Consider the following 198,672-nt stretch of genomic DNA (forward strand, 5'->3'; position numbering starts at 1 on the left):
CGAGCCATGAGCGGAACAGCAGTACTACGTCATCGGCAGACCTTTCATCCGGAACGTAAGTGCAATAGCTGCGTGACGGCAGGCGTGGGCCGTTAAACGGTGCAACAAGCCGGCCGGCAGCAAGATCGTCTGATACAAGCGACGTTGGTCCCATGGCGATGCCCATGCCGTCGATGGCTGCCTGCAACGTCAGGTAGAAGTGATCGAAGGTCAGGGTGGCCGTCGGAGACAGGCCGTAAACCTGTGCCTTTGCCAGCCAGTCTGGCCACACTCGCGGCAGGCTGGTTGTGTGCAATAACGTATGTTGTCGCAAGTCATCCGGCTCGCGTAGCGGCAGGCGCGAGAGGAGCGCCGGGCTGCAAACCGGCAGCCGCTCCTCGGACAGGAACGGTCTCATCGAATAGCCATAGAACGTGTCCGGACCGCCGCGGATGATGACGTCGTAGGTCTCTCTCAGGCTTTCCACCGGCTCGTTCGACGTCTCTACTCTGACGTCTATGTCGGCATGTTCGCTACGGAATTTCTCCAGCCGTGGCACCAGCCAGCGCAAGGTGAACGTTGCCGATGCATTCACGGACAGCGTCCGGGAGACGGTTGCGGGCACACCATAGCTGGCTGTAGCCCGCGTCAACTGTTCGAACAGGGGGTCGATTTGCGCCAGATAGGCTCTGGCGTCTGCAGTAAGCACCACGCGCCGGTTATGTCGTTCAAACAATGGCACGCCCAGCCATGCTTCAAGCAGGCGCACCTGCTGGCTTATCGCGCCATTGGTAACGTGCAGTTGCGCAGCCGCTTCCTTGAAGCTGCCTAGTCGGCCGGCAGCTTCGAAGGCACGCAACGCGTTCAGTGGTGGGAGTCTTTGTTTCATTCGAAATAGTTTATCTAATACGAAGTGCCAATTTATCTGGTTTGTTGCCCAAGCACAAGATAGATATACTTCTTACTACACTTTTTTTTCGGGCCCTGCATGCTCAGCTATGCTTATATTGGTGGTTTCGTCCTGCTTGCAGCGCTGCTTCATGCGAGCTGGAACGCGCTTTTGCATGGCAATGGCGATCGCCTGCTGTCCATGACGTGGATGAGCGTGGCCATCGCGGCAGTCTCTACGGTCGTGATTTTGTTCATTCCATTGCCAGCGCGCGCGGCCTGGCCATACATCATCACCTCGGGACTGATACACATCGTCTACAACGTAAGCCTTGTGCGGTCGTACCGTCGCAGCGACCTGGCGCAAGCGTATCCGATTGCACGCGGTTCCTCGCCGCTGTTCGTCACACTGGGCGCGGCGCTCTTCGCAGATGAGGCAATCGGGCCTTTGCACGCCTTGGGCATCGTGATGATTTCGGGTGGCATTATGGCGATCGCGCTGCAGGGGCGCCAGGTGTCGCGCAAGGGCGTACTGGCTGCGCTGATGACGGGTGTGATCATCGCGTTCTATACTGTGATCGACGGCATTGGCGTGCGCTTGTCGGGCGGGCAGGCGCTTTCGTACACTGCGTGGATGTTCCTGTTTTATTGGCTGATGCCGGTTTTGTTCGTTGCCAGGCGCGGGCTCGCAGCGCTGTTGACGTCGGTACGCACGGCGCCAAGGACAACTGGCATATCGCTGATCGGCGGCCTGGTCTCGCTTGCGGCATATGGCATCGTGATCTGGGCGTTGCAGTCGGGCGCGATAGGTGCAGTCTCGGCATTACGCGAAACCAGCGTGGTGTTTGCCGTGCTTATCGGACGAATGTTTCTGCAGGAAACGGTGAGTGCAAAACGCTGGCTCGCATGCCTGACTGTCGTGGGCGGAGCGGTTTGTCTTGGACTTTGACATTGACTGAAAGGATGACTTCATGGTTAAGAAAATAGCAACCACGCAGCTTGAGATCGCCTACGAGGAACAGGGCAACGCCGATGGATGGCCGGTCGTTCTGCTGCACGGCTTTCCCTACGACATCCATGCCTATGAAGAGGTCACACCGCAACTAGTAGCGCGGGGAGCACGCGTCATCACGCCGTTTCTTCGGGGATACGGGCCTACCCGATTTGTTGATGAGACCATACGTCGCTCGGGACAGCAGGCCGCGCTGGGGGCAGACTTGCTGGCATTGCTGGATGCATTGAAGATCGAACAAGCCGTGGTCGGCGGATATGACTGGGGTGGGCGGGCCGCCTGCATCGTGGCCGCGTTGTACCCTTCAAGGGTGCGGGGCCTGGTTTCCGTGAACGGCTACAACATACAGGATATTGCCGCAGCCATGCAACCGGCCAGCCCGGAAAAAGAGTATCGGCTATGGTATCAATACTATTTCCATGGCGAACGCGGTCGCGCCGTGCTGACAGAAAACCGCCATGCATTCTGTAAACTCTTGTGGTCCTTATGGTCGCCGACCTGGCGCTTTGACCAGAACACTTACGCCCGCTCCGCTGCGGCGTTTGACAATCCCGATTTCGTCGACGTTGTCATCCATTCGTATCGACACCGATTCGGGTTGGTCGATGGCGACCCGCTGTTTGACGACATGGAAAAGCGTCTGGCCAGTGCGCCGCCCATCTCCGTACCCACGATTACACTGGAGGGGGATGCCGATGGGGTGACGCCAGTGGCAGATGGACAAGCAAATCCATCGCGCTTCACAGGACGTCATGAAAACCGGATCATCCCCAATGTGGGCCACAATCTTCCGCAGGAAGCGCCCGACGCCTTCGCTGCGGCTGTGCTGGATATTAACGACTGGGCAGGCTAATGCTCTGCACGCAAGGCAGTTGCCCAGCGTTCAATTCCCACCATACGGCCCAATGAGATGCCATCAGCCGGACCGCTGTGAAAAATCGGAAAGCGCAACGCAATCCGGTGTCTATTTGATGATTGACGGGCGCAGCAGTGCGATGTGTGCGCACTCTCGCGATTATTTCGGAGCGTGATGAAAGAAGCCAACCTGCAAGTTGGCTTCTTTGGTTCGTCTGGTCAGGGCTTGAGCGTTTTGATCCAATTGTCGAGCGCGTCCGCCAACGCTTGCGGCTGCTCCGGTACAAGCGCGTGGCTGGCATTGGCAATGACAACCGTGCTGATCCGGGCGCCGAACTCTTCTTTCATTTCCTGGCGGGTCGACTCCGGTTTGAAAGGATCAAGTTCGCCCTGTACTTCCAGCAAGGGAGCGTGTCCGCCTGACCACCATTCCGACTGCGGGGTCGCTTTGCCCGCTGCGCGTTGGCTCTTGGCGACATCGCCATAGCTGCCGTTCAACCAGGAACGTGCATCATGCCCTTTGGCAAAAAAACCGAATTGCAATGCGGCTAGCCGCTGGGCTTGTGGCACGCTCTGGTCGGTTGCATGACGCACTTTTTCCACCAGCTCCGGCATGGCTTCTGGATAGCTTTTGGCCGCCGCAGCAATGATGATGACACCACGTACTGCGTCCGGGTGATCAACCGCCGTCATGCGAGCGACCCAGTTGCCGAAAGCATGACCGGCAATGATGACGGGCTTTTTGGCAACCTGCTGGATAACCTGGTTAATATCATCGGCCAGGTCATGCAAGGTGATGTTTTCTGTCGGGCCCAGGCTTTTGCCGATCCCGCGCGGCTCCGGGCGAATAACCTGGTAGCCTTTTTTCTGCAGGAATGGCACCAGCGGATCAAAATCTTCTGCGCCCCGACCACGAGACGGTAGCAGGACAATAGGCGTTCCGGTGCCATTGATAAAGACCTCGACCTTTGCTCCCTTGTCTGTCTGGATAACGCGAGTCTGGGTATCGGCAATTTTGCTGGCATTGGCGTGAACAGTAAAAACCTGCGCAGCAAGACCCATCCCCACTACCAGCGACAATAGCTTATTCATTTTCGTCTCCGTCATTGTTTGTATGAGAACGACAAATGATGAGTGATTCCTCCGCTTGGCACCAGATGTTCAGATAGATTTCAGCTATAGGAAAAGGGCATAACCACTGTGATAAGACGGTGTTCTGAACGGCTGCGAACATATCCTGGTCGCACTGAAACGCTCAAGAGCGATCTCTGGGCCAGGAACCAGAGCTTAGCAAAACTGCGGGAATTTCAACATTGCACGAAGGATAAGGAGGCAGGTTGTGGTGTGAATGATCTGGTCAAGCTATAACGCCAAAGGCATAGGAAAGACGCCAATTATCATAATTCTTGCCTGTGTCAAGGATCCCATTTATCCTGATATGTCGAAATAAATCGTTTTTGTCGACATATCATACGAATATGTCGATGGCTTAAACATATTGATCATATATGTTGAAAAAATTTAAAAAAATCGACACATGAGAGAGATATGGTTAAAATTATCGAAATATTCGACATATTTTCTCAAAAGGCCAGTGTATGTTTAGCCCAGACCTGCCATATAACGATTTACCCCGTCTGCCGCCAAAAGCGGATATCGAGACAAAAGCCATTCTAAAAGCGTGCATTGACGCCAAGGCCTCACTGGCGGGTTTGAAGGCCATGGCAAAGCGCATTCCGAACCAGGAAATGCTGATTAATATTATTCCTATGCTGGAAGCGCAGGCCAGTTCTGAAATTGAAAATATCGTTACGACCACAGACCGGCTCTTTCAGTATGCGAGCGACGAGTCGAATGTTCTGGCCGATCCTGCAACGAAAGAGGCCTTGCGCTATAGAACCGCGCTGTACCGCGGATACCAGTCACTTAACTCAAGGCCGCTGACGACGGCTACTGCAGTTCAGATATGCCGAACCATCAAAGGGGTGGAAACGGATATCCGTCGCGTGCCGGGTACGGCACTCCTGAACGAGGCCACAGGGCAGATTGTTTATACGCCACCGGACGGGGAGGGGGCAATTCGCGATCTTCTTGCAGATTGGGAACGGTTCAGTCACACGCAAACCGACATTGACCCTCTTATCCGCATGGCTGTCATGCACTATCAATTTGAGGCGATTCATCCTTTCAGTGATGGCAACGGTAGAACCGGCCGTGTACTGAATCTGCTTTTTTTGATTTCCGAGAACTTGCTTGAAGCGCCCATTCTTTACCTGAGCCGCTACATTATCCAGAATAAATCAGAATACTATCGTCGGCTGTTGCGAGTGACAACAGAGCAGGAGTGGGAATCATGGATTTTGTATATGCTGCAGGCCACGCATAGCACCGCTGAATGGACGTCGAAAAAAATCATCGCCATTTGTGACTTGATGGACCAAATCCGGGAACAACTACGCCGGGCCCTGCCGAAGATTTATAGCTACGAACTCGTCGACCTTATCTTTACACAGCCCTATTGTCGGATTGCCAATATTGTGGACCAGGGGATTGCCCAACGCCAAACGGCGTCAAAGATACTACAGGCGCTTGTTGCGCAAAATGTATTGAGAGAAGTTCAGTCGGGACGCGAAAAAATATTCATCAATGTGGCATTGATGCGATTGCTGGCGCGTGAGGACGACAGCCCGAGCTAATAAAACGGCGTAACCCGTGAATCAGGCGTTTGCGCTATGGGCATCGTCTATCCTTACCGATTGATGCGACGGTCCTGGACCACCAGCTTCTGGGTAATATTATTCGTTATTCTGTAGATACTGCTATTGGACAAATAACGGTGGAGCTGCTTAACCGTTCGTCTGAGCGGATGCTTGAGCAAGGGGCTCGTCTGGAGCTGATGTTTAATAAGAATGAGATTCGGGAACTGACGAGCTAAGGGATACTGACTTGGAGGGTGGCGCGTGTCCCTTGACCGCCTTCCTACTTCCCCGACGTGTTCTTCTTGCTCAACCGCTCATAATTATCCCGCAGCAGCAAACCCGCAAAGTAGATATGCTCGCGCATCAGTTGTTCTGCCCGCGCGGCGTCCTTCTCGATCACAGCCGTGACGATACGGTGATGGTCCTGGTGCGAGCGGCTGATGATGCCGTGATCTTCCCACAGCATGATTCTGTCCGAGGCAAAGGGCGCGGTTTGCGCCTGGGTGGTGAATCGGGTGACCCAGGAGTTTTCCGCAGCAGATAGTAGCGTTTCATGTAGCGTGACGTTCATCTCCTGGTAGGGCGCGTGATCTTCGGGCAACAGTACGCCCTTATTCAGAATCGCATCGCCTTGCGCCACGCATGCCTTGAGTTTGCTGATGGCAAGATCGGACAGGCCCTTTTGCGCAGCGCGCCGACAGGCCAGCCCTTCGAGCACCGCACGCACTTCATAAGCGCCGATGATGTCTTCATATTGATAAACCCGCACGGTGTAGCCGCGCTTGGTGCGATGCTCCAATAGGCCTTCATTGCCCAGGTTGCCAAGCGCCGCGCGCACCGGCGTGCGCGATACCCCAAGCTTTTCTGCTAGCGGAATTTCTTCGAGGCGCTCGCCGGGTTGCAATATGCCTTGCAGGATCCAGCTTCGGAGCGTGTGGGTGACGTGATCAGCCAGGGTGTTCATTGGTTTCATGTATACATAAATAGAAAAGACTCATACTCCAGTATACGTAAAATTCCCGAAACTAGGGAAATCACTAATAAACTTCCTCCCTTCATGTATGCACAATGGCATTTATTCCAAGGTTTTACCCTAAAAAACCGCCAATTTTAATAATTGTGTATACATGAGACAAGAAATCCACATCGCGGATCGCCCCGCGCGTTCGCCTGATACTTCGGGTGTTTTCAAGGCAGGGGTCACAATCTCTCGGCAAAAATTTCCAAGACAAGACACCGCGATCAGGAGGAACAGACTATGGACAGACTAATTGTGCTGGCCAGTCGCGCACTGGTTTTGCTGTGTTCGGCAGCGCTGGTCCTGATGATGCTTCAGGTCACGCTGGACGTGGCAGGTAAGTATCTGTTCGATCAGCCTATCCCTGGCAGCGAGGCGATTGTGGCCAGCTACTACATGGTGGCCATTGTGTTTCTGCCGCTGGCCTGGGTGGAAGTATGCGGCGAATCCATTGTGGTCGAGCTGCTCTATAACATTGCTTCGAAACCGGTCCGCGTCATCATGGCCGCCTTGGGCACTGCGGCAACGGTGATCTGCTACGGGTTCCTGGCCTGGTTTCTGTGGGCGCCGGCCATGCATGCCTACCGGATTGGCGAATTCGATTCCAGCACCTGGAATGTCATTACCTGGCCTGCCCGGTTTTTGCTGCCGCTAGGACTGGCGCTGGGGGCGATTGTGGCGCTGCTTCAGCTGATGCGTATTCTGACAGGGCGCAAGCCGCTGCATCATGGCATCGCTGATGATGTCACTGATCTTCCAGAACAAATTTGAGGGAACAGCAATGGATCCGTTGTTAATTGGTGTACTGGGCATTTGTCTGCTGCTGGCTTTCATTGTTACCCGCTTTCCTATTGGTATCGCGATGGGGCTGGTGGGGTTTCTGGGCATTATCTTTATTATTGGCGTGACGCCCGCGATAGGGGTGGCCAAGGCGGTTCCCTATGAACTGGTGGGCGATTGGAATTTATCTGCAGTGCCCATGTTTTTGCTGATGGGTTATTTTTCATCGGCGGCGGGCCTGACGCGCGGCTTGTTCGGCGCGGCCCGGATCTTTCTGGGTAAAGTGCCCGGCGGGCTGGCGTCTGCAACGGTATTGGCCAGCGCGCTTTTTGCTTCGGCCAGCGGCTCCAGCGTGGCGACCGCCGCTGCCTTTTCCCGCATTGCCGTTCCTGAAATGCTCAAGGCGGGCTACAAGCCATCGTTGGCCACGGCTTCGGTGGCCTCGGCCGGCACATTGGGTTCCTTGATTCCACCCAGCGTGCTGCTGATTATCTATGGGTTGATCACCGATCTGTCGATTGGCACGCTGTTTGTCGCGGCTGTAATTCCGGGGGCGTTGTCTGCCGTGGTCTATATTGCCATGATCACGATCCGCTGCAAGCTGGATCCGTCCCTGGCGCCCCGCATCAATGAGACCTACACGGCAGAGCAAAGAAAAGAAGCGATCAAGGACATCTGGCCGTTGCCGCTGCTTATTGCAGGTGTGCTCGGCGGCATCTTCACGGGCGTGTTTACTGCGACCGAGGCCGGTGCCATCGGCGCATTCCTGGCTGTTGTCATTGCGGTTGCAAGGCGCCAGTTTACGTTGAAGGTGGCAGAAAAAGCCCTGTTTGATACTGCGGTCAGCACATCTGCCATATTCATTATTGTTGTAGGCGCCGCGATCTTCTCGCGCTTTATTGCGCTGTCAACGCTGCCGGTGTGGGTGACCAGTTCGCTCAGCGGCTTTGACTTTATTACAGTCATCATCCTGATCTGCCTTGTGTTTCTGGTGCTGGGCTGCTTCATGGAGAGTATTTCCATCATGCTGCTGACCTTGCCTGTGCTGTCTCCGCTATTGGATGGTTATGGCATCAACATGATCTGGTTTGGCGTGCTGGTGGTCAAGCTGCTGGAAATCGGCCTGATCACGCCGCCGCTGGGTCTGAACGTGTACGTCATCCGATCAAGTCTGGGCAAAACCATCAAATTGGGCACCATCTTCAAGGGCGTGGCCTGGTTTATTTTTGCCGACTTTTTCACGGTCGCATGCATGATCGCCTTCCCGGCTCTCACGCTCTGGCTTCCTTCTTTTATGCAATAAACAATCTCACATTATTCCAAGACTGATCGCTGTCACAGGCGGTCCGCAACCCAAACGAGGAGCACAATCATGAAAAAAACCGTAATGACAGTTGCAATCGCCAGCCTGCTGGCGTCAACCGCCGCAATGGGCGCCACTTACCGGGCCACCAACTGGCTGCAACCCATTCATACGCTGAACGCCGAACCCTACCAGAAATTGGCCGAGGGTCTGAAGAAAGCCACTAATGATGAGATTGCCTTTACGGTCTATTCCGGGGGTACGCTGGTGCCGGCCAAGGCAACCATCCAGGCCCTGCGCGACGGTACGGCGCAACTGGGTATCGTGTATCCCGGTTACACGCCGGCAGAATTGCCACTGAACAATGTGCTGGTCGACCTTGGCTTTCTGGTCAAAGACCCCATGGCTGCTGCCTTTGCCTATACGGAAATCAATCTGTCCAACAAGGACCTGATCAACGAATGGCAAAAGCAGGGTGTGATCTTTACCGGTGGCTATTCAACACCGATCTATAACTTCATGTGCACAAAGCCCATTCAGTCCCTGGCGGATGCCAAGGGCAAAAAAATCCGCACGGCGGGCGGCACGCAAACTGATTGGGTCGCCAGCATTGGCGGCGTACCGGTTTCGGTGCCCATTGGCGACGTGTACACGGGCCTGTCGCGTGGCTCCGTGGACTGCACCATGGCCGAAGTGCCCAACCTGATCAACTCCAAATTCATTGAGGTTGCCAAATCTATTACGCGTATCGACATGGGCGCCGTGCCCGGTGCGACCTATGTACTGAATCCGGATTTCTGGAAGGAACTGTCTGCCGAGCACAAGAAAACCATGATTTCGCTGATGGCCAAAGGCCTGGCGGACCAGCAGGTGGGTTATTCGGCCCGGGCAGAGGAAGCATTGAAGCTGGCGCAAGAGAAGATCAAGGTGATCCAGCCGGACCAGGATCTGGTCGATGCGCTGGCGGCTTTCCAGGCCAGCTACATCAAAGACCTGGCCAAATCGTCCGTGAAAGAACGCAAGATTGCCGACCCCTCGAACCTGATTGACCAATACACCAAGCTGGAAGCCAAGTGGCGCGACCTGCTGGACAAGGTTGATCGCAAGGATGCCAATGCCGTGGCCAAGCTGCTGGAGCAGGAACTCTACAGCAAGATCGATGTAGAGACCTTTGTTATGCCATAAGCGGGGCAGCCCCGATTTTAGAGGTGCGGGCCAAGGACGGCCCGGCCATATTACCGTTGTTCAGGAAACAGACTATGAATCACGAGCGTGATAGCACCGTTGCGGCAGTGCGCAACCTTTACGCCAGACAGGCGCATTTGATTGATAGCGGCCAGCATGATGACTGGGCGCATACCTTTACCCCGGATGGCCAATTTCATTCGCCCACCTACGGGCAACCGGCAGTGGGCTACGAACAACTGGCTGGTATTTCAAACGCGTTTGGTCAGGCGGCGCTAAAGAGCGGCGAACGCCATCGCCACCTGGTGGACAACATCTGGGTGGTTGAATGTGATGCGGCTAGCGCCCAAGTGCGTGCTTACTTGTCCATTGTGGCGACCAAGGAGGCCGGCGAGACGCGAATACTGCGCATTGTCACGCTTGACGACCAACTGGCAATGACGGAACAAGGGTGGCAGGTGCGCCGCAGGACGGTGACGTATTGATGGCGACATTGATGACTTACTAATGGCGTAGTAAGGGCGAAATACCGATTTCAGTTGGCAAGCCTGCAGGGCGCGATGATGCTGGATGACGCGCGATCGCAGGTGTTTATGAATTTTTATCAAGGACGTAGAAGTGGAAAATCAATCGAATAACAAACAGCCAGAATTCAAACTGGCCCAATATCCAGAGCTGGCCGGACGCGTGGCCGTGGTAACCGGCGCCGCCAGAGGGATGGGCGCATGCTTTGCGGCAGGGCTGGCCAGCCAGGGCGTGCATGTGATCGGCGTGGATATCAATGAAGACGAATTGAAAGCGGCGTTTGCCAAATCACAGACGGCAGATGGCAAGACGCAAGGCGGTACGCTGACCGCCATGCGCGGGGACGTGACCGCCAGCGAGAGCCTGGTCAACATTGCCGACGAAGCAGTCAAACGATTTGGTCGCCTGGATATGTGGGTCAGTAACGCAGGTGTGTTCCCGCAATCGGAAATCGGATCGGTAACGGCCGAGCAAGTACGACAGACATTCGGCGTCAATGTAGACGGGGTGTTTTTCGGGGCACAGGCGGCGGCAGACGTGATGCAACCGGGCGGCGTGATTGTGAACATGGCCTCTGTGGCGGCCTTCCGGGTCAGGCGCGGCCGGGCCATTTACTCGGCCACCAAGGCTGCCGTACACAACCTGACCCGTTCGCTGGCGGTGGAACTGGGCGACAAGGGAATTCGGGTCAACGCACTGGCGCCAGGGTTTATTGATACGGAAATGACCAACTGGGTGCGCGAAATACCGGGCGCCATGGACAAGGCCCTGGCCTCTATCCCGCTGGGCCATATCGGCACGCCCGAGCATGTACTGGGCGCATTGCTGTTCCTGGTCTCCGACTCTGCTTCATATGTCTCCGGCCAGACGCTGGGTGTAGACGGGGGCTCGCGCCATGGCTGATCACAAGGGCGCGGTAATTATTACGGGCGGCGCCCAGGGCATGGGCCAATCCCACGCGCACGCGCTGGCTCAGACTGGCTGGCATGTTTGCGTGGCAGACGTCAAGGACACCGAGGCGACCGTTGCCGCCATTGGCGAGAACGGCGGCTCAGCCAGCGGCCATGTGCTGGACGTGACCGATTCCAAATCGTGGGAAGCGCTGGCCGATGACATCCGAAATAATCTGGGCCCGTTGGTGGGGCTGGTCAATAACGCCGGCGTATCGTACCGCCAGGGTATTGGCGACACCGACGATGCGAACTGGGACCGGGTCATGGCCGTGAACCTGACCGGCGCATTCTATGGCATAAGGACCATGGCGCCGCTCATGCGCGAGAGCGGGGGCGGGTCCATCGTGAATATTTCTTCCATTTCCGGGCAGCTTGGTTACCATGGCGCAGCGTACGGCGCCAGCAAATGGGGCCTGCGCGGGCTGACCAAAACCGCCGCAGCCGAATATGCGCCCTGGGGCATTCGCGCCAACTCCATCCATCCGGGCCTGATTCAGACCGCCATGGTCAATAGCGCCACGGCCTTTGTGGCGTCATCACTCAAATCCATTCCCCTGGCGCGTGCCGGGCAACCCTCTGAAGTGAGCGCTGCCGTGGTCTTTCTTATTTCTGAAGCCTCTTCATATATGAGCGGCAGTGAACTGACGGTGGATGGCGCGCTGGTTGCTGCCGGCACCTATTGGCGCATCAACCACGAAGCGGCAGAGCTCTCACAGGGAGGCGACTTATGAGCAATTGGGATGTGATTGTCATCGGCGCCGGGGGCGCGGGCCTGGCCGCCGCGATCTCTGCTGCAGAAGAGGGCGCACGCGTGGTCATTCTGGAATCGGAAAAGGAGATTGGCGGGTCTACCCAGCTTTCGGCCGGCATGTTTACCGCCGCCAACACCAGCGTGCAGCGTGCGCTGGGCGTGGAAGATTCTGCCGAACGGTTCTTCCAGCACTACATGGACCTGAACCAGTGGCGCCTGCGCCCGGGGCTGATCAAACGCTTTTGCGATGAATCGGGCCCCACGCTGGAATGGCTGATCACACTTGGCGTAGACTTCCCCGCCAAATTCTCTACCAACGCCCACGACCCGGGTCTGATGCAGGCCGGCGTGGAAGACGTCTGGCGTGGTCATGTGCCCAAAGACCAGGGCTATGGCCTGGTTACCGCGCTGAACCAGCAAAGGCTGGCAAAAGGCATAGACCTGTTCCTGGATAACCGGGTAGAAGACCTGGTGGTGGAAGACGGGCAGGTGCGTGGTATTCGTATTGGCGGTGAGTTGATCGAGGCTTCTGCCGTGATTGTGGCCAGTGGCGGCTTTGCACATAACAGCCAACTTCGCCGCCTGTATTACCCCGAAACGCTGGAAGCGGGTGAAGACCTGTTCATTGTGGCCGCGCCCGGCAGCCGGGGCGACCATATCCGCTTTGCCGAATCGGCCAACGCGGCGCTCACCGGCCACGGCCAGGGCCTCTTGATGGTGACCTCTTATATACAGCGCCTGCACCACTGGCAGTCCGGCTTTCCGCCACGCTCGCGGATCTACATCAACCAGGCGGGCGATCGCTTTATGAACGAAGACATCCCCTATGCAGTCTCGCCCGGAATCGTGCGTGATAACGGTGGCAGCGTATGGAACGTGTTCGACGAAAAAGCACGCAACGCGCTGCCTGAAGGCTACGCCCACTGGAACAAAGAACGTGTTGCAGAAGATGCCAGGGCCGGGCACATGTTAAGTGCGGACACCCTGGAAGAGCTCGCCGCCAAAATGCACGTACCGGCGGACCGCCTGACCGCAGCCGTAGCGCGCTGGAACGAACAACTGCCCAACGGCCAAGACCCGGACTTCCTGCGCCAGGCCACCATGCAAAACAAGGGCGACACCAAACCGCTGGAGCCCATTGCACACCCGCCATACTACGCGGCTCGCACATGCCCGGCAGAACTGGTGTGCACACACACGGGCCTGACCATCGACACTGAAGCGCGCGTCTGCGATGTACGGGGGGCGGTGATCAAAGGCCTTTATGCGGCAGGTGAAGCAGGCGGCGGTGTACTGGGTAACCGGTACGTGGGCGGCGGCAACTCCATTGCCAACGCGCTGACGATCGGGCGTATTGCGGGCGTGTCTGCGGCTAAAGACGCGTTGCAGAATGCTGTCCAGAGTACGGCAGCGGGTTGATTGATTTGGCTTTTTTTGATGAGACAGACTAACCATAGCCAGGCGGAAATTGCGATCTGGCCATATTTGCGAAGCATAAACCATGAATGAAAATGAACAATTCCTGCAGCGCCTGCGTGCAGAAGACGAAATCAAGCGCGTATTGCAACTGTATTGTCGCGGCGTGGACCGACGCGAGTTTGACCTGGTGCGAGGCGTTTACCATACAGACGCCATGGACTACCACGGTCCTTATAATGGCAATATTGACGGCCTGATCCAGTGGATGATCCGTCGCCATGAAGGCGTCGCCCAATCCATGCACCTGCTGGGCAACTGCCTGATCGACTGGCGGAGCGACGATGTTGCATTAGTAGAAACCTATTGCGTGACCTACCAACGACTTAAACCGGGTGACGGGGCCTCAATCTCGGATGTTGGGCTGAAAGTGGGCGGCAGCGGACAGCAGACGCAGGTACGGTGCCGGTATCTGGATCGGTTTGAAAAGCGGGAAGGCCAATGGAAGATTGCCAACCGGGTGGTGGCGTATGAGTCGTTACTGCTCGAGGACGCGCCGGAGTCGCCGTTTGCAGAAGGGATGCAGATGGCGACGCGGGGGAGGGATGATCCGTTGTGGGGGTTGGTGGGGTAGGTTATTCAGCAAGTATTGATCTTGAAGTACTTCCCTAGTCTTTTTCTTGCGTGAAAAAGCTTACTAACGTCGCTAGAATATTATTAATTTAACCTTCATCAAGGTGATAATGATTCTCATTATCTAATATTGAGGCTGTAATCATTGCCTGTCGGAGGTTAGAATGAAAAGCGCTTTGAATGTTGTTATTTTATTTGTCGCAATTTTTTTTAACACAGCGAACGCTGACATGTTGGCCAATGCGGCTGCAAGCCTGGGTTTTAATTGCGAGGAATGCGGTGCATTTCATGGAGGGTTATACGAGAATCTTTGTCCTGAATGTTATAACCGGAAATTATTCGAATTATTAGAAAAAGACCCAACAAACCTAGGAACCATATGCGAGTGGGAAAAATTCGCTGGAGCCCCATTAACGCATTGCAACTAATTCCTCATATATGACCATCAAGAACAAAGCTAAGCAAGGGAAGCTAGGCCCTCATGAGCTTCAGGAAGCAAAATTGATGCTTGCTGAAAAAAAAGAGGTTGCCTACTTCCACTGTGACTATCCCGAAGTGCACTTTCAAGATATGAAAAAATGTCTTGACGAAGGAGTATTCGAATCAATAAAGATTGGCGAAGGTCCGCCGTATGAGACCCTGGTGGTTTGGGTTCCCGGTGCGAAAGATAAAGCCTTAAAATTGATCGAGCTGATTCAATATTCCTGGGAGAACGGTTGCTCCGAATCTGTGGAACGCCAAAAAGGACAAATTTTAGGATATTCCGAAGAAGATATTGATTTTTATATTGCTCATTTAAAGAGTCGTTCACGCCTTTGAATTAGTGATCACTACTTGTGATAGTAGTTAGCACACCCCACCTAAATCTCGATTAATCGTTGCGATCTTATTCTTCTTGTGGTCTATTAAGATCAGTTTACCAAATCGAGAGAGCAGTGCTACATTTAACTAAATATGGCGATCCTTCTAAAAGCTTGTTTCTCACCTGCTTATGCCTTTTCATCATGGCGGTACGGCGGTGAAGCTCTTTAGATTTCAGTCTTCACTATTGACCCTTTCCCTGCTATGGTAGTGAACCTGTTGCGCCCGGCCTGTAGGGTATGCCAACTATCGGTTGGTCATGTCATCTAGAAATACTTCAGCCCGGTGATATGCCATGTAATCCTCTTGTTGTCGAGAAAAAGGTTTGGCTGTGATTGACGCGTCCAAACTCCAGGCTCGGTATATCTCAGTCGGCAATTGCGGGCTAAAGCGCAACAGACCGTCGTTTTCGAACGTCATGTATCCTTTGTCAAACAATCGATCAATATGCGGTGCCAATAACAAACCGTTATGGCCATCGAGTTTCTCTATATTATTGCTCTTTGACCACGGTTTAATATGGCTAGCTATTAGAAATCTGGGATCAATAATCCCAGTGATACGGCAACAGGGTTCAAGCGCTGCAACGCGTGAACGAAACAGTCCCTGGCCGATGCGAGCCTGGATCAATTGGGTACGCTGGGTGGCGGGTAGAGCTCCATCAGAGAGCAGCCTGTCAATGTTGATACTGTCGTCGGTTTCCGCTGTATTGCTCTTATTGGCAAGAATAGATTGTACTTGGCCATCTAGTATGGCCTCCAACTCATGGGCTAGGTCGTCTGGTACCGATGCGAGATATACACCCTGGTTGCCATTACCATTTTCTTGAAGAGGAGAATATTTTGATGGTAAGAGGGGAGCCAAACGATCCATATGGTCTTTGGGGCGAATTGGATTGGCTAGTTCTATGAAATCTACTGGCACATACCAACCTTCATCTGTCCAATTAGCACCAGCAGAGCCGAATTCAACTGGCTTGCTAGCTGACTGGTGTACCTCCCTAGCTATACCAATGGCCTTAATGTGCGTATCTGCGAATGAAAATATTACGTCACCGGGCGCAACCTGAGTCATGGTGTCGTAGAAGTGGTTACGTTCGCCGTTTGCCTTTGTCTTAGGGGACCAGAGATAGCCACCGTTGACTTCGTGAACGTAGGTTTGATTTTGATTTACCCACCAGTATGTCATTACTTGTTCCTCGGAGATTGGCATGCACGGCCTCTAGGGTGTGTGCGTTTTGGAGAACTTACAGTTAATCACAAAAGCAATATTATTATTGCGTCGCGATTTTATTGATTCCTAGCGTCAGAATCGTATTTATGTGCTTTTAAGCTAGTGGTATTTTATTTCCCAGCTGCTTGCATTTCTGATCTAGGATAGGCGCTCGCTTGGACTGATGAATTGGAACGAATCATTGTACGAAAGTACTCTGCTGTTTCCTCGTCAGTGCAATATACGTAACAGCCTTTCATTCCGCGAGTCATGAGGGTTCTGTACGTATTCTTGATGATGAGGCCAACCTCTGCTCTTACTTGCTCAGGGTCAGTTTTTAGTCTTGTCTTGTATCCTCGAATCGATTTGTCGTGCCGGTCTCTTTCTTCTGCGCGAGTAATAATTTGTCCGTCGCGTACAATGAAGTCTGGCCCGATAATGACACCGATGTAATCCACCTCAAGGCCTTGGCAAGTATGGATACATCCAACTTGTTCAATGGATTCTGGCGCAATAATCCATAGGCTGCCATCTTTATCGAGATTCCATTGGCGGCGATATTCATCACCAATAATAATGTCATCTGCTTGAGAATTCCTCTTGCTTAACCAAGGCCAACAATATCCGGCAACGACTCGGGCTCGGTTCCGATCGTTCTTCGCTTCAATTGCCTCGTGAAGCGCTTGAGGAGATTCAAATACACGGAAATCGTATTCAGAAGTGTCCAAGATTTGATTCGCAGTTGGACGGATGTCAAGCGTGTTGTCCAACCACGCCAGGTACCCGTCAGATCCGCTGCAACGAAATTGTGAGGCAAGTTCATATTCCTCGATAGTCGCTCCCTTAGCGGCAGCAAACTCACGGATTGCTTGCTTTGAACCTATATCGCTTAATGTGACGCGTTGGTCTTCATCAATGAAAAAGACGGTGCAAGCTGAGGCGTTGATGAGTTCCTGGACTTGGTTTTCGCCAAGATTTCCATACAGGCCGCTCTTTTCGTTCAGGCGATGTGCTTCGTCAACGATCAGAAAATCGTAGACATTGGGCTCTGCATCAAAAAAACGTCCTGACCCTGAAAAGAGACTCGAGAACTTACTTCTGGTAATCGTTCCTGCCAATTTTGATTGATAAACAACACGAGGGGCAGCGTTCTTTGAGACATATTGACCTAGCAGACCCGCGCTAGTCAAACGCACGAGCAAGTTAATCGCAACTACGGTCTTGCCTGTTCCTGGCCCGCCTTCGATAATAATGACTTTGGGTGAGGCGGCAGAGGCGGCGCGTGCAGAGGCTAACGTTGCTTCGAATACTTCCTTTTGATCGTCAATCAGGACAAACTCTGGTTGCGCGGTCAGGAGCCCTTTTAGCGCATCGGCCAGTGCTTTCGAGGGTCGAATGCGGCCGTTAGCAAGTTCATAGAGTACTTCTTTCGAGTCGCCGTACTTAACATGCTGTTTGATAAAACTGCGAAGATGCTCTTGTTCTTTGGCACCCTTTAGAAATAGCGGAGCTTTCTCGGTATACCCGGAGTAATATGGATTGTCTATTACGCCGTCTCGCGCATAATTATGCAAAAAAGCGCAAGGTTTGATCGCTATTCCTCCGTTATATACCGCTTCGTTAAAGCCTTCCAGTAATGACGCATACGACCAAGCTTGGTACGAGGGATGGACAACCTCCCTAAGCCCTTTGCCTAAATACGTCACCACAATCCCATCTTTATCGGTCGAGACTGCTTTTTCCCATTGCTTGATTTCGATAACGATGGCGTTTTTGCTGCCGGTTGAGTCCCGCCCAGTCAGCGTGACGTCTATTCTTTTCGCGGATTGGGGAATGTGTAGTTCGACAGCGACGCCAATTTGATCGGGGATCTCGTCATCGCGTAATACACGCGCAATGTAACCAAGAGACTCCCTCCACGAACGGATCTCAGAGCTATTGACTCGTCTACCAGTGGCGGCCACAAAGCGCGTCAGAATGACCTCTTCGATGTCATCGAAGTCGATATGATTCAGAAACTGCCTCTTGTCGGCTTCGTAAACGATCATTGTGGTTTTGCCTTTTCATACGTATTTTTACTTATACGCTATTCTAAGCGGTTGGTTACGATATGTAAAAGGGCAGGGGCTTGCTTGGTTGATTTGGGTCCTGACTTAATAGATAAAGCGTGGCTGCTGATCTATATGGGTTGTCCACTAGCCAATACCACCCCCAACCCCTCCCGCAAATCCCTAACAAACTCCCGCGGCACCTCCAACGACGGAAAATGCCCGCCAGCCTCAGGCTCCCTCCACCTCACAATCTTCCGATACCGCTCCTGCGCCCAGGGACGCGGGCACTTTTCAATATCCCTGGGATAGATGCTGATTGCCGCCGGAACATCTACCCGGAGTTCGGGATCAAGCGAGTTGTGGCTCTCGAAATAGATGCGGGCGGCCGATGCGCCGCTGCGCGTTAGCCAATACAGGGTGACGTTGTCAAGAATGCGATCTCGGGAAATCCGCTCGAACGGGCTGTCTTCGCTGTCTGTCCACTCATAGAACTTGTCCAGGATCCAGGCAAGCAGCCCGACCGGGGAGTCGACTAGTGCGTAGCCGATGGTCTGGGGCCGGGTTGCCTGTTGCTTGGCGTAGGCTGCACGATACTGCCAGAAGTCGCGGGTTTGCTCGGTCCATTGGCGCTCGGCCGGCGTTAGCCCCTCTGTTGTCAACCCTGGCGGCGCCTGCGCGAGTGTTGAGTGGATGCCAAGAACGTGGTCCGGAAAGCGGCCGGCCAGGATGGTGGTGATCACGCCGCCCCAGTCGCCGCCGTGGGCTGCGAATTTGCTGTAGCCCAGTCTTCCCATGAGTTCCACCCAGGTGGCTGCGATTTTCTCGGTTCCCCAGCCGGTGGTGGTCGGCTTGTCGCTGTAGCCAAAGCCGGGCAGCGATGGGGCTACAACATGGAACGCCGGCGTATCTGCGTCTTTGGGGTCTGCCAGCTCCTCGATGATATCGACAAACTCGGCAACACTGCCTGGCCAGCCGTGCGTCATGATCAGGGGCGTGGCGTCGGCGCGCTCGGAGCGGCGGTGCAGGAAGTGGATTCCCAGGCCATCGATAGTCGTTCGGAACTGGCCGATCTGGTTAAGGCGCGCTTCAAACGCTCGCCAATCATAGTCGGTGCGCCAGTAATTCACGATATCGATAAGGTCCGCGAGCGGCACGCCCTGGTCCCAGCGGTGCGGGTCGGGGGCGGGGCGATAGACCGTCTCGGCCTCTGGCAGCCGCGCTGCGGCTAATCGGGCACGCAGATCGTCCAGGTCGGCGTCGGTTGCGTGGGCTTCAAATGCGTGTACTTCGTTGGTCAGGCTAGGCATAAGATCTCCTTGCGATCGTGGGTCCGGCCATGAACTATTGCGAACCGGCTAAGATGGTTGTAACATGTCATCAACAATAACGTCAACCAGCTAAGGTGGTTCCATGAGTACTGAATATCCTGACTTTCGCCTCGGTAATGTGCTGGCCACCAGCTTCACGGGGACGCTTTCTGAGCGTTGTGGTAATCCTATCGAGCGCATTCCCACGGCGCAGCGGCTTGTCGACTGGCTGGCCGTCTATGGCCTGGCGGTGCAAATGTGTACCACAACCCAGTTCAACCGCGCCCGGGAGCTAAGGGAAGCCATTCACGCCGCTGCGACAGCCGCCGCCATTGGAAGCGCGCCGCCAGCATCTGCCATCCAGGTCATCAACGACTGCAGCGCTGCGGGCAAGGCAGCCGCATTCCTGACGCACGGCGGCAAGCGGATATGGAAGCTTGGCTCGACATCCAGCGTGGAAGATGCCTTAAGCGTAATCGCCGCCGATGCGATCAGCATCCTGGCAGGCGAACGGGACGGAAAACTGGCCTTGTGTGCATCGCCCAGTTGCCAGGCCGCGTTCTTTGATACCAGCCAGAGTCGCACCCGCAGATGGTGTGATATGGGTACGTGTGGGAATAAGGAGAAGAAAGCGCGGTTTGTGGCGAAACGGCGGGGGAAGGCTAGGGCGGGGGAGTGATTGGGGTGACTGGTGCTTCGGGTAGGAGCAGGCCTGCGACATATGTTTAATCGACAACCGTTTTTGATGGTGACGCAAACCAACTGACTGGGTTCAGTGCCTGGAAAGCAATGCCCATATACCAGACTAGGACGATGCACTGAACAATGACGAAACGAAAAGTAAAAATTTGGCGCTCTTGGTTTCGTAAATGGTAATTTTCAATGGATTCTATCTAATCGTGCGTTTTGATATGTAATGAGCCCAGAGGGCCGTTTCACCATAATTGAAGAATACAGAACGAAATTTAACAACGAGACCAAAGGAAAAACATGATTACCCTTGCTTTGCCGGCTCTAATTTTGTCGTATATTGCAGGTCGATTTACCTCGGTAAAAATATCCGTCATTCTGCTGACAGTGCTGCTAGTGGTACTGGTTGGATGGGTCTTTTTTATGACGTCCGAGGGGCGCACACAACTGGCAGCGATGTATGATTCATCTGTGCTTGTCGCACTCCTGGCAGGGCATCTAGCCTTTCCTATTTTCGTCGCCGCTACCTACGGTTTGCTTATAGGCCAGTGGTCTCAAAAACGACGGAAGAGCCAGAAAGGATAAACAATAGCTGGAACCAAAATATGAACTATAAGACTTTTTACAGACTCTCCTTAAGTGTTCCTGTTCTGGTGCCATTGCTTTTTTACTTATTATCTTTATCGAATGCTCCCGATAAGTTTTCAAATTTACTGATGGCGTCATTGACATTTGGCGGCATTCAATACTTGTTTTTCGCCGCCGTCATGGTTTATTTGATTGGTCGTCTCGGATCTCTCAGGGAAATAAAAATATTATTCTGGTGCTCGCCACTTATTTATATCATCTTCGCAACTATTGGTTGGCATGTGTTTGATGCATGGATGTACCTCAAGTCAATGAAACAAATGTCTGTTGACGATGTCTTCGGGCCACTGCTTTTCTTTTCGATATTCGGATCGTTATTTGGCTATATCTATTGTTTGATCATCGAGATGCTTTTTCAAATATTCAAAGCGCATGGAGGGATTGCTAAGGATTCTTAGCAGCCCACCATTAAGATACAACCCTCCCAACGCACCCTAATTTTCCTTGGCCGCCGCAGAAAATTTCTCAACCAAATGTTTAGGCCCTGAAACGATCAGGATATCTCCGGGCAGAATACGGGTTTCTGGCGTTGCATGAACAAAATCTTCGTTGCTTCGTTTGACCCCAACAATGGTGACGCCAAATTTTCCGCGAACGATGGATTCGGTCAGTGATTTATTATGTGTTGGAGGAGGGGCCCAGATTTTTGCGATGGCATACCCGTCATCGAATTCTATGTAATCCATCATCCGGGAGGTGACCATATGCGCGATTCGTCGCCCCATATCGGCCTCTGGGTACACCACGTGATGGGCGCCGATGCGCTGGGCGATATGGCCGTGCTTGGGCGACATGGCCTTGACCCATATGTCCTTGATGTTTAGTTCGCTAACAGCCAGCAAGGCCATTAGGTTTGCAGACATATCGTTACCAATGCTGATTATTGCATGTGAAAAATCCGCAACCCCCAACTGACGTAAAACCTGGGCATCCGTGGCGTCTGCCTGTACGGCATAAGTGAGTTTATGCGCCCATTCCTGCACGGTCTCTTCACTGGAGTCAATGCCCATCACATCGTTTCCCAATTCGATCAGGGATTGAGCGACCGCACCACCAAAAGTGCCCAGACCGATGACGATAATACTGTCACTTTGAGAAAAGGCGTACTGTTCTGTAAATAGGCTACCCAACAATTGGATGCTCCTCTGCGTAGCGATATGGCCTGTAGCGCTGATCCAGCGCCAGTGAGGCGGCTAACGTGATCGTTCCGACTCGGCCAATATACATCAAGGTTATGAGGGTAAGTTTACCCGAAGCCGGCAGATCTGCGGTAATTCCCGTAGACAGGCCGACTGTGGCAAACGCTGAAATAACTTCAAAAATGACTTTGTCCATCGGCAGATTGCTGCCGAACAGGATAATGGTGGTGCCTACTACAATTGAGGTGCTGCTGAGCATGAGTACGGTAATCGCCTGACGCTGAGCGTTAAGCGAGATGCGCCGTCCGAACGCTTCGGTGTCCGATCGGCCTTTTATTTCCGACCAGACCATAAGAACCAAAATGAGAAACGTGCCCACTTTTACGCCACCGGCCGTGCCGCCGCTACCGCCACCGATGAACATTAAAAGGTAATTCAACGCCAGGCTGGCTTGCGTGAGGGCGCCGGTATCTATCGAATTGAACCCTGCGGTCCTGGCGGTCACAGAGGCAAAACTTGCGGCAGCAAGTTTATCGTGCAAACTCATATTCCCCAGCGTTCCGGCGTTATCCCATTCAAATAGCAATGTGCCGATACACCCGGCCAGCAGCAGGGCCGCCGTTCCAATTAAAGTCAGTTTTGTATGCAGTGACCAGTGGCGAGGATCGTTTAATCTAGTCTTAAGATCATGTAAAACAGGAAACCCCAGCCCGCCTACGATGATGGCAAACATGACAGGCGAAATAATCCAGAAATCCCCTGCGTATCTGACCAGGCTATCGCTATGTAAAGAGAACCCTGCATTATTAAACGCCGATACGGCATGAAAAAAACCATTCCACAGCGCCTGCGGCCAGTCCATGCCATAGTGTGTCTGGAATCGAATGGTAAGAATGATGGTCAGGCCAATTTCTATTATTACGGTGATCAATAATATTAATTTGGCGACACCCTTGATATCTCCCAGGCTGATGGCGTTTTTCTCGGCCTGGGTAATCATTTTCATGCGCAGCTGCAAGGAGCTGTTTACCATCAAGCCCAGCAGCGTAGCGAAGGTCATGATGCCGAACCCGCCAACTTGAAAGAGAATGAGGATGACCCATTGTCCGAACGTTGACCAATGCGTCCCGGTGTCGACAACGCCCAGCCCGGTTACGCATACGGCAGAAACAGACGTAAAAAGCGCGGTAATCCAGTGCGTCACTTCACCTTGGCTGCTTGATATTGGCAGCATGAGCGCGCACGTTCCTACTGTAATTGCCAACAAAAAGCCTAACGCAACGGTCTGGGCAGGACGAAATAAACTTTTCATTCTAGTTAGTGTTGACAGGTTGGATGTTTATTTGCAATAGGGGTGTTCTTGCAATCGGTTTTTTTGCTTTTTTGCATTCGGGATGTTAGTTTGCAATAGTACCTTGGCTGAACGGCCAAGTTGTTGAATGTCGGATAGGCAGGAAAAATTAATTGTCTCTGCATTTTTTCGGACATAAAGTCGCTTTTGCCCTGCGGCACAGGTTACATTCGGGAAAAGTTCTGATCTGTTTGTTGACGTAGCCGAGCGATATGTTCCGTATATCCTTAAAAGGCGTTAAAGGAAAAACCCATATGCGTGTGGCCATTCAAACCTTAGGCACCAGAGGCGATGTTCAACCCTACATCGCATTGGCGCTTGGACTGATCAACCAGGGTCATGAGGTGCAAATTACCGCACCGGTTCAATTCGATGCCATGGTTCGCGAGCGCGGCATCGCCTTTGCGCCGCTTCCGGGCGAATTTCTGGCGCTCCTTGACACGCCGCAAGGGAAGGCTGCGATAGCAGGCAGCCAGGGTTTCACCGCGGGCCTCAAACTGCTCAAACATATGCGCCCGCTGATGCGGCGGCTGCTGGAAGAGGAGTGGGCCGCCGTCAAGGCGTTCGCACCCGATATTATTGTGTCCCACCCGAAATCAATCGCTTCGCCGCACATGGCCCAAGTCCTTAAATGCCCATTCATTCTTGCATCGCCACTGCCCGGCTTTACGCCAACCTCTGCCTTCCCGAGCCCGATGCTGCCCTTTGCGACTTTGGGGCCGTTGAACCGTGCCAGCCATAGTCTGGCCATCAAGGGCGCGCAGTTTTTGTTCGCAAAGCTGATCCGCGATTGGCGAGAGGCCTCGCTGGGTCTTTCTGGCCGTTCCCGCGGCGTTGCCAAGCCTGCTGGCACGCTCTATGCTTATAGCCCCCATGTTCTCCCTGTACCATCGGACTGGGACAGCACTGTCCTGGTCAGTGGCTATTGGTTTCTGGATGATGAGGATTGGCGGCCGTCTTATGCGCTTGCGTCCTTTCTGGATGCCGGTGAGCCTCCCGTTTACGTCGGCTTTGGCAGTATGCCCGGCCTGGATCCGCAGAAAACCACAGAGATTATTATTGAAGCCCTTGCCAGCGCGGGCAAGCGTGGATTGCTGGCTAGTGGCGGTGGTGCGCTGGGGGCGGTAGAGAACATGCCGGCCCACATCTATATTGTTGCAGACGCGCCGCACCACAAACTGTTTCCCCACGTGGGGGCGACTATTCATCATGGCGGCGCAGGAACGACGGGGGCGTCGCTGCGTGCGGGCAAGCCCACGACGATTTGTCCGTTTTTCGGGGACCAACCTTTTTGGGGAAGGCGCGTTGCGGATCTGGGCGTCGGGCCGACGCCACTGGATCGCAAGGCGTTGTCGGTTGACAGCGTCGCGGCGGCAATCGCGGCGATGGACGACCCGCAGATGCGCGAGCGCGCAGCCGCATTGGGCGCTGCGATTGGCCAGGAGAATGGCATTGCTGCCGCCGTTAAATTCGTTGAAGAGAGAGGCCGTTGAAACGCAGTTCAGCGCATCACAGAAGTGGCGATGAACTGCGGCTTCAAGGACGTCTCGCATTTCAGCAGGGCGTTTCGGGCAATGTTCGGCACCGCTCCTTCATCGATAGGGCGTGGGTAAAAGCCAATCAGAACGTTAGCGTAATTTCACGAACTTATCGAGAATGGATCAGTGCACCTGAACTATCGAATAATCGCCCTCAGTACAGTCAAGCCTTGTTGACTCATTTTAGTAATACCTGCGTTGTAATATCTGCGTTAATGAGTGCTGGGCTCTTCGATCAGCCCAAGACCCTTCGCACAAAAACGGCTTGCCAGCCAACCCGTTTGGCGACATACTCAGAACTTCAAGGGGAGCCCCCACGAGGGCAAGGTCCATTAAATCATCTGCGACCTGACACCTATTGTCTGTTTTTTTCGCCGTTCGGAACCGCCGAAATGGAGAATCCAAGGCCTGCAGCATTTACTGCGTGAATGCATGGCATTGTGCAGCCTATAAAACTTAACGTGCGTTTTGTTCGGTATGACCCGAGGTTCAATACTTCGGTCCCGAGCGTCGGGATCGGAAATCTGCAATCCAACTCAAATCGAGGAGCAAGCATGAATCCGTTTGACCACGTCGTTCCAATGCGAACAGAAGAACTGCACCATGTCCCCCCGGCGCAAAGCGCGCGCAACCGCTTTGCCGATGCCGCGATCCCGCAAAACCCGTGGATGGCTAAAAATGATTTCGGGAGTCCGCACCAGGATAGTTGGTGCTCCGAATCTGTGTCACTTGACGGGCCCGTTAGCGACAATCTTCTGCTTATCAAGCAGCGCAACCCGTTCGGATACACACCGAATATGGTTTGCAACAGCCAGAACCAAATGGTAGGCATCGCGCTGGATTATGCCTCATCCCAGTTTTGGGTGGTGGTGTTCGACGAGAACTGCAACCTTATTTCGGGCACGCCCGCAGGCAAGCGCACCAGCAACACCTTCGGCGGCGGCTATTTTTACCTGGATAATAACGACAACACGATTGTCGTACAGGAAAATCGGATCGTCAGCTATCCGACAGCGAACGTGCAGCCAAAAGAAGGCGATATTTATGAACTTGAACCGAAGTGGGAGAGCCTCGACATCATTGAGTTGGTCACCGGTTCGGGGCACGGTAATTCGCTTTACTCGGCACTTCCCGTTTGGGATCATAACCGTCCGAATCTTTACTGGTGTCTGATTGCCGGTAACTACGACTATGAGAACTATCCGGACAGCACACTCAGGAATCAGGCATGGATGGCGGTTGTGGAAATCAATCCGAGCGACGGGAGCACAACGCTGATTAGCGCCGAGAGGCTGGAGAATCAGTGGAACAACAACACGTTCGCCGTTGATGCGAAGGGGGCTTATATTGTCACCAACGGTCTCGACAGTGAAGGCGCCTGCACCGAAGGCTATCTCTGGGCTTTTGGTCTGGAGGGGAACAACATCACCGTGCGCTGGAAGACGCTCTACAAGAACGCCGGTTATTTGAAACCGGGTCAGAAGAACATCGGTTCGGGAACCACGCCGACGCTCACCATACTGGAAGACGGCACTGAATTAGTGGGCATTACCGACAATGCCGATCCCCGCCTGAATGTGGTGGTCTGCAATCGCGCGGACGGGAGCATCATCTCCGAAACGCCGTGCTTTGCGACGATGAGAAGCGCCGACGAAGCCTCGCTGATTGGCGTGGGCGATAGCTTTGTGGTCGAAAACAATTTCGGCCACTACCCAACGTGGCCGTTCTCGCAGCTGGTTCCCAATGGGCCTGGCATGGCGCTGATCCGCATTAACCCCCAGAACGCCGAGCAGCCTGATGAACAGGTCTGGGAGCTGCCGGACATGCACTTTTACGCGATGAACATGCTCTGCCGCGGCAGCGGTATCATCTTCGCCCATACGTGTGACTGGTCCGATGACATCTCGTCCTCAAAGGGAGGGATGTATTACATCAGCGCGATCGACTCTTTTAACGGCAGGGTGATTTGGAATATCCCTCTGGGCAGGGGTGTTAACTATTGCCACGAGTATGGCGGCATTTACTTTAACCGGAATGGTGATCTCTACATCGGTACCAATCGGTATCTGATCGCTATTAAGAATTTCCGACGCCTTGTCGAAAAGCCATAGGAAAGCGCGACTGAACCGGTGGGAATGATGGGGCGTTTTCTTGATCATTCCACCGGAATTGCTCGAGGAGCCGCCCGCTGCTGACTGACTGTTCGGCTGTTCATGGCAGCGGGCTACAAAAGACCCCGCAATCGATATTACCGTTGCATTAATCAGCCGCCTGCCCAGTCGGCCGTAGGCGTTTCTTGGCTCGCTGCTCCCGCATCACGGCCTGCAGCGCCTTGATCACGGAGTCAGATGCGGGTGTCTGGCCGCAGTTGCCGGCCAGGTTTGTGGTTTCCAGCGGGTCTTCGCTCAGGTTGTACAGCTCGAATTCGGCCGGGCCGCCTTCAGGCTGCGGGGTAATGCTTTGGTCCGGGTTGCTCGCCCCTCCCCAGAATTTCGGATTGCTATAGTAGTGCGAATATTTCCAAAGCTGTTTTTCGCCGCTATCATTTATTAAATGTGTGATAACGGTTTCCACATGGCTGGGCTCGGCAATTGGCGAATACGGGTTGCCACGTGGATTGACGTCGGTCAGGCCTTCGCTCACCTCGTCATCTGTCATGAAATAGAGCGCCTCGTCACTGCTGCCGCCGGTGCCGCTGCTGCTGACCAGCTCGGAAAGATTTGCGCCAACCAGTGGATGGACTTCGGAATGGCTTGGTTTGAGTGCGTCGGCGGCTTCTTCCTGGTTGATGCCGGCCAGGCCCATGAGGGTGGGAAGGATGTCTACATGGCTGGTCAGGGCGTGACTGTTGTTCTGGCCGCTAAACAAGGTCGGATTGGATATGATGAACGGAATATGTAAGGATTCTTCGTAGGCGTTATACCATTTCTGGTGCATACCGCCATGCGCGCCCAGCATATCACCGTGGTCCGAGGTGTAAACGACGATGGTGTTCTCGAAAAACCGGCTGTTGCGCAGTCTCTGGTAAACCTTGAGAATTTCCTGATCGACCACGTACTGCAGATAGTAATACATCTGGAAATACTGCGGAATGGTCGGGTTGCGGAAGAACATTTCGCCGTACTTTTCGGCATAATCCTTCTGCGCCCGGGGCTTGGTGGACAGGTCCTCGCAGCGGGTTGGCGGCAGCGGCAGGTTCAGGTTCTTGATGAAATCCGGGAAATCATAGTTGTATTCGAAGCCCAGCAGCCACGGCGTGCCGAAAAATACGATGTCATGCGGGTTGGTGAACGAGGCAACCGTCAGCCAGGGTTGATTGCTGTCATCGTTTTCCAGCGTGTCCAGCAGGCCGACAATCTGATCGGCAAAGCCGGGATCGCGGTTGACGCCCGCGTTGGCTTTGGCCGAGCCATGCGGGTCGGGGCCGATCCAGCCGTCAAAACCATATTCATTCAGCTTATTCGCTGATTTATACAATTGCTCCGCACGTGTTATGGGTGTGCCGTCGTCTTTGGTACTCATCATGACATCGACACTGCCGGGCAGAATGATATCCGGGTGCGACAGATGCCATTTTCCGCGGTAAAAGGTGCGGTATCCTCCGGCGCGAAAATAGTCGCCCATGGTCGGCACGGTGTTTGGATCCAGATAGAGCATATTCGGGTCGTACCACTCTTTGGCCATGCCCGACGTTTGCGTGACGCCATGCAGGGAAGGGTATTGGCCGGTGTAAATACTGGTCCGACTGGGGCTACAGGCGGTGCTGGCGGTGTAATGCCGGTGCATCTCCAGGCTGTTTTCGCGCAGCGCGGCAATGCCGTGCAGATACTCCTGGCGATATTGTCGAATACTCTCGTCTTCATATACTGGAGGGTAACGCTCTTCGTCCGTGGTGATAATCAAGAAATTGAATTGCCCATTGTTCGCTGCCATGACCAGGATCTCCTCAGTGTGCTGGTGGATGATAGGGGGTGTAACCTTGATGATTGCGTGGCGTGTGTTTGAATAAAGCAGGGTATTGAGCGTACGAATCATTCATTATGTCGATCGGGGCGGTTTGCCCGGTGATTTTCTGAATGCAGTGGCGAGTGATGGTCTGTCGCGCGCAGTGGAGTGCGCGGATTAGCTTGATGAGGGTGATACAGCAGCTGGTCACAGTCGCGTAGAGAGCCACGCAAATAGCCACGTAAGGGCCATGACGGTCGTTCACCGTATAGCAATTGTGATTTGATTGGAGATTCCGCAGCTTGGTATTGGTCAGCATGGTTTCTGTACGTCCCCACTTCGAGTACCATGCTCACCAGACCTGCAGATATTGACGATACCATTGGCTACGTTTTCTTAGTAGCATGGTAGGAAGGCTCTGGCATGGGAAGAGCCGATGGCGTCTATTATGCCATATGAATTATGATGTCGCCGAATAAAAAGGAATGGTGAACTTCTTGCACGGCCTTCGCGATTGCATACGATTCGGTCAACTAAGGCTAACGTTTATTTCAAATCAATGAAACGGATGAATGCCGGGACTAAACAGGATTTGCCGGCGCTTGTGTGTTGTGCTATCGCGTCGTTTGATGCGATCTGTTCGAGGTTTATTCAACAGTTGCGCTATTTAGTCAGGGCTGACTTCACTATACTCAAACCGATCAGCCCCAAGACTACGCCTGTGCATTTATCAATGTAGTAAGCCAGCTGGGAAAACCTGTTACGTACCTTGTTGGCGGACAATAAATAGATGACTGCGACATCCCAAATAAACACGACCGCGGTCATCCAGACACCCAGCACAACCTTGAAAATAAGACCAACATCTTTAGTTAACACAAGTGTGAATAAACTTATGTAGAACAACAGGTTTTTTGGATTCAAGACCCCTGACATAAATCCGGTAAAAAACTCTTTGGCCAAAGAAGAGTGCGTTACACCGGCACTCATATCGTCAATGGCTAACTGGCTATAGTCGCTCTTTTTTGCCTTCATTGCCATCACGGCCAGATAAATCAAGAACAGGCCGCCAGAAATTTTCAAAGCGATCATGACAGGGACAGAAGCAGCAAGAATTGTCCCGACACCAAGCAGGCAAAGCGCGATATATAACGCATTTGCACTTGCTATACCTGCTGCAATGCCAATCGAACTCTTTGTGCCATTTTTAATTGCACTTTTTACGACCAGGATAAAATCTGGCCCAGGGCTTAATAATGCCAAAAAATGCGCAATGGCGACTGTAAAAAATATACCAATTAAACCGATTTCCATATGTTGTGCCATCTGGATATACCTATACGTCCAAAACGTTGGGCTTCGCTCTTAAGGACGAAGGCAAGCCGTTGTGTGTAAAAAAAACCGAAGTAAAAATAGGAAATTTTCGGCTTATCTGGGTACGATATTTATAAATGTAGCGTCATGAAGACACTATTCGGGTCTTCGACGTACTCACCAAAGGGACCACAATACGTGAAGCCGAAGCTTTCGTATAGCCTCCTGGCAGCGAGGAATTCTTCCATTGTTCCAGTTTCAAGGCTTAATCGTTCGTATGCTCTTGATCTGGCAATTTCGATCACATGTGTAAGGATGGCTCGCCCTGCGCCTTTGCGACGAATCGCCTTGGGCGTACGCATGGACTTGACCTCGCCGTGTTTACTATCCAGTTCTTTTAGGGCGCCACAGCCAAGCAGTCGCGGACCGTCCCAAGCTGTCCAAAATGTGATGTCTGGCTGCCGGAGTTTGTCAAGATCCAATGCGTGCACACTCTCTGGCGGTGAGAGTTCGTACATGCTCTGCAAGTGTTCGTTGAGAAGGGCGTGAGTCTCATCGCGTGAAAGGTCGTCGATCTCGATCCTCATAGTGGCTTGTTCCGTACGAATAGCGCGCCGAAACTAACGGCGCTGTGAGCAATTGCGCGCTCGCTGATTTGCCAACCTCTGCATATTCACGGCAGATACATCGGGCAGTCATATTTCATTCAAGTATAGAAGCGGCGCGTTCCAAGAGAACAATTTTATTCGCTACTAGTTGTCGTTAAATCCAATAAATGAATGACACCAATAAAAAGTGTTGGTTACACAACGAATTTATAAAATTACATCTGACACAATAGTTCGGCAAAAGAATTCATAAAATCGTAATTAATTAAAAATCAAAAAATTATGTAACTAATTGCGTAGCTTGAATAACTCAATCTTCAATCTTCCGATATCTTTCCTATAAACCCCGTCCAATCTGCCTTATGGCTCTTTTTTTATCACTACCAATATTCACCTGGAAATATGTATCATTATTTCAAATGAAATAAAAAATACAATTACTTACTTGGTTGCGATATACAAACCTGGAGCAAGTAACATAAAGTCATCACAGGTGTATTAAGAAACACCTGCTAACCTTTTAATACCTACTAACCGATTGGAGAAAATTATGGACCTGATTTCCGGCCTTCTTGATTCTATTTTTAGTATTTTAGACGGGCTCCCAATTATTGGGGATCTCTTAGGCAGTGGCGACATTTTTGGGTAATGCTTTATAGATAGTTCTTGGTCGACCATAAATTATTTATGATCGACCAAAGTCGAATTTTCCTCAGGCTATGATTCGGCACCCAGGATGGCCGTATAACAACCACAATGCCAGCGCTACCTTGGTATCAAGCCAGCAGACGAATAACCAACAATGAGTTGATCATACAAAGCGATATCAGAACGGCTCCTTGCTATAAGCTGTGCGCCTGCGACGGCTGCAAAAATAGCTTCTGCACGGACCTCACACTCCTTTTCGGGTATAGAGGCAGAAGAGAGCAGCATTCTTTTTAGCCAGGCAATATTTACGTCGGCGAATTTTCGTACCTCTTTCTTAATCTCGTGCGGAAGATCATCTGTTTCGGCTGCCATGAAACTACACAGGCAAATGCGATTGTCTCGCGTGAGCGCCTTTCGGAAAGTTTCAGAATATCTGTGCAGGCATTCAAGCGGACTATCGAGCGCTACCTCCATCGCATGCAGCGTCGCCTCGGAATCTTCCCAATAGCGTCTTGCCACCGCAGCACCAAGATCCGCTTTGCTGGCGTAATGATGATAGACGCTGGCCGCCTTGATCCCGACAGCGCTAGCCAGATCTCGAACATTCAATCCGTTATAGCCGTGCGCCTGCGCCATCTTGGTCGCCTCCAATAGGATTTTCTCCTTTGAACTACCTGCTGCTTCGCTCATCACCTTAGCTCCGGCTAAAAAAACATTGACAGAGCGCAGTATAACGCAATACAGTTAATCTACCTAACGTTAGGTAGATTAATTAAATCCTTAACTAAATCCTTTCGTTGGCTTTTTCAACTTGTTCAGGAGTAGACAATGACATCCGTCATTACAAACATTGATCCTAATAACCGTCCCGCCATGACGGTCTACGACTTCCCGGTCGGCCCCTATCCAACGAGAGTTAGAATCGCTATCGCAGAAAAGCAATTGCAACAGCGCGTTCGATTTGAGATGGTCGATCTGTACAAGGGCGAACACAAGAAACCAGAGTTCATCGAGCAGAAAAATTACTCGGGAACACTGCCAGTTCTCGAACTGGCGGACGGTACGCTTATTGCCGAATGCACGGCTATCACCCAGTATCTGGATACGCTGGATGGCGCGCCTAGCCTTACGGGCACCACACCCCTGGAACAGGGGATCATACATATGATGAGCAAACGGGCCGAAATCGAATTGCTTGATGCCATCAGTGTCTATTTCCACCATGGCACACCGGGCTTGGGACCATTGGTGGAGCTGTACCAGAATCAGGAATGGGGGCTGCGGCAGCGTGATAAGGCGCTTCGCGGCATGCATTACTTTGATAAAGTGCTTCAGCAGCAACCCTATATTGCAGGCGAACAATTCTCGATGGTCGATATTACGGTCATTGGTGGTTTAGTATTTGCTGCTATTGTCAAGCTCGAGATCCCACCTGAATGTGGGGCCTTGCTCTCATGGTACGAACGGATGAAAATGCGCGACAGTGTGGCAAGCCAACCGGCGTTTTCCGGATAAATGAGCCAGGACTGGGCGTTGCGAACCGCGATGATGAGTGACATAAAACACTTTTCAAGGATCTGAGCGCCCGTTTGCAGGCTTTGGCAGGATTCAACCACCCTCTTAGCGATCGCGTCACAGATCGGCAGACTTAGTGATCTGCGCCAGGACCATACTGAAAACGTTGCCCATCTTGTGCAAAACAGGGCATCGTCCTGGTAGCGGCCACGATTCATACCAGATACGGCGTTAGCACACCTTCAATCCATTTCATGAATGCGCGGACCCGGCGCGACAGATTGCTCCGGTGTGCTACTACGAGGGACACGGCAATTGCCCGGCGACGAAAATCGGGCATCACCTCCACAAGCGCACCACTGTCCAGATATTGACCAATTCCCAGGAGTGGCGCCTGAATCAGGCCAAGACCGGCCAGGGCAGCGGCTTCGTAGGTCTGCGCGTTATTGACATGTAGTGCGCCGGGCAATTGAAGCGTCGCGTAGCTGTCGCCGTCCTGATACTCCCACCCATAAGGCCTTGCGCCCTGCATCGTGGAAAAATGTATGGCCCGATGTTCCTGGCGCTTGAGGTCTTCCAGTGATCGAGGAACGCCATAGCGCGCCAGATAGGCGGGGCTGGCAGCGTTGATCATGCATAACTTGCCCAGTGGACGGGCAATCAGCGTCTCGTCTCGTATCGGACCAAGCCGCAATACACAGTCTAACCCCTCCTGAACCAGATCGACCTGCCGATCCGTACTCGACACCTCCAGCTCCAATTCGGGGTGAGCCGCCATGAACTGTGGCAAAGCCGGCACGATCGTTGTACGCGCTATTTCGGTCGGAAGATCGACCCGTAAACGCCCGCGAAGCCCCTCGTGATCGCCTGCGAACATCGAGTACAGGTCATCGACTTCGGCCAGCAGATCGCGGGCGCGTGCATGGAATGCGCGTCCGTCCTCGGTCAGCTGCACCCTGCGCGTCGTCCGGTGCAGGAGCCTGACACCAACCTGTTCCTCCAGCTTGCGCACCGCCGTTGAGGCCCGCCCCTTCTGGATGCCCAGGCGATCGGCGGCGTGGGTGAAACTGCCCATTTCCGCTATCGTGATGAAGATGAGGATGGGATTGAGATTTTGCATTTTGCGCCTCTATATTGTTCACCCTGAAGAGAACAGTAAGTTCAATTCCTGGGTGTTTATCATACCTAAGGTACACGGTAAGCTTCAGCAATTGGGATCCCCCAGCCGTATATTAAGGAGAATGGCACGTGTCCGAAACGATGAAACTGCATCAGGCGCCTGAAACGATGATCCTGCCTCGCGCCCTGTGGGCCGGCCGGATCATAAGCACATTCGTCGTTCTTGCGCTGTTGGCAGACGGCCTCATTCAGCTTCTGGCGCCGGCGCAGATTGCAAACATGTTGCAGGAAACCGGGTTCGCGCTGGAGCTGACCCGTGTCGTGGGGCCGATCCTGCTTGCCTGTGCCATCCTTTACGCCATTCCAGCCACCTCCGTTCTTGGCGCGATCCTGGTGACAGGTTTTCTGGGAGGCGCGATCTGCGCCCATGTCCGCGTTGGCGAGCTGGGCTCGCCACCGGAAATCATTTGCCTGCTTCTGGGCGCGATGACATGGGCAGGCCTATACGCGCGCGATTCCCGTATCCGGGCGCTTCTGCCGCTCGTTCGTTAATTCAACCGGGGCAGTGCGTTGCCCCTTCATATCAGGAGTAAACACATGTTTTTAGTCATGGGCATCACAGGGAAAGTGGGCGGCGCAACGGCAGAGCATCTGCTGGCGCAAGGCAAGCAAGTACGCGCGCTGGTGCGCAATCGTGAGAAGGCAAGGCACTGGGCGAACCAGGGCGTGGAACTGGTCGACGGCGACTGGAATGATTCGGCAGCCATTGATCGGGCGCTCAACGGCGTCGAAGGCGCGTTTGTCATGTTGCCTCCGGTCTGGGCGCCGTCGCCCGATTACAAAGAGGCAAAAGGCGTGATTGCAAGCTATGTCGAGGCGTTGACCAGGACAGCGCCGCCGCGCGTGGTGGCGCTTTCGTCGCTGGGCGCAAACAGAACCAGCGGGCACGGGGTGATTACAGCCTTGTCGCTGCTGGAGCAAGGCTTTCGGGAACTGATATCGCCAACCGCATTTGTGCGCGCAGGCGGATTCTTCGAGAATTTTCTTTACGGCCTGCAGGTCGCGCAGGGCGGGACACTACCGGTCTTCTACAATCCGACAAACCGCAAATCGACCATGGTTGCGACGAACGACATCGGCGCGCAAGTCGCAACGCTTTTGACCGGACCAGCCTGGTCAGGGCAGCGTGTCGTCGAGCTCGGTTCGATGGTGAGCGCGGACGACGTTGCCAAACAGCTGGGTGAGGTTCTGAATCTTGACGTGAAAGCCTATGCCGTCCCGCGTGCGGGATGGACGCAAGCGCTCGAACAATTCGGTATTCCGAAGGGCCACAGCGGACCTGCTGAAGAAATGTACGAGGCCGTAAACGCAGGATGGATGGACCTGGGCGTGCCGGGAACGGAACACGTCGCGGGCACGACGTCGGCGCGCGATGTCTTTGCTGCAGCGTCGAAAGCCGCTGCAGCATAGGCTCGTGGATACTTGCGGTGGGATGCGCCTTTTGGAACCTGCTCTGGCAACGTGCATCCTATCGTGACTCTTGCAGAGAACCCAAAAGCGCTCGTTTTCTAGCGCAGTGTCGCTCTGTTCGTAGTGGCGTGGTTGACGACTAGGACCTGGTTAAAGCCGACCGCCAATGAGGGCAAGCCCTGGATACACAAAACAGGAAGAAGCCGAACCGGCTGATTACCCGCCAAAACGACGTTGTGTCCGGTTCCATATAGGTAAAGTAGAAGGTCACAGGAAACTGTGCGCTTTCAACTGGCAGCGCCTGGGCAATCTTTCAGGCTTTACTCAGCCCGTTGCGCTGCATATCCCTCGAGCGCATTCGGCCATGCGGGCGTCCAGCCGCTGGCTCGCAGCCGCGCGTTCGACAGCCGCTTGCCGCTGGGTGCCCGTAGCTGCCGGGCAGGTGAGGGTGCGCCCATCAGTTGCGCCAGTGCGTCGTATAGTTGCGCTGTTGGCATGGGGCAATCATCCGTTCCTATGTAAAGTGGCTGGGGGTTGGCCAGCGTAAGCAAATGCGCGCAGGCGCTCGCAGCATCATCGATATGAATCCGGTTCGCCCAATGGCCCGGCCCGTCGGGCGCCGTGATCGTGCCAGCCTGCAGCCCTTTTAGCAACTGCAACCGCCCCGGACCGTATAAGCCCGACAGACGCAGCGAGACCCCTGCGCCCGGCGACAGCGAAGCATGCAGCGCATCTTCGGCTTCCAGAAGCGAGATGGCCCGAAAGTTCGTACGCTCTACGGGGGTATTTTCGTCGACCCCATCTTCGGATGGTCCCCAGACGGCGGATGAACCTACCAGTACACACCGTTGTAGCTTGTGCAGGCAACCGGCAGGCAGACTGCCCAGCAGCCTTGGCAGGCCTAGCGAGTACACCCCCGTGTAGTGTGCCGTTGTCCTGCTGTCCGGCGATGGGGCATACAGAATATGGGTAACCTCCGAGAATTCATCCGCACTCAGGAAAGAGAGGCTTTCCGGGTTCAGTAGATCAGCCTCGCGCCAGGAAATGGTGTTCTCGCCGGTAGGCGTCACCTTGCTACGGCGCAGGCCAATGCATTTCCAATGGGCCGGGTCAAACAGCGTCGCTGTCCGTTCACAGAGGTCACCACCTACCAGCAAAAGCGTATTCATATTGGTTACTTAATTACGTATGTGTTTAATTGTGGATGATTGTTTTCAGCACTTCAGAATAACCAAACCGATCAAATAAAGCTAATGGCGGATCCACTTTACCGGGGCCTGTCCATGCTACTTAAATGGTTTTCCTTTTAAACAGCATTCTAAAAACACTTTTATTTCACGAGTGAAACTAAAAAAGAGATCAGCGCAATTTGAGTGCCGGTGCTCGAATGGGCACTTCAACAATGGCTATTTACCTTGAAAGCTGAAAATGGTTGATTCGCCTGCGATGATCTCTATATGAGGTTCTATCAAAAAATGAGTGCTATCTATTGCTTGGTTACCAGCTTTTGCACTAACTTTTCCGCCTGCCCCAACGCTTTGCCTTCTTGGACAGGCAACTGCAAATTATTAAACGATGTTTGATAAGAATGCATAATGACGTTTACCCCGTTCTTATCCTGATTCACCAGAACTCTTAGCGGTAGGTCAAGTGCCAAGGTTGGATATTTCACCATGAGTGGTGTCCCGGCTTTTGGATTGCCAAAAATAATCACCTTGGTCGGCGGCATTGTAAGATCTGCTTTTTTCGCAGCCTGGGCATGATCAATGACGGCGAAAATCGACATCCCTTTTTCCTTTATCCCGCTCTCTAGTCTTGATACTGTTTCCTCAAAGGGATAAGCACTTTTAAAGTGATGAGTCGATTGAGCAGAAGCAATATTTGCAAGAACACTCACACTACAAATTGAAGCCGTTACCAATATTCGATTGAAGGTGGATAACACAGGGCATCTCCATATACAGTTAATTTAGTCAATGACATCAATAACATAGTAACGGAAGCCAGATCTCGCCCAGCAATTTTGCGTCATTGTCAGCTGTAATCGTGACGGTCTTTCACTTCAAGCATTCACGCCACGCACATAAGTTGTGCATAAAGCACTGGGTCATTGCAAAAATCCAGAATTAGGGTTAATACCATCTATATTTCTATACGTCTAGACGTATAGACTATAAATACATTAAGCCATTTAGTAGTTGGCCTTTGCAGAATCGTTATATAGAAACGATCAAAATTGGAGACTTTTATGAAAAAGAACGTGGTTATAGTCGCTGCGGCAAACATGCTTGCCCTTACCGGCCTGTTGTTTACGCCTGCCGCCTCAGGCGCAGGCAAGAACGATACCTACCCCGATAAACCGATTCAGCTCGTCGTCGGGTACGGCGCCGGGGGCGGCACGGACATGTGTTTTCGCGCGCTGGCGCAGGGCGCGGCAGAAAAGCTGGGTCAATCCATTGTCGTGGAAAACAAGCCCGGGGCCGGCTCCTCGCTGTCGATCTCTTACATCGCACGGCAAAAGCCGGACGGTTATACGTTGGCAGCCCTGTCTACCGGTGCAGTCCTGAATCAGTTTCTCGTAAAAAATATTTCATATGATGTAGGCAAGGATTTGACGCCCATTGCGATGATGGCGCAATATCAGGTCGGCGTTCTGGTGCGGGCTGATTCTCCCTATCACAATGTTGCGGACCTGATCGCTGCAGCGAAGAAAAAATCCATGACCTATAGCACCGCAGGGGTGGGCACGCCACAGCACCTGGCAATGGAAAAACTGGGTGGAATAACCGGCGGGCAGTGGATTCATACGCCTTATAAAAGCGGTATCGAAGCGTCCACCGGACTGATGCGTGGCGATGTCGATTTCATGACGCAGACGGCCGAATGGGCGCCATATGTGCGTGACAAGCGCTTGCGTCTGCTCGCCGTTTTTACCAACAAGCGCATAGACGAGTTCAACCAGGCGCCAACGATGCAGGAGGCCGGGTTCGATATTGTTGCTCCTAGCATTTTCGGGCTGGTAGGCCCCAAGGGGATGGATCCGGCCATCGTCCGCAAACTCGATGATGCGTTTCATCATGCGATGTCCACCAGCACATTCAAAAATTGCGCAAATCAGTTCGGGCTCATGATCGACTATCGCAACGCAAGCGACTTTGCCCGCCATATTGACAATACCGCAGTTCAATGGGGTCCTGCAGCGGCAGAGCTCAAGAAATAATTTACCTTATCAGACCGACGCGCAATGATTAAAAACGATATGCTTGACTGGCCATTTTTTGATGAATCTCACCGGGTGCTCGGTGAAACGCTTGACCGCTGGTGTCAGGATAACCTACAGGCGCTCGGGCACGACGACGAGTTTTCTGCCTGCCGCGAACGCGTAGCCGCTTTAGGCAAGGCCGGCTGGCTTAAATATTGTGTGCCTGCAGGAGAAAATGGCGTGTGGGGCGGGGCCAGGCAGGATCTGGACTCCCGGTCCTTATGCATTTTGCGTGAAACGCTGGCGCAATACGATGCCCTAGCCGATTTTGCGTTTGCCATGCAGGGACTGGGGTCAGGTGCGATCAGCTTGGGCGGGAGTCGCGCCATCCAGGATGCCTATCTACCTAAAGTGAGTAGCGGGCAGGCGATTGCAGCGTTTGCCTTGTCGGAACCGCAGGCGGGGTCCGATGTGGCCGCGCTGTCGTGTCGGGCCGATGCCGATGGCAACGAGTATGTCTTAACGGGTCGTAAAACGTGGATATCCAATGGCGGTATTGCGGATTTTTACACGGTATTTGCACGGACGGGTCAGGGATTGGGCGCTCGCGGGATCACCGCGTTCGTCGTGGATGCCGATACGCCTGGCCTGCATATTGAAGAAAATATCCGCACGATCTCTCCACATCCGCTGGCGACGCTGCGTTTTGATCAATGTCGGATTCCTGCGGATCGCATGCTTGGTAATCTGAACGAAGGGTTCAAACTGGCCATGCGTACGCTGGATATTTTTCGCAGCTCGGTAGCTGCGGCGGCCAATGGTTTCGCGCGTCGTGCGTTGCAAGAGGCATTGACCTATGCTGGTGAGCGAAAAATGTTCAATCAGGCTCTGCTGGATTTCCAGCTCACGCAATCATATCTGGGCGAGATGGCAACTGAAATTGACAAAGCTGCATTGCTCACTTATCGCGCTGCGTGGTTACGAGATGTGCAGGGCGTCAGAACCACCAAGGAAACCGCGATGGCGAAAATGGCGGCGACCGAATCTGCGCAATGGGTGATTGATCGGGCGGTACAGATGCTGGGTGCCCGCGGCGTGGTCAGTGGTAGTCCGGTTGAACGGCTCTATCGTGATATACGGGCCCTGCGTATTTACGAAGGGGCAACGGAGGTTCAAAAGCTGATCATTGCGCGTGAGTTGATCAAGCAGCAGCAAACCGAAACAATATGAATCGATATGGAAAAATGATGACTGAACAGAAAAAAGTCCTGGTCACAGGCGCAAGCAAAGGGATTGGTCGTGCGATCTGTCACCGTTTGCTCGACGATGGGTATGCCGTGACGGGCATTGCGCGTACCAAACCGTCTGACTGGCACGAAGAAGCAGCGTTTCACCAGGTCGATCTGTCTGACCGCGCCCAGTTGTCAGCCGTACTGGAAAAGCTGGCGCAAGAGCGCGCCTTTTACGGGCTGGTCAACAATGTGGGTATCGTGCCAATCGGCGCGATCGAAAGTGTGAACATGGCAGAGCTGCAGGTGGCCGTGCAACTGAATATCGAAGTGGCGATTGCGTGTACACAGGCCCTGCTGCCCGGTATGCGAAACCTGGGCGCAGGGCGTATTGTGAATATCAGCTCGCGTGCGGCGCTGGGCAAGCAGAATCGCACGATTTACAGTCTGACCAAGGCTGGCATGATTGGCATGACCCGCACCTGGGCGCTTGAGTTGGCCGGCGCGGGCGTTACCGTTAACGCCATCGCACCAGGCCCGATTGCCACGGAGTTCTTTAACAGCGCGAACACTGCTGACGATGCGGCGACTCAGAAACTGCTGGCGGCCATTCCTGTGGGGCATATAGGCAAACCCCAGGATGTCGCGCATGCAGTCGCTTATTTTATTGACGAGCGCTGCAGTTTTGTCACTGGGCAGACGCATTACGTTTGCGGCGGTGTGACAATTGGCGCCGCGTAAAAACATATTACAGGAGAAGGAAATGCAACGATGGAAAAAGCGGCCGGATGGCTCGAACTGGGGCGAGTTCGGCTCAGATGATCAATTGGGACGCGTCAATTTACTGACGTCCGAGCAGGTGCTCAAAGGCGTAAAGGAAGTGCAGCATGGCAAGGTTTTTTGCCTGTCTCTGCCGCTGGATATGCCAGGCGGCATGGTCCTGAATCCCAGACGCAAACCGCCCCAATTGGCCGCGACCGAGAATGATGGCGTTCCGTACATGAACTTTTCCATGGAGAATCTGGACGCAAGCGCCATCGATATCCTGAGCGATGATCAGGTCACGCTGTCGTTGCAATATTCCACTCAATGGGATGCGCTTGCGCATGTGGGTGCCCAGTTCGATGTAGACGGCACTGGCGCGTTGAGAAAAACGTACTATAACGGCTACCGCGGCGGCGAAGACATCCTGGATGCCGGTCATACCCATGACCACGACGATGGCGAAGGCGAGTGCAATCACGGTATGGGCGCGTTAAAGCTGGGCGTAGAGAACTTTGCGGTCCAGGGCATGCAGGGGCGCGGCGTGATGGTGGACTTTGTCAGGCATTATGGCCATGGCCGTACCCTGATCGGCTATGAACAATTGATGGCTGTGCTTGAAAAGGATGGAATCAAGATCGAACAGGGGGACATGCTGGTGCTGCGGACCGGCTTTGCGGAAACTGTCATGGAGATGGCCGGCAATCCTGATGCGCAGGCGTTGCACGAGGCCGGCGCCGTACTCAATGGTGCAGATTCACGGCTGCTGCAATGGATAACGGATAACGGCATTGCATGTATTTGCGCAGACAATTATGCTGTCGAAGCGTACCCCGCCTTGAGCGAGGGTGAGAAAAAATCATTGCTGCCATTGCATCATCATTGCCTGTTCAAGCTTGGACTGCCACTTGCTGAGCTATGGTATCTGAAGGATCTGGCGATATGGCTGCAAGAGCAGAATCGCTATCGCTTCCTGTTGACCGCGCCGCCATTGCGTTTGCCTGGCGCAGTCGGCTCTCCGGTGACCCCCATCGCGACGGTGTAGCATGACAACGCAAATGAAGACGTTCCATCAGCTGCTGGACCAACACCTGCGTGTGCGTCCCTCTTCAACTGTGTTATATGATGTAGACAAAGCGTTCAGCCTTCAGGATCTTCATGAAGAGGCCGACCGGGTTGCGCGGCTACTGGCGGCAAACGGCGCGCAGCCAGGAGAGCGCCTGGCGCTTTGGTTACCGACATGCAGCGCCTGGCTGTCGGTGTTCTACGCCTGCGCGCGTCTGGGCATCACGGTGATTGCAATGAACACCCGGTTTCGCAGTCGCGAGGTGGCCGATCTTCTGGCTCGCGGGGAATGCCGCTGGCTCGTGCTCTGGCCCGAATTCAAGGGTCTGGATTTTGGCGGAATTCTGAAGGAAGTGGATACCGGTATTCTCGATACGCTCAAGGGCATTGTGGCCGTGGGCGACGCGCCCAGGCCAGATTGGCTGGGCGCGCCTGCGTGGCTGGATTATTCGGTTGAGCCTGGTCAGGTCAGTCTTCCGGAACCCCCTGAAGGCACGGCGCCTGCTCTGGTCTATACGACCTCTGGAACAACCTCGCTGCCCAAACTCGTTTGGCATGACCAACAGACGCTGCTTGGTCACGGCTGCGAGGTGGCCAGGCGTTTCGATATCACTGCCCGGGACGTTTTGCTACTGGGGGCGCCGTTGTGCGGCGCATTCGGTTTCTCCAGCGCATTGGGCGCCATGTTCGCCGGGGCCGCCATGGTGTCCTCACCGGTTCTGGATCCCAAAGAATGCACGGAGCAAATCAGGCAATTCAAGGTCACGCATACCTTTGCGAACAATGAATTGCTGAACCGGATTCTGGATTACGCGCAGCAGGCCGATGGCGATAATCCACTGATGACCTTAAAACTTGCCGGCTTTGCCAGTTTTGCGCCTTCCTTGGGTGATTTTCCGACCCGGGCGCAAAGTATGGGGATGACACTGGTCGGACTTTACGGCTCCAGCGAGATGCAGGCGCTGGTGGCCTCACAAGAGGCCGACGCCTCGTTAGCGCAGCGGCAGTTGCCGGGTGGACGACTAACCAGTCGTGACGCTCGGGTACGGGCCCGCGATACGCATTCAGGCCAAGTGCTGGCGCACGGTCAATTAGGCGAAATTGAAATCAAGGCGCCCAGCATGATGCGTGGTTATCTGAATAACCCCGAGGCGACGCACGAGGCGATCGACAGCGACGGTTATTTTCGCACGGGCGACCTGGGCTACACCCTGAACGACCAGCATTTCATCTTTCAGGCCAGGAAGGGAGATTATTTGCGACTGGGCGGTTTTCTGGTGAATCCACAGGAAGTGCAGGACTATATTGAATCGCTGGATGGCGTCAAATCCTGCCAGGTAGTTGGTGCCAGCTTGCAGGGTAAGGCAGTGCCAGTGGCGTTTGTCATTGCGCATGAAGGGTCAAACCTGTCGGAGGCCGAGATCATTGCGCTTAGCCGACATCAGCTTGCGGGTTTCAAAGTACCGAAGAAAGTTGTGTTCGTGACGGCCTTTCCTGTGGTCCAAAGCGCGAATTCCAATAAAATACAGCGAGGTGAACTGCAGAAGCAAGCACAGCAACTCCTGGATACGCAGGCCTGACGGCGGCCGATCCGCAGACGCCACGGTCAACCCGCGTCTGCGGCCTCCTTTCTTACCGGACTATGACAGATAAATCTTCCAATTACGCCGTACTGAGCCGTAGCAAGCAGCCCATCTATCTTCAACTGGCCACTGAATTCAGACGCAGTATCGACGTCGGGCTATGGCATGTGGGTGAGCAGATCCCGCCTTTGGAAGAGCTCATGCGTACCTATGAAGTCTCTCGCATGACGATACGCAATGCTTTGGAGATTCTTGAGGCGGAACAACTGATCACAAGGAGTCGGGGCAAGGGCACTTTCGTGCAGCGTCGTCCGCCCCAGGTCAGTGAACTGCAGTTGCCCACTACCTGGCAGGAAGCCGTGGCACTGAGCGATGTGCTGGGCACGCACAGCATTACAGAGTCTGAAGGGACGATCACGCAATTGCCGGATATGGGCATGCAATGTCGCGCGCAGCCGGCCCAGTCCTATAAATATCTGTGTCGGCTGCATAGCCGGAACAACGTGCCGTATTGTTATAGTGAAGTCTATGTCGATATGGCGCTCTTTCAGCAATATGAAGATAATTTTCTGAGCCATGCGGCCGCGTCGGTCATCGCCCGTATTCCTGGATTGCACGTCGATGAATCCCGGCAAAGCCTGGCGATTATCAATGCCGGATTCGTTTCTGCCAATGCATTGCAACTGGCGGCCGGCGACAGCGTCGCCGAGGTAAAGCGTCTGGCCTGCGCCAATGAAGTAATTATTTACTATGCCCGGTTGGAGTTTCCCACCCGGTATGTCAAGCTTGAGCTGGATTTGCTCGCTGGCGAGCGCTGATTTTTATTGTCTTTTTGGTGCGTTTGCCAGGGTTGTCAATCTAGCGGAACGTGGGGCGAGCGACGTTCGCTCCAGACGATTCTCTACAATCGCGGATAAAGAGCGTTTTTTGTGTGGATTTTGGGTAATCTTGCACCCGATTCGCACTCGCGACAAAAAATCCTGTATTGAAAAAAATCAGCAGCGCTTAGATTATTCTCGAGTAAAGGATATTTCAATACACGCCTGGAAGAGGTCGCCATGTGTGCGAGGTTGACCAAGCGGGATTGGTTTCGGTGGTTGTCCGGCGGGCGCTGTTATGTTGGAAAATACCTCCAGTATTGGGCTAAAAGCTGGGATCACTCTAGAGTATAGGATTTTCTAGGAATTTCACTATGATGCCCCGAGGCCAGAATCGAACCGGCACGCCTTGCGGCGGAGAATTTTGAGTTTGCGTTTTAAGGGGTTAGTATAGGAAAACGTAGCGAAGCTGAGCGTAGATGGAAGCAGGTAAAAAATAATTACTAATCAATGGTATAGCGTAATTTCACGAAGTTGTTAAGAATTGATGTGTGTACCTATACTGTATTGAGTTTTGGTACAGCATTTAAAACCCGAACGGGTGATCGTACTTTGCCACAAAAGCTGTGGAAAATTGAGTTCTAACTTCTGAAGGTCAGTTCAATTCCAGGATGCTTTATTGAGACAGTTTCAAACGTTCAATACGTATCGATCCGTTCATTTTTCGAATCTAAATGCATCCCAATGTAGGCTCTCTTTAACGCTAAATGATCCTTGCGGGTGAGAGCAAGTTTGCATAAGAGGATAGACCAGTCAAAACTATCTACTCTCAAACCCCTTTCAGGGATGACCGAAACTGGCCTTGCGGGGCAATCGCCGGAAACGATGAAGGCACTCAGGCCTGGTATTTGTCAGTCGAGGGAAAAGGGGGACGGGCAAGAGACTTGTATCTGATCAAACCCGCCTTGGAAATACTACAACACTAGCTGATAGCACTGGAGCTAGGGCCAGATTCTAGGTTGAGTGACGCTGATGAGCCGCTGATTGAGTACAAATAGTGGGAAGATAAAGAACAGGATGGGGAAGGGCGGGTTGAGAGATATCCTCTTTACCATACGGTGATCTATATGGATATTAAGCGGTTTTTAGCGGAGCTGGTGTAGGAAATCGAGGGCAAAGCTCCGTTCGATGCACGAGCGCTGAAAGCCATTACGCCACATTGGTGGGGCGGCGATAGCAAAGGATCGATAACTTCTCCCTCATTGTAGCGCTCACCGCCATAAAAGCATCCTTCAGCGGAAATGCTATTTATGTGTTGCCTAAAACAAAATACTCCGGAGAGCGTACACCAGGGCGGTGCTCAGGAAGGGTTCTCACGTTGCGCCAACAATACATAGCATGTCCATGTTGGGCCGGTCAATTAAATTGGACTATCTAATTAAGTTAAGCAAAAATGAGATAATAACGGATTTATCGTGACCGAAACCTATACAATCTGAGCGCATAACATCATCAAATTCTCAGCGATCACGATAGACCGGAATCAGCGGCCATCCTCACTGGAGTATGCAGTTAGTATACTGATGCAAACTTTACTCGGACACATTCAAGGTACAACGCCCATGACACGGATTAAGAAGGATTCCCACAACCTGACAACGCTTCCTCTTACCGCCTCCCAGCCTTCGCTGCTGCCAGATGGGTCAGACCAGGTATTACGGCACTTGACTCTGGGCTTCGCTGTTCTGGGGTGGCAGCTTATCGACATTCGAGCCTCTTTCGGGAAATTACTCCATCTCTCACCATTTCAGTATGTGGCTCTTCAGGCAATTGCGCGTATTGACAACAACGAACCTTGGACCACTCGATTTCTAGCAAAGCATTTTCGGGTAACAAACGCATACGTAAGTATGGAGATTCGTCCGCTCGTTCAGCAAGGCTTGATAAGCAGTCTAGCCAATCCTGACGATAAAAGAGTGAAGTTGCTCTCCGTTACACCGAAAGGCAATTCCTTATTGACAAAGCTGGCCCCGATACAACAGCAAGTAAATGATCGCTTATTTTCCCAATTTAACGAAGCTCGCCTTCTCGAGCAGTGCCGCACTATCGAGCGGATGATCGAAGATGCGGAGCGAGCAAAGAAGCACCTGCAAGATGTCTTGTCCAATCGCGGCTTTTAGCATCCATCTATAAACTAAATCTAACTTCAGAAAAAATCTTGAGAAAAGGCATTGACAACAACAGAGTCATTAATTATAGTTAAGTTACTTACTTAATATATTTATGATATGAATCTGAGAATGTATTATTAAAAACACTAGGAAGAGATGGCATGTCAAACGACCAAACACGGATCATATCTCGAAGGGAATGGATGTTGACAACGGGAAGCGGGCTCGCGCTGTCATTAGTACCACTAAGTGGCGTACAGGCGACTTCAGTATCCGACAGAGGAAAATTCTCGCGACCGGATATCTTACTCGTCCACGGAGCTTGGCATGGAGGGTGGTGTTATCGGCGTGTCGCCGACATTCTTACCGGGCTCGGTCATCGCGTTTTTGCACCGACCCTCACGGGCTTGGCTGATAGATCTCATTTGCTCACCACAAATGTTACGTTGACGACGCACATTCAGGATATCGTGAATCTGGTACGCTGGGAAGAACTCGATAAGTTCATTTTGGTTGGCCATTCCTATGGCGGTATGGTTATCTCGGGCGCAACGGAGCAGATAGGTGCAAACAAAATTCAGTCACTGGTGTTTCTAGACGCCTTTCTTCCCAAAAATGGACAAAGCCTGGTCGATCAATCAGACGTATCTCGACAAATGGTGAAGAATAACCCGACAGCCTTGTTGGAGCCTATTCCAGCAGCGGTTTTTCAAGTTAACGAAGCAGACAGAGAATGGGTGGATCGGCAATGTACTCCACAACCTCTCAAGACTTTCACAGAAGCCCTCACGCTATCAGATATTCGGGATAAAGTGAGTAAGAAACTATATGTTAGGGCAGCCAACTACGAGCAACCGGCATTTGATTCGTTTTTCGATATGGCGAAATCGGATCCTCGATGGTCCGCACATCATCTGCAGTGTGGACATGATGTAATGCTCGACATGCCAGAAGAAGTGGCTAAGCTCATCAGCTCAAGCGCTTGACCAATGCTTCTCGGTATGAACGACGTTGTATCGCCTGGGTCGCCTAGAGCGGCCCGATCAACACCGCTCTGTGGTATCGCATGACTTCCTCGGGCGAAGTAACGTAGGATGCCGAAGTAGGGATGACCTCAGCAAACGGAAAATAAAACACGCAGCGTCTCGGCGGCCGAGTTTAGCCAGCGCTACTTCGTGGGAAGACAGATGATCTGCGCCCGCCAAACAATGCGAAGGAACTGCGGATAGCAAATATATGCTATCCGCAAATGCATCAGATTACCCATAGACCATAGCTCGATGCAATGCTGGCGTTTGTGCATGAAGGTGATACGGTCATAGTGCATAGAATGGATCGCCTGACGCGAAACCTTAACGATTTGCGCCGGCTTGTCCAGTTGCCAACTAAACGTGGTGTGCGTATTGAGTATGTCAAGGAAAGTCTGATCTTTACTGGTGAAGATTTACCGATGGAAAATCTATTGTTATCGGTGATGGGCGTGTTTGCCGAGTTCGAGCGGGCACTGATCCGCGAGTGACAACGGGAGGGTATTGCTCTGACAAAACGCGGCGCCTATCGTGGCCGCCAAAAGTCTATATCATCTGAACAAGTGATCGTCCTGCTTCCTGGGATTGCGTCTGGTGAGAAACAATCAGTGCAGGCCGATGAGTATGGTATTAGTAGGAGAGCGAAGTACCAATATCTTCGGGCTGCTCAACGTCTCACACTGACAAATAAATAATGACATGGTAAAGCGTGCCCAGGTAGTTCAAGCCGTTCCGGAAGTGCATATTCCGTCGCCGAATAAACCAAATGCCGTATTACTACCTTCTGCGGTAATAGAAGACGCCGCTGCTTTGTAGACTTTCACAATGGCTATTTGCTCATAATTGATGGAGCGACGTGAACAATGATGGTCGTGACCGATGCGAGAGAGGGCAGATTTCCGTCCTGCCCTCTATAATATAGTGTTGTTAGCGAGTGATTTGAATGCCGGCTTCCCGAATTAGCTTGCCTATATTCTGATTATCATTTTTTACGAAATCCGTAAACTCCTTTGGCGTAAAGGTGCCAGGATCTACACCCAGTTCTGTTAACCGCTTTTTGCGTTGTGGATCCTTAAGCGCAGTCCGTATTGACTCATTCAATTTTTTCACAATGCCGGGTGGTGTGCCGGCGGGGGAAAATACGCCGAACCAGGATTGCATCTCATAGCCATCCACGCCCGCTTCTTGAAAGGTAGGGACGTCAGGTAAGAGGGGGTCGCGTGTCGAACTGGTTACAGCGAGTGGGCGCAGCTTCCCTGCATGGATGTGCGGAATCACCGAAATCGTGTTGGCAAACATTGCCTGAACTTCTTCACCAATCACGGCGGTCGTCGCTGGTGCGGAACCTTTGTACGGAACCGAAACAATCTTGGCGCCCGATTTGATTTTGTACAGCTCTGCTGCAAGACTCATGGATGTTCCGACACCCGCATGTGAAAAGTTTAAGCCACCGGGATTGTTGAAGGCGTGTTTTGTGAAGTTACCTAGCGTTTTTGGCGGAAACGCGGTCGGCACAACCAGCACGTTGTTAACTGTACCGATCAGGGCGACAGGAATGAAGTCTGCCATTGGATCGTAAGATAGATCGGATATTAGATAAGGATTAGCTGAGATGCTGCCTTGACTCCCGATCAGTAGTGTATACCCGTCCCCAGGTGCGCGGGCGACAAGTGAGCTGCCCACACTTGCACTTCCACCGGGCTTGTTTAATACAATGACTGGTTGATCGAGGTTCGGACTTAGGGCTTCCGAAATTATCCGCGCAAGCACGTCGTTTGTTCCTCCTGCAGCAAACGGCACCACGATTTCTATTGGCTTTGAGGGATAGGTCTCTGTGGCGGCAACGGAGCTAGTTATTGGGATCATGCCAACTGTTATCGCGATGATAAATGGGCCGACTGAATACTTTATCAATGAATTCATGTTTGTCTCCTCGATGGGTAATGAATAGACCGAAGGTCATTCAAATGTTTTCTCGTGCTGCTATGCGTCAGATTCAATATAAGTACCTCGACAATAGATGAGAGGGTGCGGAGCATGGCCTTGGAACGAATTAATTTTGCAAAGATGAATCGTATGGTCCCCACCATAGTAGTGATCGATAATTTCGCAGATGAAGGTTGCCGCGCAGTCTTCCAGTACGGGAGTTCCACACTGTGCAAGGCTGTAGCTGATCCCCGCGAATTTATCGACATCCGGCCGGGAAAATTGCGCCGCAAGGCGTCGCTGCTCGGCGGACAAAACATTGATGACAATCGTTTTCGCTTTGAGAAACCCTGAATGGCTGGGTGCTGTATTCACCTGGCTCCATAGCACTAGAGGTGGGTCAAGTGAGACCGATGCAAAAGAATTGACGGTAACCCCAAGTGGTGACCCTTCCGGGTTCAATGCAGTGACAACTGTCACCCCTGTGGCAAAAGATGCTAGCGTGTTACGTAACTGCTTTTGTTGTTCCTGATTCAGCAGAGATTCCGTGTCGTTGGGTTTGAACGGCGCTCGCGGCTTTGAAACAGTGTCTGAAATAATCATGTCTAAGTTCCTCGATATTGCAAATGAGTTGCTACAGCAACGACGTTCGCTCGCTCCAGCCACCAATCAGTGTTTCTCCGGCTTCCGTCCGCGGACGAGGGTACGGGGAGCAGGCTATCTCAAGCATTGCCCATGCAAGGCAAAGATTCGATGAGATGACAGGTTTGCCTGACAGTTCAGCGATGGCTGGAATCGCGCGCAGCGTGGGCATTCCCGTGCCTGACAAAAGAATTGCGTCCGCTCTGTTTGTCGCTAGAGAATTTGTCGCTTCCAGAATCATTTCGGTATTCAATTTATAAACATTACGCGTATCTTCCGCCTCGAGCATTGTTCGTACAGAGCCAATGACCGTGAGCCCGCACTTTTCCCAATGTGCATGGCTAATGTCAACCAACCATTGGGGGTATGGCGCGATTAATGCAATTTTTGAAACTCCGAGATGTTTCAGTGCAGAGAGAATGGCTTCTGCAGAAGTGATGATAGGGTATCCGTACTGCCGTGAAAACTCATCTATTCGACGCCGCTCCTCATCCCGCCCCAAAAGGTAGGTACTTCCTGTGCATGCGTAACCGACCACATCGAGCTTGGCGGTGTCGAATGCGTTCAGACTCGCGGCAAGATTGTGCATGTAATCCACCAGTCTGCTTTTTGAATCGACTCGGCTTCCTTGGAGTCGCGTTGTCAGTACACCGATCTGATCAGGCATCAATGCGGAAATCTCCGGTTCGACAATTGGATTGGCCTGTGGCACTGCAATACCAAACAGCCCCTGCTTGCTGTACTCTCTTTCGGGATGGCGACTTATGTTTTGCGCAGTATCAATGACATGCATTTGTTATCTCCCATCACCAGGTACGGTACCTTTAGGAAGATCGCTCACGTATTGCGCGATTTCACCTGGAGTGGTAAGCCATATCGAATCGCGATTATTATTGATGTGTTCCAGCACTGTCCTTAGCTGGTGGATGCGATGTGGATGCCCAGTCATGAACGTATGTAACGACACGCAGTAAACCATAGGGAATGATTTTGATTCGTGTAGCTGTTCATCAAATGCATTTATCATCATTCGGGTGAAGTCGGTGTCGCTGGAACCCCTATTGATATATGCGGGAAGGTCATTTAATTCCATCGACGGATACGGAACCGCCAAAATCGGTCCCTTACCGGTCTTGAACCACATCGGCTGTTCATCAAAAAACCAGTCGAGCATGTATGTAAAGCCCAGTTCCTTCAGTAGTTCGGGCGTATTGGCGCTTTGCGAAATAAAAGGTCCGAGCCAGCCCTTGGGAGCCACACCCTCCGCTGAATTCATTTGATTGACAACCTGAACGATCATTTCTCGCTCCTGTGTTTCCGACATATCGATCTGCCGTTCTGAGTTGGTTCGACCGTGTCCTACGAATTCATCTCCACGTTCACGAAATGCATCAAGAACTCGGGGGTAAACGTCATACACGGATGAGTTGGCGAGGATAGCCAGCGGTATTTCCAGGTCGTCAAAGAGTTTTTTAATGCGCCAGACCCCTACCCGGTTTCCATAATCACGATAGGCATAACCTCGATGGTAGGGCGCTGAAGGGGACGAGGTAAAGTCGTTTCCGGGATTCAGACCAAATTCAAAGGCTTCAATATTCAGTGCGAAGTAGACGGCAAGTCTTGTGCCATTTTCCCAATCGTAAGTCGGTCGATCGACGATAGCAGAATATGGATAGCGGTCTAGTTTTGTATCAAATTTTTTCATGATTGCTCCTAGTTAATTATCAGTTTCATTTGGGAGATACGGATATTTCTCGCAAACGTTTTAAGAGCTCGTTCGCCGGAAGTACCTCAGCATACTTTTGGGACATATCGAAGAGATTGACGACATGGGACACCTCTCCTCTGTCATAGACGCAATCTTCAGGAACAATTACGTGGTAGTTATAGGAGAAGCCATCTACGACGCTGGCGCGTATACATCCAGAAGTCGTGCAGCCAACCATGAGTAAAGTGTCGACACCTAAATTCACCAGATGGCTGGCCAAGGACGTGCCGAAGAAGGCGCTGGGATGATGTTTCGGAATTAGAATGTCTCCCTCTATTGGAGCCAGATCGCCAAAGAACTCATAGCCACGAAGCGGTATATCCATCATGGTCGGGACTTTTTCCGTCAATCGACCTCTGTCGTATAATTTCTTTGGCGCAACGTGCGGATAAAGGACGGGCCAGTTCTTACTCCGAAACAGGGATAACAATGGCTTAACCTGATCAGCAGCAGCCCAGGCGGCGTCGCCACATGATGTGGGAAACTCTTTCATCGCTTCCGCAATTGGGACACGAGCTGTGCCCGTCGTTCTGTATTGCATATCGATAATGAGAAGTGCCGGATGCTTTCCCATTCCGCCGGAGCCGCCAAATCCTGCGGTGGCATATGCAGCTTTATCAGCATTTGTAATCAAGTCATCCCAAGGCCGTTTAATATTCATCTCGTAATTCCTCTGGGTGTCAAACCGCCAGTATTAGCGGGTTCAACTATTTCTAATGGATTCAAAGAAGTGGTATGGTCATATGTCGCCATGAAGTCTTCGACTATTGCGTCGAACTTCTTCCAGGGAGCTTGTCGGAGGCTATAAGCTCGTACGACAAACGATGGGCCGGCGTAGAAGTTCTCATATTGGAGATGGCGGCTTGCAAATTCAGAGCCGAGCATGTCCCACGCTAGCTTGTAAAGCTTCATACGGTCTAACGCGGTTTCATGGTCTGTGGACCAAAACTCTTCAAAGATGGCATTCAGAGACTCATCATGTATTACCGAAACGTTCGCGGGCATTTGGAAAACGGAGCCACCCATGAGCTCCCGTACCGCGGTGCACAACGAGACGTAGTTTTCTTGGCACCAATTCAAGGTTGCGTACATGTATCTACGATTGGGCAACACAAGTCCTTCGCCAATCTCTTCAAATGCGAGGATTTGCCCCGCTATCATTGCGGCGAGACTAGCTTCATACGCAGCAAGGCGACCTAACGTATCTTGGACGGCGGGAATGTTGCGGACGCCACCCGATTGACAAATTTTGTTCGCAAGCCCGAGGATGAATTGCAACTTCGACCAAAATCTGACGTTCGATTGATGGTTACCGAAACAATGACCCGCGGTATCAACGTATATGGACCTACTTAGCTCTATATGACCCAGGGTGAAGATACGGTTCCAAGGAACCTTTACTTGATCGCAGAACAGCATCATGTCCGATTCGTCGAAGCGGGATGACAAAGGGTTATCAAATGCGCTTTCCGCCATCGCCTCCATGGACTTTCGGGACCATAGGCTAATCCCCGGTGTAGCGACAGGCAGTGCACATGTTATTGCCTCCTTTTCTCGACCTGGAGCTAGAGCTGATAGGTTACCAATCCAGACTTCGTCGACAAAGGCGCCACCTGTCGCGAGCATTTTCATGCCATGGATGGTTACCCCAGACTCATCGGACGCGATTACCTGCAATGATGGGGAGTCAAATAAATGTTCCTTAGCATCAGAGCTCCAGTTTTTGGCGCCAGCGGGAGGATGAACCGCGTATGTTACATACAGATCATTATCGCGAAGGTAACGATAATAAGCTTCAATGTTTTGTCGAAACCCGTGGTCTGAAAGGTCAAAAATATCAGGCTTCAGAGTCATCCCCGTGACGAAGGACGAAACATGGTCAGGCGAACGGCCCAATAATCCATAGCTGAAATCCGCCAGTAACTTGTGCCCGTTGCTCCGGAACTTCAGGTCTTCGATATTTCGGGGCTGCATGTAGTAGAAGCTATATCTCTGACCATTCTCTTCAAAAGACATTCCTGGCGTTGTTCGCTTGTAATCAAAAAGTTTGGCATATGTGCCAGCGGCATTGCGAAATGCGGGATGTTTCGTTACGTCAGTGACAAGCTCGCCTCCAATATAAACTCGCCGTCCGTCGCGTAATGATTTTAAATATTCTTCACCCGTTCGTAGCATTGCATACCTCATATAGTTAAGTAAGTGACTTAACTATATTTGATGGCTGTTTTGTTGTCAATACCTTTTCTCAAGGTTTGTGGTGTCATCACTCCTTTTCCTTAGTCCGTTAACCGCTGTATTGCTTGGATGGCTCTTTCTCGACCAAACACTGACCTTGCTTCAGATCGCCGGTCTTGTGTTCATCATTGGCAGCATCTGGTTGAGTCAACGCGCCAATCGTCAGCCCTCAAATAAGGCTATTTCGCTTGAGCCTGAGTCAAGTGGACGAACTTAACTCATGATTTTTTGACAGGGGCCGCAAAGCAAGGGTATTCTGAAAATCTGGTTAATCAAGGGTTCAAGTAATGAAGATCGAGAGTGCAGGAAACAAAGAGCATCAGCAGCTTATCGAAATCTGGGAGTCCTCGGTCCGGGCGACGCACAATTTTTTGGCCGAGCGCGACCTCGTTGAACTGAAGCCGCTTATCCTGAATCAGTATTTCAAGGCCGTTGACCTGAGCGTTGCCAGGAACGGCGAGGGGGAACTATTGGGGTTTTGCGGCGTGAGCGATGGCAATATTGAGATGCTGTTCGTTGCGCCGGAAGCGCGCGGCAAAGGCATCGGGGCGTCGCTTGCCCGGCATGCGATAAGCGCTCGAGGTGCCACAAGGGTGGATGTAAATGAGCAGAACGAGCAGGCGCTGGGGTTTTATGAGCATCTGGGCTTTGCGGTGATTGGGCGTTCCCCCCTTGACGGTCAGGGCAAGCCTTATCCGTTGCTGCATATGCGGCTTAGCGCATGAGATACCATCACTCTGTACGGTAGCCACGGCAACCAAGCCTTGGATGCCCAGCTCGAGGATCGAGATACGCGCCAAACACGCCGCTCAACCACTGAATCCAGATGCCCAAAAGGTGACTTTGTCCCTGGAAAAACGGATCCCGGGCGAAGTGCTTGAACTTGGCCAAAGGGACACGAAATGGCAACCATAGCAAAATCACGCTGGCTCGCCAAAGCGCGACTCGCCCCTCGCGATGCAGACGGGTCGCTGGATGCGCAAGACTCGCCACACTGGAAGGCTGCACTTATCGACGCGGCGGAAGCGCTGCTTACCGAAATTGGCATGCATCCGGGAATTGCGGGATCTGTGGGAGCTGAAGGACGGAGTCAGCAGTCTAACGCGAGATCTGTAACGTTAGGGGGCTCTCATTGCAAGAAATCTAGTACTATTCAAATGCGACGAACGACTTTTAGTTGAGGCAAGTGTTTGCGGCTTGCCGAGACGAGACGGAAGAAACGTCCGTTGTACGACCACCTTACGGACAAGGACAAATAGCGCTGACTTTTGCGCAGTGTAAAGTCTGCGATTTTTTACGACACGCATGAAGATTTCCAGCCCGATCTCGACCGATACAGTTGATGCTTTGATCGTAGTCGATGTTCAGAACGCTTTCGTTTCTGGACCTGAAGCTGTGCCGGAACATAAGCAGCTCATTTCTATGGTCGGCTATGTGCTTAGCCAGGCCAGGTCCGCCAACGCGCCCGTGATCTTCCTCCAGAATGATGGTCCGGCCGGCGCCGTCGATGAGCCGTACCAACCAGGATGGGCGCTATTGTTCCCTCCGCAACCTGGCGACAAGATCGTGCGGAAGAAAAACGATAACGGGTTTGACGGAACGAGCCTACATGCCATCCTCACCGGTCTGGACATACGAACGGTCGCGATATGCGGCTTGCTTTCGGAAATGTGCGTTGCGGCGACCGCGCGGGCAGCCATGGAACATGGTTATGGCGTTCTGCTGCCGCACGATGCGCATGCAACTTACGACGTTCCCGCCGGTCCAGGATCAGAGGGCGTGCCTGCAGCGATGGCGGCGCGGGCGGCTGAATGGTCGCTTGGCGACGAGATCAAAATCTGTGCGTCGGCGCATGAAGTTCAGTTCGCGGCAAGTCATTTCGAATCCGAGCAAAATCCCAGCAAAGTGTCTGAAAATTCTACTTGGGATTCCTGATTAATGTACCGTAATCACATGTATCATGCTTACTAAGCGCCAGGCGGCACCATGCACTTACTCATAGATTTGGCATCGTCTGAGGAAAAATCGCAGCTGAGGACGCTCCTTGCCGACTGCCTGTCGGAGTTAAGCCGCTACGGCACCGTCGACTATGCCTATCCCTACTTTGACACCTATTGGGATCACAAAGAACGCCGCTGGCCTTATCTGATACGTCAACGCAACCAAATTGTTGGCTTCTCTCTTGTGAATACCTGGTCTCCATCTGGGAACGGGACCGACTTCGCAATCGCCGAATTCTATATCGTACCCGATGCGAGGGGGTGTGGAATTGGACACAATGCTGCAAAAAACATTTTCCTGATGCACACCGGCATATGGGAGCTTAGCGTTATGTCGTTGAACGCACCGGCTCAAAGATTTTGGCCGAAAGCCATTGCCGCGGCTCAAGTAAGTACGCTGGAGCGAATGCAGGGCGATGGCGAGATGATCTATCGTTTCACGACTGGATAGGATGGACAGAGACGAGGACAAATGATTTGTCTCGCACGGCGCCAAACCATCTTTGGTCTGGTTGACGCTGCACTCACTGACGCGACATAAGCGCAAGCGGTCAGAACTCGGCACAAGCCCGTTATACGACCATGTTGAATGCCAGCGCAACGATGAGTCCTCCCGAGATAAACGCCGTAACAGTTCTCCCGCGGTCACTCGTGAGTTTACGGCCGAGTGTAGCGCCTCCGCCTGCCAAAAGAAGCTGCCAACTGGCGGAGGCAACAACGATCGCGGCGATATAGGCTGTAGCGTGTGACGGGGCCATCTCGCGCGTCGCCTGTTCTCCAAGGACCAGCGACACAAAATAGATCGCGGGCCAGGGGTTAAGTGCCGTCAGACAAAAGAATGTGAAATAGGCGCGCCGGCAGGTTATGCGAACCGATGCCGCAGATGACGTGCGTTCCTCTTTATGTACCGTAGCCATCACAATATGGGCTGCCATCACAATAAGGACGATAGCGGCCATCCACCGCAAGGGTTGCGAATAAGGCTGAATGGCAATGGCAAGCGCGCTCCCACCAGTCACCGCCGCTATGGCATATAAACCGTCTACTGTGACGGCACCCATTGCTGCTGCGGCACCGACACGAAAAGACGACCGTGCGGTCATGTCGACCATTAGCACCGCTACCGCGCCCAGGGGCACGGCGAGTCCGTATCCCGCCCAAAGGCCAGCGACAATTTTCTCAATCATAAATGAAATCCATGTTCGATTTGAATCTTTGAAAAAGACAGTTTTACACATACATTCATGTACGTATATCGAATATTTATATACAATACCTTGTGGAAAAATTACATGATTGATCATCGACTTCGTACCCTGCGCGTATTGGCGTCCGAGGGCACCGTCACAGCGGCTGCCCTCACGCTGCATCTCACGCCGTCCACCGTTTCACAGCAGCTTCGCCACCTTGCTGAAGACCTTGGCGTACGATTGCTCGAGCCTGACGGGCGCAGGGTCCGCCTTACAGCCGCAGCACTTGCCATTATTGAACACGCCGATATCCTATATGCGCAATGGGAACGGACAAGCGCAGATTTGGATGCATACCGAGACGGAGAGGCTGGCCACCTGCGAATAGCCGGGATTGCCACAGCGCTGTCCAGTATTATTGCTCCAGCCATGGTAAAGCTCAGGCGCCAATACCCACGTATGACCTTTGATCTCGGAGAGTACGCAGGCGAGAATCGGTTCAAACTCCTGGTCGCCGGACAGGTGGATATTGCGGTAATCATCCCGACGCCCGACGGGCCTGCCCCGAACGACGGCAGGTTCGAGCAGCAAGTGCTTCTGGAAGAACCTCAGGACCTGTTGGTCCCTGCGCAACATCGGTTCGCTTTGCGAGATGACGTAAGCCTGAGCGATGCAGCAGAAGAAATCTGGATTCAGGCGGGAGATCAGCGTGACCAGCACCAACTCTTGTTGAGTGCCTGTGCCGCCGCCGGCTTCATGCCTCGCCTAGCTCACAACGCTATTGATTGGTGCGCAGTGGGGGCTCTGGTTGCCCATGGATACGGAATCTGCCTATTTCCTCGGCTTGCTCATTTAACATCGGGTCAGGAGGTCAAGCGGGTTCGTCTAGTGGGCGCCCATGCTCCTGTGCGAAGGCTGCTTGCTTGTATACGTCGCGGTAGCGCCGATCAATTCTCCATCGCCAGCGGGCTCTCAGCACTACGCAGCGCCTCGGACGAATGGAAAGCCCAAGAGGCCACGGCACGATCGTGAAAGCCGACAGCAATCCGAAGGCCCGAGGATTTTGAAGCCCATGACGGCGGAGTGAGTCAGCGCAAACTGAGCACAACGCACCGCATCGGCAGCGCCACGGTCGAGCGGTGGCACCAGCCCTACGTTAAACAACGAGTGTCAGAGCTGTTGGGACGAAGCTGCCCACAGGTGCTCGGCATTTTTTCTGTCACAAACGAGGCTGTGACGCATGGAAATAGGCTATTTAAAGGTTGATCGCTCGCCAACATTTTTAGCAATGAAGAATTAAACTGTTACCTTGGTCCGCAATGAACGTACCACCTCTTTAGAGGGAACAGGCCAAATATGAAGGTGTTGCGTGAGGGCACTTTCGATGCAGCGAGAGCGTAACAAGATTTTGAAAAGGAAGAACAACCTGTTTGTTATCGATCATTTCAAGCCGATTCAGTGGCCGCCTGGAAGGGCCTGTCAAATGAGCAGCAATCCCTGGCCAGCCGGACCAGGTCCGTCACCAAGGTGCTTCGTCGATCTGCGCGCTGAACAGCGACAAAAGGCACATCGGGCACAACTGGCGTGACATGTAATACCTGCAGCAGACCAGCATCGATCATCGGTTTTAGGCAATGCACGGGTAGATGGCTCACGCCAAGTCCAGAGACCGTCATACCGATAATCGCCACGAGATTATTGCTTGTGATGCGCTCGACGGGCTCCAGCCCTGCTGCCTTGAACCAATCTTCGTAAAGAACGCCAGTCGCCGATAGTTGGCCCTGAGTGAGAAGGCGCCGCTGGGCAATATCGTGGACGCGAAGCTTAGACTTCGTGTCTATGAGGCCCGGCTTGCACATCCAAGCATTTCGCACGGCACCGATGCGTGTCTTTAGCAGGCGGACATCCTCGAAGAGGTCGGGCACAACAATTAAATCAAGACGTTCGCTCAGGACTTTCTCGCGCAGGCTAAAACTGTCGTCGACGTCTGGCTCGAAGTGCGCCTTGGGGTAGCGGCTCTGCACCGCGTTGACCAGTCGCGGGAGCCATGTCATAGCGGGAAGCTCGGTCATGCCAATACGCAGACGACGCTCCACTACCTCGGGGCGTTCGAACTGCTCAAGTGCTTCCTCGCGCTGGCGTAGAAAGCGCTTGGCGATAAAGAACATTTCTTCACCTTTCTCGGTCAAGCGCGCAGTTCTTTGCGAGCGGTCGAAGAGCTGCGTTTTAACAGTTTCCTCGAGTTCCTGCACGCGCTTGGACACAGCGGACTGCGTCGTCGCGAGCTTGTTTGCGGCGTGTGCGAATCCACCCAACTGTACGACCCAGAAGAATGCCTCCAGCTGTTTGAAAGTCATGACTCTATCTCATTCCATTTGACGATAATAAAGAATCGATAAATATCGCTTTTTTTATTCTTCAACCGATCATACCATAGCAATCGTAGGCAGTACGCCCAATACCTTTTCACCGCTCAGGGAGACCAAAGTGAAACAACGCAAACCTATTGAAGATGCCAGCGCGTGGACGGCAGCCCAAGTAAACGGCGATCAAAGCTGGATTTATCGCTTCACGCCAGAGCAGATCGCCGAGCTTGACGCTGCTTTGGAGAAGGTGAAGCACATGCCGATCACCGACATCACAAAAGAGGACTTTCCTCTAGACAAGACCCTGGTGATGCTAAACAAAGTAGCCGCACAAGTCGAAGACGGCATTGGCATGGCTGTGCTGCGGGGCCTGCCGGTTCTGAACTACTCGAAGGACGACGCATCGCGGATCTACTGGGGCATCGGCCGGCATCTTGGGCAACCGGTCACGCAGAACTCGCGTGCGCACTTACTCGGCCATGTGAAAGATGAAGGGGTGAAGTACGGCCATAAGACACGTGGCTACAACACCAGCGCCAAGCTCAACTTCCATTGCGACAACTGCGACGTCGTGGGTCTCTTATGTCTGCGCGTGTCGCGCACCGGTGGCCTCAGTCGCATCACAAGTACGACCTCAATTCACAATGAAATACTAAAGCGCAAGCCCGAACTGCTCGAACCGCTGTTTGCGGGGTTCTTCTATGACCTGAAGGGGGAGCACTTGCCGGGTCGCACCCCGCTGTCCGAGCACCGCATTCCGGTATTCAGTCTCTTCGAAGGCAAGCTCAGCTGTCGTTACCTTCGCAACGCGATAGAACCTGCGTTCGAGAAGAGCGGCATTCCGGCGACGCCTGAGCAAGTTGAAGCGATGGATCTTTTCGACGAACTCGCCGGCAGCAAGTCACTGTGCTTCGAGATGGAGATGGAGCCGGGCGATATGCAGCTATTGAACAACCACGTGACAGTGCATTCGCGCACGGCCTTCGAAGATTACGAAGAGGAGGACAAGAAGCGCCATCTACTACGGCTTTGGATGCGCACAGATGTGCGTCCTCTTGCGCCCGAATTTGCCGAGCGTTTCGGGCCTGGCACTGCCCGCATGGGCGTTCCCGCGCCTGAAGCTTTCGGTCTTCCACCACGCCCGCGATTGGAACACGGTCTGCCTGAGATGGCCCACTGATCGAACAATAAATCTCTCTGGCAGACACCCAATGAAAACCATTCTGAAAACCTTTTTTCTCGCCAGTTCCTTGCTTGCCGGTGCTGCACTTGCGGCCTATCCTGAGCGCCCTGTGACCATCGTCGTACCCTACGCGCCTGGCGGAGCGGCCGACGCTTTGGCTCGACAACTGGCGGTGCGCATGGGCACCAATCTGGGTACCAGCGTGATCGTGGACAACAGACCCGGGGCAAGCGGCATTATTGGCAAATCCCTTGTGGCACGTGCGCCGGCTGACGGATATACCCTGCTGTATGACGCGACGCCGTCCTCCATCAATCAGGCGCTGTTCAAAAGCCTGCCGTTTACCAACAAGGATTTTCAGCCACTGTCGCTGATCACCATGATGCCCAACGTGCTGGTCGTGCGCAAGGAGTCATCGATCAAGGACCAGGCAGACCTGATCGCCCGCGCCAAGGACCAACCCGGCAAGCTGACCTTTGCTTCAGGAGGCAGCGGCACGGTGCAGCGCATGGCAACCGAGCTGTATCGGCAGGGTCTCGGTCTGGATATGCTGCACGTGCCTTATAAGAGCGGCGGGCCAGCGATCTCGGACACGATGGGAGGGCAGGTCGATGTCATGTTCAGCAATATCGCAGCGTGCTATCCGCTGATCTCGGCGGGCAAGTTACGCGCGTTGGCGATTTCCTCTGCTGAACGTTCCCCTTTGCTGCCCGACGTGCCTGCCGTTGCCGAGAGTGCGTTGCCAGGCTTCGAGGTGTACGAATGGGCTGGCCTGCTGCTGCCGGCGGGCACGCCCGAAGCGGTCATCGACCGTCTGCACAAGGCAGTGGTCGAGTCACTTCAGGACGAAGCGTTGAAGCAGCGTTTCGCTGAAATTGGCGCGCAGCCCATCGGCAATACTCCGGCCGAGTTTGCCACCTTTTTACAGAAGGAATCGGCCAAGTGGGCCGAAACAGTACGCAAGGGCAAGATCAAGCGCCAATGAGTTTGGACTAACTTCGCCACAAGCGCATTACTAATACCTATATTTCATTATACATATCATGCAAAAAATATTTAAGGCTGCAGTCGTGCAGTCGGCTGCAGTCGCCTTCGACAACTATCGGACCATGCTGCGCATGAAAGAGCTGGCGAATCAGGCGCGTGATCAGGGTGCCTCGCTAGTCGTCTTTCCTGAAGCAATGCTCGGTACTTATCCCAAGGGCAGTACATTCGGCGCCTACGTTGGTGGCAGAAGTGAGCAAGGCCGGGACGAGTTCCTGCGCTATCACCGCAACGCCATTGATGTGCCCGGCCCTTACATCGACGAACTCGCCGTACTGGCCAAAGACCTTGGCGTGTATTTGGTCACAGGTGTGGTTGAACGAGCGGGCGGTACCCTTTACTGCACCGTCGTTTTTTTCGACAACAAGGGAAACTTCCTGGGCAAACATCGCAAGCTGATGCCCACCGGCAGCGAGCGAACCATCTGGGGTTTCGGGGACGGCTCTACGCTTCCCGTGTATGCGACAGATTTGGGCAGGCTCGGTGCGGTGATTTGCTGGGAAAATTACATGCCTTTGCTACGCACTACCATGTACTCGAAAGGCATCGAACTGTACTGTGCACCAACGCTTGCCAGCAGCGACATCTGGCCAGCTTCGATGCAGCACATCGCTATGGAGGGGCGTTGCTTTGTGTTTAGCGCCAACCAGTACGCCACCGCTTCTGACTATCCGTCAGACTATGTGAGCGTAGCAAGTTCGGACCCCGCACAACCGCTGACCCGGGGTGGAAGCTGCATCGTCGATCCCTTCGGGAACTTTCTGGCAGGCCCCAATTTCGAGGGTGCAGCCGTAATGGTGGCTGAGATCGACCTGGACGATACCATTCGCGGCAAATACGACCTCGATGTCACTGGCCATTACGCGCGCCCCGATGTGTTCCAGCTGTTTGTCAACGAGCGCCCACAGGAAGTCGTCCAGTCGGACAGAGGGCCATTCGCAAAGTCTGATCCAAGACACCTGACGGAAAAGCATAAATCACCAATCGGTTCCAAGACCTGGGGCCATCACAAATGAAATCGCCCCATTCAGAAGGAGGCCACATGTTCACCACATTCAAGACCATTTCCCGGCAGGCGCTAGGTTGCTGCCTGCTCGTTGCGCTTTCAGGCGTTGCTACCACCGCACACGCCAATCGTCTGGAGGAGATCAAGAGTCGGGGTCGCTTGGTTTGCGCCACGCTGTCGGGGACTGAGCCTCTGGCTTTTCAGGACCCGCGCACCCGTCAGTATGTCGGTTTTGACATTGACCTTTGCAATGCGTTGGCCAAGCGATTGGGCGTCACTCTCGAACACAAGCCTATCGCCGTAGAAGCACGCATTCCCGAACTTAGCCTGGGACGCGTTGACGTGGTCGCTGCCGCCATGGGCTACACCAAGGAGAGGGCTACGCGAATTGCATACTCCGACATTCATTACCAGTTACCCATCAAAATCGTTGTTTCGAATTCGTCGGGTATCAAAACCTTTGCTGATCTGGCTGGAAAAAAAATCAGCGCCAACAAAGGCAGCACTCCTGAGACCTTCACACGAGAACGGATTCCTAGCGCTGAAGTGGTGACCTATCAGGACAGCTCCACTGCATTCCTGGCGCTGGCGCAAGGCAAAGTGCAGGGCCTTGCGATCGGCCAGGCGGCGGGCGCACGTTTTGTCGACCAAGGCGAAGGCAAGTTCAGATTCCTGGACGAGTCCTTGTTCTTCGAGCCGACCGGTCTTGGCATTAAAAAAGGCGAGCCCGAGTTGCTCGACGCCGTGAACAAGGCACTGCACCTGATGGAAGACAGCGGTCAGCTCGATGTCATGTGGAACAAGTGGTACGGCCCAAGCACGAAGTTCAAGATTCCCCGCGAAAAGAAGCTGACTCCCTTGTCTGACCTTTGATCGATCCCTGTAACTCTTCATCGTTGGCACTATGGAACTACTCAATTTCGGTGTGGTGCTTCAGGGCAAGTACCTAAGCTGGCTGCTGGCCGGTGCAACAATGACGCTGGTACTCTTTGCTGCATGCTGGCTCGCGGGCTTCGTACTATCGCTTTTTCTACTCGCCTTGCGACAGTCCGGCGTCAGTTTGCTGGCGGCGTTTACCAAGGCGTTTGTCGCCTACCACCGCAACGTGCCGCAACTGGTTCAGGTCTTTCTATGGTACTTCGGTGTGCCACAGCTCCTGCCAGAAGCAGGGCAGACCTGGATCAACACGCACGACAGCGAGTTCGTCCTGGTGTGGATCGCTCTCTCCTGGAATTGTGCCGCGTACATGTCGGAGGATCTGCGCAGCGGCCTGCGGTCACTGCCACACAGCCAGTTGGAAGCCGCGCGGGCGATCGGCATGACCTACCTGCAGTCCATGCGCATCGTACTCGTTCCACAGGCGCTGCGGGCAGCCTTGCCACCGCTGGTGAACCAATCGCTGAGCCTGTTCAAGTCGACCAGCCTGGCGATGACCGTAGGTCTTGCGGAAATCACCTACGCATCACGCCAGATAGAGAATGAGAGCTTTCGCACCTTTGAAGCCTTCGCCGTCGCTTCGGTCTTCTACTGGATCTGTTCATTCGTGCTGATCTTCGTCGGCCACTATTGGAGTGAACGCCTGAAGAACACAAGGAGAACTGCATGATCGATATTCTGGACAGGTATGGGCTGTTACTCTTGGTTGGTCAGTACCCTTACGGTCCCTTGGGCGGCCTCGCCCTCACTCTGTGCCTGGCCATTGCCGGACTTGTGATTTCGTTCCCCTTGGCCGTGTTGATCGGCATGGCACGCACGAGTCCATTTCGTGCGTTCCGTCTAGGCGCTGGCCTGATCGTCAATGCCGTGCGCGGACTGCCTGTGTTGTTGCTGATCTTCTGGGCCTACTTCATCGTGCCTCTGGTGATCGGTCGCTCTGTCTCCGGGGTCACCACTGTCATCTGCGCGCTGGTGTTGTATGAACTCGCCTTCATGGGCGAGGTGGTACGTGCGGGCATCGAAGCCATACCAAAGGGTCAGGTAGAAGCCGCACGCGCCATCGGGATGACCTACGTGCAAACGATGCGAAAGATCGTGCTGCCGCAGGCGCTCGTGAATATGACGCCGAGCATCCTCAATCAATTCATCAATCTCATCAAAAACACGTCGCTGGGCTACATCATCAGCGTAAACGAACTGACCTACGCCGCATATCAGGTCAACGCGCAGCTACTCACCCAACCTTTCAAGGTGTACCTGATTTTGGCTGCAACCTACTTCCTCATCTGCTGGTCGCTTAGTCTGGCGGTCGAGAAGCTGGAAAAAACAATCAATGAGCGTCGCCGTGTGATGCCAAGGAGTGTCTAAAATGATCGTCTTCCAGGAAGTCCAGAAATACTACGGTGAGTACAAAGCGCTAGACGGTATCACCGAGACGATCGCCAAGGGCGAAGTCGTTGTTGTCTGCGGGCCTTCGGGATCGGGCAAGTCGACACTGATCCGCACGGTGAACCGGCTTGAGCCAATCTCGGGCGGCACGATCATGGTTGATGGCCAGGACACCAATGCGCCGAATGTCAACGTCAACGCTCTGCGCAGCCGTATCGGCTTCGTCTTCCAGAGCTTTAACCTTTTTCCACATCTCAGCGTCCTTCAGAACGTATCCATCGGCCCGACGGCGGTGTCGCGTTTGTCAGCTCAGGAAGCGCGTGAACGGTCTCTTGCCTTGCTGGAGAAAGTTGGATTGGCGAGCAAAGCCGATGACTTTCCCCCCCAGCTATCGGGCGGACAGCAGCAACGTGTGGCCATCGCACGCGCTCTGGCCATGCAGCCACCGGTCATGCTTTTTGACGAACCGACGAGCGCGCTTGACCCGGAGATGGTCGGCGAGGTTTTGAACGTGATGAAGCAGCTCGCGGCCGATGGCATGACGATGGTGTGCGTAACGCACGAGATGGGCTTCGCGCGCGAGGTGGCCGATCGGATCCTGTTCATGGACGCCGGCGCGATCGTGGAACGTTCTACACCCGATGAATTTTTTACCAACCCCCAACACCCACGCGCCAGGAAGTTCGTGTCGGACATCCGGCACGCATGAGCTGTTTGAGAAACCTATGACATATCTATCATCTTCACTTTCCCGTATCAAACCGTCGAGCACCATTGGCGCGACCCAGCGCGCACGCGATTTGGCAGCACAGGGCCGCGACATCATCGCCTTGAGCACGGGCGAGCCAGATTTCGATACACCCGATAATATTCGCCTCGCGGCCATTCGAGCCATCACAGACGGCAAAACCCGCTATACGCCTGTCAGCGGCATTCCCGAACTGCGCGACGCTATCACCAAGAAGTTCGAGAGGGAAAACGGCCTCTCTTACCAACGCGAGGAAACCATCGTTTGCAGCGGCGGCAAACATGTCATTGCCAACGCACTGCTTGCCACCCTGAACGAGGGCGACGAGGTCATCATCCCTGCCCCCTATTGGGTGTCCTACCCGGAGATCGTGGCGCTGTGCAATGGCGAACCTGTCATTGTGACCACCAGCATGGACCACGGGCTGAAGCTTACCCCCGAAGCGCTGGCAAAAGCGATCACGCCGAAGACCAAGTGGGTGATTCTGAACTCGCCGTCGAACCCCTCGGGCGCAGCCTACACCGAGCAGGAACTGCGCAGTCTTGCTGATGTGATCGTGGACCACGACCAGGTGCTGGTCATGTGCGACGACATTTATGAACACCTCGTCTATGACGATTTCGCGTACCGTACCCTCGCTCAGGTGGAGCCTCGGTTAAAAGAGCGCACCCTCACGATCAACGGTGTATCCAAAGGCTATGCCATGACCGGATGGCGCATCGGTTACGGTGCCGGCCCTGTCAAACTGATCAAAGCCATGGAAGTACTCCAGGGGCAGGTCACCTCCGCTGCGAGTTCGGTGGCTCAATGGGCGGCAGTTGAGGCGCTCGACGGACCACAGGACTACCTTGCAACCCGGCGCGAAGCATTCCGTCGCCGCAGAGACATGGTGGTGGACGCCCTGAACGAATGCAGCGGCATCCGTTGCCTGCGACCAGAAGGTGCCTTCTATGTCTTTCCCTCCTGCGAAGGGGCTTTCGGCAAAAAAACACCGTCTGGTGTGCGGATCGAAAACGACGAGTCCTTTGCACTGGAACTGCTGAGCGGCGAAGGCGTGGCTGTTGTCCAGGGCAGTGCGTTCGGCACCGCCGGCCACTTCCGCATTTCGTACGCGGCCAGCGAGAGCCACCTTACCGAGGCGCTTGTACGGATCAGGCGTTTTTGCGCGAGCCTGCAGGTGTGACCCTTCACTGGTAGCGTGAAGATATTAACGCATGAAAATACTATGGCGTGACGCAGGCCTTTGTTGAGGCGGCGATAAGTCACTGATTTACTATTAAAAGGAATGAACAATGGCATTACTATCAATGCAGTGGAAGGGAGTGAAGACCCAATGACGTCCACCAACATAAATCGCAATTTCGAACGTGTGTCTGCCGAGCATGTCGCGCAAGCCAGCCGGTATCAAGCGGCGATTTTCGCCGACGTGAATGGTCGCCGCGGTGCGATGCATGGGCGCATTGTGGCTGTCGAGCCCGGCATGAAGCTCGCTGGGCCTGCCTTCACTGTCGATGTGCGTCCGGGCGATAACCTTATGATTCATGCGGCGATCGCGCTAGCCAGGCCGGGCGATGTGCTCGTCATAGATGGCAAGAGCGACATGACCGCAGCGCTGATGGGTGCTTTGATGATGAACGCTTGCAAAGTTCGTCACCTCGCTGGCGTCGTCGTTGACGGTGCAGTACGAGACCGTGAGGAGCTCGAGTCTCTGGGTTTTCCCGTGTTTTCTGTGGGAACCAATCCTAACGGCCCGACGAAAAACGTAGCGGGTCGTATCGGTATGCCGTTGAGCTGTGGCGGAGTCACAGTGTACCCTGGAGATCTCGTCGTGGCGGACGTAGACGGTGTGGTCGTCCTTGAGCGCAAGGATGTCCCTGCGCTTTTGCCATTGGCAGCAAAAAAGGAGGCAGACGAAGCCACTCGCATGAATCAGATCCAGCGCGGCAATACCTCTGCGTCGTGGCTTGAAGATGCTTTGCGTAAAGCTGGAGCACTCTCGGACAGCGAGCACCTCTAGCGGGTGTATCGTGATCATTAAGCGTCGTTTCACCATGAAGTGAGAAATTAATGACCCAAGAAGCCATCGTTATTGCCGAAGAAAAAATCCATCCGGATGCGGTCGCTTTGTTAAAGGACTAATGTCCTTGTTACACCGGCGCACGCTTCAATCAAGACGAATTAGTTGCACGCGTCGAGCGCGAACAGCCGGTGGCCATCTTATCTCGTTACGGAAAAATCAATGAACGCGTACTAGCAGCCTCTCGCAAACTGAAGGTCATTGGTCGACATGGCGTAGGGATGGACGCCATCGACCAGGCCTCTGCCAAACAACTTGGAATCAAAGCGATTGCGGCCGTGGGATCGAACAGCCATGCCGTTGCAGAACGGGCGCTGCGTCATTACAGACTTGTAGGAAGCGCGCCTGCTCTGATCGGTCGGCGAATCACTAGGTTGCGGATTTCGGTCATGTCTTCCATCGCGAAACGCACGCCTTCGCGGCCTAGGCCCGAATCCTTGACCCCGCCATAGGGCATGTTGTCGACGCGGTAGCTGGGCACGTCGTTGATCACCACCCCGCCGACATCGAGATGATCCCAGGCGTCGAACATCTTGAACAGATCGCGGGTGAAGACTCCCGCCTGTAACCCGAATTTGGAGGCGTTGACCTCGGCGAGTGCGGCATTGAAATCAGTGAAGCTCGACAGCAAAGCGACCGGGCCGAACGCTTCTTCAGTGACAATCCTGGTGTTGGCAGGCACGGCTTCGAGCAGGGTGGCATCGAGCATCGCGCCGTCGCGGTTGCCGCCGCAGAGCAGCCTACCGCCAGCGACAACCGCCTCGTTGACCCAGGTTTCGAGCCGCATTGCTTCCTTGAAATGGATCATTGGGCCGATGAACGTGTCGCGCTGCTTGGGGTCGCCCGCTACCAGGGTCTTTGTCCTGGCGATCAGCATGTCGCGGAAACGGTCGTAGACATCGGCATGGATAATGATGCGCTGCACTCCGATACAGCTCTGCCCCGACTGGTAGAAGGCGCCGAAAATGACGCGTTCGAGCGCATCGTCGAGATCGGCATCAGCATCGACAATCACCGCGGCATTGCCGCCTAGCTCGAGCACCACCTTCTTTTTGCCGCAGCGGGCCTTGAGGTCCCAGCCGACATCGGGCGACCCGGTGAACGAGAGCAGCTTGAGTCGGTCGTCGGTGGTGAACAAGTCGGCCCCGTCGCGACTGGCGGGTAGGATGGAGAATGCGCCCTTAGGTAGGTCGGTCTCGGCAAGCACTTCACCGATGATGATCGCGCCCAAGGGGGTGCGGCTCGCCGGTTTCATCACGAACGGACAGCCTACCGCAAGCGCCGGGGCGATCTCGTGCGCGGCTAGGTTGAGCGGAAAGTTGAAGGGCGAGATGAATGAGCACGGTCCGATGGGCACGCGCTTCCAGATGCCCTGATAGCCCTTGGCGCGCGCCGAAATGTCGAGCGACTGGACCTCTCCGGTCATCCGCACCGACTCCTCGGCGGCGATGCGGAAGGTGTCTATCAGCCGGCCGACCTCACCCTCGCTATCCTTGATCGGCTTGCCCGCCTCTACGCACAGCGCGTACGCGAGCTCGTCGAACCGCTCGGTGAAACGGGTGACGCAATGGGAGAGTACCGCCTGGCGCTCGTAGCTAGCCATCCGAGCCATCGGTTCTGCCGCCTCGACCGCACCCCCGATCGCCGCATCGATCGTCGCGGCATCGGCCTGCGCGACGCGGAACGCGACCTCGCCGGTGAACTTGTCGGTCACTGCGAGATCGGCGTTCGGCTGTTGCGCCACGTTGTTTAGATAGAGCGGATAGACGGACTTGAGCATGGTCATTCGACACTCCCGGAGCGCATCCCGCTTTCCGGCGAAACCGGGGAAAGGGGCAGCGATTGCAATTCTTTCGACAGCGTATTTATGTCGGTGTGGAGGATTTGGTCATTCTCCGAATAGTCAACAGGGCAGTCGATCAGATGGACGCCCGCCGTGTCGCGGGTATGCGCGAGCAGCTGCTTGAGATGCTCGGCGCTTTGGGCGCGATGGCCGAACGCGCCATAGCTTTCCGCGTACTTGACGAAATCTGGGTTGCCATAGGTCAGACCCCAGTCCTTGAAGCCCATGTGCGCCTGCTTCCAGCGGATCATTCCATAGCTGTTGTCATTAAGGATCAGCACGGTGAGGTTGAGCTTTAAGCGAACGGCGGTTTCCATTTCCTGGCTGTTCATCATGAAGCCGCCATCGCCGCAGATCGCCATCACCTTGCGATTGGGATAGACCATCGCCGAGGCCATTGCCGAGGGCAGGCCTGCGCCCATCGTGGCGAGCGCATTATCGAGCAGCACGGTATTGGGGCGGTAAGCCGGATAGTCGCGCGCGAACCAGATTTTGTACACTCCGTTGTCGAGACATATGATGCCGTCTTCGGGCATCGCCGCGCGGACCTGTTCGACCAGAAAGGACGGGAAGATGGGAAAGCGTGCATCGCCCGAGAGCGACGCGGTGTGCGCGACCTGACCCTTGCGTGCCGCCAGCATCGCGTCGAACGTCCAGCCCCCATTGGGAACGATGTCTTGCTTGATCTGCCAGACCGCGTTGGCGATGTCGCCGATAACCTCGATCTGCGGGAAGTAGACCGAATCGACCTCGGCGGTTTTTGACGAGATGTGGATCACCTGCGTGCCGCCGGCCCGCATGAAGAACGGCGGCTTCTCGATCACGTCATGACCGATATTGACGATAAGGTCGGCGGCCTCGACCGCGCGGTGAACAAAGTCGCCCGTCGACAGGGCCGCGCAGCCGACAAACTTGGGGTGACGTTCGTCGATCACACCCTTGCCGAGCTGAGTGGTAAGGAACGGGATGCCGGTTTTTTCGATGAACTGGAGCAGCATCCGGCTGGTCATGGTGCGGTTGGCGCCTGCGCCGATCACCAAAATTGGAGACCTGGCCTTTTCGAGCGCATGTGCCGCAGCGCGTACCGACTTCACATCGGCATTGGGCCGCCGCGTGTGGCTGCGCTTGAGCGGCACCAATTCGGTTTTTTCGTCGGCGACGTCCTCGGGAAACTCGATATGCGTTGCGCCGGGCTTCTCCTCTTCGGCAAGCCGGAAGGCCTCGCGCACACGGCTGGGGATGTTGTCGGCGCTGGCGAGCTGGTGGGTGAACTTGGTCAGCGGCTTCATCATGTCGACCACATCGAGGATTTGGAAGCGACCTTGCTTCGACTTCTTGATCGGTTTTTGCCCGGTGACCATCAGGATCGGCATGCCACCAAGCTGCGCATAGGCGGCGGCGGTAACCAAATTGGTTGCGCCCGGTCCCAGCGTCGCCATGCACACGCCGGTCTTGCCGGTATGCCGGCCATAGGTCGCGGCCATGAAGCCTGCCCCCTGCTCGTGCCGGGTAAGGATCAGCTGGATCTTGGTCGAGCGGCTGAGGCTGTCGAGCATATCGAGATTCTCCTCGCCGGGAACCCCAAAAATATATTCCACCTCCTCTTCCTCCAGGCACTGGATGAAAAGATCGGATGCTTTGGTCATGATGAGATTCCTCTAGAGTAGGCTGTGTCGATAGTGAGGATAACATGGTTCTTTCAGATGGCTTGGAGTACAAACGTGTTGACGATCGGGTGCGCCAGTTCAATGTCTTGGGGCATTCATCGCGGCAATTGTCTTTATTACAGCAAAGGGCCATCACGCCTTCGGGCTGGTGTCTCAGGCGCATAATGTGCCTATTCCGCTCGGGTGGATCTCGGCTTGAGGAGGAGGGCGGGCTCAGGCATCTGGGTGTCGCCGCGGCCTTGCCCGCAGTGTGAATGACCAACGCCCCAGCGACGCGCAGGGCGCGGTTGATATCGCGCGTCCAGACGCTGGCTGACAATCCGTAGTCGCTGTCGTTGCCGAAATGCTGGACGGTGAGAACAGGGCCGACACTTGAGTCCTGGCCAGTGTGTTGCTCCCTCCAGGCTGTTCCCTGACCCAAGTCCCTTTGTCCTTTGGCGGCGCCTGGATGAGCGCTGTGAGCTCAGAATGAGGAGAGCGAAGAAAGCAGCCATCTACGATCTACCAGGCGTTCCCGATTTCCTGCGTTACAAAGAGGTTCCCGATCCGGTATGCCCGCCGGATGGCGTCATCATCTGCACTGAAGCGGTCGCCATTGAAGGCGGCGATCTGATCAACTGCGCAACTTCGCCACCGCCGCATCCAGACTACATCGTCGGATTCGCTGGTACCGGCGAGGTCGTAGCCATAATGGCCAGAGCAACCCTGAACGGTCTTTGAGATTACCTTCTACTCGTCTTCTTTACTCGGAGATATATAATTAAGCATCAGAATGCCAGTATTTTTATATCAGGCCGAGTTTTAAGTGATAAATGAGATGTCCAAACCGACACGTCACGATTGGGTCCAACACGCTACTCAGCCAGGAAAAATAGAGCGTATCGAAGCCTATTTTCGTGGCCACGGTTATGCACCCCATCGACACGATACTTATGCCATTGGGATCACCCTGGATGGTGTGCAGCGTTTCCATTACCGTTATGCCCAGCGTCATAGCGTTCCGGGTACGATTCTGGTATTGCACCCTGATGAGCTTCATGACGGAGAGGCTGGCACAGAAGCGGGTTTTCATTATCGAATGGTGTACATCGAACCGTCCTTGATCCAGCAGATCCTTGGCGGAAAGCCACTGCCATTTATTGAAGGGGGGCTATCAAGGGACGGTCGGCTTCGGGCGGCAATGGAACCATTACTACAGGGCGTGGGCGTGGATACCGACCCTATGCAAGAGGATAACGCACTGAGCGATCTTGCACATGCGCTGGTCGCCGTCGCCGGCACGCGTACCATCCGGCGTCAACCGGACTTCATTGCGGTGGAGCGTGCTCGGGCCTATATCAACGACTCACTCGAACAGGGCATGACATTGGACACGCTGGCACAAGCCAGTGGCTTGGATCGTTGGCAGTTATGCCGGGATTTCCGGTCGCTCTATGGCACCAGTCCCTATCGTTACCTAAGCATGCGTCGCCTGGCTTTTGCCCGGCGGCTGATGATGTCGGGCAAGACTGTCGCCGAATCAGCGTTAACGGCAGGCTTTTTCGACCAGAGCCATATGTCGCGCCAGTTCATGTCTGCGTATGGCATCCCCCCGGCGAGATGGCTGAAGCTGGTCAGCCAGCTGCGATAGGGCAGCGGCGACGATGAGTTGCACGATCGTGCAAGACGAGCAGCGCATCATTCTTTATTATGCAAATCTCTTTGTTTTCAACGAGATATCAGCATGACACATACATCCCCCGTAGACAGCTATCACGTCATCAACCTCGCTCAAAAGTTCGGTCTTTTCAGCGAACAATGGAAACCCAAGGTCGTGGCCCAAATGAACGACTACCAGTTCAAGATCGCCCGCCTGGAAGGCGATTTCATTTGGCATACCCACTTTGATACTGATGAGGCCTTCCTCGTGCTGGAGGGCGAGCTGCGTATTGACTTTCGCGATGGCAGCGTCTTGCTGCGGCAAGGCGAGCTATATGTCGTTCCCAAAGGCGTTGAGCACAAACCCTATGCCGCCAGAGAAGTAAAACTGATGCTGATAGAACCGCACGGTACTTTAAATACCGGGGAGCAAACAGGAGAACGAACGGCCCAGAATGATTTGTGGATTTAATGGCCGACAGATTCAAGAGCGGCCACTCACACGACATGTGTGAGTGGCCGCTCCAACGTCTTATCGCCCTCGTCAACAGTTGCTGAGCACTTTCGACAAGATGCCGCTGCATTGGTTATCTTTGCCGGGACTTTTGCACAAATGGCCGCCGGTGCCAATCATCGCAACCGCCATCCGGCGATCTGCAGACAACCATTGCCTGCGTTTTATTTTGGTGCCTTTTTGGCTTTCTTGGCCTTCTTGACCACGTTGCCAGGCTGGTTTGTCAAAATTGCACTCGCAATAAGATCAAAAAGATAATCTCCCCGCGGCGTAAATGCGGGTTGGTCCCCGACCCAGCCGAGCGCAGACATGAGGGCGAACAGGTCAATCCCTTGCATATCGGTGCGCGCCGTTCCCTCGGTCTGGGCACGCTGCAATAGTCTTGCACCCGCTTCGTGCACTGCTGAGCAGGAAGCGAAAAGCGCGGACTCCGGGTCCTCGTGGGCGCTCGCCATCAAGGCCACCACGCCGCTATAGCTCAGAACGAATGCCACGCCTTCACGAAACCACGACACGAGTGCTTCGTCTGGGGGCGCTGACGTTTCAAGTTCAACTGCCTTTTGCGTGAGTGCGTCCAGATTCTCGCGCAGCAAGGCATCGAACAAGGCCTCTCGCGTGGGGAAATGGCGCAGCAGGGTGGCCAACCCCACGCCGGCCCGGCGCGCGATATCCCGCATGGACGCATCGGCGCCATGTTCGCTAACTACGCCACGCGCGACTGAAAGAACATGGTCGTAATTTTTTTTTGCGTCTGCTCGCATAAATTTCCTTGACAAATGGATCGCTGATCCGTATTCTAAATAAACGGATCAGTGATCCGGATATTTCAATCATGATTAATTTATGATTTTCTTCATGATGTGGATCACTGATCCATAAGATACAGCACATTCGTGCAAATGGGAATAGAAACGTGGCTTTACGCCACAAAAGGAACTGTTATGGGAAAGCTAGAAGGCAAGGTTGCAGTTGTTACGGGTGGATCAAGTGGCATGGCGTTAGCCAGCGCCAAGCGATTTGTTGAAGAGGGCGCCTATGTGTTTATCACCGGCAGAAGGCAAGAGGCATTGGATGAGGCCGTTAAGCTTATTGGGCGAAACGTGACCGGCGTGCGTGCAGATTCGGCCCATTTAGACGATCTTGACCGTCTGTTCGATACAGTTAAACGGGAGAAGGGCAAGATTGACGTTCTGTATGCGAGTGCCGGCACGGGCGAAGCCGTTGCTTTGGGCGAGATTACCGAGCAGCATTTTGATACGACGTTCAACCTGAATACGCGCGGCACGCTGTTTACCGTCCAGAAGGCGCTGCCATTGTTCAATGATGGCGGGTCGATCTTTATGACCGGCTCCATTGCGTCTGTGAAAGGGTTTCCAGATTTCAGTGTGTATGCGGGGAGCAAGGCAGCGTTGCACGCCTTCGCACGCGGATGGCTTAACGAACTGAAGAGCCGAAAAATCCGCGTAAATGTGCTTAGCCCCGGGCAGATCGCCACGCCGATTCAAGAGCAGCTTTTTGACGAAGAAACAATTCGAGCTTTCGAATCCCTGGTTCCGCGCGGAAAGATGGGCAAGCCTGAAGAAATTGCGACAGCGGCGCTGTTTCTTGCTTCAGACGATTCGAGTTTTGTGAATGGCGTGGAGTTGTATGTTGATGGCGGCACTGCGGCCATCTGAGGTCGCACCGAGCATTTGCAGCAAAAATAGTGTTCAAAAATCACGCCAAAAGCGTGCGGCCTGGCCCGGTCAACTTGAAAAAGACGACATGGGTGGTGCCGATCAATATGGAATCTCGATCACAAGACGGGATTAATTGTGGTGATTGTCCGGCGGGTGCGGTCATATCTGTACCCGCTACCGGTCATCAATGAATGTGGGTTCGTGGTTAATCACAACGGCCCATCAATGGAGAGTTAGCATGAGTTATTCAATAATTGGTTTTGGTTCGGTAGGCCAGGCGCTTGCCCGGGCATTCGCAAGAAAGAACATCGAAGTGAGCGTTGCCGGCCGACGTGCGCCCGAGGCGTTGACGCAGCAGGCACAAGCGATTGGCCCGACCGTTGTACCCACGACGCTGCAGGAGGCCATCGCATCCGACATAATCTTCCTGGCCGTGCCGTTTCGGGAACATCGCGAAGTGGCCAAGCTATTGGCAAGCTGGCGTGGTAAGACGATTGTCGATGCGACAAATGCCTACGGCATTTCCGAGGAAGAGCTCGAAGGCTTGCCGTCGGCCGCTGTTGTCGCCAAGGCGTTTACCGATGCCAGCGTTGTAAAGGGCTTTAACCACCTGGTGGCTGCCGTTCTGGGCGCTGATCCGAGCGTAAATGGTGGCAGCCGTGTCGTGTTTTTATCCAGCGATGATGAACATGCCGTGGCGCCGGTCGCGGCGCTGGCGGAGCAACTGGGTTATGCACCGATTGCGCTGGGGCCCCTCAAGGAAGGCGGCGCGTTGGTTCACGGCAGCGGTAATACCTGGGGGAAATTGATCTTTAAGGATTTGGTCAGGTTCAAATAGCGGTGTGTCAAGAACACCTGGAACCCAGCAGGTGTTGTTGCTCAGCGCCCTTACTGGGTGCTGGTCAATTGCTGCTCGCGGCGCACCCGCGCCTCTTCTTCCAGGCGACTATCTTCCAGTTCCAGCAGCAGGCTGTCCATATCCACGGGGCTAGCGTCGGGTTCGACATAGCCGGTCAGTTCGACATCCACGTTAAGTTCGCCCGCTTCGTAAAGCGCCCACATTTCCTTGCCATAGCTGGCAGATAGAAGTTCTGGAGCAAAGCGCCCAAAATACGCTGCAAGGTTGTTCACGTCGCGAACCAGCATCGCGCCCGCTTCTGTGTTCGCGGCGGCGTCAACGGCCTGAGGCAGATCAATAATGACCGGGCCATCGGCGGCAAGCAGGATGTTGTATTCGGACAGATCGCCGTGTATGACGCCTGCGCAAAGCATGCGTACAACCTGGTTGAGCAGCATGGCGTGCAGCTCCAGAGCACGTTCTTGGGTCAGGTCCACGTCGTTCAGTCGCGGCGCGACATCGCCCTCTGCATCCACAACCAGTTCCATCAGCAACACGCCGTCGGTGCATATATAGGGCTGGGGTACGCGCACGCCGGCATTGGCCAGCCGGAATAATGCGTCCACTTCGGCGTTCTGCCAGACTTCTTCCTGCATCTGGCGACCGTAGCGGCTGCCTTTTTCCATGGCGCGGGCCTGCCTGGAATTTTGTACCTTGCGGCCGTCCCGGTACGACGCTGCCTGCCGGAAGCTGCGTTGTTTGGCATCTTTGTACACTTTTGCGCATCGCGTGGCGTCGCCGCTGCGTACGACATACACGGTGGCTTCTTTGCCGCTCATGAGCTGGCTGAGCACTGCGTCGATGAGGCCTTCTTCAAGGAGCGGCACAAGCCGCTTGGGCACTTTCACGCGACCGCCGCTATTGAGGGGCAGCAAATGTGCTGAATGCGGGGGCAAAACGGAAATAGGGTATAGGAAAGAAAGAAATTCATGCCCTATTGTAAAGGAGGTGGTAACCCACGGAGCGACAATTTCGATATTTCGCTATTGAAATCAACGACAAAACCCTCGCCGCGCCGTGATACATGGCTTCTAAGGCAGCGTGTTTTGCGAGTATTCATCCCCATTTATGGGGTAGAACCGAGCCTTGAACACCAGGAGATTTAAGCTGGAGCCGGGACCAGAATCGAACCTGTAGCCCTTGCTGCGGGGAGTTCCCTGTGCTGCACCGGAGTCCGCCTCGCCATGCCCCGTCTGTCACATCGGTATTGGCAAGGTAAGTTAAGCTTAAAAACTGAGTCATTACCCTTCTTGCATAATGAGTGTGCCGTGGGGCAATGAAAGGACAGCGAATAGGGAGGGGCACATTGACGTGCCGCTCGGCGCGCTCACCATTCTATGAATGAAGCCGACGAAAGAATGAATTTTATTCACTTTAAATATGACTAATGCAATATAGACTGCCGCCTTTGCATCACAAATGTCTAGATTGCTGAAATTAAAAAAAAGAAAATTTGAGCATCGTTGAATAGATAAATGTGGGTTTTATCCTGGAAATTAAGGCAGCAGCATAATGAGTACAGAGTTTACATTTGCCATTAAGAGCACTTGTTTCAATGAAGACTATCGTCCTTCAGACAATACGCGAATCACCACCAACTTTGCCAATCTGGCCAGAGGCGAGAGTCGGCAAGAGAACCTGCGCAATACCCTTAAGATGATTGACAATCGTTTTAATGCCCTGGCGCATTGGGACAACCCTACTGGCGATCGCTATAGCGTCAACCTTGACATTATCTCAGTTGAAATGCGCTTTGAAGGTCAAAGCAATGATCGCGACCTGCCTGTGATTGAAATATTAAAGACGAGCGTAGTTGATCGAAAAACCAACGAATGCATTGAGGGCATTGTAGGAAACAATTTTTCTTCTTACGTGCGAGATTATGACTTTAGTGTGCTGCTGCCGGAATACGCCAAGCATCAGCCCGAATTCGGCGCGCCCGAGGACTTTGGACAATTGCATGGCAAGTTGTTCAAGAGCTTTGTGAATTCAAAGACTTACAAGGATAATTTCGCCAAAGCACCTGTTATATGCCTGAGCGTGTCGAGCAGCAAGACCTATCATCGTACTGAAAACCAGCACCCCGTGTTGGGCGTGGAATACCACCAAGATAAATATTCATTGACTGACGAGTACTTCAAAAAAATGGGGATGAAGGTCCGCTATTTCATGCCTGCCAATAGTGCGGCGCCATTGGCCTTTTATTTTTCCGGCGATTTGCTGCGTGATTATACGGACCTTGAGCTCATTAGCACCATCAGCACGATGGACACCTTCCAAAAAATTTATCGGCCAGAGATTTACAACGCAAATTCTGCCGCAGGCAAGTCTTATCAGCCGAGTTTGAAGCACCAGGATTATTCGTTAACCCGGATTGTTTATGATCGGGAGGAACGTAGCCGGCTGGCGGCCGAGCAGGGAAGGTACGCCGAGGAGCAGTTCATCAAACCATACCGGGCGATTCTTGAGCAATGGTCCGCGCACTCCCATCTTTGAAAACTCAAACACACCATGACTACTATTGTGAAAAAATTATTACCCACATCAACGGCTGGCAGCCTGCCTAAACCCGCCTGGCTTGCCGAACCCGAAAAACTCTGGTCCCCCTGGAAACTGCAGGATGAGGGATTGATCGAGGGCAAGCAAGATGCGTTGCGTCTGTCTTTACAGGAGCAACAGCACGCGGGGATTGACATCGTTAGCGACGGTGAACAAACGCGCCAGCATTTCGTGACAACATTCATTGAACACCTGGAAGGTGTGGATTTCGAGAACCGCAAGACCGTTAGAATTCGTGATCGCTATGATGCGAGCGTGCCGACGGTCGTGGGTGCCGTCGCTCGGCGCAAGCCCGTGTTTGTTGACGACGCGCGGTTTTTGCGTCAACAGACTAATCAACCGATCAAATGGGCCTTACCGGGTCCCATGACGATGATCGATACCCTGTATGATGCCCACTATCAAAGTCGCGAAAAGCTGGCTTGGGAATTTGCCAAGATTCTTAATCAGGAAGCCAAAGAGCTGGAGGCTGCGGGTGTCGATATCATCCAATTTGACGAACCTGCGTTCAATGTGTTCTTTGATGAGGTAAATGATTGGGGCGTCGCTACGCTGGAAAGAGCCATTGAAGGACTGAAGTGTGAAACCGCGGTTCATATTTGCTATGGCTATGGCATCAAAGCGAATACGGATTGGAAAAAGACGCTGGGATCCGAGTGGCGGCAGTATGAAGAAGCGTTCCCCAAGTTGCAGAAATCCAGTATCGACATCGTCTCGCTGGAATGCCAAAACTCGCACGTTCCCATGGATCTTATCGAACTGATTCGCGGTAAAAAAGTGATGGTGGGCGCCATTGATGTGGCCACAAACACCATTGAAACACCCGATGAAGTGGCCGATACGCTGCGAAAAGCACTGCAGTTCGTGGATGCCGATAAGCTCTATCCGTGCACCAATTGCGGCATGGCGCCATTGTCGCGTAGCGTTGCAAGAGGCAAGTTGAATGCGTTGAGTGCCGGAGCGGACATCGTTCGCAGGGAACTGGCAAACTGATTTTCTGTCGGGGCATGGTCGTTGCGAACCGTTCGTGACGACCATGCACGGGCTAAGGACGGACGTCTGGCAATCTGGCCGGACTGCTTTTCCTTAGCACTTTCAAGCTACATCCAGTATTTCAATTGCATCATGTCACTTTCCACTACTGCGATTGAGCCTTTGCGTTTTCGCGAAGCGCTCGGGCACTACGCTTCCGGCATCACGGTGATCACATCGCACTTCGAAGGCGAGCCCATTGGCTTCACCTGCCAGTCGTTTCATAGCGTGTCTATGGACCCGCCGCTGGTGTCGTTCAACGTGATGACTCGTTCGACCAGCTATCCAAAAATTCGCCAGGCAGGTCGCTTCGTTGTCAATATTCTGTCCGATGAGCAAGTGGCGATCTCCAGGCAGTTCGCCCAGAGAGGCGCGGACAAGTGGCGCAACGTCCAGTGGCAGGCATCGCCCCTGGGTAGCCCGATCCTTGCCGGCAGCCTTCACTGGCTTGATTGCGAAATGTACGCTGAATACGCCGCCGGGGATCACTTGATTGTTATTGGTGAAGTAAAAGCGTTGAAGCTGCAGGAGGGTGCTTGCTTGCAGCCGTTGCTGTATTTCAAAGGACAGTATCGAAACATCGCCACGCCTTACGCAGTTTGACAGTATCAGCGACCAGGCGTCGCACCCGTGCTTCTTCTTGCAGGCGACTATCTTCCAGTGTTTGCCACAAGGGTGGGATAGAGAAATACCAACAAATTGACATATCGGTAAATTTCGATATAATAGAGTTATGGACTTACTTGACATATTCAAAGCCCTCTCGAACCGTACTCGTCTTGATATCCTGAGACGCCTGAAGGACCCTGTAAATAACTTCCCTCCGCAAGACGAAGGGGACGTTCATACGGTGGGCGTCTGCGTAAGCAGTATCCAGGAGGGTGTTGGATTGTCGCAGTCCACGGTCTCTGACTATCTGGCCACTTTGCAAAGAGCGGGCCTGGTTGAAGTCCAACGTATTGGTCAGTGGACCTACTATAAACGCAACGAAGAAGCCATCAGTGCGCTTGCCGAACTCATCGGCAAAGACCTGTAATTTTTTTATCACTATATATCGATAAATCCCGATATTCCTTTTTGACGAAATGAGAATCTAATGAAAGCAATCACACTTAACACCTTTGGCGGCCCAGACGCATTTGAACTTTCTGAGGTGCCCAAACCGGTACCTGGAGCAGGGCAAGTTCTGGTTCGGGTTCACGCAACGTCCATCAACCCCCTGGACTATCAGGTCCGGCGCGGGGACTACCCCGACCTGGTGCCACTTCCGGCCATTACCGGACACGATGTTTCCGGCGTGGTAGAAGAAATCGGCGCGGGCGTGACCGCCTTCGCCCCAGGTGACGAGGTCTGGTATACGCCCCAAATTTTCGATGGTCCGGGAAGCTATGCCGAGTACCACGTTGCTGCCGAAAGCATCATAGGCAAGAAACCCGCTACGCTGAGTCATCTTGAAGCCGCTAGCCTGACCCTGGTCGGAGGAACCGCGTGGGAAGCGCTTGTTGTGCGTGCGGGCTTGCGAGTAGGGGAAAGCATTCTGATACACGGCGGCGCAGGGGGGGTAGGGCACGTGGCCATTCAACTTGCGAAGGCCATCGGTGCGAGGGTAATAACCACTGTACGTGAGGCAAATTTTGACTTCGCGCGCAGCATGGGCGCCGATGTTGTCATTGACTATGCGAAAGAAGATTATGTGGCGGCCGTGATGCGTGAAACAGCAGGCCAGGGCGTTGATGTTGTTTTCGATACGATCGGTGGCGACACCCTTGCCCGTTCTCCTGATGTGCTCGCACAGCTGGGTCGCCTGGTCTCTATCGTTGATATCGCGCAACCACAAAACCTCATTAACGCCTGGGGCAAGAATGCGAGTTATCACTTTGTGTTCACAAGACAGAATCGCGGCAAGCTGGATGAACTGAGCGCGCTGGTTGAACGCGGGCAGCTGCGGCCCCATGTTGGAGCCACTTATTCGTTAGCTGATATTGCTCTTGCGCATGCTCGCTTGGAAAGTGCTAATAATGGGTTGCGGGGGAAGATTGCTATTGCTGTGGTGTAGTGAGAGGATCCGGGCGCTGTATACGCTTAGACGTATACGGGGTCTGCGAAAGGACGATCACGTCATTGCCGGATATGGCCGAAGCGGAAAACATCCGCAATCCCGTTGCAAACTCATTAAATATCAATGACAGGATTGAGGTGATTCCAGACGTCTCGGCCATGTCCGGCGCTTGGACAGTTTTTTATGAACCAATGATAAGATTTTCAAAGACTGTGAAGGTTTTTATTTTTCCAATGAATGTAGCTCCATCCGCATGAAGTCGTTTTGCTTCGGGCGAGAGATTAGCTTTTTTAAGAGCATCAATGTCGTCATACCAAATCTCAGCGATACCATCAATATCGGCTTCGATAACCGGAATGTCTTGCCGGAAACGCTCCTCCACAATATTGGATTGGATATAACGCCGAAGGCCCGGAACGGCATGCGCCAATGGGGCGTGTTTTTCCACCCAATGGGTCATGAATTCTTCGTGTGACATGCCTTCTTTTCGTGTAAGCAACGAAATACTTTTGATCATTTAGAGTTTCCCCGAGTGTAAATTACTGTACAACAATATCAGCCGTTTTTATGACGGTTGTCCATAGTTTAGAATCGTTCGTGATTCGTTCGCCTAATTCACTGGATGTACTGGAAGCTGCGTCCATGCCCAGAGTGTGAAGACCGTCCTTGTACTTGGAGGATTCGGCAACTGTTTTGACGGCCGCGTTAAGTTTTTCGATCACTTCTGCGGGTGTTCCAGCGGGTGCGAAAACCCCATACCAGCTAAGTGGTTCAAAACCCTTTAAGCCCAATTCAGCAAAGGTAGGAGTGTCGGGAAGGGTATTTATTCGTTTACTGGAAGTGACGGCAAGAGCGCGCAAATTTCCCGCTTTAAGCTGTTCCTGACCTGCCACGGCCGCATCCACGACAAACGTAATTCTGCCGCCAATGACATCAATGAGTGCTGGCGCTGTTCCCTTGTAAGGGATGTGCTGAATATCGATGTTCGCACGGTTCTTTAGCAATTCACCCCATAAGTGCCCTGAACTTCCGGGGCCGGCTGAGCCGAAAGTGACCGTGCCGGGATTCGCCTTTGCATATGAAAGCAAATCATTCAGCTCTTTTGCGGGAAAATCTTTATCAGTGAACAGTGCGCTGGCAAATGTTGAAGTCAGACTAATCGGTGCTAATTGGCTGACTTTATAGCTTAATTTCTCTCCAAAAAGAGCGGGGTTAACCGTCATCATTCCTGCTGAAGAATATAACAGCGTATATCCGTCTGGGTTTGCATTGGCAACGAACGAGGCTCCGATGGCGCCGCTTGCTCCTCCCTTGTTTTCGATATAGATTTTTTGATTAAGTTCTTTTGACAACTCGTCGGCAAACAATCTTGCTGAGGTAGTGGCCGATCCGCCTGGAGCGAAAGGAACAACTAATCGGATTCCCTTTTCCGGATATTCTGCGTAAGCAACCGAGGACGCAATTGCCAATAAGCTTATTGCTATACCTGACTTGATTAATAATTTCATAAAGATTCCGTGCGTATAGAACTGATTTAAGCCGAATTTATTTGATCATTGAAGTATCTAGAGATACGTTTTGATTGCATCAGCAATGGCGTCAGGCTGTTCTGGCAACAGAGCGTGGCCGCATCAGCAATTTGAGCGGTGGTTACACGCTCATCTCCCCGGTCGTGGCTAAATTGCCAGCCATCCTCTTTGGGCGATTCTGCCATGGCTAGATTCGACCCGACCAAGTATGCCAAACCAAAAATGTGCAATAAGCCTCATCAAAAACCTCCTCATTAATTTGTTCTTTGTTCGCAGCTGCACACCGTATTTGAATCGTGATGTGAGCGACCGAGTTCTTATATTCAAATTGTTGTCGGAAATGCTAATCTGTTTTGATATTTATGTCAATAAATTATACTATTGACCTTTATGAGGCATAATATTTAAACTTTCGAACTGTTGACTTTTTCCAATCCAAGTCATGACCAAGGCGACGAAAAAATTGTGAACAATAGCGGTGCTATGATTTTCCGGCAATTATAAAAAGGAGACATAAATGAAATTTTTAGGATTGATGGCAACTTTGGGTGTGTCAATTTCTTTGTTCGGCTGCGCATCCAATAAGACTGAAACCGGCCCGATGACCATTGCTAAACAAGGCAGCTTCTTTGTTGGCGGAAAAAATATCAAATCAAATTCGGTATCAAACTTACCCATCTACTCATCATCGGGAACAATTGCGGTAGACCAAGTATATGTCCACTACCAAAAACCGACAGATGCAAAAAATACATCTGTAGTCTTAATCCATGGTTGTTGCTTGACCGGCAAGACTTGGGAGTCTACTCCGGATGGCCGAATGGGATGGGATGAATTATTCGTACGGAATGGTTTTTCTACGTATGTCGTGGATCAAGCCTCGCGAGGTCGGTCTGCCGCCGATCCATCGACCCTCATTGCAGTCAAAGGTGGTCGCCTGACTTCTAAGCAATTGCCGATGGTGAATCACGTATCGCAGGAGGATGCGTGGGAGGTTTTCCGCTTCGGACCCAAATATCCAGAAGTTTATCCTGGCATGCAATTCCCACTAGATGCTCAGGCAGAGTTCTGGAAGCAAATGGTTCCAGACTGGATAAGAGCATTACCCAAACCAACTCCCACGGTGCCAGCATTGTCTGAACTGGCTCAGAAAATCAATGGCGCAGTGCTTATTAGCCACTCCCAATCTGGCATTTTCCCTTTTGAGACGGCAAAATTGAACCCTGCTGGCATCCGTGGAATTGTATCGATTGAACCAGGCGCGTGCCCTGCAGCAGATGAAGACTTGTCTTATCTGAAAGGTATCCCTGTATTGGTTCTTTGGGGCGATTATGTGAACAAATCCCCACGCTGGGAACCGCGGTTAAAGGCATGCAAGGAATTCGTAGTTGCAGCGAATAAAGCAGGAGTCAAAGCGCAAAATGTGATGTTGAGCGATTTAGGCATGACTGGTGCGTCGCATATGCTCATGCAGGACAAGAATAGCATTCTGATAGGTAAATGGTTGATCGGTTGGATTAATCAGAACGTGAAAAGCTGATTTTTCTATCCGAGTTTTTACATATAGCGGCGCTCTGCGCGTTCCGTTACGGAATGCGGAAAAGACATTGGCCGCCCAAGCGGTCAATGTCAATGCGTTTTGTTCGCCCGTAAACTCTACTCCATCTTGATCCCGCTTTGTTTGGCGACTTTCCCCCATTTTTCGTATTCAGATTGGAAAAATGCGGTGAATTGTTGTGGGGTGCCCCCTTTGACCTCCATGCCTTGAGCTAGTATAGTTTTGTTGAACTTAGGGTCGGCAAGGACTATATCCAAAGCGTCGGAAAGTTTTTGCACTACGTTCGCGTCGATTTTTTCTGGCCCGAGAAGGCCGAACCAAGTCTGCGCGTCAAACCCCTCGATTCCTGCTTCAGCGATGGTGGGTACATCAGGGACTAGTGATGATCGTTTAGAGGAGGTGACTGCAATGGGAAATGCTTTTCCGGATTTGACCGGAGGAAGCGCAGTAACCAGAACATCAAACATCATGTCAATCTGTCCCCCCATCAGATCAGTCAATGCTGGGGCACTGCCCTTGTAGGGTACGTGGACGATATCAACCTGGGCTAGAGATTTGAACAGTTCGCCTGCTAAATGAGCTGCACTTCCAACGCCGAATGATCCGTATGTTAGCTCCTTGGGTTTGCTCTTGGCGAGTTTAATGAGCGATGCCAAGTCATTCCCCTTTGGCTTTTTGTTGACGATCAGCAGCAGTGGGGCGGCTGAAACAAGCTTTATAGTCTTGAAGGACTTGATGGGATCATACGAAAGCTTCGAATAGCTGTGGGGAGTCACTGTCAAAGGGCCTGCCGCGCTGAACAGTAAGGTGTATCCATCAGGGGCAGCCTGCGCAACATGCGAATGTGCAATCTGCCCTCCTGCTCCTGGGCGGTTTACTACCAGAAACGGCTGATGTAACTGTTCGGACAAGCCTTTTGCCACAAGGCGAGCGGTTGAATCGGTTGAACCTCCTGCGGAATAAGGAACAATTATCTCTACTGGCTTATTGGGATAGTTCTGAGCGAAAGCTGCGTGGGATGCCACTCCGGAAATCAGGCAGCAGCTCCAGAAAACACGTTTTACGACTTTCAAGTGGGATATTGCACTAGACATGAATAATTCCTTTGTTAGTCGGTCAATCGGCCGCTTCTTTAGCCGGTAACTACTAGAGGTTGCCGGTAAAAACAGCGTGCATGAGTCGTTGAGCACGATCGCGATCGAGTGCGGCTGGGTTAAATTTCAGGTGATGTGCTGCCATCAATGAATCAGTCAATGGCTCCATGGTTTTCCATGAAACCCCTAGGCTATTAAGGCTGCGGGGGAGCTGAAGCGTGTCGATAAGTTCTTGTGATAGCGCTACAATATCGTTTACGCGGAAAGCTTCCTCTACAAGGCGAATGGCCTGTGGTGCCATTTCACGGTTGATGGCAAGCGTTTTGGGTAGAGCGATAGCATTGATCACCCCATGGGTAAGCCCGGTGGCACCACCCACGACATGACAGACGGCATGATGCAAACCGAGTCCGCAAGCATTGATGGAAAATCCTGCCAGACTTGCGGCTTCGAAAAGTTGTAATCTTATGGTGCCGTCTAGCGGCTTCCCGTATGATTGCTTTAGTAGGGTGGGCCACATTCTTCCTGCTTGCATGGCCGCAGATTTACCAAACCAATTGGACTTCACGCTGTAAAAGGCTTCGATGCAATGTGCCCAGGAATTAATCCCGCTTGCAGCTAGCTCATGGCGAGGAAGTGACTCGAGCAGCTCTGGATCATAAATCACCGTGCTGGCCAGGTATTGGCGGCCTCCTTTGCCTTCCTTTGTGCCGGATACGGTACGAATACCATATACATTGGTCATTTCGCCACCGCCCAACGAGGTGGGTATTGCGATAAATGTCGCTGGTACCGAATCCAGCACCCCTTTCACCAAGTCAATGGCGCTTCCGCTGCCAATGCCAATGATGATATCCGGCTTGAACGCTTTGGCCAATACTGTACTTTGGTTCAGTACCAACGCCGGAGTGTGGGGCAGGGAGCCCGAGAATACCGTTACTTCAGCCTGTGGGAAAAGAGCGCTCCAGTCGGCGAGTGCTACGCTGCGGGAAGAACCAACGACCAGAATGCGCTTGCCGACTATGTCTTTCAATGCATCTTGAAACTTTCCCAGGAGAATGATCTGAGCCGGGAAATGCATCTTGGTGATCGGATTTCTCATGTGTTCACCAGTCTGGCATAACCGATCATTGTGGTGCCCTGTGCTACTCGTCCTTCAATTGTTCCATCATCGTCAATGGTTACGACAAGTTGATCTCCGGGGCAGACGGGAGCAATCCATTTGGTATAGAGCTCGCCCTCGGTAAACCAGCGCTCCCCATACATTTGTGCTGCCAGACCAGCCGCGTATCCCATGACATTAAGGCCATGCGCTAAGGTACCTCTAAACCCCCGGGACTTGGCCAGTTCGTCGTCATAATGAATAGTATCGTTGTCGCCATTGATTACGCCGTATTGGTCAATAATGGCTTGCGTCATTTCAATTTTTTTTTCCAGCATGGTGGGTTCCTTATTCGGGTAAATGCAAGGTATGGTTGGCCTCAGCCACAATTGTTCCGTCTGTCTTTCGGAACTGTGCAGAGAATCTGAGCCATTTACGGCCACGTTTTTCAAATTTCTCTGTCACTTTTCCTGATGCGATAAGATCAGTCGTCTCATCGGCAAAGATGGGGCTACGCCATTTCCATAACTGGTCGTATACAACAATGCCTTGAATCGGGGGGTAGCGTCGATACAGAACGGCTAACAGGTACACGGAAAGCACATTTGGCGCACACACATTTCGGCCATTGAGGGAATAGTTTTTTTCCTGCTCGTCAATGGCTTCAAGATATTCAGTATTGATTTCCGGCGTAATGGAAAATGCCATGTCAGGCAGTTCCGCGCCTATTTCGAAAATTTCGTAAGGCGTGCCGGGCTGATCGCCCTCACGCGGTTTAACTTCACTTGGACGTGTCATAGCTTCTCTCCTTGTTTAAAGATCGCCCCTTTGCTTTTCAGAAAGGTAAGTTTTGCTTCGTTGTACCCGCAAAGGCGAGTCAAGATTTCATCTGTGTCCGCTCCTAACTGTGGCGGATAACATAACGATTCAGCGTTTTCGTATTTGAAAGGATTTCCCAGAAATTCGATGTCATTACCTGATTCAGGATGACTCAACGTTTCGACCATGGAACGCAATGCAGTAAGAGGTTGAGATAATGCTTCCGCTACATTTAGGACCGGCGCGGCGGGAATACGGGCGTCAAACAGTTCTGCAGTCCATTGATCTCGATTTTTAAGGCGGAACAGCTCCGTCAGGACTTGTGCCAGCATATCGACGTTCTTGATTCGATCCGCCGAGCTAGTGAAGCGAGGATCGTTGGCGAGATCGGGCCTGCCTATCGCATTGCAAAACTTATTCCAAAATGCATCTCCTGTTGGGGAAATGACTAGCGGCTTTCCGTCAGCGCACAGAAATGATTCGCTGGGTGCGATCATCGGGTGTCTTGATCCGTGCGCCTGCGGAATATCACCTGAAATAAAGTAGTTCTGCGCTTGCCACGTTAGAAGTGCTAACTGACAATCCAGCAACGAAATTTGAACTGATCGACCCTTTCCATTCAAAGTGGCCGAAAGCAGAGCGCCCAAAGTGGCAAGGGCCAAATAAAGTCCGCCTGCAAGATCTGCTATCTGGTAACCGGCTCGCACAGGCTTTCCTTCGTGTTCACCGGTAATGCTCATGAACCCACCTAATGCCTGGACAATCAAATCGAAGGCTGGCGCGTTCGAGTAGGGTGGAGCATCGTGGAACCCAATAAGTTGACCAACAACAATTTTTGGATTAATTGACTTTAATGTATTGAAATCAATACCGAGTTTTTCTGGTACGTTAGGTGCGAATCCGTAAATAACAGCATGGGATTGACGTACCAAGTCATGGAGTGCGGCCAGGCCTTCTGATTTTTTAAGATCAAGCGCAATGCTTTTTTTGCCGCGGTTCGCTGAAAGGAAGAACGATGAATCTTGCTCAAAGAAATAGGGCGGGATGGTGCGCGACATATCACCATCCATAGGTTCAATCTTAATCACTTCTGCGCCTAGCTGAGCGAGGGTTTGGCCGCCGAAAGGACCGCCTAATACCCAGCTTAAATCTAATACTCTGACCCCACTCAGCATCTTGATATTCCTTTAGATATTCCATTATATGGAGTATAATTTTATGAATCAGTATTGATTAAAGCGAGTGTATGTAGTTTTACCTCTAAGGTCAACGAATTGAGCTGTTTTTGAATTGTAATTTAATCCCATATAGTGGAGTATATATGACGAGCCATAAAGACGAAGCGATGGATGAGATCGCCGGAGCCCAGGTAGTGAAGCGCATTAGTGCTTTATTAAAAGCTATAGCATCTCGAAATGCGCAAGGTAGTAGACTGGTCGATTTATATCGAGCCTTGAATCTTGGACAATCCACTGTTCATCGCTTACTTAAGGCATTAGTAGTGGAAGGTCTGGTTCAGCAAAATATAGATTCAAAGCGCTATTTTCTGGGGCCGTCGATTTTTGAATTTAGCCTGGCAGTCAAGCCTACGCTGGATATACGCGCTTTGGCGCATGACGCCATGGAGCGAATCGCCACTTTTTCTGAAGATACTGTATATTTGCTCATCCGCAGCCGATATGAGTCCGTATGCATCGAGCGAATGGAGGGCAGTTATCCTGTGAAAGTTTTGTCGTTGGATATTGGTGGGCGTCGCCCCTTAGGTGCTAATGCGTCGGGCTTAACCATATTGGGGTCATTGGCGCAGGACGAAATTGATCGCATCATCGAGCATAACAAGGATATCTATCCTCGCTACGGTATGTTTACGGTCGAAAGGGTGCGCCAGAAACTTGCCGAATTCAAAGAGCATGGATATGTATGTACTCAACTTGCACCAGGTACGTTGACGGTTGGATTACCTATACTGAGTTCAGATGGCACACCTGTCGCCGCTATTTCAGTAGCCGCAATCGAAGGCCGCATGCAAGAAAGTAGACAAGAAGAAATTGTCGACTTTGTACGTAACGAAATAGCTAAGCTGCAGCGTATTCTAGCAAAGGCAAATTAGCTTAGATTAGATATAGTTCCAGCGCCTTTTGAGGATTTATCGACCGCAGGGTATGAATTCGCTCAGGCGCAACTGGGCGAACCGACACGCCTTGCGGCGGGGAGTTTGAGCGGGTTGTAGTTGCACTGTATCGGAAGTTCGGCACAGTGCAAATAATTACATTGACCGGCAAATGTAATGTTTACTAAATCCCATTGCTCAGTTGGAAAGACCGTCAGTCTGCATCGCAGCCGGCGTATATCGCAAACCGGCAGCTGCCCGCAGGCTTCGGTCGCTTTACCTTACCAGGCAGCAACTGAACAGGTTGTTGGTGCAAAAGCACATCCCGGCCAAACAGGCACGCAAGATGCTACCCCGGCTACTCACGCTACTGGAGCACTTTGTTCACAGCTCCGCAAGCGCCCTGGCCAGCACGCTCAAGTCGTGGTTGGAACCGATTGTGCGGCTGTGGCGTTCCTCAACAATATGAGGATGACTCGGGAGGCGGTAGTAGTGCGACAATGACTTAGACGAGCGAACAACGCTCACGCTTGGTCATACATCATCTGTCGGAATGCTTTTGAAGCGCCAAGTCGGCTGGACAGTTCACTGGCTGCCTTCAGTAGTATACGTTCAAAGCGGCGGGCATCCACAGTGCGTAAACGCTCCGAGGGGCCGGCCAACGTTAGTGATCCTGAAAAAAAATCCTCTACACCGATAATGGGCACGCTCCATGATGACGTGTAGGGGTCTCGAACACCACTTGAAAAATAAGGCAGCGGAGCATCTTTAAGCGTTTGAAGTTGCGCCCATTTTTTGAAGACTCGACCAGTGGCAGAGTCATCCGGCGTCATGACGCTGCCAGCTAGAACATTGGGGTGCAGTCCTTCATGAGGCTGTGCTCGAAAAAGACATAAGCGCGTTCCGATTTCTGCGCCCTCGACATAATAGGCGGTGCTTTCGCCGGTGTCTCTCGACAATTGCTCGAGCACAGGCATCACCGCGCCGGACAAATCGAAGCTTCGTTGATAGACGCGCCCTAGAAACAGCAGGCGAGGGCCGGGCGAATAGCGGCCATCGTTTCCACGTACTGCATAGTTACAGCGGACCAACGAGTTCAACAATCGAAAAATAGTCGTTTTATGTAGCGGCAGGCGTTCTGCCAACTCCGCCAGGCTGAGCTTTTCTTCGCCTGGTTTAAAACAATCGAGTATTGAAAGTGCGCGTTCAACTGCGATAACGCCATCATTGCTCATGGTTGTATGCCTTCGTATCTTGGATGCTTATGTTGGTTGTTGTACTAGGTACAATGTCATTGTACAAGAATACAATATGTTTGTTTATGAATTTATTGTCAGAAGAGGGTCGAAAAGCATGTCGTCATCTATTGTTGTCGTAACCGCGCATGTTGGTGATTTTGTGTGGCGTTGTGGCGGAGCCATGGCGGTGCATGCTGCGCAGGGGTACAACGTACACCTGGTTTGCCTTAGCTTTGGCGAAAATGGTGAATCGAATCTGGTTTGGAAAGAGGAGGGGGCAACGCTAGACAAAGTTAAGGAGACCCGACGCCTGGAAGCACTTGAGGCAGGCAAGGTGTTGGGGGCAAGCACATCAGAGTTTTACGATCTGGGCGACTACCCACTCATTATCACCCCCGAAGTGGTTGACCGTTTGTCGCGTGCTTTTCGGCAGTATCAGCCCAGCCTGATCATTACACATCCCGAGAAAGACCCTTCGAATCTTGATCATTGCCGCACATTTGAAGCTGTGCTTCTGGCGCGCATGAAGGCAATTGCGCCTGGGCACGGAAATGACTTCATCAAACCGCCGCAGGTTCTGTGCTTTGAGCCGCATCAGTCAGAGTTGTGCGGCTTCAAGCCAAACATGCTGCTCGATATCACCAGCGTCTGGGATCAAAAGAAGGCAGCCATGCAAACAATGCACGCCCAGCGGAACCTTTGGGACTACTACGAGCGGGTCGGTATGCAGCGCGGGGCACAGGCCGGCCGGCGAGCGGGTTCGGGACAACTCTATGGCGAAGCCTATCAAAGCATCTTTCCATCAGTATATACATCGTTTTTATCCAACTGAATCGAGGCCAGCATGACGGAATCATCAAACCAGCAAATCAACCAGACTTGTGCCGGGTGGTTGACCAGCACGCTGCTTGCAGATCGTGGTGCTCATGTGCTTGGCAGCCGGATCAAACCGCTGCGCCCTGGTGCTCGCCTGCATGGTCGCGCCTTGACCATATCGGTGCCGCCAGGGGACAACCTTGCCATTCATGCTGCCTTAGCCTCGGCTAGGGCCGGAGACGTTCTTGTTATCGACGGCGGGGCCTATACCGAGCGGGCGCTAATGGGCGGCATCATGTGTACCCAGGCGTTCAGGGCGGGTATCGCCGGAATAATCATAGATGGCGCTATTCGTGATATTGCAGAGTTGCGCGTCATGGACATGCCGGTTTTTGCGATCGATGCCGTACCTGCAGGTCCGACCAAGAATGGACCAGGAAGCATCTTGCGTCCAATCGCGTGTGGAGGTGTCGCTATTTATCCTGGCGACTGGATTTTTGGTGACGATGACGGTGTTGTGGCCTATCGGCACAGTGCCCGTGAAGATTTGCTTGACTCGGCTAAAGAAAAGTATGTCGCCGAGCAAAAGCGACTTGCTGCAATAGCGGATGGCGTGCTAACACCTCCGTGGCTGCAAGAAGCACTGAAAAAAAGCGCAATAGATACGGCTTCGCGTTCAGATTTTTAATAATAAGTAAATTTAATTTAGGAGACGTTATGTTCAAATTACCCAAGATAATCGTGGCTGCGGCTTTTTCTTTTGCCTCTGTTGGCGCGCTTGCCCAGGCCAGCTATCCCGACCGGCCGATCCGGATGATTATTCCGTTTTCGGCCGGCGGCCCGGCTGATATGGTTGGGCGTGAAGTTGCACAGTCGCTGAGCCAGGAGTTAGGCCAGACTGTAGTCGTCGTTAATTCCGGAGGCGGCCATGGCGTGCCCGCGCTTAACCAATTGCTCGGAGCACCTGCCGATGGCTATACCTTGCTCATGCCGGCCTCGGGAAACATGACGATCCCGTCCAAGTCAATGAAAGGCAAAGATGTGCTCGAACTGCTTGCTCCGGTAAGTCAGGTTACGCAAAGTCCCCATGTACTGGTGGTTAGTAAATCGATTCCCGTTACTTCTGTCCAGGAACTTATCGATTATGCCAAGGCAAATCCTGGCAAGGTCAATTTTGGATCGGCAGGAGTAGGTGGTGTTGCTCACCTTGCAATCGAGATGTTCAAGAATCAGGCAGGTGTTGACGTTGCGCATGTGCCGTACCGCGGGACGTCAAAGGCGGTCATTGATCTTGGGGCAGGCCAGATCCACGCGCTGTTCAGTAGCATGCCATCTTTGAAGCCGATGATAGACAAGGGGGCTGTCACACCCATAGGCATGAGTTCTGCCAGTTCAGGTTCTGAAACTTACAAGTTGCCGGTGATTTCCCAAGCCGGCCTGCCTAACCTTGAATATACAACCTGGTACGGCATTTTCGCCAAGAAAGGTACACCTGAGCAAATCATTCAAAAGCTGAACAAGGCTGTTGCCAAGGTCATTGATAACCCGGAACTGAACAAGAAGTTTGAGCCTCAAGGTGTCGAATTCGTATCCAGCACGCCAGAAACGTTGACCGCGCTTGTGCAGAAAGACAGTGCCAAGTGGCGCAAAATCATTGACGATGCGGGTATCGAGATCGAATAAAACAGCGCAGGTGGTTTTCTCGCCAACTGCCTAATTTTTCTTGTGGTGCACGTAGCCGAAATCGAGCCGACCCGACCCGCCTTGCGGCGGGTCCTTTTGGAAAGCCAGGGATACGGTCTCGATGATCTGCGTCCATACGCCGGGCTCACTCAGTGTTGGCATTTGCCCCCTGAATACAACCCGCAGCGTCTGGATTTGCGGGTCGATGACAATGATATAGTTATCAGTGTCAGCTGCGGCTAGCCGTTGCGTATAGCATTCGCTTCGCGTCTGCTGTGCCATGCTTCTTGATCCGCACGGTTCAAGAAGGTCCAGGCGACGAAGCGGCTTTTTTTCTGGCCTTGCGCCATGTCGACTGTGCGCACATCGAGTGCGCCGGCGTCTTTGATACTGCGATAGACCTCGGGCAGGTTTGATTCTTTCGAGACCAGGGTGGAGAACCAAAGCACCTGTTTCTGGACGGTGGTGCTTTCTTCAGCCATGCGGTTTATGAACAGGACTTCGCCGCCTTCGCACCATAGCTCGCTATCGCGACCGCCAAAATTAAGCAATGGGCGCTTGTACCGGGCCCCCGCTCGGCCCAAACCGCGCCATTTGCGTTCCGAATTGTTTGCCGCCTCTTCCGATGAGCCATAGAAGGGGGGGTTGCATAGTGTCAGGTCAAAGCGATCATTCACGCCGACCAGGCCTTTGAATATATGGGCTGGCGAGTTCTGCCGGCGTACTTCGGCTACGTCCCTGATGCCTGGATTGGCCTGGATAATCGCTTGTGCTGATTTGACGGCACCAGGATCGATGTCCGATGCCGTAAAGCGCCATCCATAGTCGAAATGGCCGATTATCGGATAGATCGCGCTGGCGCCTGTGCCGATGTCCAGCACATGCACCGCCGGACCGCGGGGTATGACGCCTGCATTGCGTTCTGCCAGCAGGTCGGCCAGATGGTGCACATAATCGCCCCGACCCGGAATGGGGGGGCATAAATAGCCTTCCGGGATATCCCAGTGAGCCACACCGTACCAGGTTTTGAGCAGGGCGGCGTTGAGCGCCTGGACCGCGGCGCGATTGGCAAAATCGATGCTTTGATCGCCATAGGGATTGGCCCGGACGAAGGCGCCGAGTTCCGGCATGCCTTTGATCAACTCTGTGAAATCGTAGCGGCCCTGATGGCGATTGCGGGGATGGAACGAGGATAGAGTGGACATGGGGGTCTGGCGCTACTTTGAAGTGGACGATCTGGCCATGATATCAATGAGTTCGGGAACCGTGGTTAAAAAATGGCACGAAATTCAATCAGGGCTCGCCCACCGTGCCGGCGATAAGGTTGAACTCAGCGTCACGGAAATGACGTCCGTTGTGCAAGCCGAAAGGGCTTGGACAGGCGGCTAGTGCGCCCTACCCAAATGAAGCAAGCCCCGTCAGATGAGACGGGGCTTGTGAAACGCCTGGTCTGCGTTTTCGGATTTACGAATGGGTGATGGTCGTTCCAAGTACCTTCATGCATTCGCGCATGAACGCGGCCAGGCCGGTCCATCCTTTTGCCGACACCATGGTGCCGTCAACATAGGCTTCGTGCGGCTTGACGTCTATGTAGGTGCCACCAGCCAGAATGACTTCGGGTTCGCAGGCGCCCAGCGCGGCCACTTTTTTACCACGTACTACGCCGTCTACGGCCACAAGAATCTGCACGCCGTGGCATATGGTGAAAATGGGTTTTTGCTGTTCGTGAAAGTGGCGCACCATGGCCTGGATGCGTTTGTCGGTACGGATATATTCCGGTCCGCGTCCGCCGGCGCAGTACACCGCATCGTAGTCGTCAAGGTTCACTTCCGAGAAGGTTTTGTTGATCTCGGCCAGATGTCCGAACCGCTCGATATACGTTTGATGTCCTTCAAAATCGTGTAATGAGGTCTGGATCATCTCGCCGGCCTTTTTGTCGGGGCAGATGACATGAACGGTATGACCTACTGCTTCCATACCTTGTTGAAACACAAAAATTTCATATTCTTCGGTGAATTCACCGCAGAGCATAAGGATCTTCTTGCCACTCATGTTGTCCTCCTGGTTGTTAAGGTGATCGGGTCGTGACCCGATCGAATTTCATTAAAATGGGCTGTCGGGGAAATAGAACTGATCGGCATTCTCGGGTGTGATCAGTGGCGCGTCCAGTTTAAAGCTGCCACGCATGGGTGCTTGCCCGGTGAATTGCGCAGCCGTCATGTAAATGGCCGACTTGATCATCGAGGGCGGGTAAGGGGTCGAGATCGGCGTCATGGCGTTCTTGGCCTTGACCAGTTCAATCACGTCTTTCATACCGTTGCCGCCCAGTGCGTATTTGATTTCGGTTCGGCCAGACTCTTTGATGGCCTGCCTGACGCCCAGCAGCATGTCGTCATCATTGGCCCAGACGGCATCGATCTTCGGATATTTGGCCAGATAATCCTGCATCAGGGAAAAGGCCTGATCCTGATTCCAATTGGCATACTGAATATCGAGGATCTTGATGTCCGTGCCTTTTATGACATCTGTGAAGCCTTTGATACGCTCATCGTCAATGACGGTTGGTATGCCGCGCAGTACAACAATATTCCCCTTTTTGCCAAGCTTATCAGCCAGCCATGTCGCGGTATTGGCGCCGACGGCAATATTGTCGCCGGCGACATACAGGTCAGGTATGGATGAGTCTGTCAGCCCGCGATCAACCACCGCGATAAAGGTGCCGCCTGCCTTGACCTGCTCGACAGGGCCGGTCAGTTCTTCGGAGGTGAAGGGCAGGATGACCAAGGCATCCAGCTTGCGCCCGGCCGAAAGGTCTTCCAGCGCCGATACCTGGGCTGTGGCTGACGGCGAGGTTTTGACCACGACGTCAATATTAGGAAATGCCGCCTTGATTTCCTTTGCCGCCTGTTCGGCATGATAGACCACACCCCCTGTCCAGCCGTGGGTGGCGGCGGGAATGGATACGGCAATAGTTTTTTTATCTTGCGCCAAGGCGTTGGTGCTGGTGACCGCGATAAGGGTGGCTGCAGATAGCCAGCCAAGTGTCCGTTTTGTTATAGACGTCATTTCTGTCTCCTAGATGATGGTCGTCATTTTTCTATTTTGTAAAACTACTCCGCTCTTTGGTGGCGGTTACTTGATAAATCGATGTGCCAGCATGGCAAGAATGATGATGACCCCTTGCACCGCTGCAACAAGGTATTCAGAAACCACGTTGGACAGCACCATGAGGTTGGCAATGACTTCCAGCATCAGCGCACCAGCGATGGTGCCCCAGATCCGGGCCTTGCCGCCGCGCAGCAACGTGCCACCAATCACAACGGCGGTGATTACCTGCAGTTCCCAAAGCTGGCCTGTGGTTGGGGTGGCCGCGCCAAGGCGGGGGATATAGCAGATTGCCGCAATTGCTACGCAAAGGCCCTGAATAACAAAGGCCATGGTGCGAATCTTGGTGACCGAGATACCCGAGAAACGGGCCACCTCGGCATTGGAGCCGGTTGCTGTGCAACGGCGTCCGTATTTGGTGCGGTACAGGATGAAGGCACCGACCAGGGCGACGGCCAAGGTAACGGCCACTGGAATGGGCAGGCCTAGTACATCGCCGAAATAGACCGGACGATAAGGTTCGCGTAGCGCGCGGTCCATAGGAATAGATCCGCCGTTAGACATCCAGGTGATCAATGCACGATAAATGCCCATTGTGCCCAGTGTGGCAATAAAGGGCTCGATTTTGCCTACAGTAACGATCAGCCCGTTCAACAGGCCGCAGGTGGCCCCAACCAACAGACCCACGACGGCGCCGACCAAGATTGCGTTCGCACCCATGGAAGGCTGAAGATGGTTCATGGTCAGAATCATGATTCCGGTCACGAAGGCCATCATGGAGCCGACGGACAGATCCAGGCAGCGCGACGAGATCACGAAGGTTGCGCCCACCGCGATAATGGCGATGAAGGCTGAACGGGTCACAACGTTAGCTAAGTTGGTTGCCGTGGCAAAGTTGGGGTTCAGCATTGTGCCGACCAGTAGCACAATGCCTAGCGCAATGAAAGGCCCCATGGTGGCCCAGCGGATGCGCCGGGGTGCTTCAACTGTCGCGATAGTCGTGGTCGCACTTGTCATCAGGTTTGTCTCCTTCGTTTGTCGTCCGCTGATCTTGCTCATGCAAGCCGGTAGCAAGCGCCTCTGCACTTGTGGCCGCATAGACGACGTTTTGTTCTGTTATTTGTTTTCCTGTCAGCTCAGCCACGATGCGTCCTCCACGCATGACCAGCACCCGGTCGGCTAGGCCGACCAGCTCGGGCAGTTCTGACGAAATCACGATGCAGGCTTTACCTGATCGAACCAGCTGATCTATGAAGTCGTATATTTGACTCTTGTTGCCTATGTCGATGCCGCGAGTCGGTTCGTCGATGATGACGACCGACGGATTGGTCATCAATATTTTTGCCAGCAGCAGTTTTTGTTGATTGCCTCCGGACAGCTGACCGACATCCAGATGCACCGAGCCGACGCGGATGTCATATTCGCTGACGACTTTTTGCAGCGCTGCGGCCTCTTGGCGATGATTCAGCGCAAGACGTGGGTGAATCTGGTCCAGCGCCTGAAGTGTCAGGTTTGGCGCCAGTGGCTCTTCGAGCAGCAGGCCTTTGCCTTTGCGATCTTCGGTCAGGTAAACCAGGCCATGTTCCTGCCAGGTGCCAACTGAGCGTTGCCCAATGAGATGTCCGTTCAGTTCGATGCGATGTGCATGGGCCGGGCGCAGACCCATCAGCCCCTCGAAGAGCTCGGTTCTACCGGAACCGATCATGCCGCCTATGCCCAGTATCTCGCCGGGCCTGACTGTCAGGCTGGCCTGCACCGCGTTGTGATCCACGGACAGTTGTTCGACGACCAGCAGCGGGTCGCCTGACGGTTGCGGACGCTTCGGTGGATACAGCACGTCCAGTTGACGTCCGACCATGAGTTCGGCCATCTTGCGTTGGGACAGTTCGGCGGCCGGCCAGGTGCCTATCATCCTTCCATCGCGCAGCACGGAAATTTGATCAGCCAGCGCTTTGACCTCGTCCAGGCGATGTGAAATATATAAGACGGCCACCCCTTGCGCCTTCAGCCCACGGACCACATTCAGTAATGCAGCCACCTCGTCATTGGCCAGAACGGCGGTAGGTTCGTCGAAGATCACGACCTTGCGCGGCTCAAGCAACGCTCTTGCGATTTGCACCAATTGCCGCTGTGCCAGCGGAAGATCGCCTACCAGGTCGCGTGGGTCACAATGTGCTCCGATGGAGCTCAGGACTTCGGCGGTGCGGCGGTGCATTGCACGATCATCGACCATAATGCCGTGTGTGAGTTCGCGGCCCAGGAAGAGGTTTTCGGCGACGGTGAGGTCGTCAGCCAGCAGAATTTCCTGATGGACCAGCACCACACCTGCGGCCTCTGCCGCTGCGGCATTGGTAAATTGAATGGGTTGCCCATCAAGCAGCAGGCGGCCCTCTGTTGGACTGATATAGCCCGACAGCAGCTTCATGAGTGTTGATTTTCCCGCGCCGTTCTCTCCGATGATCGCGTGGACTTTACCGGCGTGGATGTCGAGCGTAATCGCAGACAGCACTGTGATGAGGCCATAGGCCTTGGACAAGGCCGAGGTGACCAGCGTTGGCTGCGCTGACACACTCATGTCCGCTGGCGGCGCCATAGAGGAGGCAAGGGCGGTGTTTAGGGTCATTCGAAAGCCGGCCTCAGGCGCTCGCGGGAGCGCTCGATATGCTTGCGCATTGCCGCTTCTGCAGCGGCGGCGTTACCTTCACGAAAGGCTGCCATCAGGTCTTCGTGTTCTTCCAATGCTTCCTGGGTAACGCGACTGTGGAACATCAGGCGGAATAGGTGCAGGTGTACATGCTGGTTAAATAGCGTTGAGCGGATCACTTCATTGCCTGCAATCTGCAGGATTTCGTCATGAAAATGGGCATCGGTCCGGGCAAAGCGTGAATAACGACTGGTGCGGTCTACCGGTGTTGCACCGTGTGCCATGTCGGCTGCGATCTCTTCAATATGTTTGAGGCTGTCAGGAGTCATGTTCAAGGCAGCCAATCGAGCTCCTTCGGGTTCGATAAGCAGACGAAAGTTGAACAAATCTTCGAACTGCTTGCGATTCAGTTGGGCGGCGGCGCTATAACCGATGAGATGTGCCTTATGTACCAAGCCTTCGCGCTCAAGCCGAGAAAGCGCTTCGCGGATCGGTGTCTGGGAAACATTCAGGTCGCGTGCGAGCACATCAATGGGAATGCGCGCACCCGGTGCAATTGTGAGTGACATCAGTTGTTCGTAGATGACGTCGTACACACCGTCTACCACACTGGTCGGGCGTAGAGATAAGCGATGCTGTTTTTCCAATTGTGCTGCCATTTTGCGGATACCTGTTCGTAAAGTAGTTCTTGACACACCCTAATCATGGCAAATAACATATCAAATGTCAAATACAATATCATATACGATATGATTTTTTTGCGGAATTACTGCGATTAATTTTTCGTGGTTTATATCAATGACTAAAGAGAAAGCCGTCATGGTGGTCATGTTGGTTCGGCGTTCGCGCCTGAGCGGCGAAATACCAAAAACAATGGGAGAGGAACAATGAATTACTTTGGGACCATCCGGTCGCCTCGCGAGCTTATCGCGGGGGCCGGTCAACGCAAGGTGCTGGGGTTGGTGGCCAAAAGACTGGGCCAGCGCGCGCTGGTCGTGACCGATCAACGCCTGGCCGGCGATGCGCACTTTCAGTCCCTTATTGTCGATCTTGAAAAGAACGGCCTGGCAGTGCGAATTGAAAGTGGAACCCTGGCAGATGTACCCGCTGAAAGCACAGTGCTGGCGGCCGACGCAGCCCGCGACTTCGCTCCCGACATGGTTATCGGGGTGGGTGGTGGCTCGTGCCTGGATATGGCCAAATGCCTGGCATTGCTACTGAGCCATGGCGGGCAGCCCGAGGACTACTACGGCGAATTGAAAGTGCCCGGCCCCGTTCTGCCTTTGATTGCCATTCCGACCACGGCGGGAACCGGCTCTGAAGTTACGCCGGTAGCTGTCCTGTCGGATCTCCAGCGCAGCCTGAAGGTTGGTATATCAAGCCCAGAGCTGATTCCCACAGTGGCGATTTGCGATCCTGAGCTTACCTTAACCTGTCCGCCAGGACTGACTGCCATCGCCGGCGCCGACGCACTGACGCATGCGATCGAGGCCTTTACTGCCACCCGGCGTCCGGTCACGCCCGGATTAACGCAGGAACGCGTATTCGTCGGCAAAAATGATCTGTCCGACCAGTTTGCGCTGATAGCCATATCGCTGTTGTGGCAGGGATTAGAGGCGGCCTATACCGACGGGAACAACCTGGAGGCTCGGGCTCAGGTCATGCAAGGGGCGACCTTTGCGGGGCTGGCCTTTGGCGTTGCCGGAACCGCGGCCGCCCATGCCATCCAATATCCGGTGGGCGCGGTGACCCACACTGCACATGGTGCGGGGGTGGCGTGTCTGATGCCTTGGGTTATGGAATGGAATCGTCCCAAGATAGGCGTGGAATTACAGCAGATGGCCGGCGCCATGGGCCTTGCAGATGCTGCGCAAGTCATACCCGCGATCTCTGCGCTGTTTGCGCGTATAGGCATTCCAGTCACGCTGGCCGCACTTGGGTTGGCCGAAGATCAACTGGATTGGGTGGCGGAACAATCCTGCGGCATAGAGCGCCTTATTCAGAACAATCCTCGCCCGCTAGATCGCAGCGACATGCGCAAACTGCTGAGCGCTGCCTACTCGGGCGATGCCAGCCTCATCCAGTAAGACAGGACTTCAAACAAATGACAAACAGTACCATGACCGGGTCGGACTATGCCGATCCCGCCTTGCACGCACAAGGCCTATACATAGACGGACAATGGCAGGCGGGCACCGGCATTCCGGTTGTGAATCCCTCGACCGCAGAGGTCATAGCCGAGGTGCCTGACGCTTCAATCGCCGATGCCATGCGAGCCGTTGATGCTGCTGACGGTGCTGCCGCAAACTGGCGCGCAACCCCGGCCCGCCAGCGTGCCGAGATACTGCGCCGCTGGTTCCAGCTGATGACAGAACACGCCGAGGAACTTGCGTGCCTGATTTCTCTGGAAAACGGCAAGGCGCTCGCCGATGCGCGCGGTGAGGTCGCCTATGCCGCCGAGTTCTTCCGCTGGTATGCCGAAGAGGCGGTGCGTATTTCCGGAGAGTTTCGCCATGCTCCGTCGGGCGCTAACCATATTCTTGTCGATCATGACCCCATCGGAATCGCCGTCCTGATCACGCCCTGGAACTTTCCTGCCGCGATGGCTACGCGCAAGATCGGACCCGCTCTGGCGGCGGGCTGCACCGTTATTCTGAAGCCAGCCTCGGAAACGCCTTTAACCGCCTATGCCATGGCCAGACTGGGCGCTCAGGCCGGTGTACCGCCAGGGGTGGTGAATGTACTGACCACGATGCAACCGGCTGTCATCACCAATGCCATGCTGGCTGACCCACGGGTACGCAAATTGTCTTTTACCGGTTCGACCGGAGTCGGGCGAACCTTGCTGGCCGAAGCGGCAAAGACCGTTACTTCGTGCTCAATGGAGCTGGGTGGCAATGCGCCATTCCTGGTGTTCGATGACGCTGATCTGCAAGCGGCTCTGGATGGCGCCATGATCGCTAAAATGCGTAATGCGGGTGAAGCCTGTACGGCAGCCAACCGTTTTTATGTGCAGTCGGGCATACACGATGCCTTTGTCGCCGGGCTGACCGAGCGCATGGCTGCGCTGCGGGTGGGGCCGGGTACCGACGCCCAGACTCAGGTGGGGCCGATGATCACAACAATAGCCGTGTCGAAGATCGACCGCCTGGTTTCCAGCGCCATCGCGCAGGGCGCACGATTGCACACTGGTGGCAAGCCGCTGCCAGGTAGCGGTTATTTCTATCCGCCTACGGTTATTGATAACGTGCCCACCGATGCTGGCATTGCGCATACCGAGATTTTTGGCCCCGTGGCCGCTGTCTACTGTTTCGACACCGAGGCCGAGGCCATCCGCTTGGCCAACGATACAGAATACGGGCTCGCTGCCTATGTGTATTCAGGTGATCTGTCACGCGCGTTGCGGGTGGGTAAGGGCATAGAAGCGGGCATGGTTGCGATCAATCGCGGATTGATGTCAGACCCGGCGGCACCTTTTGGTGGAGCCAAGCAAAGTGGGTTGGGGCGTGAAGGCGGCGTTACCGGCATTCTGGAGTTCATGGAACCTAAGTATTATGCGGTACACTTTTAACTATGAAAGACTTATATCGCAATCGTGATTTCATCCCTAATTTCGACGAGCTCATCGCCGAAACCGCCGCAAGGTCACGTGCGTTTGCCGTCGGTGCCAACGCGCGCGTCGATGTGCCTTATGGCACCGGCGCACGCGAACGGGTGGATATTATTTTCCCGCCTGGCCTGGCAAAAGGGGCGCCGCTGCATGCCTTCATTCACGGCGGGTACTGGCGCGCCGGCAACAAGCATGAGCACTGGCTGGTCGCGGCGCCGGTACTGGCCGCAGGCGGTATTGCGGCCTTTATCGGTTACGACCTGATGCCAGATACCAGACTGGGTACTATTGTGAGCCAGGTGCGCGCGGCGTTGGCGCATTTGGTTGCGATGGCGCCTGAGCTGGGTGCAGACCCAAGTCGCGTCACAGCCAGCGGCCACTCAGCTGGGGCGCATCTGGCAAGCTACCTGGCTGCGATCGGCCCCGAAGAAAACGAGTACACAGGGCTTAGCGCGCTACGCGGCCTGCTGCTGATCAGCGGCATCTATGACCTGGCCGAGATCCCCGGCAGCTTCCTGAAGCACGAAGCGAAAATGACGGAGGCAGAAGCCGCGGCCTGGACGCCCCTGACTTCACGCCAGCTAGACGTACCCCGACGTATTTTGATGCTTGCCGAACACGATACTGCGCCTTACCACAAGCAGGCGCAGCAGTTCTCGTCCTTGCTGCAAACCCAGGGTCAAGACGTGCAGCTGCGCATAGAGGCAGGCTTGAACCATCTTAGTATCGAATTGGCCCTGGCCAACCCGAACAGCCCTGCCGGGCTGTGTCTTTCGGAGCTGGTTGCCAGTTGACCTTGGCGGCAACCGCTCGTCAGTGCGTTAGGCTTTGTATAATGGCGCATATGTCTGAGTTGAAAAAGCTGCCCCGTCCTCGTTGCGAGCATTGCCAGCGGCCTGCATCGCATTGCCTGTGTGCTTATATAAGTCGCATTCCTAACCGCACGCAGGTACTGGTGCTGCAACACCCGGATGAAGCGAACCATCCCCTGAATACCGCCCGCCTGGCGGTGATGGGGCTGCTTAATGCACGGTTGCTGGTGGGCGAGCATTTTCCGCAATTGGATGACATCGTTGCCTCAGCGGGCCGCGTGTTACTGCTCTTTCCGGAGCGGGAAGCAAGCAGCGCGCAGGTTGCTGCCGTTTCCACTTCCTCTTGCGGTGAGCCTGCCTCATCGCTGCTAATCGTGCCGGACGGCACCTGGCGCAAGGCACGCAAAATAGTGGGCGCGAACCCGGTGCTGGACACACTGCCTCGGCTGAGCCTGCCCCCTGGCATGCCGTCGGAATACCGGATACGCAAGACGAGTCAGCCTGCTGCAGTGTCCACCATTGAAGCGATTGCGCGTAGTCTGTCGCTGCTTGAACCTGAGCAAAGTTTCAACGGTTTATTGGCGCCCTTCAGGGCGCAGATCGCGCAGCAGGTGCAGGCTATGGGGGAAGAGGTGTATAGGCGAAATTATACGAATAGATGAGGGGTTGTCGCTGCACTGTACCGTAAGTTCGGCACAGTGCAAGAATGACGATGACTGGCAAACGTAATGTTTACCTAATCATAGTGCCTCAGATAGAAAGACCGTAAGCCTGCATCGCAGCCGCTGAATAGCGTAAACCCGCTGCTGCCTGTGGCGCGAAAGCCTTTTCCCGCAATGACATTGTCTCCGGGCTGAGTGTAATCTGGCACGCAGCCATATTTTCATCAAGACGCGCTTTGCTGCGCGTGCCCGGAATGGGCACCACGTGATAACCATGTGCCAATACCCACGCGAGCGCTACTTGGGCAGGCGTCACACCTTCATTCCGGGCTGCTGTTGCCAGAACCTCGACTAATTGAAGATTATGCTTCAGATTATCCCCAGTGAATCGTGGCAGGTTTCGACGGAAATCCGATGTTGAAAGTGCTTGAGGGTCGAAAGATGGGGTGGTCAACAGCCCTCGGCAAACGGGCGAGTATGCCACCAGCAGGATACCGAGCTCTCGGCACGCTTGATCCACACCGTCAACTTCAATATGACGCGTCATTAACGAGAATTCGGTCTGGATTGCTGCAATTCCCTGTTTACCATCCGTTGCTTTACGCAGAGCGGCGTCTGCACGGCGGATAGTCTTTTCTGACACCTCGCTCAGACCAACTGCACCGATATTTCCAGGCCGCAAATGGTCTGCCAGGGCCGACATTTGCGGCTACCGGTGTGCGACAACGACACTTATAGAATAAAAACAATTGTGGACCTGTTTTACACAGCTGTCCTAGTTTTTTGGTTTAAGGAATACTCTAGGAGGTGTAAATCAGGGGGGGCATGTTTAGTGTTTTTTGGTCGCCGTTCAGTTAATACGGTACTTCAAACTGATCATAGAGTTATTACCAATAAACATACGCGATCCTTGCGATTATTAACGCAGTTCCCATTGTCGGTGCAACGTTGAATTTAGACAGATAGTCAAAAAGCGCCGTGCTCAAACGAAACGCGTACTTTTTGATTGATTAGAATGCACCGTTTAAGAACTGTCAGACCCGCTTGCACAAGTCTGATGTCGCGGTCGCGGTCGATATTTCTATATTCAGGAGACCAAATTTTTGCTCCGTGAAATAGATTATTTCTAATTCGACGTACCATGAGTAGTGTTTTTTGAGTTTTTAACAGGCCCTTGGCAGGGGGTGAGTCTTTCCATATAACGCTACCTTCTTTTAAAATCTGCTTTCGCGGCGGATCTGTTAAAAGAAAATTGACCGCATCTTTGAGTTCGGTGTCGCTCACTCGCCTGAAATGCCAATCTATCGCCTTAGAAAATTCGTCCCAGTTGGCTTCTACAGTTGAGGCATTTCCTCGAGCAAAGCCTGCGCATTTTAGAGCGTACTCGGAGCGAGCGAACGTGCCAAGAAACTCATATGTAAGCCCTTGTGGCAACGGCATGTGAGGAAATTGGGGCGACATTTTTTTCCTTTTAATAAATTGAGGTTACCCGCCGGGAAAAACTATAAAATTTGCTATATTTTGATATTGTTAAGGCCGTTTTGAGTTCTGTTCCGAATCACAGAAGCAAAGCTAAGGTATCGACCCCGAATGATATCTTGAGACGCTCGACGTGTTTTGGCTCCACAGAATTAAGGAAGGCCAGATAACCACGTAACGACTCTTGCTCACAAGCATCGAGATTCCCGGTCTTAAAACGATGAATGAGCACCCGAAGCTTCCTCTTTTGCAGACGACCAATGGAGATGGTGTCATCATTAGTTATAGTCAAACCAGTTATTCTTCGCCCTCGCTTTTTCGATGTTTCTACCGTTTTTTCTTCGTTAATGACTAGTTTCGGATACGGTAAATCCTGAATTATTTTTCTTACGACGCTTAAGCAATCCCGCAGAATTACAGGGGTGGACGTAGAAAAAGATAGGTCGTCTGCATAGCGAGTGTAAGCAATATTATGTGCCAAGCAATAGTTTGAAACTGCCTCATCAAATTGAAACAGCAGAATGTTCGACACTTGAGGGGAGCTTGGCGCACCGACGGCAAGTGTAAGTTTCCCTTTTTCAACATTTTTCTTAAAAAGTATCTGTGTCAAAATGTAGCAGTCATCGTTTGTTAACTCCGCTTTTTTTTCTAGGTAAGCGACTAAGTCATCTGATTCGATAGAAGGAAAGAAATTTTTAAAATCGATTTTAAGAAGAAATCGATTACCTAAATGGGGGCTAACATTTGCCGACAGTCCCACGTCTTTTCGGTATGCAGTTGCACTGGCGTGGATTGGGAATTTTGAAAGAACGTTTTTGGAAAGCCAGCGTTGCAACGTTTTTATTTCCGGAGTGGGTTGGGCAATGTTCCTACGCTCAGGTCGCCGTCGCTTCTCAATTGTGTATTCTTTATAGCGGCGTGGAGCAGTTGCTATTAACATAGTCAATTCGTGCTCTGTGAAAGGAAGAGCTTGGAGCAGATCAGTTTTAAGCGACATTTTTTTCTACCCCTATATTCGGGACTTTAAAGCGCTCGTAAGCGGCCTTGCGTCTGCGATCTGCTACTGTTTGCTCGAAGAGTTGACTTTTGATTCGAGCACGCTCTAGGCGTTTATCTATTAGGCTATACTCGACGTAACTTTCGCCGGTGTGTAGGAATGTATAGAAAGATTCATTGCCCGAGCGACGAAACTTAAGAACCTCAAGTCTTTCCAACACAAACATCAGTTGATGAAGTCTTTTAAGAGATAAGGTTGCGCCTAATGCTTCCAAAAAATTCGAGATATCTGTTAGCCGAGCCACCTGGATTAGTTCGACGAAATCTGCAATCGTTAGAAGGATATGGCGGGTGTTCGCGAGATCCAGTGCTTCAGTTTTTGGCTGCTTTGACAAGCGGAGTTCTACTTCTTCAATAATCTGAAATACGTCTTCTTTACCTAAGGTCCCTGGAACCGAGAATGTCGCATTCTTATATCGGTTTTCAAGATTGAGTACCAGACCAAGACGTATGAAAGAGTTCTCCTCCCAATAATCCTCATGAATCACTATTATTAATTTTTTCGAAGTATCATGAGTTTTAAGAAATGCGCCGAATTCACCTACTGCGCCAACGCCTTCAAGAAATATTATAATAACGTCAACGAACGCGCATAAGTCTTCCTCGAATGACAACAGATCTTGATAAACGTCGTAATGGTTCCAATCCTTATAGGTCTCCGGTGTAATTAGGGTCGGATTGTATTTGGGGTGATAAATCGCAACATAATTAATAAAGTCCCCTCGTTGCGAGAGCGATCCACCTTCTGGACGAGAACCCATATCGCCCCCGAAGACCGTGATTCGATGCCATGGTCGGGTAACTCGACTTTTTGCGACATCAATATACTGCGTAATTTTCGTTATAGTCTTTTGCACGAATACCAACTACCTAAATATGGCGCGAAGACGGTCGCGTGGCCCGGCGGAGGAGCAGACATGCGGAGGAGCTGGGACGCGCGACCGTCTTTGCGCCAAAAATGCTGCCAATCCTTTTCAGTCTGGCGATACGCCCGACATTATCAGCTTGCAGACACCAATGTCAGTAGCCAACGAAACGCGTAATTGGTGTCTAGCATACTAACAACATATTGGGTATTTGACTAGTACAATTGGTCATATTTAGAGAGAATATATTGCATCCGGCATTCGACCCAATTAATGTTCGGGTGATTTTGATGATCCTTCTCGCTAGGTTTTGATGACTGCTACTCTATTATTAAATAGATTATTCTTCACATTAAAATCAAAAAACTAACAATAATTCGTCGATCAATACCCTAAAAAATATCGTACTTATTTAGCCAGCGCTCATCCGTTAGTCCGTGATTGGCTCCGCAAACACTCGACCGCAGCTTCAAGTAACTTCTCATCAGGCATAAGGGAACCCCATTCCCGCCAAAAATCTCGCGTCGCACTGTCGGGCTTCACTTGCGGCGGATCAAGTTTGATCCGCGTTGGAAGAAGCACCGCATCACCCAACAGTAGCGCCTCGCCTGTATCAAGGAGTGGGAGCATAGCCGTCAAACCGACTAGGGAGTCCGGCATCAGTCTCTTGATAACGTTCTGGTCGCTGTCGTTCGTTAGTCTGAGAGCCAAGAAATTGTTGCATTGGGAGAGGATTGTCCGGCTTACGTCAGACGGTCGTTGGCTCACGACGAGCATAGAGAACCCGTACTTTCTCCCTTCCTTCGCAATGCGCTCAAACGACCATAGTGCCTGTCTCTGAACGGCATCAGCGTCATCTTTGACCGGTAAGTAGAGATGTGCTTCATCACACAGTAAGGTAACTGGCGTGCGCGCATCTGCACTCATCCAGAACTGCACATCATAGAGAAGGCGAGCTAATGTTCCGGTGACAACAGGGAGTACATCGGCTGGAACCTCGGAGAAGTCGATGATTTTGATGCCATTGCCAGGATCGGCTCTTAGTAATTTGATGATCTGCTTAGCGAGCCATCCATAATCGAGCGCTGCTGCGGGGGGGGAGAACATAAAGCCGTAACGGCGATCATCCAGTTTCGCCTCCAGTCGCGATATAAAGCGTGTCAGCTTGTCCTCCCAATCTCCTTTAACAGCACTGCCGTTCTTCCCTACACCTTTAGTCGTGTTGTCCGTCTTCAGACGGACAACCAAATCAGAAATAGCATAGGGGATTGGCGAATCCACGGTGAAGGTTTCTTTGACCTTGTTTTTGTCCGACGAGTCAAGAGTGCCGGCCTTAAGATCACGAACGTGGAGGGTGAAACGGGAAGCTTGGTTAGGAGCATTCTGATCGCTTCGATCTAAGATCATCGACAGCATCTCATCACGGTTTAGCAACCAGTAAGGTAGAAACAGGGTGTCGTCCTTTGGAGCGGAAAGGTCGCCGGGACCCGCGATACGAAAGCGTTGTGCAAATCCACCATTGTTCTTGTCAGCCAGAGGTGCATATTCTCCGTGCATATCGAACACGACGATGTTAGGGAAATTCAGTTTAGCCGCACGTTCAAGAATCAAAGCTACTGCCCAGCTTTTACCCGATCCGGTACTTCCAAGAATGGCGGCATGTCGCTGGAAGAACTTATCCCCACTGGCGATTGCTTCAGCGCTACGATCTGCCACGAAGGTGCCAAGCTTCAATCGTTCCTCGTCAGATAATCCTGCTCCCAGGATTCCCATGAAACGCTGTAGGTTGCCTCCCTCGATTACAAAGCAGTCACGATCAATCTGCGGGAAGCTATCAGCGCCGCGTTTGAAGGTGTCCGACTTGTCACCGTCAACGGTCCGATAGGTGCCGATGACGAAAGCCTGCATGTGATCAGCCGGCGAGACCGTTAACGTCCCGAATTCACCACTTTCAGGACCAGGAAGTTCTTCGCGAAGTGAGCGAGTAACGCGATCTGTCATTCCAATTAAGAATTCCGCTTGGGTCGCACCCTTGATAGCGATAAGCTGTCCGATGCCTACACGTGTAAGCATCTCAGAATTAGTGACATCGATCGCCACGCGGCTGGTGTCAACGCCAGCTACACGACCGATTTGATCATTCTCTGTAAATACGAGTGCTGAGCTTGTCATACGGATAAAACTCCCTTTACAAATCCATCGAGGTCCCAGTAATCAACACCGGGGTAGAATATCTCTGCTCCATTGACGATGAAGCATGCGCCTGGGGTTCCAGCATCTTCGCGAAACTCAGCAGCTATAACATTTTTGTTCTTTATGGCTAAGTCTCGTGCTTTAGAAGAGAGCGAGAAAGTTAAAATTACCGTTTTCACACCTGATTTGATGCGGGGGGTGAGATGCGTTTCCAAATGATCATCATTGAAACCGTAGCCGATAATGAGGAAGCGGCGCGCCTTATCGATGGCGTCATTTCCCTTTTCTCGGTGTTTGTCGAAAGGGCTGTCATATCCGCTACGGAATTTGTTCAACCCTGGTGTGATGATAAGGCGAGGGAGTGGTAACGCTCCTGCGTAGCGAACCGGACTGCCCTCACGATGATACCAATCAAGACTACCATGCGGCTTGAAGATATTGGCTTTCATCGCGAATTTGTAGCGCACGTTCTTACCCACCAACTTCACATTACGGCAAAAACTCCAATAGCTATTCTCCGGTTCAAGCCGCGCCGCAAAATGGCCACAGAACATGGTGTCGACGCCTAAACCCGCTTCCTCACATGCGAGCTCGGCGAGACGATCATAGTTTGTAGTCACAATTGGTATGCCCGCATCTGACCGCAACAAATGCGGAATCAACTTGGTTAGTCGAAGCGTCTTAGATTTATTAAAAACGTCGGAGATAATATTGGCTTCAGCAGTGGCAATGAACTCGCCGGTGCTCTGCACAATTGCGGCCTCGAGAGATGGCGAGGGAGCATACTTCAGCAAAGCTGCCTCTAGCCCTTCCTTCTCAATAAGAGGGTGGATATTTTCCCAAAGCTGCGTGTCGTCTGGGGAAAGGCTAGCAGGAATATGGGTTACTAGGTGATGCCCTAGCGCCGTCATTCCGGGAACTCCTTCTGCACAGGACAGCCCAGAACCAATAATTAGAACGAGCCCATCGCCGAGGTGTTCTTGCAGCTGTTTTTTTAACGCACCTAGTTCCATGGACTTTCCCATTAGTCGGCAGCTATACCATACTCAGAACAGAGTTTTTTCATTGATGGGGGGTAAGTTTGTACTCCACCTTCTGAAATTCCATTAGTTTTTACTACTATCAAATGCAACACTTATTTGTGCAACGCCAGGACCATTGCAGCCCAGCTTATCAAACGCCAATACTGCCAAAAAACTTACTGTTTGATAGGTATTTCAATTTGTTTATTATATGGCATGCAAACATCTAAATCCATACATTTACTTTCTAAAGTTAAATATAGTTACTTTTTTGATTTAGAAGTATATTTCCTGAACTTACAGAAGTGAGGCACAACATCAATGCGGCCACAGGTATCACTGCTGGTTATCTGAATTGGGAAACTGTCCCTAATCCGATGCCAGCACCAGTTACCGCTGCGATCCTGCTGGCGGCAGGCGATTGGTACGAGCATCGGGACGACAAGATAGATGTGTGCCTGGTGGATAACGACACGATTTGCGCCTGCTGAATCCGTACCGGCTGATGGATATTTAACTTCCTGCGTTTCAGGTAAAGGGTCGGTTTTGAAATCCAGAGGTTTCCAACAATGCTGGATTACCCCAGTAACATAATGTCATATTCGCCGGATATGATATGCGTTCATCCAATAGGAGGAGTTATGAAAAGAAACATTGTTCACGTCGCAGCCGCACCACCGAAGGAGGGACACAATTCGTTTGAAGTATTTGCGGTTGCAAGTGATGGAACCTTGTGGAAAAAATCAGAATATCCTGGCAGTAGCAGTGCACATTTGCCATGGTTCCAAATTCTTGATCTTCCGGACGATGGACACCAACCACTAGGGATGTTGCCAAGCAACCGAACATGAACGGAATGTGTGGTGTTTCGTTTACGGTGCGGTAAATATTTATCGACCGTATAAACAACAAAACAGAGTGATCGGAGAATAAGTAATAAATCAGCTTAAGAGCTTGATTTTATTGTGGTGCCCGGGGCCGGAATCGAACCGGCACGCCTTGCGGCGGGGGATTTTGAGTCCCCTGCGTCTACCAATTTCACCACCCGGGCAGGTATGGAGGGTATTGCAGATAAGAGCGGAATTATACCCATATTCTTTTTCTTGCGCCATTCCCACGCGCTTACTAATAAAAAATCCTCATTTACCTGCCAATTTCCCACTTTTCCCCTTGAAAACCCTCCCCGCGTCCCCACTACTATCGGATACGAGGGCGAAATTGCCGTAAAACTGGCTGTTTTGCCCCATTTTTCACCATTTTCCATCCAATTTAACGAAAAGTTACCATGAGTCAATCCGATACTACCGTGAAAAAAGCAGAGGAAACGCTGGGTTTCCAGACAGAAGTAAAGCAGCTTCTGCATTTGATGATTCATTCCCTGTACAGCAATAAGGAAATTTTCCTGCGCGAGCTGGTCTCCAATGCGTCAGACGCCTGCGACAAGTTGCGGTTCGAGGCGATTGACAAGCCCGAGTTGCTCGAAGGCGGCGCAGACCTGGAAATCCGCGTCAGTTACGACAAGGAAGCGCGCACCATCACAATCGCCGATAACGGTATCGGTTTGACCAAGGCCGAGGCAGTGGCCAACCTGGGCACCATCGCCCGTTCCGGCACGAAGGAGTTTTTTTCCCAGCTCTCGGGCGACAAGCAAAAAGACGCCCAGCTCATCGGCCAGTTCGGCGTGGGCTTTTATTCTTCCTTTATCGTTGCCGACAAGGTTACTGTCGTTAGCCGTCGTGCCGGCGAGCCGGTAGACCAGGCGGTGTTCTGGGAATCTGAAGGGCAGGGCGAGTTTACCGTTGCCGATACCGAGAAAACAGAGCGCGGCACCAGCGTGACGCTGCATCTGCGCGCCGAAGAAGATGATTTCTTAAGCGGCTGGAAGCTGCGCGAAGTGCTGCGCCGCTATTCCGATCATATTTCCCTGCCTGTGCTGATGCAGAAGGAAGAGTACGATTCCGAGAAGGGCGAGCAGGTCAAAAAGGACGAGTGGGAAACCATTAACCAGGCCAGTGCGCTGTGGACCCGTGCCAAGAACGACATTACAGACGAGCAATATACCGAGTTCTACAAGCACGTTAGCCACGATTTTGAAGAGCCGCTGGCCTGGACGCATAACCGCGTAGAGGGTCGCAGCGAATATACACAGTTGTTATATTTGCCCAAACACGCACCGTTTGATATGTACGATCGCGAAGCGCGTCGTGGCGTCAAGCTTTATGTCAAACGTGTTTTCATTATGGATGATGCCGAGCAGTTGCTGCCGTCCTACCTGCGCTTTGTGCGCGGTGTGATTGATTCGGCCGATCTGCCGCTGAACGTGTCGCGTGAAATCCTGCAGGAAAGCCGCGATGTGAAGGCAATCCGCGAAGGTTCGACCAAGCGTATCCTGAGCCTGCTGGAAGATCTGGCAGAAAACCGTGCTGAAGACTATGCCGGTTTCTGGACAGAGTTCGGTCAGGTAATCAAGGAAGGCACAGGCGAAGATATCGCCAACCAGGAACGCATTGCCAAGCTGCTGCGTTTTGCCTCTACCCATAACGACGATGCCATCCAGAACGTAACGCTGGCAGACTATATCTCCCGCATGAAAGAAGGGCAAGAGGCCATCTATTACGTCACGGCCGACAGCTTTGCTGCTGCCAAGAACAGCCCGCATCTGGAGATCTTCCGCAAGAAAGGTATTGAGGTCCTGCTGCTGTCAGACCGTGTAGACGAATGGATGCTCTCGCACTTCCGTCAGTTCGACGGCAAGTCTTTCGTGTCTGTGGCCAAGGGCGGCCTGGATCTGGACAAGCTCACGGACGAAGCAGAGAAAAAGCATCAGGAAGAAGTAGCCGAGTCCCTTAAGCCTTTGCTGGAGCGCCTGCAAGCGTCTCTGGGCGAGTCTGTGAAGGAAGTCAAAGTCACGAACCGTCTGGTGGATTCTCCTGCCTGCGTGGTGGTTGGCCAGAACGATGTGAGCCCGCACCTGTTGCGCCTGTTGAAGGCCGCTGGTCAGGAAACACCGGATATCAAGCCCGTGCTGGAGATCAATCCCGAGCATGCCCTGATTGAAAAAATCAAGGGCGCCGCAGACGATTCGTTTGACGATTGGGCGCATGTGCTGCTGGATCAGGCCATGCTGGCCGAAGGCGCGCAAATTGCCGACCCGGCTGCGTATGTAAAACGCCTGAATGGTTTGCTGCTTAAAAGCTAAATCATGATGGTGCTGGGGCGGCCGCTATGGCGGCTATCCCAGAATATCTGCCTGATGACGGTTGAAATAGTACTTGGAAGTCCACAGAAAGTACTTGCAAACCAATGCAATCCGGCCCCAGGGTAGACGCCTTGGGGCCGGATTTTTATTTTATGTTTGCGCGGTTTGTTGGTTTAAACCCGCACCAGTCGTTGGCTTGCAATGCCTTTGGGCATCTGCCGCCAATCCCAGCCTGTCAGTCGCTTATACCAGTGCCAGTCGAAATACGGCCCCGGGTCGGTCTTGCGTTTGGGGGCGATATGTTCGTGGCCGCGTACGGCTTTAAGCGTATAGCGGTTGCGCAGTACCGTGGTAAGCGCAGCCAGTTGCAGATATTGTTCGTCGGTAAAGGGGGTAAAGTCTGTGCCTTCCAGTTCAATGCCGATGGAAAAGTCATTGCAGCGGTCGCGCCCGTCAAAACGCGACACCCCGGCGTGCCAGGCGCGCCTGTTGGTGCTCACAAACTGGATAATGCGCCCACTGCGGTTGATAAAGAAGTGTGCTGAGACGCGCAGATCGGTAATCTCTGCAAAGAACGGGTGTTCGTGCGGGTTCAGGGTATTGGTAAAAAGCTGCTGTACATGCGGGCCGCCAAACTGGTTGGGCGGCAGGCTGATATTGTGAATCACCAGAAGGGAGACGCTTTCCAGCAGGGGGCGGCGGTCCTGGTTGGGTGAGCGGATATGTCGGACCCCGGGCGCAGGACACAGCCAGCCGCGTCGGTCCAGTTTGAGGTCTTCGGTCATAGTCATATTTCTTCTGTCATAGGCGTACTATTTAAGCGTACTATTCAGAGGCAAATTGGTCGGGCGTGCTATTTCACTCCCAGTCTGGCATGGTCCTGGCTGCACCACTGCAGTCCCTGCTGCGTGATCGCTTCCGAGGCGGGCAGATACACGCCGCAATGGGCGCATTGCACCATATCTTCTTCAGGAAGGCTGGCAGGAGCGGCCCCCGAGGTGCGGGCCGCCTGCGCTGCTGCACCGTCATTGAGCTTGCGGATAAAGCTGCGCAGAAAGTGGCGCACCACAAGGTAGAGCACACAAAGCAGGACGATCGTAATAATAAAGCGCATCAGGCACCTCCTTTGTGCAGCATGACATCAAAAATAAAGCGGGTGCCGGTGTACGCAATCATCAGCAGGGCAAAGCCCACCAGGGTCCAGCGCAGGGCAAAGCGGCCGCGCCAGCCACGCAGGGCACGCCCCAGTAGCAGCAACCCGAAAACCACCCATGACATCATGGTAAATACGGTTTTGTGGTCAAACGGCAGCATCACGCCAGTCAGTCTCATGGAAACGGCCACACCTGTGATAATGGACAGGGTCAGCAGCACAAAGCCGATCCAGATCAGGCGAAACAGGATTTTTTCCTGAACCAGCAGGGGCGGTTGCTCTTCCAGCGCGCGGGCAAACACCGAGCGCTCGGCGCGGGCTTGTACCGGTTGGTGCAGGTAACGGTCCAGCAAGGTCATCAGAAATGCATGAATGGCGGCGATGGCGATCAGGCTGTATGCGCCGATGGAAATAAGCAGATGCACCTGGAAATAGGCGTCGGCAACCGGAATGACCAGGCTGTCGTGGCCCGGAAACAGGGCCGCCAATAGGCAAATGAACCCGGCAATGGGCAACAGCAGCAGTTTTAAGCCGTCAATGTCGCTAATAAGGTTTTCCAGCCAGAAGACGATCATACCCAGCCAGATGGTGAGCGACAGGCCCACCGACCACGACAGGCGCAGCGAGTTTTCGTGCAGCATGGCCATATGTACGGCCACGCCATGCACAATAAGCACGGCAGCCAGCAGCCAGCGGGAGGTTCCGGCAGAGAGCATGGGACCTTGCGCGCCGAGCAGGGGCCGCCAAATTAGTAAACTAAGCAGCAGATAGGCCACGGTGGCCAGAGAGTGAAATACAATGTCGTAAGACATAAAATAATGACGAGTGTTTCCGGATAAGCAATCAGCGGATCTGCATAGCGCGATCCGGCCTACAGGCATATAGTATAGCCGTTTTGCCCATTCCCCCATTTACTTCAGTGAAATTCCATGTTTGATAATTTGACCAACCGGTTATCCCGGGCCATGAAAACCCTGCGCGGGGAAGCGCGCCTGACCGAAGCCAACACCCAGGAGATGCTGCGCGAAGTGCGCATGGCGCTGCTGGAGGCCGATGTATCCCTGCCTGTGGTGCGCGAGTTCGTCGCCAAAGTCAAGGAACGGGCCCTGGGCATCGATGTCACAGACAGCCTGAACCCGGGCCAGGCGCTGGTTGGGGTAGTGCACAAGGAGCTGACCGCCGTGATGGGCGGCGATCTGGGCGCCGATGCCTCGGAGCTGGATCTGACCACCACGCCGCCGGCCATTATCCTGATGGCGGGCCTGCAGGGGGCGGGTAAAACCACCACCACCGGTAAACTGGCGCGTCTGCTGGTGACCGGCGAGCTTATCCAGGATGGCCGCAAGGTCCCGAAAAAGAAAGTGCTGGTTGTCAGTGTCGACGTTTATCGCCCTGCGGCGATTGAACAGTTGCGCACGGTGGCCGGCCAGGTGGGGGCCGATTTCTTTCCCTCTGCAGCTGACCAGAAGCCGCGTGACATTGCGCTGGCTGCGGTCGATTACGCCCGCAAGCATCATTATGAAGTGCTGATTGTCGATACCGCGGGCCGCTTGGGCGTGGACGAGGCCATGATGCAGGAAATCAGCATGCTGCACGGGCTGATCAAGCCTATTGAAACGCTGTTCGTGGTGGACGCCATGCAGGGCCAGGATGCGGTAAACGTAGCCAAGGCTTTTGGCGAGGCGTTGCCTCTGACCGGCGTGGTGCTGACCAAGCTGGATGGCGATGCGCGCGGGGGCGCGGCGCTCTCGGTTCGTCATGTGACGGGCAAGCCGCTGAAATTTATTGGGATGTCCGAGAAACTGGACGGCCTGGAAGTGTTCCACCCGGAACGGATGGCGCAGCGCGTGCTGGGCATGGGCGATATCGTATCGCTGGTGGAACAGGCGCAACGCAATATTGATGTTGCCGAGGCGGAAAAGCTGGCGTCCAAGATCAAGACGGGCGACCGCTTTGACCTGAATGATTTTCGTGAGCAGTTGCAGCAGGTGAAAAAAATGGGCGATATGAGTTCGCTCATGGAAAAACTGCCCGCGCAATTTGCCCAGGCTGCGGGCCAGATTCAGGGCGGCCAGGCCGAGAAGCAATTGCGTCGCACCGAAGGCATTCTGAATTCCATGACGCCGCAAGAACGCAGCAAGCCTGAATTGCTCAAGGCAACCCGCAAGCGTCGTATTGCCGCCGGCGCCGGGGTGCCGGTGCAGGAAGTGAACAAGCTGCTTAAGCAATTCGAGCAGATGCAGGGCATGATGAAGCAGTTCAAGAAGGGCGGCATGGGTAAGATGATGCGCGCCATGGGCGGCTTAAAGGGCCTCAAAGGCGGCATGGGCGCATTTGGCAATTTCAAGAAATAAGATTGTTGGATTAATGTTGCGCAATTGATTTGAATCGCCGTGCAATAGATGCTGCGGATTATTCAACAATAATTTGATAAGCGACTGGGTATAAAGATGCATACGCGCAGGTTTTTGCGCGATGCATTTTTTTTTGAGTACCCGTCATGTCCCTGAGTGAATTTACAGATAGTACGATCGCCGCCGGCGCCGGTGCGGCGTCCGTCCAAGGTTCGCGCGCCGCGCGTGCTGCAGCCGCGATAGACGCTGCGGTCAAAGGCGCGAGCAAAGGCCCAAGTAAAGCCGCAGCCACACCTGATTCGGTCGTCTATGCGCGGCTCAAAAGCTTAAGCCGCGTGCAGCGCTTGCGGCGTGTGCTGCTGGTCGCCGCTGCGCTTGTAACTGTTGCCTTGTCCCTCTTTACCGAATCGGCCTGGCGCAACGTGACGCTCATGCATGACCTGATCCAGACGGTCGGCCTGGTGTTGATCCTGTGCGGGGCGCTGGGACGCATCTGGTCTTCGCTTTATCTGAATGGCCGCAAGAACACCGAGCTGATGACGCATGGTCCGTATTCCGTCACGCGCAACCCGCTGTATATGTTTTCCATCATGGGGGTGACCGGCATGGGGCTGCTCTCGGGCTCCGTGCTGACCGGCTTGATCAGCGGCGGCTTAATCTATCTGGTGTTCAACTGGGTGATTGCGCAGGAAGAAGACACGCTGCAGATGATTTTTGGCGCGCCCTATAGCAATTACAAACAGCATGTGCCGCGCCTGGGCATCACGCTGCGTCACTGGAACAACCCGGCGCACCTGGAGATTTCAATGAAGGCGCTGGGGCGCACCGTGCGCGAAGCGCTATATTTTCTGCTGGCCGGGCCGTTTTTTATTCTGTTGAATTATCTGCATAAGGACGCTATTTTGCCAGTGCTCGCGCATGTGCTTTGAGAAGTGGATCGATGGAATCAGGGCTGCACGCTGCGTTCTATCTCGCAATATCACGCATGTCCCGTATTCAGGATGCAATAAAAAACCCTGCGATATTTTCATATCCAGGGTTTTGTCTATGCATGCCAAATAGGCCTTTGTGAAGATCTATGGCAGGCCGTTCACTGCTGGTTGCGCACGATAGGCATATCAGCTCGAACCGGAGCCTGATACCCGTGGAAGGGATCAGGCTGAGCGCAGGCAATTACTTGGGAATACGCAGAACCTGGCCTGGATAGATTTTATCCGGGTGGCTCAGCATTGGACGGTTGGCTTCAAAGATTTTCTGGTACTGGTTGGCGTCGCCATACTGGTCTTTGGAGATCTTGGACAGCGTATCACCGGATTTGACGGTATAGAAGTTGGATTCCTCTTCGGTTGTAGCCGCAGACAGCTGGTTGTCTACAGAAGCCACGCCCTGTGTATTGCCAATTGCAATTGCAATTTTTTCTGCGTCGGCAGTGGTTGCTGCATTGCCTTTCACTGTGACCTTGTCACCATCAACGGCGATATCCAGACCATCAGCGTCCAGGCCGTGCTTGGCCAGTTCCTTTTTGAGATCTTCGGGGGTTGCCGCTTGCGCTTCATTGCCACCGAATACTTTCTCGCCGACTTCTTTGATAAAACTGAGAATACCCATTGTTATGACTCCTTGTTATCGTGAATGACAACTTCACACAGCTTCAATATAGCACGGTTCGTGCGTAGCGCTATTATTCATGGAATACATGACAAACGGAAGACCCCGAAGGTTAACAAATGTTAGATCCTGCCAATCGCTGCGCAAAATCTCTCAATGTCGCCCAATGACTATTCAAACTATACAAAGCTAGGCAAATGCATTTTTGGGGAAAATTGCGTGTTTGGGGCTGATACGTGTCGAGACTAAAGCAAAAAGCCGCGTATTGCTGTCGCGGCCTTTTGCTTTCACCAACCGGTTATTCGCCGATACTTATTTTTAAGATGGCGCTATTTTTCAGGTGAGCCTATTGCCTGGCGTAACGGTCGGTGGCTTCCAGCAGTAGCTTGAGGATACCCGGCTCGTTAAAGGCGTGGCCGGCATCGGGCACGATATGAAACTCGGCCTGTGGCCAGGCCTTGTGCAGTTCCCATGCTGTTTTGGCCGGGGTGCAGCAGTCATAGCGGCCCTGGATAATCACACCTGGAATATCTTTGAGCAGATGGGCGTTATCCAGCAACTGGTTATCCTGCATAAAGCCTGCGTGCGTGAAGTAGTGATTTTCAATGCGTGCGAAGGCCAGGGCAAAGTGATCGGCAATGTAGTTCTGGGTGTTGGACTGATCGGGATACAGCGTGATCGTGCGGCCTTCCCATTGGCTCCATGCGCGTGCCGCGTTGATCTGCACTTCGCGGTCATCGCCAGTAAGGCGTTTGTGATAGGCGGCAACCAGGTCGTCGCGCTCCTCTGGCGGGATCGGGGCCACATAGTCTTCCCAGTAATCCGGGAACAGCCACGAGGCGCCTTCCTGGTAGAACCAGCGCAGTTCTTCCTTGCGCAGGGTAAAGATACCGCGCACGATCAGCTCGCTCACCTGTTTCGGATGTGCCTGGGCATAGGCCAGCGCCAGGGTAGAACCCCATGACCCGCCAAAGACCAGCATCTGCTCGGCTTTCAGCACCTCGGTGCGCAGCCGTTCAATGTCGGCAATCAGGTGGGCAGTGGTATTGTTTTGCAGGCTGGCGTGCGGCGCAGAGCGACCGCAACCGCGCTGATCGAACAGCAGAATGTTGTAATGCTGCGGATTGAACAGTTGGCGATGGTGCGGGCCGCAACCGGCGCCCGGTCCGCCGTGCAGGAAAACAGCCGGCTTGCCTTGAGGGTTGCCGCAAAGCTCCCAATACACCTGGTGGCCGTCACCAGTATCAAGTTTGCCGGTCTGATAGGGTTCAATAGGCGGATACATGCAGTGGTCCTTGAAATAGTCTATATGCGTTTGAAAACCAGATCACGAATGCCATGGCCCAGTCGCAGGCCACGGGTTTCAAATTTGGTCTGGGGCCGGTAATCGGGTTTGGGGGCGTAGTCTGTGCAGGTGTTGCGCAGCAATGCTTCGCCGCCAAGCACTTCGAGCATTTGCCCGGCGTAGTCTTCCCAGTCTGTCGCGCAATGGATATAGCCGCCCGGTTTGATGCGGCTGGCCAGCAGGGCGATGAATTCGGGTCGCACCAGGCGACGTTTGTGATGGCGTTTTTTCGGCCAGGGATCGGGAAAGTAAATATGCACACCGGCCAGGCTGTCTGGCGCGATCATGTTCTGTACCACCTCGACCGCATCGTGCTGGATGATGCGAATATTGCTCACGCCAGACTCTTCAATGCGTTTGAGCAATGCGCCGACGCCGGCGTTGAACACTTCAACGCCCAGAAAATTTTCATTGGCGCGCAATTGGGCAATTTTTTGTGTGGTTTCGCCCATGCCAAAACCGATTTCCAGAATGGTGGGGGCGTTGCGGCCAAAGGCCTGGTCATAGTCGAGCAGGCCGTCCTGGTAGGGCAACGCCCATTTGTCCATATGCAGCTCAACCGCCTGTTTCTGGCCTGGCGTCATATGCGAGCGGCGATGCACAAAGCTGCGTATATGGCGTACTTTTAACTCATCGGGATTGGTGGTCTCTTTGCTGGCGATGACCTCGGCTGCAGCGTTGCTGTCGGCGGGCTGGTTATCGGCCTCGTTATTTGCGCTGTTGCTGGCGCTCACGTTGGTCTGGTTGTCGGCAGGGTTGCTGGCCTGATTGTTCGGGTTGTTATCAGCGTTGTCATTGGCGCTGTTATCGGCGTTTTTATTGGAATCTGCAATGGTCATGGTCAAGGGGCAAGGGCGTACAAAGTCTGGCTTTTTGTGCGGGCGCCAATCCACCAGGCCCCGGGGGCTTTGGAGGCGGAGCGTCGCTCGGACGACGGAATTTGCATTGTAGTGCATTCGCCCAGCGGGCGCGGGTTGCTCAGGCTGCGAAGCGGAATGTCATGACCCGTGCCGGAGGCACATTGGCCCAGACGATTTCACTGCTGTAATGACAGGCTTTCAGGGCTGTTTGCCAATGTGTCTGGCGCAGATTGTAGGTGAACTGGATGGCGCGACCGTCATCCTTGAGCAGGGTCTGCCAGTGGTGCAGGATCCGGCTGCGCACTTCGGGCGGCAGGGAAATGAGCGGCAGGCTGGAGACGATGGCATTGATGCGTACACCCGGGGGCAGCAGGGCGTCCAGATCTGCGGCATTGCCGTTGATGATGGTCAGGTGCGGAAAGCGCCGCTGCAGGTGCTGGGCAAAGACGTTGGAAAACTCAATGACGATCAGCTTGTCGGCGGGAACGCCATGATCCAGTATTGCCTGTGTGATAACACCGGTGCCGCCGCCCAGCTCAATAACGACGCCGTCATGATTGAGCGGGATGTGCTTGGCCATATAGCGCCCCAGCCTGCGAGAGCTGGGACAGATGGCGCCGGTAAATTTGGGCTGGTGCATCAGCTCGTTCACAAACATGAGCGGGCGTGAGCGCCTGACGGTTTTTTTCAGACGGCCAAAACCGCTTCTGCACCATGTTCCAACCATATATTTCTACGTTCCGTTTCATTGTTGACCACAACATGATGCTCGTGCACCCGGCCCGTTTTGCGGGACCGGCGTATTAGCGAACGCGCATGCCAGGCTGAGCGCCTTCCCACGGTTCCAGGATATAGATACCGGGGTTGGCTTTTTCATCAGCATCGCTGGCGGCAAGCACCATGCCTTCGGAGACACCAAACTTCATCTTACGTGGGGCCAGGTTGGCCACCATTACCGTATATTTTCCGATCAGGGTCTCGGGCTGATAAGCTGATTTTATTCCAGAAAACACATTCCGGGTTCTGCCTTCGCCCACATCCAGTGTAAGGCGCAACAGCTTGTTGGAACCTTCTACATGTTCACAATTAACAATTTTTGCAATTCGCAAATCTATTTTTACAAAATCATCAATCGTAATTACATCTGCAATGGTTTCACCACCGGGCAGTGCTGCGGCAACTGCTGCGGCCACAACGTCAGCATCGGCTGCGGGTGCATCGGGTTCAATCAGGGTATCGAGCATGGTCGGCTCAACACGCTGCATCAGGTGTTTGAACGGCGCAATATGGTCGGGCAGTTCGGCTGCGTCGGTCCAGGCAAAGCTGCGGTTCATGCCGAACAATTCAGTTGCAATACGTTCGGCCAGCGCAGGCAGTACCGGCGCCAGCATCACAGACAGGGCCTTGAAGCCGGCAATGGCGCGTGAGCAAACATCCTGCAAGGCCAGTTTCTGCTGCTCGTCTGCAGTGCTGATGCCTTTGGCCATCACCCACGGCTGGGCGCTGTCAAATGCCTGGTTGATTTTGTCGGCATGCGCCATCAGATTGCGGATTGCGCGGGCGTACTCGCGGTTCTCGAAATCACTTTGTACCTGTTCGGTCAGTGTCGCCAATTCAGTTGCCATTGCCTGGGCATCCCCGGCATAACCCAGCTTGCCATCGAAGTGGCGGGTGATGAAGGTGGCGGCGCGGCTGGCAATATTGATGTATTTGCCGATCAGGTCACTGTTGACGCGGGCGATGAAATCATCGGGATTAAAATCAATATCTTCGACCCGTGCATTGAGCTTGGCCGCGATGTAGTAGCGCAGCCATTCTGCGTTCATGCCAATGTCCAGGTACTTGACGGGCGAGATGCCGGTGCCGCGGCTTTTGGACATTTTTTCGCCGCTCACGGTGATAAAGCCGTGCACATTCAGGGCATCGGGCACCTTGCGGCCGGAGAACTTGAGCATGGCCGGCCAGAACAGGGCATGGAAATACACAATGTCCTTGCCGATAAAGTGAACCTGTTCGGTGCTGCTATCCGGCGCCAGCAAGGCGTCAAAGTCTATTCCCTGAAGCTTGCAGTAGGATTTGAGCGAAGCCAGATAGCCCACCGGCGCATCCAGCCAGACGTAAAAGTACTTGCCCGGCGCATCGGGAATTTCAATACCGAAATAAGGCTCATCCCGAGAGATATCCCAATCGTTCAGATTGCTTTCCTTGTCCTCGTCATTGCCCAGCCACTCGCGGGTCTTGGCCAGCACTTCCGTTTGCAGGCGCTTGTTGCCCTGGCTGTTGCTGCCGGTTGTCCACTCCTGCAGAAATTCCACGCAGCGCTGATCGGACAGATTAAAGAAAAAGTGTTCGGACGATTTGAGCACCGGCGTTGCGTTGGTCAACGTGGAGTACGGGTTGATCAGATCGGTAGGGGCATAAACGGCGCCGCATACTTCACAGGAATCTCCGTATTGATCCGGTGCGTGGCATTTGGGGCACTCGCCCTTGATGTAGCGGTCGGGCAGGAACATGCTCTTGACCGGGTCATAGAACTGCTCGATGGTCTTGGTGCTGATGAAACCGGCAGCCTTGAGCTGGCGATAGATGGCCTGGGAAAGGTCGACGTTTTCCTGGCTGTCTGTGCTGTGCCAGTGATCGAACTTGATATGAAAGCCATTCAGATAGCGCGGGCGTTCCTGCGCATAACGGGCCACCAGTTCCTGCGGCGTGATGCCTTCCTTTTCTGCCTTGAGCATGATGGGCGCCCCGTGGGCGTCATCGGCGCCGACAAAATGTACCGTGTGGCCGGCCATTCGCATGCTTCGTACCCAGATGTCAGCCTGGATATACTCCATGATGTGGCCAATGTGGAACGAACCGTTAGCGTAAGGGAGAGCCGTGGTAACAAAAATCGTGCGGGACATAAGATGCAATGTAAGTACAAAAAAGGGGGGAAAGAGTGATTTTAGACGAATATTGCAGCGCACCGGGGTTTTGCGGCAATGGGCGTGCAATGATGATCGCGCCACTCGGGCCGGGGCGGAGCTGATGCCGGCGCTGGGGCCTAGAACAGGGCGTTTTTACCTTGCAGCGGCAGAAAGATCAAACGCGGAGTACAACGCCATCTTCAGCGAGGCGCCCAACGCGCACCAGGCGACCATGGCAAGGCGCATGCGGCAACGTGGCTGGAGGATCTCAGGCAGCGGCAAGGGGGTCAGAGCACGCCTGCCTGATAGGCCACCACCCCGCCAATGGCGCAGACCAGCAGCGCCCACATGGGGTTGGCTTCGGTGAAATAGACGAAGACCAGCGTGCCCAGGACCATGCCCCAGGTGAGCACGTCAAAGGCTGAGTACAGCGACAGCTCAATGCCACTTGCAATAATCAGCCCGATGGCGACCGGCACCACGGCGTCCTGCACCAGCTTGTATTCACGCCGGTGGGTAAAGTGGCTGATCACGCGGCCAATGCCAAAGGCCAGCACCGAGGCTGGCAATACCATGGCGATGGTGGCCACCAGCAGCCCGGAAATACCGGCCACATGCCAACCGATGATGCTTGCAATAAGCACATTGGGGCCGGGCGCCGATTGCGCGACGGCAAACAGATGGGTAAAGGTGTCGGAGTTCATCCATTGGTGAATATCAACCACTGCGTGGCGGATTTCCGGGATGGCGGCGTTGGCCCCGCCGATGGCGATCAGGGAAATGCGGCTGAAGGTCAAAAACAGTTCAAGCAGCACCATCATGGCTGGTGTCCCTGGCGGCGGGCGATGATGAAGTTGGCAAGAATCGCCAGCGGCATCATGACGCCAACCACCTGCAACAGGGAAAACTTCAGCAGTACCACAAGTGCAATCGTCACGATGCCGGCCACGATATGATGGGCCCGCAGGTCGATCTTGCTGGCCATTTTCAGGCCGGTGCCGATGACCATGCCGGCTGCCGCGCAGGCCGAGCCTTGCAGGGCGGCGTTGAAATAGGGGTTCTGGTCCAGAAATTGGTACAGGATGGCCAGCACGATCAATATCAGAATCGGCAGCACCAGCAGGCCGGCCACCGCGGCCGTAGAGCCCTTGATGCCATGGTAACGGTCGCCCAGCATGACGGCCACGTTGACCGTATTGGCCCCGGGCAAGACCTTGCCGATACCCAGCAGCGTTGCATAGTCTTTTTCGCTAAGCCAGCGCTGCTCGCGCACAATCACGTGCCGGGCAATTGGCCCGACACCGCCAAAGCCCAATAGCCCGATTTTGGCAAAACCACGAAACAGGTCAGGCAGCGTCGCAACGGAAGTTGGGGCGGGCAGGGGCGCGATCGAAGGAGTCTGGGCCATAAAAAAGGAAATCAAAAATGCAAGTCTTATATAAGACTTAAATTGTACTCCCAATATGGAGAATGTTCCGCGAAAATGATCCTTATGTTTTTTGTCCGAGCAGCGTCATCCAGCCATTGCGCAAGGCAGGCAACAGCGAGAGTACTGCCAGGGTCGCCATGATCACCCCGACATTGCGGAACATATCCGCGTAGCCCACGACGGCGACCCAGTATTGGCTGATAAATGGCGAGATGAATTGACCGATAAAGATGGACGTTGCCGCCATGCCGGCAATTCGGCCCCGCAGCGCCGGGGCGGAATGGGCGATGGCGGTGGACATGACATTTGGCATGGCGATGCCCAGCCCCGCGCCCAGGATAGCGTTGGCCAGCACCAGCCCCTCAAAGCGTGATGCCACCGATAGCAGGCCAAAGCCCGTTGCCATCAGGCTAAAGCCCAGCAGAAAAATAAGCGTCGTATCCAGGCGGCGCTTGAGTCCTCCAAAGCACAGGGCCGCCATGCCGCCGGCCAGATTGAAGGCGCCCAGCACCATGCCGAAGCCGCTGGCAGTATAAATATTCAACGCTTGCATATGAAATTGCAATTGCGAGGGGACGGTATAAAAAGAGACATTGATCAGGAAAGCCAGCAGGCATACGGTTCCCACAACCACCCAGTTCACTGGCGCATCTGTGAGTTTTGTTGTCGAGTGCAGGACGCGGGGGCGCTGCGGTTCTGTCAGACAAAACATGACCGCGGGAATCAGTATCAGCGCGGCGCCATAAATGACAAATGGCATACGCCAGTGCACTTCGGCCAGCAGGCCGCCGGACATGACAAACACCACGCCACCCAGTTGTACAAAGGCCTGCTGCAAGCCCAGATATCTTTCCCGCTCTGCGCCTGTAAAATAATCACCGATCAGCGCGGTGCTCAAGGTAATGATGGCGCCGATGGCAACCCCCAGGATGGCACGCCCGACCAACAAGGCGGTCAGACTGTCGGCCATCAGGCCAGACGCCCCTGAGACGCCATACAATGCAATCGCTATCACCAGCAGGCCCTTGCGCCCGAACCGGTCGGCCAGCATGCCGGCAAGCGGCGCCGACAGGGCGACAAACAATGAAGGCAGGGTGAGCACCATGCGGCTGAGCAGGGCGATATGCTCGCTGTCGGCAAAACGGGTTTCAATGGCAGGCAATGATGGGGCAATAATGATGCTGGCCATAATGGTCAGGGTGGCCACCAGCAGCAGCACCAGCTTGCGTGCCGCCAGCCGGCGCGCGCTGAACGCCGGCGCCGTTGATGTGCGTGTTTGGGCCGCGCAATCGGCTGGCCGCATATGCGTGTCGTCGGCACGGTGGGCATCGGGGGCCTTGGCCTGCGTGCCTGCAGCATCGGTGCCCGGCTGGGACGGGTTATTTGCCTGTTGCCGGGAGGATGGCGTTGGCGGCGTATTGGTGGTCATGGCTACCTTGATTGACAGAGTATGGTGCCATCATAAGACCTGAAGTTAACTTGATGTCAACCCTGCATGGCTTGCAAGTTTTGCGAATGCTGTGGCAATGCAGTGATATAAAGGGTAAAGGTATAAGATAAGTATGATATGTAGAGAGATCCAGGGATGTGGATATATGGATGGCGCTATCTGTTCACAACGAATTACGATAATAATATCCACAATGAAATACCAGGACCCATCAGCCAGGCAGATGCCATTGTTAAGCCTCATACCGTTACCAAGATAAATGCCATTCTATACAGATGTAATATCATCACGATGAAAGATATCCGAAACCTTGATCTTAACCTGCTCAAAGCGCTGGACGCGTTGCTCGATCATAGAAATGTGACGCGGGCGGCAGCGCGCTTGGGCGTGACGCAACCGGCGATGAGCGGCATGCTGACCCGATTGCGCGATACTTTCGATGACCCGCTATTTGTACGGGCTCAGCGCGGCATTGAGCCGACCGAGCGTGCGCAGGCCTTGGCCATACCGCTCAAGCAGGTGCTGGGCGAAGTGGGCGCGTTGCTGCAGCCGCCGGTATTTGATCCGGCCACTGCCACCCAGCATTTTACGATCGCCTCGACCGACTATGCGCTGCGCGCTATTGCGCTACCGTTTCTGGCGAAGCTCAAGCGGCTGGCGCCCAATATCAGGGTGGCGCTGGTGCTGGTGAACGATACCCAGATGCTGTCCCAGCTGGAACGCGGCGTCATTGACCTGGCGCTGGTTTCGCCCGAATATACCTGTCAGGATCTGCATGCGCGCAAGCTGTTTGACGAACATTACGTTTGTGTTGTGCGCCAGGACCATCCCATTATCAAGCGCCAGCGGGATCTGACGCTGGAGCGGTTTTGTGAGCTGGACCATGCGCTGGTGTCCTATTCGGGTGCTGGCTTTCGTGGTGCCACGGACGAAGCGCTGGAAAAAATGGGCAAAACGCGCCGGGTCACGGTGTCAGTCAAGAGTTTTCTGATTGTGCCCGACCTGTTGCGGTCCAGCGATATGGTGTCGATTCTGCCCAGCCGGCTGGTAACCGATCTGGCAGGGCTGGCGGTGTTTGAGCCGCCCATCGCCATCACCGGATTTACCAAAATGGCGGCCTGGCATGAGCGCACGCACCGTGATCCGGCCCAGCGCTGGTTGCGACAGTTGCTGTTTGATATTTGCTTTGACAACCATGCGTAAGGCAAGACCAGGCTGGCGGAAAAGGCTGGTGTGCCCGGCGCAATGTCCGAACGCGAGCCTTGAGCCAACTGGCCAATACCTTAAACCTTAAAGCTTTAAGCGGCTGCGCCGCGGTAGCGTTCCAGCCAATGGGCGTACGGTGCTGGCAGCACCCAGGTCGGGCGAGGCTGATCCAGTGTTTTGGCAAGCGCCAGAGGATAATGCGGGTCAGTCAGATGGGCCCGGCCGATCATGACTAGATCCATCTGTTCCTCTTGAACTACGCGGTTGGCCACTTGCGGATCGTCAATACCCCAGGCCGAGGCCACCGGCAAGCCGGCTTCGTTGCGTATGCGTTGCGCAATAGGCGCCAGGAAAGCCGGCGTTGCCCATGGGATCTGTGTGTCGGGAATAACAAAGTTGGCGCTCACGTTCAGCAGGTCCAGGCCGCCCTTGCGCATATTGCGGGCAAGTTCAATAGACTCGGCTACCGTCTGCTCATCACGACCGTCATATTCGATCACGCCGAAACGCGCGGTCAATGGCAGGTTCTGAGGCCACACATCGCGTACTGCGGCCAGTGTTTCCAGCAGAAAACGGCTGCGGCCGGCCAGGTCGCCACCGTATTGGTCATCACGCTGATTGCTGTGGGCAGAAAAAAAGCTTTGTGCCAGATAGCCATGGGCAAAGTGCAATTCCAGCCATTCGAAGCCTGCATCACGGGCGCGTTTTGCTGCTGCGGCAAAATCGGCCTTGACGCGCTCGATATCTTCCAGCGTCATTGCCTTGGGCACGATGGGCAGGTTCTCGCCATAGGCGAGGGCAGAGGGCGCGATGGGTTGCCAGCCGCGCGGATCGTCGGCGGCGATATGGTCATCGCCGTCCCACGGACGGTTGGCGCTGGCCTTGCGCCCAGCGTGAGCAATCTGGATGCCTGGGACTGCGCCGGCAGCCTTGATGGAAGCGGCAATACGGGCCAGCCCTTCGGCATGTTCATCGCTCCATAACCCCAGGCAGTCCGGGGTGATGCGGCCTTCCGGCGATACGGCCGTGGCTTCGACAATCACCAGGCCAGCGCCGCCGCGGGCCAGGCTGGCGTAATGGATCTGGTGCCAGTCATTGGTAAAGCCGTCCTGGGCGCTGTACTGGCACATGGGCGGAACCGCAATGCGGTTGCGCAAGGTCACGTCTTTCAGGCTGAAGGGGGAAAACAGGTTGGTCATATTGGTACTCTTGAAATAGGTAAGCGTAAATCGGGCAGGGCAGATCAATATTCTTCACGGGGCGGCAGGGTGATCGCAGCAAGGCGAGCCAATGGTGCGGCGTCGTTGCCCCAAATATGCCGGGGCAGGACGATGCTGCCGGCAGTGCCGGGCAACCCAGGCGTCGCGCCAAGCAGGTGCACCGGCATCTTGCCTTGTGACGATAGTCCCCCACCGGCGGCGCCGACCGCAAGCGATCATCTTCATGCGGGGGTATGTCAAATTATGGTGCTACGCATCAAATAATTCAAATGCTATATTTTTATCTTAGATATCAATTGAAATGATATCAGCCGATATGCCAAGGGCTGCAGCGGTTATGGTGCCGATCTTTACTCACTCAGGGTGCTCATGCTCATTGCGGCTCTGGCGCGAGCAGAGCCGGGCCGCACAGATAATGTGACGATTAGATGGCAACCCCCAGCCTGCGATCCAGTGCAAAGGCGCCACTGCCGCGTACGGCGATATAAAGGGCCAGGCATGCCATGAGTACGGGGTACTCGATGCCGCGATCTATCCACGGCCAGGTCGGGCCCAGCACATAGCTGATCGCCAGCATTTGCACCACAATGGCCAGGGCAACGGGGCGAGCCCACAACCCAAGCGCAAGCAAGAGCGCACCCATTGTTTCAAGCAGCATGACCAGAAAGGCCAACTGGGGAGCAAAAGGCAGGCCCATCACATTCTGTATGAGATTGATGGAGCCTGCCATGGGGTCGGCCATGGAGCCATGGGACGTTCCCAGGGCTTTGGGTAAGCCGTGCGTGAACAGGATGATACCGAAGGCTACGCGCAGTAAGGCATACAAGGCAGGTTCAGCGCGCTTATACAGCGTGTCCAGGGCGGGGATCAGCAGGCGAGGAGGGCGTGCACTTGCTTGCTGGACGGCCGTGGTTATTTCGTTTTCGCTGCGTGCCATTTGGGTTCTCCGGCAAGTGAATGGGTGGCGTTATGCCGGACATGATTTTGTAGCGAATGGGCCAGGAATGCGGCAATTGCGCCCAATGTTGTTGCAAGCGTCAACATGCCGAAGGTTCCCATTGAAGGGGGCTGGTGCAAGGCAAAGTAAGCCACCAGCCCCAGAAAAATGGCGGGCAGGTTGTTCACGGCAGGCGCTTTGGCCAGCGACAGTGCAATGATGGTGATGGCAAACACCACCGCGCTGATAGCGTAGGTGCCCAAATAGGGTGTGAGCGCCGCCAGGCCATGGGCCGCAGCAATGCCCAGCACGACACCGACCAGGACACATGCCACATTGATAATTCCCTGCTGCAGGTTAAGCCCGCGGGTGAAAAACGAGATCCAGCCGACGAACATGGCCCATACCGGTATTTCGAAGGCCAGGACGCTTAGCGTTGCGGCCGACGAGGCAATGACCGATTCGCCAATGACCACCTTTATGTGTGTGGAAAATGCATTGCCTGTCATTGCTCATCTCCTTGGGAATGCAGTAATGGCATAGTCAATCGGGTGGCGGCGTGTGGCCGGGCATACGCAGCCTGGTTCATGCGAAGCCGCCGTTGGCGCGAACAACTTGTCCATTGACCCAGCCCCCGTCGGCCCCAACCAGGAACGCAACCACATTTGCAATGTCTTCGGGTTGGCCCAGGCGCTCCAGCGGGGCAAGCTTGCTCAGTTGCGTGATCTGCTCTTTGCTCTTGCCTTCAAAAAACAGTTCGGTGGCAACCGGCCCGGGCGCGACCGCATTGACTGTGACGCTGCGGCCGCGCAGCTCGTTGGCCAGCACACGCACCAGGCCCTCTACGCCTGCCTTGGCTGCGATGTAGGGGCCGTACTGCGGAAAGGATTTAGCGATCACGCTGCTCGAGAGCGCGACAATGCGTCCGCCGGTTTGCAAATCCGCAGCCGCCTGCCCCAGCACCAGGAAGGCGCCGCGCAGATTGGTCTGGATGACACGATCGAAGGCGTCGATATTCTCCGGGGCAATCGCATTCATGGTCATCATGCCGGCGCTGTGCACAACGGCGCTGATCTGGCCATAGGCTTGCTGCGTCATGGCAAAGAGCCGTTGCACGTCTTCTGCCACGGACACATCGGCCTGCACGCTCATTGCCTGTCCGCCAGCGGCGGAGATGGCGTCAACCACGTCCCTGGCGCTGGCGGCGTTGCCCGCATAATTGACCACTACCCTGAAACCATCGGCAGCCAGGCGCAGGGCGATGGCGCGGCCGATGCCTCGCGAGGCGCCGGTGACAATGGCGGTAGGCACTGTGGCTTCAGAGTGGGCGGTGTCGGTGTTGTTGCTGGTGTCTTTGCTGATCATGATGGTGTCCTTGGGTAATGACGATGGCCGCGCGCGCCTGACGGCGGGCGTTGCCAGGTTGATGAGCCGCAACGGCTGCTGCGTGGTACGGCAATGAACTCCATCATATCGATTGACGCCTGATGGATAAATGGGGTGAAATTGGTTTGTTAATTCAAAAAACACCAACAATGGAGTCCAAATGGACCGCTTTGATGCGATGCAGCTGTTTATCCGGATCGTGGAGCTGGGCAGCTTTACCGAAGCGGCGGGGGCGCTGAATCTGCCGCGTGCCACTGCCACGCATGCCATCAAGCAGCTGGAAAAGCGCCTGGGCGCGCGATTGCTGGATCGCACCACGCGGCAGGTTGCCCCCACGCTGGATGGTCAGGCCTTCTATGAACGCAGCAAACGGGTGCTGGCCGAACTGGAAGATGCCGAGACTTCGCTGAGCACGCATGTGACTGATCCCCACGGGACGTTGCGACTGGATTTGCACGGGGCGCATGCGACCATGATCATCCTGCCGCGCATCGCGCAGTTTCGTGAGCGCTATCCGAATATCGATGTGGTTATCAGTAGCGGTGACCGGTTGGTGCATCTGGTCAGGGAAGGGATCGACTGCGTGGTGCGCGCAGGCCAGCCCCGCGACTCGTCACTGGTGGTCCGCAAACTGGCGGATATGGAGCAGATTATCTGCGCCAGCCCCGAATATTTGTCCCGCTACGGCACGCCCGCACACCCGGGGGAATTGGCGCAGCATCAGGCTATTGGTTTTTTCTCGCGCGGCAACGACAGTCGCTACCCCTTTTCGGTCATGATGGATGGGCAGGAGACACAGTTCGAGGCCAGTGGCTGGATGTCCGTGAGTGATGCCGAATGCTACACCAGCGCTGCCCTTGCCGGTTGCGGGCTGATCCAGGTGCCGCGTTTTCGGTTGCAGGAGCATCTGCAGGCGGGCAGGCTGGTGCAGGTGCTGGCCGGCTGGCCGTGTCCGGCTCTGCCGGTGTGCGCGCTTTATCCGTTTCATCGTCAGTTGTCGCCGCGGGTTCGGGTTTTTATTGATTGGGCGCGCGACCTATATAGTGAAAAATTCGGCGTCTGAACGGCTTGCCGCATCGATGATGCGGCAGAGGTTCGCTGCAAGCCGGGGCTTCAGGATTGCGGGCATCAGGGTCCCGGACCGGCGAGGGCGTATATGACGGATGCAATGGGCGGTTGGGGCGCCGGCCTGGCCGCCTGGCGCCAGGTTGCTCGCTATTTATGCGTTTATCGGAATCTGTTTAATGATCGGAATCCATGCATTGATCGAGATCGATGCAATGACAGGCATCCATGCAATGGCCCACTGCGTGCAATAAAAAAACCCTGTCAGTGACAAGGGTTTTGGATTTGCTGCGTGTGGCATGCCGTTCGGCTTGTTGGCTCGCCTGTGTTTGTTCGTATGACAAGTGTCGTTCAAGTGATAAAGGCTGTTCAACCGATATATGCTTTTCAACTGGCAAAAGTGCTGTTCAATGACAAGCGACATTCAAACGACAAGCTCTGTCATAGCACGCCACTATGCCAGCGTTTACTTTATTTCCCGTATTTCCACATCTGTGACATCGGGCTTGCGCGAGAAATTGCCGGGCTTTTTGAATTTTTCAGAAAATTCAGTATGGGTCTGGCGGGCGCGGGTTGAGGTTGTTTTCCAGTATTCGCGGGCGACGAACGGTTTGCCGCGCACCTTCGCAATAATATAGAACAACCCCACTGCGATGGCCGCAGAAACCAGGAACACAGCGGCCATGACAAGGCCTGCAATGGTGATGACACCAAATAGCAGCGCTTTGAAAAACCGGTCCAGAAAATTGTTCATAGGGGGTCAGATCCTTGTAAGTGGGAAGAGCCAATAAGCGTCAGTTACTGCTTATTGTACACAAGCAATTGATTTTGCTTGATTTGTTTTGTCTATAGTAGGGCTTTTTCAGGGAAATTCAAGGGCAGCTCGCACGCGGATGTGCCAAAAGATTTCAAAAAGTGGTTACGGCTGAAACACCGCTGGGCTGTCACGTGGGCGGGACATCATAAAAACCGCCGGCAGGGCGGCGATTGCGTGATGATTGTGTGGCGATTTTCGTCTTTGCAGCCACAAGCGGCAGGCGGCGCGCCATAGGGAAGATATCCCTGCTCCACACAGATTTTAACAATGTACGAGCCCATTAAACGTTATCATTAAGGTCATTACGTCCCTAAATAGTATCAATTGCAGCGAGTTGAAATGAGTCTGTCGTCAAAAGCCCTTTTGGATGCGTTACGGTCTGTGGTAGACCCGGTCACCGGTATGCCGGTGGTCCCGACGCTCAAGGAGTCCGATATCACGCTTTCCGAAACGGGAGCAACGGTTCGCGTAGAGCCCGGGTATGTGACCAGCGCCGAAGCAAAGACCGCCTTGACCGAACAACTGGAGGCAGCAGCCAGACAAGCCGGCGCGGCGCAACTGACGCTGCAGTTCAGTGATACGGTGCGGGCGCATGCCGTGCAAAGCGGGCTCAAGCCCATTGCCTCGGTCAAAAATATTATTGCGGTGGCCTCGGGCAAGGGCGGTGTCGGCAAGAGCACCACCAGCGCCAATCTGGCGATTGCACTGGCGCAAAGCGGCGCGCGCGTTGGCATTCTGGACGCGGACATCTACGGCCCCAGCCAGCCCCTGATCATGGGCGTATCGGGCAAACCGGTATCCAATGACGGCAAAACCATGGAGCCCCTGCGCGCACACGGTATCACGGTCAATTCCATCGGCTTTCTGATCGAGGCCGATTCTCCGGCCATCTGGCGCGGCCCCATGGTCACGCAGGCGTTAGAGCAACTGCTGCGCCAGACCAACTGGCCCGATCTTGATTATCTGATTGTCGATATGCCGCCGGGCACGGGCGATATTGCCCTGACGCTCGCGCAAAAGGTACCGGTGGTGGGCGCCATTATCGTGACCACGCCACAGGACATTGCGCTGATTGACGCCCGCAAGGGCTTGCGCATGTTCGAGAAAATGAATATTCCGATTCTGGGTATCGTCGAAAACATGGCGATGCACATTTGCTCGCACTGCGGTCATGCCGAAGCCATTTTTGGCGAGGACGGCGGCAAGCACATGGCCCAGGAGCTGGACGTTCCCTGGCTGGGCGCCTTGCCACTGGCAAAAAGTATTCGCGAACAGACCGATGCGGGTACGCCCACGGTTGCCAGCGACCCCGCCAGCGAGGCGGCAGAGCTTTATCGCGAACTGGCCAGGCGTGTGGCCATGGCGGTGGCAGCCTTGCCAAGGGATATGGCTGGTCGCTTCCCCTCTGTGGTTGTTGAAAATCTGAAGAAATAAAAGCGCTGAACGGACCAATGCGATTGAACAAGGCTTGTTTTCTTACAACGATTTTATTGTTGGCCGGTGTTGGTCAGGTTTCGGCGCAAAAACCCGAAGTGATTATCGATCCCAGCGGGCTTGGTCCTGAATCGCTGGATGCAGTAAACAAGGGTATTTCAGCTGTGGTCCGCATGGCCGACGACCAGGACTCGGGCGAAGCCGACCGGATCCGACGCAAGGGCCGCGAAGCGGTGATGTCCGCCTTGGCGACCCGTGGTTATTTTGCGCCCGACGTCACGCTGGAAGTGGGTGAAGACGTGGGCGGCGAAACCTGGGATATTTCCATTGATCCGGGCAAGGTCTCTCAGGTCAAATCGGTCACTAATAATTTTACTGGCAGTATTGCCACGCCACGCTTTAATGATCGCGTATCACAGTTGCGCAAGGACTGGGGCCTGCCGGTAGGCAAGGATTTCCTGAACGAGCAGTGGAGCAATGCCAAGTCGAGCATGCTCGAGGGCGTGGCCGCCAATGATTTTTACCTGGCCCGCATGACGCATTCGCAGGCGGTGGTCAATCCCGAAACGGCGAGCGTGGATACCGAGACCACGGTCGACAGCGGTCCGGCAGTCACGCTGGGCCATACCGAAGTGGTGGGCTTGCGGCGTGTGCCCGACAGCCTGATCCGTCGCTATATCAAATACACGCCGGGCCAGCGCTTTTCTCAGGAACAACTGGATACCTGGCAGCAGCAGATTCAGTCTACCAATTTCTTTCGCGGCGCGTTCGTTACCCTGAAAAAACCACCGGGCGATGAGGTCTATGCGCAGGACGCGGTCGAGCTGCCGGTCGCCGTGCGGGTGGCGGAAGGGCCGGCTCGTTCGTTGGCCGGTTCATTGGGGATAGACGATTCGGTGGGGCCGGGCGCCGAGATCCTGTACAAGCAGAATGTGGTGTTCGGCCAGCCGCTGATCATGGAAACCGGCGCCGCAGTGAATCCCAAGCTGCAGCGCGCCTATATGGATTTTCATTTGCCGCCCAATCTGGATGGCAGCAAGGATAGCGTCGGGGTGATGTTCCGTCATTCCGATATCCAGGATGAAGATGTGATGCGCTATGCCGTGGGCTGGAAACGCAAGCTGGAGTTCAAGCTGGATGCAGCCAGCCGGGTTGATTATGAATCGAACTGGGGTGTGCTGGCGGCCTACGACTCGGTCAAGCGCGAGGGCCAGGAGCGTTATCGCCTGCCATCGATGGTGGCCACCTGGGATTTCCTGCGTCGCGATGTCGACAACAAATATGATCCCCGTGAAGGCAATCTGATTGCGCTGGGTCTGGGCGCAGGCGTGACGCTGGATAAAGGCGAGCCTTTCAGTCGGGTCGGGTTGCGTGCGCAGCAGTGGTGGCCGATAGGCCGGCGCGATGTCTTTACCATGCGCGGCGAAGTGGGACAGGTATTCGGTTCCAGCGGCATGCGCATTCCGGATGACTTTGGCTATCGTACCGGCGGCGCGCGTTCCATTCGTGGCTATAAATACAATGATATCGGTAAAAGCGCCGGCGATGCGGTCGTGGGTGACCGCTCACTGGCGGTGGTGAGCGTTGAATATATGCGTTACTTTGACGACCGTTTTGGCATGGGCGTGTTTATTGATGCCGGTGATGCAGCAGAGTCGTTCAATAAAATGAAGTTGCATGTGGGTTATGGCGTGGGGGCAAGAATCAAGACCCCGGCCGGTCCGCTATTTCTGGACCTGGCCTATGGCCAGCGTGATCGCAGCATACGGTTGCACTTTTCATTGGGAGTGGCATTCTGATGAAAATGAAATATTTGCGCTGGTATCTTCGCTGGAAACCTATCGTTCTGACGATCTTGATTGGGCTGTGCGCTTTTGTGTTCTGGTTCATGGGCACTAATCCGGGCAGCCGCTGGCTGCTCAATACCGTAATCAGCCAGGTGGGCGGTGAACTGCATAATGTGCGCGGCACCTTATGGAGCGGGATCGAGCTGGAGCGGCTGCTGATCGATACGCCCGAAATCAAGATTACCGGCAGGCAGGCTGTACTGAAAGTGGACTGGCTCAAGCTGTTCAAGCGCACCTTGCGTGTACAGCAGATGAGTGTGGCCGATCTGGACGTCAAGCTGCTGCCGCTGGAGACAACTGAACCGGCGCCGGACGAGGCCAAGCCATTTGAAATGCCGGGTATTCCGGTTGGCATACAGGTGGATCGGCTGGACGTAGGCGACTTTGCGCTGCTGATGCCCGATGGCTCGGGACTGCCCGTGGGACTGAGCAATTTCAGTCTGACCGATTTGCTGATCATTGATCAGCATGCAAAAGGCACGCTCAAAAGCGTGCATGTCTCGCATCCGCAGACCGAGGCCGATCTGAACGGTACGCTGGAAGTGGAATCCATCAAAAGCCCGTATCCCATGAAGCTGGATCTGAATGCGAAACTGGCGACGCAAAACAAACAGTCGCCGGTATGCCTGAGCCAGTTCGTGCAGATTGGCAGCGTGCTGACCGGCGCGCTGCAGCAGCGTGATTGCACATTTGATCTGCACACGCAGGTGGCCGGCGATCTGGAAAAACTGGGCGTGGCCATGCAGGGCAGCGGCCAGGGCGCGCAAGTGGATGCGTCGTTGAATCTGGGCGTGATGGGCGGCGGTATTCCATTGAACCAGGCCGATGTGAACATCAAGCTGGGCGACGCCTCGGGCCTGCAGTTCAAGCTGGAAAAAAAGGAAAAACAGGGCGCAGCAGAGTCGGACCGCATTGCCGGTTCCTTTGCCAGCCAGCGGCTCACGCTCAAGGGGCAGCAAGGGACGGCCGATTCCGTGTTGACTACCGATATGACATTTGTGGCAGATGTTCTGGGTCTGTCCAATGTGCAGGGATTGCAACTGAAAGGCACGGTCGATAGCGAGAGTCGCCTGCAGGGCAAACCGCTGGCCGCCGACCTGGATATCGATATTGATTCGCAGGGCGTCCTGACGCAACGCCGGATTGTTGATGGCGAGCAAATGGCTCAGGCCGTTGCCGACAACATCAAGGCCGCAGCAGCACGCAAGGCGCAGCAGGAAGGCAAAACCGTTACCACAGCGACAGGCGAGGATGCACTTCAGAAGGCGCAGCAAACTGCAGCAAACACAGATGCAATACAGGCGGCGACCACACAGGTGGATCTGAACCGCCTGAATATTCGCAAGGCAGATATCGATCTGCAACTGGGTGAAAACAGTATCACGACATCGGGCAGCTTCGGGCAGCAGGAAAGTGTGCTGCGCTTAAGCGTTGATGCGCCCAAACTGGGCCAACTAGTCGATGGCGTCAATGGCACTGCCAAGCTCTCTGGCACGCTGGCCGGCACGATTGCCGAGCATGCGCTCGATATCAGCGGCAAGGTCAACCAGGGCGATGCGAAAACCCTGGGCAAGGCGCCGGCCGATCTGTCGGCAACCATTAACGGGAAGTGGCACAGGTTGGCAGACGGTATTGACGGTTGGGAAGGCGAGTTGGCCACACTGAACCTGGTGCATGCTGGCGTGCGCGTGCGCCAGCGCGACGCCTTGCCCCTGTTGTTCAGCCCGAATGCGACCGGAGTGCAGAACGTATGGGCGGCGGGGCCTGGCGCGCTGGGCCTGACCCTGCCCGGCGGGTCTGAAGCGCAATTTAAGCTGGACAAGGCCAGTGGCAATGCCCTGGGCGTGACAACAGCGGGATCGTTTGTCAACCTGACGATCAGCGACAGGTTGATGGACGAGATCACCAGGATGACGGCCGCTGGCGATGCGCAGCCGGCAAATGCAACGGCAGCAGCAAGCGACAAGGCAGCCCAGGCTACCGCTGCCAAGGCGCTGACGCAAAAAACGGCCGGTAGCTTTCCGGATATTGTGTTTGATGGCGACTGGAAGATTGCCACGGAAAATGGCCTGCAGGGAACGGTCAATGTGCGGCGTACGGCAGGCGATCGCTTCGTGCCGCTGGTGCAGAAGATTCCGCTGGATTTCGAAACGCTGAGCATCAACCTGAATGAAACGCGCCAGGATGAAAAAAATTCGGTACTGACCATCGCCGCGCAGGGGCAGGGCCCGCGGTCCAGCCTGGATACCAAACTGAATCTGGCTATGGCAAATGTGATTCCGTTGCGTGATGGCAAGTTGCAGCTGGCATTGACCGATGGCGCTGCAGTCAACGCAGATTTTGAAACCATCGCCGGCGTCAGTGAAGGGACTGATCGCCTGACCGCCAAGGTCGGCTTGCAGGCGCTGAATTTGCAGGCACTCTCGGCGGGCGCCACACCGGCCTCGCTGCTTAACGGCACCGTGACGCTGGTTGCCGATACGCTGCCGGGTAAGCGTGAAATCGCCGATGTGGACCTGGATGCAAAATTGGCCCAGGGCAGCACATGGAACGGCAAACCGCTGGCCGGCACAATTGGCAGCAAGGTGCACCTGGCAGGCATTTTCGATAAGCAGCCGGAACAGGAGCAGGTCGATCGCAGCATCAAGCCGAATCTGGACAAGCTGCAGGTGAGCGACACCGATGTGGACCTGACGCTGGGCAATAACCGAATCACTGCGCATGGCGGCTTCGGGCAGGATGCCAGTCAGCTGTATCTGGACGTTAACGCACCGGCGCTGGCCAATTTCTGGCCGTCCTTGCCGGGTAGCGCGCTGGTCAATGCGGTGGTGGATGGTCGCGTGACCAATCATCGCGCGCAGCTTTACGGCATGTATGCGCAGGCGCCCAGCAGCGCGCTGGGCAAGGCGCCGGTGGTGTTCGGCCTGAATATCCAGGGTGCCTGGAACAAAGTGGAAGGCGGCCAGGAAGGCTGGGTGGGTGTGCTGCAAGACTTGAATTTGCGTCATACCGAGTTGCGTTTGCAGCAGCAAAGCCCGATGTCGTTGTCGTTCCTGCCTGACGATGGGCAGCATCCCATGCAGTGGGCAACCACCGCCTCCCGGTTTTTGCTGGATCTGCCAGAGAACCGCAGTGCGCAGATTCTGCCCGGCGAGTCTGGCGGTAACGGCAGCCAATGGCAGACCAAAGGACAGATCAAGGATCTGGTCATCAATCCGCAATACTTGATGAATCTGCAAAAAGCATTTGTAGCCGAAGACCCGGCGGCAGCACGGGCAGCCACGCAGGCAGCGACCAAGGCGCTGGCGCAGGCCACGGCCAGCAACAAAAAAGCAGAGAGTGCTGCCCGGGACGGTGGCAAACGCGCGGCAGCCAACACCGTGGCCGACAAGGACATCACGCTTGATGCGGACTGGGATCTGGCTTTCAACCAGATGCTGACCGGCTCGGCGCATATTATGCGCACCGACGGAACGGGCGTGTTGCCTTTCAAGACACCGGTGCCGCTTGATTTTGACACGATTGCATTTGACATTGAGCCGCAGCAAACGCCGCAGGTGCAGGACGGCTACGTCGTAACGGCCAGCGCCACCGGGGAAAAATCACATCTGAATGCGGATGTAAAACTGGATATGGCAACGCCATTGCTGCTACGTGATGCCAAGGCGGATCTTGCCCTGCGTGATGGCGCGACAATGACGCTGGAGGCGCTGGTCTCGCCCAAGGGCGGACAGGACGAGTCAGACCGCATTCATGTGCGTGTCAATTCCAAGGCGCTGCCGGTGAGCAAGCTGATGGCAGACAGTATTCCCAGGACCTTGCTCAGTACGGATCTGACGGCCGATGTCGATATGTTCTCGCCCACGGCCATCAAGTCGGCGACCATCAAGGGCCGTTTTGACAAGGGCAGCATTTGGAACGACAAGCCGCTGGCCGGTTCTGTGGACCTGGCCGTGCGCGATCTGGCCGTGGGTGGGCAGGGCAGCGCCGGCATAGATTTGAATGCCTTCCAGGTGCCGGCGGCCAATATCGACCTGACGCTGGGCAGCAACAAAATACGCAGCAAAGGCGCTTTCGGCCAGGCCGACAGCGTGCTGACGCTGGACGTGGACGCACCGGCCTTATCTTCCTTCTGGCCCGGCCTGCCCGGCAGTGTCACCGTGGATGGCACCGTCAAGGGAATGGTCGCCAAACATGCGCTGGATCTGAAGGGCATGTTCTCCCAGGGCAAGTCCAGGGAGCTGGGCAAGGCCCCGGTCAATTTCCATGTGGCCGCAGATGGTACGTGGGACAAGAACGAACAGGGTGTACAAGGATGGCGCGGCACGCTCTCGACGCTGGATGTACAGCACGCGGGTATTTCCGTTGAGCAGGACAAGCCCTGGTCGCTGGCGTTTGCCCCCGCGGCGGAGGGCGGATTGCCGGCCTGGGAAGCCGGGCCATCGGCCATCAATATCGGCCTGCCGGGCAAGCACAGCATTGTGATCAATCAGGAGGGCACCACGGGTAGCAACGGCAAGTGGCAGACCAAGGGCTCCATTCGCCGTTTTGTGCTCAGTCCGGCTTTCATTCGCGATATGCAGAAGCTGGTTGACCCGGCCGCAAAAGAAGCGCAAAACGCCAATACAGGTATTATCGACCGGCGCAAGCGCGCGCCGCAGGAAACCTCGCTGGTGCTCGATTTCGATTGGGATCTGGCCTTTGATGGGGCGCTTACCGGCAAGACCGCTTTGAAGCGGGTCAGTGGCGATTTCATGATTCCGGCGGCCACCCCGATTCCGCTGGGGCTGACCAATATGTTGGTGGGCGCCAATTTCAACAAGACCGGCGCCACCACCAGCGCCGCCAACCTGAATCTGGCCTTTGATACGCAAAACAAAGGCAACCTGAAAGGGACGGGCGCCATCGCGTTCAACGGGCTGACGCCGAACCTGAATGGCGGCTCGAAAATGACCCTTAACGGCAACCTGGCCGATATCAGCTGGATGGGGCCGCTGACCGGCGATATGCTTGATCTGGGCGGGGCCGTGGCGCTGAACGTGACCGCGCAATCGCGCGCCAATGGTCAGTGGACCACCAGCGGCAAAATTTCCGGTTCCAAAGTGAAGATCGTGGAAATCGACAACGGCATTCGCCTGCTCGATGGCACGCTGGAGGCCACCCTGCGCGACAACCAGGTGGTCATCAATACGCTGCGCTTCCCGTCGGTGATTCGCATCAAGGCCAATGAGTGGCGCACCAAGAAATGGATCGAGGACAATCCCCCCGCCCAGAACGGTTCACTGGGCATTACCGGCAAATGGAACCTGAATACCAGCAAGGGCGATTTCCGGATCGTATTCGATCATTATCCGATCATTCAGCGCTCCGATCGTTTTGTGATGATCAGTGGCGATGTGGATATTAATGCGCCCCTGCCCAAGGTGGATATCAAGGGCAAGGTGACGGCCGATGCCGGTTGGGCCAGCGTGGATATTCTGGGCAGCGTGCCAGCCGTCGATGGCGATGTGATTGTGCTCAAGCCGGGCCAGACCAAGGTGGTCAAGGAAGAATCCCCTCTGGATCTGACACTGGATTTCACGGTGGACCTGGGCAAGCGCTTCTATATCGTGGGGTTGGGACTGGACTCCGGCCTGGTGGGGTCGCTGAACGTGATCCAGGAAAAGAACCAGCTGACCGGCGTGGGCGCCTTCCGCACACGCGGCGGGGCGATCGAAGCCTATGGGCAGCGCTTGCAGATCCGCCGTGGTCGCATCACCTTCCAGGGTAACCTGGCCAACCCGATCCTGGATATCGAAGCCTTGCGCACTGGCCTGGATGTGGAGGCGGGGGTCAAGGTGGTGGGTACGGCCAGAAAGCCGAAGATCGACCTGGTGTCCTATCCCGATGTGAGCGAGGTGGAAAAACTGTCCTGGCTGTTGATGGGGCGTGGCCCTGACAGCAGCGGTAGCGACGCGGCCCTGCTGTTCTCGGTGGGTTCGTCCATCGTGGGCGGGGGCGAGCCGTTCTATCGCAAGATGGGCCTGGACGATATTGCCATCCGTTCGGGCAATGTCGGCAAGTCCGGTACGGTTCTGCCCGAAAAAACGGTGGCTTCCAGTGTCAACCAGGAATCGTCGAGCGATCTGTCCCAGCAGTTTTTCGTGGCCAGCAAGAAATTTGAAAATGGCATGACGGTCAGCGTAGAGCAGGCCATGGCCGGCACCGGCACCGTGGTGCGCGGCAGTTACCGGCTGTTCAGAAACCTGTCGGCCGATATCAAGGGCGGCACCGTCAACGGACTGGAACTGATCTATCGCCGGTTTTTCAGGGACTGATGAAAAATGCATACTCCCCTGCAGCCGCAGGGGCTACAATGGCGCTTTTCCCTTCGGGGCAGACCCCAGCAGAGAGATACAGTCTATGAGTATCAAGAACGACCGGTGGATTCGGCAGGCGGCGCAAGACGGCATGATCACTCCTTTCGAGGCGGGTCAGGTGCGCGAGCATAACGGGCAAAAGATCGTAAGCTACGGCACCAGCAGCTATGGTTACGATGTGCGTTGCGCCGACGAATTCAAGATTTTTACCAACATCAACTCCACGATTGTGGATCCGAAAAACTTCGACGAAAAATCCTTTGTGGATTTCAAGGGTGATGTTTGCATTATTCCGCCGAACTCGTTTGCGCTTGCCCGCACCGTTGAGTATTTCCGCATTCCGCGCGAAGTGCTCACCATCTGCCTGGGTAAAAGCACTTACGCGCGCTGCGGCATTATCGTGAATGTGACGCCTCTGGAGCCTGAGTGGGAAGGGCATGTTACGCTGGAGTTTTCCAACACGACACCGTTGCCCGCAAAAATCTATGCTGGCGAGGGATGTGCCCAGTTTCTGTTCCTGCAGGGCGACGAGGTATGCGAAACGTCATACCGTGATCGTGGTGGGAAGTATCAGGGTCAACAAGGCGTCACACTTCCAAGAACATAATCAGGCTATTTGATCAGCCAGCCAGGAGTACCCGATGAAATTTCGTTTCCCCATCGTCATCATTGACGAAGACTTCCGCTCGGACAGTGCGTCCGGTTTCGGTATCCGTGCTCTTGCCGATGCCATCAAGGCAGAAGGCGTCGAGGTTCTTGGCGTTACCAGTTACGGCGACCTGAGTTCATTTGCCCAGCAGCAAAGCCGGGCCAGCGCCTTTATCCTGTCCATCGATGATGAAGAGTTCGATATCGACTCGCGCGAAGACGTGGCGCACGCCATCCGCAATTTGCGAACCTTTATTGGCGAGCTGCGTTTTCGCAATGAAGACATACCCATTTATCTGTATGGCGAGACCCGCACATCCGAACATATTCCCAATGACATCCTGCGCGAACTGCATGGTTTCATTCATATGTTCGAGGACACGCCCGAGTTCGTGGCGCGCCATATTATTCGCGAATCCAAGAGCTATCTGGACGGGCTCTCGCCGCCGTTTTTTCGCGAGCTGGTCAAGTATGCGCAGGATGGTTCCTACTCCTGGCATTGCCCGGGTCACTCCGGCGGCGTGGCATTTCTGAAAAGCCCGGTCGGGCAGATGTTTCACCAGTTCTTCGGTGAAAACATGCTGCGCGCTGACGTCTGCAATGCGGTCGAGGAACTGGGCCAGTTGCTGGACCATACCGGCCCGGTGGCCCAGTCAGAGCGCAACGCCGCCCGTATCTTTCATGCCGATCATTGCTATTTCGTGACCAATGGCACCTCTACCTCCAACAAGGTGGTGTGGCACGCCAACGTGGCCAACGATGACGTGGTGGTGGTTGATCGCAATTGTCATAAATCGATCCTGCACGCCATTACCATGACAGGTGCAATACCGGTTTTTCTGCGTCCAACGCGCAACCACCTGGGTATTATCGGTCCGATCCCGCTCGAAGAGTTCGACCCCGAAAACATACAGAAGAAAATCGAAGCCAACCCGTTTGCCCGCAAGCTCAAGAACAAGACGCCGCGCATTCTGACGCTCACGCAAAGCACCTATGATGGCGTGATCTACAACGTGGAAACGATCAAGGAAAAGCTGGGCAGTATCGTTGATACGCTGCATTTTGACGAAGCCTGGTTGCCGCATGCGGCCTTCCACGAGTTCTATGCAAATATGCACGCGATCGGCCCGAACCGGCCGCGCAGCCAGGACGCAATGGTGTTTGCCACGCACTCCACACATAAACTGCTTGCCGGTATTTCCCAGGCGTCGCAGATCGTGGTGCAGGAGTCCGAGACCCGCAAACTGGATCGCAATATTTTCAACGAAGCGTATCTGATGCATACCTCTACGTCGCCGCAGTACGCGATTATTGCGTCCTGCGATGTGTCGGCCGCAATGATGGAGCCGCCCGGTGGCACCGCGCTGGTTGCCGAGAGTATTCGCGAAGCCCTGGATTTTCGCCGGGCCATGCGCAAGGTGGCCTCGGAATACGGCCGCAATGACTGGTGGTTCAAGGTCTGGGGGCCAAACCGTCTGGTCTCCGAAGGCATCGGTCTTCAGGAAGACTGGGTACTCGAGTCGGGTGACGAGTGGCACGGTTTTGGCGATCTGGCCGAGAACTTCAATATGCTGGATCCGATCAAGGCGACCATTATTACGCCGGGACTGGATATCGACGGCAACTTTGCAGACAGCGGCATTCCTGCGGCGCTGGTGACCAAATACCTGGCCGAGCATGGCATTGTGGTGGAAAAAACCGGCCTGTATTCGTTCTTCATCCTGTTTACCATTGGCATCACCAAGGGCCGCTGGAACACGCTGGTAACGGCGCTGCAGCAGTTCAAGGATGATTACGATCGCAATGCGCCGCTGTGGCGCATCCTGCCCGAGTTCTGCGCCGACTTCAAACAGTATGAACGCATGGGGTTGCGCGATCTGTGCCAGAAAATTCATGAAGCCTACAGCGAGAACGATGTGGCGCGCCTGACGACCGAAGTCTATCTGTCTGATATGGTGCCGGCGCTCAAGCCTTCGGATGCGTTTGCCAAAATGGCGCACCGCGAGGTCGAGCGTGTCCCGCTGGACGAGCTTGAAGGCCGCGTAACCGGGGTGCTGCTCACGCCGTATCCGCCGGGTATTCCGCTGCTTATTCCGGGCGAGCGCTTTAACAAGACCATTGTGGAGTATCTGAAATTTGCGCGCGGTTTCAACGCGAAATTTCCAGGCTTCGAAACCTTTATCCATGGCCTGGGTCATGTGGTCGAGGAGGATGGTCGTCACTTTTTCTACGTGGACTGCCTGAGACTGGATGAGTGAATCTGTTGATGTCGTGATCATCGGCGCCGGTGCTGCCGGCCTGATGTGCGCGGCGGTGGCTGGCCAGCGTGGCCAGCGGGTGGTCCTGCTGGATCATGCCAGCCGGCTGGCGGAGAAAATCCGGATCTCCGGTGGCGGCCGATGCAATTTCACCAATATAGGCACCACCTGGCAGCAATTTCTGTCCGCCAATCCGGCGTTCTGTCGATCGGCCCTGTCTGCCTATACGCCAGAAGACTTCCTGACGCTGGTGCGCAGCCATGGCATTGCCTGGCATGAAAAGCACAAGGGCCAGCTGTTTTGCGACGACAGCAGCGAGCAGATTATCGATATGCTGGTGGCCGAGTGCGAAAAGGGCGGCGTGAAGCGGCGCATGCAAGCGACCGTGAGCGCGATTGGCCAGGAAAATGGGCGCTTTACGGTGCAGACCCAGAATGGGATGCTGACGGCCGATAAGCTGGTGATCGCAACCGGCGGCATGGCCATTCCCCAGTTGGGCGCGACCGATTTCGGACTGAAGGCGGCGCGCCAGTTCGGGCTGAAAATCATTGAGCCTCGCCCCGCGCTGGTTCCGCTGACCTTCGATCAGCAAAGCTGGAAGCCGTTTGCCGAGCTCTCGGGGCTGGCGGTGCCGGCCAGGCTGGAGACGGGGCAAGGCAAGCGCAGAGGGCACTTCGATGAAGACCTGCTGTTTACCCACCGCGGCCTGTCGGGCCCGGGAATCCTGCAGATTTCCAGCTATTGGGAACCCGATACGCCGATCCACATTGATTTGCTGCCGGGCCGGCAACTGGCGCAGGAGCTGGTGCAGCGCAAGAAGGGTAGCAGGCAAAGCCTGGTGCATGCTCTGAGCGAAGTCTGGCCGCGTCGGCTGGCCGAGAACTGGCTGCAATACCGGGGCATGCTGCCGGCACAGCGGCTGGCCGATACGGCCGACAAGCCGCTGATGCAACTGGCAGACAGTGCGCAACCGTGGACCCTGACGCCTTCCGGAACCGTGGGCTACAAAAAGGCCGAAGTGATGCGCGGCGGCGTGGACACGCGCGCGCTGGACCAGAAATCCATGCAGGCACGCAACGTGCCGGGACTGTATTTTATTGGTGAGGTGGTCGATGTGACCGGCTGGCTGGGGGGTTACAACTTTCAGTGGGCCTGGGCGTCTGCGATGGCCTGCGGCCGCGCCCTGTCAACGTGAGGTAATGCGGGGTTGGCTAGTCGAAGGTGGCGCTGGTCATCATGTGTTGTTATGCGGCGGCGCTGCCGCGATATTTTCAAATGGCAATGACAACAGTGGGTTCAGATAAAAGTGTTCAGGCAGGGTACCGGTCCGGCGGGCGGCCATGTGTGGCGACCGCTGTATAAATTATAAGAATGTGAATGCCGGCCCGGTCAGCCCTGGACGACCCGTTTAGAAGCCCAGGTCAATATTGGCGATTTTCCGGGCATCGATCACGATTTCACGACCGCTGGGTGAATAGCCAGTCAGGCGAAAGCCGGTATCGGTTTTACTGCCCATCAGGGACAATTCAAAGCTGTTTTCGTCGGTGCCGAAAGACTGGTCAACCGCAGTATATGCCTTGATTTTCAGGTTGGCGACGATTTCATCGTTGCCGTCGGACTGGATGGTGCCTGAATACAAGTAATGGGCATCGCCCCCCCGGACCTTGTTGTCTTCTACGACCGTCACTCCGGCGTGGGCTTTGGAATCTGCGATCACTGTTGCGTAGAAACCGTTATCCATAATAGTACTCCTTATGTAGTTGCCACTAGGGCGCTTGATGCTGACTGCAGTGGCGAGCGGTTCTGGAATAGACCCGCTCGCTAATGAAGCTGCTAATGAAAACGTGTGTTCTGTATCTGATATTGTTGTGTTTTATGCTGACGTTCACCAGCGGATGGCTAGTGTACCGCAACATGATGACACTCGTGTGTGAGGGTACTGCCGCACGGGTGACAAATTGCTTGTGGTCAAGTGTATTCTATCTCTTTTCCAAAGAATTATTTAATTGAAATTATAAGATGTAACAGTTCGTATTGTTATGATAACAATGCTATAACGGCAGCTAACATCTGTTAACTCGTGCGCTTGTTAAATAAGCAGGCCAAGCGTTTCCGGCAGCAGCGCAGCGGCGGTAAAAAATTGGATATCGGGGTTGTCACAATGGATTTTTTTGCCGTTTGCCTGTATCCTTTCGCATGCTTTCAAATTGTCGTGGGAGAGAGCAGCAGGCGGCCACTGGCCCGTCATGTTGCCACCGAAGGCGCAATTCGCCCGGAATCGCTCAGGTCCATGTACCGCACAATCACCGGCCCGGCCGGTAAGGCACTCTGGAGAGACCTTTTCATTAAGGCGCCGAAGGGGAAACGCGCTGTGCTGCGCCATCAGGCCAGCCCAAAGCGCGCTACAACTCTCAGGCAAAAGGACAGAGGGCGACAAGCGCCGGTTTCATGGTGAAACCTGTGCGCTGCGACCTTCAATCCTTTTCAACAGGTGCAAGCATGTCTACACAGACAACCCCTCCAACTGCGGCAAGCGCTCCCCCCACTGAACTGAATCGCACGCCCCTGTTCGCGGCCCACCAGGCCGCAGGTGCCAAAATGGTCGATTTCGGCGGCTGGGAAATGCCTATTTCGTACGGCTCGCAACTGGCCGAACACCATGCCGTACGCCAGAAAGCGGGCATGTTCGATGTCTCCCATATGCTCAATGTCGATGTGACCGGCCTGCAGGCGCGGCGCTTCCTGAGCCTGCTGCTGGCCAACGACGTGGCCAAGCTGGCCATTTCCGGCAAGGCGCTCTACAGCTGCATGCTGAACCCCGAAGGCGGGGTGATTGACGACCTGATCGTTTACTTTTTCGATGATGACCGCTGGCGTGTGGTCGTGAACGCCGGTTGCGCGCAAAAGGATATTGACTGGATGCAGCGCGTGGTCAGCGAGCACAAGCTGGATGTCATCATCACCCCCCGGCGCGATCTGGCCATGATTGCCGTACAGGGCCCGCAAGCGCGTGAACTGGTCTGGCAGATCCATCCTGAATGGCAGGCGGCGACCGAACCGCTCAAGGCGTTTTTCGCGGCCAGTGTCGGCAATGACACGCTGGTGGCCCGCACCGGCTATACCGGCGAAGACGGTTTCGAAATTGTGCTGCCAGCCACGCAGGCCGAGCCTCTGTGGCACCAGCTGGTTGCAGCGGGCGTGGCGCCTTGTGGCCTGGGCGCGCGTGATACGCTGCGCCTTGAGGCCGGCATGAACCTGTACGGCCAGGATATGGACGAGCAGACCCAGCCGGCACAGGCTGCACTCACTTGGACAGTCAGCCTGACCGATACCCAGCGCGACTTCATTGGCCGCCAGGCCATTGAGTCTGCACCGCGCAAGAACGTATTTACCGGCCTCAAACTCAATGAGCGCGGCGTGATGCGTGCGCATATGCGGGTACGCACCGCGCAGGGCGAAGGCGAAGTGACCAGCGGCACCATGTCGCCCACGCTGGGCGTGTCCGTGGCGTTTGCCCGTCTGCCCCAGGGCGTTGCAGCTGGCGATGCCGTTGACGTGGATATTCGCGGCAAGTGGGTGCCTGCCACAGTTACCGCGCTGCCTTTCGTGCGCAACGGCAAGGCCGTTGTTCCTGCACAGAAATAGAAAACCGTCACATAAACCTTGATACTATATGACCGTGTGCAACGTGGTCATTTTCCTCTTCCAGGAGTCTTGAATGAAATTACCTACCGATCGTAAATACACCCCTTCGCATGAGTGGGTCCTGGCCGAAGGCGACGTGTTCGTTGTCGGCATCACTGATAATGCCCAGGAACAGCTTGGGGATCTGGTCTACGTGGGCGACGTCCAGGTGGGCGCGCAATTGAAGGCGGGCGATACTGCCGGCGTGGTCGAGTCGGTCAAGGCCGCTTCGGACATCTACGCACCGGTCGATGGCGAAATTGTCGCGTTCAACGATGTGCTGGAAGCGCAGCCTGACCTGGTCAACGAAGACTCCTATACCAACTGGATATTCAAAATCAAGCCCGCCAATGCGGCCGACGCCGACAAGCTGCTGGATGCAGCTGCCTACGAAGCCCAGGCCTGAACCTGAGCCGCCGTTGCCCGCATTCGCGCTGAATGCACGGCAGCAGCGGCATGACTGATTACCACCGGATTACCCAGATTATGTTGCACACACACGAAGCGACGTCCCAGGAATTTGTCGGACGCCATATCGGGCCATCTGAGGCCGAGCAGGCAGAGATGCTGTCTGTCATTGGCGCCGAGAGCCTGGACGAACTGATTGACGAGATTGTTCCTTCCCGTATTCGCAATGGCGCGCCTCTGGCGCTGGACGGGCCACGCAGCGAAGCCGATATGCTGGCTTCATTACGCGCCATTGCACAGAAAAACGCGGTTTATCGAAACTACATTGGCCAGGGCTATTACGGCACGCTGACGCCCAATGTGATTTTGCGCAATATTCTTGAAAACCCTGCCTGGTACACGGCCTACACGCCTTATCAGCCCGAGATTTCCCAGGGAAGGCTTGAGGCGCTGCTCAATTTTCAAACCATGGTGACCGATCTGACGGCCCTGGATATTGCCAATGCGTCCCTGCTGGACGAGGGCACGGCCGCGGCCGAGGCCATGACGCTGGCGCGCCGCTCTGCCAAGTCAAAAAGCGATGTTTTCTTTGTGTCCTCACATTGCCATCCGCAAACCATCGAGGTTGTCAAAACCCGTGCGCAAGGGCTGGGCATCACGGTGCTGGTTGCCGATGAAGCCGCGGGCCTGCCCGAGTGCTTTGGCGTGCTGCTGCAGTACCCGCACAGCCTGGGGGGCGTGAGCGACTATACGCAGCTGGCGGCCGACGCCCATGCCGCAGGCGCCGTTGTAGCGGTTGCCACCGACCTGCTGGCCCTGGCCATTCTGAAAGCGCCGGGCGAGTGGGGCGCCGATATTGCCGTGGGCTCTGCGCAGCGCTTTGGCGTGCCGCTTGGGTTCGGCGGCCCGCATGCCGGTTTCATGGCCTGCCGCGATGCTTTCAAGCGCAGCATGCCGGGACGCCTGGTTGGCGTCTCCAAGGATGCGCAGGGCAAGCCGGCCTTGCGGCTGGCGCTGCAAACCCGTGAACAGCATATCCGTCGCGAGAAGGCGACTTCCAATATTTGTACTGCGCAGGTGCTGCTGGCCGTGATGGCCAGCATGTTCGCCGTTTATCACGGCGCCAAGGGCGTGCGGCGCATTGCCCAGCGCACCTATGTGACCACGACCCTGCTGCGCACCCTGCTGCAGTCTGCCAGTTATGAAGTACAGAACGAGACCTGGTTCGATACGCTGCTGGTACAGACCAAGCACGGCCAGGCCCTGCGTGCCGGGCTGGACGCAGCGCAGATCAATGTGCGCTGGGTATCCGAGACGCAGTTCGCCCTGTCTATGGACGAAACGGTCACCCTGGCAGACCTGCAGGCGCTGGCCAATGTCCTGACCGAGGCCGCCGGTGCGCCTGCGGTTGACGTTGCCGCGCTTAACGCCGGCGAAGACACCTTCGTGCCGGTCACCCTGGCGCGCCAGTCGGCCATTTTGTCGCACCCGATTTTTTCCAGCATTCATTCCGAAACCGACATGTTGCGCTACCTGCGCGGCCTTGCCGACAAGGACCTGGCGCTGGATCGCAGCATGATTCCGCTGGGTTCATGCACCATGAAGCTGAACGCCACTGCCGAGATGATTCCCATCACCTGGCCGGAGTTCGCAAATATTCACCCGTTCGCACCGGCTGCGCAAACCACCGGCTATGCAGAACTGGTCGGCCGCCTGTCGGCCGCCCTGTGCGAGATTACCGGGTACGATTCGGTCAGCCTGCAGCCCAATTCCGGCGCGCAGGGCGAATATGCCGGCTTGCTTGCCATTCGTGCCTATCACCAGGCCAATGGACAGACCAAGCGCGATGTGTGCCTGATCCCGGCCTCGGCCCATGGCACCAATCCGGCATCGGCCAATCTGGCCGGCATGTCGGTGACCGTGGTCGCCTCTGACAGCAATGGCAACGTGGACGTGGAAGACCTGAAGCGCAAAATCGAGCAGACCGGCGATCGCCTGGCTGCGCTGATGATCACGTATCCATCCACCCATGGCGTGTTCGAGGAAGCCGTTGTACAGATCTGCGATCTGGTTCATGCGGCTGGCGGCCAGGTGTATCTGGACGGCGCCAACATGAATGCGATGGTCGGGCTGGCCAAGCCTGGCAGCTTCGGTTCCGATGTGTCTCATTTGAATCTGCACAAGACCTTCTGCATTCCGCATGGCGGCGGCGGACCGGGTGTGGGCCCGGTTGCCGTGCGTGCGCATCTGGCGCCGTATCTGCCGGGTGTATTGAACGAGCAGGGCAAGCCTGACGCAGCCGATGCGGCCGGGCGCCCCGGTCCGGTGTCATCGGCGCCATTTGGTTCGGCCAGCATTCTGCCTATTTCCTATGCGTATATCGCACTGATGGGTGCTTCCGGTTTGCAGCGCGCCACCGAAGTTGCGCTGCTCAATGCCAACTATATTGCTACTCGCCTGGCGCCGCATTATCCGGTCCTGTACAGCGGTCGTAACGGTCGCGTGGCCCATGAGTGCATTCTGGATCTGCGCCCCATCAAGGACGCTTGCGGTATTACGGTAGATGACGTGGCCAAGCGCCTGGTCGACTATGGCTTTCACGCGCCAACCATGAGTTTTCCGGTGGCCGGCACCTTGATGGTTGAACCGACCGAATCGGAAAGCCTGAAGGAACTGGATCGTTTTGTGGATGCGATGATCTCCATTCGCCGCGAGATTGCCCAGGTTGAGGCCGGTGAAGTGGATGCCCAGGACAATGTGCTGACCAACGCACCGCACACGGCGCAGATGCTGACTGCCGATGAGTGGAACCATGCTTATGCGCGCAGCCAGGCCGCCTATCCCGGTCAAGTTTCACCGGTCGGCAAGTACTGGCCACCGGTGGCGCGGGTCGACAACGCCTTCGGTGATCGCAATCTGGTGTGTTCCTGCCCGCCGCTGGAAGCCTATATGGACTAGTGGCAGCGCGAGTGGTACGCCTGCTGACGAGCAGGGGAACCGCCACGTTAAAGGAGAACCGGGGCGACCGGCATGGCATCAGGTCATGCATGTCGTCCCGGTTTTTTTGCGGCTGCAGCAGCTGGTGTTTAACAGGCAAGCTGGATACCTGAGTCAGCATACCTGGTGTGGTGGGGGTAGGGCAGCCGAGTGAGCCGCAGCAGTAAGGCAACACGGTGCGCGGCCTTATGCCTGCTCGTTACCCGGATATCTGCCGCGTTACTTCCAGACCGGATTGCTCCAGGCGCGCTTGCCATCTGCGCCAATCAGAACGACGCGGTACCAGGGGCTTTTTGCCAGCGGCGCCAGATCAATGCTGGCACGGGTAAGCCCGGTCGCAAACTGGTAGGCCATCAGGTAACCGGCGCCTACAACCAGAATGCCATTGACTGCAGAACAGCGCACATTCAGATGAGACGCGGTCGTTTCAATATCGTGAAATACCGGCCCCTGGGTGGAATAAAAACTGCCGGCTTTCAGTGCGGACACGATATCGGCCTGGTCCCTGCTGTCGGCTTTGAGCTCTACCCACGCCGCGCCAAAATCCGGCGACTTGAAATGCGCATCATCAACGGCAGTGGCCAGCATCGGGCGACCGCGATCGAGCAACCCGTCTAGCAGATAGGCGCCATCGCCCTTGTCGTGCATGAGCTGGCAACCGTGGTTGTAAATTTCCACCGCGTGTGCCGCATCAATGGTCAGCGCATCGGCCAGCGACAGGCTGTACCAGGCAGGATGCACCAGCGTAACGAAGGCGCCGGCATCGGCTGCGCGTCGGGCGATCGCAGGCCCGTCTTCACCCTCGCGCGTGGGTTCAAAATCATAGGGCAGGCCAATGGCGGTAATATGCCATAGCGCGCTGTTTTCCGTGCGCGGCACGTGCAGTTCGGCAGCGGCCAGCGGCGTAAACGTGTCCGACTGGAATTGCCGCGCATCGGTCAGCGGGAACTGATACGAGGGCAGAAAGTGATCTGTGAGGGCCAGGAAATCGTAACCCGATTCCTTGTATCGCCTGACCACTTCCCCGGTCGGCAGCATGCCGTCGGAATTGGTGGTATGGGCATGCAGATTGCCACGCAAAAATGTGCCTGGCCTGGAAAAGAGACTATCGAGCATCATGAAAATTCCTTTACGTTGTACTGTTCGATGTGCGCACTGACAGCATCGTAGTCAGGCATGACCCAGGTTGCGCCCGCGTCGTGCAACTGGCCGGCAAGCGCGGGAAGGGCATGGACGCCGCCGGTAAATCCAATGACCGGCATGCCTGCGGCCACTGCTGCGCGTACGCCACTGGGGCTATCGTCAATCACCAGGCAACGATGCGGCGGCGTCTGGTGCTGGTCGGCTGCATGCAGGAACAGATCCGGCGCGGGCTTGCCCTGGACGACATCGTCAGCGCTATAGGTGCGGCCGGCAAAATAGTGCGTGAGCTGCGTGGCATCGAATGTGAAACGCAGCCGCTCGTGGGAACTGTTGGATGCCACGCAGTAAGGCAGCGTGAGCCGCGCCAGCAAGGCAACCAGACCGGGCACCGGCGCCAGTTCCTGGCGAAATAGCTGTTCGGTCAGCTGCATCTTTCGCTGGGCAAATGCCGGTGGCAAGACCAGTTGGTATTGCTCATGGATGCGCTTGAGCCCCGCCTCGAAGGTGAGCCCCACCAGCAGATCGGCGACCTGCGCCTCGCTCAGGCTCAGGCCGAACTCAGCCAGTGCGGCGGCAGAGGCCCTGGTGGACAGTACCTCGCTGTCGACGATGACGCCGTCGCAGTCAAAAATAATTAGATCCAAAGAAGTATTGGTCATGGGATACCGGGCAAAATGGGGCGGCGCGTGGCCACCCCGGTTGACATAATTATTTTGCTAACAGGGCATTGGTCGCTTCAACCATCTGAGCGAGCCCGTCCTCGGGTGTAACCTTGCCGCGCATGACAGAACCGATAATGTCACGCTGTGTGCGCCAGATCTGCACCCCGTTATTGCCAGGGTAGCCGCCCCATGGGCTGGCATAGGCAATCTGCTTCAGGCTGGTTTCCCAGTTGGGATTTTTCTTGTAAAAATCGCCCAAATACTGAGGCTGCAGGGCCAGTTTGTTGGTCGGCATATAGCCCGAGCCCAGCACCGCTTCGGTCTGGCCCACAGGACCGGTGGCAAACTTGATGAACTTCCAGGCCGCGTCCTGGCGCTTCTGGTCTTTGGTCAGGATCATCATGGCGTTGCCGCCCGTGGGTACTTTGCCTGACTGTTTGTTCTCCAGCGGGAATACCGATGAACGCAGGGCAAAACGCGAACCGATCAATTCGGAAAATGCCTTGGCGCTATTGGGAGAAGCAAAAATAAAGCCCAGCCTGCCTGATACAAACTGTTGGCGCGATTGGTCAAAGTCACGCAAGGCCATGGCGCCGTCGGTAACAAAACTACGGGCCTTTTGCAATGCGGCCAAGCCGGACTGGCCGTTGAAGGCCACGGTTTTTCCATCCTTGTTCATAATGGGTGCGCCCTGTTCCATGATAAGGGCGCGCCAGAGCCAGTCGTCCGGCCAGGCATGCACGTCATAGGCCATGCCGTTAATGCCTTCTGAAGTCTTGGCGATTTTCGCGGCAAGTGCCATCAGGGAAGGCCAGTCTGTCGGAAATGCATCTGGGTCGCCACCGGCTTTTTTGACCAGATCAGCGTTGTAAAAAATGACCGGTGTGGATGCATTGAAGGCCAGTCCGTACTGCGTGCCCTCCACCTGGGCAAGCTTGAGCACGGACGGTTCGTAGTTGGTCTCAAGCCATTGGCCTTGCTCTTTGTCGATAAACGATTTGAGATCGACAGCCTGCTTGCGCCGCTGCAGCGCATGTACCATTTCGGGCAATAGATGAAAGCCGGAAAAGTAAACGTCGGGCAACTGCCCGGTCATCATGCTGCGCAGCACAGCCTGGTGCGCTTCGTCATAAGAAGGTGGCGACGCACGAAAGCGCACGACAATATCCGGATTCTCCTTGGTAAACGCCTGCGCGACTTTTTCATAGAAAGGATTATGACCCGGCCATGCGTGCATGGCATCCAGCGTAATGGTCTCGGCCTGAACCGCTACCGCGTACGCGCACAGGCTGCTGACTGACAGCCCCATCAATATCCGACAAACAGTTTTCATATCACTCGCACTCCAGAAAAAAACTTCCGACCCACTGGCCTGAAGCCGGCATCCTTACTTGACGCCTGTATTGGTCACGCCTTGAATAAAATGGCGTTGAATAAAAAGGTAGAGAATCATCAGCGGCAGCGTCACGATCGTTGCAGAGGCCATCAGGGCGCCAAAGTTGGCGCCAATCTCCGGATCGGCAAAGGATGCCAGTCCGAGAGGAGGTGTCATCAATTCTGCGTTGGTGATCACAATCAGCGGCCAGTAAAGGTCGTTCCAGTGACTGGTCACGGAAAAGACCGAGAAGGCGGCAATGGCCGGTTTGCTGGCGGGAACGACGATCTGCCAGAGGATGGCCATTTCGGACAGGCCGTCCAGCCGCGCAGCCTGCACGATATCTTCCGGGAAAATCTTGAATGATTGTCTGAACAGGAAGATCGCAAACACGGACAGGAAAAAGGGCACCATCAAGGCAAAATAGGTGTTGAGCAGGTCGGTTGCGGCCAGTCCCAGAAAGAGCGGAATGGCCGGCACCTGGATGGGAATGCACAAGCCAAGCAGGACGGCGCCGAACAGGATACGATCGCCCCGGAACCGGTAGCGCGCCAGTGCCCAGCCACACGGTATGGCGGTGGCAAGCTGCACCAGCAGCACACCGGCGCAGACGATCGCGCCATTGAGCATGTAGCGCAACAAAGGCGCATCGGTCAGGGCCGTGCGGAAATTATCCCAGCCGACAAACTGCTGGGGCAGCCAGCTGAACGATCCCGAGAAAACTTCCTGGGCGGGCCGAAAGGCCGTTACGATCATCCAGTAAAAGGGGAACAGCATGATAAGGGCCAGCACGAGCAATGTGCCGTGGCGCAAGCAGGATGATAATGTCAATTGTGATAATAGGCGGGCGCCATACCCTGTTTGCGGTGTCATAGGTAATGAACCTTTTTCTCGGTTAACCTGGTTTGCAGCCAGGACAGAACCAGAATGCAGGCCAGGAACAGCACAGTCATGGCTGCCGCACTGCCTGTGCGCAAATACTGGAACCCTTCCAGGTAAATCTGGTACAGGATGACTTCACTGGCTGCCTGCGGACCGCCCCGGGTCAGCACGGCAACGGTATCGAAGACCTTGAATGCGGTGATGCTGGAGGTCACGATCACAAACAGCATGGTGGGACCCAGCAATGGCAGGGTGACGGTAAAAAAGCGGTCCCACGGGCGATCGGCGCCGTCCACCCGGGCCGCGTCATAAAGGTCTTCGGGAATGGCCACCAGGCCGGCAATAAAGAGCACCATGTTGAAACCGGCCAGCTGCCAGATGCCGATAATGGCAAGTGAAATTAATACCAGCCCGGGATCGCCAAAGAATTCCATCTGCGGCAGGCCCAGCGCGTGCAGCAGCTGGTTGATCGGTCCGATCTGGCCGTGCAGCAGATACTTCCAGACGGTGGCCATGGCAACCAGCGTTGCCGTTACCGGCAGGAAAAACAGGCACTGGTAGATGCGGCGACCCTTGCCGACACTTTGCACCAGGACGGCCAGGAACAGGCCGCCTATGACTGAACCAGGAACGACCAGCAGGGTATAGGTCACGGTATTGCGCAACACATGCCAGAACTTGGCATCGCTCAGGACCGACACATAGTTGTCGACGCCGACAAAAGCCGTATCAGGCATGCCCAGTTCATAGTTGGTAAAACTGAGCAGCATCACAATAATGACAGGCAGCAGCATGGTGCTGAGCATGAGAAACGACGCAGGCATGGCAAACCACCAGGCCATGCTGTCGGGCCAGCGGCGTCTTTTTGCGGCGGCCCGTTCTGTCTGCTGTGCGGGCAGGGCGTGGCTGGTCATGTTCAGGACACGCGCTTGTGGATGGGTAGCACTGCGCAACTGGAGTACGCGGGTGCGATTCTGCTGCCTTGCGCATCGAACCAGAACGTCTGGGCCAGATTGACCTGCAGAGTCAGCCTGTCAGACCAGTTGCCACGGGTGCGCAGCCGGTCTACATCGGCAACCGGCGCTCTTGCCACTATTGGTTCGCCCGAGTGCAGATGGCGACAAAAAAGCAGGGCATCATGCCCGAGCACTTCCATGCGCTCGAATGTCGCGGAAAATCGGATTGCATTTGGCATATGGCGGCTCGACAGATCGGCAATACTCACGCTCTCAGGTCGAAAGCCCATATGGACCACGGCATCGGTGGCCGGCAATCGCAGGTCAATGGGTTCGCCTGCCAGGCTTGCGCCGTGCTGCGCATCAGCGGCAATTGCCAGCAGGTTCATTTCCGGGCTGCCGATAAAGCGGGCGACACGAATGTCCTGAGGGTCTTCGTACAGATCCCTGGGCGAGCCGACCTGCACGATAGTGCCATCCATGACGACAGCGACCCGGCTTGACAATGTCATGGCCTCTACCTGGTCATGCGTTACGTAAATAAACGTCGCGCCGGTGCGCTGGTGCAGGGCCGCGATTTCCGAACGCATATGTACGCGCAACCGTGCATCCAGGTTGGATAAGGGCTCGTCCATGAGAAAGACGTCGGGTTGTTTTACCATTGCCCTGGCCACGGCCACACGCTGGCGTTGTCCGCCCGATAGCTGCGAAGGCCTTGAGCCCAGCAGGTTCTCAAGCTGCACCTGGGCGGCAACGGCCGCCACTTCATGGTCAATCTGCTGGCGCAGCTTGCGACTGCCTGGCCAGAAGCGACCGAGCAGCGGCCACCTGGCCGGCGCGGGCAAACGCTTCATTCTCAAGGGGGTGGCTATATTCTGCGCAACGGTCATGTGCGGATACAGTGCGTAACTCTGGAAGACCATTGAAACCGGCCGCTCGCGCGCCGGGAACTGAGTGACATCGCGATCGCCAATATAAACGCGCCCGTTCTCGTGCGCAGTCAGGCCCGCGACAATGCGCAGCAGGGTGGACTTTCCGCAGCCGGAAGGACCGACCAGCGTAAGAAACTCGCCGGCGGCAATATCGAGCGATACCTTGGCAAGCGTGCGTTTCGTACCGTAGTATTTTTCGACGTGTTCAAGTCTGACTGAAGCGGCCATGATGACGATACCTGTCTGTTCCAAACAGCCGTCATTCTATTGGTTATTTATTTCAATATTATTTATTTATTACGGAGTTTTACTCCGTTTGTTGCTTTGGCGCCCTGCGTGAGACAGATCGGCAATCGCCATGGCAAGCAATTCGACCAGATAAATCTTGCTGATTGCAGGTGAAATATCTCCGCCAATGGTGAGCGGTTCAATCGGCACTGCCAGCAATACCAGATCTGCGGCCTGGGCAACCGGGCTGTTGACGCGCCCGGTGATGGCGATCGTTTTTGCGCCAGCCGAGCGGGCGCGTTTGAGAAATTCCACGGTATCGAGGGTGACGCCGCTTTCGGAAATACCCAGTGCCACACAATGCTTGTCCACATCGGTCATCACTTCGTGGGCCAGGACAGGATCCTGGAATGCCTGGGCGGGCAAGCCCAGCCGCATGAGACGGTAGGACACCAAATGGCTGACAAGCCCGGAGATCCCGGAGCCGAACACGGAGATGCGGCGCGCCTTGACCATATGTACCGCAATGGCCAATAACTGCTCGGCATGCAGGGCGTATGCGGTTTTCTGCATACTGAGCGTCAGCCGTCTGAGCAGGGCGCTGTAGCGGTCTGCTTCGTTGTCGGTGTCCGTCGCAGCGCTGTGTTCATTGGCTGCGAGCTCGGCCATAAGCGCCAGCTTGAAGTCGCTAAAACCCTTGAATCCGAGCTGGCGGCACAGGCGCAACACGCTGGCCTGCCCGCTGTGAGTGTATTCGGCCAACTCTGCCACCGTCTGGTGAACCACTTTCTCCGGGTTGGCCAGGACATATTGGCCGACACGTGAAGAAACTTCACTCATCGTACCAATGGCGTTGGCCAAATGGACCAGCGGGGCTTTTTGTTCGTTAAGCATGATCATAAAACGGGTAACCTGGCTGGAAGGATCGTCGCGGCAGTGAGCGAGACCGTGGTCAGCGCATACGCGCCGGGCCGGAATATGGCCAATGCACCTACGCCAATGATCCAGATCATACACGGTCAATGTGATGGGAATGTGCAAGTATAGCCGAACGGACCATGTGGCAGGCAATGCGCCACGCCAGGTGCTTTCCTGTGCTTTCGCGGGCCCTGCGCGATGCGGTCCGTAATGAATTCAAACAGGAATCTACGTTTTTCCTGTGCCTGGCGCACGTAATCGGCGTTAATATGGCGTTTTCAATATCCATCTTCATTTTCATGATCTTTCAGTCGCGTTTGCGCGCCACAAGTGCCTCTTTGCAGCAGCTCAATTGGGTGCTGGCTTTGCTGGCGCTGGTGCTGGCGTGTTGCTGTGCCAGCCCGGTTTGGGCGCAGGAGAAGCAAACGCCGCCAGATGTGGCGCAGGTGCTCAAGCAGGCACAGGAGAAAATCGAGCCCATCAAAAAGCAGTTGGAGAAGATTGTCGATGCGCCATTGAATGATGCCGCGCTGTCGGAGATGCGTGAGCAGGCCCTCAAGACGCAGTCTGCCGTGGGTGATGTGGTGTCGGCACTGGCGCCTAAGCTGAAGGATGTACAGGAGCGTTTGGCCGAATTGGGTCCCACGGACGGGGCCGCACCTGAAGCGGCCAATATCAGCGAACAGCGTGCCGAACTGGGCAAGGAACGCGGCAAGCTGGATTCACAGATCAAACTGGCGCGACTGATCGGGGTTGAGGCTGAGCAGGCTGCCGAACAATTGAGCAAAGAACGGCGCGTGCGCTTTCAGGCGCAACTGGGCGAGCGCACGGCCTCTATCGTATCGGGCACATTCTGGGCTGATCTGACCCGCGAGTGGTCGCGCGATTCGAGCCGCACCCAACCCCTGGCCAACGAGCTGGCCGGGCTGCTGGACGCCGTGACGCCAGCCTTATGGCTTGGCGTTGCCGTTATTATTGCACTGATTGTCTCGGTGCGCCTGATTGCCGAAGAGCTGCTGCTCAAGGCCATGACCCGTTTCGTCGCACCGGGCCGCCTGCGACGGTCTTTGTATGCGCTGGTTGTGGTGCTGATGTCTGCGGTAGCCTACGGGTTGATGGCCGAAACGGTCAGAACCGGCCTGAGCTGGAACCAAAGCCCCACGTCCACGATGACCGAAATCCTGACCCATATGGTGGTTGTGTCCTGGTTCGGTGGCTTTGTGGCAGGACTGGGCAAGGCCTTGCTGGTGGCGCATCATGCCTCGTGGCGGCTGATTCCCATGCGCGACGATGTGGCGCTGAATCTGCGCTGGTTTCCGATGGTGCTGGCGACCATCATCAGCCTGGGCTGGTTTATTCAGGGCGTGTTCGCGACAGTGTATGCCAGCCTGGCGCTGACGGTGGCGTTCAACTGCATTATCTCGCTGACCACCAGTATTGCCATGGGCGTGACCATGGTGCGCTCGCGCAAGCGCTATGCGACAGAGACAGAGGCGGTACAGCGCAGCAACCAGATGACCATTCCGGGCTGGCTCAATGCGATCATCAGTCTGGCCGGTCTTGCATTGATAGTCAGCCAGATCGCGCTGCTGCTGGGTTTTGTCGCCCTGGGCACGGTTATTGTGCAGCAACTGGTCTGGATTTTACTGGTGCTGCTATCGGCCTATCTGCTGGCAGTGCTGATTGACGACGTGTGCACCGTGATGTTGATCGCCATCAAACGGCAGAATGGCCAGGAAGACGAGAGCACCTATCCGGCCATACGCAGCCAGTTGCTGGTACTGGCCTCGGGCATCGGCCGCCTGCTGGTCGTATTGCTGGCGCTGGCGCTTTTAATGGCGCCTTTTGGTGACGGTCCGACAGAATGGCTGCGCAATTTCTCGTTCCTGTATTCCGGCATCTCGCTGGGCGAGGTGCAGATTCGTCCCACCGCCATTCTGATTGCGCTGGCGGTGCTGGTGCTGGGATTTACGCTGGTCAAGATCCTGCAAAACTGGCTGACCGACCAGTATCTGCCTACGACCCGGATGGATGCGGGTATGCGGGCGTCGGCCGGCGCCTTGTTCGGTTATGCTGGTTATGTGCTGGCCGGCGCGATGACGCTGTCGGCGCTGGGCATCGGGCTGGAGCGGGTGGCATGGATTGCCAGTGCACTGTCCGTGGGTATCGGTTTTGGCTTGCAGGCCATTGTGCAGAACTTCGTCTCGGGCCTGATTTTGCTGGCCGAGCGGCCCGTCAAGGTGGGTGACTGGGTGTCGCTCAATGGCGCCGAGGGCGATATCCGGCGCATTAATGTACGGGCCACGGAAATCCAGCTGTGGGATCATTCGACAATGATTGTCCCCAATTCAGAATTGATTACCAAAGTGGTGCGCAATGTCACTCACGCCAGCCCCATCGGTCGCGTGCTGATCAAGCTGACACTGCCCCTGGGCACCGAACCGGCGCAAGTGCGGGATATCATTCTGGCGGCGTATCAGGCAAATGAAGACATACTGGATGAACCACGGCCGGATATCCTGCTGGACAGCATAGAGGCAACAGGGCTGGTGTTTATTGCCACCGGCTATGTCAACTCGCCGCGCATGGTGGCGCGCGTACGCAGTGCATTGCTGTTTGACATACTGCAGCAGCTGCATGAGACCGATATCGCCCTGGTGGCACCGGCCACCATGATGCTCAGGGAAGCGGCGGCTGCCCCGCAGAGCAAAACGCATTTTGAGGGCGGGCCGGATTAAGCGGTAATATTGAATGTGCGCATTGGTTTCACGCGTGCGCCGACGAGCAGAGTAAGAGCCCGTCTGGCGGGCCCGGCAGCCCGGATCCTGCCGCATGATCACTCGCATTATTCGTCCAAGTTTAATCAATCAGTCAGGCAGATTTTGATCCGCTGATTAACTTGCGCAGTATTGCAACCAATTGCTTGCGCTCGGTTTTACTCAGATTTTCCATAATTCCCGCTTCGTGTTCTTTGGCTACGTGACACAACTCGGCTGCCAGGGCCGTTCCCTTGCGTGTGTTGCGCACCATCGTCTGGCGCCGATCATCCGGCTCCTGCCTTCGCTCGATCAAACCATCCTGTTCCATACGAACCAGCGCCTTGCTTAGCGTGGGCTGTTTCATAACGGCGTGGTAAGCAAGATCAGTGACGGATTCTTCGTGATTATTGTGCAGGCACGCGAGCACGCGCCACTCTGTAACAGAAAGATCAGTCGTGTACAGGTACGTATAAAAGTCGGTTGAAACGGTATCGCTTGCGCGCCGCAACAAATATGCCAGATAGGTATCAATAAAGCGATTGGATTGACTCACGTCTGTTCTGCTCCGGAAGTAGATATTGCATGCACAAAATTAAGCATGTTTTGCTACGGTGCGTCATTTTAGTGCTTTACACGAAAATTATATTTCTTTCCTCAAATACTAGTAGTAGTACTGAGTGACTTGCCATGCTGCGTCCCTTTATTATGATCTCAATACATGAATTTTCATATAAATTTATTGACGTGCTTTTATTTTAAACTTAAACTAAATTAAGCCCTATGCAGTCACTATTGTGATTGTTGGGATCCACGGTCACCTGTCCTCGCCCACGGAAAGGAGCAAATGAATGGCAGAACGGTCCTTCAAAAAGGAAGTGCAGACGCTAAAGATTGGCGCTGGTGAAGAGTTTCGCGGTGAAGGCATACTGGCCATCACCAAGGCACTTTTGCAGTCGGGCGTGGGCTACGTCGCCGGGTATCAGGGAGCACCGATTTCGCATTTGATGGACGTGCTGGCTGACGCGGATGACATTCTGAGGGACCTGGGTGTTCATTTTGAGTCCAGTGCATCGGAGGCGACCGCTGCAGCCACGCTATCGGCATCTGTGATGTATCCGATCCGCGGCGCGGTAACGTGGAAGTCAACAGTGGGCACCAATGTAGCTTCGGACGCGTTGGCTAATCTGGCTTCGGGCGGCGTTACTGGCGGTGCCCTAGTCATCGTCGGTGAGGATTATGGCGAGGGGTCGTCCATCATGCAGGAGCGAACCCATGCCTTTGCCATGAAATCACAAATGTGGATGCTGGATCCGCGACCGAATCTTGCCTGCATGGTGAATATGGTGGAAACGGGATTTCGTCTGTCTGAAGCCAGCAGTACGCCTGTGTTTTATCAGGTTCGTATTCGAGGCTGCCACGTGCATGGCCGCTTTATCGCCAGGGACAACGTCAAACCGCCGTTTACGCTTGCGCAGGCGCTGGAAACCCCACGGCGTGATGCCGGTCGTATCGTATTGCCACCCGCCGCCTATGAACATGAACAGGAAAAAGTGCGCGACCGCTGGCCTGCCGCAGTCAAATTCCTTAAGGACAATCAGGTCAACGAGTTCTTTGACGGCAGCCGCCAGGACATCGGCATCATTGTGCAGGGTGGTTTGTACAACAACACCATTCGCGCATTGGGCCTGCTGGGAAAGGCTGATCATTTTGGCAAAAGCGAGCTGCCAATATATGTATTGAATGCGGTCTATCCGCTGATCAGCGATGAGGTGCAGGAGTTTTGCCGGGAAAAAAAAGCCGTGCTGTTGATAGAGGAAGGCCAGCCTGACTATATTGAACAGAATATTCACAGCATATTGCGCAAAGCTGGGATCGGGACGCCCTTGTCGGGCAAGGATGTATTGCCCATGGCGGGTGAGTATACGGTGCAAACGATCCGCGATGGCCTGCGTATCTTTCTGGATAATCTGCCTTCACAGCCGGCTTCGATGCCAGACCCTGAACCAGCATCAAAAATTGTGGTTGAAAAGCCGCTTGTTTTTACGCAGGTGCGGCGTCAGCAGCTGGCCGATATTATTCCGCCACGCCCGGCGGGACTGTGTACCGGTTGTCCGGAGCGTCCAGTGTTTTCTGCGCTAACACTGGCACAGGAAAAGTTGGGTGAACACCATATTTCCTGTGATATCGGCTGTCATCTTTTTTCCATTTTGCCCCCCTTCAATCTGGGTGCAACCACCATGGGGTATGGGCTGGGGGCGTCCAGCGCGTCTGCGTTCAACGTGAAGGCAAGCAAGCGTTCCATTTCGATCATGGGCGATGGCGGCTTCTGGCATAACGGGCTGACTTCCGGCGTCGGCAACGCCGTCTATAACAAGCATGATGGTGTGATTATCATTGTGGACAATTACTATTCGTCTGCAACCGGCGGGCAGGATGTCCTGTCGTCCCGGGCCAACAATGACAACCGCTCCACCAATCATCCAATAGAACAGGCGGTCAGGGGCGTGGGCGTCAAGTGGGTGCGAGTCATTGATCACACCTACGACGTATCAAAAATGCGTGCGCTGATTGAAGATGCGCTTACCTGTGCAGATACGGGCCCCAAGGTGATTATTGCCCAGTCCGAATGTATGCTGAACCTGCAGCGACGCGAAAAACCGGTGTTCAAAAAGGATGTAGCGCAAGGCGTACGCCGTGTCAGGCAACAGTTTGGAGTGGACAAGGATATCTGTTCTGGCGACCATGCCTGTATCCGGCTTTCGGGCTGTCCGTCGCTGACTCTGAAAGACAATGATAATCCTCTGAAGGATGATCCAGTCGCCCATGTCGAGAGCAGTTGTGTCGGCTGTGGTCATTGTGGTGAGATCGCCCATGAGGCAGTGCTGTGTCCTTCTTTTTATCGCGCCGATATTATTCATAACCCCAGCAAGAAAGATCATTTGTTTGGTAGCCTGCGTAGCAAGCTGATAGGTCGATTACAGCGGCGGCATCGTGAGCGCATTGAGAGCGACCGGATATGACTAGCACTGTGTCAGGCGCGAGCGTTGCCGAACCCCTAAAAATAGCCATTCTTGCCATGGGAGGGCAGGGCGGTGGCGTGCTGGCAGACTGGCTGGTGGATCTGGCAGAGCGCGCCGACTGGTATGCTCAAAGCACGTCTGTTCCGGGCGTGGCACAGCGTACCGGGGCTACGATCTATTACGTGGAGCTTTTTCCTCCACCCTGGTCCATGGAACAACCGCCGGTGCTTGCACAGATGCCGACGCCAGGCGATGTGGATGTGGTGATCAGCGCCGAGCTGATGGAAGCCGGGCGCGCCATTTTGCGCGGCATTGTGACACCGGACCGAACAACGCTGCTGACCTCGACACACCGCAGTTACGCCATTAGCGAAAAAAGCCACCCGTCTAACGGGATTGTTGATGCGGCGCAGGTTATGGCTGCAGGTAACGATACGGCGAAACAGTTTTATGCAGCTGATTTGCAGCGTATCGCCGAGTCCTGCGGCAGTGTGATCAGTGCCAGCTTATTTGGTGCTTTGGCAGCGACCGATGTATTGCCTTTTGCACGGGAGCAATTTGAAGAGACGATTCGCACGGGGAATGTGGGAGTCACTTCCAGCCTGTCGGCATTCGACGCCGGCTGGACTGAAATCCGGTCGGCACAGTTGCAGCGTAGCACCAAGTCGGCCAATGAGCGTTTCCCGGCGCTGCCGCAGAAAGCGGCCACGGCTGGCGGGCAGATCGTTTTGGACAATTTGCGCTCGCGATTTCCTGACGTTCTGCAGCCGGTCATTCTGGCAGGGGTACGACATCTGGTGGATTTCCAGGATTCAGATTATGCCAATGCATACCTGAGCCGCATCGAGCGGATACTCTCCCTTGACAGTGCCGCAGATGGGCCATTAAGGGGCTGGGCGCTGACCTGGCAGTTTGCTCGCTATCTGGCCACCGCTATGGCCTACGACGATGTCATCAAGGTCGCCGATCTGAAGATCCGGGATGCGCGGGTGCTGCGTATATCGAAGGAAGTGAGACTGGAGCAGGGGCAGATGCTGGATGTGGCAGATTATATGCATCCGAGGTTTGAAGAGGTCTGTGGCACCATGCCCGAGCGTCTCGGGCGCTGGATGGAGCAATCCTTTTTGCGCAACTGGACTGCCGCGCTTTTCAGGAAAGGGCGGCACATCAAAACCAGCCATTTGGGAGGCTATCTATTGTTGTATGCGCTGGCCTCGCGTAGATCAAAACGGACAGCGACGTTGCGGCATGCTCAGGAAATCGAATCGATCGATCAATGGACAAAGAAAATTGAAGCCGCACTTGAAACGGACTATGAGTTTGCCCTTGCCGTGGTCAAGTCACGCCGGCTGGTCAAGGGTTATAGCGATACCCACGCTCGCAGCAGCGGCAGATTCAGCCAACTGATGATGGCGGCTGATGCACTTTGTGGCAGGCAGGATGCGGCGGCTAAGTACAAGACGCTATACGACGCTGCCTTAAACGATGTCAAAGGCGAACGCCTGAAGGCGGCGTTGGCTGCCATGCCTACGGTATGACGGCATTGAACAGGAGACAAAATACAGTGGAAACGCTTCAGTTGCGGGTAACGGAAACGGAAGATCTGACCGCCCAGATTCGCAAGATTGTGCTGAAACAGGCTGAAGGGTTGCCGTTACCGGCAGCAAAGCCCGGGGCGCATATTCGTGTGCATATCGGTGGCGCTTTTGACGACACAAGGGCCTATTCGCTGTTGATGCTGAATGACCATAGCACAGATGCAGCAACTCATTTGCAATACGAGATTGCTGTCAAGCGTGAGGATGCCGGAAGCGGCGGGTCCCGTTACATGCATGCACTCAACGTGGGGGATACATTGGTGTGTGACCGGCCACGGCATGATTTTAAATTGGAGCCGCCAGACCAGACCTGTGCTGTGTTGCTCGCTGGTGGTATCGGTATTACCCCAATCTTTGCCATGGCGGGTGCACTCAGCCGAGAAGGGCGTCCATTTCATCTGCATTATGCCGGACGTGATAGATCACAGATGGCACTGCTTAACGAGCTTGCCGTCATCGCGGGCGAGAACCTGAAGATACATTTGGATCAGCAAGACTCGCAACTGGATATCAACGCCATATTACGGTCAATGCATGCCGATCAGCATTTATATGTATGTGGTCCGGCAGGCTTGCTGGATACCGTCCTTGCGATGGCAAAGCAGGCAGGCCTGCCTGCGACTCAGGTGCATTTCGAGCTGTTCAGCAATCCAGCAGTGAGCGCTAGTACAGACAGTTTCCAGGTCCGGCTGGCGCAATCGGGAAAAACATATGTGATTCCGCCCGGTAAAAGTATTCTGCAAGTATTGCAAGATCATGGCGAAGACCCGCTGTGCGATTGCTGCAGGGGTGAATGTGGGGTCTGTCAGGTTGGTGTGCTGGAAGGTGAGCCGGATCATCGCGATTATGTCCTGTCCGATGCAGAGAAGGCGCAAGGAAAGTTGATACATATCTGTGTGTCGCGGTCGAAGACGCCAATGCTAGTGCTCGATATGTAGTGCCGGTTGTTGCGGTTCTTCGCTGCGTTGCAGTGATGAATGCATTGGCCGCAGTGGAACAAAACGTATCTGATGGAGTGAAAGGATAATGTCAGTCAGAAAGTGCGCAAACCATTACAAGATGAATCCTGAAGCCGTGCAGGCGCTGGTTCGCGAGCGTGAGGTGCATCGGGATCTTTACATTGATGAAGAAATCTTTGATCTGGAAATGGAGCATCTTTTTTCATCGACATGGATCTTTGTCGGACACGAAAGCCAGATCCCGCAGGTGGGCGATTACTATACAACGACCGTCGGAGACGAACCGGTTGTCATGGTGCGACACACAGATAAGACTATCAAGGTGCTTTATAACCGTTGTCCGCATCGTGGGGTAAAGGTCGCTGGCGATGTCACTGGAAATACCGGAAAATTTTTTCGCTGCCCCTATCATGCCTGGACATTCCGCACCGACGGGAAGATTTTAGCGATTCCGCTCAAAAGCGGCTATGAGAATGTCGGGTTTGATACCTGCGATGCCGCCAAAGGGATGGTCGCGATTGAAAATGTGCACGATTATCGTGGATTCATTTTTTGCCGGTTAAGTACAGAAGGCGTGTCATTTGAGGCTTTCTTCGGGGAATCGCTATCGACTATCGATAATATGATTGACCGTTCACCGGAAGGTAAATTGCAGGTGGAAGGGGGAATATTTCGCTATGTTCACAACTGCAATTGGAAAATGCTTGTGGACAATCAGACTGATACCTGTCATCCCATGGTGGCGCATGAATCGTCGGCCGGTACAGCAGTCCATGTTTGGAAAGAAGCGCCCGAAGGTACACCCAAACCAATGTCGGTGGAACTGTTTGCTCCATTTATGTCTTCATACGAATTTTTTGACAACATGGGTATTCGGGTATGGGAAAACGGCCACGGTCATACGGGGGTGAGCGATTCGATTCACGCTGCCTATTCGGATATTTCGGGTTACTGGGATGCCATGGTTGAGGCCTATGGCCAGGAGCGCGCCGCACAAATTTTGGGTGATGTCCGCCACAACACCGTGTATTTTCCCAATATTCTGGTCAAGGGGCCAATACAAACTCTGCGTCTATTCAAACCACTTTCAGCCGCAACAACAATGGTGGAATCCTGGACGTTCCGGCTGGTGGGCGCACCGGATCTGCTGTTTGAACGCAGCCTGATGTACAACCGGTTGATCAATGCGCCAACCTCTGTGGTTGGACATGATGATCTGGAAATGTACGAACGGTCTCAGCAAGTGTTGCACGCGCGCAGCCACGAATGGGTCAATTTTGCGCGGCTGTATGAGTCGACCGAAGCTGCGCAGCGCAATGTGGTTACCCGGGGCACCAGCGAATGGCAAATGCGCAATCAGTACCGGGCGTGGCTGCGTTTTATTCAGCCAATGCACAATGTCGGGGTGGTACATGACTGAACAGGATTTGATCGATTTTGTGTATCACGAGGCTCAACTGATCGATGAGCTTCGCCTGGAAGAATGGGTGGCTCTTTTTAGCGATGACGGTTATTACTGGATGCCCCTGCAGCGCGGCCAGACGGATACGCGATTGCAGGCGTCGCTGATGTACGAGGATAAGCTGCTGCTGAAGGTCAGGGCCGAGCGCTTGACCGGGAAACGCACGTTTTCGCAGCAACCAGTGAGCTATTGCCATCATCTGCTACAGAGACCGCAGATCAGACACAATGATCAGGCGCACGATCCGCAGAAAGGCGTCTATGTGGTGCGAACCGCATTTCATTATATCGAGACCCGACAGGACGATCAGCGTTTGTATGCCGGTTGGTCGACGCATACACTGGTAGACGAAGCCGATGGCTTGCGCATTCGCTTGAAGAAAGTCGAACTGGTCAACCCCGATGCAGCCTTTGGCAGCATTCAGTTGTTTATGTGAGCGCGCAGTGATTCCACAGACCGCCCAAACTGTTTATGACGCTTTCGCACTGACTGCACAGGCCAACCCCGACAAGCCCTTTCTGATGGTATTGCCAGAGACCGCCCGCAAATACGGCACTGGTGCTGGCCAGTTCAGCTATGGCGAGGTGCTGACGCAGGTGCATCAATGGCGTGATGCCTATTGTTCGGCGGGCTATGCGGCGGGAGACCGGGTGGCATTGCTGCTTGAGAACCGGCTGTCTTTTTTTCTGCACTGGTTCGCCCTGAATGCACTGGGTGTCTCGGTCGTGCCCGTGAATGCCGATCTGCGTCTGGCAGAGTTGCAGTATCTGATCAGCCATTCCGAAGTCAGTCTTGTCGTTGCCATTGAAAGCCATCACGGTCTAATGCGTGAAGCCAGCGCCGCTGCCGGAATGTCCGTACCGGTGAAATCTCCGCAAGACCTGCCGCCTGCGCGACGCAATGACAAACGTGATAACCGCAAGCCGGGGCAGGATACGGAGTGCGCCTTGCTGTATACATCGGGAACGACAGGGCAGCCCAAGGGTTGTGTATTGTCGAACCAATACTTTTTGCATGCTGGCCAGTGGTATGCGAGAGCAGGTGGTCTGGCCAGTATTCGGGTGGGTCAGGAGCGAATGCTGACGCCCCTGCCTCTGGTGCACATGAATGCGATGGCCTATTCAGTCATGTCAATGGTGCTGACCGCGGGTTGCCTTATTCTGCTGGACCGCTTTCACCCCCGCTCCTGGTGGTCATCGGTCAGAGCGAGTGGCGCCACTATCGTACATTATCTGGGTGTCATGCCTGCCATACTGGACAAGTTGCCTGCTTGCCCACAAGACCGGGACCATTGTGTGCGTTTCGGTTTTGGCGCCGGTGTGGATAAAAAGCTCCACGCGGACTTTGAACAACGCTTCGGTTTTCCGCTGCTGGAAGCCTGGGCAATGACAGAAACCGGTGCCGGAGCAGTCATTATGGCAAACCGTGAACCTCGCTTTGTGGGCACCAGTTGTATTGGAATAGAGGGGAAAGACGTCAGGGTCAGCATTGTCGATGAGCAGGGGCGCGAGGTTCGAGCAGGCGAGCAGGGCGAACTTTGGGTGTGTCACGCAGGTGCCAATCCGCGCTTCGGTTTTTTTTCGCACTATCTGAAGGATACGGCTGCCACTGAGGCTGCCTGGCAGGAAGATTGGTTTAAAACCGGGGATATCGTTCGCAGAAACGAGGATGGCTATTTGGTTTTCGTGGATCGCAAGAAAAACGTGATCCGCCGCAGTGGCGAAAATATTGCTGCTGTCGAAGTGGAGGGCGCTTTGGCACGCCACCCGATGGTTCAGGCTGTCTCGGTTGCTGCAGTTCCCGATGAGGTTCGCGGCGATGAGGTGCTGGCCTGCATTGTCCTGTCGTCTTCTGTGTCTGATCGCGATGACCCCGTGGCGCTGGCTGGCGAGCTGGTGACCTGGTCTTTATCACAATTGGCCTATTACAAGGTTCCAGGCTATGTGAGTTTTGTGAGCGAGCTTCCCTTGACAGCGACCAATAAAATACAGCGTGGTGCCCTGAGCAAACTGGCGTTTGAGTTGATTTGCAGCGGACAGGCCATCAATACCTGTCATTTGAAAAAACCGGGGGGGCGGGCATGAAACGGCCTGCTTCCTATGACGGCGTTGTTCTGACCGTGCCGGTAACAGTCCCTTACGTCCGGTATTCGATCGAGAGTGCGCACTATTGGTTGGGACGCTCGTTAAAGGGCCTGCTCGATGGCGCCGGCTTGTTACTGTCTGAGATTGACGGGCTGTGTGTCTCCAGCTTTAGTCTGGGGCCGGATTCTGCGGTGGGTCTGACCCAGCATTTCGGTGTGTCGCCTCGCTGGCTGGACCACATTCCCATGGGCGGTGCCAGTGCGATTGTTGCGCTGCGCCGTGCCGCCCGAGCAGTGCAGGCCGGTGACGCCAGCGTTGTTGCAGTCATTACTGGCGACACCAACCATGTGGATTCCTTTCGCAGGACACTCGGGCAGTTTTCCCGCTTTGCACAGGACTCCACCTATCCGTATGGCGCAGGCGGGCCTAATGCCAGTTTCGCGCTGCTGACACGTCACTATATGAATACGACCGGCGCCACTCGTGAGGATTTCGGCAAGCTTTGTGTAGCCCAGCGTGACAACGCCCTGCGTTATCCGCCTGCACTGATGAAAAAGCCGCTGACGCTGGATGATTATTTGCAGGCCCGTCCGATAACCGAGCCGATTCATCTGTTCGATTGCGTCATGCCTTGTGCCGGTGCCGAATCGTTTCTTGTGATGCGCGAGACGCAAGCGCGCAGCCTGGGGCTAGATTTCGTACGTGTTCTGGGCACTATAGAGCGGCATAATGGCTGGCCTGACGATGTTATTCAGTCGCAAGGCGGGTGGACGCTCGATTGCGATTCGTTATATGACCAGGCAGGGGTTGGCGCAGAGGAGATGGATTTTTTGCAGGCTTATGACGATTATCCGGTCATCAATATGATGCAGTTGGAGAATCTGGGCTTTTGCCAGGCGGGTGGCGGACCTGAATTTGTCCGTGCCAATTCCTTTACTGTGGACGGTTCATGTCCTCTCAATACTTGCGGTGGGCAGTTGTCCGCAGGGCAGGCGGGCGCAGCCGGAGGCACGCTGGGTATGAATGAAGCCATCCGGCAATTGACCGGACGGGCGGGTAGCACGCAGGTTGAACGAGCGCGCATCGGCATGGTCAGCGGGTTTGGAATGATTAATTACGACCGCGGACTATGCACAGCAGCCGCCATTTTGCAAAGCGGAGCGTCGATATGACTGATCGCATACGTAAACCGCCACGGAAAAATCCAGTTGAGCGCTCCCGCCAGACGACATTGCCTCCGGCTATGCGCAGTCGCACTTTCCATGGCATGACGCGCGCGGCGGCAGAAGGAAAATTTGAATTGCAAGTGTGTTGTGATTGCCAGCGGGTTCAGTATCCTCCACGTGACGCTTGTGGCTATTGTCTATCGCACCGCCTGCACTGGACTGCAGTGGACTGCAGCGGCATCTTGGTAGCAACAACGGTTTTGCATCACAGTAATGATGTCTATTTCCGAGAGCGTCTTCCCTGGCGCATCGGTACAGTAAAAATGACCGCGGGCCCCGTGGCGATTGTCCATGTGCATTCCGACTGCAAAGAGGGTGAGCCGGTGCAGCTGGACATGAAACTGGATAAAAGTGGCAACGCGACCCTGGTTGCCTTACCCCGGTTGTTACCTCCTCACTATCAGGATGACCCAATGATGCGCGAAATGACCAACGATGTAACGTTCCGGCGTGTGCTGGTGACCGATGGTAAGTCGGCCTTGGGCATGGCCATGATAAAGGCCTTGCTGCAGACCGATGCATCGATCATCTTTGTGGGAGACTCGCAGCCATGGCGACCATCGTCCACCTTCAATACCCTGCTGACCGACAGCAGAATTCAGGTTCACGCCATGGACGTCACAGACTCAGATTCCCTGGAACGGGTTGCTGCTGAAATTGGCGGCAAGGTGGACATCTTGATTAACACGGCTGATCTGCTGCGCGAAGGAGGCATGCTGGGCACCAGCAATGTCAGCGCTGCACGTGACATGTTTGATGTCAGTTGCCTTGGGTTGCTCCGCTTGGCCCAGCAATTTGGCGGGGCAATGGCGGCTCGGGCCGCAGACGGTGTCAACAGCGCATCGGCCTGGGTAAATATATTTTCGGTTTACGCCTTGGCCAGTCTGCCCAATCGAGGCGTATGGTCTGCCGCTCAGGCCGGTGGCCTGTCGCTGTCCCATTGCCTGCGCGCGGAGATGCAGATGGCCGGCATCAGGGTCGTGAATGTATTTACCGGCCCGGTGGATTACGAATGGGAGCAGACGACCCCGCCGCCACGGGTCGCACCGTCCCAAATTGCCCGGCAGATTGTCCAGGCGCTGGCAAACGGGCTGGAAGATGTTTATGTCGGCGATGTGGCAAATGATATCAGGGAACGGCTGCGCAGTAATGCCAAGGCGCTGGAGCGCGAACTGGCCGGCGGCAATTGAGACTGACAAAGGAGAGCACGATGACTGTATTGGTAGAACTGATGGGAGCACTGGCCTCGGGGAAAGTGAAAATTGTTGATTTGACGGAAACGCTGACTCCGGAGTTTCCGACGATTGTGCTTCCTCCGGAAATGGGACAGGCATGGCCGTTTCGCATCGAGGAAATTTCACGTTATGACGAACGTGGTCCGGGTTGGTACTGGAATAATTTTTCGTGCTCCGAGCACACAGGGACCCATTTTGATGCGCCTGCGCATTGGGTCAGCGGCAAGGATCAGCCCGACAATACCGTGGACACCATTGATCCGCAGGCGTTCATTGCCCATGCCTGCGTAATCGACTGCTCGGCAGAGTCGGCCGTGTCTGCCGACTATCTGCTGACCATCGACAAAGTGCTCGAATGGGAAAAAGAGCATGGGAAAATTGCCGCCCGATCCTGGGTATTCATGCGTACCGACTGGTCCAAGCGGGAAAAGCCGGCAGCGTATTTGAATATGCAGGACGATGGGGCTCATTCGCCGGGGCCAGATGCACAGGTGGTTCCCTGGCTGATTCGGGAGCGCGATGTGCATGGGTTTGGCACCGAGTCGGTGGGAACAGACGCGGGTCAGGCGCAGCATCTGGATCCTCCATTTCCCTGTCATTACTTCATGCATGGCAATAACCGCTACGGGTTGCAGTGCATGACCAATCTGGATCAACTACCACCCAGCGGAGCGATGATATTTTCTGCCCCCTTGAAAATACGCAGCGGCTCGGGTAGCCCCTTGCGGGTACTGGCGTTGGTCGAACAGTAGCTTTATTTGAACAGCCAGGGTGCACAGAAGAAAAATAATGACAAACGAAATACACAGGAGTAAACAGGGATGGAACGCGAAGTCGCAGTCGTAACGGGAGGTAGCGCGGGTATCGGCGCTGCCATATGCAACTCGCTGCTTGAGCGGGGCATGGAGGTGATTTCGCTGGCGCGGCGTTCGCCCGAGTTCAGCCACCCCCGGTTGCAGACCAGGAGTGTGGATCTGCTCGATCGCGGGGCGGTCAGGGAGGTCGCGCGCGACGTAGCCGACACTTACCCGGTCAGTCATTTTGTGCATAACGCCGGGGTTATCCGCCCTAATCTGATTGAGCAGGTGAGCGACGAAGACATGGATGCGCTTTCACAGCTGCATTTGACCAGTGCCCTGACATTGACCCAAGCTTTTATCCCGTCCATGAAAAAAAACAAGTACGGACGGATTGTATTGATTTCGTCTCGGGGTGCGCTTGGCCTGCAGACACGCACCGCTTACGCAGCCACTAAGGCCGGGATGATTGGGATGGGACGAACCTGGGCGCTGGAGCTGGCAGGATTTGGCATTACGGTTAATGTGGTGGCGCCCGGACCGATAGCGTCGGACATGTTTTACGACGTGATCGAACCGGGCAGCGAGCGCGAAAAATCCCTGGCAGCGGCTATTCCGGTGGGTCGTATCGGCATGCCGGATGACGTGGCCCAGGCAGTGGCATTTTTTTGCAGCGCTGCATCCGGTTTCGTGACCGGGCAGGTGCTGTATGTGTGTGGTGGCAGCAGCATCGGTTCCATCACTATTTAAGGCCCCGCCGATTTCAGGTGTGTTTATCTGAAATCGTGGATTCATTTGTTTTTTGATCGTCGGTTTGCATGACGGTCAAACAGGAGGAACTATGAAGCTGCTGTCAACTATTGTGTTCGCTGTGGGTATGTGTGCGTCGGTGGACGCATTTGCAAAAACCGTCACTGTCGGATTTATTTCGTCATTGTCGGGGCCGATTTCGTCCCTCGGTATTCCATACGCGAATGGAGCGATTGCCGGGCACAAGGCGATAGGAAAGTCAGCGGATGCCGATATCAAACTGATACGCCTGGATGATGCATCTGATCCCGCTACGGCGGCGCGTAATGCCCGCAAGCTGATCAATGAAGACCAGGTTGATGTGCTGATGGGAACATCAGGCGTACCCGGTACGATGGCCATCGCTGCTGTCGCGAACGAAAGCAAGGTGCCGTTCATTGCCATATCGCCGGTAGCCAATGTGTCGCCGGCCACTGCTCAATGGATGGTGAGTGTCGCTCAGCCAACCGAGCTGATGATCAATGCCGTGGTAGATCATATGAAAGCCCATGGTGTGAAAACCGTGTCCTACATCGGGTTTTCGGATGCCTGGGGGGATTTGGCCCACGACGCATTGAAAAAGCATTCGGCGCAGGTCGGCATAGAACTGCTTAATGACGAACGTTATTCACGTACTGATGCGTCGGTGACCGGTCAGATATTGAAGATCCGTGCGAAAAAGCCCGATGCCATTCTGGCGGGGACCTCGGGTACGCCTGCAGCACTGCCTTATCTGGAGCTGAAAAAACTCGGCTACAAAGGCAAAGTATATGGTACGCATGGTTTGATCAATAGTGATTTCATTCGAGTTGTGGGTAAAGCAGGCGACGAAATTCTGGCGCCGACGGGGCCGGTGACTGTTGCTGAACAATTGCCGGATACCAATCCGGTAAAGAAAGTGGCACTGGCCTACCGCGAGGCATTTCAGGCGGCCTTCCCCAAGGGGTCACCAGACGTCTTTTCGGCCTGGTCCTACGACGCATGGCTTTTGCTGGTCGCGGCGACAGCCGAGGCACAGAAACATGCGGAACCTGGAACCCCGGCCTATCGACAAGCCGTGATGGATGCCATTTTCAAGACACACGAACTGGCAGGTACCCACGGCGTATATAACTACAAACGCGGTAGTCCTTTCGGAACGGATGAACGGGCCCGGGTCGTGGTCAAACTGCGAGATGGTAAATGGAAGCTGGAAAACGAGTAAACAGCGTTCTGGCTACACAAATGTGGCAGGACCGAATAATACATAGAATCAGGAGAATAAAATGCAAGATTGGCTTAAACAGGTTGTGCTAACTGGAATTTTGGGCGGTGTAGGATCGCTGGGCGTTGCGCATGCCGATACCATCAAGATAGGACTGATTACCGCGTTAACCGGGCCGGGTTCATCAATTGGCATTCCTTATGAACAAGGCGCCAAAGCAGGACAGGCGATGGTTCCCGACGTTCAGGGCAATAAGCTGGAGTTGATTGTGCTGGACGATGCAACGGATCCGTCGAGCGCGGCCCGGAACGCCCGGAAACTGACGCAGGACAACAAGGTTGATATTCTGATCGGTTCGTCCAATGTACCGGCGACGCTCGCCGCTCTGCCTGTGGCGCGGGAGGCGGCGACAGCGCTGATCGGCATCAGTCCGGCCAGCACAACGGGAGAAAATGCAGCCTGGTATGTGACAACTGCTCAGTCCGCCAAGTTGATGATTAGTGCCGTAGTTGGGCAGATGAAGCGCGATGGCGTCAGAACGGTTGGATATATTGGATTTTCCGACGCCTGGGGCGATCTGGTGTACGACAATCTTGTCAAGGAAGCTGACAGTGCAGGCATCAAGGTTGTGAGCAATGAACGTTATGCACGATCTGATTCTTCGGTGAACGGACAGATTCTGAAGATTATCGCCAAGCGACCTGATGCCGTGATGACCGGCGGTGCGGGAACACCGGGTGCATTGCCATACCTGGCTCTGAGAGACAGGAATTTCAAGGGCAAACTGTATGGCGCACATTCATTGATCAACCCTGATTTCATTCGTGTTGCTGGTTCCTCTGCTGAAGGGCTGGTTGCACCGACCGGGCCGGTGATTGTGGCAGAACAGTTGCCGCCCGATCATCCCGTCAAGCAGATGTCTGGCAAGTTTCACGATATTTTCCAGAAAACCAATGGCAAGCCGTCGACCGATGCCTATTCTGCGTATGCCTTTGACGCGTGGCTGATTGCGGCCGAGGCAGCGAAAAAAGTCATCGCCGATGGCAAAGCCAAGCCAGGTACTCCGGCGTTTCGCGAAGCCCTGCGCGACGCCATCATGTCGGGCACGCAAGTGGCCGGCACGCACGGCGTCTATACGTTCAAACAGGGCGATTCGTTCGGTAGCGACGAACGTGGTCGTGTGCTGGTCCGTTTGGAAAAAGGCAAATGGAAATATATCCCCGAAAAATGATGGGGCGGACAACGAGGCCAAGCGCGTCGCACGATTAACCAGTAACGTCGGACGGGATACACAATGGATTGGGAAGTTGCTTATATGCTGACGGTAGACGGGTTGTCGAATGGCGCTGTCTATCTGCTGGCGGGTATCGGACTGGTAATGGTGTTTTCCGTTACCCGGGTCATTTTTGTGCCTTTTGGCGATGTGGCCGCATTCGCCGCGCTGAGCCTTGCCTCTTTGCAGGCCGGTGTCGTGCCCCCCACTATTGGTCTGGTGATTGTGCTGGCTGTCGTTGCGCTGGCCGTGGAAATGGTTAGTCTTGCCCGCACGCACGCGTGGCGTAACATTCCCCGGGCGATTGCCTGCTGGGGTGTGGCGCCGCTGGTGCCGTGTCTGCTCGCCTGGTCGATTGTCGGACGTACCGATTCGATGCTGATCCAGATAGCCGCCGCAGTACTTCTGGTGACGCCCATTATTCCGCTGATTGCGCGCATTGCATTGCAACCGATTGCCGATGCCTCATCCCTGATCCTGCTTATTGTCTCGCTGTCCATCCACTTTCTGTTTGTCGGCCTGGGGCTGCTTTTCTTTGGGCCCGAAGGCTTTCGTACCGAGTCATTCACAGACCTGGATATCGCTCTGTTCGGCAATTTTACGCTGAGCGGTCAGGTTGCGTTGACCATTGCCGTTGCCATAGTGTTGAGCATTATGTTCTATCTGTTCTTTGAATTTACTTTAACAGGCAAGGCGCTGCGTGCAACGTCGGTCAATCGGGTGGGCGCGCGCATTGTCGGCATCCGGCCGGTGAAGACGGCTACGCTGGTTTATCTTTTCGCGTCCATACTTGCCGGCATGATTGGTGTGCTTATTTCACCTGTCAACACCATCTATTACGATTCCGGTTTTATGCTGGGTCTTAAGGCATTTGTAGGCGCCATTATCGGCGGCATGGTGAGTTATCCGCTGACCATGGTTGGATCCCTTGCCGTAGGCATCGTAGAGAGTTTTTCTTCTTTCTGGAATGGAGCACTGAAAGAAGTCATTGTGTTCGGATTGCTGATTCCCGTATTGATGGTTCGTTCGGTGTTGACGGCACATGATGAAGATAGCAACGAGGAGATCGACGAATGAAAACGTCCCTGCGCAGTATCGTCGTATTTATGTTGGGAACGCTGTTCATTCTGGGATTGCCCTGGTTTCTGGGCAAGTTCGGCATTTCGCTGATGAACGATATCGGCATTGGCGCCCTGGTCGCTCTCGGCCTGGTTCTGCTGACAGGTGTAGGCGGAGCAACGTCTTTTGGACAGGCGGCTTTCGTGGGTGTTGCGGCCTATACCACCGCCTATCTGACCACTCACTATGGCCTGTCCGCGTGGACCGGCTTGCTCGCAGCAGTCTTGATTACAGCGTTGTGCGCGCTGGTCATTGGCTGCATCACACTGCGGTTGGGCGGTCATTTTTTGCCCCTGAGCACGATAGCCTGGGGACTGTCGATTTCACTGTTGTTCGGCAATATGGACATGCTTGGCCGCAATACCGGTATTACCAATATCCCACCGGTCTCGCTAGGCAACGTTGAGCTTCTCAATCCATTGCAGATGTATTACCTCATATGGCTGCTGGTGGGGCTTGCGCTGCTGTTTTCGTATTATTTGCTGCGATCCAGGGCGGGGCGGGTCATCCGCAGTTTACGCGGCGGTTCCGTCCTGCTGGCCAGTGTGGGCGAAGATGCGTTTGTGATTCGACTCAAATTATTTGTCACTGCTGCCGTATTTGCGGCACTGGCCGGATGGCTTTATGCGCATATGAACCGCTTTGTGAGCCCGTCTCCGTTCGATCTGCATGCCAGTATCAATTACCTGCTGATGGCCATTCTGGGAGGTGTCGGTTTTCTGTCGGGGGCGCTGGTGGGTGCCGCTGGCGTGCTGATCTCGAAAAATTACATCCAGGATATTCTTCCTCTGGTCTCTTCCAGGGGCGGTCAGCTTGAGGCGATTGTGTTCAGTGCGCTCTTTATCCTGCTTTTGCACTTTGCACGCGGAGGCATTATGTCGTTCGTCGCAAGGTACAAGAGCGTGGGGCAGAAAGTTGCGCAGGTCGATAAAAAACGCTATCAACCCTCAGGTGAAAAGCCTCTGACCGAAAGGGCTCCGATCGAGGCGGGGACACAAGTGCTGAGCGTGGATGGCGTTGTCCGCCGTTTCGGCGGGCTTGTTGCGGTAAATAACGTGAGCTTTACCGTATCGGCAGGTGAAATCGTGGGATTGATTGGTCCCAATGGAGCGGGTAAGTCCACCATGTTCAATCTTATTACAGGTGTGTTAGGGAAAACGGAAGGGCGAATACACTTTTTGGGCGAGGATGTAACGCATAAATCACAACGACAGATTGCGCGCCTTGGTGTCGCCAGGACTTTCCAGCATGTCAAACTGAGGCCAGGTATGAGCGTATTGGACAGTGTTGCGCTTGGCGCCAACATGAGAGGTTCGGCAGGGTTTCTGCGATCGGGTTTGGGTCTGAATCGCGCCGAGGAAAATCGCATTCTGGATCAAGCTTATAAACAGCTGGTCCGTATTGGTCTGGAAGGTCAGGAGTACACGCCGGCTGGTAAGCTGCCGCTCGGGCTACAAAGAATACTGGAAATTGCCCGAGCACTGGCATCTGATCCTGTATTGCTGATTTTGGACGAACCGGCGGCCGGTCTGCGAAAGCACGAAAAGGATGTGCTGGCCACCCTGTTGCGTCAGCTAAAGAAAGCAGGATTAACTATATTGATTGTTGAGCACGATATGGATTTCGTGATGAAACTGGTCGATCGCCTGGTTGTGATGAATTTCGGCGCCAAGCTGATAGAAGGGCTGCCACAGCAAGTGAGGGCCGATAGAAAAGTACAGGATGCCTATTTAGGGGGGGCGGCAAATGAATAGCATGCTGAATGTATCGGGATTGAGTGTTTCCTACGGACATGTGCAGGCAGTTAGAAATGTCTCGCTACAAGTGCCGGTTGGCAGCATCGTGTCTGTAATCGGGCCGAACGGCGCCGGCAAGACAACGCTGTTGTCGGCCCTGATGGGGCTACGCCCGTCGCAAGGCGCCGTGACCTATGAAGGTATTGATCTGCAACACATCGATGTGGAGAGCCGTGTTGAACAAGGCATTTGTCTGGTGCCGGAGCAGCGCGAACTGTTCGGGCAAATGAGTGTCTATGAGAATTTGTTGTTGGGCGCTTATGCGAAACGCGCTGATAAGACGGGGGTGCGCCTGCGTCTGGATAACGTCTACGCCCGTTTTCCACGACTGCATGAGAGAAAAAAACAAAAGGCATACACGCTTTCGGGTGGTGAGCGGCAAATGCTGGCCCTGGGCAGGGCCCTCATGTCTTCTCCCAAACTATTGATGTTGGACGAACCCAGCCTGGGTCTGGCGCCACTCATTGTTCAGGATATTTTGCGAATGGTCGCCAGGCTGCGTGATGATGGCGTGTCGGTGTTGCTTGTTGAACAGAATGCCCGCGCTGCACTGCAGATCTCGGACTTCGGCTATGTGTTGGAAACCGGCGAGATTGCACTGCAAGGTGCGGCTGCGCAACTGCTTGATGACCCCCGAGTCATTCAGCTTTACTTGGGTGGCGGGCAGCAGTAGCAGCCCAGCCAGGGCAATATCACGGAATGCTGACCTTGTTTTTTTGCAGGTCTTTCGCAATACGTTCATAAACAACGTAATCGTAGTTCATGCCGTTTTCTTCGGGTTGGGCATCGCGAGATGTTTCACGCCACAGTTTTTCATCCAGGTCGGGGAAAAAGGCATCGCCATCGACAAACTGATGAATTTCAGTTGCCATGACCTGCTGGGATTTTTCAATGGCCTGGGCGTAAATCTGTTCTCCACCGATAACGAACGCCGTATCACTTTGCTCGAACGCCAGGGAGATGGCGGTGTCCAGCGAATTGACCACATCGGCACCCTCGGCGCTCAAATCCTGCTGGCGGGTAATAACGATATTGCGCCTGCCCGGCAGGGGGCGCCCGATAGACTCCCAGGTCTTGCGACCCATGATGATGGGCTTGCCCATGGTGAGGGTTTTGAAGCGTTTCAGGTCGCCCGGCAGATGCCAGGGCAGGGTGTTGTTCACGCCGATGGCTCGGTTTTCGATGGCATAGGCAACAAGAATAATCAGTGAAGGCATGTCGGTTCCTGTTATATGGTGCGCAGGCGGGCAAGTGACGCAGGCTACGTCTGAGCTGGCAGGGTCAGACTGCTACCGGCGCCTTGATATGCGGATGAAACTGGTAATCGGCAATTTCGAAATCTTCATATTCATAGCCGAAAATGGAGTCGGGTTTGCGATGAATGATCAGCCGTGGAAAGGGGTATGGCGTACGTGATAATTGCAGTTGTGCCTGCTCGATATGATTGCTGTACAAATGGCAGTCGCCGCCGGTCCAGATGAAGTCGCCTGGCTCAAGATTGCATTGTTGTGCGACCATATGCGTAAGCAGCGCATAGCTGGCGATATTGAACGGCACGCCCAGGAAGATGTCGGCGCTGCGCTGGTACAGCTGGCAGGACAGTTTGCCATCGGCCACGTAGAACTGGAAGAACGCATGGCAAGGGGGCAGTTTCATTTGCCCGATGTCGGCCACGTTCCAGGCCGAGACGATCAGCCGGCGAGAATCCGGATTGGATTTGATTTGCTCAATGACCTGGCTGATCTGGTCGATGTGGCCGCCATCCGGCTTGGGCCAGGAGCGCCACTGCACACCGTAAACCGGCCCCAGGTTGCCCTGGGCATCGGCCCATTCATCCCAGATGGTGACGCCGCGTTCCTGCAGCCAGCGCACGTTCGAGTCTCCGCGCAAAAACCACAGCAGCTCAATGAAAATGCTTTTGGTGTGTAGCTTCTTGGTAGTGACCAGAGGAAAGCCCTCGGCCAGGTTAAAGCGCATCTGATGACCGAATACCGAGCGGGTGCCGGTTCCGGTGCGGTCTGTCTTGGCTACGCCATGCTCCATTACATGGCGCATGAATGCTTCATACTGCTGGTTCATCTTTATGCCTCGGCGATCACATAAGCGTGGGTAATGGTTGCTGACTTTTCCAGCATGGCAACGGCAGAACAGTACTTTTCGTGAGACAGGCTGACGGCCCGCTCCACCGCTTTTTCAGGCAGGTTCTTGCCGGTGACGGTGAAGACGAAATGGATTTTGGTAAAAATCTTGGGATCGGTCTCGGCACGCTCGCCCTGTACCGTTACCTGGCAGCGGGAAACCTGGTGCCGGCCGCGTTTAAGAATGAGCACGATGTCATAGGCTGAGCAGCCTCCGGCGCTCACCAGCATCATCTCCATGGGGCGGGGAGCCAGATTGTTGCCGCCGCCTTCAGGCGCGCCATCCATGGCAACGGTGTGTCCGCTGCCGGTTGTGGCAACGAACAGCATGCCTTCGGGGCCATTCCATTCGATATTGCATTCCATGATTGTTTCCTGCATTAAATCAAAATCAAATCATAACCCATTGCTACAATAGACGATCGGGCAGACTCCCGCGGGTTACCAAATCGACCGCCGGCGGCGCCTGCTCCGTTCTTTTCCTGTCCTTTCCAAAACAGGCTGACTTATGACCGAAAAAGCTATTGTTGTACGTGAATTTGATCGTCGTTATTCGCTTGCCGACCGGGTGCTGGCAGAAATCGGGACTGCGCTCGAAGTGCTCTCGGGCGCTTCGCGTGCTTCGCGCCCCAATCCTGCGGGCTCGCACATGGCAGCCAGCGCACCGGATCTGAGCCAGGCCGAAGCCAGGCATGCAGCCGGCCTGATGCGTGTCAATCATGTCGGAGAAGTATGCGCCCAGGCCTTGTACCGCGGGCAGGCGCTTATGTGCAAGGAAACGTCGGTGCGCAAGGTGTTCGAGACGGCTGCGCAGGAAGAGGTGGATCATCTTTCCTGGTGCCGCGATCGTATTCGTGAACTCAACAGCCATACCAGCCTGCTCAATCCCCTATGGTATGCGGGCTCTTTCGGGCTGGGGGTGCTGGCCAGTGCCGCCGGTCGCGAACGTAACCTGGGTTTCATGGCCGAGACGGAGCGCCAGGTGGAAGCGCATCTGGAGCGTCACCTGAGCGATCTGCCCGCGCAGGACAGCCGCTCGCGGGCCATTGTCCAGCAGATGAAGGAAGATGAGGTCCATCATCGTGAAACTGCGCAACAGCACGGCGGCACGCCATTGCCGTTACCGGTGCGTGGCATCATGACCGCCATGTCCAAAGTCATGACAACGCTGGCATATCGCGTCTGAAGCTCGCGTCTGAGATTCCTGCGCCCCAGCCTTGCCTCTCGCAGTGCAACGCAGGCAGGATGATCCTGCCGGGGCTTGCGAGACGCTTCGCGCAGGACCCCTGATCGCCCTTGATGCCGGCGCCATATCTGTCCGGCAGGGTGGTGGCGACCTTGGGATGTCCTCCCTGTTTACGCTGATTTATGGTCGAATGTTGTGAAAACACCACGACATGCCTGCCTGCTTTGTTTTTTTTCACCTGCCAGGGCGTAAAATATCCAGACATACCCGCACACCAGCGTAATTACCTATGGACATGTGTGTGGGCTGTGTCGGTTTTGAAACAGATTGAAGTAAATTGGGAGCGAATTCAAACGCTTGACTGATAATTTTCTTGCATCGCACAAAAAAAAGCAGTACTATCTGTTTAACGGATGACGAAATGGTTTTTCGGAAATTCGCAGTAAGCAGTGACAGCAGTTCTGCAGTTCGCCACATTCAAGAATAAGCGTTGGCGCCACAGTAACAGCTAGCATTGCCCGCAATAAGAAAAGGTTGTTTGCTTCTTAATTGCCTGCTGCTTGAGTTTCTCGCCTATTTGTCTTGCCAAGGTTGTCTCCTCCACCCTCCTCCTTTGGTGGATTTAGCCCAAGATCGCAAGGTCTTGGGCTTTTTTTTGTCCGCGAGTCCTGTATTTGGACGGCAAAGCGCAGGATATTGGCTAAGCCAAGGCCGACCGGTGCGCCCCGGGCAGGGTGGGCGCTGGGCCAGAGCAAGATAAGGGTCTGGTCAGGACTGGGCGCTAGGTCAAAGCGCGGTCAGGCAGGAGGGGCGCAAGCGGCGGACCAGGGTCGTCGTTTGAGCCAAAGCCCGTGGCTGTTGATCTCGGATGTGGTTCTTTCCTGGATCCATAAGGTTGCCCATTCATTTTGGGATTGGCCCGGGTCGATAAGCCTGACCAGCGATTTGTTCGGTCGATTCGCGCTGTCGACCTGCCCATTGACATCGATCCTGGCCTTGATCTTGCGCGTGACCTTACACTTGAAGCGCCAGCCCTCAAGTGAGCTAAATTTGTCATAATGTGACGGACGGCATTTTTAATGCAGATTAATTATTAAAATTGCCGAATATGAAATGTTATGCCGTTTGTTTCAAACCGGATAGCGCCCGGTCGCTCCGAGTTACTATTGTCGCTTGTTAAGTATTTGCATTCTGGATCGACTTTGACATTTCCCTGGCAATATCTCTATATCAGCGTTGTCGCCTTTATGGTCGGCGGGCTTATTGTTTTTTCCGAAAGATGGCATGGCCGCTACACCGGCGACTATGATCTGAACAAACCGCAAGCATCCCACAAAAAATCCACGCCTCGTATTGGCGGGCTGGCGGTGTTTGCCGGTACCCTGGCCGGGCTGCTGGTGCTGGGCCGGCCCGACAACATGACGCTCAACTGGCTATGGCCCGCTTTATTTGTGGCTTCGATGCCGGTATTTGTGGCCGGCCTTCTCGAAGACATTACCAAGGACATTGGCGCGGGCAAGCGCCTGCTGGCCGCGTTCCTGTCTGCCGCTATTGCCTGGTGGTTTTTTGGCGGAGTCAGCCGCGTCAGCATTGACGCTTTCAATTACATTCTGGGCTTCTGGCCGGTTTCGCTGATCTTTACTGTGGTTGCCGTAGGCGGATGTACCCACGCGCTCAATATTGTGGATGGCATGAATGGCCTGGCCGGCATGGTGGCCATGCTGATGGCGACCTCAATTGCCTTGGTGGCGTACCAGGTGGATGACCTGGCCATTTTTGCCATTGCCCTCGCCATGGCTTCGTCCATCATCGGCTTTTTCGTCTGGAATTTTCCTTACGGACGGGTGTTCCTGGGTGACGGTGGCGCCTACTTTATCGGCTTCATGCTTGCCGAACTGGCGGTGTTGCTGGTGGTGCGCAACCCTTCGGTCTCGCCCTTCTATGCGCTGGCCGTGCTGTTTTATCCCGTATTCGAAACGCTTTTTTCAATCTGGCGCCGCCGCTTCAAGCGTGGCGTGCCGGTAGACCAGCCCGATGCGCTGCATCTGCACCAGCTTATTTTTCGCCGCCTGGTTCGTGTCACGTTCAATCGCAGGGGGCAGGGCATGGTGCCGGTCATGTGCAACGCCCTGACATCTCCATACTTGTGGGTACTGACGCTGATCGGGCTGATTCCGGCAACCTATTACTGGGACAATCCGATCGCATTGTGTATCAGTATGCTGGTATTTGCATCTGTGTATATCTGGCTCTATTCACGCCTGGTGGCATGGCGCTGCCCGCGCTGGCTGCTGCTGCCGTCGGTGTCGCGCCGTCGCTGACCGCATCCGGCAGTTTGCTTTGTTTCATTCCGGTAATACATGCGTGTCGCATCTTCGTCCGTGCTTATCCGGAACTTGTTAAAATTGACGCTTGAAATACGTTCCATCACATCTATTTGAATAGCCTTCTGGAGAACTACGTGCAACTTGGCGATATAAAATTAGCAATTGTCGGACTTGGATATGTCGGGCTGCCTCTGGCGGTGGAATTCGGCAAAAAGCGCAGTGTGCTTGGTTTTGATATCAATCAGAAGCGTATCAAAGACTTGCAGGGCGGTGTGGACCACACGCTGGAAGTATCTTCCGAGGAGCTGGCCGAGGCTGCCAAGCTGAGCTATAGTGCTGATCCGGCAGAGCTTGCCAAATGTAATGTGTTTGTCGTGACAGTGCCAACGCCGATTGACGACTACAAGCAGCCGGATCTGACCCCACTTATCAAGGCGTCCGAAACCATTGGCCAGGTCTTGAAAAAAGGCGATATCGTCATTTATGAATCTACGGTATACCCTGGGGCAACCGAAGAAGATTGCGTGCCCGTTCTGGAGAAATGCTCCGGCCTGAAGTTCAACGAAGACTTCTTTGCTGGCTATAGCCCCGAGCGCATCAACCCGGGCGACAAAAATCATCGCGTTTCAACGATCAAGAAAGTTACGTCGGGTTCTACGCCGGAAATTGCCGACCTGGTCAATGATCTGTACAGCGAGATCATTACTGCCGGTACCCATAAGGCATCCAGTATTCGCGTGGCCGAGGCCGCCAAGGTCATTGAAAACACCCAGCGCGACGTGAACATCGCCCTGATCAATGAGCTGGCCCTTATTTTCAATAAAATGGGCATTGATACCGAAGCCGTGCTGGAAGCGGCCGGCACCAAATGGAATTTCCTGCCGTTTCGTCCGGGTCTGGTCGGCGGTCACTGCATTGGCGTGGACCCCTATTATCTGACGCACAAGGCGCAGGCCATTGGTTATCATCCGGAAATCATCCTGGCCGGCCGTCGCCTGAACGACTCCATGGGCTCGTATGTGGTATCGCAGCTGGTCAAAGCCATGACCAAGCGCCAGATCCAGGTGCAGGGCGCCAAGGTGCTGGTCATGGGCCTGACGTTCAAGGAAAACTGCCCCGATCTGCGCAATACGCGTATCGTGGATATCTTGAAGGAGCTGGGCGAGTACAGTATGGATGTAGACGTCTATGATCCGTGGGTTGATCCGGCAGAAGCCGATCACGAATATGGTATTACACCTGTGGAAACGCCGGAAAAGGGCGCCTACGATGCCATTATCCTGGCCGTATCGCATCATCAGTTTGTGAGCATGGGTGCCGAAGGCATCCGGGCGCTGGGCAAGGCCCAGCATGTACTTTATGACCTTAAATACGTACTGAAGGCCGATCAGGCCGATATTCGACTGTAATCAGAAAGGCAGGTAAGTACGAACAGGCGCTGTCGATGTGCATTCGATGGCGGCTGTGTTTTGGCAGCTTCAACCAATAGCAGGTGAATTATTATGACTCAGGCATTCGACAATCTCAAAAACGCCATTCAGGCCGAACCACGCACCTGGCTGGTTACCGGTTGCGCCGGCTTTATCGGTTCCAATCTGCTGGAGACCTTGCTTTTGCTGGATCAGAAAGTAGTGGGCCTGGATAATTTTTCCACGGGTTTTCAGCACAATCTTGACGAAGTGCAAAAAGCAGTCAGCACGCAGCAGTGGACCAACTTCAATTTCATCGAAGGCGATATTCGCGACCTGGATGCCTGCAAAAAAGCCGTTGCCGGCGTAGACTATGTGCTGCATCAGGCGGCGCTCGGTTCCGTGCCACGCAGCCTTGATGACCCCATTACAACGAACGCAGTCAATATTAGCGGCTTTCTGAATATGCTGGTTGCCGCCCGCGAGGCCGGTATCAAGTCGTTTGTTTATGCGGCCTCAAGTTCAACTTACGGCGACCATCCGGATCTGCCGAAAGTGGAAGACAAGATCGGCAATCCCTTATCTCCGTACGCTGTCACCAAATATGTGAACGAACTGTATGCCAACGTGTTTGCCCGTGCCTACGGTTTCAGCTCCGTGGGCCTGCGTTATTTCAATGTGTTCGGTAAACGCCAGAATCCCGATGGCGCCTATGCGGCCGTGATCCCCAAATGGACCGCTTCCATGATCAAGGGCGAAGAGGTGTTCATCAATGGCGATGGCGAAACCAGCCGCGATTTCTGCTTTGTGGAAAACGCCGTGCAGGCCAACCTGCTGGCAGCTGCCAATATGCCAGAAGAGGGCAGCCAGGTGTTCAACGTGGCGGTCAACGCCCGCACCAGCCTGAATGAGCTGTTCGCCCATCTGGCCAGCACGCTGGACAAAAACGGTGTGAAGTACGATAAAAAGCCGGTATACCGCGATTTTCGTAGCGGCGACGTTCGTCATTCGCAGGCAGATATTACCAAGGCGCATGACCAATTGGGGTACAAGCCCACGCACGATATCCTGGAAGGGATCGAAGTGGCGATGCCGTGGTATACCCAGTTCCTGCGTTGATCCTTGAAGCGGGCAATCGGGCGGTTTAAAGGGCTGCATCCTGACCATATGCGTATCGCGCGCGGCGCGATGCGCGTGGCGTTTTTCCTGCTGATCGGCAAGATGGCCGGTGCGCTCAAGGAAATGGCGGTGGCGCATCGCTATGGTGTGAGCGAGGTGGTTGACGCCTATCAGTTCACCATGACTATGGCGAACTGGCTGCCCATTACCATTGTCGGGGCGTTTTCCATTGTCCTGATTCCGGTGCTGGTCAAGACGCGCTACGCGCCTGGCAGCGAGCGGGTGCAATTTCTCCGGGAACTGCAGGGTTGGGTGCTGGCGATTGGTGTTTTGACTGCTGTACTGACCTGGCTGCTGTGGCCCTATATTCTTGACTATACTGCTGGCAATCTGAGCCAGACCACCAGGCAGCATAGTACCGAGCTGATCTGGGCCTTTGCGCCAGCGGCCTTGCTGACGCTGCTGATCGGCGTGGGAACATCGCGCCTGCGTGCGCACGAGCGGCATGTCAATACCTTGCTGGAAAGCATCCCGGCGCTCATGATATTGATATGGATTCTGGTCACGCCGGGCGATGTCAGCGTCATGCCACTACTCTTGGGGACGCTGGTTGGCTACGTCATACAGGCGGTCTGGCTGACAGTGCTGGCGCGCAAGGCTGACAACGGTATTTGGGGTGTGCCCAGTTTTACGTTCAAGTCGCATCAGTGGCCGTTGTTGCTGAACGCGGCCGGCGTGATGCTGATCGGGCAGATCGCCATGAGCTTTGTGGGTCCGCTGGATCAGATTGCCGCGGCCAGCCTTGGAGACAATGCCAACGCGACGCTGGGTTATGCCACGCGTTTGCTATCATTGATTATCGGTCTTGGCGCCGCATCGGTGGGACGCGCTGCATTGCCGGTGCTGGCCGATGTGCAAAGCCAGGGCGATGCGCTGCGCGCCCGCAATATGGCGCTCAAATGGTCGGTGCTGATGCTGGCAGGCGGGATTGTTGCCGTGGCTGCCTGCTGGGTGCTGGCGCCCTGGATTGTGAAAATTCTGTTCGAAAACGGCGCCTTTACGGCCAATGACACGATTGCCGTGGCCAGCGTGCTGCGCTGGGGAATATTGCAGTTGCCATTCTATTTCGGCGTGCTGATTCTGGTGCAGCTGATGGCCAGCCAGAACCGCTACAAGCTGATGGCCGCCATTGCGGTGGCCAACTTTGCGCTCAAGGCGGTACTCAACCAGATTCTGGCACCCTTGATGGGCGCCGAAGGTATTATGCTGGCAACCAGTTGCATGTACCTGCTGTCTTATATTTGCTATGTCTTTGTGACGCTGACACATGATGTGTCCAAACAATCTACTTCTGAAAAAACAACCGATTGATATGTCTTTGAATTCGACGACCGCAGCGCCAGCCCCTCTGCGAATCATGATCTTCATCCACTCGTTGCATGCCGGCGGGGCGGAGCGGGTAGCGGTCGACCTGGCCAACCAGTGGCATATTCACGGGCATGACGTGATGGTGGTGACCCAGACCGATGCCCGTGGCGACGTCTATGAACTGAACCAGCATGTGGAGCGGGTAGCGCTCAATACGGCGGGTTTGCGCGGCGTGGTGGCCAATCTGCGACGCCTGTACGCCTTGCGAAAAACCATGCAGCGCTACAGACCCGATATCGTGCTGGGCATGATGACGACCGCGTCGATCCTGTCGATAGTGGCATCCACCGGCTTGCGGTGCCGGGTCATTGCCACCGAGCATACCCATCCGCCATCGCAGAATCTGTCGCCGTTCTGGCTCAAGCTGCGCCGTCGCACGTATCCGCATGCAGCCCGGGTGGTGGCGCTGACCCGCGATACAGCCAGCTGGGTCGTCAACCACGTGCCCGGATCGAATATGGCAGTGATACCGAATGCCGTTCACTGGCCGCTGACCAATAGCGAGCCGCAGGTGACGCCACCACTGCGCAACGGACGCTGCCGCCTGCTGGCTGTGGGGCGCCTGCACACCGACAAGGGTTTCGATATACTGATCGATTCATTCAGGGATCTGGCTGCCGTATTTCCCGACTGGGATCTGGTCATCCTGGGCGAAGGCCCCGAGCGCGATCGCCTGCAGGGACAGATTGATGTGGCCGGGCTGGCCGGGCGTATCAGTATGCCGGGCAGGGTAGGCAATATGCAGCAGTGGTATCAGGCCTGCGATATCTATGTCCTGAGCTCGCGGGTAGAAGGCCTGTCCAACAGCCTGCTTGAGGCGATGGCCTGTGGCATGCCCAGCGTGGCATTCGATTGTGAAACCGGCCCGCGCGAGATTATCCGGCCCGATATCGACGGGTTGCTGGTCACACCGGTAGAAGATCCGCAGGCATTGGCTGCCGCGCTGTCGGCGCTGATGCAGGACAAGCAGGCTCGCAAAACGCTGGCCAGTCGTGCCGTGGATGTGCGTGACCGTTTTTCGATGCGACGCGTGCTGTCTTTGTGGTATGAGGTATTCAACGACATACAGCATCAGGATAAAAAGGGATAGGCAACGCTTATGTGCGGGATTGTCGGGCTTGTAGGCCGGTTCGAACACAAGGAAACATTGCTTGCGCAAAGCTGTGGCCGTATTGCCCACCGTGGGCCGGATAGCCATGGTTTCTGGGAAGATACAGATAATGGCGTGGCCTTTGGCCACGTTCGGCTGGCCATCCAGGACCTGTCCGAGCAGGGGCACCAACCCATGCCCAGTGCCGATCAGCGCTTCATGCTAGTGTTCAACGGCGAAATCTATAACCATCCGCAATTGCGCCAGGCGTTGGAGCAGGACGGTTATACCCATGCCTGGCGCGGACACGCCGATACGGAAACCATTCTGGCCGGACTGATGATCTGGGGCGTGCAGGAAACCTTGAAGCGGATGGTCGGCATGTTCGCCATCGCCGTATGGGACCGGCAGACGCGCAATCTGGTGCTGGCCCGTGACCGCTTCGGGGAAAAGCCGCTGTATTACGGTTATGCGCCAGATGGCCTGATGTTTGCCTCCGAGCTCAAGGCGCTGATGCCTTTGCCGGGTTTTGATGCGCATTTGAATCGTGATGCGATTGCGCTGTTTCTGCGGCATAACTACATTCCTGCGCCCCATAGCGTGTTCACACAAGTGCGCAAGCTGTTGCCAGGGACCTGGGTCAGTTTGTCGCCGGATCAGATAGACGCAGGCAACTGGCCCGAACCGCAGCCCTACTGGTCTGCGCTGGAGGTAGCCCGTTCGCAGCCGCGTGCGCAATTTGCGCGGGATGATGATGCGGTCGATGGCCTGGATCGCGTGTTGCGCCAGGCGATCCGCGGACAGTTGCTCTCGGACGTGCCGTTGGGCGCGTTTTTATCCGGCGGCATTGATTCTTCCCTGATTGCCAGTTTGACCCGGGAGGAAGCGGCCGGTACGCTCAAGACATTTTCCATTGGCTTTACCGAACCGGAATATAACGAAGCCGAATACGCGGCCGAGGTGGCGCGCCATCTGGGCACAGACCATACCGAGCTTTATGTCAGTGGCCAGGACAGCCTGGATCTGATTCCCGCGCTGCCGCAGATGTATGACGAACCGTTTGCCGACTCCTCGCAGATTCCGACCGCGCTGGTAATGCGCATGGCGCGGCAGCAGGTGACGGTGGCGCTCTCGGGCGATGCTGGTGACGAGCTCTTTGGCGGCTATTCCCGTTATAAACGGGTGCAGCAATGGTGGGCCAAGCGCGAGCGTGTGCCGGCAGGCCTGCAGGCACCCCTGCGTGCGGGTGCACGGGTTGCCGCCAGTCTGCTGTCGGGGCCGCGTGCAGAAAAATTCGGCAAGCTCGAACAGGTGCTGGGGGCGAACAATATGGTCGCGTTCTACCGGCAGTTTGTTTCGTACTGGCAGGACCCGGCCAGCCTGGTCAAGGGCGCAACCGAACCGGCCAGCGCCTTTTCACAGGCCCCTTTGGACAGCCTGCTGGACACGATGATGGCTATCGATACGGTGTCGTATCTGCCCGATGATATTCTGGTCAAGGTGGACCGGGCGGCAATGGCCGTTTCCCTTGAAACCCGTGTGCCGCTGCTGGATCACCGGGTATATGAGTTTGCCTGGAGCCTGGACGAAAAATACAAGCTGCGCGGCAACGACAGCAAGTGGATTCTCAAGCAACTGCTCTACCGTCACGTGCCGCCGCAGATGCTCGATCGCCCCAAGAAAGGGTTTTCCGTGCCCATGGGGCAGTGGCTCAGGGGGCCGTTGCGCCAATGGGGCGAGCAGTTGCTGGCATTGCCGCGCCTTGAGGCACAGAACCTGCTGGATGCGCAACGTGTGCGCGAGGTCTGGATGCAGCATCAAAGCGGGCAGGTGGACAACAGTGCGCGCTTGTGGGGTATCCTGATGCTGCAGGCCTGGCTGGACGAATACGGAATAAAACCATGAAGATCATTAACTGCAGCGGTAAGGAATAGTACATGCGGATCCTGTTACTTGTCAGTTCCATGAATGCCGGTGGCGCCGAGCGCGTGGCCGCATCGCTGGTCAATGCCTGGGTGGGCGAAGGCCATGATGTGTGCTTGATGCCCACTTTTTCCCGGGGTACGGGCCAATCGTTCTATCCGCTGGATCCCGGCGTGCGCCAGGTCTGGGTAGCCCGGCATCTGAGCGGCCCGGGCATGTTCCGTACGCTGGCCAAGCCGCTGATCCTGCGGCGCCTGATTCAGGATGAAGCGCCCGATGTGATCGTATCGTTTTTAACGAATGTGAATGTCATGGTGCTGGCGGCCACCAAGGGCCTGGGCATTCCGGTCATTGTGTGCGAAAGAACCAATCCGGCCGCCAGCAAGAATATCAGCAATGTCCTGTCGCACGCGCGTCGCCTGCTGTATCCGCAGGCCGATGCCGTTATGCTGCAGACGCAACAGGCCGCCGAGGTCTTTGCCCGTGTTGTGCCCGGCTTGCAGCATGTGGCGGTTATTCCCAATCCGTTGCCGCCGGCACTGGAGTCGGCCGCCCGGGCGGTGGACGATACCGGCAGGGTCTCGTATGTGTCCGATTCCGCCGGCACGGCACCCGATGCGGAAACCGCCGGCGCAGCAACGCCGTCTGATCGGCAAGCACAAGCGGGTGCGCGCAAGCAATTGTGCGCCATGGGCCGGTTTGTTGCCACCAAGCGCTTTGAAATGTTGATTGATGTCTTTGCCCGGCTGGCGCCGCAGGTGCCCGACTGGGATCTGACGATCTGGGGTGAAGGACCGCTTCTGAGCTTGCTGCAGGAAAAAGTGCGCAAACTGAATTTGCAGGACCGCATCCATCTGCCGGGTAATACCGACCAGCCCTGGGAGGCGATCAGCCGCGCCGATGCGTTTGTGATGACTTCTGAAGTGGAAGGGTTTCCCAATGTATTGCTCGAATCCATGGCGCTGGGCCTGCCTTGCGTGACCATGGATTGCCCCAGCGGGCCTGCTGAACTGTCCAGAGACGGGCGTGATGCCATTCTGGTCGGGCTCTCCGATGTGGATGCCCTGCAGGAAGCGCTGCATCAGGTTATGACAGATGAAATACTGCGGCGCGAGCTTGGCCATCGTGCCACGATCTCGGTACGTGACCGCTACAGCCTGGCCGCGGTACTGGAGCAATGGCAGTTCCTGTTTGATGCGGTGCTGGGCAAGTCGCGGGTAAAACCGGCAACGCCGACGGAGTCGCAATAATGCCGGCATTGTCGCAGCCCGCTGGCGCGGCTGGCGCCATGAGCCAATCTGCAGGATCGGATTCATCCGTATCGGCGCCGGTCGCCGCAGCGCCGATAGATGGCGCTAACGCAACTGCAGAAATAACAACAGCGCCTGCGCGCGAACTGCATGTGGTGCATGTGATCAGCGGCCTGGGCCAGGGCGGCGCCGAAGCGGTGCTCAACCGCTTGTTGATGGCGCCTTCAAGCACGGTTCGGCATACCCTGGTTTGCTTTACCGATGACGGGCTGTACGGCGCAGGTCTGCGCGATGCGGGCATCAACGTTATTACACTTGGCATGAAATCCGGCAAGATCACGCCGGGCGACTTTCTGGCGCTGCGCCGCGAACTGATCAGGCTTGGGCCTGACGTGGTGCAGACCTGGATGTATCACGCCGATGCGATTGCCGGACTGGCAGCACGAACCGCCGGGATCCGGCATATTGCCTGGGGCATACGCAATTCGGGCGAAAACCTCAAGAGCAGCAGCAAGTCTGCCTGGCTGCTGGCGCGCGCTTGCGGGCTGGTGTCCGGCTGGCTGCCGCAAACCATTGTTTGCTGCGCACAAGGCGCCCGAGCGCGCCATGAGCAATGGGGTTACGATGCAGACAAAATGGTGGTGATACAGAACGGCTATGACCTGACGCGCTGGCAACCGGATGCGCAGGCCCGCGAGCGCCTGCGGCAGCAGTGGCAACTGGCGCCCGATGCGCGGGTGATCGGTTTTGTGGCGCGTTTCAATCCGCTCAAGGACCATCGCAGCCTGATCGCCGCGCTGGCGCAGTGCAAACAAAACGGGCTGACCCTGCATTGTGTGCTGGTCGGCAAAGGGCTGGACACAGACAATGCGCAATTGATGCAGTTGCTGCGCGAGGCCGATGTAACCGATCAAGTACTCCTGCTGGGCATGCGCGATGATGTGCCTGCCGTCATGAACGCACTTGATATACACGTGCTCTCGAGCCTGGCAGAGGGCTTTCCGAATGTGGTGGCCGAGGCGATGGCTTGCGGCGTACCCGGCGTGGTGACCGATGTTGGCGATGCCGCCGTGATCGTGGGCGATACCGGCTGGGTTGTGCCGCCGCAGAACCCGGTAGCGCTGGCCGACGCGATCGGCCAGGCGTTTGCCGCCATCGATGCGCAGGGCCGTGACGTGATCGCCGCCAGGGTACGCGCCCGGGTGCTGCAGGAGTTCAGCCTGCCCAAGATGATTGAACGATATGAACAGACCTGGCGGGCGATGGTTGGCGATGCGCGCTGATTCGACGAATAGGGACCCCGTACTATGACACAGCAAAACTTGCCTCGCTCCCTGATGTTTGTGGTGAATAATCCTGCATTTTTTCTGTCGCATCGTTTGCCCATCGCATTGGCGGCAAAGGAACAGGGCTATGAGGTTAGCGTGGCAACCATGGACGGCGCTGCCGTGCAGGCTATCAAATCACATGGGTTGACGCACCATGTGTTGCCGATGTCGCGCAGCGGCATGAACCCGCTGGCCGAACTCAAAACGCTTTACGCCATCTATCAGTTGTTGCGGCGGGTGCGGCCCGATATCGTGCATTTGGTCACAATCAAACCCGTGCTGTATGGCGGCATTGCTGCAAGGCTTGCGGGAGTAAAGGGCGTGGTCTCTGCGATCTCGGGCCTGGGCTTTATTTTTACCCGCGAACACAAGGGCATTGACTGGGTCCGATTACTGACCCAGCAGCTCTATCGCTTTGCGCTGGGACACTCCAACAGCCGTGTCATTTTCCAGAACAACAACGATCGCGATATCCTGAGCGGCATTGGCGCGGTGCGCGGCGATCAGGTAGTGATGATCCGCGGTTCAGGTGTGGATCTTGAGCAATATGCAGCGGTGCCGGAGCCGCCGCTGCCGGTTAGGATCATTTTTGTGGCACGACTGTTGCGCGATAAGGGCGTGCTGGAATATGTGGAAGCGGCCGACATGTCGCGGCGCGACGGCAAACCCTATCGCTGGCTGGTGGTGGGCAATCCCGATCCGGGCAATCCGGCATCGGTAACGCAGGAAGAGGCCACGGCCTGGGGCGACCGCGTGCAATGGCTGGGCGAGCGCAGCGATATTGCTGCGCTGTACGCAGATTCACATATTGTGGTGCTGCCGTCGTACCGGGAAGGGTTGCCCAAGTCGCTGGTTGAAGCCGCCGCCTGCGGACGTGCTGTGATTACGACCGACGTACCAGGATGCCGGGATGCGATTGAAGCCGATCAGACAGGCGTGCTGGTGCCGGTCCGGGATGCGTGCGCAATTTATGAGGCGGTCTGTGATTTGGCAGAGAATACGCAAAAGCGACAGGCCATGGGCCAGGCAGGACGGGCGCTGGCGCAGGAGGCCTTCGACATTCGCAAGGTGGTGCAGGCGCATCTGGATATTTACCAGGCGCTAAGCCGCTAGGGTACTCAGACCGCCAAAGGGCCCGGGACTGCCGGCGCCCGCTTTTGCCAAAGCCTGATTGCCGCGCTGGCCCAGGCCCGGTATCATCGAAACCCGTTATCCCCGAAGCCCACTATTTCTGTTGCATCTGAGCCCTTACAAAACACGGTTTATCTCGGTTTCAGGCAAAAGGCATTGTGAAAATGCATCATGCAAAGGCAGGGCGGGGCAAGGATCCTTGCCCGACGGCTTACCGTCGTCATAAAACAATCAGAACGGCAACACCGCGCCAGGCGCAAACTGGGCGAACACTGCCTTGAACTC

At 54.8% G+C, this 198,672-nt stretch carries 180 protein-coding genes, 1 tRNA gene, 3 pseudogenes and 2 riboswitches; of the genes and pseudogenes, 106 read left to right on the plus strand and 78 right to left on the minus strand.

The features are described from left to right. Positions 1-868: transcriptional regulator GcvA (gcvA, locus tag INT32_RS12595; RefSeq protein WP_193089094.1), on the minus strand; the 868-nt coding region annotated here is incomplete at its 3' end. A gap of 99 nt (positions 869-967) precedes the next feature. Here gcvA and INT32_RS12600 point away from each other — a divergent pair. Both INT32_RS12600 and INT32_RS12605 read left to right on the plus strand, forming a co-directional pair. After that, on the plus strand, positions 968-1,816 hold the full coding sequence (locus INT32_RS12600; RefSeq protein ID WP_193089095.1) for a DMT family transporter: 849 nt from the start codon (positions 968-970) through the stop codon (positions 1,814-1,816). A gap of 22 nt (positions 1,817-1,838) precedes the next feature. Continuing rightward, positions 1,839-2,732, plus strand: a complete 894-nt coding sequence (locus tag INT32_RS12605; protein WP_193089096.1) for an alpha/beta fold hydrolase — start codon at positions 1,839-1,841, stop codon at positions 2,730-2,732. A 221-nt stretch (positions 2,733-2,953) separates the two neighbouring features. Here the strand turns inward: INT32_RS12605 and INT32_RS12610 are convergent, their stop codons facing one another. Beyond that, the gene (locus tag INT32_RS12610) at positions 2,954-3,826 is read right to left on the minus strand and encodes an alpha/beta fold hydrolase (protein ID WP_193089097.1); all 873 of its coding nucleotides are present in this window, start codon (positions 3,824-3,826) and stop codon (positions 2,954-2,956) included. Positions 3,827-4,332: 506 nt separating this feature from the next. Here INT32_RS12610 and fic point away from each other — a divergent pair. Beyond that, positions 4,333-5,430, plus strand: coding sequence for a protein adenylyltransferase Fic (gene fic / locus INT32_RS12615; protein ID WP_193089098.1), 1,098 nt, complete (start codon positions 4,333-4,335; stop codon positions 5,428-5,430). 283 nt (positions 5,431-5,713) lie between these two features. On the opposite strand, the gene INT32_RS12625 is transcribed toward fic, so the two are convergent. Further along, positions 5,714-6,397, minus strand: coding sequence for a GntR family transcriptional regulator (locus INT32_RS12625; protein WP_193089099.1), 684 nt, complete (start codon positions 6,395-6,397; stop codon positions 5,714-5,716). A gap of 294 nt (positions 6,398-6,691) precedes the next feature. Between INT32_RS12625 and INT32_RS12630 the strand changes: the two genes are divergently transcribed. From INT32_RS12630 to INT32_RS12675, 10 genes are all read left to right on the plus strand, one after another. Beyond that, on the plus strand, positions 6,692-7,222 hold the full coding sequence (locus INT32_RS12630; RefSeq protein WP_193089100.1) for a TRAP transporter small permease subunit: 531 nt from the start codon (positions 6,692-6,694) through the stop codon (positions 7,220-7,222). A 10-nt stretch (positions 7,223-7,232) separates the two neighbouring features. Next, positions 7,233-8,534, plus strand: coding sequence for a TRAP transporter large permease (locus INT32_RS12635; RefSeq protein WP_193089101.1), 1,302 nt, complete (start codon positions 7,233-7,235; stop codon positions 8,532-8,534). A 69-nt stretch (positions 8,535-8,603) separates the two neighbouring features. Beyond that, entirely contained in the window at positions 8,604-9,719 is a 1,116-nt protein-coding gene (locus INT32_RS12640; RefSeq protein ID WP_193089102.1) for a C4-dicarboxylate TRAP transporter substrate-binding protein, read from the plus strand. 74 nt (positions 9,720-9,793) lie between these two features. Then, positions 9,794-10,204, plus strand: a complete 411-nt coding sequence (locus INT32_RS12645; protein ID WP_193089103.1) for a nuclear transport factor 2 family protein — start codon at positions 9,794-9,796, stop codon at positions 10,202-10,204. Between the two features lie 133 nt (positions 10,205-10,337). Continuing rightward, positions 10,338-11,147, plus strand: coding sequence for an SDR family NAD(P)-dependent oxidoreductase (locus tag INT32_RS12650; RefSeq protein WP_370540226.1), 810 nt, complete (start codon positions 10,338-10,340; stop codon positions 11,145-11,147). After that, a complete protein-coding gene (locus INT32_RS12655) occupies positions 11,140-11,928 on the plus strand; it encodes an SDR family NAD(P)-dependent oxidoreductase (protein WP_193089104.1) in 789 nt (262 codons plus the stop codon). Before INT32_RS12650 ends, INT32_RS12655 begins: the two co-directional genes overlap by 8 nt. Next, entirely contained in the window at positions 11,925-13,367 is a 1,443-nt protein-coding gene (locus INT32_RS12660; protein WP_193089105.1) for an FAD-dependent oxidoreductase, read from the plus strand. The genes INT32_RS12655 and INT32_RS12660 overlap by 4 nt, the downstream gene beginning before the upstream one ends. 82 nt (positions 13,368-13,449) lie before the next feature. Beyond that, positions 13,450-13,998, plus strand: a complete 549-nt coding sequence (locus INT32_RS12665; RefSeq protein WP_193089106.1) for a nuclear transport factor 2 family protein — start codon at positions 13,450-13,452, stop codon at positions 13,996-13,998. Positions 13,999-14,161: 163 nt separating this feature from the next. Continuing rightward, on the plus strand, positions 14,162-14,425 hold the full coding sequence (locus INT32_RS12670) for a hypothetical protein (protein WP_193089107.1): 264 nt from the start codon (positions 14,162-14,164) through the stop codon (positions 14,423-14,425). A gap of 10 nt (positions 14,426-14,435) precedes the next feature. Further along, a complete protein-coding gene (locus tag INT32_RS12675; RefSeq protein ID WP_193089108.1) occupies positions 14,436-14,816 on the plus strand; it encodes a hypothetical protein in 381 nt (126 codons plus the stop codon). A gap of 288 nt (positions 14,817-15,104) precedes the next feature. On the opposite strand, the gene INT32_RS12680 is transcribed toward INT32_RS12675, so the two are convergent. The 3 genes from INT32_RS12680 to INT32_RS12690 all read right to left on the minus strand — a co-directional run bounded on the left by INT32_RS12680 (position 15,105) and on the right by INT32_RS12690 (position 19,428). Beyond that, entirely contained in the window at positions 15,105-16,046 is a 942-nt protein-coding gene (locus tag INT32_RS12680) for an HNH endonuclease (RefSeq protein ID WP_193089109.1), read from the minus strand. Positions 16,047-16,201: 155 nt separating this feature from the next. Next, complete coding sequence (locus INT32_RS12685) at positions 16,202-18,118, minus strand: DNA/RNA helicase domain-containing protein (protein WP_193089110.1); 1,917 nt, start codon at positions 18,116-18,118, stop codon at positions 16,202-16,204. A 131-nt stretch (positions 18,119-18,249) separates the two neighbouring features. After that, on the minus strand, positions 18,250-19,428 hold the full coding sequence (locus INT32_RS12690; protein ID WP_193089111.1) for an epoxide hydrolase family protein: 1,179 nt from the start codon (positions 19,426-19,428) through the stop codon (positions 18,250-18,252). A 103-nt stretch (positions 19,429-19,531) separates the two neighbouring features. Between INT32_RS12690 and INT32_RS12695 the strand changes: the two genes are divergently transcribed. From INT32_RS12695 to INT32_RS12705, 3 genes are all read left to right on the plus strand, one after another. After that, on the plus strand, positions 19,532-20,107 hold the full coding sequence (locus INT32_RS12695) for an ABATE domain-containing protein (RefSeq protein ID WP_193089112.1): 576 nt from the start codon (positions 19,532-19,534) through the stop codon (positions 20,105-20,107). A gap of 311 nt (positions 20,108-20,418) precedes the next feature. Beyond that, complete coding sequence (locus INT32_RS12700) at positions 20,419-20,703, plus strand: hypothetical protein (RefSeq protein WP_193089113.1); 285 nt, start codon at positions 20,419-20,421, stop codon at positions 20,701-20,703. A gap of 20 nt (positions 20,704-20,723) precedes the next feature. After that, positions 20,724-21,164, plus strand: a complete 441-nt coding sequence (locus INT32_RS12705; RefSeq protein ID WP_193089114.1) for a hypothetical protein — start codon at positions 20,724-20,726, stop codon at positions 21,162-21,164. 36 nt (positions 21,165-21,200) lie between these two features. Here the strand turns inward: INT32_RS12705 and INT32_RS12710 are convergent, their stop codons facing one another. Together INT32_RS12710 and INT32_RS12715 are read right to left on the minus strand one after the other, a co-directional pair. Continuing rightward, complete coding sequence (locus INT32_RS12710; RefSeq protein ID WP_193089253.1) at positions 21,201-21,896, minus strand: TrkA family potassium uptake protein; 696 nt, start codon at positions 21,894-21,896, stop codon at positions 21,201-21,203. Then, positions 21,889-23,139 carry a TrkH family potassium uptake protein gene (locus tag INT32_RS12715; RefSeq protein WP_226816987.1) on the minus strand — a complete coding sequence of 417 codons (1,251 nt, stop codon included), beginning with the start codon at positions 23,137-23,139 and terminating at the stop codon, positions 21,889-21,891. The genes INT32_RS12710 and INT32_RS12715 overlap by 8 nt, the downstream gene beginning before the upstream one ends. A gap of 371 nt (positions 23,140-23,510) precedes the next feature. Here INT32_RS12715 and INT32_RS12720 point away from each other — a divergent pair, with 371 nt between their 5' ends. The 3 genes from INT32_RS12720 (at position 23,511) to INT32_RS22165 (ending at position 26,905) form a co-directional block, all read left to right on the plus strand. Then, a complete protein-coding gene (locus INT32_RS12720) occupies positions 23,511-24,749 on the plus strand; it encodes a glycosyltransferase (protein WP_193089116.1) in 1,239 nt (412 codons plus the stop codon). A gap of 15 nt (positions 24,750-24,764) precedes the next feature. Then, positions 24,765-24,869, plus strand: a complete 105-nt coding sequence (locus INT32_RS22390) for a helix-turn-helix domain-containing protein (RefSeq protein WP_370540233.1) — start codon at positions 24,765-24,767, stop codon at positions 24,867-24,869. A 479-nt stretch (positions 24,870-25,348) separates the two neighbouring features. Then, positions 25,349-26,905: a hypothetical protein gene (locus INT32_RS22165; protein WP_226816989.1), complete on the plus strand. Its 1,557-nt coding sequence runs from the start codon at positions 25,349-25,351 to the stop codon at positions 26,903-26,905. A gap of 148 nt (positions 26,906-27,053) precedes the next feature. Here INT32_RS22165 and INT32_RS12740 read toward each other — a convergent pair whose 3' ends face one another. From INT32_RS12740 to INT32_RS12755, 4 genes are all read right to left on the minus strand, one after another. Further along, positions 27,054-28,727, minus strand: a complete 1,674-nt coding sequence (locus tag INT32_RS12740; RefSeq protein ID WP_193089118.1) for a sulfatase-like hydrolase/transferase — start codon at positions 28,725-28,727, stop codon at positions 27,054-27,056. A gap of 675 nt (positions 28,728-29,402) precedes the next feature. After that, positions 29,403-30,065 carry a LysE family translocator gene (locus INT32_RS12745; protein WP_226816991.1) on the minus strand — a complete coding sequence of 221 codons (663 nt, stop codon included), beginning with the start codon at positions 30,063-30,065 and terminating at the stop codon, positions 29,403-29,405. A 119-nt stretch (positions 30,066-30,184) separates the two neighbouring features. Further along, complete coding sequence (locus INT32_RS12750; protein ID WP_193089119.1) at positions 30,185-30,640, minus strand: GNAT family N-acetyltransferase; 456 nt, start codon at positions 30,638-30,640, stop codon at positions 30,185-30,187. Between the two features lie 786 nt (positions 30,641-31,426). Next, positions 31,427-32,002, minus strand: a complete 576-nt coding sequence (locus INT32_RS12755; RefSeq protein ID WP_193089120.1) for a TetR/AcrR family transcriptional regulator — start codon at positions 32,000-32,002, stop codon at positions 31,427-31,429. Positions 32,003-32,137: 135 nt separating this feature from the next. On the opposite strand from INT32_RS12755, the gene INT32_RS12760 reads away from it, so the two are divergent. Continuing rightward, entirely contained in the window at positions 32,138-32,824 is a 687-nt protein-coding gene (locus INT32_RS12760; protein ID WP_193089121.1) for a glutathione S-transferase, read from the plus strand. A gap of 214 nt (positions 32,825-33,038) precedes the next feature. Here INT32_RS12760 and INT32_RS12765 read toward each other — a convergent pair whose 3' ends face one another. Next, positions 33,039-33,944, minus strand: a complete 906-nt coding sequence (locus INT32_RS12765; RefSeq protein ID WP_193089122.1) for a LysR family transcriptional regulator — start codon at positions 33,942-33,944, stop codon at positions 33,039-33,041. A 128-nt stretch (positions 33,945-34,072) separates the two neighbouring features. Between INT32_RS12765 and INT32_RS12770 the strand changes: the two genes are divergently transcribed. Continuing rightward, on the plus strand, positions 34,073-34,495 hold the full coding sequence (locus tag INT32_RS12770) for a DoxX family protein (protein WP_193089123.1): 423 nt from the start codon (positions 34,073-34,075) through the stop codon (positions 34,493-34,495). 45 nt (positions 34,496-34,540) lie between these two features. Further along, positions 34,541-35,413, plus strand: a complete 873-nt coding sequence (locus tag INT32_RS12775; protein ID WP_193089124.1) for an NmrA family NAD(P)-binding protein — start codon at positions 34,541-34,543, stop codon at positions 35,411-35,413. 320 nt (positions 35,414-35,733) lie between these two features. On the opposite strand, the gene INT32_RS12780 is transcribed toward INT32_RS12775, so the two are convergent. Both INT32_RS12780 and INT32_RS12785 read right to left on the minus strand, forming a co-directional pair. Then, a complete protein-coding gene (locus INT32_RS12780; RefSeq protein WP_193089125.1) occupies positions 35,734-36,582 on the minus strand; it encodes an NAD-dependent epimerase/dehydratase family protein in 849 nt (282 codons plus the stop codon). A 317-nt stretch (positions 36,583-36,899) separates the two neighbouring features. Next, positions 36,900-37,358 carry a DUF302 domain-containing protein gene (locus INT32_RS12785; RefSeq protein WP_370540227.1) on the minus strand — a complete coding sequence of 153 codons (459 nt, stop codon included), beginning with the start codon at positions 37,356-37,358 and terminating at the stop codon, positions 36,900-36,902. A 303-nt stretch (positions 37,359-37,661) separates the two neighbouring features. Here INT32_RS12785 and INT32_RS12790 point away from each other — a divergent pair, with 303 nt between their 5' ends. The 9 genes and pseudogenes from INT32_RS12790 to INT32_RS12830 form a co-directional block, all read left to right on the plus strand. Beyond that, positions 37,662-38,633, plus strand: a complete 972-nt coding sequence (locus tag INT32_RS12790) for a tripartite tricarboxylate transporter substrate binding protein (protein ID WP_226816995.1) — start codon at positions 37,662-37,664, stop codon at positions 38,631-38,633. A gap of 24 nt (positions 38,634-38,657) precedes the next feature. Further along, the gene (locus INT32_RS12795; protein WP_193089126.1) at positions 38,658-39,845 is read left to right on the plus strand and encodes an acyl-CoA dehydrogenase family protein; all 1,188 of its coding nucleotides are present in this window, start codon (positions 38,658-38,660) and stop codon (positions 39,843-39,845) included. A 17-nt stretch (positions 39,846-39,862) separates the two neighbouring features. Further along, positions 39,863-40,585, plus strand: a complete 723-nt coding sequence (locus tag INT32_RS12800) for an SDR family oxidoreductase (RefSeq protein ID WP_193089127.1) — start codon at positions 39,863-39,865, stop codon at positions 40,583-40,585. A gap of 22 nt (positions 40,586-40,607) precedes the next feature. Beyond that, the gene (locus INT32_RS12805) at positions 40,608-41,651 is read left to right on the plus strand and encodes a cyclase family protein (RefSeq protein WP_193089128.1); all 1,044 of its coding nucleotides are present in this window, start codon (positions 40,608-40,610) and stop codon (positions 41,649-41,651) included. A 13-nt stretch (positions 41,652-41,664) separates the two neighbouring features. Continuing rightward, the gene (locus tag INT32_RS12810) at positions 41,665-43,251 is read left to right on the plus strand and encodes an AMP-binding protein (protein WP_226816997.1); all 1,587 of its coding nucleotides are present in this window, start codon (positions 41,665-41,667) and stop codon (positions 43,249-43,251) included. A gap of 62 nt (positions 43,252-43,313) precedes the next feature. Then, complete coding sequence (locus INT32_RS12815; protein WP_193089130.1) at positions 43,314-44,072, plus strand: GntR family transcriptional regulator; 759 nt, start codon at positions 43,314-43,316, stop codon at positions 44,070-44,072. Positions 44,073-45,694: 1,622 nt separating this feature from the next. Further along, on the plus strand, positions 45,695-46,252 hold the full coding sequence (locus INT32_RS12820; RefSeq protein WP_193089131.1) for a MarR family winged helix-turn-helix transcriptional regulator: 558 nt from the start codon (positions 45,695-45,697) through the stop codon (positions 46,250-46,252). Positions 46,253-46,404: 152 nt separating this feature from the next. Next, positions 46,405-47,229, plus strand: a complete 825-nt coding sequence (locus tag INT32_RS12825) for an alpha/beta fold hydrolase (protein WP_193089132.1) — start codon at positions 46,405-46,407, stop codon at positions 47,227-47,229. Between the two features lie 290 nt (positions 47,230-47,519). Then, positions 47,520-47,966 (plus strand): annotated as a pseudogene (locus INT32_RS12830) (recombinase family protein); the annotation flags it as partial. Positions 47,967-48,198: 232 nt separating this feature from the next. On the opposite strand, the gene INT32_RS12835 reads toward INT32_RS12830, so the two are convergent. Genes INT32_RS12835 through INT32_RS12860 form a run of 6 tightly spaced genes read right to left on the minus strand, consistent with a single transcriptional unit; the run spans position 48,199 to position 53,782 of the window. Next, entirely contained in the window at positions 48,199-49,194 is a 996-nt protein-coding gene (locus tag INT32_RS12835) for a tripartite tricarboxylate transporter substrate binding protein (protein WP_193089133.1), read from the minus strand. 60 nt (positions 49,195-49,254) lie between these two features. Continuing rightward, complete coding sequence (locus tag INT32_RS12840; RefSeq protein ID WP_193089134.1) at positions 49,255-49,800, minus strand: flavin reductase family protein; 546 nt, start codon at positions 49,798-49,800, stop codon at positions 49,255-49,257. A gap of 31 nt (positions 49,801-49,831) precedes the next feature. Beyond that, positions 49,832-50,632, minus strand: a complete 801-nt coding sequence (locus INT32_RS12845; protein ID WP_193089135.1) for an aspartate/glutamate racemase family protein — start codon at positions 50,630-50,632, stop codon at positions 49,832-49,834. Between the two features lie 3 nt (positions 50,633-50,635). Continuing rightward, complete coding sequence (locus INT32_RS12850; protein WP_193089136.1) at positions 50,636-51,544, minus strand: polysaccharide deacetylase family protein; 909 nt, start codon at positions 51,542-51,544, stop codon at positions 50,636-50,638. Between the two features lie 25 nt (positions 51,545-51,569). Next, entirely contained in the window at positions 51,570-52,268 is a 699-nt protein-coding gene (locus INT32_RS12855; protein WP_193089137.1) for an isochorismatase family protein, read from the minus strand. Then, positions 52,265-53,782, minus strand: a complete 1,518-nt coding sequence (locus INT32_RS12860) for a 4-hydroxyphenylacetate 3-hydroxylase family protein (protein ID WP_193089138.1) — start codon at positions 53,780-53,782, stop codon at positions 52,265-52,267. The genes INT32_RS12855 and INT32_RS12860 overlap by 4 nt, the downstream gene beginning before the upstream one ends. A 79-nt stretch (positions 53,783-53,861) precedes the next feature. Between INT32_RS12860 and INT32_RS12865 the strand changes: the two are divergent. From INT32_RS12865 to INT32_RS12880, 4 genes and pseudogenes are all read left to right on the plus strand, one after another. Then, positions 53,862-54,059, plus strand: a pseudogene (locus INT32_RS12865) (EamA family transporter); the annotation flags it as partial. A 70-nt stretch (positions 54,060-54,129) separates the two neighbouring features. After that, positions 54,130-54,567: an acetyltransferase gene (locus INT32_RS12870; protein ID WP_193089139.1), complete on the plus strand. Its 438-nt coding sequence runs from the start codon at positions 54,130-54,132 to the stop codon at positions 54,565-54,567. Between the two features lie 580 nt (positions 54,568-55,147). Then, the gene (locus tag INT32_RS12875; protein WP_193089140.1) at positions 55,148-55,777 is read left to right on the plus strand and encodes a cysteine hydrolase family protein; all 630 of its coding nucleotides are present in this window, start codon (positions 55,148-55,150) and stop codon (positions 55,775-55,777) included. A gap of 51 nt (positions 55,778-55,828) precedes the next feature. Next, the gene (locus INT32_RS12880) at positions 55,829-56,293 is read left to right on the plus strand and encodes a GNAT family N-acetyltransferase (RefSeq protein WP_193089141.1); all 465 of its coding nucleotides are present in this window, start codon (positions 55,829-55,831) and stop codon (positions 56,291-56,293) included. Positions 56,294-56,414: 121 nt separating this feature from the next. Here the strand turns inward: INT32_RS12880 and INT32_RS12885 are convergent, their stop codons facing one another. Continuing rightward, positions 56,415-57,029, minus strand: coding sequence for a LysE family transporter (locus tag INT32_RS12885; protein WP_193089142.1), 615 nt, complete (start codon positions 57,027-57,029; stop codon positions 56,415-56,417). A 105-nt stretch (positions 57,030-57,134) separates the two neighbouring features. Between INT32_RS12885 and INT32_RS12890 the strand changes: the two genes are divergently transcribed. Beyond that, entirely contained in the window at positions 57,135-58,064 is a 930-nt protein-coding gene (locus INT32_RS12890; RefSeq protein ID WP_193089143.1) for a LysR family transcriptional regulator, read from the plus strand. 413 nt (positions 58,065-58,477) lie between these two features. Here the strand turns inward: INT32_RS12890 and INT32_RS12895 are convergent, their stop codons facing one another. Next, complete coding sequence (locus INT32_RS12895; protein ID WP_193089144.1) at positions 58,478-59,389, minus strand: LysR family transcriptional regulator; 912 nt, start codon at positions 59,387-59,389, stop codon at positions 58,478-58,480. Between the two features lie 130 nt (positions 59,390-59,519). Between INT32_RS12895 and INT32_RS12900 the strand changes: the two genes are divergently transcribed. The 10 genes and pseudogenes from INT32_RS12900 to INT32_RS22395 form a co-directional block, all read left to right on the plus strand. Further along, positions 59,520-60,578, plus strand: a complete 1,059-nt coding sequence (locus INT32_RS12900; RefSeq protein ID WP_193089145.1) for a TauD/TfdA family dioxygenase — start codon at positions 59,520-59,522, stop codon at positions 60,576-60,578. 31 nt (positions 60,579-60,609) lie between these two features. Beyond that, a complete protein-coding gene (locus tag INT32_RS12905; protein ID WP_193089146.1) occupies positions 60,610-61,566 on the plus strand; it encodes a tripartite tricarboxylate transporter substrate binding protein in 957 nt (318 codons plus the stop codon). Positions 61,567-61,624: 58 nt separating this feature from the next. After that, positions 61,625-62,641, plus strand: coding sequence for a nitrilase-related carbon-nitrogen hydrolase (locus tag INT32_RS12910; protein ID WP_193089147.1), 1,017 nt, complete (start codon positions 61,625-61,627; stop codon positions 62,639-62,641). Between the two features lie 26 nt (positions 62,642-62,667). Further along, the gene (locus INT32_RS12915) at positions 62,668-63,504 is read left to right on the plus strand and encodes a transporter substrate-binding domain-containing protein (RefSeq protein WP_193089148.1); all 837 of its coding nucleotides are present in this window, start codon (positions 62,668-62,670) and stop codon (positions 63,502-63,504) included. Positions 63,505-63,535: 31 nt separating this feature from the next. Continuing rightward, complete coding sequence (locus INT32_RS12920; RefSeq protein WP_193089149.1) at positions 63,536-64,237, plus strand: amino acid ABC transporter permease; 702 nt, start codon at positions 63,536-63,538, stop codon at positions 64,235-64,237. Continuing rightward, positions 64,234-64,935: an amino acid ABC transporter permease gene (locus INT32_RS12925; RefSeq protein ID WP_193089150.1), complete on the plus strand. Its 702-nt coding sequence runs from the start codon at positions 64,234-64,236 to the stop codon at positions 64,933-64,935. The genes INT32_RS12920 and INT32_RS12925 overlap by 4 nt, the downstream gene beginning before the upstream one ends. Before the next feature lies 1 nt (position 64,936). Further along, on the plus strand, positions 64,937-65,665 hold the full coding sequence (locus tag INT32_RS12930; protein ID WP_193089151.1) for an amino acid ABC transporter ATP-binding protein: 729 nt from the start codon (positions 64,937-64,939) through the stop codon (positions 65,663-65,665). Positions 65,666-65,681: 16 nt separating this feature from the next. Beyond that, on the plus strand, positions 65,682-66,887 hold the full coding sequence (locus INT32_RS12935) for a pyridoxal phosphate-dependent aminotransferase (RefSeq protein WP_193089152.1): 1,206 nt from the start codon (positions 65,682-65,684) through the stop codon (positions 66,885-66,887). A gap of 150 nt (positions 66,888-67,037) precedes the next feature. Next, positions 67,038-67,721 carry an RraA family protein gene (locus tag INT32_RS12940; protein WP_193089153.1) on the plus strand — a complete coding sequence of 228 codons (684 nt, stop codon included), beginning with the start codon at positions 67,038-67,040 and terminating at the stop codon, positions 67,719-67,721. A 164-nt stretch (positions 67,722-67,885) separates the two neighbouring features. After that, positions 67,886-68,083 (plus strand): annotated as a pseudogene (locus INT32_RS22395) (3-phosphoglycerate dehydrogenase); the annotation flags it as partial. A 20-nt stretch (positions 68,084-68,103) separates the two neighbouring features. Here INT32_RS22395 and INT32_RS12945 read toward each other — a convergent pair. After that, entirely contained in the window at positions 68,104-69,561 is a 1,458-nt protein-coding gene (locus INT32_RS12945) for an aldehyde dehydrogenase family protein (RefSeq protein WP_226817026.1), read from the minus strand. A gap of 2 nt (positions 69,562-69,563) precedes the next feature. Continuing rightward, complete coding sequence (locus INT32_RS12950) at positions 69,564-71,270, minus strand: acetolactate synthase large subunit (protein WP_193089155.1); 1,707 nt, start codon at positions 71,268-71,270, stop codon at positions 69,564-69,566. A 489-nt stretch (positions 71,271-71,759) separates the two neighbouring features. On the opposite strand from INT32_RS12950, the gene INT32_RS12955 reads away from it, so the two are divergent. The 3 genes from INT32_RS12955 to INT32_RS12965 all read left to right on the plus strand — a co-directional run bounded on the left by INT32_RS12955 (position 71,760) and on the right by INT32_RS12965 (position 73,401). After that, the gene (locus tag INT32_RS12955) at positions 71,760-72,011 is read left to right on the plus strand and encodes a zinc-binding alcohol dehydrogenase family protein (protein WP_193089156.1); all 252 of its coding nucleotides are present in this window, start codon (positions 71,760-71,762) and stop codon (positions 72,009-72,011) included. A 97-nt stretch (positions 72,012-72,108) separates the two neighbouring features. Then, the gene (locus INT32_RS12960; RefSeq protein ID WP_193089157.1) at positions 72,109-72,921 is read left to right on the plus strand and encodes an AraC family transcriptional regulator; all 813 of its coding nucleotides are present in this window, start codon (positions 72,109-72,111) and stop codon (positions 72,919-72,921) included. Positions 72,922-73,014: 93 nt separating this feature from the next. Continuing rightward, positions 73,015-73,401: a cupin domain-containing protein gene (locus tag INT32_RS12965; RefSeq protein WP_193089158.1), complete on the plus strand. Its 387-nt coding sequence runs from the start codon at positions 73,015-73,017 to the stop codon at positions 73,399-73,401. A 206-nt stretch (positions 73,402-73,607) separates the two neighbouring features. On the opposite strand, the gene INT32_RS12970 is transcribed toward INT32_RS12965, so the two are convergent. Continuing rightward, positions 73,608-74,204: a TetR/AcrR family transcriptional regulator gene (locus INT32_RS12970; protein ID WP_193089159.1), complete on the minus strand. Its 597-nt coding sequence runs from the start codon at positions 74,202-74,204 to the stop codon at positions 73,608-73,610. A gap of 180 nt (positions 74,205-74,384) precedes the next feature. Between INT32_RS12970 and INT32_RS12975 the strand changes: the two genes are divergently transcribed. Then, positions 74,385-75,119 (plus strand): SDR family NAD(P)-dependent oxidoreductase, encoded by a 735-nt coding sequence (locus tag INT32_RS12975; RefSeq protein WP_193089259.1) that lies wholly within the window; start codon positions 74,385-74,387, stop codon positions 75,117-75,119. A 241-nt stretch (positions 75,120-75,360) separates the two neighbouring features. Then, a complete protein-coding gene (locus tag INT32_RS12980; RefSeq protein ID WP_193089160.1) occupies positions 75,361-75,960 on the plus strand; it encodes an NADPH-dependent F420 reductase in 600 nt (199 codons plus the stop codon). 50 nt (positions 75,961-76,010) lie between these two features. Here the strand turns inward: INT32_RS12980 and INT32_RS12985 are convergent, their stop codons facing one another. Continuing rightward, the gene (locus INT32_RS12985; protein ID WP_193089161.1) at positions 76,011-76,868 is read right to left on the minus strand and encodes a PA4780 family RIO1-like protein kinase; all 858 of its coding nucleotides are present in this window, start codon (positions 76,866-76,868) and stop codon (positions 76,011-76,013) included. 664 nt (positions 76,869-77,532) lie between these two features. Here INT32_RS12985 and INT32_RS12990 point away from each other — a divergent pair. The 5 genes from INT32_RS12990 to INT32_RS13010 all read left to right on the plus strand — a co-directional run bounded on the left by INT32_RS12990 (position 77,533) and on the right by INT32_RS13010 (position 81,667). Continuing rightward, complete coding sequence (locus INT32_RS12990) at positions 77,533-78,516, plus strand: DUF1852 domain-containing protein (protein WP_193089162.1); 984 nt, start codon at positions 77,533-77,535, stop codon at positions 78,514-78,516. 27 nt (positions 78,517-78,543) lie between these two features. Next, positions 78,544-79,572: a methionine synthase gene (locus INT32_RS12995; protein WP_193089163.1), complete on the plus strand. Its 1,029-nt coding sequence runs from the start codon at positions 78,544-78,546 to the stop codon at positions 79,570-79,572. Between the two features lie 132 nt (positions 79,573-79,704). Further along, complete coding sequence (locus tag INT32_RS13000; protein ID WP_193089164.1) at positions 79,705-80,214, plus strand: flavin reductase family protein; 510 nt, start codon at positions 79,705-79,707, stop codon at positions 80,212-80,214. Positions 80,215-80,344: 130 nt separating this feature from the next. Further along, positions 80,345-80,647 (plus strand): helix-turn-helix transcriptional regulator, encoded by a 303-nt coding sequence (locus INT32_RS13005; RefSeq protein ID WP_014752010.1) that lies wholly within the window; start codon positions 80,345-80,347, stop codon positions 80,645-80,647. 60 nt (positions 80,648-80,707) lie between these two features. Beyond that, a complete protein-coding gene (locus INT32_RS13010) occupies positions 80,708-81,667 on the plus strand; it encodes a zinc-dependent alcohol dehydrogenase family protein (RefSeq protein WP_193089165.1) in 960 nt (319 codons plus the stop codon). A 184-nt stretch (positions 81,668-81,851) separates the two neighbouring features. Here the strand turns inward: INT32_RS13010 and INT32_RS13015 are convergent, their stop codons facing one another. From INT32_RS13015 to INT32_RS13025, 3 genes are read right to left on the minus strand one after another with little or no spacing between them, the layout of a single operon-like run. Next, the gene (locus INT32_RS13015; RefSeq protein WP_193089166.1) at positions 81,852-82,187 is read right to left on the minus strand and encodes an EthD domain-containing protein; all 336 of its coding nucleotides are present in this window, start codon (positions 82,185-82,187) and stop codon (positions 81,852-81,854) included. A 22-nt stretch (positions 82,188-82,209) separates the two neighbouring features. Continuing rightward, positions 82,210-83,178, minus strand: coding sequence for a tripartite tricarboxylate transporter substrate binding protein (locus tag INT32_RS13020; RefSeq protein ID WP_193089167.1), 969 nt, complete (start codon positions 83,176-83,178; stop codon positions 82,210-82,212). A 26-nt stretch (positions 83,179-83,204) separates the two neighbouring features. Beyond that, complete coding sequence (locus INT32_RS13025) at positions 83,205-83,384, minus strand: hypothetical protein (protein WP_193089168.1); 180 nt, start codon at positions 83,382-83,384, stop codon at positions 83,205-83,207. Between the two features lie 332 nt (positions 83,385-83,716). Here INT32_RS13025 and INT32_RS13030 point away from each other — a divergent pair, with 332 nt between their 5' ends. Beyond that, positions 83,717-84,739 carry an esterase gene (locus INT32_RS13030; protein WP_193089169.1) on the plus strand — a complete coding sequence of 341 codons (1,023 nt, stop codon included), beginning with the start codon at positions 83,717-83,719 and terminating at the stop codon, positions 84,737-84,739. A gap of 116 nt (positions 84,740-84,855) precedes the next feature. Here the strand turns inward: INT32_RS13030 and INT32_RS13035 are convergent, their stop codons facing one another. The 5 genes from INT32_RS13035 to INT32_RS13055 are packed head-to-tail and all read right to left on the minus strand — an operon-like array spanning position 84,856 to position 88,947. After that, complete coding sequence (locus INT32_RS13035) at positions 84,856-85,851, minus strand: tripartite tricarboxylate transporter substrate binding protein (RefSeq protein ID WP_193089170.1); 996 nt, start codon at positions 85,849-85,851, stop codon at positions 84,856-84,858. 52 nt (positions 85,852-85,903) lie between these two features. Continuing rightward, a complete protein-coding gene (locus INT32_RS13040; RefSeq protein ID WP_193089171.1) occupies positions 85,904-86,953 on the minus strand; it encodes an iron-containing alcohol dehydrogenase family protein in 1,050 nt (349 codons plus the stop codon). Further along, on the minus strand, positions 86,950-87,291 hold the full coding sequence (locus tag INT32_RS13045; RefSeq protein ID WP_226817001.1) for a MaoC family dehydratase: 342 nt from the start codon (positions 87,289-87,291) through the stop codon (positions 86,950-86,952). Before INT32_RS13045 ends, INT32_RS13040 begins: the two co-directional genes overlap by 4 nt. Positions 87,292-87,301: 10 nt before the next feature. Further along, positions 87,302-87,751 carry a hypothetical protein gene (locus INT32_RS13050; RefSeq protein WP_193089172.1) on the minus strand — a complete coding sequence of 150 codons (450 nt, stop codon included), beginning with the start codon at positions 87,749-87,751 and terminating at the stop codon, positions 87,302-87,304. Then, a complete protein-coding gene (locus INT32_RS13055; protein WP_193089173.1) occupies positions 87,748-88,947 on the minus strand; it encodes a CaiB/BaiF CoA-transferase family protein in 1,200 nt (399 codons plus the stop codon). Before INT32_RS13055 ends, INT32_RS13050 begins: the two co-directional genes overlap by 4 nt. Positions 88,948-89,093: 146 nt before the next feature. Between INT32_RS13055 and INT32_RS13060 the strand changes: the two genes are divergently transcribed. After that, on the plus strand, positions 89,094-89,882 hold the full coding sequence (locus INT32_RS13060) for an IclR family transcriptional regulator (RefSeq protein WP_193089174.1): 789 nt from the start codon (positions 89,094-89,096) through the stop codon (positions 89,880-89,882). Between the two features lie 524 nt (positions 89,883-90,406). Here INT32_RS13060 and INT32_RS13065 read toward each other — a convergent pair. Next, on the minus strand, positions 90,407-91,117 hold the full coding sequence (locus INT32_RS13065) for an IclR family transcriptional regulator (protein WP_193089175.1): 711 nt from the start codon (positions 91,115-91,117) through the stop codon (positions 90,407-90,409). A 19-nt stretch (positions 91,118-91,136) separates the two neighbouring features. Here INT32_RS13065 and INT32_RS13070 point away from each other — a divergent pair, with 19 nt between their 5' ends. Genes INT32_RS13070 through INT32_RS13080 form a run of 3 tightly spaced genes read left to right on the plus strand, consistent with a single transcriptional unit; the run spans position 91,137 to position 93,619 of the window. Further along, entirely contained in the window at positions 91,137-91,952 is an 816-nt protein-coding gene (locus tag INT32_RS13070) for a PIG-L deacetylase family protein (RefSeq protein WP_226817003.1), read from the plus strand. 12 nt (positions 91,953-91,964) lie between these two features. Then, positions 91,965-92,624 carry an RraA family protein gene (locus INT32_RS13075; protein ID WP_226817005.1) on the plus strand — a complete coding sequence of 220 codons (660 nt, stop codon included), beginning with the start codon at positions 91,965-91,967 and terminating at the stop codon, positions 92,622-92,624. Positions 92,625-92,653: 29 nt separating this feature from the next. Next, positions 92,654-93,619 (plus strand): tripartite tricarboxylate transporter substrate binding protein, encoded by a 966-nt coding sequence (locus INT32_RS13080; RefSeq protein WP_193089176.1) that lies wholly within the window; start codon positions 92,654-92,656, stop codon positions 93,617-93,619. 30 nt (positions 93,620-93,649) lie between these two features. On the opposite strand, the gene INT32_RS13085 is transcribed toward INT32_RS13080, so the two are convergent. From INT32_RS13085 to INT32_RS13115, 7 genes are all read right to left on the minus strand, one after another. Beyond that, the gene (locus INT32_RS13085) at positions 93,650-93,901 is read right to left on the minus strand and encodes a hypothetical protein (protein ID WP_193089177.1); all 252 of its coding nucleotides are present in this window, start codon (positions 93,899-93,901) and stop codon (positions 93,650-93,652) included. Then, positions 93,859-94,824, minus strand: coding sequence for a 23S rRNA (adenine(1618)-N(6))-methyltransferase RlmF (gene rlmF / locus INT32_RS13090; protein WP_193089178.1), 966 nt, complete (start codon positions 94,822-94,824; stop codon positions 93,859-93,861). The genes INT32_RS13085 and rlmF overlap by 43 nt, the downstream gene beginning before the upstream one ends. A 259-nt stretch (positions 94,825-95,083) precedes the next feature. Further along, entirely contained in the window at positions 95,084-95,671 is a 588-nt protein-coding gene (locus INT32_RS13095; RefSeq protein ID WP_128396629.1) for a DJ-1/PfpI family protein, read from the minus strand. 51 nt (positions 95,672-95,722) lie between these two features. Then, positions 95,723-96,685: a substrate-binding domain-containing protein gene (locus INT32_RS13100; RefSeq protein ID WP_193089179.1), complete on the minus strand. Its 963-nt coding sequence runs from the start codon at positions 96,683-96,685 to the stop codon at positions 95,723-95,725. 66 nt (positions 96,686-96,751) lie between these two features. After that, on the minus strand, positions 96,752-97,741 hold the full coding sequence (locus INT32_RS13105) for an ABC transporter permease (RefSeq protein ID WP_193089180.1): 990 nt from the start codon (positions 97,739-97,741) through the stop codon (positions 96,752-96,754). After that, a complete protein-coding gene (locus INT32_RS13110; RefSeq protein ID WP_193089181.1) occupies positions 97,707-99,347 on the minus strand; it encodes a sugar ABC transporter ATP-binding protein in 1,641 nt (546 codons plus the stop codon). Before INT32_RS13110 ends, INT32_RS13105 begins: the two co-directional genes overlap by 35 nt. Further along, positions 99,344-100,027: a GntR family transcriptional regulator gene (locus INT32_RS13115; protein WP_193089182.1), complete on the minus strand. Its 684-nt coding sequence runs from the start codon at positions 100,025-100,027 to the stop codon at positions 99,344-99,346. Before INT32_RS13115 ends, INT32_RS13110 begins: the two co-directional genes overlap by 4 nt. Before the next feature lie 228 nt (positions 100,028-100,255). Between INT32_RS13115 and INT32_RS13120 the strand changes: the two genes are divergently transcribed. From INT32_RS13120 to INT32_RS13135, 4 genes are all read left to right on the plus strand, one after another. Further along, the gene (locus INT32_RS13120) at positions 100,256-101,455 is read left to right on the plus strand and encodes an iron-containing alcohol dehydrogenase (RefSeq protein ID WP_193089183.1); all 1,200 of its coding nucleotides are present in this window, start codon (positions 100,256-100,258) and stop codon (positions 101,453-101,455) included. Between the two features lie 17 nt (positions 101,456-101,472). Continuing rightward, positions 101,473-102,939 carry an NAD-dependent succinate-semialdehyde dehydrogenase gene (locus tag INT32_RS13125; protein ID WP_193089184.1) on the plus strand — a complete coding sequence of 489 codons (1,467 nt, stop codon included), beginning with the start codon at positions 101,473-101,475 and terminating at the stop codon, positions 102,937-102,939. 2 nt (positions 102,940-102,941) lie between these two features. Further along, positions 102,942-103,772, plus strand: coding sequence for an alpha/beta hydrolase (locus INT32_RS13130; protein ID WP_193089185.1), 831 nt, complete (start codon positions 102,942-102,944; stop codon positions 103,770-103,772). Between the two features lie 68 nt (positions 103,773-103,840). Next, the gene (locus INT32_RS13135) at positions 103,841-104,452 is read left to right on the plus strand and encodes a tRNA-uridine aminocarboxypropyltransferase (protein WP_193089263.1); all 612 of its coding nucleotides are present in this window, start codon (positions 103,841-103,843) and stop codon (positions 104,450-104,452) included. Between the two features lie 88 nt (positions 104,453-104,540). Here INT32_RS13135 and INT32_RS13140 read toward each other — a convergent pair whose 3' ends face one another. The 6 genes from INT32_RS13140 to INT32_RS13165 form a co-directional block, all read right to left on the minus strand. Further along, a complete protein-coding gene (locus INT32_RS13140) occupies positions 104,541-105,155 on the minus strand; it encodes an aldo/keto reductase (protein ID WP_193089186.1) in 615 nt (204 codons plus the stop codon). 263 nt (positions 105,156-105,418) lie between these two features. Then, positions 105,419-105,913: a hypothetical protein gene (locus INT32_RS13145; protein ID WP_193089187.1), complete on the minus strand. Its 495-nt coding sequence runs from the start codon at positions 105,911-105,913 to the stop codon at positions 105,419-105,421. 97 nt (positions 105,914-106,010) lie between these two features. Continuing rightward, on the minus strand, positions 106,011-106,928 hold the full coding sequence (locus INT32_RS13150; RefSeq protein WP_193089188.1) for a retron St85 family RNA-directed DNA polymerase: 918 nt from the start codon (positions 106,926-106,928) through the stop codon (positions 106,011-106,013). Then, positions 106,918-107,844, minus strand: a complete 927-nt coding sequence (locus INT32_RS13155; protein ID WP_370540228.1) for a retron St85 family effector protein — start codon at positions 107,842-107,844, stop codon at positions 106,918-106,920. The genes INT32_RS13150 and INT32_RS13155 overlap by 11 nt, the downstream gene beginning before the upstream one ends. A gap of 432 nt (positions 107,845-108,276) precedes the next feature. Further along, on the minus strand, positions 108,277-110,025 hold the full coding sequence (locus tag INT32_RS13160; protein WP_193089190.1) for an ATP-binding protein: 1,749 nt from the start codon (positions 110,023-110,025) through the stop codon (positions 108,277-108,279). Beyond that, the gene (locus tag INT32_RS13165; RefSeq protein ID WP_193089191.1) at positions 110,022-111,059 is read right to left on the minus strand and encodes an SIR2 family protein; all 1,038 of its coding nucleotides are present in this window, start codon (positions 111,057-111,059) and stop codon (positions 110,022-110,024) included. Before INT32_RS13165 ends, INT32_RS13160 begins: the two co-directional genes overlap by 4 nt. Before the next feature lie 650 nt (positions 111,060-111,709). Between INT32_RS13165 and INT32_RS13170 the strand changes: the two genes are divergently transcribed. Further along, positions 111,710-111,919 carry a hypothetical protein gene (locus INT32_RS13170; RefSeq protein ID WP_193089192.1) on the plus strand — a complete coding sequence of 70 codons (210 nt, stop codon included), beginning with the start codon at positions 111,710-111,712 and terminating at the stop codon, positions 111,917-111,919. Between the two features lie 115 nt (positions 111,920-112,034). Here INT32_RS13170 and INT32_RS13175 read toward each other — a convergent pair. Next, positions 112,035-112,119 (minus strand) — tRNA-Leu (locus INT32_RS13175). Between the two features lie 234 nt (positions 112,120-112,353). Between INT32_RS13175 and htpG the strand changes: the two genes are divergently transcribed. Next, positions 112,354-114,267: a molecular chaperone HtpG gene (htpG, locus tag INT32_RS13180; RefSeq protein WP_128396647.1), complete on the plus strand. Its 1,914-nt coding sequence runs from the start codon at positions 112,354-112,356 to the stop codon at positions 114,265-114,267. Between the two features lie 173 nt (positions 114,268-114,440). On the opposite strand, the gene ampD is transcribed toward htpG, so the two are convergent. The 3 genes from ampD to INT32_RS13195 all read right to left on the minus strand — a co-directional run bounded on the left by ampD (position 114,441) and on the right by INT32_RS13195 (position 116,232). Beyond that, entirely contained in the window at positions 114,441-115,052 is a 612-nt protein-coding gene (gene ampD / locus INT32_RS13185) for a 1,6-anhydro-N-acetylmuramyl-L-alanine amidase AmpD (RefSeq protein WP_193089264.1), read from the minus strand. Between the two features lie 68 nt (positions 115,053-115,120). After that, on the minus strand, positions 115,121-115,381 hold the full coding sequence (locus tag INT32_RS13190) for a PP0621 family protein (RefSeq protein ID WP_226817009.1): 261 nt from the start codon (positions 115,379-115,381) through the stop codon (positions 115,121-115,123). Continuing rightward, complete coding sequence (locus tag INT32_RS13195; protein ID WP_193089193.1) at positions 115,381-116,232, minus strand: inner membrane protein YpjD; 852 nt, start codon at positions 116,230-116,232, stop codon at positions 115,381-115,383. Before INT32_RS13195 ends, INT32_RS13190 begins: the two co-directional genes overlap by 1 nt. 117 nt (positions 116,233-116,349) lie before the next feature. Between INT32_RS13195 and ffh the strand changes: the two genes are divergently transcribed. Together ffh and INT32_RS13205 are read left to right on the plus strand one after the other, a co-directional pair. Continuing rightward, the gene (gene ffh / locus INT32_RS13200) at positions 116,350-117,774 is read left to right on the plus strand and encodes a signal recognition particle protein (RefSeq protein WP_193089194.1); all 1,425 of its coding nucleotides are present in this window, start codon (positions 116,350-116,352) and stop codon (positions 117,772-117,774) included. A 146-nt stretch (positions 117,775-117,920) separates the two neighbouring features. Then, positions 117,921-118,703 (plus strand): isoprenylcysteine carboxylmethyltransferase family protein, encoded by a 783-nt coding sequence (locus tag INT32_RS13205; protein WP_193089195.1) that lies wholly within the window; start codon positions 117,921-117,923, stop codon positions 118,701-118,703. A 244-nt stretch (positions 118,704-118,947) separates the two neighbouring features. On the opposite strand, the gene lysM is transcribed toward INT32_RS13205, so the two are convergent. The 8 genes from lysM to INT32_RS13245 all read right to left on the minus strand — a co-directional run bounded on the left by lysM (position 118,948) and on the right by INT32_RS13245 (position 127,354). Next, on the minus strand, positions 118,948-119,382 hold the full coding sequence (gene lysM / locus INT32_RS13210; RefSeq protein ID WP_193089196.1) for a peptidoglycan-binding protein LysM: 435 nt from the start codon (positions 119,380-119,382) through the stop codon (positions 118,948-118,950). A 346-nt stretch (positions 119,383-119,728) separates the two neighbouring features. Beyond that, positions 119,729-120,667, minus strand: coding sequence for a prolyl aminopeptidase (gene pip / locus INT32_RS13215; protein ID WP_193089197.1), 939 nt, complete (start codon positions 120,665-120,667; stop codon positions 119,729-119,731). A gap of 20 nt (positions 120,668-120,687) precedes the next feature. Next, positions 120,688-121,566 (minus strand): tRNA (guanosine(46)-N7)-methyltransferase TrmB, encoded by an 879-nt coding sequence (gene trmB / locus INT32_RS13220; protein WP_193089198.1) that lies wholly within the window; start codon positions 121,564-121,566, stop codon positions 120,688-120,690. A 139-nt stretch (positions 121,567-121,705) separates the two neighbouring features. After that, complete coding sequence (locus INT32_RS13225; RefSeq protein WP_370540229.1) at positions 121,706-122,314, minus strand: class I SAM-dependent methyltransferase; 609 nt, start codon at positions 122,312-122,314, stop codon at positions 121,706-121,708. A gap of 76 nt (positions 122,315-122,390) precedes the next feature. After that, positions 122,391-124,493, minus strand: a complete 2,103-nt coding sequence (gene metG / locus INT32_RS13230) for a methionine--tRNA ligase (RefSeq protein ID WP_193089199.1) — start codon at positions 124,491-124,493, stop codon at positions 122,391-122,393. A 290-nt stretch (positions 124,494-124,783) separates the two neighbouring features. Continuing rightward, a complete protein-coding gene (locus tag INT32_RS13235) occupies positions 124,784-125,317 on the minus strand; it encodes a chromate transporter (protein WP_193089200.1) in 534 nt (177 codons plus the stop codon). Beyond that, positions 125,314-125,904 carry a chromate transporter gene (locus INT32_RS13240; RefSeq protein ID WP_193089201.1) on the minus strand — a complete coding sequence of 197 codons (591 nt, stop codon included), beginning with the start codon at positions 125,902-125,904 and terminating at the stop codon, positions 125,314-125,316. The genes INT32_RS13235 and INT32_RS13240 overlap by 4 nt, the downstream gene beginning before the upstream one ends. Positions 125,905-125,986: 82 nt before the next feature. Next, entirely contained in the window at positions 125,987-127,354 is a 1,368-nt protein-coding gene (locus INT32_RS13245) for an MFS transporter (RefSeq protein ID WP_193089202.1), read from the minus strand. A 312-nt stretch (positions 127,355-127,666) separates the two neighbouring features. Between INT32_RS13245 and INT32_RS13250 the strand changes: the two genes are divergently transcribed. Continuing rightward, on the plus strand, positions 127,667-128,578 hold the full coding sequence (locus INT32_RS13250; RefSeq protein WP_193089203.1) for a LysR family transcriptional regulator: 912 nt from the start codon (positions 127,667-127,669) through the stop codon (positions 128,576-128,578). Between the two features lie 95 nt (positions 128,579-128,673). Here INT32_RS13250 and INT32_RS13255 read toward each other — a convergent pair whose 3' ends face one another. The 4 genes from INT32_RS13255 to INT32_RS13270 all read right to left on the minus strand — a co-directional run bounded on the left by INT32_RS13255 (position 128,674) and on the right by INT32_RS13270 (position 132,103). Next, positions 128,674-129,780 carry an NADH:flavin oxidoreductase/NADH oxidase gene (locus INT32_RS13255; RefSeq protein WP_193089204.1) on the minus strand — a complete coding sequence of 369 codons (1,107 nt, stop codon included), beginning with the start codon at positions 129,778-129,780 and terminating at the stop codon, positions 128,674-128,676. Between the two features lie 445 nt (positions 129,781-130,225). After that, positions 130,226-130,738, minus strand: coding sequence for a DoxX family protein (locus tag INT32_RS13260; protein ID WP_193089205.1), 513 nt, complete (start codon positions 130,736-130,738; stop codon positions 130,226-130,228). After that, entirely contained in the window at positions 130,714-131,247 is a 534-nt protein-coding gene (locus tag INT32_RS13265; RefSeq protein WP_193089206.1) for a DUF1097 domain-containing protein, read from the minus strand. The genes INT32_RS13260 and INT32_RS13265 overlap by 25 nt, the downstream gene beginning before the upstream one ends. A gap of 76 nt (positions 131,248-131,323) precedes the next feature. After that, complete coding sequence (locus tag INT32_RS13270) at positions 131,324-132,103, minus strand: SDR family oxidoreductase (protein ID WP_193089207.1); 780 nt, start codon at positions 132,101-132,103, stop codon at positions 131,324-131,326. Between the two features lie 181 nt (positions 132,104-132,284). On the opposite strand from INT32_RS13270, the gene INT32_RS13275 reads away from it, so the two are divergent. Beyond that, positions 132,285-133,187, plus strand: a complete 903-nt coding sequence (locus tag INT32_RS13275) for a LysR family transcriptional regulator (RefSeq protein WP_193089208.1) — start codon at positions 132,285-132,287, stop codon at positions 133,185-133,187. A gap of 468 nt (positions 133,188-133,655) precedes the next feature. Here INT32_RS13275 and INT32_RS13280 read toward each other — a convergent pair whose 3' ends face one another. Next, the gene (locus INT32_RS13280; RefSeq protein ID WP_193089209.1) at positions 133,656-133,943 is read right to left on the minus strand and encodes a hypothetical protein; all 288 of its coding nucleotides are present in this window, start codon (positions 133,941-133,943) and stop codon (positions 133,656-133,658) included. 402 nt (positions 133,944-134,345) lie between these two features. Between INT32_RS13280 and apbC the strand changes: the two genes are divergently transcribed. From apbC to INT32_RS13310, 6 genes are all read left to right on the plus strand, one after another. Beyond that, complete coding sequence (apbC, locus tag INT32_RS13285) at positions 134,346-135,440, plus strand: iron-sulfur cluster carrier protein ApbC (protein WP_193089210.1); 1,095 nt, start codon at positions 134,346-134,348, stop codon at positions 135,438-135,440. 17 nt (positions 135,441-135,457) lie between these two features. Further along, the gene (locus tag INT32_RS13290; RefSeq protein ID WP_193089211.1) at positions 135,458-137,239 is read left to right on the plus strand and encodes an autotransporter assembly complex family protein; all 1,782 of its coding nucleotides are present in this window, start codon (positions 135,458-135,460) and stop codon (positions 137,237-137,239) included. After that, positions 137,239-143,604 (plus strand): translocation/assembly module TamB domain-containing protein, encoded by a 6,366-nt coding sequence (locus tag INT32_RS13295; protein ID WP_193089212.1) that lies wholly within the window; start codon positions 137,239-137,241, stop codon positions 143,602-143,604. Before INT32_RS13290 ends, INT32_RS13295 begins: the two co-directional genes overlap by 1 nt. An 85-nt stretch (positions 143,605-143,689) precedes the next feature. After that, entirely contained in the window at positions 143,690-144,253 is a 564-nt protein-coding gene (gene dcd / locus INT32_RS13300; protein ID WP_193089213.1) for a dCTP deaminase, read from the plus strand. A gap of 34 nt (positions 144,254-144,287) precedes the next feature. Beyond that, positions 144,288-146,552, plus strand: a complete 2,265-nt coding sequence (locus tag INT32_RS13305) for an arginine/lysine/ornithine decarboxylase (RefSeq protein ID WP_193089214.1) — start codon at positions 144,288-144,290, stop codon at positions 146,550-146,552. Then, on the plus strand, positions 146,545-147,747 hold the full coding sequence (locus tag INT32_RS13310; protein WP_193089215.1) for an NAD(P)/FAD-dependent oxidoreductase: 1,203 nt from the start codon (positions 146,545-146,547) through the stop codon (positions 147,745-147,747). The genes INT32_RS13305 and INT32_RS13310 overlap by 8 nt, the downstream gene beginning before the upstream one ends. Positions 147,748-147,960: 213 nt before the next feature. On the opposite strand, the gene INT32_RS13315 is transcribed toward INT32_RS13310, so the two are convergent. Continuing rightward, positions 147,961-148,293: a GrlR family regulatory protein gene (locus INT32_RS13315; protein ID WP_193089216.1), complete on the minus strand. Its 333-nt coding sequence runs from the start codon at positions 148,291-148,293 to the stop codon at positions 147,961-147,963. Between the two features lie 462 nt (positions 148,294-148,755). Beyond that, a riboswitch (glycine riboswitch) is annotated at positions 148,756-148,860 on the plus strand. 10 nt (positions 148,861-148,870) lie between these two features. After that, a riboswitch (glycine riboswitch) is annotated at positions 148,871-148,989 on the plus strand. Positions 148,990-149,051: 62 nt separating this feature from the next. Here INT32_RS13315 and gcvT point away from each other — a divergent pair. The 3 genes from gcvT to gcvP all read left to right on the plus strand — a co-directional run bounded on the left by gcvT (position 149,052) and on the right by gcvP (position 153,602). Beyond that, the gene (gene gcvT, locus INT32_RS13320) at positions 149,052-150,197 is read left to right on the plus strand and encodes a glycine cleavage system aminomethyltransferase GcvT (RefSeq protein WP_193089217.1); all 1,146 of its coding nucleotides are present in this window, start codon (positions 149,052-149,054) and stop codon (positions 150,195-150,197) included. 73 nt (positions 150,198-150,270) lie between these two features. After that, positions 150,271-150,642 (plus strand): glycine cleavage system protein GcvH, encoded by a 372-nt coding sequence (gene gcvH, locus INT32_RS13325; RefSeq protein ID WP_193089218.1) that lies wholly within the window; start codon positions 150,271-150,273, stop codon positions 150,640-150,642. A gap of 80 nt (positions 150,643-150,722) precedes the next feature. Then, the gene (gcvP, locus tag INT32_RS13330) at positions 150,723-153,602 is read left to right on the plus strand and encodes an aminomethyl-transferring glycine dehydrogenase (RefSeq protein ID WP_193089267.1); all 2,880 of its coding nucleotides are present in this window, start codon (positions 150,723-150,725) and stop codon (positions 153,600-153,602) included. A 258-nt stretch (positions 153,603-153,860) separates the two neighbouring features. Here gcvP and INT32_RS13335 read toward each other — a convergent pair whose 3' ends face one another. From INT32_RS13335 to INT32_RS13365, 7 genes are all read right to left on the minus strand, one after another. Then, positions 153,861-154,760, minus strand: coding sequence for a CehA/McbA family metallohydrolase (locus tag INT32_RS13335; RefSeq protein WP_226817011.1), 900 nt, complete (start codon positions 154,758-154,760; stop codon positions 153,861-153,863). Next, complete coding sequence (locus tag INT32_RS13340) at positions 154,757-155,443, minus strand: HAD family phosphatase (RefSeq protein ID WP_193089219.1); 687 nt, start codon at positions 155,441-155,443, stop codon at positions 154,757-154,759. Before INT32_RS13340 ends, INT32_RS13335 begins: the two co-directional genes overlap by 4 nt. A gap of 49 nt (positions 155,444-155,492) precedes the next feature. Beyond that, a complete protein-coding gene (locus INT32_RS13345; protein ID WP_193089220.1) occupies positions 155,493-156,779 on the minus strand; it encodes an ABC transporter substrate-binding protein in 1,287 nt (428 codons plus the stop codon). Positions 156,780-156,833: 54 nt separating this feature from the next. Continuing rightward, on the minus strand, positions 156,834-157,694 hold the full coding sequence (locus tag INT32_RS13350; protein ID WP_226817013.1) for a carbohydrate ABC transporter permease: 861 nt from the start codon (positions 157,692-157,694) through the stop codon (positions 156,834-156,836). After that, on the minus strand, positions 157,691-158,617 hold the full coding sequence (locus INT32_RS13355) for a carbohydrate ABC transporter permease (protein ID WP_226817015.1): 927 nt from the start codon (positions 158,615-158,617) through the stop codon (positions 157,691-157,693). Before INT32_RS13355 ends, INT32_RS13350 begins: the two co-directional genes overlap by 4 nt. Positions 158,618-158,619: 2 nt before the next feature. After that, entirely contained in the window at positions 158,620-159,819 is a 1,200-nt protein-coding gene (locus INT32_RS13360) for an ABC transporter ATP-binding protein (protein WP_193089221.1), read from the minus strand. A 69-nt stretch (positions 159,820-159,888) separates the two neighbouring features. Beyond that, positions 159,889-160,719, minus strand: coding sequence for a MurR/RpiR family transcriptional regulator (locus tag INT32_RS13365; RefSeq protein ID WP_193089222.1), 831 nt, complete (start codon positions 160,717-160,719; stop codon positions 159,889-159,891). A 194-nt stretch (positions 160,720-160,913) separates the two neighbouring features. Between INT32_RS13365 and INT32_RS13370 the strand changes: the two genes are divergently transcribed. Further along, on the plus strand, positions 160,914-163,475 hold the full coding sequence (locus INT32_RS13370; RefSeq protein ID WP_193089223.1) for a DUF3772 domain-containing protein: 2,562 nt from the start codon (positions 160,914-160,916) through the stop codon (positions 163,473-163,475). Between the two features lie 133 nt (positions 163,476-163,608). On the opposite strand, the gene INT32_RS13375 is transcribed toward INT32_RS13370, so the two are convergent. Next, positions 163,609-164,049 carry a MarR family transcriptional regulator gene (locus INT32_RS13375; RefSeq protein ID WP_193089224.1) on the minus strand — a complete coding sequence of 147 codons (441 nt, stop codon included), beginning with the start codon at positions 164,047-164,049 and terminating at the stop codon, positions 163,609-163,611. A 295-nt stretch (positions 164,050-164,344) separates the two neighbouring features. Here INT32_RS13375 and INT32_RS13380 point away from each other — a divergent pair, with 295 nt between their 5' ends. From INT32_RS13380 to INT32_RS13450, 15 genes are all read left to right on the plus strand, one after another. Then, positions 164,345-166,516: an indolepyruvate ferredoxin oxidoreductase subunit alpha gene (locus tag INT32_RS13380; protein WP_193089225.1), complete on the plus strand. Its 2,172-nt coding sequence runs from the start codon at positions 164,345-164,347 to the stop codon at positions 166,514-166,516. Then, positions 166,513-168,054, plus strand: coding sequence for an indolepyruvate oxidoreductase subunit beta family protein (locus INT32_RS13385; protein ID WP_193089226.1), 1,542 nt, complete (start codon positions 166,513-166,515; stop codon positions 168,052-168,054). The genes INT32_RS13380 and INT32_RS13385 overlap by 4 nt, the downstream gene beginning before the upstream one ends. A 26-nt stretch (positions 168,055-168,080) precedes the next feature. Continuing rightward, entirely contained in the window at positions 168,081-169,052 is a 972-nt protein-coding gene (locus INT32_RS13390; RefSeq protein WP_193089227.1) for a PDR/VanB family oxidoreductase, read from the plus strand. An 88-nt stretch (positions 169,053-169,140) separates the two neighbouring features. After that, positions 169,141-170,493 carry an aromatic ring-hydroxylating dioxygenase subunit alpha gene (locus INT32_RS13395; RefSeq protein ID WP_193089228.1) on the plus strand — a complete coding sequence of 451 codons (1,353 nt, stop codon included), beginning with the start codon at positions 169,141-169,143 and terminating at the stop codon, positions 170,491-170,493. Then, positions 170,486-170,971, plus strand: coding sequence for an aromatic-ring-hydroxylating dioxygenase subunit beta (locus INT32_RS13400; RefSeq protein ID WP_226817017.1), 486 nt, complete (start codon positions 170,486-170,488; stop codon positions 170,969-170,971). The genes INT32_RS13395 and INT32_RS13400 overlap by 8 nt, the downstream gene beginning before the upstream one ends. 7 nt (positions 170,972-170,978) lie before the next feature. Beyond that, on the plus strand, positions 170,979-172,619 hold the full coding sequence (locus tag INT32_RS13405) for an AMP-binding protein (RefSeq protein WP_370540230.1): 1,641 nt from the start codon (positions 170,979-170,981) through the stop codon (positions 172,617-172,619). Continuing rightward, complete coding sequence (locus tag INT32_RS13410) at positions 172,616-173,791, plus strand: thiolase family protein (protein WP_193089231.1); 1,176 nt, start codon at positions 172,616-172,618, stop codon at positions 173,789-173,791. The genes INT32_RS13405 and INT32_RS13410 overlap by 4 nt, the downstream gene beginning before the upstream one ends. After that, on the plus strand, positions 173,788-175,035 hold the full coding sequence (locus INT32_RS13415; protein ID WP_193089232.1) for an SDR family NAD(P)-dependent oxidoreductase: 1,248 nt from the start codon (positions 173,788-173,790) through the stop codon (positions 175,033-175,035). The genes INT32_RS13410 and INT32_RS13415 overlap by 4 nt, the downstream gene beginning before the upstream one ends. A gap of 20 nt (positions 175,036-175,055) precedes the next feature. Beyond that, complete coding sequence (locus INT32_RS13420) at positions 175,056-175,832, plus strand: cyclase family protein (RefSeq protein ID WP_193089233.1); 777 nt, start codon at positions 175,056-175,058, stop codon at positions 175,830-175,832. A 69-nt stretch (positions 175,833-175,901) separates the two neighbouring features. After that, entirely contained in the window at positions 175,902-176,627 is a 726-nt protein-coding gene (locus INT32_RS13425; RefSeq protein ID WP_193089234.1) for an SDR family NAD(P)-dependent oxidoreductase, read from the plus strand. A 91-nt stretch (positions 176,628-176,718) separates the two neighbouring features. Beyond that, a complete protein-coding gene (locus INT32_RS13430) occupies positions 176,719-177,870 on the plus strand; it encodes an ABC transporter substrate-binding protein (RefSeq protein WP_193089235.1) in 1,152 nt (383 codons plus the stop codon). A gap of 61 nt (positions 177,871-177,931) precedes the next feature. Continuing rightward, complete coding sequence (locus tag INT32_RS13435) at positions 177,932-179,101, plus strand: ABC transporter substrate-binding protein (RefSeq protein ID WP_193089236.1); 1,170 nt, start codon at positions 177,932-177,934, stop codon at positions 179,099-179,101. 63 nt (positions 179,102-179,164) lie between these two features. Further along, the gene (locus INT32_RS13440; protein WP_193089237.1) at positions 179,165-180,220 is read left to right on the plus strand and encodes a branched-chain amino acid ABC transporter permease; all 1,056 of its coding nucleotides are present in this window, start codon (positions 179,165-179,167) and stop codon (positions 180,218-180,220) included. Next, positions 180,217-182,016 carry an ATP-binding cassette domain-containing protein gene (locus INT32_RS13445; protein ID WP_193089238.1) on the plus strand — a complete coding sequence of 600 codons (1,800 nt, stop codon included), beginning with the start codon at positions 180,217-180,219 and terminating at the stop codon, positions 182,014-182,016. The genes INT32_RS13440 and INT32_RS13445 overlap by 4 nt, the downstream gene beginning before the upstream one ends. Then, complete coding sequence (locus INT32_RS13450; RefSeq protein ID WP_193089239.1) at positions 182,009-182,731, plus strand: ABC transporter ATP-binding protein; 723 nt, start codon at positions 182,009-182,011, stop codon at positions 182,729-182,731. Before INT32_RS13445 ends, INT32_RS13450 begins: the two co-directional genes overlap by 8 nt. A 19-nt stretch (positions 182,732-182,750) precedes the next feature. Here INT32_RS13450 and INT32_RS13455 read toward each other — a convergent pair whose 3' ends face one another. From INT32_RS13455 to INT32_RS13465, 3 genes are all read right to left on the minus strand, one after another. Continuing rightward, positions 182,751-183,275: a dihydrofolate reductase gene (locus INT32_RS13455; RefSeq protein ID WP_193089240.1), complete on the minus strand. Its 525-nt coding sequence runs from the start codon at positions 183,273-183,275 to the stop codon at positions 182,751-182,753. A gap of 64 nt (positions 183,276-183,339) precedes the next feature. Continuing rightward, positions 183,340-184,137, minus strand: a complete 798-nt coding sequence (locus INT32_RS13460) for a thymidylate synthase (RefSeq protein ID WP_193089241.1) — start codon at positions 184,135-184,137, stop codon at positions 183,340-183,342. A 2-nt stretch (positions 184,138-184,139) separates the two neighbouring features. Beyond that, positions 184,140-184,562 carry an OsmC family protein gene (locus INT32_RS13465; RefSeq protein WP_193089242.1) on the minus strand — a complete coding sequence of 141 codons (423 nt, stop codon included), beginning with the start codon at positions 184,560-184,562 and terminating at the stop codon, positions 184,140-184,142. Positions 184,563-184,704: 142 nt separating this feature from the next. On the opposite strand from INT32_RS13465, the gene coq7 reads away from it, so the two are divergent. The 10 genes from coq7 (at position 184,705) to INT32_RS13515 (ending at position 198,369) form a co-directional block, all read left to right on the plus strand. Continuing rightward, on the plus strand, positions 184,705-185,382 hold the full coding sequence (coq7, locus tag INT32_RS13470) for a 2-polyprenyl-3-methyl-6-methoxy-1,4-benzoquinone monooxygenase (RefSeq protein ID WP_193089243.1): 678 nt from the start codon (positions 184,705-184,707) through the stop codon (positions 185,380-185,382). A 1,247-nt stretch (positions 185,383-186,629) separates the two neighbouring features. Further along, a complete protein-coding gene (locus INT32_RS13475; RefSeq protein ID WP_193089271.1) occupies positions 186,630-187,703 on the plus strand; it encodes a glycosyltransferase in 1,074 nt (357 codons plus the stop codon). 140 nt (positions 187,704-187,843) lie between these two features. Then, complete coding sequence (gene tviB, locus INT32_RS13480; protein ID WP_193089244.1) at positions 187,844-189,118, plus strand: Vi polysaccharide biosynthesis UDP-N-acetylglucosamine C-6 dehydrogenase TviB; 1,275 nt, start codon at positions 187,844-187,846, stop codon at positions 189,116-189,118. 93 nt (positions 189,119-189,211) lie between these two features. Further along, complete coding sequence (locus INT32_RS13485; RefSeq protein ID WP_193089245.1) at positions 189,212-190,237, plus strand: SDR family oxidoreductase; 1,026 nt, start codon at positions 189,212-189,214, stop codon at positions 190,235-190,237. Between the two features lie 3 nt (positions 190,238-190,240). Beyond that, the gene (gene murJ, locus INT32_RS13490) at positions 190,241-191,608 is read left to right on the plus strand and encodes a murein biosynthesis integral membrane protein MurJ (RefSeq protein ID WP_370540231.1); all 1,368 of its coding nucleotides are present in this window, start codon (positions 190,241-190,243) and stop codon (positions 191,606-191,608) included. 46 nt (positions 191,609-191,654) lie between these two features. Next, positions 191,655-192,755 (plus strand): glycosyltransferase family 4 protein, encoded by a 1,101-nt coding sequence (locus INT32_RS13495; protein WP_193089247.1) that lies wholly within the window; start codon positions 191,655-191,657, stop codon positions 192,753-192,755. A gap of 9 nt (positions 192,756-192,764) precedes the next feature. Then, entirely contained in the window at positions 192,765-194,660 is a 1,896-nt protein-coding gene (gene asnB, locus INT32_RS13500; RefSeq protein WP_193089248.1) for an asparagine synthase (glutamine-hydrolyzing), read from the plus strand. Between the two features lie 32 nt (positions 194,661-194,692). Continuing rightward, on the plus strand, positions 194,693-195,928 hold the full coding sequence (locus INT32_RS13505; RefSeq protein ID WP_193089249.1) for a glycosyltransferase family 4 protein: 1,236 nt from the start codon (positions 194,693-194,695) through the stop codon (positions 195,926-195,928). Next, positions 195,928-197,211 (plus strand): glycosyltransferase family 4 protein, encoded by a 1,284-nt coding sequence (locus INT32_RS13510; RefSeq protein ID WP_370540232.1) that lies wholly within the window; start codon positions 195,928-195,930, stop codon positions 197,209-197,211. Before INT32_RS13505 ends, INT32_RS13510 begins: the two co-directional genes overlap by 1 nt. Positions 197,212-197,235: 24 nt before the next feature. Further along, positions 197,236-198,369 (plus strand): glycosyltransferase family 4 protein, encoded by a 1,134-nt coding sequence (locus INT32_RS13515; RefSeq protein WP_193089250.1) that lies wholly within the window; start codon positions 197,236-197,238, stop codon positions 198,367-198,369. Positions 198,370-198,672 lie beyond the last annotated feature (303 nt).

This window comes from Advenella sp. FME57 (assembly GCF_014897675.1).
Taxonomy (GTDB): domain Bacteria; phylum Pseudomonadota; class Gammaproteobacteria; order Burkholderiales; family Burkholderiaceae_B; genus Advenella.

Coding starts and splice junctions, on each gene's coding strand:
- INT32_RS12600 (WP_193089095.1), top strand. CDS start 968: ATGCTCAGCTATGCTTATATTGGTGGTTTCGTCCTGCTTGCAGCGCTG.
- INT32_RS12605 (WP_193089096.1), top strand. CDS start 1,839: ATGGTTAAGAAAATAGCAACCACGCAGCTTGAGATCGCCTACGAGGAA.
- INT32_RS12610 (WP_193089097.1), bottom strand. CDS start 3,826: ATGAATAAGCTATTGTCGCTGGTAGTGGGGATGGGTCTTGCTGCGCAG.
- fic (WP_193089098.1), top strand. CDS start 4,333: ATGTTTAGCCCAGACCTGCCATATAACGATTTACCCCGTCTGCCGCCA.
- INT32_RS12625 (WP_193089099.1), bottom strand. CDS start 6,397: ATGAACACCCTGGCTGATCACGTCACCCACACGCTCCGAAGCTGGATC.
- INT32_RS12630 (WP_193089100.1), top strand. CDS start 6,692: ATGGACAGACTAATTGTGCTGGCCAGTCGCGCACTGGTTTTGCTGTGT.
- INT32_RS12635 (WP_193089101.1), top strand. CDS start 7,233: ATGGATCCGTTGTTAATTGGTGTACTGGGCATTTGTCTGCTGCTGGCT.
- INT32_RS12640 (WP_193089102.1), top strand. CDS start 8,604: ATGAAAAAAACCGTAATGACAGTTGCAATCGCCAGCCTGCTGGCGTCA.
- INT32_RS12645 (WP_193089103.1), top strand. CDS start 9,794: ATGAATCACGAGCGTGATAGCACCGTTGCGGCAGTGCGCAACCTTTAC.
- INT32_RS12655 (WP_193089104.1), top strand. CDS start 11,140: ATGGCTGATCACAAGGGCGCGGTAATTATTACGGGCGGCGCCCAGGGC.
- INT32_RS12660 (WP_193089105.1), top strand. CDS start 11,925: ATGAGCAATTGGGATGTGATTGTCATCGGCGCCGGGGGCGCGGGCCTG.
- INT32_RS12665 (WP_193089106.1), top strand. CDS start 13,450: ATGAATGAAAATGAACAATTCCTGCAGCGCCTGCGTGCAGAAGACGAA.
- INT32_RS12670 (WP_193089107.1), top strand. CDS start 14,162: ATGAAAAGCGCTTTGAATGTTGTTATTTTATTTGTCGCAATTTTTTTT.
- INT32_RS12675 (WP_193089108.1), top strand. CDS start 14,436: ATGACCATCAAGAACAAAGCTAAGCAAGGGAAGCTAGGCCCTCATGAG.
- INT32_RS12680 (WP_193089109.1), bottom strand. CDS start 16,046: ATGACATACTGGTGGGTAAATCAAAATCAAACCTACGTTCACGAAGTC.
- INT32_RS12685 (WP_193089110.1), bottom strand. CDS start 18,118: ATGATCGTTTACGAAGCCGACAAGAGGCAGTTTCTGAATCATATCGAC.
- INT32_RS12690 (WP_193089111.1), bottom strand. CDS start 19,428: ATGCCTAGCCTGACCAACGAAGTACACGCATTTGAAGCCCACGCAACC.
- INT32_RS12695 (WP_193089112.1), top strand. CDS start 19,532: ATGAGTACTGAATATCCTGACTTTCGCCTCGGTAATGTGCTGGCCACC.
- INT32_RS12700 (WP_193089113.1), top strand. CDS start 20,419: ATGATTACCCTTGCTTTGCCGGCTCTAATTTTGTCGTATATTGCAGGT.
- INT32_RS12705 (WP_193089114.1), top strand. CDS start 20,724: ATGAACTATAAGACTTTTTACAGACTCTCCTTAAGTGTTCCTGTTCTG.
- INT32_RS12715 (WP_226816987.1), bottom strand. CDS start 23,139: ATGCTGCCAATATCAAGCAGCCAAGGTGAAGTGACGCACTGGATTACC.
- INT32_RS12720 (WP_193089116.1), top strand. CDS start 23,511: ATGCGTGTGGCCATTCAAACCTTAGGCACCAGAGGCGATGTTCAACCC.
- INT32_RS22165 (WP_226816989.1), top strand. CDS start 25,349: ATGAATCCGTTTGACCACGTCGTTCCAATGCGAACAGAAGAACTGCAC.
- INT32_RS12740 (WP_193089118.1), bottom strand. CDS start 28,727: ATGGCAGCGAACAATGGGCAATTCAATTTCTTGATTATCACCACGGAC.
- INT32_RS12745 (WP_226816991.1), bottom strand. CDS start 30,065: ATGGCACAACATATGGAAATCGGTTTAATTGGTATATTTTTTACAGTC.
- INT32_RS12750 (WP_193089119.1), bottom strand. CDS start 30,640: ATGAGGATCGAGATCGACGACCTTTCACGCGATGAGACTCACGCCCTT.
- INT32_RS12760 (WP_193089121.1), top strand. CDS start 32,138: ATGACATCCGTCATTACAAACATTGATCCTAATAACCGTCCCGCCATG.
- INT32_RS12765 (WP_193089122.1), bottom strand. CDS start 33,944: ATGCAAAATCTCAATCCCATCCTCATCTTCATCACGATAGCGGAAATG.
- INT32_RS12775 (WP_193089124.1), top strand. CDS start 34,541: ATGTTTTTAGTCATGGGCATCACAGGGAAAGTGGGCGGCGCAACGGCA.
- INT32_RS12780 (WP_193089125.1), bottom strand. CDS start 36,582: ATGAATACGCTTTTGCTGGTAGGTGGTGACCTCTGTGAACGGACAGCG.
- INT32_RS12790 (WP_226816995.1), top strand. CDS start 37,662: ATGAAAAAGAACGTGGTTATAGTCGCTGCGGCAAACATGCTTGCCCTT.
- INT32_RS12795 (WP_193089126.1), top strand. CDS start 38,658: ATGATTAAAAACGATATGCTTGACTGGCCATTTTTTGATGAATCTCAC.
- INT32_RS12800 (WP_193089127.1), top strand. CDS start 39,863: ATGACTGAACAGAAAAAAGTCCTGGTCACAGGCGCAAGCAAAGGGATT.
- INT32_RS12805 (WP_193089128.1), top strand. CDS start 40,608: ATGCAACGATGGAAAAAGCGGCCGGATGGCTCGAACTGGGGCGAGTTC.
- INT32_RS12810 (WP_226816997.1), top strand. CDS start 41,665: ATGAAGACGTTCCATCAGCTGCTGGACCAACACCTGCGTGTGCGTCCC.
- INT32_RS12815 (WP_193089130.1), top strand. CDS start 43,314: ATGACAGATAAATCTTCCAATTACGCCGTACTGAGCCGTAGCAAGCAG.
- INT32_RS12820 (WP_193089131.1), top strand. CDS start 45,695: ATGACACGGATTAAGAAGGATTCCCACAACCTGACAACGCTTCCTCTT.
- INT32_RS12825 (WP_193089132.1), top strand. CDS start 46,405: ATGTCAAACGACCAAACACGGATCATATCTCGAAGGGAATGGATGTTG.
- INT32_RS12835 (WP_193089133.1), bottom strand. CDS start 49,194: ATGAATTCATTGATAAAGTATTCAGTCGGCCCATTTATCATCGCGATA.
- INT32_RS12840 (WP_193089134.1), bottom strand. CDS start 49,800: ATGATTATTTCAGACACTGTTTCAAAGCCGCGAGCGCCGTTCAAACCC.
- INT32_RS12845 (WP_193089135.1), bottom strand. CDS start 50,632: ATGCATGTCATTGATACTGCGCAAAACATAAGTCGCCATCCCGAAAGA.
- INT32_RS12850 (WP_193089136.1), bottom strand. CDS start 51,544: ATGAAAAAATTTGATACAAAACTAGACCGCTATCCATATTCTGCTATC.
- INT32_RS12855 (WP_193089137.1), bottom strand. CDS start 52,268: ATGAATATTAAACGGCCTTGGGATGACTTGATTACAAATGCTGATAAA.
- INT32_RS12860 (WP_193089138.1), bottom strand. CDS start 53,782: ATGCTACGAACGGGTGAAGAATATTTAAAATCATTACGCGACGGACGG.
- INT32_RS12870 (WP_193089139.1), top strand. CDS start 54,130: ATGAAGATCGAGAGTGCAGGAAACAAAGAGCATCAGCAGCTTATCGAA.
- INT32_RS12875 (WP_193089140.1), top strand. CDS start 55,148: ATGAAGATTTCCAGCCCGATCTCGACCGATACAGTTGATGCTTTGATC.
- INT32_RS12880 (WP_193089141.1), top strand. CDS start 55,829: ATGCACTTACTCATAGATTTGGCATCGTCTGAGGAAAAATCGCAGCTG.
- INT32_RS12885 (WP_193089142.1), bottom strand. CDS start 57,029: ATGATTGAGAAAATTGTCGCTGGCCTTTGGGCGGGATACGGACTCGCC.
- INT32_RS12890 (WP_193089143.1), top strand. CDS start 57,135: ATGATTGATCATCGACTTCGTACCCTGCGCGTATTGGCGTCCGAGGGC.
- INT32_RS12895 (WP_193089144.1), bottom strand. CDS start 59,389: ATGACTTTCAAACAGCTGGAGGCATTCTTCTGGGTCGTACAGTTGGGT.
- INT32_RS12905 (WP_193089146.1), top strand. CDS start 60,610: ATGAAAACCATTCTGAAAACCTTTTTTCTCGCCAGTTCCTTGCTTGCC.
- INT32_RS12910 (WP_193089147.1), top strand. CDS start 61,625: ATGCAAAAAATATTTAAGGCTGCAGTCGTGCAGTCGGCTGCAGTCGCC.
- INT32_RS12915 (WP_193089148.1), top strand. CDS start 62,668: ATGTTCACCACATTCAAGACCATTTCCCGGCAGGCGCTAGGTTGCTGC.
- INT32_RS12920 (WP_193089149.1), top strand. CDS start 63,536: ATGGAACTACTCAATTTCGGTGTGGTGCTTCAGGGCAAGTACCTAAGC.
- INT32_RS12925 (WP_193089150.1), top strand. CDS start 64,234: ATGATCGATATTCTGGACAGGTATGGGCTGTTACTCTTGGTTGGTCAG.
- INT32_RS12930 (WP_193089151.1), top strand. CDS start 64,937: ATGATCGTCTTCCAGGAAGTCCAGAAATACTACGGTGAGTACAAAGCG.
- INT32_RS12935 (WP_193089152.1), top strand. CDS start 65,682: ATGACATATCTATCATCTTCACTTTCCCGTATCAAACCGTCGAGCACC.
- INT32_RS12940 (WP_193089153.1), top strand. CDS start 67,038: ATGACGTCCACCAACATAAATCGCAATTTCGAACGTGTGTCTGCCGAG.
- INT32_RS12945 (WP_226817026.1), bottom strand. CDS start 69,561: ATGCTCAAGTCCGTCTATCCGCTCTATCTAAACAACGTGGCGCAACAG.
- INT32_RS12950 (WP_193089155.1), bottom strand. CDS start 71,270: ATGACCAAAGCATCCGATCTTTTCATCCAGTGCCTGGAGGAAGAGGAG.
- INT32_RS12955 (WP_193089156.1), top strand. CDS start 71,760: ATGAGGAGAGCGAAGAAAGCAGCCATCTACGATCTACCAGGCGTTCCC.
- INT32_RS12960 (WP_193089157.1), top strand. CDS start 72,109: ATGTCCAAACCGACACGTCACGATTGGGTCCAACACGCTACTCAGCCA.
- INT32_RS12965 (WP_193089158.1), top strand. CDS start 73,015: ATGACACATACATCCCCCGTAGACAGCTATCACGTCATCAACCTCGCT.
- INT32_RS12970 (WP_193089159.1), bottom strand. CDS start 74,204: ATGCGAGCAGACGCAAAAAAAAATTACGACCATGTTCTTTCAGTCGCG.
- INT32_RS12975 (WP_193089259.1), top strand. CDS start 74,385: ATGGGAAAGCTAGAAGGCAAGGTTGCAGTTGTTACGGGTGGATCAAGT.
- INT32_RS12980 (WP_193089160.1), top strand. CDS start 75,361: ATGAGTTATTCAATAATTGGTTTTGGTTCGGTAGGCCAGGCGCTTGCC.
- INT32_RS12990 (WP_193089162.1), top strand. CDS start 77,533: ATGAGTACAGAGTTTACATTTGCCATTAAGAGCACTTGTTTCAATGAA.
- INT32_RS13000 (WP_193089164.1), top strand. CDS start 79,705: ATGTCACTTTCCACTACTGCGATTGAGCCTTTGCGTTTTCGCGAAGCG.
- INT32_RS13005 (WP_014752010.1), top strand. CDS start 80,345: ATGGACTTACTTGACATATTCAAAGCCCTCTCGAACCGTACTCGTCTT.
- INT32_RS13010 (WP_193089165.1), top strand. CDS start 80,708: ATGAAAGCAATCACACTTAACACCTTTGGCGGCCCAGACGCATTTGAA.
- INT32_RS13015 (WP_193089166.1), bottom strand. CDS start 82,187: ATGATCAAAAGTATTTCGTTGCTTACACGAAAAGAAGGCATGTCACAC.
- INT32_RS13020 (WP_193089167.1), bottom strand. CDS start 83,178: ATGAAATTATTAATCAAGTCAGGTATAGCAATAAGCTTATTGGCAATT.
- INT32_RS13025 (WP_193089168.1), bottom strand. CDS start 83,384: ATGGCAGAATCGCCCAAAGAGGATGGCTGGCAATTTAGCCACGACCGG.
- INT32_RS13030 (WP_193089169.1), top strand. CDS start 83,717: ATGAAATTTTTAGGATTGATGGCAACTTTGGGTGTGTCAATTTCTTTG.
- INT32_RS13035 (WP_193089170.1), bottom strand. CDS start 85,851: ATGTCTAGTGCAATATCCCACTTGAAAGTCGTAAAACGTGTTTTCTGG.
- INT32_RS13040 (WP_193089171.1), bottom strand. CDS start 86,953: ATGAGAAATCCGATCACCAAGATGCATTTCCCGGCTCAGATCATTCTC.
- INT32_RS13045 (WP_226817001.1), bottom strand. CDS start 87,291: ATGCTGGAAAAAAAAATTGAAATGACGCAAGCCATTATTGACCAATAC.
- INT32_RS13050 (WP_193089172.1), bottom strand. CDS start 87,751: ATGACACGTCCAAGTGAAGTTAAACCGCGTGAGGGCGATCAGCCCGGC.
- INT32_RS13055 (WP_193089173.1), bottom strand. CDS start 88,947: ATGCTGAGTGGGGTCAGAGTATTAGATTTAAGCTGGGTATTAGGCGGT.
- INT32_RS13060 (WP_193089174.1), top strand. CDS start 89,094: ATGACGAGCCATAAAGACGAAGCGATGGATGAGATCGCCGGAGCCCAG.
- INT32_RS13065 (WP_193089175.1), bottom strand. CDS start 91,117: ATGAGCAATGATGGCGTTATCGCAGTTGAACGCGCACTTTCAATACTC.
- INT32_RS13075 (WP_226817005.1), top strand. CDS start 91,965: ATGACGGAATCATCAAACCAGCAAATCAACCAGACTTGTGCCGGGTGG.
- INT32_RS13080 (WP_193089176.1), top strand. CDS start 92,654: ATGTTCAAATTACCCAAGATAATCGTGGCTGCGGCTTTTTCTTTTGCC.
- INT32_RS13085 (WP_193089177.1), bottom strand. CDS start 93,901: ATGGCACAGCAGACGCGAAGCGAATGCTATACGCAACGGCTAGCCGCA.
- rlmF (WP_193089178.1), bottom strand. CDS start 94,824: ATGTCCACTCTATCCTCGTTCCATCCCCGCAATCGCCATCAGGGCCGC.
- INT32_RS13095 (WP_128396629.1), bottom strand. CDS start 95,671: ATGAGTGGCAAGAAGATCCTTATGCTCTGCGGTGAATTCACCGAAGAA.
- INT32_RS13100 (WP_193089179.1), bottom strand. CDS start 96,685: ATGACGTCTATAACAAAACGGACACTTGGCTGGCTATCTGCAGCCACC.
- INT32_RS13105 (WP_193089180.1), bottom strand. CDS start 97,741: ATGACAAGTGCGACCACGACTATCGCGACAGTTGAAGCACCCCGGCGC.
- INT32_RS13110 (WP_193089181.1), bottom strand. CDS start 99,347: ATGACCCTAAACACCGCCCTTGCCTCCTCTATGGCGCCGCCAGCGGAC.
- INT32_RS13115 (WP_193089182.1), bottom strand. CDS start 100,027: ATGGCAGCACAATTGGAAAAACAGCATCGCTTATCTCTACGCCCGACC.
- INT32_RS13120 (WP_193089183.1), top strand. CDS start 100,256: ATGAATTACTTTGGGACCATCCGGTCGCCTCGCGAGCTTATCGCGGGG.
- INT32_RS13125 (WP_193089184.1), top strand. CDS start 101,473: ATGACAAACAGTACCATGACCGGGTCGGACTATGCCGATCCCGCCTTG.
- INT32_RS13130 (WP_193089185.1), top strand. CDS start 102,942: ATGAAAGACTTATATCGCAATCGTGATTTCATCCCTAATTTCGACGAG.
- INT32_RS13140 (WP_193089186.1), bottom strand. CDS start 105,155: ATGTCGGCCCTGGCAGACCATTTGCGGCCTGGAAATATCGGTGCAGTT.
- INT32_RS13145 (WP_193089187.1), bottom strand. CDS start 105,913: ATGTCGCCCCAATTTCCTCACATGCCGTTGCCACAAGGGCTTACATAT.
- INT32_RS13150 (WP_193089188.1), bottom strand. CDS start 106,928: ATGTCGCTTAAAACTGATCTGCTCCAAGCTCTTCCTTTCACAGAGCAC.
- INT32_RS13160 (WP_193089190.1), bottom strand. CDS start 110,025: ATGACAAGCTCAGCACTCGTATTTACAGAGAATGATCAAATCGGTCGT.
- INT32_RS13165 (WP_193089191.1), bottom strand. CDS start 111,059: ATGGAACTAGGTGCGTTAAAAAAACAGCTGCAAGAACACCTCGGCGAT.
- INT32_RS13170 (WP_193089192.1), top strand. CDS start 111,710: ATGAAAAGAAACATTGTTCACGTCGCAGCCGCACCACCGAAGGAGGGA.
- htpG (WP_128396647.1), top strand. CDS start 112,354: ATGAGTCAATCCGATACTACCGTGAAAAAAGCAGAGGAAACGCTGGGT.
- ampD (WP_193089264.1), bottom strand. CDS start 115,052: ATGACCGAAGACCTCAAACTGGACCGACGCGGCTGGCTGTGTCCTGCG.
- INT32_RS13190 (WP_226817009.1), bottom strand. CDS start 115,381: ATGCGCTTTATTATTACGATCGTCCTGCTTTGTGTGCTCTACCTTGTG.
- INT32_RS13195 (WP_193089193.1), bottom strand. CDS start 116,232: ATGTCTTACGACATTGTATTTCACTCTCTGGCCACCGTGGCCTATCTG.
- ffh (WP_193089194.1), top strand. CDS start 116,350: ATGTTTGATAATTTGACCAACCGGTTATCCCGGGCCATGAAAACCCTG.
- INT32_RS13205 (WP_193089195.1), top strand. CDS start 117,921: ATGTCCCTGAGTGAATTTACAGATAGTACGATCGCCGCCGGCGCCGGT.
- lysM (WP_193089196.1), bottom strand. CDS start 119,382: ATGGGTATTCTCAGTTTTATCAAAGAAGTCGGCGAGAAAGTATTCGGT.
- pip (WP_193089197.1), bottom strand. CDS start 120,667: ATGTATCCGCCTATTGAACCCTATCAGACCGGCAAACTTGATACTGGT.
- trmB (WP_193089198.1), bottom strand. CDS start 121,566: ATGACCATTGCAGATTCCAATAAAAACGCCGATAACAGCGCCAATGAC.
- INT32_RS13225 (WP_370540229.1), bottom strand. CDS start 122,314: ATGGTTGGAACATGGTGCAGAAGCGGTTTTGGCCGTCTGAAAAAAACC.
- metG (WP_193089199.1), bottom strand. CDS start 124,493: ATGTCCCGCACGATTTTTGTTACCACGGCTCTCCCTTACGCTAACGGT.
- INT32_RS13235 (WP_193089200.1), bottom strand. CDS start 125,317: ATGATGGTGCTGCTTGAACTGTTTTTGACCTTCAGCCGCATTTCCCTG.
- INT32_RS13240 (WP_193089201.1), bottom strand. CDS start 125,904: ATGGCCCAGACTCCTTCGATCGCGCCCCTGCCCGCCCCAACTTCCGTT.
- INT32_RS13245 (WP_193089202.1), bottom strand. CDS start 127,354: ATGACCACCAATACGCCGCCAACGCCATCCTCCCGGCAACAGGCAAAT.
- INT32_RS13250 (WP_193089203.1), top strand. CDS start 127,667: ATGAAAGATATCCGAAACCTTGATCTTAACCTGCTCAAAGCGCTGGAC.
- INT32_RS13255 (WP_193089204.1), bottom strand. CDS start 129,780: ATGACCAACCTGTTTTCCCCCTTCAGCCTGAAAGACGTGACCTTGCGC.
- INT32_RS13260 (WP_193089205.1), bottom strand. CDS start 130,738: ATGGCACGCAGCGAAAACGAAATAACCACGGCCGTCCAGCAAGCAAGT.
- INT32_RS13265 (WP_193089206.1), bottom strand. CDS start 131,247: ATGACAGGCAATGCATTTTCCACACACATAAAGGTGGTCATTGGCGAA.
- INT32_RS13270 (WP_193089207.1), bottom strand. CDS start 132,103: ATGATCAGCAAAGACACCAGCAACAACACCGACACCGCCCACTCTGAA.
- INT32_RS13275 (WP_193089208.1), top strand. CDS start 132,285: ATGGACCGCTTTGATGCGATGCAGCTGTTTATCCGGATCGTGGAGCTG.
- INT32_RS13280 (WP_193089209.1), bottom strand. CDS start 133,943: ATGAACAATTTTCTGGACCGGTTTTTCAAAGCGCTGCTATTTGGTGTC.
- apbC (WP_193089210.1), top strand. CDS start 134,346: ATGAGTCTGTCGTCAAAAGCCCTTTTGGATGCGTTACGGTCTGTGGTA.
- INT32_RS13290 (WP_193089211.1), top strand. CDS start 135,458: ATGCGATTGAACAAGGCTTGTTTTCTTACAACGATTTTATTGTTGGCC.
- INT32_RS13295 (WP_193089212.1), top strand. CDS start 137,239: ATGAAAATGAAATATTTGCGCTGGTATCTTCGCTGGAAACCTATCGTT.
- dcd (WP_193089213.1), top strand. CDS start 143,690: ATGAGTATCAAGAACGACCGGTGGATTCGGCAGGCGGCGCAAGACGGC.
- INT32_RS13305 (WP_193089214.1), top strand. CDS start 144,288: ATGAAATTTCGTTTCCCCATCGTCATCATTGACGAAGACTTCCGCTCG.
- INT32_RS13310 (WP_193089215.1), top strand. CDS start 146,545: ATGAGTGAATCTGTTGATGTCGTGATCATCGGCGCCGGTGCTGCCGGC.
- INT32_RS13315 (WP_193089216.1), bottom strand. CDS start 148,293: ATGGATAACGGTTTCTACGCAACAGTGATCGCAGATTCCAAAGCCCAC.
- gcvT (WP_193089217.1), top strand. CDS start 149,052: ATGTCTACACAGACAACCCCTCCAACTGCGGCAAGCGCTCCCCCCACT.
- gcvH (WP_193089218.1), top strand. CDS start 150,271: ATGAAATTACCTACCGATCGTAAATACACCCCTTCGCATGAGTGGGTC.
- gcvP (WP_193089267.1), top strand. CDS start 150,723: ATGTTGCACACACACGAAGCGACGTCCCAGGAATTTGTCGGACGCCAT.
- INT32_RS13335 (WP_226817011.1), bottom strand. CDS start 154,760: ATGATGCTCGATAGTCTCTTTTCCAGGCCAGGCACATTTTTGCGTGGC.
- INT32_RS13340 (WP_193089219.1), bottom strand. CDS start 155,443: ATGACCAATACTTCTTTGGATCTAATTATTTTTGACTGCGACGGCGTC.
- INT32_RS13345 (WP_193089220.1), bottom strand. CDS start 156,779: ATGAAAACTGTTTGTCGGATATTGATGGGGCTGTCAGTCAGCAGCCTG.
- INT32_RS13350 (WP_226817013.1), bottom strand. CDS start 157,694: ATGACACCGCAAACAGGGTATGGCGCCCGCCTATTATCACAATTGACA.
- INT32_RS13355 (WP_226817015.1), bottom strand. CDS start 158,617: ATGACCAGCCACGCCCTGCCCGCACAGCAGACAGAACGGGCCGCCGCA.
- INT32_RS13360 (WP_193089221.1), bottom strand. CDS start 159,819: ATGGCCGCTTCAGTCAGACTTGAACACGTCGAAAAATACTACGGTACG.
- INT32_RS13365 (WP_193089222.1), bottom strand. CDS start 160,719: ATGATCATGCTTAACGAACAAAAAGCCCCGCTGGTCCATTTGGCCAAC.
- INT32_RS13380 (WP_193089225.1), top strand. CDS start 164,345: ATGGCAGAACGGTCCTTCAAAAAGGAAGTGCAGACGCTAAAGATTGGC.
- INT32_RS13385 (WP_193089226.1), top strand. CDS start 166,513: ATGACTAGCACTGTGTCAGGCGCGAGCGTTGCCGAACCCCTAAAAATA.
- INT32_RS13395 (WP_193089228.1), top strand. CDS start 169,141: ATGTCAGTCAGAAAGTGCGCAAACCATTACAAGATGAATCCTGAAGCC.
- INT32_RS13400 (WP_226817017.1), top strand. CDS start 170,486: ATGACTGAACAGGATTTGATCGATTTTGTGTATCACGAGGCTCAACTG.
- INT32_RS13410 (WP_193089231.1), top strand. CDS start 172,616: ATGAAACGGCCTGCTTCCTATGACGGCGTTGTTCTGACCGTGCCGGTA.
- INT32_RS13415 (WP_193089232.1), top strand. CDS start 173,788: ATGACTGATCGCATACGTAAACCGCCACGGAAAAATCCAGTTGAGCGC.
- INT32_RS13420 (WP_193089233.1), top strand. CDS start 175,056: ATGACTGTATTGGTAGAACTGATGGGAGCACTGGCCTCGGGGAAAGTG.
- INT32_RS13425 (WP_193089234.1), top strand. CDS start 175,902: ATGGAACGCGAAGTCGCAGTCGTAACGGGAGGTAGCGCGGGTATCGGC.
- INT32_RS13430 (WP_193089235.1), top strand. CDS start 176,719: ATGAAGCTGCTGTCAACTATTGTGTTCGCTGTGGGTATGTGTGCGTCG.
- INT32_RS13435 (WP_193089236.1), top strand. CDS start 177,932: ATGCAAGATTGGCTTAAACAGGTTGTGCTAACTGGAATTTTGGGCGGT.
- INT32_RS13440 (WP_193089237.1), top strand. CDS start 179,165: ATGGATTGGGAAGTTGCTTATATGCTGACGGTAGACGGGTTGTCGAAT.
- INT32_RS13445 (WP_193089238.1), top strand. CDS start 180,217: ATGAAAACGTCCCTGCGCAGTATCGTCGTATTTATGTTGGGAACGCTG.
- INT32_RS13450 (WP_193089239.1), top strand. CDS start 182,009: ATGAATAGCATGCTGAATGTATCGGGATTGAGTGTTTCCTACGGACAT.
- INT32_RS13455 (WP_193089240.1), bottom strand. CDS start 183,275: ATGCCTTCACTGATTATTCTTGTTGCCTATGCCATCGAAAACCGAGCC.
- INT32_RS13460 (WP_193089241.1), bottom strand. CDS start 184,137: ATGAACCAGCAGTATGAAGCATTCATGCGCCATGTAATGGAGCATGGC.
- INT32_RS13465 (WP_193089242.1), bottom strand. CDS start 184,562: ATGGAATGCAATATCGAATGGAATGGCCCCGAAGGCATGCTGTTCGTT.
- coq7 (WP_193089243.1), top strand. CDS start 184,705: ATGACCGAAAAAGCTATTGTTGTACGTGAATTTGATCGTCGTTATTCG.
- INT32_RS13475 (WP_193089271.1), top strand. CDS start 186,630: ATGGTCGGCGGGCTTATTGTTTTTTCCGAAAGATGGCATGGCCGCTAC.
- INT32_RS13485 (WP_193089245.1), top strand. CDS start 189,212: ATGACTCAGGCATTCGACAATCTCAAAAACGCCATTCAGGCCGAACCA.
- INT32_RS13495 (WP_193089247.1), top strand. CDS start 191,655: ATGATCTTCATCCACTCGTTGCATGCCGGCGGGGCGGAGCGGGTAGCG.
- asnB (WP_193089248.1), top strand. CDS start 192,765: ATGTGCGGGATTGTCGGGCTTGTAGGCCGGTTCGAACACAAGGAAACA.
- INT32_RS13505 (WP_193089249.1), top strand. CDS start 194,693: ATGCGGATCCTGTTACTTGTCAGTTCCATGAATGCCGGTGGCGCCGAG.
- INT32_RS13510 (WP_370540232.1), top strand. CDS start 195,928: ATGCCGGCATTGTCGCAGCCCGCTGGCGCGGCTGGCGCCATGAGCCAA.
- INT32_RS13515 (WP_193089250.1), top strand. CDS start 197,236: ATGACACAGCAAAACTTGCCTCGCTCCCTGATGTTTGTGGTGAATAAT.